Annotated in this window: 219 protein-coding genes, 3 tRNA genes and 1 riboswitch (2 of these 223 only partly in view); of the genes, 112 read left to right on the forward strand and 110 right to left on the reverse strand. The window is 56.7% G+C overall.

Annotated features, from left to right (window positions below; all coding sequences use genetic code 11):
• The 8 genes from ACR0D7_RS01430 to ACR0D7_RS01465 all read left to right on the forward strand — a co-directional run.
• Positions 1-236 carry the final stretch of a hypothetical protein gene (locus ACR0D7_RS01430; protein WP_480677430.1) on the forward strand. It extends 1288 nt beyond the left edge of the window, so only the last 236 of its 1524 coding nucleotides appear in the window; the start codon falls outside the window, past its left edge; its stop codon occupies positions 234-236.
• A 2-nt stretch (positions 237-238) separates the two neighbouring features.
• The gene (locus ACR0D7_RS01435; RefSeq protein WP_480677431.1) at positions 239-1192 is read left to right on the forward strand and encodes a site-specific tyrosine recombinase XerD; all 954 of its coding nucleotides are present in this window, start codon (positions 239-241) and stop codon (positions 1190-1192) included.
• A gap of 63 nt (positions 1193-1255) precedes the next feature.
• Positions 1256-2563, forward strand: a complete 1308-nt coding sequence (locus ACR0D7_RS01440; protein WP_480677432.1) for an HlyC/CorC family transporter — start codon at positions 1256-1258, stop codon at positions 2561-2563.
• Positions 2564-2646: 83 nt separating this feature from the next.
• Positions 2647-5064: a GcvT family protein gene (locus tag ACR0D7_RS01445; RefSeq protein WP_480677433.1), complete on the forward strand. Its 2418-nt coding sequence runs from the start codon at positions 2647-2649 to the stop codon at positions 5062-5064.
• A 31-nt stretch (positions 5065-5095) separates the two neighbouring features.
• A complete protein-coding gene (locus ACR0D7_RS01450; protein WP_480677434.1) occupies positions 5096-5701 on the forward strand; it encodes a nucleotidyltransferase family protein in 606 nt (201 codons plus the stop codon).
• Between the two features lie 745 nt (positions 5702-6446).
• Positions 6447-7883 carry a Do family serine endopeptidase gene (locus tag ACR0D7_RS01455; RefSeq protein WP_480677435.1) on the forward strand — a complete coding sequence of 479 codons (1437 nt, stop codon included), beginning with the start codon at positions 6447-6449 and terminating at the stop codon, positions 7881-7883.
• 181 nt (positions 7884-8064) lie between these two features.
• Entirely contained in the window at positions 8065-8745 is a 681-nt protein-coding gene (locus ACR0D7_RS01460; protein ID WP_170381385.1) for a response regulator transcription factor, read from the forward strand.
• Positions 8738-10108 carry a sensor histidine kinase gene (locus ACR0D7_RS01465; RefSeq protein WP_480677436.1) on the forward strand — a complete coding sequence of 457 codons (1371 nt, stop codon included), beginning with the start codon at positions 8738-8740 and terminating at the stop codon, positions 10106-10108. Before ACR0D7_RS01460 ends, ACR0D7_RS01465 begins: the two co-directional genes overlap by 8 nt.
• On the opposite strand, the gene ACR0D7_RS01470 is transcribed toward ACR0D7_RS01465, so the two are convergent.
• From ACR0D7_RS01470 to ACR0D7_RS01485, 4 genes are read right to left on the reverse strand one after another with little or no spacing between them, the layout of a single operon-like run.
• The gene (locus ACR0D7_RS01470) at positions 10105-10572 is read right to left on the reverse strand and encodes a CYTH domain-containing protein (protein WP_480677437.1); all 468 of its coding nucleotides are present in this window, start codon (positions 10570-10572) and stop codon (positions 10105-10107) included. The two genes, ACR0D7_RS01465 and ACR0D7_RS01470, sit on opposite strands and share 4 nt — an antisense overlap.
• Positions 10569-11324, reverse strand: a complete 756-nt coding sequence (locus ACR0D7_RS01475) for a ParA family protein (RefSeq protein ID WP_480677438.1) — start codon at positions 11322-11324, stop codon at positions 10569-10571. Before ACR0D7_RS01475 ends, ACR0D7_RS01470 begins: the two co-directional genes overlap by 4 nt.
• 3 nt (positions 11325-11327) lie before the next feature.
• Positions 11328-12845 carry a CHAD domain-containing protein gene (locus ACR0D7_RS01480; protein ID WP_480677439.1) on the reverse strand — a complete coding sequence of 506 codons (1518 nt, stop codon included), beginning with the start codon at positions 12843-12845 and terminating at the stop codon, positions 11328-11330.
• Positions 12845-13018 carry a hypothetical protein gene (locus ACR0D7_RS01485; RefSeq protein WP_480677440.1) on the reverse strand — a complete coding sequence of 58 codons (174 nt, stop codon included), beginning with the start codon at positions 13016-13018 and terminating at the stop codon, positions 12845-12847. Before ACR0D7_RS01485 ends, ACR0D7_RS01480 begins: the two co-directional genes overlap by 1 nt.
• A gap of 119 nt (positions 13019-13137) precedes the next feature.
• On the opposite strand from ACR0D7_RS01485, the gene ACR0D7_RS01490 reads away from it, so the two are divergent.
• Positions 13138-13485: a TfoX/Sxy family protein gene (locus ACR0D7_RS01490; RefSeq protein ID WP_480677441.1), complete on the forward strand. Its 348-nt coding sequence runs from the start codon at positions 13138-13140 to the stop codon at positions 13483-13485.
• Between the two features lie 53 nt (positions 13486-13538).
• Here the strand turns inward: ACR0D7_RS01490 and ndk are convergent, their stop codons facing one another.
• Entirely contained in the window at positions 13539-13961 is a 423-nt protein-coding gene (gene ndk, locus ACR0D7_RS01495) for a nucleoside-diphosphate kinase (RefSeq protein WP_008757405.1), read from the reverse strand.
• A gap of 306 nt (positions 13962-14267) precedes the next feature.
• Here ndk and ACR0D7_RS01500 point away from each other — a divergent pair, with 306 nt between their 5' ends.
• From ACR0D7_RS01500 to ACR0D7_RS01535, 8 genes are all read left to right on the forward strand, one after another.
• A complete protein-coding gene (locus ACR0D7_RS01500; RefSeq protein ID WP_480677442.1) occupies positions 14268-16118 on the forward strand; it encodes an ABC-F family ATP-binding cassette domain-containing protein in 1851 nt (616 codons plus the stop codon).
• Complete coding sequence (locus ACR0D7_RS01505; RefSeq protein WP_480677443.1) at positions 16115-16504, forward strand: ACT domain-containing protein; 390 nt, start codon at positions 16115-16117, stop codon at positions 16502-16504. The genes ACR0D7_RS01500 and ACR0D7_RS01505 overlap by 4 nt, the downstream gene beginning before the upstream one ends.
• Before the next feature lie 2 nt (positions 16505-16506).
• Positions 16507-17124 carry a MarC family protein gene (locus ACR0D7_RS01510; protein ID WP_170381393.1) on the forward strand — a complete coding sequence of 206 codons (618 nt, stop codon included), beginning with the start codon at positions 16507-16509 and terminating at the stop codon, positions 17122-17124.
• A 41-nt stretch (positions 17125-17165) separates the two neighbouring features.
• Entirely contained in the window at positions 17166-17747 is a 582-nt protein-coding gene (locus ACR0D7_RS01515; RefSeq protein WP_480677444.1) for a retropepsin-like aspartic protease family protein, read from the forward strand.
• A gap of 59 nt (positions 17748-17806) precedes the next feature.
• Complete coding sequence (locus tag ACR0D7_RS01520) at positions 17807-18427, forward strand: ImuA family protein (RefSeq protein WP_480677445.1); 621 nt, start codon at positions 17807-17809, stop codon at positions 18425-18427.
• A gap of 64 nt (positions 18428-18491) precedes the next feature.
• Positions 18492-18767 (forward strand): hypothetical protein, encoded by a 276-nt coding sequence (locus ACR0D7_RS01525; RefSeq protein ID WP_480677446.1) that lies wholly within the window; start codon positions 18492-18494, stop codon positions 18765-18767.
• Positions 18764-19360, forward strand: coding sequence for a YceI family protein (locus ACR0D7_RS01530; protein WP_480677448.1), 597 nt, complete (start codon positions 18764-18766; stop codon positions 19358-19360). Before ACR0D7_RS01525 ends, ACR0D7_RS01530 begins: the two co-directional genes overlap by 4 nt.
• A gap of 70 nt (positions 19361-19430) precedes the next feature.
• Positions 19431-20651 (forward strand): MFS transporter, encoded by a 1221-nt coding sequence (locus ACR0D7_RS01535; protein WP_480677449.1) that lies wholly within the window; start codon positions 19431-19433, stop codon positions 20649-20651.
• Between the two features lie 5 nt (positions 20652-20656).
• Here the strand turns inward: ACR0D7_RS01535 and ACR0D7_RS01540 are convergent, their stop codons facing one another.
• A complete protein-coding gene (locus tag ACR0D7_RS01540) occupies positions 20657-21595 on the reverse strand; it encodes a hypothetical protein (protein ID WP_480677450.1) in 939 nt (312 codons plus the stop codon).
• A gap of 163 nt (positions 21596-21758) precedes the next feature.
• Between ACR0D7_RS01540 and metG the strand changes: the two genes are divergently transcribed.
• From metG to ACR0D7_RS01555, 3 genes are all read left to right on the forward strand, one after another.
• Complete coding sequence (gene metG / locus ACR0D7_RS01545) at positions 21759-23477, forward strand: methionine--tRNA ligase (RefSeq protein WP_480677451.1); 1719 nt, start codon at positions 21759-21761, stop codon at positions 23475-23477.
• 253 nt (positions 23478-23730) lie between these two features.
• The gene (locus ACR0D7_RS01550; protein WP_480677452.1) at positions 23731-24897 is read left to right on the forward strand and encodes an efflux RND transporter periplasmic adaptor subunit; all 1167 of its coding nucleotides are present in this window, start codon (positions 23731-23733) and stop codon (positions 24895-24897) included.
• 3 nt (positions 24898-24900) lie between these two features.
• On the forward strand, positions 24901-28038 hold the full coding sequence (locus tag ACR0D7_RS01555; RefSeq protein ID WP_480677453.1) for an efflux RND transporter permease subunit: 3138 nt from the start codon (positions 24901-24903) through the stop codon (positions 28036-28038).
• A gap of 36 nt (positions 28039-28074) precedes the next feature.
• On the opposite strand, the gene glpD is transcribed toward ACR0D7_RS01555, so the two are convergent.
• Complete coding sequence (glpD, locus tag ACR0D7_RS01560) at positions 28075-29661, reverse strand: glycerol-3-phosphate dehydrogenase (RefSeq protein WP_480677454.1); 1587 nt, start codon at positions 29659-29661, stop codon at positions 28075-28077.
• Between the two features lie 187 nt (positions 29662-29848).
• Between glpD and ACR0D7_RS01565 the strand changes: the two genes are divergently transcribed.
• The 6 genes from ACR0D7_RS01565 to ACR0D7_RS01590 all read left to right on the forward strand — a co-directional run bounded on the left by ACR0D7_RS01565 (position 29849) and on the right by ACR0D7_RS01590 (position 34595).
• The gene (locus tag ACR0D7_RS01565; protein WP_480677455.1) at positions 29849-30610 is read left to right on the forward strand and encodes a DeoR/GlpR family DNA-binding transcription regulator; all 762 of its coding nucleotides are present in this window, start codon (positions 29849-29851) and stop codon (positions 30608-30610) included.
• Positions 30611-30723: 113 nt separating this feature from the next.
• The gene (locus ACR0D7_RS01570; protein ID WP_170381405.1) at positions 30724-30879 is read left to right on the forward strand and encodes a DUF5993 family protein; all 156 of its coding nucleotides are present in this window, start codon (positions 30724-30726) and stop codon (positions 30877-30879) included.
• 11 nt (positions 30880-30890) lie between these two features.
• On the forward strand, positions 30891-31457 hold the full coding sequence (locus ACR0D7_RS01575; RefSeq protein WP_480677456.1) for a disulfide bond formation protein B: 567 nt from the start codon (positions 30891-30893) through the stop codon (positions 31455-31457).
• A gap of 34 nt (positions 31458-31491) precedes the next feature.
• Positions 31492-31854, forward strand: coding sequence for a DUF3302 domain-containing protein (locus ACR0D7_RS01580; RefSeq protein ID WP_170569683.1), 363 nt, complete (start codon positions 31492-31494; stop codon positions 31852-31854).
• A 21-nt stretch (positions 31855-31875) separates the two neighbouring features.
• Positions 31876-33021 (forward strand): HlyD family secretion protein, encoded by a 1146-nt coding sequence (locus tag ACR0D7_RS01585; RefSeq protein WP_480677457.1) that lies wholly within the window; start codon positions 31876-31878, stop codon positions 33019-33021.
• A gap of 11 nt (positions 33022-33032) precedes the next feature.
• On the forward strand, positions 33033-34595 hold the full coding sequence (locus ACR0D7_RS01590) for an efflux transporter outer membrane subunit (RefSeq protein WP_480677458.1): 1563 nt from the start codon (positions 33033-33035) through the stop codon (positions 34593-34595).
• A 3-nt stretch (positions 34596-34598) separates the two neighbouring features.
• Here ACR0D7_RS01590 and mprF read toward each other — a convergent pair whose 3' ends face one another.
• Entirely contained in the window at positions 34599-37208 is a 2610-nt protein-coding gene (mprF, locus tag ACR0D7_RS01595; RefSeq protein WP_480677459.1) for a bifunctional lysylphosphatidylglycerol flippase/synthetase MprF, read from the reverse strand.
• Between the two features lie 102 nt (positions 37209-37310).
• Positions 37311-37739 carry an Lrp/AsnC family transcriptional regulator gene (locus tag ACR0D7_RS01600; RefSeq protein WP_170381411.1) on the reverse strand — a complete coding sequence of 143 codons (429 nt, stop codon included), beginning with the start codon at positions 37737-37739 and terminating at the stop codon, positions 37311-37313.
• An 86-nt stretch (positions 37740-37825) separates the two neighbouring features.
• Here ACR0D7_RS01600 and rocF point away from each other — a divergent pair, with 86 nt between their 5' ends.
• The 3 genes from rocF to ACR0D7_RS01615 are packed head-to-tail and all read left to right on the forward strand — an operon-like array spanning position 37826 to position 40716.
• Entirely contained in the window at positions 37826-38746 is a 921-nt protein-coding gene (rocF, locus tag ACR0D7_RS01605) for an arginase (protein WP_480677460.1), read from the forward strand.
• Complete coding sequence (gene ctlX / locus ACR0D7_RS01610) at positions 38746-39666, forward strand: citrulline utilization hydrolase CtlX (protein WP_480677461.1); 921 nt, start codon at positions 38746-38748, stop codon at positions 39664-39666. The genes rocF and ctlX overlap by 1 nt, the downstream gene beginning before the upstream one ends.
• Before the next feature lie 9 nt (positions 39667-39675).
• On the forward strand, positions 39676-40716 hold the full coding sequence (locus ACR0D7_RS01615) for an ornithine cyclodeaminase (protein ID WP_480677462.1): 1041 nt from the start codon (positions 39676-39678) through the stop codon (positions 40714-40716).
• 142 nt (positions 40717-40858) lie between these two features.
• Here ACR0D7_RS01615 and ACR0D7_RS01620 read toward each other — a convergent pair whose 3' ends face one another.
• The 3 genes from ACR0D7_RS01620 to dctP form a co-directional block, all read right to left on the reverse strand.
• On the reverse strand, positions 40859-42262 hold the full coding sequence (locus ACR0D7_RS01620; RefSeq protein WP_480677463.1) for a TRAP transporter large permease: 1404 nt from the start codon (positions 42260-42262) through the stop codon (positions 40859-40861).
• A gap of 2 nt (positions 42263-42264) precedes the next feature.
• Positions 42265-42894 carry a TRAP transporter small permease subunit gene (locus ACR0D7_RS01625; RefSeq protein WP_480677464.1) on the reverse strand — a complete coding sequence of 210 codons (630 nt, stop codon included), beginning with the start codon at positions 42892-42894 and terminating at the stop codon, positions 42265-42267.
• A 66-nt stretch (positions 42895-42960) separates the two neighbouring features.
• Complete coding sequence (gene dctP, locus ACR0D7_RS01630; protein ID WP_480677465.1) at positions 42961-43977, reverse strand: TRAP transporter substrate-binding protein DctP; 1017 nt, start codon at positions 43975-43977, stop codon at positions 42961-42963.
• A 416-nt stretch (positions 43978-44393) separates the two neighbouring features.
• Here dctP and acs point away from each other — a divergent pair, with 416 nt between their 5' ends.
• The 8 genes from acs to ACR0D7_RS01670 all read left to right on the forward strand — a co-directional run bounded on the left by acs (position 44394) and on the right by ACR0D7_RS01670 (position 53805).
• Entirely contained in the window at positions 44394-46358 is a 1965-nt protein-coding gene (gene acs / locus ACR0D7_RS01635; RefSeq protein WP_480677466.1) for an acetate--CoA ligase, read from the forward strand.
• Between the two features lie 7 nt (positions 46359-46365).
• Positions 46366-47049, forward strand: coding sequence for an adenylate kinase (locus ACR0D7_RS01640; RefSeq protein WP_480677467.1), 684 nt, complete (start codon positions 46366-46368; stop codon positions 47047-47049).
• Between the two features lie 181 nt (positions 47050-47230).
• Positions 47231-47515 (forward strand): DUF4212 domain-containing protein, encoded by a 285-nt coding sequence (locus tag ACR0D7_RS01645; RefSeq protein WP_170381418.1) that lies wholly within the window; start codon positions 47231-47233, stop codon positions 47513-47515.
• A 5-nt stretch (positions 47516-47520) separates the two neighbouring features.
• A complete protein-coding gene (locus ACR0D7_RS01650) occupies positions 47521-49305 on the forward strand; it encodes a sodium:solute symporter family protein (RefSeq protein WP_170381419.1) in 1785 nt (594 codons plus the stop codon).
• A 109-nt stretch (positions 49306-49414) separates the two neighbouring features.
• Positions 49415-51238, forward strand: a complete 1824-nt coding sequence (locus ACR0D7_RS01655; protein WP_480677468.1) for a DUF294 nucleotidyltransferase-like domain-containing protein — start codon at positions 49415-49417, stop codon at positions 51236-51238.
• A 45-nt stretch (positions 51239-51283) separates the two neighbouring features.
• A complete protein-coding gene (locus tag ACR0D7_RS01660; RefSeq protein ID WP_170381421.1) occupies positions 51284-51802 on the forward strand; it encodes a hypothetical protein in 519 nt (172 codons plus the stop codon).
• Between the two features lies 1 nt (position 51803).
• On the forward strand, positions 51804-53216 hold the full coding sequence (locus ACR0D7_RS01665; protein ID WP_170381422.1) for a 3'-5' exonuclease: 1413 nt from the start codon (positions 51804-51806) through the stop codon (positions 53214-53216).
• 88 nt (positions 53217-53304) lie between these two features.
• Positions 53305-53805, forward strand: coding sequence for a flavin reductase family protein (locus ACR0D7_RS01670; RefSeq protein ID WP_480677469.1), 501 nt, complete (start codon positions 53305-53307; stop codon positions 53803-53805).
• Here the strand turns inward: ACR0D7_RS01670 and ACR0D7_RS01675 are convergent.
• Genes ACR0D7_RS01675 through ACR0D7_RS01685 form a run of 3 tightly spaced genes read right to left on the reverse strand, consistent with a single transcriptional unit; the run spans position 53802 to position 56031 of the window.
• Positions 53802-54281: a DUF6505 family protein gene (locus tag ACR0D7_RS01675; protein WP_480677470.1), complete on the reverse strand. Its 480-nt coding sequence runs from the start codon at positions 54279-54281 to the stop codon at positions 53802-53804. The genes ACR0D7_RS01670 and ACR0D7_RS01675 overlap by 4 nt on opposite strands.
• Complete coding sequence (locus ACR0D7_RS01680) at positions 54281-54973, reverse strand: biotin/lipoate--protein ligase family protein (protein WP_480677471.1); 693 nt, start codon at positions 54971-54973, stop codon at positions 54281-54283. Before ACR0D7_RS01680 ends, ACR0D7_RS01675 begins: the two co-directional genes overlap by 1 nt.
• Positions 54970-56031, reverse strand: a complete 1062-nt coding sequence (locus ACR0D7_RS01685; protein ID WP_480677472.1) for an Mrp/NBP35 family ATP-binding protein — start codon at positions 56029-56031, stop codon at positions 54970-54972. The genes ACR0D7_RS01680 and ACR0D7_RS01685 overlap by 4 nt, the downstream gene beginning before the upstream one ends.
• 108 nt (positions 56032-56139) lie before the next feature.
• Here ACR0D7_RS01685 and ACR0D7_RS01690 point away from each other — a divergent pair, with 108 nt between their 5' ends.
• Positions 56140-56868, forward strand: a complete 729-nt coding sequence (locus ACR0D7_RS01690) for a c-type cytochrome (protein WP_480677473.1) — start codon at positions 56140-56142, stop codon at positions 56866-56868.
• Here the strand turns inward: ACR0D7_RS01690 and ACR0D7_RS01695 are convergent.
• The gene (locus ACR0D7_RS01695; RefSeq protein WP_480677474.1) at positions 56862-58814 is read right to left on the reverse strand and encodes a 4Fe-4S binding protein; all 1953 of its coding nucleotides are present in this window, start codon (positions 58812-58814) and stop codon (positions 56862-56864) included. The genes ACR0D7_RS01690 and ACR0D7_RS01695 overlap by 7 nt on opposite strands.
• Before the next feature lie 231 nt (positions 58815-59045).
• On the opposite strand from ACR0D7_RS01695, the gene ACR0D7_RS01700 reads away from it, so the two are divergent.
• The 10 genes from ACR0D7_RS01700 (at position 59046) to ACR0D7_RS01745 (ending at position 68213) form a co-directional block, all read left to right on the forward strand.
• Complete coding sequence (locus tag ACR0D7_RS01700) at positions 59046-59600, forward strand: DUF3305 domain-containing protein (protein ID WP_170381428.1); 555 nt, start codon at positions 59046-59048, stop codon at positions 59598-59600.
• Positions 59597-60169 carry a DUF3306 domain-containing protein gene (locus ACR0D7_RS01705; protein WP_480677475.1) on the forward strand — a complete coding sequence of 191 codons (573 nt, stop codon included), beginning with the start codon at positions 59597-59599 and terminating at the stop codon, positions 60167-60169. The genes ACR0D7_RS01700 and ACR0D7_RS01705 overlap by 4 nt, the downstream gene beginning before the upstream one ends.
• Positions 60170-60173: 4 nt before the next feature.
• On the forward strand, positions 60174-60785 hold the full coding sequence (locus ACR0D7_RS01710) for a TorD/DmsD family molecular chaperone (RefSeq protein ID WP_480677476.1): 612 nt from the start codon (positions 60174-60176) through the stop codon (positions 60783-60785).
• A gap of 61 nt (positions 60786-60846) precedes the next feature.
• Positions 60847-61035 carry a ubiquinol-cytochrome c reductase iron-sulfur subunit N-terminal domain-containing protein gene (locus ACR0D7_RS01715; protein ID WP_142634359.1) on the forward strand — a complete coding sequence of 63 codons (189 nt, stop codon included), beginning with the start codon at positions 60847-60849 and terminating at the stop codon, positions 61033-61035.
• 132 nt (positions 61036-61167) lie between these two features.
• Positions 61168-64062 carry a formate dehydrogenase subunit alpha gene (locus tag ACR0D7_RS01720; RefSeq protein WP_480677477.1) on the forward strand — a complete coding sequence of 965 codons (2895 nt, stop codon included), beginning with the start codon at positions 61168-61170 and terminating at the stop codon, positions 64060-64062.
• Between the two features lie 11 nt (positions 64063-64073).
• Positions 64074-64667 (forward strand): formate dehydrogenase FDH3 subunit beta, encoded by a 594-nt coding sequence (gene fdh3B / locus ACR0D7_RS01725; RefSeq protein WP_085821701.1) that lies wholly within the window; start codon positions 64074-64076, stop codon positions 64665-64667.
• A gap of 70 nt (positions 64668-64737) precedes the next feature.
• On the forward strand, positions 64738-65940 hold the full coding sequence (locus tag ACR0D7_RS01730) for a formate dehydrogenase subunit gamma (RefSeq protein ID WP_480677478.1): 1203 nt from the start codon (positions 64738-64740) through the stop codon (positions 65938-65940).
• Complete coding sequence (locus ACR0D7_RS01735; protein ID WP_480677479.1) at positions 65941-67200, forward strand: c-type cytochrome; 1260 nt, start codon at positions 65941-65943, stop codon at positions 67198-67200.
• A 14-nt stretch (positions 67201-67214) separates the two neighbouring features.
• Positions 67215-67340 (forward strand): hypothetical protein, encoded by a 126-nt coding sequence (locus ACR0D7_RS01740; RefSeq protein ID WP_302476985.1) that lies wholly within the window; start codon positions 67215-67217, stop codon positions 67338-67340.
• Positions 67341-68213 (forward strand): substrate-binding domain-containing protein, encoded by an 873-nt coding sequence (locus ACR0D7_RS01745; protein WP_480677480.1) that lies wholly within the window; start codon positions 67341-67343, stop codon positions 68211-68213.
• A gap of 4 nt (positions 68214-68217) precedes the next feature.
• Here ACR0D7_RS01745 and ACR0D7_RS01750 read toward each other — a convergent pair whose 3' ends face one another.
• From ACR0D7_RS01750 to ACR0D7_RS01790, 9 genes are all read right to left on the reverse strand, one after another.
• Positions 68218-69033: an ABC transporter substrate-binding protein gene (locus ACR0D7_RS01750; protein ID WP_480677481.1), complete on the reverse strand. Its 816-nt coding sequence runs from the start codon at positions 69031-69033 to the stop codon at positions 68218-68220.
• Between the two features lie 18 nt (positions 69034-69051).
• Positions 69052-69786, reverse strand: a complete 735-nt coding sequence (locus ACR0D7_RS01755; RefSeq protein ID WP_480677482.1) for an ATP-binding cassette domain-containing protein — start codon at positions 69784-69786, stop codon at positions 69052-69054.
• Complete coding sequence (locus ACR0D7_RS01760; RefSeq protein WP_170381437.1) at positions 69779-70492, reverse strand: ABC transporter permease; 714 nt, start codon at positions 70490-70492, stop codon at positions 69779-69781. Before ACR0D7_RS01760 ends, ACR0D7_RS01755 begins: the two co-directional genes overlap by 8 nt.
• Before the next feature lie 152 nt (positions 70493-70644).
• Entirely contained in the window at positions 70645-71634 is a 990-nt protein-coding gene (locus tag ACR0D7_RS01765) for an ABC transporter substrate-binding protein (RefSeq protein WP_170569621.1), read from the reverse strand.
• Positions 71635-71690: 56 nt separating this feature from the next.
• A complete protein-coding gene (locus ACR0D7_RS01770; RefSeq protein WP_170569618.1) occupies positions 71691-72536 on the reverse strand; it encodes an ABC transporter permease in 846 nt (281 codons plus the stop codon).
• Positions 72533-73462, reverse strand: coding sequence for an ABC transporter permease (locus ACR0D7_RS01775; RefSeq protein ID WP_170381786.1), 930 nt, complete (start codon positions 73460-73462; stop codon positions 72533-72535). The genes ACR0D7_RS01770 and ACR0D7_RS01775 overlap by 4 nt, the downstream gene beginning before the upstream one ends.
• Complete coding sequence (locus ACR0D7_RS01780; RefSeq protein ID WP_480677483.1) at positions 73455-74252, reverse strand: ABC transporter ATP-binding protein; 798 nt, start codon at positions 74250-74252, stop codon at positions 73455-73457. The genes ACR0D7_RS01775 and ACR0D7_RS01780 overlap by 8 nt, the downstream gene beginning before the upstream one ends.
• Positions 74253-74307: 55 nt before the next feature.
• Complete coding sequence (hydA, locus tag ACR0D7_RS01785; protein WP_480677484.1) at positions 74308-75762, reverse strand: dihydropyrimidinase; 1455 nt, start codon at positions 75760-75762, stop codon at positions 74308-74310.
• A 91-nt stretch (positions 75763-75853) separates the two neighbouring features.
• The gene (locus ACR0D7_RS01790; protein WP_480677485.1) at positions 75854-77104 is read right to left on the reverse strand and encodes a Zn-dependent hydrolase; all 1251 of its coding nucleotides are present in this window, start codon (positions 77102-77104) and stop codon (positions 75854-75856) included.
• 170 nt (positions 77105-77274) lie between these two features.
• On the opposite strand from ACR0D7_RS01790, the gene ACR0D7_RS01795 reads away from it, so the two are divergent.
• Positions 77275-77883 (forward strand): TetR family transcriptional regulator C-terminal domain-containing protein, encoded by a 609-nt coding sequence (locus tag ACR0D7_RS01795; RefSeq protein WP_170381443.1) that lies wholly within the window; start codon positions 77275-77277, stop codon positions 77881-77883.
• Positions 77884-77929: 46 nt separating this feature from the next.
• Here the strand turns inward: ACR0D7_RS01795 and preA are convergent, their stop codons facing one another.
• A complete protein-coding gene (gene preA, locus ACR0D7_RS01800; RefSeq protein ID WP_480677486.1) occupies positions 77930-79234 on the reverse strand; it encodes an NAD-dependent dihydropyrimidine dehydrogenase subunit PreA in 1305 nt (434 codons plus the stop codon).
• Between the two features lie 69 nt (positions 79235-79303).
• Positions 79304-80638: an NAD(P)-dependent oxidoreductase gene (locus ACR0D7_RS01805; RefSeq protein WP_480677487.1), complete on the reverse strand. Its 1335-nt coding sequence runs from the start codon at positions 80636-80638 to the stop codon at positions 79304-79306.
• Between the two features lie 320 nt (positions 80639-80958).
• On the opposite strand from ACR0D7_RS01805, the gene ACR0D7_RS01810 reads away from it, so the two are divergent.
• The 3 genes from ACR0D7_RS01810 to ACR0D7_RS01820 all read left to right on the forward strand — a co-directional run bounded on the left by ACR0D7_RS01810 (position 80959) and on the right by ACR0D7_RS01820 (position 84033).
• Positions 80959-81954 carry a hypothetical protein gene (locus ACR0D7_RS01810; protein ID WP_480677488.1) on the forward strand — a complete coding sequence of 332 codons (996 nt, stop codon included), beginning with the start codon at positions 80959-80961 and terminating at the stop codon, positions 81952-81954.
• Between the two features lie 72 nt (positions 81955-82026).
• On the forward strand, positions 82027-83319 hold the full coding sequence (locus tag ACR0D7_RS01815; RefSeq protein ID WP_170381447.1) for an O-acetylhomoserine aminocarboxypropyltransferase/cysteine synthase family protein: 1293 nt from the start codon (positions 82027-82029) through the stop codon (positions 83317-83319).
• A gap of 3 nt (positions 83320-83322) precedes the next feature.
• The gene (locus ACR0D7_RS01820; protein WP_480677489.1) at positions 83323-84033 is read left to right on the forward strand and encodes a GNAT family N-acetyltransferase; all 711 of its coding nucleotides are present in this window, start codon (positions 83323-83325) and stop codon (positions 84031-84033) included.
• Here the strand turns inward: ACR0D7_RS01820 and ACR0D7_RS01825 are convergent.
• The gene (locus ACR0D7_RS01825; protein WP_480677490.1) at positions 84030-84725 is read right to left on the reverse strand and encodes an SIMPL domain-containing protein; all 696 of its coding nucleotides are present in this window, start codon (positions 84723-84725) and stop codon (positions 84030-84032) included. The two genes, ACR0D7_RS01820 and ACR0D7_RS01825, sit on opposite strands and share 4 nt — an antisense overlap.
• A gap of 164 nt (positions 84726-84889) precedes the next feature.
• On the opposite strand from ACR0D7_RS01825, the gene ACR0D7_RS01830 reads away from it, so the two are divergent.
• On the forward strand, positions 84890-86797 hold the full coding sequence (locus tag ACR0D7_RS01830; RefSeq protein WP_480677491.1) for a hypothetical protein: 1908 nt from the start codon (positions 84890-84892) through the stop codon (positions 86795-86797).
• 45 nt (positions 86798-86842) lie between these two features.
• Here the strand turns inward: ACR0D7_RS01830 and hppD are convergent, their stop codons facing one another.
• Positions 86843-87940, reverse strand: a complete 1098-nt coding sequence (gene hppD / locus ACR0D7_RS01835) for a 4-hydroxyphenylpyruvate dioxygenase (protein WP_480677492.1) — start codon at positions 87938-87940, stop codon at positions 86843-86845.
• 145 nt (positions 87941-88085) lie between these two features.
• On the opposite strand from hppD, the gene ACR0D7_RS01840 reads away from it, so the two are divergent.
• Positions 88086-88541, forward strand: a complete 456-nt coding sequence (locus ACR0D7_RS01840) for an Lrp/AsnC family transcriptional regulator (protein ID WP_170381452.1) — start codon at positions 88086-88088, stop codon at positions 88539-88541.
• Positions 88542-88560: 19 nt separating this feature from the next.
• Positions 88561-90441 carry a monovalent cation:proton antiporter-2 (CPA2) family protein gene (locus ACR0D7_RS01845; RefSeq protein WP_170381453.1) on the forward strand — a complete coding sequence of 627 codons (1881 nt, stop codon included), beginning with the start codon at positions 88561-88563 and terminating at the stop codon, positions 90439-90441.
• 28 nt (positions 90442-90469) lie between these two features.
• On the opposite strand, the gene cobT is transcribed toward ACR0D7_RS01845, so the two are convergent.
• The gene (cobT, locus tag ACR0D7_RS01850; protein WP_480677493.1) at positions 90470-91483 is read right to left on the reverse strand and encodes a nicotinate-nucleotide--dimethylbenzimidazole phosphoribosyltransferase; all 1014 of its coding nucleotides are present in this window, start codon (positions 91481-91483) and stop codon (positions 90470-90472) included.
• Between the two features lie 79 nt (positions 91484-91562).
• On the opposite strand from cobT, the gene cobS reads away from it, so the two are divergent.
• Positions 91563-92327, forward strand: coding sequence for an adenosylcobinamide-GDP ribazoletransferase (gene cobS / locus ACR0D7_RS01855; protein ID WP_480677494.1), 765 nt, complete (start codon positions 91563-91565; stop codon positions 92325-92327).
• Here the strand turns inward: cobS and ACR0D7_RS01860 are convergent.
• From ACR0D7_RS01860 to ACR0D7_RS01885, 6 genes are all read right to left on the reverse strand, one after another.
• Positions 92324-93094, reverse strand: coding sequence for an ion channel (locus ACR0D7_RS01860; RefSeq protein WP_480677495.1), 771 nt, complete (start codon positions 93092-93094; stop codon positions 92324-92326). The two genes, cobS and ACR0D7_RS01860, sit on opposite strands and share 4 nt — an antisense overlap.
• Before the next feature lie 112 nt (positions 93095-93206).
• Complete coding sequence (locus tag ACR0D7_RS01865) at positions 93207-93716, reverse strand: CarD family transcriptional regulator (RefSeq protein WP_170381457.1); 510 nt, start codon at positions 93714-93716, stop codon at positions 93207-93209.
• Positions 93717-93999: 283 nt separating this feature from the next.
• Positions 94000-94338, reverse strand: a complete 339-nt coding sequence (gene fdxA / locus ACR0D7_RS01870) for a ferredoxin FdxA (protein WP_037307404.1) — start codon at positions 94336-94338, stop codon at positions 94000-94002.
• 66 nt (positions 94339-94404) lie between these two features.
• Positions 94405-94770, reverse strand: a complete 366-nt coding sequence (locus ACR0D7_RS01875) for an RNA-binding S4 domain-containing protein (RefSeq protein WP_480677496.1) — start codon at positions 94768-94770, stop codon at positions 94405-94407.
• A 6-nt stretch (positions 94771-94776) separates the two neighbouring features.
• Entirely contained in the window at positions 94777-97584 is a 2808-nt protein-coding gene (locus ACR0D7_RS01880; protein ID WP_480677497.1) for a helicase-related protein, read from the reverse strand.
• Between the two features lie 22 nt (positions 97585-97606).
• Positions 97607-98215, reverse strand: a complete 609-nt coding sequence (locus ACR0D7_RS01885) for a tetratricopeptide repeat protein (RefSeq protein WP_480677498.1) — start codon at positions 98213-98215, stop codon at positions 97607-97609.
• Between the two features lie 30 nt (positions 98216-98245).
• On the opposite strand from ACR0D7_RS01885, the gene ACR0D7_RS01890 reads away from it, so the two are divergent.
• The 3 genes from ACR0D7_RS01890 (at position 98246) to ACR0D7_RS01900 (ending at position 101416) form a co-directional block, all read left to right on the forward strand.
• Entirely contained in the window at positions 98246-98536 is a 291-nt protein-coding gene (locus tag ACR0D7_RS01890; protein WP_170381461.1) for an SCP2 sterol-binding domain-containing protein, read from the forward strand.
• A complete protein-coding gene (locus ACR0D7_RS01895) occupies positions 98536-99513 on the forward strand; it encodes an alpha/beta fold hydrolase (protein ID WP_480677499.1) in 978 nt (325 codons plus the stop codon). The genes ACR0D7_RS01890 and ACR0D7_RS01895 overlap by 1 nt, the downstream gene beginning before the upstream one ends.
• 82 nt (positions 99514-99595) lie before the next feature.
• Positions 99596-101416 (forward strand): M3 family oligoendopeptidase, encoded by a 1821-nt coding sequence (locus tag ACR0D7_RS01900; RefSeq protein ID WP_480677500.1) that lies wholly within the window; start codon positions 99596-99598, stop codon positions 101414-101416.
• On the opposite strand, the gene ACR0D7_RS01905 is transcribed toward ACR0D7_RS01900, so the two are convergent.
• The 5 genes from ACR0D7_RS01905 to ACR0D7_RS01925 form a co-directional block, all read right to left on the reverse strand.
• Complete coding sequence (locus ACR0D7_RS01905; protein ID WP_480677501.1) at positions 101417-102292, reverse strand: DMT family transporter; 876 nt, start codon at positions 102290-102292, stop codon at positions 101417-101419.
• Positions 102293-102304: 12 nt separating this feature from the next.
• Positions 102305-102574, reverse strand: coding sequence for a DksA/TraR family C4-type zinc finger protein (locus tag ACR0D7_RS01910; protein WP_480677502.1), 270 nt, complete (start codon positions 102572-102574; stop codon positions 102305-102307).
• A gap of 58 nt (positions 102575-102632) precedes the next feature.
• The gene (locus ACR0D7_RS01915) at positions 102633-103607 is read right to left on the reverse strand and encodes a Gfo/Idh/MocA family protein (RefSeq protein ID WP_480677503.1); all 975 of its coding nucleotides are present in this window, start codon (positions 103605-103607) and stop codon (positions 102633-102635) included.
• A gap of 219 nt (positions 103608-103826) precedes the next feature.
• Positions 103827-104723, reverse strand: a complete 897-nt coding sequence (rpoH, locus tag ACR0D7_RS01920; RefSeq protein WP_170381467.1) for an RNA polymerase sigma factor RpoH — start codon at positions 104721-104723, stop codon at positions 103827-103829.
• A 145-nt stretch (positions 104724-104868) separates the two neighbouring features.
• Positions 104869-105903 carry an RluA family pseudouridine synthase gene (locus ACR0D7_RS01925; protein ID WP_480677504.1) on the reverse strand — a complete coding sequence of 345 codons (1035 nt, stop codon included), beginning with the start codon at positions 105901-105903 and terminating at the stop codon, positions 104869-104871.
• Here ACR0D7_RS01925 and ACR0D7_RS01930 point away from each other — a divergent pair.
• Positions 105902-106207 carry a DUF6476 family protein gene (locus ACR0D7_RS01930; RefSeq protein WP_170381469.1) on the forward strand — a complete coding sequence of 102 codons (306 nt, stop codon included), beginning with the start codon at positions 105902-105904 and terminating at the stop codon, positions 106205-106207. The genes ACR0D7_RS01925 and ACR0D7_RS01930 overlap by 2 nt on opposite strands.
• Before the next feature lie 3 nt (positions 106208-106210).
• Here the strand turns inward: ACR0D7_RS01930 and ACR0D7_RS01935 are convergent, their stop codons facing one another.
• The 5 genes from ACR0D7_RS01935 to ACR0D7_RS01955 form a co-directional block, all read right to left on the reverse strand.
• Positions 106211-107194 carry a hypothetical protein gene (locus ACR0D7_RS01935; protein ID WP_480677505.1) on the reverse strand — a complete coding sequence of 328 codons (984 nt, stop codon included), beginning with the start codon at positions 107192-107194 and terminating at the stop codon, positions 106211-106213.
• Between the two features lie 31 nt (positions 107195-107225).
• Positions 107226-108224, reverse strand: coding sequence for a glycosyltransferase family 2 protein (locus ACR0D7_RS01940; protein WP_480677506.1), 999 nt, complete (start codon positions 108222-108224; stop codon positions 107226-107228).
• Between the two features lie 133 nt (positions 108225-108357).
• Entirely contained in the window at positions 108358-110352 is a 1995-nt protein-coding gene (locus tag ACR0D7_RS01945; RefSeq protein WP_480677507.1) for a tetratricopeptide repeat protein, read from the reverse strand.
• Positions 110349-111284 carry a hypothetical protein gene (locus ACR0D7_RS01950; protein WP_480677508.1) on the reverse strand — a complete coding sequence of 312 codons (936 nt, stop codon included), beginning with the start codon at positions 111282-111284 and terminating at the stop codon, positions 110349-110351. The genes ACR0D7_RS01945 and ACR0D7_RS01950 overlap by 4 nt, the downstream gene beginning before the upstream one ends.
• 5 nt (positions 111285-111289) lie before the next feature.
• Complete coding sequence (locus ACR0D7_RS01955; RefSeq protein ID WP_480677509.1) at positions 111290-112273, reverse strand: glycosyltransferase family 2 protein; 984 nt, start codon at positions 112271-112273, stop codon at positions 111290-111292.
• A gap of 260 nt (positions 112274-112533) precedes the next feature.
• Between ACR0D7_RS01955 and ACR0D7_RS01960 the strand changes: the two genes are divergently transcribed.
• Complete coding sequence (locus tag ACR0D7_RS01960) at positions 112534-114390, forward strand: SLC13 family permease (RefSeq protein ID WP_170381788.1); 1857 nt, start codon at positions 112534-112536, stop codon at positions 114388-114390.
• A gap of 37 nt (positions 114391-114427) precedes the next feature.
• Here ACR0D7_RS01960 and ACR0D7_RS01965 read toward each other — a convergent pair whose 3' ends face one another.
• The 6 genes from ACR0D7_RS01965 to ACR0D7_RS01990 form a co-directional block, all read right to left on the reverse strand.
• Positions 114428-115345 (reverse strand): hypothetical protein, encoded by a 918-nt coding sequence (locus ACR0D7_RS01965; protein ID WP_480677510.1) that lies wholly within the window; start codon positions 115343-115345, stop codon positions 114428-114430.
• A gap of 9 nt (positions 115346-115354) precedes the next feature.
• Positions 115355-116668 (reverse strand): TRAP transporter large permease, encoded by a 1314-nt coding sequence (locus tag ACR0D7_RS01970; RefSeq protein WP_480677511.1) that lies wholly within the window; start codon positions 116666-116668, stop codon positions 115355-115357.
• A gap of 4 nt (positions 116669-116672) precedes the next feature.
• Positions 116673-117206: a TRAP transporter small permease gene (locus ACR0D7_RS01975; protein ID WP_480677512.1), complete on the reverse strand. Its 534-nt coding sequence runs from the start codon at positions 117204-117206 to the stop codon at positions 116673-116675.
• A gap of 66 nt (positions 117207-117272) precedes the next feature.
• Positions 117273-118250: a TRAP transporter substrate-binding protein gene (locus ACR0D7_RS01980; protein WP_170569527.1), complete on the reverse strand. Its 978-nt coding sequence runs from the start codon at positions 118248-118250 to the stop codon at positions 117273-117275.
• A gap of 53 nt (positions 118251-118303) precedes the next feature.
• Positions 118304-119554 carry an NAD(P)/FAD-dependent oxidoreductase gene (locus ACR0D7_RS01985; RefSeq protein ID WP_480677513.1) on the reverse strand — a complete coding sequence of 417 codons (1251 nt, stop codon included), beginning with the start codon at positions 119552-119554 and terminating at the stop codon, positions 118304-118306.
• Entirely contained in the window at positions 119551-120684 is a 1134-nt protein-coding gene (locus tag ACR0D7_RS01990) for an enolase C-terminal domain-like protein (protein WP_480677514.1), read from the reverse strand. The genes ACR0D7_RS01985 and ACR0D7_RS01990 overlap by 4 nt, the downstream gene beginning before the upstream one ends.
• A gap of 97 nt (positions 120685-120781) precedes the next feature.
• Between ACR0D7_RS01990 and ACR0D7_RS01995 the strand changes: the two genes are divergently transcribed.
• On the forward strand, positions 120782-121702 hold the full coding sequence (locus tag ACR0D7_RS01995) for a LysR family transcriptional regulator (RefSeq protein ID WP_480677515.1): 921 nt from the start codon (positions 120782-120784) through the stop codon (positions 121700-121702).
• On the opposite strand, the gene ACR0D7_RS02000 is transcribed toward ACR0D7_RS01995, so the two are convergent.
• Positions 121663-123357 (reverse strand): thiamine pyrophosphate-binding protein, encoded by a 1695-nt coding sequence (locus ACR0D7_RS02000; protein WP_480677516.1) that lies wholly within the window; start codon positions 123355-123357, stop codon positions 121663-121665. The two genes, ACR0D7_RS01995 and ACR0D7_RS02000, sit on opposite strands and share 40 nt — an antisense overlap.
• Before the next feature lie 112 nt (positions 123358-123469).
• On the opposite strand from ACR0D7_RS02000, the gene ACR0D7_RS02005 reads away from it, so the two are divergent.
• Positions 123470-124174, forward strand: a complete 705-nt coding sequence (locus tag ACR0D7_RS02005) for a GntR family transcriptional regulator (protein ID WP_480677517.1) — start codon at positions 123470-123472, stop codon at positions 124172-124174.
• Entirely contained in the window at positions 124171-124881 is a 711-nt protein-coding gene (locus ACR0D7_RS02010; protein WP_480677518.1) for an aspartate/glutamate racemase family protein, read from the forward strand. The genes ACR0D7_RS02005 and ACR0D7_RS02010 overlap by 4 nt, the downstream gene beginning before the upstream one ends.
• A 148-nt stretch (positions 124882-125029) precedes the next feature.
• On the opposite strand, the gene ACR0D7_RS02015 is transcribed toward ACR0D7_RS02010, so the two are convergent.
• Positions 125030-125116, reverse strand: a tRNA-Leu gene (locus tag ACR0D7_RS02015).
• A 333-nt stretch (positions 125117-125449) separates the two neighbouring features.
• A complete protein-coding gene (locus ACR0D7_RS02020) occupies positions 125450-126232 on the reverse strand; it encodes a DUF6994 family protein (protein WP_480677519.1) in 783 nt (260 codons plus the stop codon).
• 670 nt (positions 126233-126902) lie between these two features.
• On the opposite strand from ACR0D7_RS02020, the gene ACR0D7_RS02025 reads away from it, so the two are divergent.
• A complete protein-coding gene (locus ACR0D7_RS02025; protein ID WP_480677520.1) occupies positions 126903-128282 on the forward strand; it encodes a KAP family P-loop NTPase fold protein in 1380 nt (459 codons plus the stop codon).
• Between the two features lie 76 nt (positions 128283-128358).
• Here ACR0D7_RS02025 and ACR0D7_RS02030 read toward each other — a convergent pair whose 3' ends face one another.
• From ACR0D7_RS02030 to ACR0D7_RS02045, 4 genes are all read right to left on the reverse strand, one after another.
• Positions 128359-128601, reverse strand: a complete 243-nt coding sequence (locus tag ACR0D7_RS02030) for a hypothetical protein (RefSeq protein ID WP_480677521.1) — start codon at positions 128599-128601, stop codon at positions 128359-128361.
• Complete coding sequence (locus ACR0D7_RS02035) at positions 128594-129361, reverse strand: hypothetical protein (RefSeq protein WP_480677522.1); 768 nt, start codon at positions 129359-129361, stop codon at positions 128594-128596. The genes ACR0D7_RS02030 and ACR0D7_RS02035 overlap by 8 nt, the downstream gene beginning before the upstream one ends.
• Positions 129361-130254: a hypothetical protein gene (locus tag ACR0D7_RS02040; protein ID WP_480677523.1), complete on the reverse strand. Its 894-nt coding sequence runs from the start codon at positions 130252-130254 to the stop codon at positions 129361-129363. Before ACR0D7_RS02040 ends, ACR0D7_RS02035 begins: the two co-directional genes overlap by 1 nt.
• Before the next feature lie 339 nt (positions 130255-130593).
• Positions 130594-131880: a hypothetical protein gene (locus ACR0D7_RS02045; RefSeq protein ID WP_480677524.1), complete on the reverse strand. Its 1287-nt coding sequence runs from the start codon at positions 131878-131880 to the stop codon at positions 130594-130596.
• Between the two features lie 970 nt (positions 131881-132850).
• On the opposite strand from ACR0D7_RS02045, the gene ACR0D7_RS02050 reads away from it, so the two are divergent.
• Positions 132851-134692 (forward strand): NACHT domain-containing protein, encoded by a 1842-nt coding sequence (locus ACR0D7_RS02050; protein WP_480677525.1) that lies wholly within the window; start codon positions 132851-132853, stop codon positions 134690-134692.
• A gap of 131 nt (positions 134693-134823) precedes the next feature.
• Here ACR0D7_RS02050 and ACR0D7_RS02055 read toward each other — a convergent pair whose 3' ends face one another.
• The 4 genes from ACR0D7_RS02055 to ACR0D7_RS02070 all read right to left on the reverse strand — a co-directional run bounded on the left by ACR0D7_RS02055 (position 134824) and on the right by ACR0D7_RS02070 (position 141528).
• Positions 134824-138777, reverse strand: coding sequence for a hypothetical protein (locus ACR0D7_RS02055; RefSeq protein WP_480677526.1), 3954 nt, complete (start codon positions 138775-138777; stop codon positions 134824-134826).
• A gap of 1035 nt (positions 138778-139812) precedes the next feature.
• Positions 139813-140070, reverse strand: coding sequence for a hypothetical protein (locus ACR0D7_RS02060; RefSeq protein ID WP_480677527.1), 258 nt, complete (start codon positions 140068-140070; stop codon positions 139813-139815).
• A gap of 43 nt (positions 140071-140113) precedes the next feature.
• Positions 140114-141382, reverse strand: coding sequence for a tyrosine-type recombinase/integrase (locus tag ACR0D7_RS02065; RefSeq protein ID WP_480677528.1), 1269 nt, complete (start codon positions 141380-141382; stop codon positions 140114-140116).
• 59 nt (positions 141383-141441) lie between these two features.
• Positions 141442-141528, reverse strand: a tRNA-Leu gene (locus ACR0D7_RS02070).
• A gap of 140 nt (positions 141529-141668) precedes the next feature.
• On the opposite strand from ACR0D7_RS02070, the gene ACR0D7_RS02075 reads away from it, so the two are divergent.
• A complete protein-coding gene (locus tag ACR0D7_RS02075) occupies positions 141669-142328 on the forward strand; it encodes a DsbA family oxidoreductase (protein ID WP_480677529.1) in 660 nt (219 codons plus the stop codon).
• Between the two features lie 39 nt (positions 142329-142367).
• Positions 142368-143024, forward strand: coding sequence for a lipoyl(octanoyl) transferase LipB (gene lipB, locus ACR0D7_RS02080; protein WP_480677530.1), 657 nt, complete (start codon positions 142368-142370; stop codon positions 143022-143024).
• 507 nt (positions 143025-143531) lie between these two features.
• Here lipB and ACR0D7_RS02085 read toward each other — a convergent pair.
• Positions 143532-143951, reverse strand: coding sequence for an HIT family protein (locus ACR0D7_RS02085; RefSeq protein ID WP_480677531.1), 420 nt, complete (start codon positions 143949-143951; stop codon positions 143532-143534).
• Positions 143952-144255: 304 nt separating this feature from the next.
• Here ACR0D7_RS02085 and ctaD point away from each other — a divergent pair, with 304 nt between their 5' ends.
• The 3 genes from ctaD to ACR0D7_RS02100 all read left to right on the forward strand — a co-directional run bounded on the left by ctaD (position 144256) and on the right by ACR0D7_RS02100 (position 147209).
• Positions 144256-145932, forward strand: coding sequence for a cytochrome c oxidase subunit I (ctaD, locus tag ACR0D7_RS02090; protein ID WP_480677532.1), 1677 nt, complete (start codon positions 144256-144258; stop codon positions 145930-145932).
• Positions 145933-146073: 141 nt separating this feature from the next.
• Positions 146074-146673 carry a DsbA family protein gene (locus tag ACR0D7_RS02095; RefSeq protein ID WP_480677533.1) on the forward strand — a complete coding sequence of 200 codons (600 nt, stop codon included), beginning with the start codon at positions 146074-146076 and terminating at the stop codon, positions 146671-146673.
• A gap of 44 nt (positions 146674-146717) precedes the next feature.
• Positions 146718-147209, forward strand: coding sequence for a DUF2244 domain-containing protein (locus ACR0D7_RS02100; protein WP_170569495.1), 492 nt, complete (start codon positions 146718-146720; stop codon positions 147207-147209).
• 33 nt (positions 147210-147242) lie between these two features.
• On the opposite strand, the gene ACR0D7_RS02105 is transcribed toward ACR0D7_RS02100, so the two are convergent.
• Positions 147243-147722 (reverse strand): GatB/YqeY domain-containing protein, encoded by a 480-nt coding sequence (locus ACR0D7_RS02105; RefSeq protein WP_170381508.1) that lies wholly within the window; start codon positions 147720-147722, stop codon positions 147243-147245.
• A 183-nt stretch (positions 147723-147905) separates the two neighbouring features.
• Between ACR0D7_RS02105 and carA the strand changes: the two genes are divergently transcribed.
• Entirely contained in the window at positions 147906-149072 is a 1167-nt protein-coding gene (gene carA, locus ACR0D7_RS02110) for a glutamine-hydrolyzing carbamoyl-phosphate synthase small subunit (RefSeq protein WP_480677534.1), read from the forward strand.
• 84 nt (positions 149073-149156) lie between these two features.
• A complete protein-coding gene (locus ACR0D7_RS02115; protein ID WP_480677535.1) occupies positions 149157-151034 on the forward strand; it encodes a glycosyltransferase in 1878 nt (625 codons plus the stop codon).
• Here ACR0D7_RS02115 and ACR0D7_RS02120 read toward each other — a convergent pair whose 3' ends face one another.
• Entirely contained in the window at positions 151035-151682 is a 648-nt protein-coding gene (locus tag ACR0D7_RS02120) for a GntR family transcriptional regulator (RefSeq protein WP_480677536.1), read from the reverse strand.
• Positions 151683-151782: 100 nt separating this feature from the next.
• Between ACR0D7_RS02120 and ACR0D7_RS02125 the strand changes: the two genes are divergently transcribed.
• The 3 genes from ACR0D7_RS02125 to ACR0D7_RS02135 all read left to right on the forward strand — a co-directional run bounded on the left by ACR0D7_RS02125 (position 151783) and on the right by ACR0D7_RS02135 (position 154036).
• A complete protein-coding gene (locus ACR0D7_RS02125) occupies positions 151783-152427 on the forward strand; it encodes a pyrimidine 5'-nucleotidase (protein WP_480677537.1) in 645 nt (214 codons plus the stop codon).
• Positions 152428-152514: 87 nt separating this feature from the next.
• Complete coding sequence (locus tag ACR0D7_RS02130) at positions 152515-152763, forward strand: hypothetical protein (protein WP_480677538.1); 249 nt, start codon at positions 152515-152517, stop codon at positions 152761-152763.
• 76 nt (positions 152764-152839) lie between these two features.
• The gene (locus ACR0D7_RS02135; RefSeq protein ID WP_480677539.1) at positions 152840-154036 is read left to right on the forward strand and encodes a UbiH/UbiF family hydroxylase; all 1197 of its coding nucleotides are present in this window, start codon (positions 152840-152842) and stop codon (positions 154034-154036) included.
• A gap of 9 nt (positions 154037-154045) precedes the next feature.
• Here ACR0D7_RS02135 and ACR0D7_RS02140 read toward each other — a convergent pair whose 3' ends face one another.
• On the reverse strand, positions 154046-155173 hold the full coding sequence (locus tag ACR0D7_RS02140; RefSeq protein ID WP_480677540.1) for an aminotransferase class V-fold PLP-dependent enzyme: 1128 nt from the start codon (positions 155171-155173) through the stop codon (positions 154046-154048).
• A gap of 233 nt (positions 155174-155406) precedes the next feature.
• On the opposite strand from ACR0D7_RS02140, the gene ACR0D7_RS02145 reads away from it, so the two are divergent.
• Positions 155407-156108 (forward strand): GntR family transcriptional regulator, encoded by a 702-nt coding sequence (locus ACR0D7_RS02145; protein WP_480677541.1) that lies wholly within the window; start codon positions 155407-155409, stop codon positions 156106-156108.
• Positions 156109-156114: 6 nt separating this feature from the next.
• On the opposite strand, the gene ACR0D7_RS02150 is transcribed toward ACR0D7_RS02145, so the two are convergent.
• Positions 156115-156573, reverse strand: a complete 459-nt coding sequence (locus tag ACR0D7_RS02150; protein ID WP_480677542.1) for an Lrp/AsnC family transcriptional regulator — start codon at positions 156571-156573, stop codon at positions 156115-156117.
• Entirely contained in the window at positions 156570-157025 is a 456-nt protein-coding gene (locus tag ACR0D7_RS02155) for an Lrp/AsnC family transcriptional regulator (RefSeq protein WP_480677543.1), read from the reverse strand. Before ACR0D7_RS02155 ends, ACR0D7_RS02150 begins: the two co-directional genes overlap by 4 nt.
• A gap of 131 nt (positions 157026-157156) precedes the next feature.
• Between ACR0D7_RS02155 and ilvC the strand changes: the two genes are divergently transcribed.
• Positions 157157-158179: a ketol-acid reductoisomerase gene (gene ilvC / locus ACR0D7_RS02160; RefSeq protein WP_170381519.1), complete on the forward strand. Its 1023-nt coding sequence runs from the start codon at positions 157157-157159 to the stop codon at positions 158177-158179.
• A gap of 122 nt (positions 158180-158301) precedes the next feature.
• The gene (locus ACR0D7_RS02165; RefSeq protein ID WP_480677544.1) at positions 158302-159204 is read left to right on the forward strand and encodes a DMT family transporter; all 903 of its coding nucleotides are present in this window, start codon (positions 158302-158304) and stop codon (positions 159202-159204) included.
• Here ACR0D7_RS02165 and glmM read toward each other — a convergent pair.
• The 9 genes from glmM to ACR0D7_RS02210 all read right to left on the reverse strand — a co-directional run bounded on the left by glmM (position 159201) and on the right by ACR0D7_RS02210 (position 171368).
• Positions 159201-160544, reverse strand: coding sequence for a phosphoglucosamine mutase (gene glmM, locus ACR0D7_RS02170; RefSeq protein WP_480677545.1), 1344 nt, complete (start codon positions 160542-160544; stop codon positions 159201-159203). The genes ACR0D7_RS02165 and glmM overlap by 4 nt on opposite strands.
• 35 nt (positions 160545-160579) lie before the next feature.
• On the reverse strand, positions 160580-161578 hold the full coding sequence (gene folP / locus ACR0D7_RS02175) for a dihydropteroate synthase (protein ID WP_480677546.1): 999 nt from the start codon (positions 161576-161578) through the stop codon (positions 160580-160582).
• Entirely contained in the window at positions 161575-162495 is a 921-nt protein-coding gene (locus tag ACR0D7_RS02180) for a dihydroneopterin aldolase (RefSeq protein ID WP_480677547.1), read from the reverse strand. The genes folP and ACR0D7_RS02180 overlap by 4 nt, the downstream gene beginning before the upstream one ends.
• Before the next feature lie 101 nt (positions 162496-162596).
• Positions 162597-163970 carry a multicopper oxidase family protein gene (locus ACR0D7_RS02185; protein WP_480677548.1) on the reverse strand — a complete coding sequence of 458 codons (1374 nt, stop codon included), beginning with the start codon at positions 163968-163970 and terminating at the stop codon, positions 162597-162599.
• 73 nt (positions 163971-164043) lie between these two features.
• On the reverse strand, positions 164044-164655 hold the full coding sequence (locus tag ACR0D7_RS02190; protein WP_480677549.1) for a cell wall hydrolase: 612 nt from the start codon (positions 164653-164655) through the stop codon (positions 164044-164046).
• A 216-nt stretch (positions 164656-164871) separates the two neighbouring features.
• Positions 164872-167412, reverse strand: a complete 2541-nt coding sequence (locus ACR0D7_RS02195) for a putative PEP-binding protein (RefSeq protein ID WP_480677550.1) — start codon at positions 167410-167412, stop codon at positions 164872-164874.
• A gap of 64 nt (positions 167413-167476) precedes the next feature.
• Positions 167477-169615 (reverse strand): glycine--tRNA ligase subunit beta, encoded by a 2139-nt coding sequence (glyS, locus tag ACR0D7_RS02200; RefSeq protein WP_480677551.1) that lies wholly within the window; start codon positions 169613-169615, stop codon positions 167477-167479.
• Between the two features lie 9 nt (positions 169616-169624).
• Positions 169625-170839, reverse strand: a complete 1215-nt coding sequence (gltS, locus tag ACR0D7_RS02205) for a sodium/glutamate symporter (protein WP_480677552.1) — start codon at positions 170837-170839, stop codon at positions 169625-169627.
• Positions 170840-170846: 7 nt separating this feature from the next.
• Positions 170847-171368 (reverse strand): DUF6446 family protein, encoded by a 522-nt coding sequence (locus ACR0D7_RS02210; protein ID WP_480677553.1) that lies wholly within the window; start codon positions 171366-171368, stop codon positions 170847-170849.
• A gap of 91 nt (positions 171369-171459) precedes the next feature.
• Here ACR0D7_RS02210 and ACR0D7_RS02215 point away from each other — a divergent pair, with 91 nt between their 5' ends.
• Positions 171460-172092, forward strand: coding sequence for a MarC family protein (locus tag ACR0D7_RS02215; protein WP_480677554.1), 633 nt, complete (start codon positions 171460-171462; stop codon positions 172090-172092).
• 8 nt (positions 172093-172100) lie between these two features.
• On the opposite strand, the gene ACR0D7_RS02220 is transcribed toward ACR0D7_RS02215, so the two are convergent.
• The gene (locus ACR0D7_RS02220; RefSeq protein ID WP_480677555.1) at positions 172101-173030 is read right to left on the reverse strand and encodes a glycine--tRNA ligase subunit alpha; all 930 of its coding nucleotides are present in this window, start codon (positions 173028-173030) and stop codon (positions 172101-172103) included.
• 205 nt (positions 173031-173235) lie between these two features.
• Between ACR0D7_RS02220 and ACR0D7_RS02225 the strand changes: the two genes are divergently transcribed.
• The gene (locus tag ACR0D7_RS02225; protein ID WP_480677556.1) at positions 173236-174975 is read left to right on the forward strand and encodes a serine protease; all 1740 of its coding nucleotides are present in this window, start codon (positions 173236-173238) and stop codon (positions 174973-174975) included.
• A 50-nt stretch (positions 174976-175025) separates the two neighbouring features.
• On the opposite strand, the gene ACR0D7_RS02230 is transcribed toward ACR0D7_RS02225, so the two are convergent.
• The 5 genes from ACR0D7_RS02230 to metZ form a co-directional block, all read right to left on the reverse strand.
• Positions 175026-176600: a thiamine pyrophosphate-binding protein gene (locus ACR0D7_RS02230; RefSeq protein ID WP_480677557.1), complete on the reverse strand. Its 1575-nt coding sequence runs from the start codon at positions 176598-176600 to the stop codon at positions 175026-175028.
• Positions 176600-178048: a TrkH family potassium uptake protein gene (locus tag ACR0D7_RS02235; RefSeq protein WP_480677558.1), complete on the reverse strand. Its 1449-nt coding sequence runs from the start codon at positions 178046-178048 to the stop codon at positions 176600-176602. Before ACR0D7_RS02235 ends, ACR0D7_RS02230 begins: the two co-directional genes overlap by 1 nt.
• Positions 178049-178098: 50 nt before the next feature.
• Positions 178099-178782, reverse strand: coding sequence for a hypothetical protein (locus ACR0D7_RS02240; protein WP_480677559.1), 684 nt, complete (start codon positions 178780-178782; stop codon positions 178099-178101).
• 264 nt (positions 178783-179046) lie between these two features.
• Complete coding sequence (gene folE2, locus ACR0D7_RS02245) at positions 179047-180150, reverse strand: GTP cyclohydrolase FolE2 (RefSeq protein ID WP_170381536.1); 1104 nt, start codon at positions 180148-180150, stop codon at positions 179047-179049.
• A gap of 167 nt (positions 180151-180317) precedes the next feature.
• Positions 180318-181508 (reverse strand): O-succinylhomoserine sulfhydrylase, encoded by a 1191-nt coding sequence (gene metZ, locus ACR0D7_RS02250; protein ID WP_480677560.1) that lies wholly within the window; start codon positions 181506-181508, stop codon positions 180318-180320.
• A 65-nt stretch (positions 181509-181573) separates the two neighbouring features.
• A riboswitch (SAM riboswitch) is annotated at positions 181574-181651 on the reverse strand.
• Positions 181652-181772: 121 nt separating this feature from the next.
• Between metZ and ACR0D7_RS02255 the strand changes: the two genes are divergently transcribed.
• Complete coding sequence (locus tag ACR0D7_RS02255) at positions 181773-182462, forward strand: glutathione S-transferase N-terminal domain-containing protein (protein WP_480677561.1); 690 nt, start codon at positions 181773-181775, stop codon at positions 182460-182462.
• A gap of 246 nt (positions 182463-182708) precedes the next feature.
• Positions 182709-183521: a class I SAM-dependent methyltransferase gene (locus tag ACR0D7_RS02260; protein WP_480677562.1), complete on the forward strand. Its 813-nt coding sequence runs from the start codon at positions 182709-182711 to the stop codon at positions 183519-183521.
• Between the two features lie 27 nt (positions 183522-183548).
• Here the strand turns inward: ACR0D7_RS02260 and ACR0D7_RS02265 are convergent, their stop codons facing one another.
• A complete protein-coding gene (locus ACR0D7_RS02265; RefSeq protein ID WP_480677563.1) occupies positions 183549-183917 on the reverse strand; it encodes an OB-fold nucleic acid binding domain-containing protein in 369 nt (122 codons plus the stop codon).
• A gap of 127 nt (positions 183918-184044) precedes the next feature.
• Between ACR0D7_RS02265 and ACR0D7_RS02270 the strand changes: the two genes are divergently transcribed.
• Positions 184045-184368 (forward strand): 2Fe-2S iron-sulfur cluster-binding protein, encoded by a 324-nt coding sequence (locus ACR0D7_RS02270; RefSeq protein WP_170324526.1) that lies wholly within the window; start codon positions 184045-184047, stop codon positions 184366-184368.
• Positions 184368-185114: an FG-GAP repeat domain-containing protein gene (locus ACR0D7_RS02275; protein WP_480677564.1), complete on the forward strand. Its 747-nt coding sequence runs from the start codon at positions 184368-184370 to the stop codon at positions 185112-185114. The genes ACR0D7_RS02270 and ACR0D7_RS02275 overlap by 1 nt, the downstream gene beginning before the upstream one ends.
• A gap of 92 nt (positions 185115-185206) precedes the next feature.
• Here the strand turns inward: ACR0D7_RS02275 and purD are convergent, their stop codons facing one another.
• Positions 185207-186469, reverse strand: a complete 1263-nt coding sequence (gene purD / locus ACR0D7_RS02280; protein ID WP_480677565.1) for a phosphoribosylamine--glycine ligase — start codon at positions 186467-186469, stop codon at positions 185207-185209.
• Positions 186470-186544: 75 nt separating this feature from the next.
• On the opposite strand from purD, the gene xseA reads away from it, so the two are divergent.
• Positions 186545-188038 (forward strand): exodeoxyribonuclease VII large subunit, encoded by a 1494-nt coding sequence (gene xseA / locus ACR0D7_RS02285; RefSeq protein ID WP_480677566.1) that lies wholly within the window; start codon positions 186545-186547, stop codon positions 188036-188038.
• Positions 188039-188045: 7 nt separating this feature from the next.
• On the opposite strand, the gene ACR0D7_RS02290 is transcribed toward xseA, so the two are convergent.
• Positions 188046-188441 carry a hypothetical protein gene (locus ACR0D7_RS02290; protein ID WP_480677567.1) on the reverse strand — a complete coding sequence of 132 codons (396 nt, stop codon included), beginning with the start codon at positions 188439-188441 and terminating at the stop codon, positions 188046-188048.
• 126 nt (positions 188442-188567) lie between these two features.
• Between ACR0D7_RS02290 and ACR0D7_RS02295 the strand changes: the two genes are divergently transcribed.
• The 5 genes from ACR0D7_RS02295 (at position 188568) to ACR0D7_RS02315 (ending at position 192868) form a co-directional block, all read left to right on the forward strand.
• Positions 188568-189206 (forward strand): lysoplasmalogenase family protein, encoded by a 639-nt coding sequence (locus ACR0D7_RS02295; RefSeq protein ID WP_480677568.1) that lies wholly within the window; start codon positions 188568-188570, stop codon positions 189204-189206.
• A 58-nt stretch (positions 189207-189264) separates the two neighbouring features.
• Positions 189265-190428, forward strand: coding sequence for a signal recognition particle-docking protein FtsY (ftsY, locus tag ACR0D7_RS02300; RefSeq protein WP_480677569.1), 1164 nt, complete (start codon positions 189265-189267; stop codon positions 190426-190428).
• 87 nt (positions 190429-190515) lie between these two features.
• Positions 190516-191418 (forward strand): EamA family transporter, encoded by a 903-nt coding sequence (locus ACR0D7_RS02305; protein ID WP_170381547.1) that lies wholly within the window; start codon positions 190516-190518, stop codon positions 191416-191418.
• Positions 191419-191434: 16 nt separating this feature from the next.
• Entirely contained in the window at positions 191435-192040 is a 606-nt protein-coding gene (locus tag ACR0D7_RS02310) for an inner membrane-spanning protein YciB (RefSeq protein WP_170381548.1), read from the forward strand.
• 159 nt (positions 192041-192199) lie between these two features.
• Positions 192200-192868: a Crp/Fnr family transcriptional regulator gene (locus ACR0D7_RS02315; protein WP_170381549.1), complete on the forward strand. Its 669-nt coding sequence runs from the start codon at positions 192200-192202 to the stop codon at positions 192866-192868.
• A gap of 289 nt (positions 192869-193157) precedes the next feature.
• On the opposite strand, the gene ACR0D7_RS02320 is transcribed toward ACR0D7_RS02315, so the two are convergent.
• The 6 genes from ACR0D7_RS02320 to rpiA form a co-directional block, all read right to left on the reverse strand.
• Positions 193158-194594 carry a DegQ family serine endoprotease gene (locus ACR0D7_RS02320; protein ID WP_480677999.1) on the reverse strand — a complete coding sequence of 479 codons (1437 nt, stop codon included), beginning with the start codon at positions 194592-194594 and terminating at the stop codon, positions 193158-193160.
• 185 nt (positions 194595-194779) lie between these two features.
• On the reverse strand, positions 194780-194974 hold the full coding sequence (locus tag ACR0D7_RS02325) for a DUF2065 domain-containing protein (RefSeq protein ID WP_058280889.1): 195 nt from the start codon (positions 194972-194974) through the stop codon (positions 194780-194782).
• Positions 194974-195861 (reverse strand): protease modulator HflC, encoded by an 888-nt coding sequence (hflC, locus tag ACR0D7_RS02330; protein ID WP_480677570.1) that lies wholly within the window; start codon positions 195859-195861, stop codon positions 194974-194976. The genes ACR0D7_RS02325 and hflC overlap by 1 nt, the downstream gene beginning before the upstream one ends.
• Positions 195861-197003, reverse strand: coding sequence for an FtsH protease activity modulator HflK (gene hflK, locus ACR0D7_RS02335; RefSeq protein ID WP_480677571.1), 1143 nt, complete (start codon positions 197001-197003; stop codon positions 195861-195863). The genes hflC and hflK overlap by 1 nt, the downstream gene beginning before the upstream one ends.
• A 72-nt stretch (positions 197004-197075) precedes the next feature.
• The gene (gor, locus tag ACR0D7_RS02340; protein WP_170381554.1) at positions 197076-198434 is read right to left on the reverse strand and encodes a glutathione-disulfide reductase; all 1359 of its coding nucleotides are present in this window, start codon (positions 198432-198434) and stop codon (positions 197076-197078) included.
• A gap of 172 nt (positions 198435-198606) precedes the next feature.
• Positions 198607-199392 (reverse strand): ribose-5-phosphate isomerase RpiA, encoded by a 786-nt coding sequence (gene rpiA, locus ACR0D7_RS02345; protein ID WP_170381555.1) that lies wholly within the window; start codon positions 199390-199392, stop codon positions 198607-198609.
• Between the two features lie 167 nt (positions 199393-199559).
• Between rpiA and ACR0D7_RS02350 the strand changes: the two genes are divergently transcribed.
• Genes ACR0D7_RS02350 through ACR0D7_RS02365 form a run of 4 tightly spaced genes read left to right on the forward strand, consistent with a single transcriptional unit; the run spans position 199560 to position 203022 of the window.
• Entirely contained in the window at positions 199560-200261 is a 702-nt protein-coding gene (locus tag ACR0D7_RS02350; protein WP_480677572.1) for a glutathione S-transferase family protein, read from the forward strand.
• Position 200262: 1 nt separating this feature from the next.
• The gene (locus ACR0D7_RS02355; RefSeq protein ID WP_480677573.1) at positions 200263-201636 is read left to right on the forward strand and encodes an L-serine ammonia-lyase; all 1374 of its coding nucleotides are present in this window, start codon (positions 200263-200265) and stop codon (positions 201634-201636) included.
• A gap of 20 nt (positions 201637-201656) precedes the next feature.
• Complete coding sequence (locus ACR0D7_RS02360; RefSeq protein WP_480677574.1) at positions 201657-202067, forward strand: GFA family protein; 411 nt, start codon at positions 201657-201659, stop codon at positions 202065-202067.
• 40 nt (positions 202068-202107) lie between these two features.
• Positions 202108-203022 carry a DMT family transporter gene (locus tag ACR0D7_RS02365; protein ID WP_480677575.1) on the forward strand — a complete coding sequence of 305 codons (915 nt, stop codon included), beginning with the start codon at positions 202108-202110 and terminating at the stop codon, positions 203020-203022.
• Here the strand turns inward: ACR0D7_RS02365 and ACR0D7_RS02370 are convergent.
• Complete coding sequence (locus ACR0D7_RS02370; protein WP_480677576.1) at positions 202967-203695, reverse strand: thiamine diphosphokinase; 729 nt, start codon at positions 203693-203695, stop codon at positions 202967-202969. The genes ACR0D7_RS02365 and ACR0D7_RS02370 overlap by 56 nt on opposite strands.
• A 101-nt stretch (positions 203696-203796) precedes the next feature.
• On the opposite strand from ACR0D7_RS02370, the gene ACR0D7_RS02375 reads away from it, so the two are divergent.
• Positions 203797-205407 carry a hypothetical protein gene (locus tag ACR0D7_RS02375; RefSeq protein ID WP_480677577.1) on the forward strand — a complete coding sequence of 537 codons (1611 nt, stop codon included), beginning with the start codon at positions 203797-203799 and terminating at the stop codon, positions 205405-205407.
• 431 nt (positions 205408-205838) lie between these two features.
• Here ACR0D7_RS02375 and ACR0D7_RS02380 read toward each other — a convergent pair whose 3' ends face one another.
• From ACR0D7_RS02380 to nthA, 5 genes are all read right to left on the reverse strand, one after another.
• Positions 205839-206081 (reverse strand): DUF2842 domain-containing protein, encoded by a 243-nt coding sequence (locus ACR0D7_RS02380; protein WP_170381561.1) that lies wholly within the window; start codon positions 206079-206081, stop codon positions 205839-205841.
• Positions 206081-207376 (reverse strand): adenylosuccinate synthase, encoded by a 1296-nt coding sequence (locus ACR0D7_RS02385; RefSeq protein WP_170569355.1) that lies wholly within the window; start codon positions 207374-207376, stop codon positions 206081-206083. Before ACR0D7_RS02385 ends, ACR0D7_RS02380 begins: the two co-directional genes overlap by 1 nt.
• 218 nt (positions 207377-207594) lie before the next feature.
• Positions 207595-207930 carry a nitrile hydratase accessory protein gene (locus ACR0D7_RS02390; protein ID WP_480677578.1) on the reverse strand — a complete coding sequence of 112 codons (336 nt, stop codon included), beginning with the start codon at positions 207928-207930 and terminating at the stop codon, positions 207595-207597.
• Positions 207927-208604 (reverse strand): nitrile hydratase subunit beta, encoded by a 678-nt coding sequence (gene nthB, locus ACR0D7_RS02395; RefSeq protein ID WP_480677579.1) that lies wholly within the window; start codon positions 208602-208604, stop codon positions 207927-207929. The genes ACR0D7_RS02390 and nthB overlap by 4 nt, the downstream gene beginning before the upstream one ends.
• Positions 208601-209215 carry a nitrile hydratase subunit alpha gene (nthA, locus tag ACR0D7_RS02400; protein WP_480678000.1) on the reverse strand — a complete coding sequence of 205 codons (615 nt, stop codon included), beginning with the start codon at positions 209213-209215 and terminating at the stop codon, positions 208601-208603. Before nthA ends, nthB begins: the two co-directional genes overlap by 4 nt.
• Before the next feature lie 150 nt (positions 209216-209365).
• Between nthA and secG the strand changes: the two genes are divergently transcribed.
• From secG to ACR0D7_RS02450, 10 genes are all read left to right on the forward strand, one after another.
• A complete protein-coding gene (secG, locus tag ACR0D7_RS02405) occupies positions 209366-209731 on the forward strand; it encodes a preprotein translocase subunit SecG (RefSeq protein WP_480677580.1) in 366 nt (121 codons plus the stop codon).
• A gap of 160 nt (positions 209732-209891) precedes the next feature.
• The gene (locus ACR0D7_RS02410) at positions 209892-211535 is read left to right on the forward strand and encodes a CTP synthase (RefSeq protein ID WP_170381564.1); all 1644 of its coding nucleotides are present in this window, start codon (positions 209892-209894) and stop codon (positions 211533-211535) included.
• 102 nt (positions 211536-211637) lie between these two features.
• Positions 211638-212411 carry an isocitrate lyase/PEP mutase family protein gene (locus ACR0D7_RS02415; RefSeq protein WP_480677581.1) on the forward strand — a complete coding sequence of 258 codons (774 nt, stop codon included), beginning with the start codon at positions 211638-211640 and terminating at the stop codon, positions 212409-212411.
• A 122-nt stretch (positions 212412-212533) separates the two neighbouring features.
• Positions 212534-212983: a tellurite resistance TerB family protein gene (locus tag ACR0D7_RS02420; RefSeq protein WP_170381796.1), complete on the forward strand. Its 450-nt coding sequence runs from the start codon at positions 212534-212536 to the stop codon at positions 212981-212983.
• A 21-nt stretch (positions 212984-213004) separates the two neighbouring features.
• Positions 213005-213442: a tellurite resistance TerB family protein gene (locus ACR0D7_RS02425; protein WP_170569340.1), complete on the forward strand. Its 438-nt coding sequence runs from the start codon at positions 213005-213007 to the stop codon at positions 213440-213442.
• 5 nt (positions 213443-213447) lie between these two features.
• Complete coding sequence (locus tag ACR0D7_RS02430) at positions 213448-214164, forward strand: phosphate/phosphite/phosphonate ABC transporter substrate-binding protein (RefSeq protein WP_480678001.1); 717 nt, start codon at positions 213448-213450, stop codon at positions 214162-214164.
• A gap of 152 nt (positions 214165-214316) precedes the next feature.
• Positions 214317-215093, forward strand: a complete 777-nt coding sequence (locus ACR0D7_RS02435) for an ABC transporter ATP-binding protein (protein ID WP_480677582.1) — start codon at positions 214317-214319, stop codon at positions 215091-215093.
• A 38-nt stretch (positions 215094-215131) separates the two neighbouring features.
• On the forward strand, positions 215132-215845 hold the full coding sequence (locus ACR0D7_RS02440) for a transporter substrate-binding domain-containing protein (RefSeq protein ID WP_480677583.1): 714 nt from the start codon (positions 215132-215134) through the stop codon (positions 215843-215845).
• A 72-nt stretch (positions 215846-215917) separates the two neighbouring features.
• Complete coding sequence (locus ACR0D7_RS02445) at positions 215918-216805, forward strand: ABC transporter permease (RefSeq protein ID WP_170381798.1); 888 nt, start codon at positions 215918-215920, stop codon at positions 216803-216805.
• Positions 216802-217608 carry an ABC transporter permease gene (locus ACR0D7_RS02450; RefSeq protein WP_170569332.1) on the forward strand — a complete coding sequence of 269 codons (807 nt, stop codon included), beginning with the start codon at positions 216802-216804 and terminating at the stop codon, positions 217606-217608. Before ACR0D7_RS02445 ends, ACR0D7_RS02450 begins: the two co-directional genes overlap by 4 nt.
• 104 nt (positions 217609-217712) lie before the next feature.
• Here ACR0D7_RS02450 and ACR0D7_RS02455 read toward each other — a convergent pair.
• Together ACR0D7_RS02455 and ACR0D7_RS02460 are read right to left on the reverse strand one after the other, a co-directional pair.
• A tRNA-His gene (locus ACR0D7_RS02455) sits at positions 217713-217789 on the reverse strand.
• A 47-nt stretch (positions 217790-217836) separates the two neighbouring features.
• The gene (locus ACR0D7_RS02460) at positions 217837-218319 is read right to left on the reverse strand and encodes a GNAT family N-acetyltransferase (RefSeq protein ID WP_480677584.1); all 483 of its coding nucleotides are present in this window, start codon (positions 218317-218319) and stop codon (positions 217837-217839) included.
• 77 nt (positions 218320-218396) lie between these two features.
• Here ACR0D7_RS02460 and ACR0D7_RS02465 point away from each other — a divergent pair, with 77 nt between their 5' ends.
• Positions 218397-218585: a DUF6324 family protein gene (locus tag ACR0D7_RS02465; protein WP_170381572.1), complete on the forward strand. Its 189-nt coding sequence runs from the start codon at positions 218397-218399 to the stop codon at positions 218583-218585.
• A 4-nt stretch (positions 218586-218589) separates the two neighbouring features.
• Here ACR0D7_RS02465 and ACR0D7_RS02470 read toward each other — a convergent pair whose 3' ends face one another.
• On the reverse strand, positions 218590-219021 hold the full coding sequence (locus ACR0D7_RS02470; RefSeq protein ID WP_480677585.1) for an MmcB family DNA repair protein: 432 nt from the start codon (positions 219019-219021) through the stop codon (positions 218590-218592).
• Between the two features lie 114 nt (positions 219022-219135).
• On the opposite strand from ACR0D7_RS02470, the gene ACR0D7_RS02475 reads away from it, so the two are divergent.
• Positions 219136-219456, forward strand: coding sequence for an ArsR/SmtB family transcription factor (locus ACR0D7_RS02475; protein ID WP_480677586.1), 321 nt, complete (start codon positions 219136-219138; stop codon positions 219454-219456).
• A complete protein-coding gene (locus tag ACR0D7_RS02480) occupies positions 219453-219878 on the forward strand; it encodes an SRPBCC family protein (RefSeq protein WP_480677587.1) in 426 nt (141 codons plus the stop codon). The genes ACR0D7_RS02475 and ACR0D7_RS02480 overlap by 4 nt, the downstream gene beginning before the upstream one ends.
• A 208-nt stretch (positions 219879-220086) precedes the next feature.
• Here ACR0D7_RS02480 and ACR0D7_RS02485 read toward each other — a convergent pair whose 3' ends face one another.
• The 6 genes from ACR0D7_RS02485 to ACR0D7_RS02510 all read right to left on the reverse strand — a co-directional run bounded on the left by ACR0D7_RS02485 (position 220087) and on the right by ACR0D7_RS02510 (position 224826).
• On the reverse strand, positions 220087-221472 hold the full coding sequence (locus ACR0D7_RS02485; RefSeq protein WP_480677588.1) for a PIG-L family deacetylase: 1386 nt from the start codon (positions 221470-221472) through the stop codon (positions 220087-220089).
• A gap of 147 nt (positions 221473-221619) precedes the next feature.
• Entirely contained in the window at positions 221620-221916 is a 297-nt protein-coding gene (locus ACR0D7_RS02490) for a hypothetical protein (protein ID WP_480677589.1), read from the reverse strand.
• Between the two features lie 58 nt (positions 221917-221974).
• Entirely contained in the window at positions 221975-222457 is a 483-nt protein-coding gene (gene nusB, locus ACR0D7_RS02495) for a transcription antitermination factor NusB (RefSeq protein WP_480677590.1), read from the reverse strand.
• Positions 222454-223005 carry a 6,7-dimethyl-8-ribityllumazine synthase gene (locus ACR0D7_RS02500; RefSeq protein ID WP_480677591.1) on the reverse strand — a complete coding sequence of 184 codons (552 nt, stop codon included), beginning with the start codon at positions 223003-223005 and terminating at the stop codon, positions 222454-222456. The genes nusB and ACR0D7_RS02500 overlap by 4 nt, the downstream gene beginning before the upstream one ends.
• A 2-nt stretch (positions 223006-223007) precedes the next feature.
• Complete coding sequence (ribB, locus tag ACR0D7_RS02505; protein WP_480677592.1) at positions 223008-224129, reverse strand: 3,4-dihydroxy-2-butanone-4-phosphate synthase; 1122 nt, start codon at positions 224127-224129, stop codon at positions 223008-223010.
• A gap of 109 nt (positions 224130-224238) precedes the next feature.
• On the reverse strand, positions 224239-224826 hold the full coding sequence (locus tag ACR0D7_RS02510) for a riboflavin synthase (protein ID WP_480677593.1): 588 nt from the start codon (positions 224824-224826) through the stop codon (positions 224239-224241).
• Positions 224827-224964: 138 nt separating this feature from the next.
• Between ACR0D7_RS02510 and ACR0D7_RS02515 the strand changes: the two genes are divergently transcribed.
• The 3 genes from ACR0D7_RS02515 to ACR0D7_RS02525 all read left to right on the forward strand — a co-directional run bounded on the left by ACR0D7_RS02515 (position 224965) and on the right by ACR0D7_RS02525 (position 229487).
• Complete coding sequence (locus ACR0D7_RS02515) at positions 224965-226263, forward strand: capsule biosynthesis protein (RefSeq protein ID WP_480677594.1); 1299 nt, start codon at positions 224965-224967, stop codon at positions 226261-226263.
• 96 nt (positions 226264-226359) lie between these two features.
• A complete protein-coding gene (locus ACR0D7_RS02520) occupies positions 226360-227490 on the forward strand; it encodes a polysaccharide biosynthesis/export family protein (protein ID WP_480677595.1) in 1131 nt (376 codons plus the stop codon).
• Positions 227490-229487: a capsular polysaccharide biosynthesis protein gene (locus tag ACR0D7_RS02525; protein ID WP_480677596.1), complete on the forward strand. Its 1998-nt coding sequence runs from the start codon at positions 227490-227492 to the stop codon at positions 229485-229487. The genes ACR0D7_RS02520 and ACR0D7_RS02525 overlap by 1 nt, the downstream gene beginning before the upstream one ends.
• Here ACR0D7_RS02525 and ribD read toward each other — a convergent pair.
• Together ribD and nrdR are read right to left on the reverse strand one after the other, a co-directional pair.
• Positions 229484-230584 carry a bifunctional diaminohydroxyphosphoribosylaminopyrimidine deaminase/5-amino-6-(5-phosphoribosylamino)uracil reductase RibD gene (ribD, locus tag ACR0D7_RS02530; RefSeq protein ID WP_480677597.1) on the reverse strand — a complete coding sequence of 367 codons (1101 nt, stop codon included), beginning with the start codon at positions 230582-230584 and terminating at the stop codon, positions 229484-229486. The two genes, ACR0D7_RS02525 and ribD, sit on opposite strands and share 4 nt — an antisense overlap.
• Positions 230581-230686, reverse strand: partial view of a transcriptional regulator NrdR gene (gene nrdR, locus ACR0D7_RS02535; RefSeq protein ID WP_037307671.1) — the end only. 365 nt of this gene lie beyond the right edge of the window; only the last 106 of its 471 coding nucleotides appear in the window; the start codon falls outside the window, past its right edge; the stop codon is at positions 230581-230583. Before nrdR ends, ribD begins: the two co-directional genes overlap by 4 nt.

A 230686-nucleotide genomic window follows, 5' to 3' on the forward strand; every position in this document is an offset into this window, starting at 1 on the left:
CCGATGCGGTAGCTCAGGGTTTTGCCTGGGCTGCACCAATCCCCTCGGACATCGAGTCATTGCTGGAAAACGACCAATTGGGCGAAGCCATTTTGGAAACTATGGAGTTGTTCGCACATGGTGCGCGCGGCAATCTTGTCGATCTGACTGCTGCAATTGCAACGCTGCGCCGGGTGGGTCTTGAGGACACTGCACGCCGTGCGGCGCTGAACCTTTTGATCCTGCAGGACAGCTGATCATGGCGTCCCCGGCTACATCGGACCTGTGGATTTCCACTTTCCTGCAAGCGCAAGCTGCCGAGCTTGGGGCCGCCAACAACACCCTGTTGGCCTATGGGCGTGATCTGAAAGACTTTGCCGACTGGCTTGAGCGTCGCAAAGTCGGATTTGACGACGCTGACCGAGATCGGATTGAGCGCTATCTGATCGACTGCGATGCGCAAGGGCTGGCACAATCCACTCGTGCACGTCGCCTTTCTGCCATCAAGCAAATCTATCGTTTCGCATTCGAGGAAGGCTGGCGCGAAACCAACCCCGCCATCCAGATCAAGGGACCGGGTCGCCAGAAGCGCCTGCCAAAAACACTGGACGTACCCGAGGTTGACCGACTGCTGCAGGCCGCCCGTCAGACGGGGCGCACCAAGGCGGACCGGGTACGCAACACCTGCCTGATGGAGGTGCTGTACGCGACCGGTATGCGCGTGACCGAGCTGGTCTCGTTGCCGGTTTCATCCGCGCGGGGCGACCCGCGGATGCTATTGGTGTTGGGCAAAGGTGGCAAGGAACGGATGGTTCCGCTGTCCCCACCTGCCCGCGATGCACTGGCCGCGTGGCTTATGGTGCGGGATGACGCCGAAGAGCAATTGGTCGCAAATGGCGGTCAGCGATCGAAGTTCCTTTTCCCATCGCGCGGAAAATCAGGTCACCTGACACGGCATATGTTCTTTCAGTTGGTCAAGGAACTCGCGGTTCAGGGTGGTTTGTCCCCGGAAAAAGTCACTCCACACACGTTGCGCCATGCCTTTGCAACGCATCTTTTGGCGAACGGAGCTGATCTGCGGTCGATCCAAACACTGTTGGGGCACGCGGATGTCGCAACCACAGAAATCTATACGCATGTCTTGGATGAGCGTCTGGCCGAACTGGTGTTAGAGCACCACCCGCTGGCGAAAGACCCCAAAGACAAAGGCTAACCCCTTGATCCGCGGGGGGCGCACCCCCATAACGGATGCAACAACACCAACAATTTAGGACCGATGGAACCCTCACCTTCTCTGATCGACGGCGCATTCTGGTTTACCACAGGCGCCATTTTGCTTTTGCTTGTTCTGTCGGGCTTCTTCTCGGGTTCTGAAACTGCTTTGACCGCATCTTCGCGCGGCAAACTGCGGGCGCAGGCCGACAAGGGCTCGCGCGGGGCGCAAAAGGCGCTGGATATTACCGATGACAATGAACGGCTGATCGGCTCAGTCCTGCTGGGCAACAACTTGGTGAACATCCTCGCGGCCTCGCTGGCGACGGCGCTATTTACCCGACTGTTCGGAGAAAGCGGCGTGGCGCTGGCGACACTGGTAATGACGTTGCTGGTTCTGATCTTCGCCGAGGTTCTGCCCAAGACCTACGCCATCACCAACTCGGAAAAGGCGGCTGCTGCGGTCGCTCCGATCATCAGTATCGTTGTTACAGTCTTCTCGCCCATCGTCGCAGCGGTGCGCCTTCTGGTACGCGGCGTTCTGCGCCTGTTTGGTGTTCAAATCGACCCGGACAGTAATATCCTCGCCGTGCGTGAGGAAATCGCAGGTGCCCTGCAGCTGGGCCATTCCGAAGGCGTGGTCGAAAAGGAAGACCGGGATCGCATCCTTGGTGCGCTGGATCTGGGCGAGCGCGCGGTGGAAGAGATCATGCTGCACCGCTCAAATATCGAGATGATTGATGCTGACGACGCGCCCGAGGCCATTCTGCAGCAATGTCTGGAAAGCCCGCACACGCGCTTGCCTGTATTCCGCGATGAGCCAGAGAATATTGTGGGTGTCGTCCACGCCAAGGACCTGTTTCGCGCCATGTATGCCCACGCTGGCGGCACCGAAAACGATTCCAATCGTCTGAAGGAATTCGACATCTCGAAGGTGGCGAACGATCCTTATTTCGTACCGGAAACCACAACGCTGGACGACCAGATGCGCGAGTTCCTGCGAATGCACAGCCACTTTGCGCTGGTAGTTGATGAATACGGCTCGTTGCGCGGCCTGATCACGCTTGAGGATATTCTCGAAGAAATCGTAGGCGAGATCGCCGACGAGTTTGATATCGAAGAAGACGTACCCGTGACCCGCACCGAGGATGGGCAATTTCTTGTCGAAGGTGCAATGACGATCCGTGACGCCAACCGCGCAATGGATTGGTCGCTGCCGGATGAAGAAGCGAACACGATCGCCGGGTTGGTCATTCACGAAGCACAGATGATCCCGACAACAGGTCAGGTCTTCTCATTCCACGGGTTCCGGTTCGAGGTCACCGCCCGCGAGGGCAACCGCGTGACCGAGCTGAAGATTCGACCGTTGTAACCAGCGACACGAATTGTCGCTATCGGAACAGTAATCCCCTTCCTACGCTTGCACGCTTTGGCCAATACCAACGGAGGCGAGACGTGAAGACCACAACTCGGGTAGCGGTAATCGGCGGGGGTGTCGTCGGATGTTCGGTTTTGTATCACCTGACCAAGCTTGGCTGGTCGGATGTCACACTGTTAGAGCGGTCGGAACTGACCAGCGGTTCGACATGGCACGCGGCGGGCGGGTTTCACACCTTGAACGGCGACACCAACATGGCGGCGCTGCAGGGCTATACGATCCGCCTGTATAAAGAGTTGGAAGAAATCACCGGCATGTCCTGCGGCCTGCATCACGTGGGAGGCGTGACACTGGCCGACAATCAGGACCGGTTCGACATGTTGCTGGCCGAACGCGCCAAGCACCGGTTCATGGGCCTGGAAACCGAAATCGTTGGACCGGACGAGATCAAGAAAATCGCTCCTATCACCAATACTGACGGCATCATCGGTGCGCTCTACGATCCGCTGGACGGGCACCTTGATCCGTCGGGCACAACTCATGCCTATGCCAAAGCAGCCCGGATGGGCGGTGCTACGATCGAGACCCATTGCATGGTGCGTGAAACCAACCAACGCCCCGATGGCACCTGGGATGTGGTCACCGACAAAGGCACCATTCATGCCGAGCATTTGGTCAATGCCGGCGGTCTGTGGGCGCGTGAAGTCGGCGCAATGGCGGGCATCTACTTCCCCCTGCACCCGATGGAGCATCAATATCTGGTGACAGACTCGATCCCCCAGATCGAGGCGATCATAGACGCGGGTGGCGAACACCCGCATGTGATGGACCCCGCTGGCGAAAGCTATTTGCGGCAGGAAGGGCGTGGGTTATGTATCGGCTTTTACGAACAACCCTGCAAATCTTGGGCGGTCGACGGAACACCTTGGGAGTTCGGCCACGAACTGCTGCCCGATGATTTCGACAAGATCACCGACAGTATCGAGTTTGCTTATAGACGCTTCCCCGTTCTTGCCGAGGCAGGCGTAAAGTCGGTTATCCACGGCCCGTTCACCTTTGCGCCAGATGGCAATCCTCTGGTCGGGCCTGTACCGGGGGTTCGCAACTATTGGTCTGCCAGCGGCGTGATGGCCGGGTTCAGCCAGGGCGGTGGCGTCGGTCTGACACTAGCGCAGTGGATGGTCGAAGGTGAACCCGAGCGCGACGTTTTCGCGATGGATGTGGCCCGGTTTGGCGACTGGATCAGCCCGGGCTATACCCGCCCGAAGGTGATCGAGAACTATCAGAAACGTTTCAGCGTCGCCTACCCGAACGAGGAATTGCCCGCCGCGCGACCGAACCGGACAACCCCGATGTACGATATCTTCAGCGATCTGGGCGCAGTGTGGGGTCAGCAATACGGGTTGGAGGTACCAAATTATTTCGCTCAAGACGGTGAACCGGGCTATGAAACGCCATCATTTCGCCGCTCGGACGCCTTCGCGGCAACCGGGCGCGAGGTGCGCGCTGTTCGCAATGGCGTTGGCATCAACGAAGTTCACAATTTCGGAAAATACCGCATCACCGGCCCCTCGGCCCGTGGGTGGTTAGACCGGATTATGGCCGGACGTATCCCGCAACCGGGTCGGTTGTCTTTGACGCCAATGCTGTCCCCCAAGGGCAAGCTAATCGGCGATTTTACCGTATCCTGCCTGAGCGAAGGTGAGTTCCAGTTGACCGCGTCCTACGGCAGTCAAGCTTTCCACATGCGCTGGTTCCAGCAGCATCAGCAAGACGGCGTACAAATTGAGAATATAAGCGACCGGCTAAACGGCTTTCAGATCGCCGGTCCCAAAGCCGCAAAAGTTCTGGCCGCCTGTACGCGGGAAGATGTTTCAGCCCTTCGTTTCCTTGATGTACGTCCTATGACCATCGGCATGACCGACTGTATCGTGCAGCGGGTCAGCTATACTGGTGATCTCGGGTATGAGATCTATTGCGACCCGATGGCCCAAAGGCGGCTTTGGTGGACGTTGTGGCAGGCCGGACAAGCGCATGACATGGTACCCTTTGGCATGCGCGCGATGATGAGCTTGCGTCTGGACAAATTCTTTGGATCGTGGATGCGAGAGTTCTCGCCAGATTATACGGCTGCAGAAACGGGGCTAGATCGGTTCATTTCTTTTTCGAAGAGCATTGATTTTATTGGCCGTTCCGCCGCAGAGCTGGAGCAGACCCAAGGAGTGGCGCGAAAACTGGTTGCTTTCGTGGTAGATGCTGACGACACCGATGTGAACGCTTATGAGCCCATCTGGCTGGATGGCAATGTCGTGGGCTTTTGCACGTCGGGCGGATATTCGCACTATGCGGACAAGTCGGTCGCACTGGGCTTTTTGCCCACAGAGCGGTTAAGCGATGGGCTTGAAGTAGAGATCGAAATCCTTGGCCAACTGCGCAAAGCTCGCATGATCTCGGAACCGCTGTTTGATGCAGATGGTACGCGCATGCGGGGATGACACCATGCGGGGATCGCGGCATGGTGGCGGCATGACGCAGATTCCCATCCTTCTGCTGGCCGCTGGACAATCCAGCCGCATGCGCGGCCAGGACAAGTTGCTGCAGGTCGTCGACGGCAAGCCTTTGCTTCGCCGCGCGGCAATTATCGCCCAACAAGCGGCGCCCGTTATCGTCGCGCTGCCTCCGGCACCACATCCCCGCCACCAAGCATTGGAGGGGCTGGACCTTTGCAAGGCGGAAATCCCCGACGCCCACGAAGGTATGAGCGCCAGCCTTCGGGGCGCCTTAGCGCATGTGTCGCCTAATGCGACCGCTGCGATGGTTTTACTGGCGGATTTACCGGATATCACCTCGGATGATCTAAAGGCCATTTTATCGGCCGTTCAATCCCACCCGGATAAGCTGATTTGGCGTGGTGCGACGCAAACCGGAAAACCTGGACACCCGGTTGTGTTTGACCATAGCCTTTTCGGCCACCTTAAACGCCTGTCCGGGGACCAAGGTGCGCAGTCAATCGTGCGTGCATGTTCAGACAATGTGCTTCTCGTTCCCCTGCCAGACCAGAACGCCCTGCTGGACCTAGACACGCCAGAGGAGTGGACCGAGTGGCATAAAAAACGCACTGCCAAAAAATAACACGGCCCGGTCGAAGACGACCGGGCCGGTACCCAAGACAGGACTACCACTTTTCATCAATCCCGAAAACGCTGCCAAAATTGCCTTAGGACAACCTGGCTATTCCGCTGCCGAACCTAAACAAGACCCCCTCGTTAACATGCCGCTCAGCGCTTCCGGTGACTGTGACAAGCCTTCAACACCCCCTAGTGCCGTCGGCTCCCCTCGCTTGGGCATCTTCATCGTCACCTATCCGATGGCTTCAAACAATGTAAAATTCGAAAGAAGGGTAAATTTTACCGGTATCAGAATGGTTTTTCCGCAACATCCGCCAAGCGCCACTCAACCTAAGAGGTACCATCCCCAGTGAGCAAAGCCACGCCATCCTCCATTATGCCTATACCTAAATAGCCCTCTGGCTTTTATGCTATAAATTATTCCGAGAGAGCGGCGCAGGGAACTTACAGGACAACAACCTTAAGAAGATCACCCCGAAAGAAGAAGGGTTCGCGATTTGTTTGTTAACCAAATATATTTAATTCGACCGTTTTTGCGACTTGAGCCCCAAAACAGCGACAATTCGTCGATTCGCAGGCAATGATTCGCCTATTTCCACCATTCTGAATAATCAGCTTGGCGGATAGAGCAGCCTCTTTGTGGCAAAATTAAGATTTCTTAACAAAACTCTCAGGAAACAATCAGAGTAAGCGCGCATTTCCTGTCTCAACGCGTGGCCGCAATCACGTGACATAAACAGGAGACAAAAATGAGCATCCGCAAATCCTCTCTACTTTTGCCCGGGACAGCCAGTTGGGTCGGCGCAGGCGCCTTAAGCGCCGCATTGCTGGCAACCACCGCCCTGCCCTCAATGGCCGACGAAGCATTGGCTGACCTCGTTGAAAGCGTGTCGCCTGCGGTCGTCACCATCATCGCGGAACAGGACTCCGCACCGATGCCTGCCCAAGGACAGCAGTTTGACCTTGATCAGCACCCGTTTGGGGAATTCTTCAAGCGCTTCGGGACACCTGAAGGGTTCAGCGCTCCGCAACGCGGACCAGCACAGGGGCTGGGTTCAGGATTTGTTTTGGACGAAGCCGGGTACATCATTACCAATCACCACGTCGTCGATAACGCTAAGACTGTGACAGTACGCATGTCGGACGACCGTACCTTTGAGGCCGAAGTCGTGGGCACCGACCCGTTGACTGATATCGCCGTTCTGAAAATCGACGCAGGAGAAGTCCTGCAGGCCGTTCAACTGGGCGACAGCGATGTCATCCGCGTGGGTGAAGATGTTGTGGCAATTGGCAACCCGTTTGGGCTGCACTCGACCGTGACCACCGGGATCGTATCGGCCAAAGGCCGCAATATCTCGGATGGGCCATATGCCGAATTCATCCAGACTGACGCGGCGATCAACAAGGGCAACTCGGGCGGTCCATTGTTCAATATGGACGGTGAAGTAGTCGGCGTGAATTCAGCCATCTACTCGCCCACCGGAGGGTCCGTTGGTCTGGGGTTTGCTGTGACGTCTAACATCGTCGAACATATCGCTGCCGACCTGCGCGATGACGGTCAGGTTAGCCGTGGCTGGCTGGGCGTATCGATCCAAAATGTTAGCCCCGAACTGGCCGCCGCACTGGGTATCGACAATTCGACCGGCGCACTGGTCTCGGATGTTGTCGCAGGCAGCCCGGCCGAGGGTGTGCTGCAACAAGGTGATGTCATCCTGACGTTCAATGATGAGGTCGTGGACTCTAGCAGCGATCTGCCAATCCTTGTCGGCACGACCAAAGTGGGCACCGACAGCGTCCTGACCGTTTTGCGTGATGGTACTGAGCAACAGCTTGAGCTGACAATCGGCCAACATCAAAGCGCCTCGGCCCAGATCGACAAGTCGGTGGACGAAACCGTTTCCGGCACCGCTCTGGGTGTGACTGTTGCGCCGCTGACCGACACGAACCGCGCCGAAATGGGCGTGGGTCAGAATGTCGACGGTGTGATCGTAACCGACCTGAAGCCTGACAGCCCGGCAGCCAAAGCCGGTCTGCAGCGGGGCGATGTGATCGTGAAGTTGGGCGGTCAAGAGACCGCGACGCCGGATGCGCTGATAGCTGCGCTGGACAGCGAAAAGAAAGACCCTGCGCTTGTCCTGATCAACCGCGGCGGAAACCAGATCTTTGTCGCGGTGGAAATCGCCTAACCTAACTCACGCGCGCGCCTCGTGATGGGGAAATCTGGCGGGCGCCTCCTCGGCGGTTTGAATTGTCCGCAAACCGTTGGGACTGCCGGGTGCACAGCTCTGCACCCGGCAGATTATTTAGCCAAACCATGTGCTTTACCCCAATTTTGTGGTTAAATCCCGGTAGAAAGGAACTCGGATCATGAGCCGTCGCCTGCTGATCGTCGAAGATGACGAAGACACCCGGGACTTCATCGCCAAAGGGTTTGGCGAAGAGGGCTATGTCGTAGAAGCGGCCGAGGATGGCCGTGAGGGCCTATACCACGCCACCGATGGCGGATTTGATGCAGTGGTTCTGGATCGGATGCTACCGGAGTTGGACGGTCTATCCCTCATCAAATCAATGCGCGCGGCGGGTGTGAAGACGCCAGTTCTGATGTTAACCGCGATGAGCGCCGTCGACGAGCGCGTCAAAGGCCTGCGTGCCGGGGCGGACGATTACCTGGTCAAACCGTTTTCCTTTCAGGAACTACACGCCCGGATTGAGGCCTTGCTACGCCGACCGCAAGAGGCCGAGGAAGGCAAGTCTTTGACTTGCCGCGATCTTGAGATGGATCTGCTGACCCGTAAGGTTACACGCAACGGGCGTGAGATCACCCTTACCCCGCGCGAATTCCAAATTCTTGAGTTTTTCCTACGCCGGAAAAACCGTGTGGTGTCCCGCACGATGTTATTGGAAGGTGTTTGGGATTATCATTTCGACCCGCACACCAATGTGGTCGATGTCCATATCTCAAAGCTGCGCCGTCAACTGGACGAAGGTGATGAGCCACCGCTGATTGAAACCGTCCGGGGCGCCGGCTACATGATATCTGATGGATAACATAAGGCTTTCCTTCAACAATTCCCGAACACGCCTTGTGCTGGCCAGCATGGTTCTCAGCACGCTGCTGACGGCTGCTGTGCTGGCATTAGTCTACGTGACAGCAAACCGCAGTATCGAGGGTGAGACCCGCTCGGTTGTTTCCGCTGAGCTGACCGGTCTTGCGGATGAGTACGAACGCCGGGGATTGATCGGGTTGATAGGAGCAATAGAACGCCGCATTCCAACAGCTTCTGATCGGGATGCCTTGTATCTGCTGACCGACCGGTTCGGGGTCACTCTTGCTGGAAACCTTAAGCAATGGCCAGAAAACATCACCGCTGGCAGTGGCTGGGTGAACCTTGAACTGCGCCGGGCCGACAATGATCAACTTGTGCCCATCTCAGCGGCTTCAATCCGCCTTCCCCGCGGCGAGCGACTTCTGGTGGGCCGTGATGCGTTAGCACGGCAGCAGTTTGATCGTGTTTTGTTGCGGTCGGTCGGAATGGCACTTGGTATTGCCCTGGTGCTGAGCGTTCTGACCGGCTGGCTGTTCACCCGCCTGGTCTTTTCCCGACTGTCTGATATCGCCAGCACGGCTGAGAATATCGTCTCGGGCGATCTATCCCGGCGAATGTCCTTGCGGGGCACCGGCGATGAATTCGATCAGGTCGCTGGGACGCTCAACACCATGCTGGACCGGATCGAGGAACTGGTCAGCAATCTGCGCACCACATCGAATTCTATCGCGCACGATCTTCGATCACCCCTGTCGCGCTTGAAACAACGGGTGGAAACCCTGTCTGATCCTTCCAAAACGGATCAAGAACGCGAAATTGATATCGCGCGGGCTAGTAACGAGATCGACCATGTGCTGCGCGTACTGGGTCAATTGACCGAAATCTCTCGGGCAGAGGCCGGTGTGGGCCGCGAGCAATTCGAACAGGTAAACCTGCAGCAATTGGTGGCGGATGTGGTCGAGCTTTATGATCCCGTCGCTGTGGATCAGTGTATCAAGCTTGAGGTAACAGGCTCGGCGGCACCCATTCCCGGGCACCGTCCGCTGCTGTCCCAAGCGCTATCGAACCTGTTGGAGAACGCACTGCGCTATGCGCCGCAGGGCACGACAGTAACGATCAACCTGTCAGAGGACGCCCCCTACACCACCCTCAGCGTCCGCGACCAAGGTCCAGGTGTCCCGCAAGAGGATCTGTCGCGCCTGCAGATGCCGTTTGTCACGCTGGATCCGGCCCGATCCGAGCGAAATGCGGGACTGGGACTGGCGCTGGTCGCGGCAATCTCGCACATGCACGGCGGTGTCTTTGAGGCCCACAACTGTGATCCGGGGCTTGAGGCATCAATTAAACTGGCGCGGAAACCCTAGGTCGGCACGCCATTGATTGCCATCGTCTTGTTTTTATAGCGCTTGTCGGCGGTCACATCGATACCGAACCAATCGGGAGGAATATAACCTATTGCCTCACCCTCGGTCTGAAATTCCACCTCAACCAGCCGCAGCGGGGCAAGATCACCCAGGAACACGTCCAGCTCAAACACGCGCCCATCCGGCAGTTTTCCGGTGTACCGTTCCTTTTCGACCCGACGACCATCCGTCTCGGGCCAAAAAGTTTCGAATTGCTCGGCTGATATCTCGGCCTCGCGCTCGACCCGCACAAGCGCGCCACTGCCTTTGAGGGTCAGAAAGAACTTGTCGTTCTTCTGTCGCAAACGCAGTTCAGTGGAATCGTCAGGTGCCGTCAAATACCCCTGACGTACCACGGCCCTTTCTGCACTGCTTAGGTCTGGCAGCTTTTCGACCAGAAACTTGCGTTCAATTTCGGTGTTCATTTTCTTGAAACCACTCCATTTTCCAATTCGTCGAACAATGCCTGATAAGCCGTGCTCGCGACGCTGCGGCCAGCAAAAACAGGAACAGGAGCACGGTTCTGCCCCATGCGTTCGATATCCGCGGCAAAGGGGATTTCAGCCTGCAGGAACCGCTTTTTATGGGCTTTGCGCATCTTTTCCATCGTCTCAAGATGTAGGCTTTTGCGCCGCTGCACCATTGAGAAAAAAGCCTTTAACTTTTTCTTAGGTAGCTTGTGTTCTTCAAAGAAGTTGACCAACTGCTCAAGCGACCGTTCTGACAAGGTGGTCGGGATGACAGGTACTACAATCTGATCCGCAGCTTTGAAAACATTCTCGGACAGGGTCGAGAAATTTGGCGGGCAGTCCAAAATAATCACGTCATAGTCGCTACCAGCAGTGGTCAACGCCTTTTTTAGTCGCGACCGCTTGTTCCTCATCCTTGAGAGGAACACGTCAAAATCCCGAAATGTCAGGTTTGCGGGCAGCACATCCAAGCCTTCAAAATCACTGGCGCGGATCGACTTTGTGAAACGATCCACATCTTCGAAGAAACGCGCGTCTGTAAGTTTTTTCGAGGGTTTCACCCGAAAATAGAACCCCGCCGCCCCTTGCGGATCGAGGTCGCACAACAGCACCGTGTACCCCGCCTGCGCATAGGCATACGCCAGATTCACCGAAGCTGCGGTCTTACCCACACCACCCTTATTGCTGTAGCAGGCAATGATCTTCACGCCTCAATCCTCCTTATGGTGAAACAGGGACCGGAACAGGTGCTGGATGTCCGGGTTATCGAAACGTTGAAAATTGGCCATCACGCGCTCGCGCTCGACATTCTGACGTTGGTTTAGGACAGCGATCAGCCCTCCGACAGCCATGGCAAGTTGCGCATTCGCCCGACCTTGCGCATTGCTCTGGGCCGCGACGAATTCAACCAAGGCTTCTTGCTGAACCGAATAGTCATTAAACAGCCCCAGATTATCCTGAAGTTTTTTCAAAGGCTTAATGAGAATTTTGAAATCGCGCCTGTCGAAAAGAGGGGCAAAGAATTCCATCAGATAGCGTAGCTTTTTGCAGGCGATCCGCAGGTCATGCACGTTTTCATCCGGTGTTTCCGGAGTGATGCCGCGCGCCCGTTTGCATAGCTTGCGATAGCGTTTCCAGATCAGCGCACAAGCATAGTCATAGGCACCGCGATCTGCATTGGGACCGGGCTCCAACCCCTTGGTGTCCGCAAAGAGCACCAAAAGATCCTTCATCTGCCTGTCGTAGTCCGCACTACGAAAACGTCGGGACAAATCGGCAAGCGCTCGGGTGCGCTCTTTCGCGAACTGCGCGAACATGACCTCAACACCAGCGTGAAGATTGGGAGGTATGAGGTTGAAGTATAGTTCTTTTTCTAAAAGGTAGACATCCAGATCCCGAACCCTTCCCGTGGAGGACATCAGATCCGCGAACTCCTGCTTCAAGACAACTGTCTGATCAGGTGAAAACACCCCTTTGAACAAGCTTACGACCGATCGAACACGCCGCAGCGAGACGCGGTAGTCATGTAAGAATTCCGTGTCGATATCTGCGACCACGCCAGCCTCATTCTGGCGTGCCACGGTTAGAAAAGTGTGGATAATATCTGCTGCCACCTCGATCGATGGCTCTTGTGTGCTTAGCTTGATCTTGGGTTTTGCACTATAGCGAACAACATCGGGAAACAGATGCTGAAGCAACGGCTCAATACCTTCCACCGTGCCAGCCATATTCCCCAGTGCTTCACATACTGTCCGAAAGGCGCGATCATATCCGCGCATCGGATGAACATTCAGAATGGTCGCCTGTCCCTGCTTTGTGGTCAACGAGAGAACACGGCCGCGAACTTGTGTTTTTTGCAGCTTATCCAGAACGGCAAACCTACTGACTTCCATGGTCCCAGAGCCCATGCTCATCATCGCGCGCAGCTTCGGAAATTTTTTCAGCGCCGCGCGAACCGGACCATCGGGTAAATCCTGTACGAATTGTCCCTTAACGCTGCAGTCCTGAACCACATTGTCTTGGTCCCATTGCAGCAATTGCAGCATGCCGTTGGATTCGATCAACATTCGACTATCCGCTCGGAGCGACTGATCGTGACAATCCAACAATTCAAACGACTGTGCAGCCTTCGGTGTTTCGAATTCGGGGGTCAATCCATCAAGCGCTTTTGAAAACCTATCCAGATCGAACGCCCCCAGAATGACAAAGAAACCGCGCGTCTCTGCCATCACGTACGACCTTCTTTCGGCGTACCAGACAAATCGATCAAAAATGCCTCGATGATTGTGCGGGCGCTGTTGCCTTCTTCAGTCGCGAGGATCGCAAAGGCCTTAAATGTCCTCAAAGCGGCAATCCTTTTACACCTGTTTGATTTACTATCAGCTTCTTTGCTTGTGGACATTGGCGACCCTTTTACAGCATGGCATCATGAAACCGTGTTGCTGATTGTCTGGCAAGGTTTATACCCAACACTCCCCGCTTCAGGTCGACAGCCTAGGAACACCAGCTTACAAGATAGGCATGTCCGATCCCGTCTCTTCTATCCGCAATCTTGGCCCTGCATTCGAGCAAGCCTGCGCACACGCCGGTATTCACACCGCCCAACAACTGCGCGATCTGGGTCCTGACGAGGCCTATGCAAGGGTGTTGCGGTCGGGAGCTCGACCTCATTTCATTGGTTATTATGTGCTGGTCATGGGGCTGCAGGGTCGCCCGTGGAACGATTGCAAGGGCGACGAGAAAAAAGCCCTTCGGCAACGGTTCGATGCCATTAAAACCAGCGTTACCGCGATGCCCGAAACCCAGATGACCTCGGACCTGGACGCCATCGGCGTTCGGGTGTCTGCCGATGACCTCAAGCCGGTATAAAAAAGGCCGCACCCGATACCGGGAGCGGCCCAAAATTCTGATCTGATGGCGGATTAGCCGACCAGTTCGATGCCCGAGAAGAAGTAGGCGATTTCAACCGCGGCAGTTTCCGGCGCGTCCGAACCGTGGACCGAGTTTTCACCAACCGACTCGGCGAATTCGGCGCGGATGGTGCCGGGGGCTGCGTCTGCGGGGTTGGTTGCGCCCATGACTTCGCGGTTTTTTGCAATGGCGCCTTCGCCTTCCAGAACCTGAACAACAACCGGAGCCGACGACATGAACTCGCACAGTTCGTCATAGAACGGACGCTCGGCGTGCACGTCATAGAACTTGCCAGCCTGAGCTTTGGTCATGTGGATGCGCTTTTGCGCAACGATGCGCAGACCAGCTTCTTCGAACTTGGCGTTGATCTTGCCAGTCAGGTTGCGGCGGGTTGCATCGGGTTTGATGATCGAGAATGTGCGTTCCAGTGCCATGTCGGCCTCTCCTTAACATAAGGCGCGGGGTCGCGCCGAAATCCATCGCGCGCCGCCTAGCACGGTCTGTGCCCCAAGAAAAGTGGAATGATGGAACCTTGCACCACAGAAAACCGGATTGTGTCCGGCAGCGGCTCGCACAGGCCAATGCATAGTTGAACCCGACCGGCTCAGCCGAGGCAATATAGGCGCAAGCAGTACCGGGGTCGGTCAAGAACGCCCCTGAAAAAGGCGCTGTTAAATCGGTTTTAGATTGAACATACCAAGCCGCTGGCGGCGTCTGAGATGCTCTGATAAGAGCGGCCCATGCTACGGATCGAAGACATCACCTATGCGGTTGAAGGCCGCCCCCTGTTTGACGGCGCCAGCGCCACCATTCCTGACGGCCACAAAGTCGGTTTGGTGGGGCGCAATGGCACTGGGAAAACAACCCTGTTCCGACTGATCCGGGGCGAGCTGGCGCTGGAATCAGGCAACATCGTTTTGCCGAAACGCGCGCGGATCGGGGGCGTGGCGCAAGAAGTTCCCTCCTCCGACGTGTCGCTTATCAACACAGTGTTGGCGGCCGATACGGAACGCAGCGCGCTGATGGCCGAGGCCGACAGCGCCGAGGATCCAGCGCGCATTGCGGAGATTCAGACTCGTCTGGCCGATATCGATGCTTGGTCGGCCGAGGCGCGTGCGGCCTCGATCCTCAAGGGCTTGGGGTTTGACGATCAGGACCAACTGCGCCCGTGTTCCGATTTCTCGGGCGGCTGGCGGATGCGCGTGGCTTTGGCGGCCGTACTATTCTCGCAGCCCGATCTGTTGTTGCTGGACGAACCGACCAACTATCTGGACCTCGAAGGCGCGTTGTGGCTGGAAAGCTATCTGGCCAAGTATCCTCATACTGTGATCATCATCAGCCACGACCGCGGGCTGCTGAACCGGGCCGTGGGATCGATCCTGCATCTGGAAGACCGCAAGCTGACCTATTACGCGGTGCCTTACGACAAATTTGCTGAACGCCGTGCCGAGCGGCTGGCACAGGCAGAATCGGAAAACGCCAAGGCTAAAGCCCGCATCGCTCACCTGCAAAGCTTTGTGGACCGGTTCCGCGCAAAAGCCTCGAAAGCTGTTCAAGCCCAGTCTCGCCTGAAGATGATTGAGCGCATCCAATTGGTCTCAACCCCGCAAGAAGCTGCTTTGCGAGCGTTCAGCTTCCCCGAACCCGAGGAACTTTCCCCTCCGATCATCCATCTCGAAGGTGGTATCACCGGGTATGGCGAGACCGAGGTATTGCGTCGTCTTAATCTACGCATTGATCAGGATGACCGCATCGCGCTGCTGGGGAAGAACGGTCAGGGGAAATCGACCCTGTCCAAGCTGCTGTCCGACCGCCTGCCCCTGATGGCGGGCAAGATGACCCGAAGCAGCAAACTGCGCATCGGTTATTTCGCTCAGCATCAGGTGGACGAACTGCATGTGGACGAAACGCCACTGGATCACCTACGCCGCCTGCGTCCTGATGAGGCACCGGGCAAATGGCGCTCACGGCTGGCCGGGTTCGGGCTCAACGCAGATCAGGCGGAAACTTTGGTTGGGCGTCTTTCGGGTGGTCAAAAGGCCCGCCTGTCGCTGCTGATCGCCACGATCGACGCACCGCATATGTTGATCCTTGACGAACCGACCAACCACCTGGATATCGAAAGCCGCGAGGCGTTGGTCGAAGCGCTGACCGCCTATTCCGGTGCCGTGGTATTGGTCAGCCACGACATGCACCTATTGTCGCTGGTTGCAGACCGGCTGTGGCTGGTCTCGGACGGGACGGTCAAACCCTTTGACGGAGACCTTGAGACCTATCGCAACCTACTGTTGGCCCGTGACAAACCGATCAAGGAAAAACCGCAGGTGGCAAAACCCAAGCGCCCTTCGCGCGAGGCCATGCTGGCCCTGCGCGCCGATCTGCGCAAATGCGAAGATCGGATCGAAAAGCTGACAGACATGCACGAAAAGCTTTCGGCCAAACTGGCGGACCCGGCCCTGTATGAAGACGACAAGATCAACGATTTGGAAACCTGGAACCGCAAGTTTGCCGAAGTGGTCGAAGCCATGCAAAAGGCTGAGTCGCTTTGGGTCGCGGCCGCTGAACGTTTGGAACAGGCGGAAACCGCATGACCGATCCTGTCGTTGAAACCCATGCAATGATCGCGGGTATGCGCCCCGAGATTCAGCCCGGAGAATTTGCGTTCGTCGCCTGGCCCGATGACAAGCCCTGGCCCGAAGGTGCGCGCGCCAGCTGTGTCGAGGCGGAGGGGATGTCTTCTATCGTCCCGATCAAAAGCGCACCAAAGGATGCGGTCGCCATGCGCTGCATAACATTGCAGGTTCATTCCTCACTGGAAGGCGTGGGGTTGACTGCCGCCGTATCCGGGGCGTTGGCGCAGGCGGGTATTCCTGCAAACATGGTCGCGGGCTATCACCATGACCACGTATACATTCCTTCAGGCCTGTCAGATGACGCCCTGAATATTCTGCAAGGCCTGCAACGGAGCAGCAAATAACCATGGACAGTGCATTCCTGATAACCGCGTTCACAACGCTATTCGTGGTCCTCGACCCACCCGCGCAGACGCCGATCTTTGTTGCGCTGACCCAAGGCATGGACTGGGCCACGCGCCGCTCTATCGCGATCCGGGCCTGCCTGACCGCAGGCGTCATTCTGGCCATGTTCGCCGCCTTCGGCGAAGCCCTTCTTGGGTTCGTTGGCATCTCGATGGAGGCGTTTCGCGTCGCGGGGGGCGTTCTGCTGTTCCTGACCGCGCTCGACATGCTGTTTGAGCGCCGCACCAAGCGGCGTGAAAACAGTGCTGAGGAAGAAGAACACCCGGATCCGTCGGTCTTTCCGCTGGGCATCCCTCTGATCGCTGGCCCCGGCTCAATTGCGACCATGATCCTGCTGGCTGGCCAACAGCCCGGCATTCAGGGTCTGGCCGTGGTCATCGGCGTCATGCTGGTCGTACTGGCGATGGTGTTCGTGATGTACCTGACATCGGGCGCAGTGGCGCGCATTCTGGGCAAGACCGGGTTGAACGTGCTGACCCGGTTGCTGGGTATGCTGCTGGCGGCGCTATCCGTTCAGTTCATTTTGGACGGGCTCAAGGCCTTTGGTTTTGCGTCGTAAGTTCCCATATACCTTAATGTAATCGCAGCAAGGTGTAAGGCATGGACGGCGACAGCATTGGACGTTTGGTATATCTGGTGGTGCTTGGTCTGGCCGTTGTGGCGTGGTTTATCTCGCACAATCGCCAGTCACTGAACAAAACCATGCAACAGGCGATGGCCTGGGTCTTTATCTTTGTCGGCGCCATCGCTGTGGTCGGGCTTTGGGAGGATATCCGCTCGACCGTGGGCCCTTCCCCGCAGATGACGGTGACCGGCGAAACAATCGAAGTGCCTCGCTCTTATGACGGTCACTATTACCTGCCTGTCCTGGTGAACGGAGAGCCGATCACTTTCCTCGTCGACACCGGCGCCAGCCAGATCGTTCTGAGCGAACAGGACGCCAAGCGCATTGGTATCGACCCCGACCAGCTGAATTACCTCGGTCGCGCCTCAACCGCGAACGGTGAGGTCCGTACCGCGCCCGTCCGACTGGACAGTCTTGAGCTTGGGCCGATCACCGACAGCGGCGTTGCGGCCTGGGTTAACGAAGGCGATTTGCGCCAGTCGCTGCTGGGCATGGATTACCTGCACCGGTTCTCGAATATCCAGTTCACGGATGGCCGCCTGATCCTGTCTCGGTAACAGGTGTGTGGCTGCATTTCCGCATTGAGAACAAAATGAGAACATGCTAATCTGACAGCATGTCTACACACCTTCTTGGCCGCAAACCCGCGCGCGCCGCGCCGGGGGTCACACTTCACGATGGCATCACCTTGCAACTGGGCCGCGTGCACGAAGCCTGCGGCCCCGCCCGGCGCAGCTTTGCTATGTGGCTGGCCGGTCAGACGCAGGGGCCGGTGCTGTGGATTTCGCCCGCATGGGAACCAGGCCAGTTGAACCCCGACGGGATGATGCCCTTTGCCGACCCGGCCCGGTTCATCTTTGTCCGCCCCACCCGCGCCGAGGATCTGCTGTGGTGCATGGAGGAAGCACTGCGCAGCGGGGCCATCCCGCTAATCATCGGCGACCTGCCCGGCGCGCCGGGGCTGACGCCGGTGCGTCGCATGCATCTGGCCGCCGAACAGGGGGGCGCGATGGGGCGGGCTCCGCTGGGAGTGTTGCTGACCCCCGGTGAGGGCGGCGCGCAAGGGATCGAGACGCGCTGGCACATGGCCGCAACCCATCAGGGCGAAACCCGCGGCTGGACCCTGACCCGCCGCCGCGCCCGCGCCCTGCCCCCGGTCAGTTGGCAAGCCATCCAAACCAAATCACGTGCCGGGCTGAACCTGACCCGGACCGAGGCCGAAGATGTTTTGGTGTGACACCTCACAAAGTTAAGAAATCTTGTGATTGGCAAAATCCGGCCTCCCACCCTAGCATTTCTGCATGAGCCAACCGATCCACGACAGCCGAAATTCCTGGCTTCGCCTGTTGATCGCGCGCGCCACTACCATAAAGGCGAAAGCGAACGGATGGGCCATGACCGGCTTCGCACTGCAGAAGATGTGGTCGCGACAGGTGATCGACTGTCAGGACACGACGGAGGCTCTGGGTGAATCTGCTGTGCTTAGACCGGCCCCAGAGTTGCTGGAAAAACAGGTGATCAATATCGTCATGGCATTGCTGAACCGTTCGCGCCACAGGCCGGAGGGGTTAGCATGACACGTCTGACCCGACGCACACTACTGGCTGGTCTGGCAACCCTGCCCCTAACCCTTGCAGCCCGTGCTGCAATTGCCCCTTATGAACTGGTGCTTCAAAACACGTCGGTCGGTTTTACCTTTGATCTGTCGGGGTTGACCCAATCCGGAACAATGCCAATCCAGACCACGGATATTCAGATTGACGTTCGTGACCTGACAAAAAGCCGCGTAGCCGTCACCCTAAACGCCGCCGAAGCCCGAACCAAATTACCGTTTGCCCGAAGCGCGATGCTGGGTGCGGGGGTCCTGGATGTCGAAAATTATCCGACAATTCACTTTGCATCGACCAAAGTTGAACTCGGAGAAGGCGGGCGGCTCTCGCGCGGCGCGAAAATCACCGGAGACCTGACCCTGCGCGACGTGACACGTCCGATCGCCTTTCAAGCCGACCTCTTCCGGCCACCCGGCAGCGCGCCTGAAAACCTTGATATGCTCTCAATTCGCCTGACTGGCGGACTGAACCGCCATGATTTCGGCGCATCCGGTTATGCCGATCTGGTGCAGGACACCGTCGGACTGGACATTCGAGCCGAGATCAAACGGGTCACATAGACAAAAAACGACGCCTCAGAGTCGATTAGGTGCGCGCATTCAGGCCCCATTATGGCTAGCTGGCCTTATCATGAGAACGATAATTTCTTTTGCCGCCCTTTTTCTTTCTGTGATTCTGCTGCAGCTTTCCACGGGCGGCGTCGGACCGCTGGATGCCATCTCGGGACTGACACTGGATTTCACGACCGAACAGATCGGCCTCCTTGGTTCGGCGCACTTTATCGGCTTCTTTGTTGGATGCTGGTGGACACCGCGTCTGATGGGCAGCGTCGGTCACTCTCGCGCATTTGCTGTCTGCACCGCTTTGGGTGCGATGGGGTTGCTGGGGCACACGCTAACCGACAACCCCTACATCTGGGCGGCCCTGAGAATCGCGTCAGGCACTTGCGTTGCCGGATCCTATACAGTGATCGAAGCATGGCTGAACGCCAAAGTCACAAACGAAACTCGCGGGCGCGCGATGGGCACCTATCGCGTTGCGGATATGGGCGCCTCGCTGTGTGCACAGCTGATCATCGCTGTGCTGCCACCCGCCTCGTATGTGTCATACAATCTGTTGGCCATTCTGTGTTGTGCCGCCTTGCTGCCTCTGACCTTGACGAAAGCCACACAGCCCGAAACACCCGACGCCCCACGTCTGCGGCCCAAGCTGGCATGGCGCAGCTCGCCTTTGGCGGTGGCAGGCGTGATTATTGCGGCGCTGAGTTCCGCGTCCTTCCGAATGGTTGGCCCGATATACGGGCAAGAGGTAGGGCTCGAGGTGGATCAAATCGCATTCTTCCTCGCCTCATTCGTTCTCGGCGGTGCACTGGCGCAATACCCGTTGGGCTGGTTGGCAGACAAATATGACCGCCGATGGGTGCTGATCTGGCTGTCCGCCGCCGCCGTACTTAGCTGCGGCGTCACGATGGCCGCCAGTGGAACCGGCACTCTGGGTGTTATGCTGGCTGCCGGATTCTTTGGCCTGACCACCTTTCCGATCTTTTCGCTGTCGTCAGCGCATGCAAACGATTTTGTCACAACCGAGGAGCGGGTCGAACTGTCTGCCGCGTTAATGTTCTGGTACGCGCTGGGTGCGATTGCCTCTCCCTACATCTCATCTACGTTGATCGACGCATTCGGCCCCGGAGCGCTGTTCGCCTATGTGGCCACTGGGCATATTGGTCTGATCCTGTTCGGCTTAGCTCGGATGCGCTCGCGCCCAACACCGGAAGAGCGGACAAACTACGTTTATGCACCGCGCACATCCTTCACCATCGGGCGTCTGCTAAAACGGTCTCGGGAGGAATAAAGACTCTATTCCAACGGTGGAGATGACGGGATCATTTCGTCCAGAATTGCGCCCGCTTCATACCCCAACAAGTCTACTTCCATCCGAGCGGGATCACCGAAGGCCCAAGCTCCGACGTGACGCTGCATTCGCTCATAACCGACGAAATCCGCCATCGCCTGGTTCCCATGCGCGTTTTCAGCAAACATGACCTGTCCCGCGGCAACCTTCTGCGGCATCACTCGCTCCAAATACAGTTCAACCACATTGACCCCCGTCACGTTCGACCCGCCATGATGGACGACATACATGTTGTCCCAAACATCTTGACTAACTGCGGCACGCGCATCTGAGACAGCATTGTGCAAAGCGCCAAGTTCCGCACGCGCAGCATCTCGCATATTTGCCGCCCAAGCCGGTCGCATGTCGTTTATCACCTTCGACACTTCCTCGGACGTAAGGGTTCCGCGGTTAACGGCATCGAGTGTAAAAGCGCGCGCGGTTTCAAGCATCTGCCGTTGTCTCGATATTGTGTCTTCGGGCAGATCAAGGTGCCCGACCGAGTTCAGCAATGTGTCTATCGCCTTTGCGATGTTCTCAAAGTCCTCTTTCCAACGCGCATTCTCGGTGTCCTCATCAGGCCACGGAGTGACTGCCCCTATGATCCCCAAAAGAACGTGTGAAGTAGACTTAAAGATCAGGTAATTCGGCGCGTCGCGTGGAAATGTAACCTCTCCGTCCTTTGTCATGACGGTTACATCGCGTGCGATGACCATGACGGGCCGGGTCTGCGCGGTCAGAACATCCTGACCGCGCCGGAATATCGAGAGCATCGTCTTGTCAAAGGTATCAATGGCCTTCATGGCTTCGCTTTGATCCGCCGATACAATGGTTGGCGAAAAAAGCATGATGACCGAAGCGGCCAAGACCGAACGAACGAAAGGCATCAAGTAAAACTTTAGCATAATTCCCCCCGTGAAACTGCATACAGAAGCATAATACACGGCCCGAGAATTTCGCGAAGGCACCCTTTGTTCGTGATTATAAGGCTTCAAGCAAGAAACCGGGGTTTTGCTAATCGCTTACATAAGGTAGACGGGCGCGCAGTTAGTTACGTGGAAACGCAAAATGGCTCGAATTCTCATTACCTCGGCGATCCCTTACATCAACGGGATCAAGCACCTCGGCAACCTCATCGGCTCGCAATTGCCCGCCGATCTGTACGCACGCTATCAGCGTGGCCGGGGGAACGAGGTCATGTATCTGTGCGCCACGGATGAGCATGGCACCCCTGCGGAGCTGGCGGCTGCCAAAGCTGGCAAACCAGTGGCCGAGTATTGCGCCGACATGTATGCGGTACAGGCGGATATCGCGAAACGGTTCGGGCTCAGCTTTGATCACTTTGGCCGCTCGTCCAGCGAACAGAACCGAAACCTGACCCAGCATTTTGCGGGCAAACTGGATGAAGCTGGACTAATCCGCGAAGTCAGTGAGAAACAGGTTTATTCCAACGCTGACAAGCGGTTCCTACCCGACCGTTATATCGAAGGCACCTGCCCCAATTGCGGCTATGAACGTGCGCGCGGCGACCAGTGTGAGAACTGCACCAAGCAGCTGGACCCGACCGATCTGATCGAGCCGCGTTCTGCCATTTCCGGCTCCACCGATCTTGAGGTCCGCGAGACCAAGCACCTGTATCTGCGCCAGTCCGCGATGAAGGATCAACTGGAAGCGTGGATCGACAGCAAGACGGATTGGCCGATCCTGACCACCTCGATTGCAAAGAAATGGTTGCATGATGGTGACGGATTGCAGGATCGCGGCATCACCCGCGATCTGGACTGGGGTGTACCGGTCAAAAAGGGAGATCAGGACTGGCCGGGGATGGAAGGCAAGGTCTTCTACGTCTGGTTCGACGCGCCGATTGAATACATCGCCTGCGCCAAGGAATGGGCGGACGCCAACGGCAAATCGGATGCCGATTGGGAGCGCTGGTGGCGCACTGACAAGGGCGCTGATGACGTGCGTTATGTGCAGTTCATGGGCAAGGATAACGTACCCTTCCACACCCTGTCTTTCCCGGCCACAATTCTGGGGTCGGGCGAGCCGTGGAAGATGGTCGACCACCTGAAGTCGTTCAACTACCTGAACTATGATGGTGGCCAGTTCTCGACCTCTCAGGGTCGTGGAGTGTTCATGGATCAGGCGCTGGAGATTTTGCCCGCCGATTACTGGCGCTGGTGGCTGCTGAGCCATGCACCGGAAAGCAGCGACAGTGAATTCACCTGGGAGAACTTCCAGCAATCGGCGAACAAAGACCTTGCGGATGTTCTCGGCAACTTCGTCAGCCGGATCACCAAATTCTGCCGCTCGAAATTCGGTGAGGCCGTTCCAAAGGGCGGCACCTATGGCGAGCGCGAGCAAGCCCTGATCGAGGAACTTACCCGCCGTGTCCGCGCCTATGAAGGGCATATGGAGTCAATGGAGGTTCGCAAGTCGGCGCAGGAACTGCGCGCGATCTGGGTCGCCGGCAACGAATACCTTCAGGCCGCCGCACCTTGGTCCACTTTCAAGGAAGACCCCGAACAGGCCGCCGCACAGGTGCGTCTTGGCCTGAACCTGATCCGCCTCTATGCCGTGCTCAGTGCGCCGTTTATCCCCGAAACCTCGGCCCGGATGCTGAGTGCGATGAATACGCTGGACACCCGTTGGCCGGATGACGTCGCCGCCGCGCTGGACGCTCTGCCCGCCGGGCATGAGTTTTCGGTGCCGGAAGTGTTGTTCGCAAAAATTACCGACGAACAGCGCGAAGACTGGCAAACCCGGTTCGCTGGCACGCGCGATTGATCTGGTGGGAAACTAGAATTGAGAAACGGGGGTCACATGACCCCCTTTTTTGCTTCTCACACAAAATACGTAAACACTTCCATCTAAGTTAGCCCAGCTACGGAAAAATATCCGCGCCCCTTGACCTGCAGTCACACTCAATAAGCTTGAGATAAAATCTCAAAACGGCCATCCTGATCCAGAATTCAGTCGACTCGTTGGAGCAGACAGCCTGCCCTGACGAAAAATCTTACGTTTTAACGAGGCGCCCGCCATGTCCCTTGCATTGAAGAACTTTCACTCTCGTTTCGGCGGCGCGTCCCGAGCCTTTGCCGCTCTGGTTGGAATAATCATGGCGCAAACCGCCTTCGCCCAAGATCAAAGCGACGCCCCACCGCCCAAAGTGTCGATTGCAGCAGCCTACACGCAGGAAATCACCGAAGAAGCCGTATTCATCGGCCGCGCCGAAGCTCTTGACAAAGCAGATATCATAGCCCGCGTCAGCGGGTTTTTGGAAAGTCAGAACGTGGAAGACGGTGCGCTGGTCAAAGAGGGAGACCTGCTGTTCACCATCGAGCCTGACCTCTATCAGGCGACACTTGAAGCCCGAAATGCGGATCTTGATCGGGCAGAAGCCAATCTTGAGTTGGCCAAGGTCGATCTTGCCCGGAAGGAAGAGCTTTACAAACGTGACGCCACTCCAGAGTCAGAACGCGATATTGCGCGTGCCAACGAACTGGTGGCCGAAGCAGAGGTCAAAGCTGCAAAAGCTGCGATTCAGCAAGCCGAGCTTGATTTGAGCTATACCAAAATCCACGCGCCGTTCGATGGCCGCATCGGGCGGGTGGCGATCAGCGTCGGTGATGTGGTCGGGCCAAACAACCCCCCGCTGGTAAATATCGTCAGTGAAGCCCCGATCTATGTGAATTTTTCCATCAACGAGAAGCAATTTACTACTGTTCTTGAAACAGTTGGCGAGAACGCTTCATCCCTTGCGGAAAGCAACAAGAGTCCGAACGTGCACGTCACGCTGCCGAACGGAAGTAAACTGGATGAAACCGGTAAAATCGTGTTTGTCGACAATCGGATCGACCCTCTCACCGGCGCGATTTCGATGCGGGCAGAATTCGACAACGCCCAACGGCTAATCGTCGACGGTGCATTTCTAAGCGTGCAAATTGAAGCCCTACAACCCACACTTGAGGTTTTGGTCCCACAGGCCGCTCTGCAACGTGATCAGCGGGGTGAATTTGTGCTGGTTGTCAACGACAAGCAGATGGTGGAACAGCGTTACATCACCACCGGCAACAACGAAGGCACGGCAGTAATCGTCAAGGATGGTCTGCGCGAAGGAGAAAGCGTCATCGTCGAGGGCTTGCAAAGGGTTCGGCCCGGCGTCGCGGTTGACGCTGTCGTGGCGTCCGAGCAGCCGGGAGAGTAACAGATGTTCTCAGCCCTGTTCATCAGCCGGCCCAAGCTGGCGCTTGTTATTTCGCTTGTCCTGACAATCATGGGCGGCATCGGCTATCTGGTTCTGCCGGTGGCGCAGTTCCCGGACATCACGCCACCCGTCGTAAGTGTGTCAACGACATATACCGGCGCCAATGCCGAAACTGTGGAAAACACCGTCGCCGCCCCGATCGAGGCGCAGGTGAATGGTGTGGACGATATGATCTATATGACGTCCACATCGTCTGATAACGGATCGTATTCTCTGAATATCACATTCGAGGTCGGTACCGACCCGGATATCGCCTCGGTGAACGTTCAGAACCGAGTGGCGCAGGCCATGTCCTCTCTGCCGTCCGAAGTTACGTCTTCGGGTGTGGTTACGCAAAAAGCGTCGACAAACATGCTGCTGCTGGTGACGCTGACCTCGCCCAACGGCACTTATGACAGCGTGTTCCTGTCGAACTATGCCTCGATCAACCTGAAAGACGCGCTGGCGCGGGTTCAGGGCGTGGGTAAAGCTGACGTTCTGACCAATCTGGAATACGCCATGCGGATCTGGATGGATCCGGATCAGATGGCTGCATTGTCCATCACTCCGGGCGATGTGATCAACGCCATCCGCGAACAAAACATCGAAGTATCGGCAGGTTCGATCGGTGCGCCTCCGGTACCCGAAGGGCAGACGTTTCAATACACGATCAAGACCAAGGGCCGTTTGACCTCGGCCGAGGAATTTGGTGACATCGTCATCCGCACGGGCGACGCAGGCTCGATCGTGCGAGTCAAAGATATCGCGCGGGTGGAACTGGGTGCGCAATATTACGCAGCCTCGGGTTATTTCGACAGCGTTCCGGCAACAGTTATCGGCATCTATCAAGCTCCCGGAGCGAACGCTCTAGCGGTATCTGAACGTGTCGAAGCCGAGCTCCAGCGACTGTCCCGTTCCTTCCCCACGGATGTGGAGTTTCAGGTTCCCTTTAACACCACGGACTTTGTGGAACAGTCACTGAACGACGTGGTTTCGACCCTGATCCTGACCTTCACTCTGGTGATCTCGGTTGTGTTTGTTTTCCTGGGCAGCTGGCGCGCGACGATTATTCCCGCGGTTGCGATCCCGGTCTCTCTAATCGGGACATTTGCCTTCCTGCTTTTGTTCGGCATGTCGCTGAACACGATCTCTCTGTTTGCTCTGGTTTTGGCTATCGGGATCGTGGTGGATGACGCGATTGTTGTGGTTGAAAACGTCGAACGGATCATTGCGGATGAAGGGCTTCCCCCTGCCGAAGCAACCCGCAAGGCCATGGGGCAGATCACTGGCCCCGTGATTGCAACGACGCTGGTGCTGCTGGCCGTGTTCGTGCCGGTGACGTTTATGCCCGGCATCTCAGGGCGGCTGTATTCGCAATTCGCTGTGACCATCTCGACCGCGGTTGTGATTTCCTCGATCAACGCATTAACCTTGTCCCCAGCCTTGTGTGGGCTGGTTCTGCAAGCGCGTTCGGGTCCGCCCAAGGGGCTGTTGGCGGTGTTTGAAAGGTTCATCGGCACCATTCGGGGCGGCTATGTCGCGATTGTGCGCAGGTTGCTGATCCTTCCGGTTATCGGTCTTGGCGTCATCGCTGCGCTGGCAATGGGCACCGGGACAATCATGTCGAAAACCTCCAGTGGCTTTTTGCCGCTTGAGGACAATGGCTATTTGTTCGTCGACATTCAGCTTCCGGACGCTGCGACGCTGGAACGAACCGAGGTCGTCTCGTCCCGTGTCGACGATCAAATTCAGGAAATCCCCGGCGTATCGAGCACGGTCCTGATCAACGGCTTCTCGCTTCTGAACGGCACCACCACAAATGGCGCGGCGATCTTTGTTAACCTCGAAAATTGGGATGATCGTCAGGAAGATGACCTGAGTGCAGACGCCATTCTGAAAAAGGTACTGGCCATCGCCAATGGCGAATCCGCCGCCTCGATCGTGGCCTTCAACCCACCACCCATTCAGGGTCTGGGTATGTCGGCTGGTGTCGAGATGGAGGTGCAGCAAACCGGGGGCGGCTCTCCACAGGATCTGGCCTCGGCCGTGGGGTCGCTGGTATATTCGGCGAACCAACGACCCGAGATTGGTCAAGCCTATACGACCTTCCGCGCAAACGTACCGCAACTTTTCGTCGATCTTGACCGCGAGAAGGCCAAGACGCTGCAAGTGTCCGTGGCCGAAGTGTTCCAGACCATGCAGGCGCAGTTGGGCTCGTACTACGTGAACGACTTCAACCTGTTCGGGCGGGTCTATCGGGTAATGATCCAGGCGGACGGAAGCTATCGCGACAACGTCGAGGATATCTCGAACCTCTATGTCCGCTCGCAAGAGGGCGAGATGGTGCCGCTTGGAACCTTGGTCGATGTGGAAAACGTGCTGGGCCCGGTTCTTTTGAAACGGCATAACCTGTTCCGTTCGGCAACCGTGACAGCGGTACCCGCACCGGGGTTGTCCAGTGGCGACGCGATCAACGTCATGACCGAGGAATCAGCCACCGCCCTCCCCCCGGGATACGCGTTTGAATGGACCGGCACAGCGCAGCAACAGCTGGCTTCGGGCAGTCTCGTGATCGTCATCCTCGGATTGGCAATCTTGTTCGGCTACTTGTTCTTGGTCGGTCAGTACGAGAGCTGGACGATGCCGGTCTCGATCCTGCTCTCGGTAATCGTTGCCCTCTTCGGGGCGGTAGCAGCCGTTGCTATCGTAGGCAGTGACATCAACCTCTATACGCAGATTGGGATGATCATGCTCGTGGGGCTAGCGTCAAAGAACGGTATCCTCATCGTCGAATTTGCGATGGAGCAGCGGGCCAATGGCTTGTCGATCAAGGACGCCGCTGCTGAGGCTGCCTATCAACGTTTCCGTGCGGTGATGATGACTGCCCTGTCATTCCTGTTGGGTGTTGTACCGCTGCTGGCGGCCAACGGCGCGGGCGCGGCCAGCCAAAAGGCCATCGGTGTCGCGGTCTTTGGCGGGATGCTGGCAGCCACTTTGGTCGGCGTCATACTGGTGCCGGTGCTTTATGCGCTGATGCAAAGCCTCAGGGAATGGATCAAGGGCACCAAAAACGATCCCGGACCATCCGAAGAAACCGCCTAAATCCACAAAGCCCCGCCAGACCGGCGGGGCTTTGCTCTAAGCGGCAGCCTGTACGCTGCGTTGATCCATCCATTCCTCTATCCGAGCGATCTGATCAGCGCTCAAACGAAGGCCCAACTTGTTGCGACGCCAGACGGCATCTTCGGCTGTGCGCGCAAACTCCTTGTCCATCAGCCACTCTAATTCTCGTGCGGTTATCGTGGCACCGAAGTCCTCACCCAATTCTTCAGCGGTAGAAACTTCGCCCAAAATTGTCCGTGCCTCTGTGCCATAGGCCCGAACGAGGCGTACAGCCCATGACCGATCAAGAAATGCATAATCGGCCTCCAACCCGGCGACCAGATCCTGAACCCCATCGACCGGGAAGTCACCGCCGGGCAAGGCAACGCCCGCCGTCCAAGGTCCGGGCAAATTCGGGAAATGCTCGGCAACCTTCTCCAGAGCACTTTCTGCAAGCCTTCGGTATGTTGTGATTTTTCCGCCAAACACATTCAGAACTGGCGCGCCACCATGTGCGTCCACTTTCAACGTATAATCCCTTGTCGCAGCAGTCGCACTGTTGGCCCCGTCGTCGTAAAGGGGGCGAACGCCGGAATAGGTCCAGATGATGTCGTTACGCGTAACCGGCTTATGGAAATACTTCGTCGCAAAGGAGCAGAGATAATTCTGCTCGGCCTCGGTACAGACCGGAGCAACGTCGGGTTCCGGGTGATCCTGATCCGTGGTGCCGATCAGCGTGTAGTCCCGCTCATAGGGAATAGCGAAGATGATGCGTCCATCTTCACCCTGAAAAAAGTAGCACTTGTCGTGGTCGAACAACCTGTGGGTTACGATATGGCTGCCCCGAACCAGCCGAACGCCCTCGCGCGAGTTCACGTGGATCTTTGACTGGATGATGTCGCCAACCCACGGGCCACCGGCATTGATCAGTATTCTGGCCTTGATCACGCGGGTTGAATCGCTGGCACGATCACGGATCGTCACCTCCCACAGGTCATCCACTCGTTCCGCCGACAGAACTTCGGTACGAACCAATATTTCAGCACCACGAGCCTCAGCATCGCGGGCATTGAGAACGACCAGCCGAGAATCCTCGATCCAGCAATCAGAGTACTCGTAGGCAGTCTCGAATTTGTCTTGTAGTGGCCGCCCCTCGGGTGCTGTTTTCAGGTTCAACGACGACGTACCTGGCAGGATTTTCCGTCCACCGAGATGGTCGTACATGAACAGTCCTAGTCGGATCAGCCAGGCTGGGCGACGCCCTTTCATCCAAGGCATGACCGTACTCAGCAAACGCGATGTCGGCGTTTCTGCATCAAACCGCATATCCGCGTGATAAGGCAGGACAAAACGCATCGGCCAGCTAATGTGCGGCATCGCCCGCAACAAAGTTTCGCGTTCTATCAAGGCCTCACGCACAAGGCGAAACTCGAAATACTCCAGATAGCGCAGCCCCCCATGGAACAGTTTGGTCGAGGCCGAGGAGGTCGCCGAAGCCAAATCATTCATCTCGGCCAAAGTCACCGAAAGCCCGCGCCCCGCCGCATCACGCGCGATACCGCATCCATTGATCCCGCCGCCGATGATGAAGAGGTCCGAGACCTGCTCGTTTTTCTGTTCCATTTCGGATGATTCCCCACTGTGGAAAACGCAAGCTCATTAACCGCAGTCACACGCGTTTCGTCAACTTTGATTTTCGTTTATGTTCGTTTTTCCGCATTCAGTCAAAATTATTAGAGTATAACCTGACTTCATGTTGCAAAAATCAATAATTAGAACAAAAACGAACAAACCCAAGTTGGAGCAAGCCGTGTCCCTTTCTTTTCGCCAGTCAGACATTCTGAACATCGCCAAGCAGGATGGCCGCGTAATGGTCGAAGATTTGGCCGCGCGGTTTGATGTGACCGTCCAAACCATTCGGCGTGATCTGTCTGACCTCGCGGACATGGGAAAACTGGACCGTGTTCATGGCGGTGCCGTGTTGCGCTCGGGCGTTTCGAACATAGGATACGAAGACCGCCGGGCCCTGAATGCAGATGCTAAGGCCCGCATTGCGCAACTCTGCGCACAGGGCATCCCGGACGGAGCATCGGTGTTTCTGAACATAGGCACCTCGACCGAGGCTGTCGCCCGCCAACTGCTGGACCACAAAGACCTGATGGTGGTTACCAACAACATGAACGTCGCCAATATCCTGGTCGACAACCCGAACTGTCAGATCGTTGTTGCGGGCGGTGTGCTTCGCCGCTCGGACGGCGGATTGGTTGGCAACCTGACGATCTCGACAATCGAACAGTTCAAGTTCGACTATGCAATCATAGGCTGCTCAGCCATGGATGTTATGGGCGACCTTCTGGATTTCGACTTTCAAGAGGTACGGGTCAGTCAAACCATAATCTCCCAAGCTCGCCAGACCTGCCTTGTTGCCGACCACTCCAAGTTTCAGCGCACTGCACCGGCGAAGATCGCGTCGCTGGCCGACGTCGATATTTTCTACACCGATCAGGCTTTGCCTGAAGAGTTGGGTGCGCAATGCGCTAAGTGGGAAACACAGCTGAAATTGTGCAGTTGATGCCCAACAGTTCTCTTTAAAAGAGAGCCCAAATCGCAAGTTCTTGCCAGATACGCCTCGGCCTGACACACTCACCCTATTGCGATCGTCGCACGGGACGGGAGGTCCGGGCCATGATAGCGCTTTTATTTGCGTTACTTACAGTCACCATGGGGCTGAATTATTTCAATCTAAGAACAGCAGCCAATGCGCTGTTCTTTATCACGCTGGCGTTGAGCGTCTATTGGCTGAAATTTCATGCCACCAGCCAGCTAACGATTCAGCTGTAGAAAGGGCCGGGATGACACCAGAACTTTCACGCACCCTGAATGCGCTTGGCATGCTGTCCGTCAGCTTGGTATTGTTGCTGGCCTATATCTATCAGCTGACACTCGGCGAACTGCCCTGCCCCCTGTGCCTGTTGCAAAGGGTCGGATTTGTGGCCGTCGGCGTAGGGCTCGGACTGAACCTGTTATACGGCGCGCGACCGCAACACTATGCCATCATGCTGCTTGCCGCACTATTTGGCGGCAGCGTCGCCGTGCGCCAAATTCTGCTGCACATCGTGCCGGGAACCGGCCATTATGGCTCGCCCGTTCTAGGGCTTCACTATTATACGTGGGCTGCGATCTGTTTTTTCCTGATCCTTCTGGGCACGGCATTTATGCTGCTGTTCGATAGGCAGTACGACACAGACACCCAAGAACCACGCTTTGGCGGCAGCGTTCTAGCCAAAAGCGCGTTTTTCGTCATGTTGGGCCTCGCCGCGCTGAACGCGATTTCGACCCTATTGGAATGCGGGCCGGGAATATGCGCGGACCCGCCCACCAGCTACAAATTGATTGACGAACTGAAGACCGGCGACTGAGGATGGAGTAACCTTCCCACAAGGAGGCACGAGCATGGGATTACTGGGGCAGCCGTTAGGCTACTATGACTATCTGACATTCGTGGCACTGATCTTGCTGCTGGCGGCGGTGATGGGGCTGTTTATTTTCATCATGGGCCTGCCCGGACGGATCGCAATCAAGCGCAACCATCCACATGCAGAATCCGTCAAGATCATGGGGTGGATGGGTTTTCTGGCAATCGTTCCATGGGTGCACGCCTTTATCTGGGCGTTCCATGACAGCGCCACCGTGGATATCCGCCGCATGCCTGACGATGAACGCGACGCGGTTCGCAAGGAAATCAAACGGTTGGGCGGCACCCTAACCGAGGAATATCGCGACCCGCTTGATCCCGACGAGACACAGAAAAGCTAAGGCCAAAGGAAGTCACCAAATATGTTTGTCGCCCTCGGCATTACGCTGTTCTACATTATTTTCGTCTGGTTCATTTTCTTCAAAATGCAGTGGCTGAAGTTCAACATCGCCTGGGGCATCGTGTCTTTTTGGGTCGGTGCGCACCTTCTGTTGATCTTTCTGGTCGCGCTTCGGTTCTTTCAACCTTTCTCCATCGACAGCCATGTTGTCCGCTCGACCATACAGATCGTACCGCGACTGACCCAACCGACCGTCTTGACCGAGGTTCTTGTCGAGCCGAATACCGATGTCAAAAAGGGTGACGCGCTCTATCGCTTTGAGGATACCGTGTTCGCCCTTGAGGTTGAGGAAGCCAAAGCACAGCTGGTCGCGGCCCAACAAAACGCCAAGATTCTTGAACAGGACGTCATCGTGGCCTCCGAAGCCGTCGAGCGCGCGAATGCGCAACTGGCCTATGCGCTGACTCAGCAGAAGCGGTACGAAAACCTCGTGCCCGCTGGCGGCGCGCGTCAGGATGAGCTGGACCGTTGGAACGAACAGGTCACTGAAGATCAGGCCCAGATCAAAGAGGCCGAAGCCAATTTGGAAAAGGCGAAACTGGCGCTGGATTCCCAGATCGACGGGGTGAACACAGGCATCCTTCAGGCACAGGCGCAGTTGGAAAAGGCGCAATACTTCCTTGATAACACGACGATTTACGCGCCCGAAGACGGCATGATTGTCTCGCAACAGGCCCGTCCGGGGTTGGTTGTGGGTGAGATCCGGCTGGGTGCAATTGCCAGTTTTGTCACCAAGGACAACCCCTACATTCTGGCCACCTATCGCCAGCAGAACCTGAAGTTCGTCGAACCCGGCCAAGAAGTTGAAGTAGCGCTAGACCTCTATCCCGGTGAAATTCTGACCGGCAAGGTCGAAGCCATCTGGTGGGCCACTCGGCAGGGTCAGTACCTGCCATCGGGCCGCCTGCCCGGCTTTGAGCTGCCTAAACTGCCCGGCCGCATCGCGGTGCAGATCTCGGTGGATGTCCCCGAAGATCACACCTTCCCCGCTGGTGGCCACGCTGCAGTGGCGATCTACACCGGCCAAGGCAAAAGCTTTGAGTTTCTTCGACGCATCAATATCCGCCTTTACTCTTTCGCCAACTTCATCCGGCCACTCGATATCTGAGGACGCAATACATGACCCGGGCCAGACTTCACCGCAGACTGATCGGCACCGCCCTATGCGCGGCGCTGCTGATTGGTTGCACGCCGGTAGGTCCGGATTTCGTGCGCCCGAACTCTCCGGTCGTGAAACAATGGATCGAAGTGAACAGCCCCGCCGCAGGACAAAGTGGCCTTACGTCCCGCAGCGCTCCGGTTGTGAAGTGGTGGGAGACGTTCAACGATCCCACCCTGAATAAGCTTATCGCAGAGGCGTATGCTCAGAACCTCGATCTACAAGTGGCAGGTGCTCGCGTTCTGCAAGCCCGCGCACAGTTGGGAATAGCCTTCGGTGAGCTATACCCGCAATCGCAGGCCATTGGCGGATCAATCGAACGGCGGCAGATCAGTGAAAATCTGGGGCCGATTTCGGATATCAATCGGATCATCCCTTTGGATACCGAATTTTCAACCTCGCAAGTCGGGTTCGATGCACAATGGGAGCTGGACGTCTGGGGCCAGCAACGCAGGGGCGTTCAGGCGGCCCGGTCCAATCTGGCGTTGCAGGTGGCGAACTACGACGACGCCCTGGTGACGCTGACTGGGGATGTGGCAGCGCTGTATGTCAATATCCGCGCGCTACAGGAATCTCTGACCGTCGCGCGCGAAAACATCCGACTGCAACAGGAATCCGCCGATCTGACCCAACTGCGCTTTAACAACGGCGTGACAACCGAACTGGACGTGCAGGAATCCACCGCCCTACTGAACAACACCAAGGCGCTGGTGCCCGAACTTGAAAGCGACCTGCAACAAACCAAGAATGCGCTGGCCGTTTTGCTGGGGACAACGCCATCTAGGATGACCAGCCTGCTGGGCAATTCGGGGCGTATTCCGTCGGCCCGCTCCAACGTGGCCGTGGGCGTCCCTGCCGAACTACTACGCCGCCGCCCCGATGTGCGCGCAGCTGAACTGGCGGCGGCCACTCAGTCAGCTCAGGTGGGCATCGCAATGGCCGACCTCTACCCGCAGTTCATTCTGTCCGGCTCCATTGGCCTTCAGGCATCGGGTGGTCGAGACCTGTTTTCATCAACAAGTTCGACCGGGTTGGCCAATGCCGGAGTGGTTTGGAACGTGCTGAACTATGGTCGGATCAAAAACAACGTACGTGCCCAGGACGCCGCCTATCAGGCGCTGATCGCCAACTATCAGAACACTGTTCTGACCGCCTATTCCGAGGTGGAAAGTGCAATGGTGGCTTACGCACAGTCTCGCAAGCAGGTTGGATTCTATGAAAAAAGTGTCGCCGCATCGCGCAAGGCCGCCGAGATTGCAGTGGATCAGTACCGCGACGGTATTGCCGATTATTCCCGTATTCTGAACACGCAGACTGCTTTGCTGAGTTCTCAGGCCAACCTGATTGAGGCGCGTCAACAGGTCTCCAGCAATCTGGTCGCGGTTTACAAGGGTCTTGGGGGTGGTTGGCAGATTCGTCAGAACCAAGAGTTCCTGCCGCAAACCGTATTGGCGGAAATGGCCTATCGCACCGATTGGGGCGACTTGTTGCAAGAGACCCCTACCCGCGCCAGCCTGAACTAGTCGCTATTTCGTTAGCCCGCGCAATCCGCCGGACACTAGCACATTTACTTCGTACAAAATCCGGGGCGCCGCTAGCCCACCGGGGCTCGCCAGATAGTTCGGGCTCCATTCCGGGTCGAATTTCTGCTTGAAAGAACGCAGCCCTTCGAAGTGATAGAACTGCTCTCCGTGCTCATAGACAAACCCGCCCACCCGGTTCCAGAATGAAGCTAACTGACGGTTCTCGATCCCAGAAAACGGTGCCGCACCCAATGAGAACCAGTGGAAACCCTGTTCTGATCCCCAAGACATCATCTCTGCAAATAGCGCATCCATGACAAAACTGGGGCTGTCGGGTTCATAGCGCATCAGATCCAGCGAAAGTTCGGACTTATTCCCACCCTGAAACAGGTTGGCAAAGGCAACAATTTTCCCGGTATCGCCATTTCTCAGAACTGCATGGTCGAAGTAGGAGAGATATTCATTGTCGAACCCGCCTAGGGCAAAGCCCTTTTCCTCTCCGGCCTTGTTTTCCAGCCAGTCATCCGAAACTTTGCGCAACTCAGGCAAAAGCGGGGCCAGTTCCTCTTTCGGAATGATTTCAAAGACATAACCCTCACGTTCAGCCCGATTCTTCGCCTGCCGGAATCGTTTGCGTGATTTACCATCTAACGAGAAATCTTTCAGCGGCACGCGCGCAACCTCGCCAATTTTCAGGATCGAAAGGCCAAGATCCAGAAAGGTTGGCAGATACTTCGTAGAGACACTGTAGAACGCACAAAGCTTGCCTTCTCGGTCTGCCATCTCGCGCAGTTGCCAGATCAATTGTTGGCCGGTCTTTTCATCGCCCACCGGTTCACCCTTGCTGATCAATGCGTTTCCCGTGTCGGCATAAGCCAAAAACGCACTTTCATCCGGTGCGATCAGGAACTGCTTATCCCCGGTCAACGAAATCTGCGCCTCGGTATCTTGGCTTGCCAGCGCAAGACGTTCGACAACCGGTGGGATTTCGGTGCGCGTGGGTTGGGGTATTTCACGCCCGAACAAAGAATTCACTGCGACCACGCCAAGAATAACCGCAACCACGAGGCTGGAACGCAGGAACCGCGAAGCATCACCGTTCCAGGCGAACTCCCACCAAAGGGCGTTCTGGTATTCGACGTGGGAGTAGGCAAACAACCCGATCCAGAAGATAACGGCCAGCAAGGCGATTACGCTGACCAGCCACGGAATGTTCAGGCGAAAGATCGAGGCCCCGCTGACGCGGTAAAAGGCCCCCCGAAACGTGGCAAGAATGGCGATGGAGGCCAACATTCCGATCGCTTCATGTGTGTCCAAACCCTTGGTCAGAGAGGCGACAAACCCGGCCACCATCAGCAACATCGCCACGATCCACGCTCGGTAAAGTTTTCGGAACAACCCCCGAGAAACCAAGATCAGCATCACGCCAACGACGCTGCCTGCCAAGTGCGAAGCCTCGACGAAGGACAACGGCAGAAAGTCCCGCAACGCGCCCAGGCTCTGGCTGCTGGACGGTAACGCCCCTGAAACCAGCAAGATGATCCCGGCCACGGCGGTCACGCCTGCCGCCACCATCGGAACAATAGGACGGATCGCGCGATACACCCACGTGGCCGCGCCGCTGATATGATGGCGGTGCGTCAGAGCCGACGCGACAGCTATAGACAAGCTGGCGATGACAAAGGGTAAAAATGTGTAGACCAGGCGGTACAATAACAAGGCCGCAATAACGTCGGACCGGCCTGATGCGCCTAGCCCCGCAATCAGCGTCGCCTCAAATGCGCCAATCCCACCCGGAGAATGACTGAGGATGCCAACCGCAATGGCACCGATATAGATCGTGAAGAAAAAAGGGTACCCGACACCAAGGTCTGCGGGCATCAGCGTATATAGGACCATCGAAGCCCCAAACAGGTCTCCGATTGCGGCCAGGGTAAGCATGCCCGCCAGTTTCCCACCCGGCAAGTTGAACCCGACCCCGCCATAGGCCAGCTTGCGCCCACCCTTCGCAAGCCAGATGAACAATACCACCAGCCCAGCCAACAGCGACAGCCCGATTACGGTTTCGGTGGTGTCACTGATCGGCAGGATATTCGAGATTCCATCCGGGTGCAGCGTGAACAAAATGCCAAGCAACAGCACAAGGCCGGACCAGAACGCGATCCACGACGTTGCAATGACCCCGGCCACCCTGCTCAGGTCCAGCCCAAGCGAGGCATAGATGCGATACCGTATCGCCGTTCCCGTGATGTAGGAAAAGCCAAGGCAATTCGACACTGCATAGCCACTGGCCCCTGCCATCCCGGCCACGGTCAAAGGCACCTCTCCCTTCGCTACGCTTTGCACGGCGAGCACATCGTACATGGACAAAGAGAAAAAGCTGAAACAGGTCCAACACAGGGCTACGAACATCAGCTTCCAGGATGTATTCGCAACATCCGTTTGAACATCGCCCCATTTCACGTGCTGAGATAGCTCGTGCAGTACAACCAGCGCGATCAACGTGACCAGGATTGGAACCGCAATCCGCACGAATGGCTTTTCCAGAAAACGACTAATCCTTTTAGCAAGACGCACAGCCCAAAGCTCTTTGTCAGTCTCCAGCGTGGTCATGGTTTCCCCCTGCTCTGAGGCACTGCAACGATCCCGCGCGCGGATGGGCGACGCAGGGCAACTCTTGCACAATTTCCTTGAACCTCAAAGCACTACGAGGGGTCAGACTCGCCCTTTGCGCGTAGACAGCAGCAGATTGGTCTCGGACCGTGTAATCCCCTCCATCCGGCGTATCTGGAACAATACGTCATCAAGCTCGGCAAGCGTTTCTGTACCGATCTCGGCAATCAGATCCCAACTGCCATTGGTCGTATGCACGGCACGCACCTGTTGAAGGGCGGCGATTCTGGCTAACGTTCGTTCCGTTCCGCGACCCTCAATCTCAAGCATCATCAGGCCGCGAACCGGGCTTTCCGCGACATCCCGCCGGGTTAGGACAGTAAAGCCCACGATCTCACCTGATTGCTTCAACCGCTGCAGCCGACTCCGCACGGTGGTTCGTGTCACCCCCAGAGTTTCCGCCAATTCTGACAACGAGGCCCGCGCGTCACGATGCAATGCGTTCAGCAGCCTACTATCCAATTCGTCCATACGTTCTTCTCATTACGAATTTCAGAGTTCCATTTTGAACATTTTGCTCTCTTCTCGCAAGCCATGATGACAGCATAAATAACCACATGGAAAACAAACATGTTATATTGATCGGTGTCCCTATGGACGCGGGCAAACGCCGGCAGGGCTGCCGAATGGGGCCTGATGCGTATCGGGTTGCAGGTTTGGATCAGGCCTTGTCGGATTTGGGATACCGCGTGAGCGACCTTGGCGATATTCGCCCGGATCAGACAGATGTACCCCCACACGAACACCTGTATTCCCTGCCCGAATGCATCGGCTGGACCAGTGCTCTCAGCCGTGCAGCGCAGGACACTGCCCCACAGGGCTTGCCGATTTTCATGGGCGGCGACCATGCGCTGTCGATGGGCACCGTTACGGGCATGGCTGCTCATGCCGAACAGATCGGACGCCCCTTATTTGTGCTCTGGTTGGATGCCCATAGCGACTTTCACACGCCGCACAGCACCGACAGCGGGAATTTGCACGGTACGCCCGTTGCGTATTTCACTGGCCAGCCCGGCTTTGATGACTTCCCGCCTGTGTCCGCCCCGGTTCCAACAGATCGCGTCGGTATGATCGGCTTGCGCTCGGTCGACCCGGCAGAACGCGCGCGGCTTGAGGAAGACCACGCCATGCTGGCCGACATGCGCAGCATCGACGAGCACGGTATCAAAGCGCCGCTGATCGCATTCCTTGATCGTGTGCGGGACGCTGACGGCATCTTGCACGTCTCACTGGATGTCGATTTCCTGGACCCCTCCGTCGCCCCGGCTGTTGGCACCACCGTCCCCGGGGGTGCGACCGAACGCGAGGCCCATCTGGTCATGGAATTGCTGCACGAAAGCGGACTTGTCTGCTCGCTGGATCTGGTCGAACTGAATCCGTTTCTAGACGAACGCGGCCGAACCGCAAAACTGATGGTCGATCTGGCCGCCTCATTACTGGGCCGCCGCATCTTCGACCGCCCAACCCGGAGCTTCTGATGCAATCCTTACAAGCCCCTTCGGCCATCGTGATGATCCGACCGCATGCATTTGCCTCAAACCCCGAAACACGCGATGACAACGCGTTTCAGACATTGGCAAACCGCTCGGCTGAAGCCACATCTGCCAAAGCGCGCGACGAACACGACGGGGCAGTTGCCTTGCTGCGTGAAGCTGGCGTGAAGGTTCACGTCTTTGATGATCATGGCGAGCGAGACACGCCCGATAGTGTTTTCCCGAACAATTGGTTCTCGACCCATCCCGGTGGGCACATCGCGATTTACCCGATGTTTGTGCCATCACGTGGGCGCGAACGCCGCGCGGATGTCATCGAGATGCTGAAACAGGAGTACCGCGTTCAAGACGTGATCGACTATTCCGGGCTTGAGCAGGACAAGCTTGCGTTGGAAGGCACCGGAGCGATGGTCCTGGATCACGTTGGCCGCGTTGCCTATGCGGTCAAATCCAACCGCGCCGATCCCGTGCTACTCGAACGCTTCTGCACTCACTTCAACTATGAACCCATCGTGTTTGAGGCACAGGATGCCGAAGGACGTGACGTTTATCATACCAATGTTTTAATGGGCATTGGCACGAAGTACGCACTGATCTGTCTGGACATGATTACAGATCCCGAACGGCGCGCGACTGTGAAAGCTAGGTTGGAGGAATCCGGTCGCACGGTCATTGATCTGAGCCACGAACAGATCGCCGAGTTTGCAGGCAATGCCATAGAACTCAGTGGTCGCGACGGTCTGCTACTGGCCCTGTCCAGCCGGGCGCTTGCGGCCCTGACCCCGGAACAAATCGCCACGATCGAGGCCAGCGCAACGCCGCTGCCGCTTTCGGTTCCCACAATTGAAACTGCCGGTGGATCCGTGCGCTGCATGATTGCAGGCATCCACCTGTCCCGCCGATAGGAGACCCCGATGCAACCTTCTGACAAGGCACTTGTGCCATTTGTATCCGTCGATAACATGATGCGCTTGGTGCATTACATCGGGCTTGAGCGGATGATCTCGCAGATCGCAACCCAGATCGAAGCCGACTTCAAACGCTGGGAAAGCTTCGACAAAACGCCCCGTATCCCGGCCCATTCCCCACATGGCGTGATTGAACTGATGCCCACATCAGACGGCGAAGCCTATGGCTTCAAATACGTCAACGGCCACCCCAAGAACACGTCCGAGGGATTACAGACAGTCACCGCCTTTGGCCTGCTAGCTGACGTCTACACCGGATATCCAACTCTGCTTACCGAAATGACAATGCTGACCGCACTGCGCACAGCCGCAACCTCAGCTTTGGTGGGCAGCTATCTGGCACCCAAGTCATCCTCGGTGATGGCCATGATCGGCAACGGCGCCCAGTCGGAATTCCAATGCCTTGCCTTCAAGGCAATGTGTGGAATTACCACCGTACGCCTATACGACACCGACCCCAACGCCACCAAAAAATGCGCCGCCAACCTGCAAGACAAAGGGCTGACGGTCGTAGCTTGCAAGACCGCTGAAGAGGCCATCGAAGGCGCACATATCATCACCACTTGCACGGCCGACAAGAAATACGCCACGATCCTGACCGACAACATGATCGGCCCGGGCGTGCACATCAACGCCATCGGCGGCGATTGCCCCGGCAAGACCGAGCTGCACCGTGATATTCTATTACGGTCAGACATTTTCGTTGAATATCCGGAACAGACGAGGATCGAGGGCGAGATACAGGCACTGGACGATAACCACCCGGTGACTGAGATGTGGCAGGTCATGACTGGCCAGGCAGAAGGTCGTCGCGACGATCGGCAGATCACCCTGTTCGACAGCGTAGGTTTTGCAATCGAGGATTTCTCAGCCCTGCGCTATGTTAAATCGGCCATAGAAGGTACCGAGTTTTTTGAACCCCTCGACATGCTGGCTGACCCGGATGATCCGCGTGACTTGTACGGAATGTTGATGCGAGCCGGGTAACGTCCGGACAGAGGGGGCTCTGCCCCCGCCGCCTTCGGTGTCTCCCCCGGGATATTTGCAGCCAGATGAAGCTGGGATCCGGTTCTTCATCTGGCCAAAAATATCTCGGAGCGCGAGGCAGAGCCTCGCAAAACACCCATGCTCACCCAGCGAGCGACGGCAAATAGAGTACAATGGCAGGGAACGCCACAAGCAGCGCGATGGTGACAGCGTCCGCAATAAAAAACGGAGTGACACCTTTAAAGACGTCCTGAACGCTCAAATCCGGGCGGACGCCCGCGACTACGAAACAGTTCAGTCCGATGGGCGGTGTTATCAAACAGAACTCGGCCATCTTCACCACGAGAATACCGAACCAAATTGCACACATCGGGCCAGACATGCCGAATGCGCTGTCAGCTGCGCTGACTAATTCACCACCATTCAGTGCCATTACGGCTGGATAGACCACCGGCAGCGTCAGCAACAGCATACCGATGGCATCCATAAACATGCCCAGTACCGCATAAGCCAGCAGAATGCAGATCAGGATCAGCATCGGTGACATTTCCAGCGACGTAATCCAATCGGAAAAGGCACCCGGCAGGTCGGCAAAGCCGAGAAAGCGCACATAGATCAGCACGCCCCAGATGATCGAAAATATCATTGCGGTCAGTTTGGCGGTCTCAAGCAGCGCGGATTTCAACTCGGTCCAGCGCATGCCGTGGAACAGGGCAAAACAGAAGACGATAAAAGCGCCGATAGCGCCGCCTTCGGTCGGCGTGCCCCATGCTTTTTCACCAAACGGGTTGTAGACAAAGCAGATGATGATCAGGATCACGGCCACGATCGGAAAAGCGCCAGGTAGCGACGCAAAGCGTTGTTTCCAGGTGTAGCCCGTGACCGGGGGGCCGACGGTTTTGAAGAAAACGGCGATGCCGACAATCAGCACCCCATAGACGACCGCGGAAAACGCACCCGGAATGAAACCGGCCAGCAACAATTTTCCGACGTCCTGTTCGACGATGATGGCATAGATCACAAGGATCGCCGAAGGTGGAATCAACGAGGCCAGCGTCCCCCCGGCAGCAACCACACCTGCAGCGAACTGCTTGTTATAGCCGACCTTCAGCATCTCGGGTATGGCGATCCGGGCGAACACCGCCGATGTGGCGACCGATGCGCCAGACACTGCCGCAAATCCCGCAGTTGCAAACACGGTCGACACCGCCAGCCCGCCCGGCACCCAAGCCACCCAGCGTTTGGCAGCCTCGAACAAGGCTCGGGTCAGGCCCGCGTAGTAGGCCAGGTATCCGATCAGGATGAAGGTCGGGATCAGGCTGAGCGTATGAGCCGCCACTTTGGAATGCGGCACCTGCCCGGCCGTTTTCACCGCAACCGTCAATGCCTTGCCAAAGCGGTCGGGATCATATCCGAACTTGGCCCAGAAAATCCAGATCAGCCCCACCAGCCCGGCAAGACCTGCCGCGAAGGCCACGCGCATGCCCGTGACAACCAGAACCAGCAGACCGCCCGTGACCCACAGGCCAATATCTATCGAGTCCATGGTTAGTCCTGCCCTTCGAATTGCTCGGCCTCAGCCGCTGCTTGGGCCGCCGCATCCTGAATCAGAGGCACCGCAACCGGATGCTCCAACCCCAGAACGAAGGCACGACCGTAGCCCCAGATTTGCAATACCAACCGCGCACACAGGACCGAAAACGCGACCGGAGCCAGCAGTTTGGCGGGCCAGAGAGGAATACCAATGTCGATGGAACTGTCGCGGCTCCATAACGGCGCACCAAAGTCGAAGGACCGGTCGAAATGGGACCAACTCCCCCACACCAACGCCAGCATCAGAACAAGGATCAGGATCACCGAAATCATTTCGAACAGCCATAACGCCCGCCCGTGAAGACGTGCGATAACGATGTCCATGCGAATGTGCCCACCCTGTCGTTGCACAAAGGAAATGCCCAGAAAGGCAATCAATGGCATGGCCTGTTCAATCCAGTCGACATAACCGGGCAAAGGTGCGTTAATTGCATTGCGCCCGCTGACCGAGACGACAGCAAGCACCATCAAGCCAAAAACGGCCAGACCACTGATCAATGCCAGAAACTGCTCCAACTTAAAAAGTTGACGATCCAGCCGACTAAGTCGGCTGCCGTCTTCAAGCACCGTGGCCTGTCCTGCCATTACGGTGATCCCCTGTTTTTTTTGGATTGGTGTTCGGGTGCCCGGTCAGGCACCCGATTAGGGCGATCAGTTGCCGCCGCGCTGCTGTTTCAGCGTCGCCTGGACCAGATCGTAGAGGTCCTGCGCTGGAAGGCCCTGAGCGGTCATGTCAGCAATCCACTTTTCGCGGATCGGATCAGCAGCTTTGACGCGGAACTCTTCAATCACGGCGTCGTCAATTTCAACTTTCTGCACGCCCTTCTCGGCCAGAACGCTATCCCACTGCTCCAGCAATCCACCATAGTTGGCGAGGTAGTGATCAATCGCTTCGTCAATCGAACTGTTCAGTGCCTCACGATGCTCGGCAGGCAGAGCTTCATATGCTTCGATGTTCACCACAACCGGACAATTGACCGTGCCGGGGTTCAGGTTCGCAGTCCACCAATCGGCCTCGTTGATCGTGCCGAAGGACAGGTGCGCGTGCTGGGCAAAAGCGACCGTGTCAACCACACCCGACTCCATAGCATTGAACGCCTCGGTTGCGGGAACAGATGTGGGAACACCGCCGACCGCCTCGAAAGCCTGCCCGAGGCCTCCGGTGGCACGGACGCGCATTCCGTCGAACTCGGCCAATTCATCACGCGGTTCGCCCGTGCCAACGATATTATATTGCGGCATGGGCGAAGTCATGATGATGCGTGCATTCCACTGCGCCATCTCATCTTTGACCGCCGGATGATCATAGACAGCATGGCTGACGGCGACCTCTTCATCCAATGTGTTCACGCCCAGAAACGGCAGTTCAAGCACCGTGATCGCGCGGTTTTTGTCGCGGTGATAGCCCGCGCAGAACTGAGCCATCTCGAAGGCGCCGATTTCGATCCCGTCCAGATTTTCGCGCGGCTTGGACAACCCACCATAGCTGACATTGATGGTGAATTCGCCATTGGTTTTTTCACTAACCAATTCTGCCAGCTTCTCAACATGCTCGGTAAAGGCGCGTCGCTTGCCCCAGACCGAAGCATTCCACTCAGTTGCGGCTGCCTCGGACACGAATGCAACCGTCAAGGCGGCGACGGCTGCGCCACTTAACATCTTATTCATCATGATCTCTCCCTATTGTGCGCTTCTTGAACAAGCGCTTGCGACCAAAGCTAGCGCCAACATTTGGATGTGCCAACCCCGGACGGGTTTACCCCGCCACGATAGCCAGCGCTAACAACTAAAAGATGAATTCTGAATGCAGGATATCGAGGCGGGTAGCCACATACATTCGCACAAGACGTGTTACAACTTACTTATTGTTTTTACTTACTTTATTTTACTATATAGATATTGTTTTACACTTTTACATTCTAAGGTAAAATTTCTTTACAAACTAATCCAAAGATATCGGTAATTTATTTCATTGTTTTCAGTTCTCCCTATTATCAGCCTTGGGGAGGAAGCGGGTCGACATCGCCCGTTCCGCGGGCAAAATTCGGCCCAGTGAAATGAAGTCCAGAGGGAGGAGCCTCAGAATGACAACCGCTGCCCAGGCAGATGCTAACGTTTATCCGCCATCCGCCGAAACCGTTGCGCGCGCCCATGTCGATGCCGACAAATACAACGAGATGTACCAGGCTTCGATCAATGACCCCGATGCATTCTGGGGCGAGCAAGGCAAGCGCGTCGACTGGATCAAGCCTTTCACCCAGGTCAAGGACGTAAGCTATGAATTCGGCAAGGTCGGCATCAACTGGTATGCCGATGGTACATTAAATGTGTCAGCCAACTGCCTGGATCGCCACCTGAAAACACGTGGCGACCAAACCGCTATCATCTGGGAGCCGGATGATCCGAACGACGAAGCGCAGCACATTACTTATGCCGAGTTGCACCGCCGCACCTGCCGCATGGCGAACATTCTGGAATCGCTGGGCGTGCGCAAAGGTGATCGCGTTGTCATTTACCTGCCGATGATCCCCGAGGCGGCTTATGCCATGCTGGCCTGCGCCCGGATCGGAGCTATTCATTCCATCGTATTCGCAGGCTTCTCACCCGACGCATTGGCGGCACGGGTCAACGGTTGCGATGCCAAAGTCATCATCACCGCGGATGAGGCCCCGCGCGGTGGCCGCAAGACACCACTGAAATCCAACGCGGATGCTGCACTTTTGCACTGCAAGGACAGCGTGGAATGTTTGGTGGTCAAGCGCACCGGTGGTCAGACCACATGGATCGACGGGCGCGACTACGACTACAATGAAATGGCTTTGGAAGCGGATGACTATTGCGCACCCGCCGAGATGAACGCCGAAGATCCTTTGTTCATCCTGTACACCTCCGGTTCGACCGGACAGCCCAAGGGTGTTGTGCATACAACCGGCGGCTATCTGGTTTATGCTGCTATGACGCATGAGATCACCTTTGATTATCACGAAGGTGATGTGTACTGGTGTACTGCCGACGTGGGTTGGGTCACCGGTCATAGCTATATTGTCTATGGCCCACTGGTCAACGGCGCGACCACGCTGATGTTCGAAGGTGTACCGACCTACCCCGACGCCTCGCGCTTTTGGCAGGTTTGCGAAAAACACAAGGTCAACCAGTTCTACACCGCTCCGACAGCGATCCGTGCCTTGATGGGTCAGGGCAATGAGTTCGTCGAGAAATGCGATCTGAGTGATCTGCGTACACTGGGCACCGTGGGTGAACCGATCAACCCCGAGGCCTGGACCTGGTACAATGACGTTGTTGGCAAGGGCAAATGCCCCATCGTTGACACCTGGTGGCAGACTGAAACAGGCGGTCACCTGATGACCCCCCTGCCTGGTGCCCACGCGATGAAGCCCGGCTCGGCGATGAAGCCATTCTTCGGTATCGAGCCTGTGGTTCTTGACCCGCAGTCCGGTGTTGAAATCAACGGCAATGGCGTCGAGGGCGTCCTGTGCATCAAGGACAGCTGGCCCGGCCAAATGCGCACTGTCTGGGGTGACCATGAGCGGTTCGAAAAGACCTATTTCTCAGACTATAAGGGTTACTACTTTACCGGTGACGGTTGCCGTCGCGACGAAGACGGTGATTACTGGATCACCGGTCGTGTGGATGACGTGATCAACGTTTCAGGCCACCGCATGGGTACCGCCGAAGTGGAAAGCGCACTGGTCGCGCATGCCGCAGTTGCTGAGGCCGCTGTGGTTGGTTATCCCCATGAAATCAAAGGACAAGGCATCTATTGCTATGTCACTTTGATGAATGATCGCGAGCCTTCGGATGATCTGGTGAAAGAGCTGCGCACCTGGGTACGGACCGAGATCGGCCCGATCGCCTCGCCAGACGTCATTCAGTGGGCGCCCGGCCTTCCCAAGACCCGATCGGGCAAGATCATGCGCCGCATCCTGCGCAAGATTGCCGAGAACGATTATGGCTCGCTGGGTGACACTTCGACCCTTGCCGATCCGTCGGTCGTCGAAGATCTGATCGAAAACCGTGCGAACAAGTGAGGACATGATGGACGCTGCCACGACCATATCTCCTGCCGTTCTGATCCTTCTCGGCCCTCCGGGCGCCGGGAAGGGCACACAGGCTCGGATGCTGGAAGACAAATTCGGGCTGGTTCAGCTCAGCACCGGTGACCTTCTGCGCGAAGCGGTTGCCGCCGGGACCGAAGCTGGCAAAGCCGCCAAGGCCGTGATGGAAGCTGGCGATCTTGTCAGTGATGAGATCGTCATAGCCATCCTGCGCGACCGCATGGCCCATCCGGATTGCGCCAAAGGTGTCATTCTGGACGGGTTCCCGCGCACCACCGTGCAGGCCGAAGCGTTGGATGGTTTGCTGTCGGAAAACAACCAAAAGATCAACGCGGCGATCAGCCTTGAGGTCGAAGACGCGGAAATGGTGATCCGCATATCGGGTCGCTACACCTGTGCCGGATGCGGCGAAGGTTACCACGACACGTTCAAGCAACCCGTCGAAGACGGCAAATGCGACAAGTGCGGCCACACCGAGTTCAAGCGGCGCGCAGACGACAACGCGGAGACCGTAGCCTCGCGCCTGACCGCTTACCATGCGCAGACCGCACCGCTGATTACGTATTACGACGGCCAAGGCGTGCTCAAGTGCACCAACGCCATGGGCAAGATCGAAGACATCGCCAGCGATCTGGAAAGCATCGTCGGCAATGCGATGAGTTAAGGGGAGGAGATAAGCCGCAAGGCTTTGATCCCAAATAGAATACTTCAAAGGAACCGCCTTGGCGGACCAGAGAAGTTTTGCCTGACGTTACGGAGCGTTTGGTACATTCGAGAAGCGGCCCAACGCACTGGAGGAGTTGGGCAACGGGCCGCCCAACGAGGAAGTGAAGGAGGAACCCGCAATGGCGGATCAATCAACAAACTCCGCGCAGACTGCCGAGGCCGATAAGGGCTATTGGCAGGCCAACCTGCGTCTCATCTACATCAGCCTCGCGATCTGGGCGCTGGTGTCTTTTGGATTCGGCATCCTGCTGCGTCCGTTGCTATCGGGCATTGCCGTAGGCGGTACCGATCTGGGCTTTTGGTTCGCTCAGCAGGGATCGATCCTGGTCTTTCTGGTGCTGATCTTCAACTACGCCTGGCGCATGAACAAGCTGGACGCCGAACACGGCGTGGATGAGGAGTAAACCCAATGGACCAGTTTACCATCAACCTGCTGTTTGTCGGCGCGTCCTTTGCGCTGTACATCGGCATTGCGATCTGGGCCCGTGCGGGTTCCACATCGGAATTCTACGCCGCCGGTCGCGGCGTTCATCCGGTCACCAACGGTATGGCGACAGCGGCGGACTGGATGTCCGCGGCCTCGTTCATCTCGATGGCGGGTCTGATCGCCTTTACCGGCTATGACAACTCGACCTTCCTGATGGGTTGGACCGGTGGCTACGTGCTGCTGGCTCTGCTGCTTGCGCCCTACCTGCGCAAGTTCGGCAAATACACCGTCTCGGAATTCATCGGCGACCGTTTCTACAGCCAGACCGCACGTGTCGTTGCGGTGATCTGTCTGATCGTCGCGTCGGTGACTTACGTGATCGGTCAGATGACCGGCGTGGGCGTGGCCTTTGGCCGTTTCCTTGAGGTGTCGAACACATCCGGTCTGCTGATCGGTGCCTGTGTCGTGTTTGCCTACGCGGTGTTTGGCGGGATGAAAGGCGTGACCTACACTCAGGTCGCTCAGTACTGCGTGCTGATCACAGCCTACACTATCCCGGCCATCTTCATCTCGTTGCAGCTGACCGGTACACCCGTTCCGGCGCTGGGTCTGTTTGGCGACACCGCAAGTGGTGAGCCGCTGCTGACCAAGCTGGACGCGATCGTGACCGAGCTGGGCTTTGCCGAGTACACGGCGCACCACTCGAACACGCTGAACATGGTGCTGTTCACGCTGTCGCTGATGATCGGTACAGCCGGTCTGCCGCACGTGATCATGCGCTTCTTTACCGTGCCGAAAGTGTCTGACGCTCGTTGGTCCGCTGGCTGGACGCTGGTCTTCATCGCTCTGCTGTATCTGACCGCCCCTGCGGTTGGCGCAATGGCGCGTCTGAATATCACCGACATGATGTGGCCCAACGGTGGCATCGAGGGCGGCGCTGTCTCGGTCGAAGCAATCGATACCGATCCGCGCTATGACTGGATGCAGACATGGCAGAAGACCGGTCTGCTGGACTGGGAAGACAAGAACGGCGACGGCAAGATTCAGTACTACAATGACAAGTCTGAATCGATGCAGGCAATCGCGGAAGAAAAAGGCTGGGTTGGCAACGAGCTGACAAAGTTCAACCGTGACATCCTGGTTCTGGCCAACCCCGAGATTGCCAACCTGCCGGGTTGGGTGATCGGTCTGGTCGCTGCCGGTGGTCTTGCGGCTGCTCTGTCAACCGCTGCGGGACTGTTGCTGGCGATCTCGTCAGCGGTGTCCCACGACCTGATCAAGGGCGCGATCAATCCGCAGATCTCAGAAAAAGGTGAGCTTCTGTCGGCGCGGGTCGCAATGGCCGTTGCCATCGTGGTCGCAACCTACCTGGGTCTGAACCCACCGGGCTTTGCGGCGCAAACGGTTGCATTGGCCTTCGGTTTGGCCGCTGCCTCGATCTTCCCGGCGCTGATGATGGGGATCTTCTCGACCCGCATCAACAACACCGGCGCGGTCTGCGGTATGCTGGCCGGTCTGACCGTGACCCTGATCTACATCTTTCTGCACAAGGGCTGGCTGTTCATTCCGGGCACCAACTCGTTCACCGATGCTGACCCGCTTCTGGGTCCGATCAAGTCGACCTCGTTCGGCGCCATCGGTGCCATGGTCAACTTCGGTGTGGCATATGTCGTCGCCGGCATGACCAAAGAGACTCCGCAGGAGATCGTCGAATTGGTCGAAAGCGTACGCATTCCCCGTGGCGCGGGCGCAGCTCAGAATAAATGAGCATGATGCGGCATGTGGGTAACCCTCATGTGTCGCGTCTTTTGACCGACGACTCCCGCCCGGCATATCACCGGGCGGGATTTTTCAACCAGAAACACAGGATTATCTGATGCCTTTGTCCCATGACCAGATCACCCGGTTTCTGAAATCCGTACACCCTTATGATGCCCTTCCGCCTGACACGCTGGACGATCTGGCCAATCAGATCGAGGTGTGGGAAGTCGAAGAAGGGTCCCCAGTATACGAGCTAGGCACCACCCTGCCCGGCATCTTCGTGGTCTATGAAGGTCAGGTTGAGATTACGGATGAAAACGGTGCTGTCGTCTCGCATCTGGGCCTGCGCAATTCCTTTGGTGAGCGCGGGCTGCTGAAAGACGGCAAGGCCGCGACTCATGCACACGCCCACACCCCATCCGTTCTGATGGTTCTGCCCCCCAACGTGGTGCGCAAGCTGATTGACGACCACGACGTCGTTGCAAAATTCTTTGATCGAACGCGAGGAGAGCGCACAAGTCCGCAAAGCCTCGCCACCAGTTCGATTGACACCCTCATGGCCCGTAACCCAGCTGTCTGCCCACCTTCGATGCCAGTGCGCGAAGCAGCTCAAATGATGCGAGACCGCCACATCTCGTCGCTTTGCATTAGCGATGGTGACAAGCTGTTGGGCATCGCCACATTGAGAGATATTTCCGGAAAATACGTGGCGGATGGGATGCCCGAAAGCACCCCAATTTCGACGATAATGACGCCTGATCCGATCACCTTATCGCCCTTCGACATAGGCTCGGACGTATTGCACGTGATGATGGAACGTGGAATTGGTCACATCCCGATCTCAGAAGGCGGTAAGCTGGTCGGCATCGTCACTCAGACCGACTTAACCCACTATCAAGCTGTCAACTCCGCCGAGTTGGTGCGCCGCATAGCCCATGCCGATTCAGCCGACGAAATGGCGTTGGTCACGGCGGAGATTCCACAACTTCTGGTGCAACTGGTCGCAGGTGGCAACCGACACGAAATTGTCACCCGTCTGATCACGGACATCGCCGACACTGCCACCCGTCGCCTGTTGGCGCTGGCCGAAAAGAAACTTGGCCCACCGCCCGTGCCTTATCTGTGGCTGGCCTGCGGCTCTCAAGGGAGGCAAGAGCAAACCGGCGTGTCGGATCAGGACAATTGCCTCATGCTGGATGACAGTGTGACCGAGGGCGACATGGCTTATTTCGCCAAGCTTGCGAAATTCGTCTCGGACGGGCTGGATACCTGCGGGTATTTCTATTGTCCGGGCGACATGATGGCGACCAATCCGCAGTGGTGTCAGCCGGTACGTGTGTGGCGAGACTATTTCAACGGCTGGATCGCAAAACCGAACCCAGAGGCGCAAATGCTCGCCTCGGTCATGTTCGACCTGCGCCCTATCGGCGGCACGTTTGATTTATTTGCTGATCTACAGGCCGACACCCTGGCGGCTGCAAATGCGAATTCGATCTTTGTTGCGCATATGATTTCGAATTCGCTGAAACACACGCCGCCCCTTGGACTGTTACGTGGTTTTGCCACCATCCGTTCGGGCGAGCACCGCAATACGCTGGACCTTAAGCATAATGGCGTGGTGCCTGTGGTGGATCTGGCCCGCGTTTACAGCCTGCAGGGACAACTGACCGAAGCCAACACCCGTGCCCGTCTGAAAGCAGCCGAAGCGGCAAATGTTCTCAGCTCGTCAGGTGCTCGGGATTTGCTGGACGCCTATGACCTGATCGCGGAAACTCGGTTGGAGCATCAGGTAAGGCTGGTCAAATCCGAAGAAAAGCCCGACAACTACCTTCCACCGTCCGCCTTGTCGGATTTTGAACGAAGTCATCTACGTGACGCTTTTGTCGTCGTGAAAACAATGCAGTCGGCGGTGGGGCACGGCAAAGGTATGCTGGGCTAAGCAAAGATTTTAACGGACGCGCACGTCCGAAACGCGGAGAATTAAATGTTTCTGGAACTGATCGGCACAATCTTTGCAGGCTTTGCGTTCGCTGGTGTTGTAATGGTGCTGAATAAATTGACAGGCGGCCGCCTGCCCCGCTGGACAGCCCCGGTGGCGGCTGGATTGGGCATGATCGGGATGACCATTGCAAGCGAGTATTCCTGGTACGACCGCACAGTTGAAACGCTTCCTGAAGGGATGGAAATCGTGCAGGAAGTCGAAAGCAAGGCCATTTATCGCCCCTGGACCTACGCAGTACCATTTGTGAACCGCTTTGCCGCAATAGATACCGCCTCGGTTCGAACCAATGAACAGGTGCCCGAACAACGGCTGGTGGAGATGTACTTCTTTGGCCGTTGGTCTCCGATTTCGAAACTTCCGATTGCCGTTGACTGCGCCGCAAACAAACGCGCCAGCCTGGCCGACGGTGCCGAGTTCGGAGATGATGGTCAATTGCTGAATGCCGATTGGCTGAACGTCAACGCCCAAGACCCGATAATCGAGGCCACCTGCGGAGTATAACATGCTGACCCGGTTGAGCCTGCGCGTACGTATCTTTCTGTTCTTCTGCCTTTTGGCTGTAGGTGCATTGGCCGTTAGCTCTATTGCTCTCTGGATCAGTTTTCTACGCGTCTCCGATCCTGAACTCGTAAATGCCTTTATCATGGCTGAGATCATCATGGGCTTTGGGTTTATAGCCTTGATCATCGCGGTGTGGCTGCTGTTTGACGACAACGTGGCCAAGCCGATCGAGCGGCTTTCGGCGCAGTTGCGCGCGCGCGCTCATGCAGGCGTCAGTACGGATGTCGACATGCAAGCGGCACGTTATTTGGGCGATCTGGCCCCTGCTGCTGCAGGTTTGGCTGATCAGCTTTCGGGCAAAACCTTGGATGTTGCCGAAGCCGTCGCCGCAGAAACCGCTCATCTGTCCGCAGAAAAACAAAGACTGACTGCACTGCTAACCGAAATCCCTGTCGCGATGGTGCTGGCCGGCCCGACCCACAAGATTGTACTCTATGATGGCCAAGCCGCCGGGGTTCTGGCTCAGATTGCGCACCCCCGTTTGAACGCCTCGCTTTTCGAGTACCTGCAACCCAACGCATTGCAGCAAGCTTATGAAAAGCTATCAAAATCAGGATTGGAAGTCGCCTGTACCCTGACCAGCATCGACGGTGCGCAGACCTACTCTGCCCGGATGAAACCTCTGGGGGACGCTCCGGGTTATCTGCTGGTCTTTGACGAAAGTGCTGCCAATATCTCGCCCGAGGCGGCCCGGCCCCTGGTCTATGATTTTGATCTATTGAACAGCGCGTCCGGAGGGCAGTTCGAAACCCTTGCTCTGCAGGACCTGTGCTTTGTTGTGTTTGACACCGAAACCACAGGATTGCTGCCTCATAAGGATGAGATCGTCCAGATCGGCGCGGTTCGTGTGGTAAACGGGCGCATCGTTGACGGCGAGCGGCTGGACATGCTTGTCAATCCCGGCATACCGATACCTCCAGCCTCGACCAAAGTGCATAAGGTCAGCGATCACATGGTTCAGGGGGCCCCGGATATTGCCGAGGCCGGGCGGACATTTCACCAATTCGCACGAGACGCAGTGATCGTGGCGCATAATGCTCCGTTCGACATGGCCTTTTTGCGTCGCCATGCCAAGCGTATGGATGTTGACTGGGATCACCCCATTCTTGATACGGTCTTGCTTTCGGCCGTTCTGTTCGGTGCCAGCGACAAGCACACGCTGGATGCCCTGTGTGATCGGCTGGACATCACAATCCCGCACGAGCTGCGTCATACCGCCCTTGGCGATGCAGTCGCAACGGCGCAGGCGCTGGTCAAGATGCTTCCTATGCTGCAGGCCCGAGGCATGACTACATTTGGCGCGGTCATCGAGGCCACCCGCCAGCACGGCCGCCTGTTGGAAGACCTGAACTAAGCGTTAAAATGTTCATGCAAGACACAGCTTTTCATGGACAATCCCTGCAAGCCGTGGCACCTGATGCAGGCCACTGCATGAGCGGACGATGACAGAAAAAACCTTCACACCTACCCCGGATCAAAGCTCTGCCTTTCGTGAGGCGTTGGGATGTTTTGGCACTGGTGTAACTGTCATTACAACCAACACCGGAAACGGGCCACGCGCGATCACCGTGAATTCGTTTTCGTCAGTGTCGCTAAACCCGCCACTGGTTTTGTGGTGCCTTGCCAAGGACTCTTACCGATTCAATTCGTTCAATGCTTGCAAGCACTATTCCATCCATGTGATGGCCGAAGAACAACAAGAACAGGCGCTGAAGTTCGCCCGCGACGGCCTGGATTTTTCACACGCCGACTGGAAGCAAGACCACAAAGGGCGTCCACAACTGGCCAATTGCCTCGCCCGGTTCGACTGTCAGCTTCATGCCAAACACGAAGCGGGGGATCACCTTATCCTTGTTGGTGAGGTCGAGAATGTGATGCATCGCACCGGCAATGGCCTGATTTTTAAGCGCGGGCAATTCGGCGGGTTCGCGGACCTGCTTTAACCATCCAGCGAGCCGTGAACGGCCAGCGCTTCAAGCTGTGTCTCTTGCGGCGTGATAATGCGGAAAGCTTCGTGCACACCGGTTTCTGACAACTCGCGGGCCACCGTCAGCAAGGTATTGGGCGCGTGTTCGTCACACAGTTCAGCCATATGCGCGATTTCGGCCTGCGCAACGCCCAAAGCCGCCTCTACCGATGGAGCGCCATAGAGTTGCACGAAATGTTCAGCCAGATTTTTCGTGACCTGATCCAGCTCGGCCTCTTCGATTTGCGTAACGGCGACGAATGTCACACGCCCAAAGGTTTCGACACCTAGCCAGCCGTTCGCGAAAGCCTGCCGCGCCTTGCCTTCCAAATCGGCCTGCCCCCAATTCGAAAACTCGAACCCGCCAGAGATGCACCACTCGCCGGTCCGGGCTGGGGAATGAAACACGTTCTTATCGCTTTCATCAAAATGGATTGCGCGGGCCAGTTTCATCATCCGTTCTCCAACAATTCCGTCAGTGGGCGCAGCCGTGTGTCCGAACCATCGCGGATCAGCATTCCGAACCGTTCGTCCGCGCCCAAAAATACACCTGTCTCGCAGGGTTCTCCGACACCGCGCAGCAGGCCCATCCATTCGCCGTGTAAAGGGGCGTTGCCGTCTTCCTGCCAACGGTTGAGCCAGGTCAGCATGTGCCGTGACCAGCTTTCAACCAATTGTACCGCCGACACATCTGCACAGCCTTCATCATAGAGCGCTGTGACATCCGGCGTTTTTCCCGGATCATCCCCGGTTTGCAGAAGCTCCAGCTCCCACCCAACAACGAGCCAGTCCGGCTCCTCGTCCGGGCGGACGGTCGATGACGCGGTATGAAACATTCCACATTTGGCGCCGTTCACGCAGATCAATCCGTCCCAACCCAGATGTACGGCGACCTCGGGTGGGGCCAGCGCGCCCAGCGCGTTCTGGAACCCAACAGCACACAAGGGCAACATCGCCATGGCGTCCTGCAAGGGAACCTCTGGCGCAAAGATTATCGCCACCCGCAAGCGATCGGCCTGAATGTTGTACACGACCGACCCGGCATCACACCCCAGCGCCGCCATGGCCTGAGCGCGCTCGAACGGGTCCTCCCCACCTTGCACAGGATAGCCCGTCAGCAAAGGCGGGAAGACTGGTTCGCTCATGCCTTGCCCTTGGCGATCATGTCACGGGCGATCTTGCGGAACGCCTCGGCCTGTGGGCTGTCCGGTTTACTGACCACGATGGGGGCGCCGCCATCAGCCGCCACGCGAATGTCCAGATGCAGCGGGATTTCCCCCAGCAATGGAACGCCCAGCGCCTCGGCCTCGGACGCGACACCACCATGGCCGAACACGTGTTCCTCATGCCCGCAGTTGGAACAGATATGGGTGGACATGTTCTCGATCATTCCGACGATGGGCGTCTTAAGCTGGTTGAACATATCGATCCCCTTGCGGGCGTCGATCAGGGCCACGTCCTGCGGGGTTGAAACAACAATGGCGCCATCCACCTTGAACTTCTGGCTTAACGTCAGCTGCACGTCACCAGTGCCGGGCGGCAAGTCAACGATCAGCACATCCAAAGCACCCCACTGTACCTGGCTCATCATCTGTTGCAACGCGCCCATCAGCATTGGACCGCGCCACACAACCGCCTGGCCTTCGTTGGTCATCAACCCCATAGACATCATAGTCACACCGTGATTGCGAAGCGGCAGAATAGTCTTACCGTCAGGGCTGGCCGGACGGCCCGAAACGCCTAGCATCCGGGGCTGTGACGGGCCATAGACATCCGCATCCAGCAGACCTACGCGCCGACCCTCAGCCGCCAGTGCACAGGCGAGGTTGGCAGAAACAGTGGATTTCCCCACGCCACCCTTACCCGAGGCAACGGCAATGATCCGATCCACACCCGGCACCGCCTGCGGGCCGGTTTGCGACGCCTTGGGCTTAGGCTTCAGATCTGGTGGGGCCTTTTCCGAGTGCGCGGTCATCATGGCCGATACACTCCCCACGCCCTCGACCAGTTGCGCTGCTTTCTCGGCCGCGGCACGTACCGGCTCCATGCGCTCGGCCTGCTTGGGGTCAATCTCCAACACAAAGCGTACAGTATCGCCTTCGACATTCAACGCACGGACCACGCCTGCGCTGACGATATCCTGACCGGAAACAGGGTCGGTGATCTTCTTCAGGTTTGCCAGTACGGCGTCACGAACACTCATGCCTTTGCCCCTGTAGCCTGTACGACCATGTGGTTGAGTTTCATTGCATGTGTCTCCGTCTCATTCAGTTCATTTGACGCAATTGCGACCGCACCGTTAGGTTTGGCCATGCGCTTTGTCCTCTTGTGCCTGAGCCTGACGCTCTCTGCCAGCCCCTCTTGGTCGCAAGAGGCGTTGGGGCTTGCCGCCCCGGCCGAGGTTTCCGACTCTGGTCTGTTGCAACATATCCTTCCGCGCTTCTCTCTCAAGACCGGGATACGCGTTATTGCGGATGATGCGGGCGATTTAGTGTTGGAAACTGCACCACCCGGCGATCCTGTCTTCGCCCGCGAAGGTGTGATCTATCACTTGCGGGTCGAAGATGACGCCAAACACGAACGATTCCGCGACTGGCTGTTGTCCGACGTAGGCAAGAACACGGTCGAAAGTTTTGTTCCGGAACAGGGCGCACCCTTCTCTGCCAGCTTTGAGGTCGCAGCAACACAGGAAGAGATCGTGATCGACGGCGACGCGGCCCGAGGCGAGGAACTGTCAATGACTCATTGCGGACGCTGCCACGTTATCGGGCCACAGAACCGGATGAACGGGCTGGGTTCTACCCCGTCTTTCGCGGTGCTGCGCGCGATGTCCGACTGGTCAGAACGGTTTGAGGCATTCTTTGCGCTCAATCCTCATCCGGCCTTCACGCAGATTGACGGGCTTACACCACCTTTCGCCCCGGAACGCCCCTCGCCCATTCACCCGGTCGAGATGACTTTGGAAGAGTTCGAAGCGATCCTGGCCTTCGTCTCGATCATCAAAGCAGCCGACCTTGGCGCTCCGCTACAACTTCAGTGATCCTTTCGCTTTGAAAAGTAATCGTCGGTCGTGACGACCTTGGGTTTCGGATTGGATTGAAACGGGTTGTCCTGTTGCTGAAACTGCGCGTTGACGCGACAATTGTCACACATCTGGATCATCCGCGCCTTGTCCGAGGTGGCAAACATCGGATGCGTACCCGACAATTTTTCCATGATCCGTTCAACCGTGGATTTCACACCGAACAAGGCCCCGCACTCCACGCAGGCAAAGGGCTCTTCTTCGTTCAACACCTGCTGAGACAAAGCCGCGTCGCTCAGGTCCAACTGTGGGACGAGCGTAATCGCATTCTCGGGGCAGATGCCCTTGCAGAGCCCACATTGCAGGCAGGCGTCCTGCTGAAAGTTCAGCTGCGGTTTATCCGGATTGTCTATTAACGCACCTGAAGGGCAGAGCGACACACAACTGAGGCACAAAGTGCAGGCGTCCGTGTTCACCGCAATAGCTCCGTAGGGCGCATTCTCGGGCAATTGCAAGGGCGCTTTGGCCTGCGGGTTCAGCGCCTGCGCCGACAGCCGGGTGATTTGTCTGCGATTGCCCAGCGGCAGAACCGGATCGGCCAGCGGCGGTGGCACGTTTTGCGCGTAAAGCAGGTCTGTCATCGCATCCGGGTCGGCCTCGTCAATCAACCCAAGGCTATCGGGCCTAGCAACTGCCTGGGCCAGTTCCAATTCACGATCCAACGCATCGCGTTCGGTGGTCGGAGCCAGCAGCACATCGACACGCGCGAACCCGTGGGCCAATGCCGCCAGCATCTCGGCATGTCCAAAGCCCGAGATCACTTGCAGCTCTAACGGGATCACGTCAGCTGGAAGGCCTCGTCCGAAACGGGCGGCCAACCGGATCATCTCGGCGCCATGGCTATCATGAACCAGAAGCCGGGGCGCCTCGCCTCCGGCCCGCCGAAATGTACGTGCCAGAACTTGCATCCGCGACAACAGCGCGGAAATCGGCGGGTCTTCGTATGTAATGGCCGTGGACGGGCACACCGCCGCACATTCCCCGCATCCGGCGCAGACCATCGGGTCAATGGACACATGCTCACCCGCCGGGGTGATTGCGCCGGTCGGGCAGATATCCAGACAATTCGTGCAGGCGACCTGCTCGGCACGGGAATGAGCGCAGAGCGTTTCCTCCATTCGTACATAAAGCGGCTTTTCGAATGTGCCGACCAGTTGCACGGCCTCAAAGGCCAGACGTTCCACCGCAATCAAATCCTTGGGGTCGGCGCGCAAATATCCTTCTCGCTTGGCCGGGGCCTGCACGAAAGGCGTGCCGCCGGTCAGGTCAATGACGATATCGCAGGAGGATTGCGCACCATCGCGCGGCTCGGTCCACGCAAAGTCGCCCCGGCCGCCCGGTTCCATCTGTTGCAAAGCATCAAATCGCAAAGAAAATCCGCCAAGCGCGCCCGTCAGTGACCGAATTCGCCCACGCACAACATCAAATGCCCGCGAAACGGGTTGAGCGTCATCAGTGACCAACACGGTTACCGCCAATGCTCCCGACAGACGTGCGGCCAGTTCAAAGGCAACCTTGCCCGAACCGACAATAAAACAGGTGCCTTCACTGAAAACATCGACGCTGGGCGTAATCGGTTGCGGCAACAAAGCCTCGGCGGCCAAGGCGGCCATCTTTGGCCCTGCATCACTGCCCTGCTCAGACCAGCCAGCGCGGTCGCGCAGGTCTACAAATCCGGGTGCGTCGATATTCAGCTCTTCCGCAAGAGCCTGGAACACATCCTGTTCCTGACCACAGGCAATCACCGTGTCGCCACCCTTCATCAGTGACGCTGCAGTTTCCAACTCAGAGGTACACAGCGCCGAGTGCACTTTGGAACATACTGCATCGCATGCGGACGCGATTTTCTCGGCGTCCAGATCCTGCGTTCCTGCGCAGCTGCACAACAGTATTTTTGTGCCCATGGCCTCCCCTCCCGAACAATTTCCCTGTTTCAGGTTCAGATTAGGGTGTGTTTGAAAAGTGGCAATCCCCGGCGGCCAAGCTTGCTGCGAAACCCGCTGTTGATCCGACCTGCTGACGTAAACATTTAGTGATCGCGCAATCGTCAGACAATTGAGACTTGGCACAAAGCAATTTTGTGTACCATAGTAGACTTAGATGAAGGCAGGGGAGAGCCTTCAGGGGAGGAATAAGTGGCCAAGGCCGCAAGCCAGATTGAAATGCCAGTCGGCGTCGTCGTGCGCAAAACACCCGGTGTAACTCGCTGGGCGAAGTGGAACTGGCGCGCCGTCGCCGTTTTACCCGGTGCTGGACCAGCGGATTGGCTGGAACTGCGCCGTGAAGGCGAGGCTGTGGAATACCACGCGGCCACCCTACCCTTGACCCTCTGGGCAGATGAAACCGAGGCCTACATGGTCAATCTGTCAGACGGTCAGCCCTCGATCTATCTTGTTCTGCGCGACGCACTGGATGGCGAACGCCCGATGGATGCAGTGCTGGTCACCGCGTCCCCGTTCGAAGGACAGGATTACGCGGACACCGGAGAAGAGATTGTTGAGAAAATCCCGATGACCGAAGGCCTGATTGCCTGGGTTCGGGATTTCGCGCTGGAACATCACCGCGATGAGGTTTTCGTCAAACGCCGTCGCGATAAGAAGCGCACCGATCTTGTCGAGGATGGCAAGGGAGATGCGCGCATCCGGCAGGACTCGGACGTCTACCGCGCCCCACGGAGGATCGTGCAGTGACCCAGACCCGCGATTTCTGGTCCCGCCGCAAGGCCGCTGTTGAGGCCGAGGCCGAAGCTGAGGTTATCGCGGCCGAGGAACGAGCCATTGCAGCGCAGCATGCCGAGCTGGAAGAAAAAAGCGACGCCGAAATACTGGCCGAATTCAATCTGCCCGATCCCGATCAGTTGCAGGCCGGAGATGACGTCTCGGGTTTCATGGCCAAGGCCGTGCCCGACCGTCTGCGCCGCCGCGCCCTACGTCGATTGTGGCGGTTGAACCCGGTGCTGGCCAATGTCGATGGGCTGGTCGATTACGGCGAGGATTATACCGACGCGGCTTGCGTGATCGAGAACATCCCCACCGCCTACCAAGTTGGCAAAGGCATGCTGGCGCATATCGAAGCCTTGGCTGCCGAAACTGAAGAACCCCCTTCCGAAGATGAACCCGAAGCACCTGATACCGAATTGGAACCGGAATTGGATGAGAACCCAGTGCCCCAGCCGGTTTTGGTTGCTGAAACGGAAGAGCCGGAAGAAGTCGACCTGCCGCCTGCCCCGCGCCGCATGAAATTCAAATTTGAAGGATGACCGCATGACCGCAGATAACGCGCAAACTCTGGGTATCTCAGCCGAGGATCGCCTGCGCGCGGATTTCTACAACTTCCTTGGGCTGCTTTTGTCAGCTCCACCGGATCAGATGCTGCTGGATCAGGTCGCAGGTCTGACAGGGGACGAAACAGATTTGGGTCAGGCCATTCAGGCCATGGCGCGGGTGGCAAAGGTTACTAAACCTGCTGCGGCGGAACGCGAATTCAATGCTCTGTTCATTGGATTGGGCCGGGGTGAGTTGCTGCCTTACGCCAGCTTCTACCTGACTGGGTTCTTGAACGAGAAACCACTGGCTCAGCTACGCAACGACATGGCCGCGCGCGGCATCACGCGAGCACAGAACGTGTACGAGCCCGAAGACAATATAGCCTCGTTGATGGAGATGATGGCGGGCATGATCGTCGGCCGTTTTGGCGCACCTGCGTCTCTGGAGGATCAAAAGGCGTTCTGGAGCAAGCATATCGGCCCTTGGGCCACGCATTTTTATTCGGATTTGGAAGCCGCTGAAAACTCGGTTCTCTATGCCTCGGTCGGCACTGCCGGTCGGGTGTTTATGGAGATCGAGCGTGAGGCCTTCCGGATGACGGCGGTGTGATCCGCCATACCTCGCCAGCGCCCGAATTGGCGCTAGATCGCAAATGGGAAAGGAGGAACCCATGAGCAAGACCAAGGAAGAAGGCGCCACGCGCCGCGACTTCCTCAAATTGGCCGGAACCGCAGCGCCTGCTGCCGTTGCCGCTGCCAGCCTAAGCGGACAAGCCGAAGCAGCCGAGCTGCCAACGGACGAAACCCGCATGCAGGACACAGCGCATACCCGCGCTTACCTGGACAGCGCGCGCTTCTAAGCCGCCTCGACTGCGCCCGGTCCACCAACCGGACGATGTCACCACCCGACTGACGGTTGCGATTGGCCCTGATGTCGGCATCAGCAGTACCAAGCCAGCCATGGCTTACATGGCGAGCAAGGGAGGAAACCAATGCTAAGGAAAAAGACCAACGGGGTTGCGAGACGCCCCCAGCGGACAAGTATCCTGTCCCAGATCGGCGAGAAAACCGTCGATCGCCGCGCATTCCTGCGTGGCTCGGGCCTGACGATCGGCGGCCTCGCCGCGATCAGCGCCACGGGTGGAACCGTGACGCCAGCCAGCGCCCAAACAGCGGCCAACACCGCCGTTGAGAATATCAAATCCGTATGCACCCATTGTTCGGTCGGCTGTACAGTCGTGGCCGAAGTACAGAACGGCGTCTGGATCGGGCAGGAACCCGGTTGGGACAGCCCGTTCAATCTGGGTGCACACTGCGCCAAGGGGGCCTCGGTCCGCGAGCACGCCCACGGCGAACGCCGCCTCAAGTACCCGATGAAGAAGGAAGGCGGCGAGTGGAAGCGCATCAGCTGGGAACAAGCGATCGACGAGATCGGCGACGGCATGATGAGCATCCGCGAAGAATCCGGGCCAGACAGCGTGTACTGGCTGGGCTCGGCGAAGCACAATAACGAACAGGCCTATCTGTTCCGCAAGTTCGCCGCCTACTGGGGCACGAATAACGTGGACCACCAGGCCCGTATCTGCCATTCGACCACGGTTGCGGGTGTTGCGAATACATGGGGCTACGGCGCCATGACCAATTCGTATAATGACATCCATAACTCTCGGGCCATCTTCATCATCGGCGGCAACCCGGCCGAGGCACACCCCGTCTCGCTGCTGCACGTTCTGCGCGCGAAAGAGCAGAACAACGCCCCGCTGATCGTCTGCGACCCGCGATTTACGCGCACTGCGGCGCATGCGGATGAATATGTCCGCTTCCGCCCCGGCACAGACGTTGCTCTGATCTGGGGTATCCTGTGGCATATCTTCGACAACGGTTGGGAGGACAAAGAGTTCATCCGCACCCGCGTCTGGGGCATGGACCAAATCCGTGAAGAAGTTGCCAAGTGGAACCCGGATGAGGTCGAGCGTGTTACCGGCACCCCCGGTTCGCAGCTGAAGCGCGTGGCGCGCACCATGGCCAACAACCGTCCCGGCACGGTGATCTGGTGTATGGGCGGTACTCAGCACACCAACGGCAACAATAACACCCGTGCCTACTGCGTGCTGCAGCTTGCTCTAGGCAACATGGGCACCTCGGGAGGTGGCACCAACATCTTCCGTGGCCATGACAACGTGCAGGGTGCGACGGACCTTGGTGTTCTGTCCCACACTCTGCCCGGTTACTACGGATTGTCGAACGGTGCTTGGGGTCACTGGTCCCGCGTTTGGGGCGAGGATGTCGATTGGCTGAAAGGTCAGTTCGCTACGATCAAGGACAAGGAAGGCAAGGACAAGCCGCTGATGAATGAACGCGGCATCCCGGTCTCTCGCTGGATCGACGGCGTTCTGGAAGACCCGGCCAACATGGATCAGGACAACAACGTCCGTGCCATGGTTCTGTGGGGTCATGCTCCGAACTCGCAAACGCGGGGACCGGAAATGAAGACGGCGATGGAGAAGCTGGACATGCTTGTCGTGATCGATCCGTATCCCACCGTTTCCGCCGTTTTGCATGACCGCACCGATGGTGTCTACCTGTTGCCTGCCTGTACGCAGTTCGAAACCCGTGGCTCGGTCACGGCCTCGAACCGTTCGCTGCAGTGGCGCGACAAGGTGGTTGATCCGCTGTTCGAAAGCTTGCCGGATGAGGTCATCATGGCCAAATTCGCCAACAAGTTCGGCTGGGCGGATCGGTTCTTCCGCAATATCGAGATGGAAGACGCCGAAACCCCGAATGTTGAAAGCATCACACGTGAGTTCAACTCGGGCCTCTGGACCATCGGCTACACAGGTCAATCGCCAGAACGTCTGAAAAGCCACATGGCCAACCAGCACACGTTCGACAGAACCACGCTGCAAGCCATTGGTGGCCCGAACGACGGCGAGTATTATGGTCTGCCCTGGCCCTGCTGGGGAACGCCGGAAATGGGTCATACGGGGACACCAAACCTCTATGACATGTCCAAACCGGTCGCCGAAGGCGGCCTGACTTTCCGCGCCCGTTTCGGCGTGGAACGCGATGGTGACAACCTTTTGGCCGAAGGGGTCTATAGCGTTGGATCTGAAATTCAGGATGGTTATCCCGAATTCACGATGCAGATGCTGATGGACCTTGGCTGGGATGGCGATCTGACGGCCGAGGAACGCGCGGCCATCGACGCCGTTGCGGGACCAGAGACCAACTGGAAAACCGACCTGTCGGGCGGCATCCAGCGGGTCGCGATCGAGCATGGCTGTGCGCCCTTCGGGAACGCCAAGGCCCGCGCGGTCGTCTGGACCTTCCCGGATCCGATCCCACTGCATCGCGAACCGCTCTATACGAACCGGCGCGATCTGGTGGAGGACTATCCAACCTACGAGGACCGGCAGGCCTATCGCCTTCCGACTCTTTATGCCTCGATCCAGAAGAACGACTTTTCAAAGGATTACCCGATAATCCTCACGTCAGGTCGTCTGGTCGAATATGAAGGCGGCGGCGAGGAAACCCGGTCGAACCCGTGGCTGGCCGAGCTGCAGCAGGACATGTTCGTCGAGATCAACCCGCGCGATGCCAACAACCTTGGTATCCGTGACGGGCAACAGGTCTGGGTCGAAGGTCCCGAAGGCGGCAAGGTCAAGGTGATGGCGATGCTGACCAACAGGGTCGGTGCCGGGGTGGCCTTCATGCCATTCCACTTCGGTGGCCATTTCCAAGGTGAAGACCTGCGGCACAAATACCCCGCAGGCGCTGATCCTTATGTCTTGGGTGAAAGTTCCAACACCGCCCAGACCTATGGCTACGATTCCGTAACCCAGATGCAGGAGACCAAAGCGACTCTCTGCAAAATCTCAGCAGCGTAAGGAGGACGACAATGGCTAGAGCAAAGTTTCTCTGCGACGCTGAACGCTGCATCGAGTGCAACGCCTGCGTCACCGCGTGCAAGAATGAGCACGAGGTCCCATGGGGCATCAACCGCCGCAGGGTGGTGACGATCAATGATGGGGACCCGGGTGAACGCTCGATCTCGGTGGCCTGTATGCATTGTTCGGATGCGCCTTGCATGGCGGTGTGTCCGGTCGACTGCTTCTATCAGAACGAAGAAGGCGTCGTCCTGCACTCCAAGGACCTGTGTATCGGTTGCGGCTATTGCTTCTACGCGTGCCCGTTCGGCGCGCCGCAATACCCGCAGGCGGGCAACTTCGGATCGCGCGGCAAGATGGACAAATGTACCTTCTGCGCCGGTGGTCCCGAGGAAACGCACTCGACCGCAGAGTTCGCCAAATATGGTCGCAATCGGATCGCCGAGGGCAAGCTGCCCATCTGCGCCGAAATGTGTTCTACCAAGGCCCTGCTCGCTGGAGACGGCGATGTAGTCTCGGCCATCTACCGCGAGCGCGTCGTCGCGCGCGGCTTCGGCTCGGGCGCATGGGGTTGGGGCACGGCCTACGACCAGAAGGACGGCTGATCCGTCTGCATGAAAATCAGGTGACCCGCTTAGGTGGGTCGCCTGTTTTGGAATTTTGACCGAGGTTCAGATGTTCCGCTTACTCATCGCATTCCTGTTCGCCCTGGGTATCGCTGGCGCCGCCGTTGCGCAATCGACCGAGACAGAAGCTATAATCGAAGAACGCGCGCAAACCGGCGGTGCGACGACGCTTGAGGACATTCTCGCTCGGCAACGTGGCGAAAAGGTCGATAACAGCTATCGCTCGGGCAATACCGGCCAAGGCAATGCCGAAGGGCTGCTGGGCCAGTTGGGAACGCGCGGTGTGGCCTCTGACAGCGATGTTTACCGGGCAATTCGCTATGGCTCGGCAGATACCACTGTATCCTCTAAGGGGCCTGCAGCGGGTGTGCTGATACAAGATGGTGGCATGTGGTGGTTGAACTTCCGCTCCGGACCGCTGCGTGAATACGGCACTTATGTCGTGGGCGGAATGCTGGTCATTATCGTGCTGTTCTTTCTGTTCCGCGGGAAAATCCGCATCGAAGGAGAGAAAACCGGTCGAACTGTGACCCGCTTTAATAACTTCGAACGCTTTGGCCATTGGCTATTTGCGGGATCCTTCCTGGTACTTGGGATAACGGGTCTGCTGACCCTTTATGGTCGTGACTTCCTGATCCCGATCTTTGGAAAAGAGGAATTCGCGAGCATCGCGCAGAGCTGCAAATGGCTGCACAACAATGTCGCATGGGCCTTCATGCTGGGGCTGATCATCGTCACCGTGAACTGGATTGCCCATAACATTCCTAACAAGGTCGACCTGAAATGGCTAGCCGCCGGTGGCGGTCTGTTCACCAAAGGCAGCCACCCTCCCGCCAAGAAATTCAATGCGGGTCAAAAGGTGATTTTCTGGGCCTGTATCCTGCTGGGCGTTTCAATCAGCCTTTCGGGCCTGTCTCTGCTGTTCCCGTTCGAACTGCCGATGTTTGCCAAGACCTATTCGGTTGCGAATGCTACCGGCATTCCACAGCTGCTGGGTTTGAACCTGCCGACGCAAATGTCGCCGCAGGAAGAGATGCAGTATGCGCAGATCTGGCACGTGATGGTGGCCTATGTGTTTATCGCCATCATCATCGCTCATATTTATCTCGGATCAGTCGGCATGGAAGGTGCTTTCAATGCCATGGGCTCCGGCGAGGTTGAAGAGCAATGGGCACGCGAACATCATTCGCTGTGGCTGGAAGAGGTACAGGAAAAAGAGGCCAGAAAGTCAGCGGCTTCCCCTGCAGAATAGATGCGCTGGCTTGCCGTTGTCTTTGCTTTGTTTCCCCTGCCCGCTTTGGCCGAGTTCTTCACGCTCAAAGGCCACGGCGGGCCGATCATGGGGATCGCCACCGCGCCGGATGGGCGGATTGCGACGGCCAGCTTTGACAATTCCGTAGGGCTTTGGTCTGACCGTAGGCCAGAATGGCTGGAGGGGCACCAAGCTGCTGTAAACTCTGTCGCCTTTAATGGGCGCGCAATCTATTCGGCCGGGGATGATTTTACCCTGCGCCGGTGGCCGGGTGGTGAGGTTGTCGGTCGACACAAAGGTAAGATCGTTGGGCTGGCGACTTCGAAAACCCGTGTTGCGACAGCCAGTTGGGACGGCACTATTGGGATTTGGCCCGAGGATGGTTTGCCCCAACAAACGCTGATGGTCGGCAGTGGTGTGAATGCGGTTGTCTTTTCGCCAGATGGATCAACGCTCTACTCGGCTGGCATGGATGGAGCGCTGCGGGTCTGGGATGTGGCCAGCGGGCAAGAAACCCTGCGCCTGATCGAACACGGATTTGCTATCAATGAACTTGTTCTGAATGCCAAAGACAACTGGATTGCGTATGGCGCCGTGGACGGTGTGACCCGCATTCTTGATCTGTCTACCGGAGAAGAACGGGACTTCACCCTAGGCCGCCGCCCCATTCTGGCGCTGACCCTTAGCCCTGATCGCCGCCTTTTAGCTGTAGGTGATGGTGAGGGCTACATCATGGTTATCGATACGCTTGAATGGCGCATTGCGCAGGATTTCCGCGCCACCTTGCGCGGCCCCGTGTGGGCGCTGGCCTTTTCTGTGGACGGACAAAACATACATGCGGGCGGCATTGACGAGGCAATGTATAGTTGGCCAGTCGCAGGTTTGGGTGAACAGGAGCAAATGGCCTCCGACGAACCTTCTTTCCTGAAAAACCCGGATGAAATGAGCAACGGAGAACGCCAGTTCACCCGTAAATGCTCGATCTGTCACAGTCTGACGCCCGACAGTCAGCGGCGTGCTGGTCCCACCCTGCATGGTATCTTCGGGCGCACGGCAGGAACACTTCCGGGATATTTATACTCGGACACGCTGCAAGACTCTGATATCGTTTGGAATGACAAAACGATAAATGCCCTTTTCGACGAAGGACCAGACCACTACATTCCGGGGTCAAAGATGCCGATGCAGCGGATCACGCAGGCCCAGGACCGGGAAGATCTGATCGATTTTCTGCGTCAGGCAACAACATCCCGGAACTGAGCCGGAGGAAATATATGAATGCCTTTCTTGCTGCAGTTGCTGCCATGGCGGTGATCGCCTTTTCCGCACCGATAGCCCTGGAGACGATGGGCTACAGCGCCGCCGCCTCGACGTCTGGCTCAGCTGTGCGCCTCGACTAGATGTCCAACTATCTAACCACAAAAGAACTGGCCGAGCTTTTGCGTATCGGCGAGCGTAAGGCGTACGATCTGGCATCCTCGGGTGAAATCCCTTGTGTGCGTGCAATGGGAAAACTGTTGTTCCCAAAGGCTGAAATCATTGCCTGGCTGAATACCTCTCGCTCGGGCCCGCAAGTGGCCGAACCGCCCCTGCCCCCGATTGTCGCCGGTAGCCACGACCCCTTGCTGGATTGGGCCCTTCGCGAAAGCGGTTCGGGATTAGCGACCTATTACGACGGTTCGTTCGATGGGCTGACCCGCCTGAAAGATCGCAACGCGCAGGCCGCCGCACTGCATATCCACGAAGACGACGGTTTTAACACGCAATCCCTGCGCGACCATTTCGGCGAAGCTCCGGTCGTTCTATACGAAGTCGCAAAACGGCAACGCGGCTTACTATTGGCGCCCAAAACCACAGACATCTCCGGATTTTCTGACTTGAGAGGGCGGCGCGTTGTCCTGCGTCAGGACAGTGCCGCAAGCCAGCATCTATTCGACGCCCAGCTCGAAGCCCACGGTTTGACCCGAGATGATCTGGACCCGCTGCCCACTTGCGCGCGCACCGAGGAAGAACTGGCGATCGCCCTGCACGACAACAAAGCCGAAGTTGGGTTCGGGTTGGGTGCGTTGGCGGGTCTATACAACCTAGGCTTTGCCCCCACACATTCCGAACGTCTGGATCTGGCCATCTGGCGGCGCGCCTATTTCGACGAAAATATGTTGAAGCTGTTGAGCTTTGTGCAATCGGAACGCTTTTGCAGCCGCGCTGCAGAGTTCGGCGGCTATGACCTGTCCGGTCTGGGCACGATTCACCACAACGGAGCTAGTGGCTGATACGCTATTTTGCGTTCGGAAAGAACAACTGCTCCCCGTCCAGTTTGTAAGACGCGATGGCTGCCTGCCCGTCTGGGCTGGTAAGCCAGTCGATAAACCGCTGCCCGGCGGCTGCCCGGACACGAGGGTGCTTTTCAGGGTTCACAAGGATGACCCCGTATTGATTGAACAGACGCGGGTCACCTTCGACCAGAACTTCAAGGTTGCCTTTATTTCCGAACGATTGCCACGTGGCACGGTCGGTCAGTGCATAGGCTCCCATACCGCTGGCCACATTCAGCGTCGCACCCATGCCCGAACCGGTCTCGCGGTACCACGCCCCCGATGCCGCCATCGGGTCGGCGCCAGACTCGCCCCAAAGGCGCATTTCGGCCTTGTGAGTGCCACTGTCATCACCACGCGAAGCAAAGGGAGCTTCGGCATTGGCCACGGCAGTCAGGGCAGCGACAATATCTTTGCCTCCCTTCACCTTCGCCGGATCGGCTTTCGGGCCGACCAGAACAAAGTCGTTATACATCACGTCAAACCGCTCGACGCCCCAGCCGTCTTCCACGAATTTCTCCTCGGCTGGTTTGGAGTGGACCAGCAACACGTCGCCATCCCCATTTATCGCATTGCGGATCGCCTGACCCGTGCCAACGGCAACGATACGCACGTCGATGCCCGTTTCAGCCTCAAAACCCGGCAAGATGTAATCCAGAAGGCCCGAGTTCTGAGTCGAAGTCGTCGACTGGACTACGATGAATGGCTCTTCTGCGTTGGCCAGCCCTGCCGTCAGACCAACGGCAATCAAGGCTGCCCGAATGATATCCCGGATCATTTAGATCTCCGTTTTTGATTAAGTAACCAACCCACCTGCCAAATAACGGCGTGCAGCGTCGCTTTCGGGGGCGTTCAAGACCTGTTTCGCCGCCCCGTGTTCAACCACATGACCGCCCTGCATCATCACGATATCGGCAGCCAACCGCCGGGCCTGTCCGACGTCATGGGTCACCATTACGATACGTACGCCTCTGGTTGAGGCAAGCAGGATCATCCGTTCAATCATCTGCGTTGCGCCGGGATCAAGCGCACTGGTGGGCTCGTCCAAAAACAGCGTTTCGGGATCCAGAGCCAGAGCGCGCAGAATAGCCAACCGTTGCGCCTCCCCCCCTGAAAGCGAGCGTGCGGATTGCCTGGCTTTGCCCTCGAGCCCACCCTCAGTGAGCAATTCCTCTATGCGAGTTTTCCGCAAACTTCGAGGCAGCCCCCGACGTTTGAGAACAAAGTCCAGATTGGCCGCGACCGAACGGCGCAACAGCACAGGCTGTTGAAACACCATCCCCTGACGCGCTTTGTGATCCGCATTTAGGATCACACCATCTTGCCTGATTTGCCCACGGTCAGGCACGATCAACCCGTGCAGACAGCGCAACAACAGGCTTTTGCCCGACCCGTTCGGCCCAAGGATCAGGGTCGGCCCCGGCCCGCCGAGGGACAGATGGGGTACGTCCAACAAGGTTTTACCCTTGCGAGTGATCCGCACGCCGTCCACCGACAAGCAACTTGCCTTTTCCGAAAGCAGGTCACGCATGGCGTAACCCCTCTTGCTCGGCCCGCAGACTGAGGGTGCTGACCATTGCGTTCACTGCAACTGCGATGCCGATCAAGATCGCTCCAAGCGCCAGAGCCAGCGCCAGATTGCCCTTGGATGTCTCAAGCGCGATGGTCGTTGTCATCACCCGCGTCACATGATTGATATTACCGCCCACGATGATCACCGCGCCGACCTCGGCAATGGCACGCCCAAATCCAGCCAGCAATGCCGTCACCAATGCCAACCGCGCGTCCCACAGCAGCACAGGCACCGAGGCCAGCCGCGACACACCCAAAGAACGCAATTGTTCTGAATACTCTTCGGCCAGCATTTCGACCACTTGCCGGGTCAAAGCAGCAACAATAGGTGTGACCAGAACCACCTGTGCAATGATCATGGCGGTCGGCGTATAGAGCAGCTCAAGAACTCCCAGTGGCCCCGAGCGCGACAACATCAGGTAGACCAACAAGCCGACCACGACCGGAGGAAACCCCATCAGAGCGTTCATGAATACGATCAGTATCCGCCGCCCAGGGAACCGTGCAACCGCCAAAGCAGCGCCAACCGGCATGCCAATAAAGGCTGAAATCAATACAGCAAACACGGAAACTTTCAGGGACAACAGCACGATCGCCCACAGCTCAGCATCCCCGTTGAGGATCAGAGCCAGCGCAGAGCTGAATTCTGATGCAAATCCCTGCATTTTATTCCATCAGTTCGACATATCGTATGAAATGCGGTAAATTTCAAAGTAATACTAGAGCATCTGTGCACCAAGTACAGACACGTTTCCGACATCTCCAAAACGAAACGCGGCCCCGATTGGGACCGCGTTCCTTTTCACCGGAATTGGGCTTAATTCAGAGCCGCATCGGTAATCTGATGGGTCCAAGCACCATCCGGCTGTTTGGTGATCACTGGATCAGAGCCACCTGCCAGCAGGGTGCCCACAGTGCGTTCAAAATCAGCCGGATCCAACGAACCATTGGAGCCCGCGGTCAGCTTTGCGATCTCACCCATCATGCGCTTTTGATGCTCTTCGGTCTGGGCGCCAGTTGCATCGTTTTCCAGCACGATTTCGGCCGCCTCATCCGGGTTCTCCTCGGCGTATTTCCAGCCTTTCATCGAGGCGCGGACGAAGCGCTCCATTTTGTCGACGAAAGCTGCATCGCCAAGATTTTCTTCCAGAACGTACAGGCCATCCTCCAAAGTAGCGACGCCCTGATCCTCGTACTTGAAAGTCACCAATTCGTCCGGGCTGACACCGGCATCAATGACCTGCCAGTATTCGTTATAGGTCATCGTGCTGATGCAATCGGCCTGACGCTGAAGCAGCGGGTCGACGTTGAAGCCCTGCTTCAGAACCTCGACACCGCTTTCGCTTTTTCCGCCAGTGTCTATGCCCAGCTGGCTCATCCAGCTCATGAACGGGAATTCATTGCCAAAGAACCAGACGCCCAGCGTGCGGTTCTTCAGATCCTCGGGTGAGGAAATCCCTGCGTCTTTCCAACAGGTCAGCATCATACCCGAGCTTTTGAACGGCTGCGCGATATTGACCAGCGGCAAACCCTTTTCACGCGCGGCCAGCGCAGCGGGCATCCATTCTACGGTCACATCGGCGCCACCACCTGCAATGACCTGCGTCGGAGCAATATCAGGGCCACCCGGCAGAATGGTTACGTCTAGTCCCTCTTCCTCGTAGAACCCTTTATCCTTGGCCACATAGTAACCAGCGAATTGCGCCTGCGTGACCCATTTCAATTGCAGTGTCACCTCATCCGCTGCCAGTGCGGCGCTGGCAGCCATGCTAAAGGCGGCAATCGCCCCGCTGAGTAACTTGTTCATCTTCACATCTCCTAGTTGCTGTTGGTGCCCCGTTTTTGGGGTCTTTTGAAATCTTGTTATCCCCGTTGCGACGGGTGCCAGAATGTCACTGCCTTTTCGATCATGGCGACCAGCCCGTAAAATGCGGTCCCGGCCAAAGCCGCCACGACGATCTCGGCCCAGACCATATCCAGCGAGAGTTGTCCGACGCTGGTCGAGATCCGGAACCCCATGCCCAAGGTTGGCGAACCAAAGAACTCGGCCACGATAGCGCCGATCAGCGCCAGAGTGGTAGAAATCTTTAGACCATTGAAAATAAACGGCATCGCGGCAGGCAGGCGCAGCTTCAGGAAACTCTGCCAATAGGTCGCCGCATAGGTCTCCATCAGGTCACGCTGCATGGCCGTGGCCTCGCGCAAACCGGCCACAGTGTTCACCAGCATCGGGAAGAAGACCATCACCACGACGACGGCCGCCTTGGAGTGCCAGTCGAACCCGAACCACATCACCAGAATGGGCGCCGTGCCCACAATCGGCAGCGCCGCTACGAAGTTCCCGACCGGCAGCAGCCCGAGGCGCAGGAAATCCCAGCGGTCTACGGCAATCGCCATTAAGAAAGCCGCTCCGCAGCCAATGATGTAGCCACTGAACGCGCCTTTGATGATGGTCTGCACGAAGTCGGCCCACAAAGTTGGCAAACTGTCAGCAAAGCGCACCGCAATCACCGAAGGCGCAGGCAGGATGACCAGAGGGACTTCAAGGCCGCGCACGACCAGCTCCCAAATGCCGATCACCGTGAGACCAAAAATCAGCGGAGCCAGAAAACGCACCAATCGCGTATCGGCATATGGGCCGCTGGCCAATCGACTGTTCAACCACCACCCCAACAGCCAGACGCCGATCGCTCCAAGAACAGGTATCATTGCGCCATCCCCATCCGTTTCAGAACCGTCCGCTCAATCAGCCCCAGCAACCCGACCAGACAGGCCGCCAGAATAGCCGCGGCAAACAAAGCTGACCAAATTTGTACTGTCTGGCCGTAATAACTCCCTGCCAATAGGCGCGCACCCAACCCGGCAACGGCCCCGGTCGGCAATTCACCAACGATGGCCCCCACCAGCGATGCCGCGATGCCGATTTTCAACGAAGTGAACAGGTACGGCATCGAAGCCGGCAAACGCAGCTTCCAGAACCCCTGTGACCGGCTGGCATTATAAGTTCGCAACAGGTCCAACTGCATGGCATCCGGGCTGCGCAGCCCCTTCACCATACCAACCACAACAGGGAAAAAGCTGAGATAGGCTGAGATAATCGCCTTGGGAATGATCCCCTGAATGCCAACTGAATACAGCACGACTATAATCATCGGTGCCAGCGCAATGATCGGAATCGTCTGACTGACAATAGCCCACGGCATGACCGACAAATCCATCACCCTGCTGTGCACGATCCCGACAGCCAGCAAAATGCCCAGCCCTGTACCGATTGCAAAACCCAACATCGTCGCGCTCAACGTCACCCATCCATGATAGATCAGCGATCGCTTCGAGGTGATCTTCTTCTGAACTGTCGTCTCCCACATCTCGATAGCGACCTGATGCGGCGCTGGCAGTCGGGGTCTGTCCTGTTCCCACGTGGCCGGGATAGCGAAGCTGTTGTTCAGCGCCAAACCAAACTCGGACATATCCCGCCGGTCCTTTGCTAAAGGTGGCAGTACCTCGGCTCCGGCGCGCTCCTGTTCTGTCAGCACACCCTTGATATTCATTGGAATACAAGCCGCGTACCAAAAGACCATGATTACCGCGAGGACGGTCAGGACGGCCCAGAATGCTTTGAAACCGTCATTCATCATCCGCATGCCCCGCACGCAAACCCTCGCGCACGCGATGGGCGACTTCAATGAACTCCGGTGTATCGCGAATGTCGAGCGGTCGCTCCTTCGGCAGAGGACTTTCGATTACATCCGTAATTCGCCCCGGCCGCGGGCTCATGACCACGATTTTGGTACTCAGATAAACCGCCTCAGGGATCGAGTGTGTCACGAACCCAATGGTCTTTTCCGTACGCGCCCACAGCGCCAGAAGCTGTTCATTCAAGTGATCGCGCACGATCTCATCCAGCGCGCCAAACGGCTCGTCCATCAGAAGGATGTCCGCATCAAAGGCCAACGCGCGCGCTATACTGGCCCGCTGCTGCATACCACCCGACAATTGCCAGGGAAATTTCCCACCAAATCCCTCTAGATCAACGAGTTCCAGAACGTTCTTCACACGCTCATTCTGTTCGGACCCGGAATACCCCATGATCTCGAGCGGCAGCTTGATGTTCTTGGCAATGGTGCGCCATGGATACAGGCCCGCCGCCTGAAACACGTAGCCATAGGCCCGGTTCCTCCGCGCCTCGTCCGGTGTCACGCCATTGACGATCAGGTCGCCTCCGGTGGGTGTCTCCAACGCCGCGATACAGCGCAAAAACGTGGTCTTGCCACATCCCGAGGGACCAATGAAACTGACGAAATCACCCTTGTCGATTGTCAGGTTCACGTCCTTAAGGGCATGGATCGGGCCGTCATTGGTTTGGAAGGTGAGATCCAGATGCCTTGCCTCAATTACGGGCGGGGTCGTGCTTTCAGTATTCATTCCACTGCCTTGAAAATATTTATCTTTGGGCAGCCTTTGCGACGGCCCTCGCGCATCAAACACCCGTCGCCGGAATGCCCGTCCGCTCAACTGGTCGCGGCGCAGTCAACTCTTTCCAAGTGCTCAGCGCTTTGTTCACATGACCATTGGGTTCGCGTGCCACAAACTCACCATGCCCTTCAAGTGTACGAATTTCTCCGTCATGCACAGCCACCTGTCCACGAGTCAGCGTAAACCGCGGCAGACCTTTTACCTCTTTTCCCTCAAACACATTGTAATCGATTGAAGATTGCTGCGTCTCAGCACTGATCGTCTTGGTCTTTTCCGGATCCCAAACAACGATATCCGCATCTGCCCCGACAAGGATTGCACCTTTTTTCGGATAGCAATTCAAAATCTTTGCGATGTTTGTTGATGTAACAGCCACGAACTCGTTTGGCGTCAGGCGTCCAGTGTTGACCCCATGTGTCCACAGCATCGGCATCCGGTCCTCAAGCCCGCCAGTGCCGTTCGGAATTTTGGTAAAATCGCCCACACCAAATCGCTTCTGCTCGGTGGTAAACGCACAATGATCCGTTGCCACAACACTCAGCGTGCCAGAGTGCAGGCCATTCCACAAACTGTCCTGATGCTGCTTGTTCCGGAACGGAGGGCTCATGACGCGCCGCGCGGCATGGTCCCAATCCTGATGGAAATACTCGCTCTCGTCCAGCGTCAGATGCTGGATCAACGGCTCACCCCAAACTCGTTTTCCATTCATCTTGGCGCGCCGGATGGCCTCATGTGCTTCTTCGCAGGAGGTATGCACAACATAAAGCGGAACACCGGCCATATCGGCAATCATGATCGCACGGTTTGTTGCCTCACCTTCCACCTGCGGTGGGCGGGAATAGGCGTGCGCTTCCGGGCCGGTATTGCCTTCGGCCAACAACTTCGCGCTCAGCTCAGCCACGACGTCGCCGTTTTCGGCATGAACCATTGCAATCCCACCCAGCTCGGCCAGGCGCTTGAACGAGGCGAATAACTCATCATCATTCACCATCAGCGCGCCCTTATAAGCCATGAAGTGCTTGAACGTATTGATCCCGCGCGTCTCGATCACCGTTTTAATGTCGTCAAAAACCTGCTCCCCCCACCAGGTCACCGCCATGTGGAACGAATAATCACAATTCGCACGCGTCGATTTGTTGTCCCAGCGCTTCAACGCATCCAACAGGCTTTCACCTGGATTCGGCAACGCAAAATCCACCACCATCGTGGTGCCACCGGCCAGGGCCGCCCGCGTTCCGCTTTCAAAATCATCGCTGGAGTAGGTCCCCATGAACGGCATCTCCAGATGCGTATGCGGATCGATCCCTCCCGGCATTACGTAACAGCCGGTCGCGTCAAGCTCCTCATCACCTTTCAAATCCATCCCGATCTCGGTGATAACTCCATCTTCGACAAGGACATCTGCCTTGTAAGAAAGATCAGCGGTGACGACGGTCCCGTTCTTGATAACAGTGCTCATTTTAATCTCCCTGATGCGGTCTGCGCCGCTTGCTTCATCTGGCCAAAAATATCCCGGGGGAGTCGCCCGGCGGGCGACGGGGCAGAGCCCCCTACTCCACGATCTCAGCTGTCTCGACGACCGCATGAAACAGAACATCCGCCCCGGCCGCAGCCCAATCTTTGCTGATTTCCTCAGCCTCGTTATGGCTCAACCCGTCCACGCAAGGGCACATCACCATTGCAGTCGGTGCGACACGGTTGATCCAGCACGCATCATGCCCCGCGCCCGAGATGATATCCGTGTGGGAATAACCCAACCGTTCCGCCGCATCCCGAACAGCCGCAACGCAGCCCTCATCAAATTTCACCGGATCAAAGCCGCCCACTTTCTCGAATTCGACCTCAAGACCCATTTCGTTAACGATATCCTCGGCGGCCACACGCAGTCGGTTTTCCATATCCGTGATCACATCCAACTCCGGCGAGCGGAGATCTACCGTGAAAACCACCTTACCCGGGATCACGTTGCGCGAGTTTGGATAGACATCGATATGCCCTGCAGCCCCCACGGCATGGGGAGCGTGGGACCATGTGATCTCATCCACCTTCTCAAGAATACGCGCCATCGCCAGCCCCGCATTCTTCCGCATCGGCATCGGGGTCGAACCGGTATGCGCGTCCTTTCCTGTCACAGTGACCTGCGTCCAGCTTAGGCCCTGCCCATGGGTGACGACACCGATATCCTTCCCCTCGGCCTCCAGAATCGGCCCCTGTTCGATATGCAGTTCAAAGAACGCATGCATTTTGCGCGCACCGACCTCTTCCTCACCCCGCCATCCGATGCGCTGCAACTCATCTCCGAATTTCTTGCCTTCGGCATCCTCTCGATCATAGGCCCAATCTTGCGTGTGCATTCCCGCAAAGACGCCCGAAGACAGCATCGCAGGCGCATAGCGCGTACCTTCCTCATTGGTCCAATTGGTCGCCACGATCGGATGTTTGGTCTTGATCCCCAAATCGTTGAGCGTTCGGATGATTTCCAACCCACCCAGCACACCCAGCACGCCGTCGTATTTGCCGCCCGTCGGCTGCGTATCCAGATGCGATCCGACATAAACCGGCAAAGCCTCGGGGTCAGTCCCTTCCCGACGGGCAAACATATTGCCCATCTGATCCAACCCCATGGTGCAACCTGCATCTTCGCACCATTTCTGAAACAGCGCACGCCCTTCGGCGTCTTCATCAGTCAGGGTCTGGCGGTTATTACCCCCTGCCACACCGGGTCCGATCTTGGCCATCTCCATAAGACTGTCCCACAACCTGTCGCCATTGATCCTGAGGTTTTGCGCCGGAGCTGCCATCTGTATTCCCCTGTTGCTTGCGATTTGGCTCGCTTTTGGTGTCTTGATTTGACCATCTGGTCAAACTCACGCTATCACGGGTTCGAGATCAGTCAAGAAATTGCATGGCGCCGCCGGAATTTTCGGCATAATTGGCCCCCGCATGACGAAAAAAGAGACTCGCTGGAAACATGCCCAAGGATCGTGCCCCGACCCGAATTCAGAAAAAGAATCGTGCTGCGATTCTCGAAGCAGCTCTGAACGTGTTTTCCGCGCATGGATTTCGCGGTGCGACCGTGGATCAGATTGCAACCGAAGCCGGGCTGAGCAAACCCAACCTGCTGTATTACTTTCCATCAAAAGAGGCGATTCACACCGCCCTCCTCTCGGGCTTGTTGGAAACATGGCTGGCCCCGCTGCACGACTTGGATGCGGATGGCGACCCATTGGAAGAAATCCTCTCCTATATCCATCGCAAATTGCAGATGAGCCGCGAACTACCACGTGAAAGCCGCCTGTTTGCCAATGAATTGGTTCAGGGCGCGCCCCGCATTCACAATGCTTTGTCGAATGACCTCAAGGCGCTGGTCGACGAGAAAACCGCTATCCTGACAGAGTGGATGGATCAGGGCAAAATCGCGCGCCTGCATCCTTATCACCTGATCTTCTCGATCTGGGCCCTGACGCAACACTACGCCGATTTCGATGTGCAGGTGCGCGCTATTCTGGGAGACGAAGATCCGTTCGAGGGGGCCGAACCGTTCATCGACACGCTGTATCGCAAACTGCTGACACCATAGAAAAAGGGGCCGTTGAACGGCCCCTTCTTGTTTGTAACAGCCAAAATTATTCGGCGGCTTTTGCGATCGGATTGTTTGGATGCGTCGTCCAGTTGGCATAGTCGGGCTGCACCTCCAAACCGGTACGCGGATCAACCTCTCCGGCTGCCATTGGTTCCATCGAGATACACCCATCGACCGGGCAGACATCCACACACAGGTTACAGGCGACGCATTCGTCATCCATAACCTCGAACACGCGATCATCCGACATCGAGATCGCTTGATGGCTGGTATCCTCGCACGCAGCATAGCAGCGACCGCATTTGATGCACTGATCCTGATCGATCTTGGCCTTGGCTACGTAGTTCAAGTTCAAATACTGCCAATCGGTCACGTTCGGAACGGCCAGACCGACGATTTCCGAAACATCCTTGTAGCCCTTTTCGTCCATCCACTTGGACAGGCCAGCCGTCAGTTCATCAATGATCTTGAACCCATAGGTCATGGCCGCAGTGCAAACCTGAACGGTGCCGCATCCCAATGCCATAAACTCTGCCGCGTCGCGCCAAGTGGTCACGCCACCGATACCCGAGATCGGCAGTCCATGCGTGGCCTGCGCCCGCGAAATCTCGGACACCATCGACAGCGCAATCGGCTTCACCGCCGGGCCACAATAGCCGCCATGGCTGCCCTTGCCATCAATCGACGGCTCAGGGCTGAACGTGTCCAGATTAACGCTGGTAATCGAGTTGATCGTGTTGATCAGTGACACCGCATCCGCGCCACCATTCTTCGCCGCAGCTGCAGGTTTGCGAATATCAGCGATGTTCGGTGTAAGCTTCACGATGACCGGACGGTCATAGTATTGCTTGCACCAGCGTGTGACCATCTCGATATATTCCGGCACCTGCCCCACGGCAGACCCCATGCCACGTTCGCTCATTCCGTGCGGGCAGCCAAAGTTCAGTTCGATCCCATCCGCGCCGGTCTCAGCCACACGCGGCAAAATGGCTTTCCAAGCCTCTTCCTCGCATGGCACCATGATCGAAGCGATCAGCGCACGGTCCGGATAGTCGGCCTTGACCCGCGCCATCTCTTCAAGGTTCACCTCAAGTGGGCGATCGGTGATCAGTTCGATATTGTTCAAGCCCAGCAACCGACGATCCGCGCCATAGATTGCGCCATAGCGGGGCCCATTCACGTTCACGACCGGAGGCCCCTCGGATCCCAGCGTTTTCCATACGACACCGCCCCATCCGGCCTCAAATGCGCGGCGTACATTGTATTCCTTGTCGGTTGGCGGCGCCGAGGCCAGCCAAAACGGGTTCGGGCTTTCGATGCCCAGAAAGTTTGTCTTCAAATCAGCCATTTATCCGGCCTCCCTGATGCAGATCAGCATCTTCATCTTTTCCCAAATACTCACAGCGCAACTTCGCCACTACGCGGTCAGGCTCGCGTGAATATCCATCGCGGCGTCACGGCCTTCGGCCACGGCAGTCACGGTCAGGTCTTCTCCACCTGCCGCGCAGTCACCCCCGGCCCAGACGCCGTCCATCGAGGTACGTCCTGCCCCTGTCACAGCGATCTTGTTACCATCCAGTGCCAAACCGTCCGGTGCGCCCTCCAGCGTCTGACCAATCGCCTTGAAAACCTGATCCGCAGCCAAACGGATCGTTTCCCCTGTGCCTGTCAGCTGACCATCATAGCTGGAAGTATACTCCATTTCGATCTCGACCGCCGCCCCATTTCCGTGCACGGCGACAGGCTGCACATTGGTCATGATCTTGACGCCATGCGATGCGGCCAGATCCTGTTCGTATTTGCTGGCCCCCATGGCATCACGGCCACGGCGATAGGCGATAGTGACATGTTCAGCACCCAGCAGCTTGGACTTCACCGCCGCGTCCACGGCGGTCATACCGCCACCGATAACAACCACGTTGCGTCCCACCGGCAGGTGCGCCAGATCAGAAGCCTGACGTACATCCGAGATGAAATCGACGGCAAACCGAACACCGTCTTTCTCTGCCCCTTGCGCCCGCAGAGCGTTCACTCCGGCCAGCCCAATGGAAAGGAATACCGCGTCGTAATTCTCAACCAGACCGTCCAGCGAGATGCCCTCGCCCAGAACCGAGCCCGACTCGATGGTGATACCACCGATCTTAAGCAACCACTCCACCTCAGCCTGCGCAAAATCATTGGTCGATTTGTAAGCAGCAATACCATATTCATTTAGGCCGCCCGGCTTGGGCTTGCTTTCATGAATCACGACATCATGACCCAGCATCGCCAACCTATGTGCACAGGCGAGACCTGCAGGCCCTGCCCCCACTACAGCGATAGTTTTGCTGGTTAGTGCGGTCCGCGCAAACGGATGATCACCCGATGCCATCACGCTGTCCGTCGCATAACGCTGAAGGCGGCCAATCTCGACCGGAGCACCTTCGGCGGTTTCACGCACGCAGGCTTCTTCGCACAGTGTCTCGGTCGGACAAACGCGGGCGCACATTCCGCCCAGAATGTTCTGCGCCAGAATAGTCTCGCCTGCTGCTTCGGGTTGCCCAGCCTGAATCTGCCGCATGAAAAGCGGAATATCTATGTCAGTCGGACAGGCCGTCACGCACGGCGCGTCATAGCAGAAATAGCACCGATCTGCTGCCACGGCGGCCTCATGTGCGGCCAATGGTGGATGCAGATCCGTGAAATTCGAGGTCAGCTCATCGCTGGAAAGCCGCCCGGAAACAATGCCGGGGGCCATCTGGCCCTGTGCCATCGCTCTACTCCCTGTAGATATGTTTGTTATGATCTCAGCTTGCCACAATTAAATTTTTTATCAATTGGTAAAATTTATAAAATCACTAAAAACTCGAAAAACTCGGTCTTTTTGACCAAACCCTAACTAAAACCGCCTGTTTTTCTGGCAAATCGCGCCCCCAGATTACACAGGCAACCATGCGCAAGCCTCTATTCGCTTGCATTTCACACGATTGCGAAGCTTCCACGCATCTGGTTTTGACGGGCAATGCTACGTGCTGTAGGTCGAAGATAACCAGAGCAGCGCCGGTCAGCGGCCCCGAAACCGAAAGTCATCCGATGCAGGCCAGCACCCCAAAATTCAACATCGTCATCATCGGGCAAAACAACCGATTACAGTACGAAGCGCTTTTGCTTGCAGCCTCTCTGCGCCATAGTTCTCCGAATTTCACGGGACGATTGTTTGTTGCCGTACCACAGCCCGGCCCGCGATGGCAGCAAGACCCAAGCATCCAAAATAAAGACGTTCTTAAAGCTTTGCGGCAGTTAGATGCCGAAATACTGCCTTTCGACAATCACGTCTTTGGTCAAAGCTATCCCTACGGCAACAAGATCGAAGCACTGTTGGCCCTGCCCGAAGGTGAACCCTTTGTATTCTTCGACAGTGATACACTGATTACCGGAGATCTGACTTCTGTACCCTTCGATTTTTACCGCCCCGGCGCTTCGCAGAAAGTCGAAGGCACTTGGCCCAAGCCCACGCTCTACGGACCCGGATTCGATGGTATCTGGCGCGCCCTGTACCGCCGGTTTGGGCTGGATTTCGAAAGCTCGTTGGATACCAGTCAGCCGATAGATTACTGGCGGCGGTATTTGTATTTCAACGCAGGCTATTTCTTCTATTCCTGCCCGCGACGGTTCGGAGAGCGGTTTCTGGACATTGCCCGCACGATCCGGGATGAGGAAATCCCTGAACTGGCCGGGCAGAACCTTGACCCCTGGCTGGATCAGGCCGCCCTGCCGCTGGTCATCCATTCCCTCGGTGGCGGTCGTGATGCGCTGCCCCCGGGCCTGCTGGACGGATCGGTCACCTGCCACTATCGCCTGTTCCCACTGCTCTATGCGCGTGAGAGCGACCACGTGGTCGAAGTTCTGGAAACCGTGGTGGCCCCTAACCGGGTTAAAAAGGTGCTCAAGGGCTATGACCCGATCAAAAAGCTGGTTCTGCAGCGCAAGGGCCACAAGATCCGGGCGCTGTTCGACCGGGAAAACTTGCCACAACGAGAGCAAGCAATTCGTAATACCATCAGGAACAACGGCCTGTGGATGCGCTGACAGGGTTGTTGTGCGAAAGACTTCAATCGCCTAGAGATTCTGCAACACACATTCCAACAGGAGATTTTAAGGATGTCAGACGGCCCTACTTACGGTTTCGACACACTGCAGATTCATGCGGGCGCAAGGCCTGACCCGGCAACAGGGGCGCGTCAGACTCCGATTTACCAAACAACGGCTTACGTCTTCCGCGACGCTGATCACGCGGCTGCCCTGTTCAACCTGCAAGAGGTGGGCTTTATCTATTCCCGCCTTACCAACCCAACCGTGGCCGTTTTACAGGAACGCATCGCCACGCTTGAAGGTGGCGTTGGCGCGGTCTGCTGTTCCTCGGGGCACGCGGCGCAGATCATGGCGCTGTTCCCACTTATGGGCCCGGGCTGCAACGTCGTCGCCTCCACGCGTCTTTATGGCGGCACTGTTACGCAGTTCAGCCAGACCATCAAACGTTTCGGCTGGTCGGCCAAGTTCGTCGACACCGACGATCTGGACGCCGTCAAAGACGCAATTGACGAGAACACCCGCGCAGTGTTCTGCGAGTCCATCGCCAACCCCGGCGGCTATGTCACCGATATCCGCGCGCTGGCAGATGTGGCCGACGCAGCGGGCATTCCACTGATCGTGGACAACACCTCGGCCACTCCGTACCTGTGCCGCCCGATTGAACACGGCGCGACTCTGGTGGTGCATTCGACAACCAAGTATCTGACCGGAAACGGCACAGTCACTGGTGGCTGCATCGTGGATTCGGGCAAGTTCGACTGGTCGGCGAATGACAAGTTCCCCTCGCTCAGCGAACCGGAACAGGCCTATCACGGTCTGAAGTTCCACGAAACGTTCGGCCCACTGGCATTTACCTTCCACGGAATCGCAATCGGCCTGCGCGATCTGGGCATGACCATGAATCCGCAAGCGGCGCATTACACCCTGATGGGGATCGAAACTCTGTCCCTGCGGATGGAACGCCACGTAGAGAACGCTCAGAAGATCGCCGCCTGGCTCGAAGCCGACGACCGCGTAGAATATGTCACGTATGCTGGCCTACCCTCTTCGCCGTATCATGACCGGGTCAAAGCGCAGTACAAGAAGGGTGCCGGGGCACTGTTCACCTTTGCGGTCAAGGGTGGGTATGACGCATGCATCAAGCTAGTCAATGCGCTGGAAATCTTTAGCCATGTGGCCAATCTGGGCGACGCGCGGTCGTTGATTATTCACTCAGCCTCGACCACGCACCGCCAACTGACACCCGAACAGCAAGAGGCTGCAGGGGCCGGACCGGGTGTCGTTCGAGTGTCCATCGGCATCGAAGACGCTGACGATCTGATTGCCGATCTGGATCAGGCGCTGGCCAAAGCTACGGCTTGAATGATGAGCGGACACGACACCAACGACCTGGGCCAACCCATCGGCCAGCCGGTTTCGGGCGATTTTCCACGCCCGACACCGCCGTACACTCCGATGGTCGGCCAATATTGTTCCGTCGTGCCGCTGGACGTCAATCGGCACGCGCCCGGGCTGTACCGGGCGTTCGCCAATGACACGGACGGTCGCAGCTGGACTTATCTGCCCTATGGGCCGTTTGACAGTGAACAGGATTTTGTTGACTGGACCCGCGCGAGCTGTATCGACGCCGATCCGATGTTCCACACCGTGTTGGATAGAAATGACACGCCTGTTGGCATGGCCTCGTTTCTGCGGATTGAACCAGCGGCGGGCGTGGTCGAAGTTGGCCATATCCACTTTTCACCCTTGCTGCAGCGCAGTCCGAAATCAACCGAGACCATGTTCCTGATGATGCGCCGCGCGTTCGACGAGTTGGGATATCGCAGGTACGAATGGAAATGTGATGCATTGAATGCCCCATCCTGCCGCGCGGCTGAGCGCTTGGGCTTTACCTTCGAGGGCATTTTCCGTCAGGCGACCCATTACAAAGGCCGCAATCGGGATACGGCCTGGTACTCGATCCTCGACACCGAGTGGCCCCGTATTCGCACCGCGTTCGAGGCCTGGTTGTCTCCGGACAATTTTGATCAAGCGGGCCAACAACGCGAACCGCTGAAGGCCCGTGCTGAGGGTTAATCGGAAATCCCGAATTCCATCGACACATTAACTGAGACTGATACCTCGCCACCCGCTACGGGGACGCCACCACCTTCAGCCATGGCCATGGCACGCATCTGCGGCGCAGGACGGACGCCACCTACCAGTTCGCTGATTTGCTGAACTTCGCCCAAGGAAACGTTGGCCGCCTGCGCCAGTTGCTCGGCTTTTGCGGTCGCCTCGGCCACAGCCTGGGCACGCGCCTGCGCCTGTAGTGGTGCAGGATCCTGCACGCCAAAGCTCAGCCCCCCAAAATTGTTGGCCCCGTCATGAATAACTGCATCCATGATCGTTCCAAGTTGCGTCAGGTCACGAACGCGGACCTGAACATTGTTGGAGGCGAAAAAGCCGGAAATCTCGGGCCGTTCGCCGCTTGAATTGTTGCGCCCGGACCAGACCGGAGACAGCGACAGATCGCGGGTCTGCACGTCCCGGGCTTCGATCCCCAAGTCTTCCAACCGTTTCAGAATCTGCGCCACTGCATCGGATGTCGCCTGCATCGCAGTTGACGCTTGCGGATCTTCATTCGTCACCCCCAATGTTATGGTTGCCATGTCAGGCGCGGCCTGAACAGTGCCGACGGCATCCACCGTGATGCGACGTTCTTCCGCATGGGCCAAACCTGCTGCGGTCACGGCCATCAATGCGGCCAGAAAAGCGATTTTCTTCAAGGTCTTCCCTCCAAATTCCTCATAACCAACATGGGGACAGCACGGCCCGTTGAACAAGGGGAAGCTTTGGCTTTTTCTTTCCCTCGGCGGGTTCCTGCTTTAATGTCAGCCTGCGGACGAGAAGTCGTTTGCATTGATGCTGACAATTATGGTTCCACGGGAATATGAAACCCGCCTTTGCGCTGTCTTTTTCTTCAACCGCAATATCTGTGCACCACCAATCGGATGACGATTGGTTCTGTATTGGTGAGGTTGCTCTGGACGCGCCAGACTTGAACGCGCAGTTGCACGCGTTGCGGGACAAAGCCTTTGCCTTGGAAAACAATCTAAGCTGCAAACTCGTGCTTCCAACTGATCAGGTTCGCTTCGTGTCGGCAGAGGCAGACGGGCAAACGTCCGAGGAAAGCACGCGTCAGATGCAAGCTGCGCTGGCTGAATCCACACCCTATTCGATTGATGAGCTGGTCTTTGACACAGCAACGGTCGGCACCACCACCTATTTGGCCGCCGTCACAAAACAAACATTGGACGAGGCGCGCGATTTTGCATCCGAGCACGGTTTCGCTCCGGTTCAGTTCGCCGCCGAAGCCGAGCCTGAAGATTTCCCGACCGAAGCGCTGTTTCTGGCACCTGAAGGTCCGGTAAGCCCAAGTGAAACCTCCCCCGAGACAGATGCAAACGAGGCGACCGATCCGACGCCGACGGCCCACCCCATTGCGGATATGACGCCCCCAGAGGCGTTCCGGTCGGCACCAGAAGCTGGCGCTCGCGCCAAAGCGACCACAGATTTGCCTGCAAAACGTTACGCTATCCCGGCAGCAGTTGCTTTAACCGTTGTCGCGGCATTGGGCATCTGGGCGCTGAGTGGGTCGGATAACGCTGACCAGCCGATCCCACAAACAGCCCAAACCGACGACAACCCTCTGGCAAAGGATACTCAGCCAGAAATCGTTGCGGAGGTCTTGAGCGAAACCGAAGAGCCTCCCCTAGAAACCACCGAAGTAGACGCTGATGCCGCCTCATCCGAGCCTAGCCTGCCAGATTCTACCGAGGCGCCTCAGCCCGAACTGTCACCCACGGATGCCGCGATCCTTGAGGCGTTAAACGTCGCGCCCACAATTGTCCAAGAGGTCACTCGCGACCCGGAACCACAGGGCCTTCCACCTCAAACCGGCATGTCCGTTTCAGTCCCTGCGTCACTGGCAGCCCCGGCACTTCACAGTGAGGAAGAGCCCTATCTGGCCTCCGTCGACAACTCCAACTTATCCAATGATGCCATTGCCTTGCCCCCGGTCGAAAGCTTTGACACCGACGCCCTCTTTGAGCAGGTCGCGCCGCCCGGCGTTGCGGGCACCCGGTTTGAACTGGATGATCGTGGTCTGGTCACACCCAGCGTTGAAGGCACACCAAATCCAGCAGGGGTTACTGTTTACCTTGGCCGACCGTCAAAAGTACCGCCCGAACCGCCTGTACGTTTCGAGCAGGAACCCGAACCTGAAGGCACCTCGGACAGGCTGGCCGAGCTGCGCCCGAAACCGCGCCCTAGCAACCTGATTGAGCGTTTCGAGCGGCAGCAATTGGGCGGTCGTACGCGTGAGGAGCTTGCTGTTCTACGCCCCAAGCAGCGCCCCGAATCCCTGCAGCAAAAAGTAATCGACTACACTCCAACCGCTCTTGCCGTCGTCCGCGTACCACGCCCAAAACCGCGCCCTGCGGGGTTGGCACCATCCTCGGGAACCCAAACCGCCAACCTGGGCTCAACGGCTGCCATTGTTCAGGACGAGGCTGGGTCGTTCCAGCCCAAGGCTGTTGCACCCAAAATCCCATCTACCGCATCCGTCGCGCGGCAAGCGACGATCGACAATGCGCTGAACTTGCGCAAACTGAACCTGATCGGAGTCTACGGCACGCCTGCCAATCGCCGGGCCCTGGTGCGCTTGCCCAGCGGCCGATACAAAAAGCTGAAAGTCGGCGACAGGCTGGATGGCGGTAAGGTAATCGCGATTGGCGATACTGAGCTGCGCTATCAGAAAAAGGGTCGGAACGTGACGCTGAAAATGCCGCGCGGGTGAAGGTTTGGGCGGGTTACCTCGCCCAAATTGGTTTAAGTTACGAAATCAAGCTGCTGTAATCTCACCACTTTTAATCTGCTCTCGCTCAATGGATTCGAACAGAGCTTGAAAGTTCCCCTCACCGAATCCGTCATCACCTTTACGCTGGATGAACTCGAAAAATATCGGTCCGATCACGGTTTTTGAGAAGATCTGCAAAAGGATCCGAGTCTCACCACCGTCCAGAACGCCTTCGCCGTCGATCAGAATTCCGTGTTTCATCATCCGGTCCAGCGGTTCTTCGTGATCCGCAACACGGTCTTTGGACATATCGTAATATGCCTTGTTCGGGCCAGGCATGAACTTCAGTCCCTTTTCGGCAATCGCATCGGTCGAGGCATAGATGTCTTCACTGCCCACCGCGATATGCTGAATCCCCTCGCCCTTGTACTTGTTGAGGTAGGATACGATCTGCCCGGTTTCACCCCGATCCTCGTTGATCGGAATACGAATACGTCCGCAAGGCGATGTCAGGGCACGACTGTATAGGCCGGTGTATTTGCCCTGAATATCGAAAAACCGGATCTCGCGGAAATTGAACAGCTGTTCGTAGAACTTGAACCATTTGTCCATATTCCCGCGATAGACGTTATGCGTCAGGTGATCGAGGTAATAGAACCCATCACCGCGCGGCTTGGATTTTGAAGTCCATGTGAACTCATGGTTATAGGGTGAAGTGTCATGGTACTGGTCGATGAAATAGATCAACGATCCACCAATCCCCTTGATCGCCGGCACATCCATCACCTTATCCGCCGTATCATAGGGTTCGGCACCTTTGGCTACTGCATGTTCATAAGCTTTCTGCGCGTCCACTACGCGCCAACCCATTGCGGGGGCACACGGGCCGTGTTCATCCACAAAACGGGCAGCAAAGCTGTTGGGATCCGCGTTGAGAATATAAGTCACGTCGCCTTGCTGCCAAAGTTCGACTGCGGGCTTGTTCGTATGATGAGCAACTTTTTCGAACCCCATCTTGGAGAAAAGATCGCGCAATGCCTGCGGGTCAGGGTGTGCAAATTCTACAAACTCAAACCCGTCAGTTCCGACAGGGTTTTCCTTGCTGATGGTGGATTTCGGGGCGTTATGAGGGAAAGGGCCCATGGCGCTTCTCCTTGAAACAGGAATTTCTTTGCTGATTCTAAAATATGCCTTATCTTGCGCTGTTTCTGCGCATAGTATCCGTGTAAACTAAAGGTGTGTGCGCTGAATCCGCATCATTTGACCAATTTATGGAGAAAATCCGCATATGCTGGATTCCATCGACATGCGCCTGCTGTCTGCGCTGCAGGTTGATGCCCATCTGACGGCGCATCAACTTGGCGACTTACTGAACCTGTCAGCCAGCCAAGCCGGACGGCGGCGGCAACGGCTTGAGGCCGAGGGCTACATCACCGGCTATGCAGCAAGGCTGGACCCGCTGAAACTCGGACTACATGTACAAGGATTCGTTCAGGTGCATCTGGGCACCCATGGCCCCGAACAATCCGAGAGTTTCGCGCGGATGGTGGACACCCGCCCCGAAATCACCAGCGCCTGGACGATGACCGGAGAGGCAGATTATCTGCTGCACGTCTATTGTGATGACCTTGCAGCGCTCAATCGCTTGCTTCATCAGGTGATACTGCCGCATCCTGCGGTGGCACGGGTTCAAAGCCAGATCGTGATGGACCAACTGAAACGCGACGCCCCGTTGCCCACCTGACCTGACTGAAAGGACCAACATGGACGACTTCCTCTACCAGGCTTCGATCTATCTGGCTGCTGCCGTGATCGCCGTGCCGTTATCGGCCCGTCTGGGGTTGGGGTCCGTGCTGGGGTATCTGGCCGCCGGCATCGTTATCGGCCCCGTGTTCGGCCTTGTCGGAGCCGAAACGGAAAGCCTTCAGCACGTGGCCGAATTCGGCGTGGTCATGATGTTGTTCCTCATCGGTCTGGAACTAGAGCCGCGCGCCCTGTGGGATATGCGAGACAGACTTTTGGGGCTGGGTGGATTGCAGGTCGGCTTGTCCACCGCAGCCATCGCCTGTGTCGCCATGTATGCCAACCACCCCTGGTCGGTTGCCTTGGCTGTCGGGCTTACGTTGTCTCTATCCTCAACAGCGATTGTGCTTCAGACCCTGTCCGAGAAAGGTTTGATGCAGACCAATGGCGGCAGAGCCACGTTTTCGGTGCTGCTGACACAGGATATTGCCGTCATCCCCATTCTGGCCCTGCTGCCCCTGCTGGCTTTACCGGCCATACCTCATATCAACCAAGACGGATCTATCGACCGCGGCGTCAAAGACCTGCATGACACCGCACATCACAGCCTATCCCTGGTCGAAGGGCTGCCAGGATGGGCCGTTACACTTGTCACCATCGGCGCCATTGCGTTTGTCATCCTTGCGGGCGTCTACCTGACCCGTCCTCTATTCCGCTTTATCCATGCCACCCGCCTGCGCGAGATGTACACTGCGCTGGCCCTGATGATCGTTGTCGGAATTTCCTTCCTGATGACACTGGTTGGCCTCTCGCCTGCTCTGGGCGCATTTCTGGCCGGTGTGGTTCTGGCAAGCTCGGAATTCCGGCACGAAATGGAAAGTGACCTTGAACCCTTCAAGGGTCTGTTTCTGGGTCTGTTCTTCATTACCGTTGGCGCAGGAATCGACGTTGCCTATTTCTTCAATGACCCGTTGGAGCTGTTTGGGTTAGCGCTTCTTGTGATACTGACCAAGGGGGCCATTCTTTTCTTGGTAGGACGTGCGTTCAAGCTTCGTGGGCGGGATCACTGGCTGTTCACTCTCGGCCTTGCACAGGCGGGGGAGTTTGGCTTTGTCCTGCTGGCCTTTTCCACGCAGCAAAACGTCATCCCTCCTGATCTTTCGCAGAAATTGCTGATGATCATTGCCCTGACCATGCTAATCACGCCGCTGTTGTTCATTATCTACGACCTTCTGTCCCGGCGGATCGGTGAAGGAACGCCGCAACAGGAACCAGACGAGATTGATGAGAAAGGCCCGGTGATCATCGCTGGTATCGGGCGTTTCGGGCAGATCGTAAACCGCTTGGTCCGCGCCAGCGGCTTTAAGACGGTTGTTCTGGACCATGACATCGAAACCGTTCAGCTCATGCGTCGTTTTGGGGTCAAAGGGTTTCTGGGTGATCCCACGCGGCCTGAATTGCTGCGCGCAGCGGGGCTGGAAAAAGCGGCCGTTCTGGTCGCAGCAATGGACGACCGAAAGACTGTAACACGTCTGGTAAGCTATGCACGACGCCAGCGTCCGGATCTTCACATCATCGCACGCGCCCATGACCGCACCCATGTGTACGAGCTGTATCAGGCTGGCGCCAACGATATTGTGCGCGAGATGTTCGACAGCTCACTTCGGGCCGGTCGTTATGTGCTCGAGAATGTCGGCCTTAGCGAATATGAGGCCGCGCAGGCCGAGCAAACCTTTTATCATCACGACCGCGAGTCGATCCGCGATCTGGCCGAGCTTTGGATCCCGGGTACACCAACGGCAGAGAACAAGAAATACATCGAACGTGCCCAGCAATTCGAAAAACAGCTGGAAACCGAGCTGCTGGAACTGGCTGAAAAACACGATCAGAAATCAGCCTGATCCGAATACTCGGATCAGGCCAACTATGTTATCCGTCTGAAACTCCTGCCTCAGCAAAGGTAGCCATGCCCGAATGGCAGGCCACCGCACTTTTCAGGATATTGATGGCCAGCGCGCCGCCGGACCCTTCACCCAGTCGCAGACCAAGGTTTAACAGGGGTTGCTTGCCAAGTTTTTCCAGCACAGCGCCATGGGCGCCCTCGGCGCTTTGATGTCCTGCAACGGCATGATCCAGCGCCCCGGAAGAGGCATCCGCCAGACAGGCTGCTGCGGCTGAGCAGATGAAACCGTCCAGAATAACTGGAATGCGCAGAATGCGAGCCGCTGCGATAGCTCCGGCCATGGCCGCAATTTCGCGCCCACCGAGGCAACGTAGAATATCCAACCCATCGCCGGCATTCGCATGCAAAGCAACGCCTTCAGTCACCACGCGGGTTTTGTTGGCCAGACCAGCATCATCAACCCCGGTTCCCCGCCCAGTCCAATCTGCCGCGTCTCCGCCGAACAGAGCGCAAGCGATAGCAGCGGCTGGGGTGGTGTTGCCGATACCCATCTCGCCGACCACCAGTAGATCGGCATCCGGGTCAACAGCATTCCAACCGGTGCGCAAGGCAGACAGTAACTCGGCTTCGGTCATGGCTGGTTCGGTCGTGAAGTCAGCCGTTGGGCGGTCCAACTCCAACGCATGCACATCCATTGTCGCGCCTGCGGCTTTCGCCAATTGGTTGATCGCGGCCCCGCCATGTTCAAAATTCATCACCATTTGCACGGTTACTTCTGGGGGGAAGGCAGACACACCCTGCGCCGTGACGCCGTGGTTCCCGGCAAACACAATGACCTGCGGGGCGGCAATCTGCGGGCGGGCATCCCCACGCCAGCCAGCATACCAAATTGCCAGATCCTCTAGCCGTCCCAACGCGCCAGGCGGTTTGGTCAGTTGGCCATTGCGGTCAGCGGCCTCTTGCAGCGCAGTTTCGTCCAGACCCGGGGCTCGAGTCAGAGCATCACGGAAGGTTTTCAGATCAATAAGTTCGGGCAGCATCTAAAGCCTCGTTGCATCAGAGTGGTCCTGTGTGTTTAACCGAAGCGTCCAAACCAACAAGACCCTGAAAGGCGCAGGAGTGCATAAAAACGACACCAACCTGTTTTCCGCATGGGATATTCCTTTGGCGCTGGTCCTGTTGACCCGCCTACCCCTGCCACGCCTGCCCGAGAAAACCTTTGCCCGGCAGGCAGATGCCGCATGGGCCTTTCCCGTTGTCGGGCTGATCGTCGGCGCATTGGCTTGCGTGGTCGGCTGGGTTGCAATGGCGCTTACCCTTCCCGCAATAGTCAGCGCGGTTGTCGTAATTGCGGTTCTTGTCATGACCACGGGTGCCATGCACGAAGATGGATTGGCCGACACTGTGGATGGGCTTTGGGGAGGTTTTAACCGAGAGCGGCGGTTGGAAATCATGAAAGACAGCCATATCGGCACCTATGGGGTTTTGGCGCTGATATTCTCGCAGCTCGCGCGGATCACCCTGATCTCGGCCCTGCTAATCGGCGAAGCTTATGCCGCGATTCTTGCCGCCTGCATCCTGTCTCGTGCGTTCATGCCGGTTTTGATGACGAACTTACCGAATCCAAGGTCCAGCGGCCTGAGCCATTCGGTCGGAGGGCCACGTGCTGTGACAACAATCACGGGTCTCGGGCTGGCTCTGATTTTCGCCCTGTTTTTAATGGGTGTCAGCGCCTTGTGGCCCACTGCCGTTGCCGCACTGATCGGCGCGGGACTAGCCGCCACGGCACGAGCCAAAATTGGCGGCCAGACTGGCGACATTCTGGGCGCAACCCAACAAGTGACCGAGCTTGCGTTTCTGGCAATAGCAGTTGCCGCGCTTTAAGATGTACCGCCGGTCTCGATCCTCAGAGTTCCTCCGCAGTGCTTACAATGCACAGCGTCCGGGTCATGACGGTAAAGGCCGCAGCTTGGGCATTTATGGCGCACTTTCTGAGGCATGAATATCGCCTGCGCCAGGCGCACGAACAGAGCCACCCCGACAACCATGATGAACACCGAAAATAGTTTGCCACCCGGTGTCGCCAGGGTGACATCCCCGAACCCGGTTGTCGTCAGTGTCGCCATAGTGAAATAGAGCGCGTCGATATAAGCGTGCTGGCTATCCTCGGGAATGAAAAACACCAAAACCGCCGTCGAGGTCGCGAATACAAACACCAGCAAGTTGATGGCCGCAATAACTGCGTCTTCGTGCGTTCGGAAAAACTGACTGTCACGCCTCAGATCCCGAAGCAGGTGATAGGAATGGATCAGCCTCAAGGCGCGCAAAATCCGAACGAATGCCAAATTCCCGGGCAAAAACGGATCAAGCAACAATGAGATGATCACGACAATATCGGCCAGCGTGTAGATTTTGCGTAGAAGCCTCCAACGGTCCTTCGCAATCCACAGCCGCGCCAGAAAATCCAACAGAATGATAAAACCGACAGCCAAACTGGCAAAGGTAAGTCCCGGTCCGTGAGGCATATTTGCCGTCGACACGAAAAATACAATCGAGACCGCGTCAAACAAGATCAGGCAATATCGGAACCAGACCGAAACCGGCTCATGCGCGATGTATAGAAACTTAACGGTTTGCTTCAGTCTATCCATGTATCCGCCTCTGGTTGTTGAGAAATTAGCGGCAAAAGCAGATTTCACCAAGACCAGACACGAAAAAGGCCGCTCCCAGCAGGAGCGGCCTGAACTTCAGGTTTCCGAGCTTTTAAGCGGCGCGCGAGGTCAGAACCTCATCTACTTGCTTCGCAGCCGAAACTTCACCGGCGCCAGACACGGCAGCCACTTCGCGCGTCAGGCGTTCCAGCGCAGCTTCGTACAGCTGACGCTCGGAATAGCTCTGCTCGCGCTGGTCGTCGGTGCGGTGCAGGTCACGAACCACTTCGGCAATCGAGATCAGATCGCCCGAGTTGATCTTCTGTTCATACTCCTGCGCCCGGCGGGACCACATGGCGCGTTTCACCTTGGCCTTGCCTTTCAGCGTTTTCATCGCCTGGCTGATAACATCAGGCGAGCTGAGCGAACGCAGGCCGGATTCAGTGACCTTGTTGGTCGGAACGCGCAGAGTCATCTTGTCTTTTTCAAAGGAGATGACGAACAGCTCAAGCGAATATCCCGCGACTTCCTGTTCTTCGATCGAGATGATCTGACCCACGCCATGCGCGGGGTAAACAACGTAATCGTTGGGGCGGAACTCAAGCTTTTTCGACTTAGACATACAGGTTCATCCTTGGTTACAGAGCGAGACACGGACGACAAAATACCCAAGCCGGAGCCGCGTTCGGCCCCGTCAGGCGGTTATTTTGTCACTAAATCAGAACTCCAAAGCAATCATACTTACGGAGCACATCCCCATCTCATTCATCATTCTGCTTACAAGTGTATCACAATTTTACGACGCCCGAAAGGTCACGCCCATTGCCAGTCGTGAAACCTTATGTTTTTCAAAACGCTGAGACTTGTTTCTATACCTGAACCGACGAGTTCAGAGTGCGAATCGCTTAGCCACCTTCGCCGGGCGCTTCTGAGAAATACTTCTCCATTTTGCCCTCTTCGCCGTCGCGTTCCTCTGCCTCGGGCAGCGGATCTTTCTTGGTTACGATCACCGGCCACTGTTCCGAGAACTTCCGGTTGAATTCGACCCACTGGTCCATTCCCGGCTCAGTATCGGGACGGATGGCGTCAGCAGGGCATTCGGGTTCGCAGACACCGCAATCGATGCATTCATCGGGATGAATGACCAGCGTGTTCTCACCTTCATAGAAACAATCCACCGGACAAACTTCGACGCAGTCGGTGTATTTGCAGGCGATACAGTTTTCGGTGACGACATAGGTCATGGTCGGAATCCCATTTACGGTTTGGGCGTCTAGCTAATCCAGTATTATACCGTCTTCAAGAGCGGATCAGCCCTTGGAGGTGCGAGAAAGATCAAGCGCGCGCCGATCTTTCTTTGTCGGACGACCTTTTCCCTCAAAACCGGGGTTCTTAGGGGACGCTTCCTGCTTTTCCGTCATATCGAAGTACAGCGTCTGCGCCTCGGGGGCCGGACCGCGACGCTCACCCAGCTTTTCGATGCGCACAACCCGCACAATACGCGCCTGCGGGAAGGTCAAAACGTCCCCGGGCGTCACGGCTTGCGCCGGTTTCAGCACCCGGTTTCCGTTCAGCCGCACATGGCCGCCGCTGACCTGTTTGGCGGCCAGGCTGCGGGTCTTGAAGAACCGCGCCTGCCACAACCATTTATCGATCCGCAGCTTGGCCTCAGCCATCGGCGTTTAGTTACCGTCCTTCAAACCCATCAGCGCTGCTGCAAACGGGTTATCGGGATCGATAGCCTTTTCCTTTTTCGGAGGCCGCGATGAGAAGGACTTGGTACCTTGCGGCTTACCCCCCTTCTTACCCTGCGGTTTGCCGCGTCCATCCTGAGGCTTGCCGCGCGGTTTGCCCTTACCCTGCCCTTGCCGCGGTTCACGGCGCGGGCCACGGTTGGCCTGACGCTGACGACCCCAGGTAAAGGTGTAAAACACTTCGATTTCGGGTTCATCCGCTGCCGGAGCCTCGGCTACCGCCTCGGTGCTTTCGGTGGCCTCCGCTGGCGCCTCGGCGGATGTGGCGACCTCTTCGGTAGCCACCTCAGGCGTCGGGGTTTCTTCGGCTGCTGGTTGCTCGATCGCATCCGCGGCAGGTTGCTCTGCCGGGGCAGGCTTCACCTTTTCACGCTCACCGCGCTCAGCGTTGTAGCCCAAGCCCTGCATCAGGTCTGCAAACTGTTCCAGCGTCATGCCGGTGATCGACAGCATATCCGGTTTGGCTTCGAACCCAGCCCGGCTGTCTTCGGCACGCAGCATATCGGCCAGACGCTCCAGCATGTCGATCCGGATCGAACGCTCGCCGGCATCACGGTAGCCGCACATGGTGTCATACCCTTCGGGCGCGTCCTTAGCGACCGGAACGGTGACCAACCCCGGAGGCGGCGCTTCGGGGAATTCCTGCAGCCCGTTTGCCAGCGCCCAAAGAACCAGACGCAGGCGCGTGGGTGCAGGTTTCAGCAGCAGCGGCATGAAGATGGTGAATTGGCCGAACCGGATGCCGTGCTTGCGCAGTGCACCACGGGCGTCCTGATCTAGGTCCTTGACCTCTTGCGCGACACCGGCGCGGGGCAGCACGCCCAGCGCTTCGACCATGCGGAAGGCGAAACCTTTGGCCAGACCCGACAGTTCTTCGTCACGCGATAGGTTCAGCAGCGGTTCGAACAGCGCGGCGACCTTGCGGTCGATGAAATGCTGCAGACGTCGTTGAACTTTCTGTTCGACATCCGGCCCAGCGGCCTCATCCACAAACACTTCGACCATTGGCTTAAGCGGTTCAGCCCCGGCAACCAGTTTTCCGACAGCATATTCGCCCCACATCAGGCCACCCTGATCGGTAAAATCAATCTCGGTATCGGGCGCATTATAGAAGCGGTCGGCACGCAGATGGAATTGCGGCGCGAGTGCTTGCAGAGAAGCCGATTTCAGAGCTTTCGCCTCGGTCCCTTGCGCGCTTTTGTCCGGACTAAACCGGAACCCTTCCAAACGACCGACGAATTCGCCTTCGACGGTCACTTCACCCTTGTCATTTACTTCGGCCAAAAGGGCCTCCTTCTGTTTGAGCCGGCGCAGCAACACAGATGTGCGCCGGTCCACAAATCTTTGCGTCAGTCGGTCATGTAATGCGTCCGACAGCCTGTCTTCTACAGTGCGCGTTTCGTCACGCCAATGCGATTCGTCACGGACCCAGCCGTTTCGTTGCGCAACATATGTCCAAGTGCGAATATATGCCAATCTTTTGGACAACGCATCAATGTCTCCGTCGGTTCTGTCGATCCGGCGGATTTGCCGCGCCATAAAATCATCTGGGATCGAACCGCGTTCATGCAAGTGGCCATAGATCACTTCGAGCAAACTGGCGTGTTCTGCGTGGCTGATACCGCGAAAATCGGGGATTCTGCACACATCCCACAGCAAACGGATGGATTGCGGATCGCTGGCACGGGCTGCGATCTCGGTCACTTGCGACAGCGATTTTAACACATTCAGGTCGTCGGCGGGCCGAGCCTTGATCAAATGCTCGTCATTCGGACTGACCTCAAGCGAGTCGATCAGCGCATCGATGGAACCAAACCGCAAAGCAGCATTCCGCCAGTTCAACTTTTTCATCGGCGCGAAACGGCTGTCCATGATGGCCTGCGCCACGCCCTCATCCAACGGTGGGGCTTCGCCGGTCACTCCGAAAGTGCCATCTGACATGCCGCGCCCTGCCCGACCTGCAATCTGAGCCAGCTCGTTGGGTGCAAGCGGGCGCATCCGGCGGCCGTCAAACTTGCTGAGGGAGGAGAACGCGACGTGGTTCACATCCAGGTTCAACCCCATCCCAATGGCGTCCGTGGCCACCAGGTAATCCACCTCACCATTCTGATAGAGTTCAACCTGCGCGTTTCGCGTGCGCGGGCTGAGTGCGCCCATGACCACAGCCGCCCCACCCTTTTGACGACGCAGCAGTTCCGCAATCGCATAGACGCTATCGACCGAGAAGCCGACGATGGCGCTGCGCGGTGGCATGCGGCTGATCTTCTTGGACCCCGCATAGACCAGCTGAGACATGCGTTCGCGCCGGGCAAACTGCGCCTCGGGCACCAGAGCGGCGATAGGGCCACGCATCGTGTCGGATCCAAGAAACAGCGTCTCATTGGTGCCACGTACCCGCAGTAGACGATCGGTAAAGACGTGGCCCCGTTCAGGGTCGGCACAGAGTTGGACTTCGTCGATGGCTACAAAATCAGCGCCCATGCCCTCGGGCATCGCTTCAACCGTGCAGACCCAATACTGGGTACGCGGCGGCACAATGCGCTCCTCGCCCGTAACCAATGCCACAACGGACGGGCCGCGAATGGCGACGATCTTGTCATAGACCTCACGCGCCAGCAGACGCAGCGGCAGACCGATCACTCCGGTCCGATATCCCAGCATCCGCTCGATCGCGTAATGGGTTTTACCTGTGTTGGTCGGGCCAAGTACGGCCACGATTCGGGATGACCCGCTCACCTTTGCCCCCTACCCCTGTTCGTCAGAGGGCCGAGCCCTCGACCTGAGGCTTCAGTCGATTCACCGCATTGGTTACTTCTTCATGATGGGGATGTATAGCCAGTGCGCGTTCATAAGCCTCAAGCGCTTTTTCGGGTTGTTCGATGATCTCGAAAATCAGGCCCAGTCCGAAGATGGCCTCATAATTATTCGGGTTCAGCGCAAGCGCATGCTCCAGATCGGCGGCCGCCATGCCAAAGCGATCCATACCGAAGAAAGCTGAGGCCCGTAGGTGCCACCCTTCGGCAAAACCGGGTGCGTGGTCCGTCAGTGCCGTGAGATGCTCAATCGCGCCAATGGAATCCCCATCATCCAACGCCTCGCGCCCACGTTCCAGCAAAAGATCAGCCGAAGCAGAACCCGATTGCGACCACAGAGCTTTGAGCTGACGGTCTATACCAACGGCCTGTTCCGGGGTGGCCTGCGCCAGTTGTTGCAACAGTTCGGCCTCATCCTTCGAATCCGCCTGCTGCGCCAAAGAACTAGTGGAAAACGTAACCGTGACAAAAAGTGCCGCGACGATACCTTTGAGATTGGTTGTTGCAATGCCCATAACAATGTTCAGTGTAGCGTTGCGACCGGCGATGTCCATTCACGGCGCAGAAACAATATGAGGAACACCATGAGCGACATTCTCGAAAAGGCGGCAGCCGCGCTGAACGACAAACTTTCGGGCGGCGACTTCGACGCTTCTGCCAAGTTTGCCATCTCGGATCTGGGCGCAATTATTCTGGACGCGAATGGCGCCCGTGTCAGTGATGACGATGCAGACGTCACCCTGACTGCAGATGCCGACACGTTCGAGCAAATCCTCAACGGCGACCTGAACCCGACCGGTGCGTTCATGTCCGGTAAGTTGAGCGTTGACGGTGACATGGGTATCGCCATGAAGCTCGCCTCGGTGCTGGCCTGATGGAGCTTTCGCCGGCCCCTTTTTACGAAGACGTGGCCGGCGGCCCCGCTGGCGGAGCAGCCCATTGGCTGACGACTGCTGATAACACTCGTATTCGCGTCGGCCACTGGCGCCCTAACGGCGATACGAATGGCACGGTGATGATGTTCCCCGGCCGAACGGAGTATATCGAAAAATACGGCGACGCTGCGCGTGAATTTGTTGATCGTGGATTTGCGTTCCTGGCCGTCGACTGGCGTGGTCAGGGGTTGGCGGATCGCCTGCTGGATGACCCCCGCGTCGGGCATGTAGATCAGTTCACCGATTATCAACAAGATGTGCATTCCACACTAGAGCTTGCGACAGAATTAGACCTGCCAAAGCCGTGGTATGTGATCGGCCACTCGATGGGCGGCGCGATTGGCCTGCGCGCAGTGCTAGAGCGTGATTGCTTTACGGCTTGTGCCTTTACCGGCCCGATGTGGGGTATCTATTTTACACTCCTGATGAAGCCGCTCAGCCGGTTGACCGCCTATTGGGGGCCGCGACTTGGGCTGGGGGAAAAGAAGCCTCCGACGACCTCATTGGAAAGCTATGTGGTTTCACAGCCGTTCGAGGGCAACATGCTGACCCGCGATCCGGCAATGTATCAGATGATGAAAGATCAGCTGACGGCATACCCAGAACTGGCGCTTGGTGCGCCTTCAACCATCTGGCTGCGTGAAGCACTGGATGAATGCGCTTGGTTGATGGAGCAAACAGCTCCGGCGACACCTTGCCTGACCTTCCTGGGCACACACGAACAAATCGTCGACCGCAAAGCGATCCGCGACCGGATGGCAAACTGGCCCAGCGGCACCTTGGTCGAAATCCCCGACGGTGAGCATGAAGTGCTGATGGAGGCACCAGAAGTGCGTACGCCCGTCTTCGACCAGCTGACTGCGCATTTCCTAGCCGCGCAATCGGACAGGACAAACGGGACGGATCAATCCAAGTAAAGAAAACCTCATGCAAAGGCGGCTTGTGATCCAGGCCGCCCGCGCCTAGATGTTTGCCAAAGCAGATATTCCGAGGTGATCCATGCGCGACCTTCCCTTTCCCGTCCGTGACGCAAACGCAGCCGGAGGAACCGGCGATCTTGGCAACCTGCCGGAATGGGATCTGACCGACCTGTACAGCTCGGAAGAGGCGCCGGAACTGGATCGCGATCTGGAATGGCTTGAGGGCGAATGCGCCGCCTTTGCAGCCGATTACGAAGGCAAACTGGCCGATCTGGATGCCGAAAGCCTGCTGAACTGCGTTCAGCGCAACGAAAAAATCAACTCGATCGCCGGTCGCATCATGTCCTTTGCCGGCCTACGCTACTACCAACTGACCACTGACGCAGAGCGCGCTAAATTCCTGTCGGATATGCAGGAAAAGATCACCGTTTTCACCACTCCGCTGGTGTTCTTCACGCTGGAGATCAACCGCATAGACGATGACGCGCTAAAGGCACATTTCGATGCGAATACCGATCTGGCCCGTTACGAGCCGGTTTTCCGCCGCATCCGCGCGATGAAACCCTATCAGTTGTCTGATGAGTTGGAGAAATTCCTGCACGATCTGGGTGTTGTCGGCGACGCTTGGGAACGCCTGTTCGACGAAACCATCGCCGGTCTTACATTTACTGTCGACGGTGAAGAACTGAATATCGAAGGCACCCTGAACCTGCTGACGGAACAGGACCGCTCCAAACGCGAGGCAGCGTCTCGCGAATTGGCAAGCGTGTTTCAGGACAACATCAAAACCTTCGCCCGCGTTCACAACACGCAGGCCAAGGAGAAGGAAATCATCGACCGCTGGCGCAAGATGCCGACGGCCCAGACTGGTCGGCATCTGTCAAATGACGTCGAACCCGAGGTCGTCGAAGCCCTGCGTGAAGCCGTTGTTGCCGCCTATCCAAAGCTTAGCCACCGCTACTATGAACTGAAACGCAAATGGTTGGGGCTGGACGTCATGCAGGTCTGGGACCGCAATGCGCCCTTGCCGATGGAAGACACCCGTATCGTCGGCTGGGATGAAGCCGAGAAGACGGTGATGGAGGCTTATAACGCCTTTGATCCCCGCATGGGCGAAATCGCGTCGCCCTTTTTCTCGAAGGGATGGATCGACGCGGCAGTGAAACCGGGCAAGGCTCCGGGCGCGTTCGCGCACCCGACCGTGACCGAGGTTCATCCGTATGTGATGCTCAACTATCTGGGCAAGCCGCGCGACGTGATGACACTGGCGCATGAGCTGGGCCATGGCGTGCATCAGGTGCTGGCTGCAGATCAGGGTGAGATGCTCTCATCGACGCCCCTGACACTGGCCGAAACCGCATCGGTTTTTGGCGAAATGCTGACCTTCCGCAAGATGCTGGATCAGGCCGAAACGCCTGAACAACGCAAGGTTCTGCTGGCCGGTAAGGTCGAGGACATGATCAACACGGTTGTCCGCCAGATCGCCTTCTATGACTTCGAATGCAAGCTGCACGCAGCCCGCCGCGAGGGTGAACTGACCCCTGACGATATCAACGCGCTGTGGATGAGCGTTCAGGCGGAAAGCCTTGGCCCGGCATTCGAATTCATGGATGGGTACGAGACCTTCTGGGCCTATATCCCGCACTTCGTCCATTCACCCTTCTACGTCTACGCCTATGCCTTTGGTGACGGCTTGGTAAACGCACTGTATTCCGTTTACGAAAGCGGTGCCGAGGGTTTCGAGGACAAGTACTTTGAAATGCTGCGCGCCGGTGGATCCAAGCATCACAAAGAACTGCTGGCCCCGTTTGGCTTGGACGCCAGTGATCCGAAATTCTGGGACAAAGGTCTGTCGATGATCTCAGGTTTCATTGACGAATTGGAAGCTATGGAGGGCTGATCACTTCTGGCTTTTGGTCGTCAGGAACACGGCAGCCACGATCAACGCGCCCCCAAGGGCTGCAATCGGCGTGATTGCGGCCCACAAGAACAGAGCCGAGTTGATGAACGTGAACACGACCGAGGCGGCGAACATCAAGGTCGCCGTCAACGTCGATACCCGCGCGGCTGCTTCGTACCACAGGTAATAGGCCAAAGCGGTCGGCAGCACCCCAAGCAGGAATAAGAAAACAACGTCATTGACCGTTGGCACCTGCAGCGAAAGCGCGGCCAGTGGCAGCAATAGCACGCCTGCGCACATGAATATCCCGAATAGGAAATTCAAACGCTCTGCGGTCGATTCAGAATTGCGCATCGCGCGGCTGCTTGAAATCAGGAAAACTGCCCAGCTTATACCGGCACCAATTTCAAGCAAATCACCGAATAAGGGGTCCCCACCCCCTTGGAAATCTTGATAAACCGTTAGAAAAACACCAAAAATTGCTAGGGCCGTGGCCAGCACGTCCGTACGTGTGACGGGTGTATCGGCAAAGAAGTACAAAAACACCAGCACAAAGAAAGGTGCTGTGTTTTCAAGAACCATAGCGTTGGCTGCACCGGTATGTTCCAACCCAATATGGAATAGAATGTAATTGACGACCGTCGACAAAACCGCCAGCCGAAAGTTCCAATCGCTCAGTTGGATAGATACCGACACCCGCATTACGCGCAGCATGCAATAGATGGCCAGTGCCGCAATAAACAGGCGCGTCACTGCAATCTGCAACCCGCCCAGATCGCTGGTGAGATAGCGCACAATGACGCTGTGCGTACCCCAAAGGAAAGCTGCCAAAAACCCGAGCACCAGACCATTTTTCAACAGATTGGCTTTGGGCATCAAACTGCCCGCCTACTTTAACTGACTGTCTTTGGAGCCGCGCCTATTGATCCCTGCCCGTGCCTTAAAGGTTCCGTCGCGATCCTGTTGGCAGTCCAGGCACAATTCGACCCCCGGCAAAGCCATACGCCGCTTCTCGGGGATCGGCTCTTCACATTCGGCGCAATGGGTCAGGCTTTCCCCGACAGGGCGCTTTTGCGCCTGCATGCGGGCAAGCTCATCTGAAATGGACGCTTCGATCTGTTCGCTCACCGCGCCATCGCGTGCCCAGCCACCTGCCATGGGTCTCCTCCTAATCAGGTGACAGCCAAACTAGATCAGCCAGACCGCACGTGGCAAGTCAGAGGGGCACAGCGCCCGCAAACACCTTGTCGATCATGTCTTGCGTTCCGCGCGAAAACTCCAGCGGACACGGGTAATCCACGCCCTCACGCACCGTCCGGCAAAATGCCTCGACCTGCAGCTTGTAGTGGTCGTCTCCGGGAAAACGCGTGATTTGCACTTCAAGTCCGGGGCGATGCAGTTCTACACGCGCTTCGCCAAAGACCCGAGCGTTGAATGGAGCAGTCAGGCGGATGACGCCACCTTCGCCGTGAAACACCATTTCCTGATGTGGATGCATCCGGATCGAAACATAACTGGAATATGTAAACCCCTGAAACTGTGCGCGAATCTCGGTAAAGGCGTCAATGCCATCTTCCCATCGGATCGCGGATTGCACTTCAATCGGTTCCTGCCCCGTCGCAAATCGCGCGCCACCGATGACATAAACACCGATGTCGCGCAGCCCACCGCCGCCTGTCTCGGCACGGTTGCGGATGTTCGTCGCATCGGCCCGATTGTCAAAGCTGAAGGCCCCGGTCACATGCACCAATTTGCCAATGGCACCATCCGCAATCAGGTTCCGCACAAATTGCCACTGCGGATGATGTACGATCATATACGCCTCTGCCGCCAGCAGCCCCGTCTGATCACGCTTTTGGATCAGGGTAGTGAACTCGGGCGCGCGCATCGTCATCGGCTTTTCGCATAGCACATGTTTCCCGGCCTCAAGCGCCCTGAGACTCCATTCCACGTGCAGGTGGTTGGGCAACGGGATGTAGACGGCCTCGATCAGCGGGTCAGCCAACAACGCGTCATAGTCGGCGTAAACCTTCAAGTTGGGGCAAAAAGCCTGAAACGCTTCGGCTTTGGCCGCACTTGAAGTCGCCAGACCCGTCAGTTGCGCGCCTTCGGCGGCGTGAATTGCGGGGGCCATATATTGGCGCGCGAACTTTGCAGCACCCAATACGCCCCATTGAACGGGTTTATGCATATTCTTCTCCGGCATAAGTACTCAACGGCGAATCTATCCGTTATCGCTAACATCGCATCTCTATCAGATGAACGACATTAAGTCAGACGTTTCTCGGGATCGAACCCTCGTAATCTGCATCCCACATCGAAGCTGAACGCAACACTGTGTTCAATCGCAGCCCTCAGAAACAAAAAAGCCCGCCGATACGACGGGCCTTTCTAAATGCTTGAGTAATCCTCAGCCAGCGCTCAACATGCCTTTTTCACGCGCCAGTTCGCGCATTTTCTTCTGCAGTTTTTCGAACGCGCGGACCTCGATCTGACGAATGCGTTCACGGCTGACATTGTACTGCGTGCTCAGTTCTTCCAGCGTAACAGGCTGATCCATTAACCGGCGCTGAGTCAGGATGTCCTTTTCCCGATCATTCAGAACGTCCAAAGCAGCGGCCAGAAGCTCACGCCGGGCGTCCAGCTCATCGCGGGCCTCGTAATCGCCCGCCTGATCCGCGTCTTCGTCCTCAAGCCAATCCTGCCACTGCATTGTGCCCTCGCCTTCGGACCCAACGGTCGCGTTCAGCGAGGCATCACCGCCGGACATACGGCGGTTCATGCTGATGACTTCTTCTTCGGTCACACCCAGATCTTCGGCAATCTGCTTGACGTTCTCGGGGCGCAGGTCGCCTTCTTCCAGCGCACCGATACGAGCCTTGGCTTTGCGCAGGTTGAAGAACAGCTTTTTCTGCGCCGACGTAGTACCCAGCTTGACCATGGACCACGACCGCAGAACATACTCCTGGATCGAGGCGCGAATCCACCACATCGCATAAGTTGCCAACCGGAAACCTTTTTCCGGGTCGAACTTTTTGACCGCCTGCATAAGCCCCACATTAGCCTCTGAAATCACCTCGGCCTGTGGCAAACCATAGCCGCGGTATCCCATCGCGATCTTGGCCGCCAATCGCAGATGCGAGGTGACCATTTTATGAGCCGCTTCAGTGTCTTGTTCCTCGACCCAGCGCTTGGCCAGCATGTACTCTTCTTCCGGTTCCAGCAGCGGAAACTTGCGAATTTCCTGCATATAGCGGTTCAGTCCGCCTTCCGGCGTCGGCGCGGGGAGATTTGCGTAATTTGCCATGTTTCATGTCCCTCCGACAAATGTTTACGTCGTTAACATGGATATGGGAGGTCATCCCAATCCGTTCAAGAGGTACCGTTAACAGTTTGGGATTAACGACAGATAAAGGAAACCTAAGAAAGTGTTATTCACGTAACTTTGCGCATTATGTCAACGACGCGCGCAGCTGATCAATGAGATTCTGCATGTCTTTGGGCAACTCAGCCTCAAACCGCAGATTTTCGCCAGTCACTGGATGTTCAAAGCCCAAAACAGCGGCGTGAAGCGCCTGCCGAGGGAAGGCGCGGACCGCCTCGGCAGCAGCCGCGCTGAACGCCTTGGCGGCCAATTTGCGCTTGCCCCCATAGACCGGATCGCCCACCAACCCATGCCCGGCATGTGCCATATGAACGCGTATCTGATGTGTGCGCCCGGTCTCCAACCAACATTCGATCAACGCCAACCCTGCTGGGACACCAAAGGTTTCGACCAACCGGGCGCGCGTCACTGCGTGGCGTCCACCGTGGAACAGAACTGCCTGCTTCTGCCGATCGGTCTTGTGGCGCGCCAGTTGTGTGGTCAGACGCATGATGTTGCCGGGCTCGAAGCTGACCCCTTTCACGCCGCGCAAACGCGGATCATTGGCATCGGGCACACCGTAGCAAATCGCGCGATAGTACCGTTCAACCGTGTGCGCCTCGAACTGCGCGGCAAGCCCGTGATGCGCTGCGTCCGATTTGGCTACCACCAGCAGACCGCTGGTTTCTTTGTCGATGCGATGAACGATGCCTGGGCGCTTTACTCCACCCACGCCGGACAGATCGTCACCGCAGTGATGCAGCAAAGCGTTCACCAGCGTCCCGTTTGGAGACCCCGGCGCAGGATGCACTACCATTCCAGCAGGCTTGTTGATGACGATCAGGTCGGCATCCTCGAAGACCACCTCCAACGGAATATCCTCGGGACCGATATGGCTGTCCTCGGCCTCGGCCACGGTGATAGACACCGAGTTTCCTTCGGCAACTTTGGCTTTGGGGTCGCGCGCCTCAGAGCCATTGACCAGTACGGCGCCCTCATCGATCAATTTGGCCAGTCGCGTGCGCGACAGGTTTTCCTCGGCTGGCACATCCCGCGAAAGCGCCTTATCAAGGCGTGGCGGCGGATCGGCCGCGATCTGAAATTCAATCTGACGGGTGCCCATGACTGTCCCTTCCGAACCCCAAGAACCGCAGGAAACGCCACAGCTTCGTCTGCTGCGGAGGATGGTCATGTTACTGACCGCGGTGATGATTGGCGGGGTTCTAGTGACATTCGCACTGATTGTCATCCGCTTAACGGACAGAACCCCCACCCTGCCCGATCAGGTCGAACTGCCCGACGGTGCAAAGGCTCAGGCCGTGACCATCGGCAGCAACTGGTACGCGGTGGTGACGGACGACAATCGTATTCTGATCTTTGACAAAACAACTGGCCGCCAACGTCAGGAAATCAATATCGAACCCTGACGGCTAGTTTTCCAACGCCATGCGAAACACGATTTCCGAGGCTTGGCGCAAAGCGTCGTATTCCTCAGGCGAGTCTCGGCGGAATTTCTGATCGTTTTCATTCAGCTCAACCGTGTGAAACAACTGAGGTCGGTCAGGGAAGAATTCCCTCTGAAAAGCAACATCTTCCTTGGCAAGACATTCATCCAGCCAAACCCGTTCTTCCGGTTCCAGAACATCGTATTTCCTGACCATCACCGGGTGATCAACCACGCGCCGCCGCAACTGTCTGCTTTCTTTGCGCCCTATAGCGCGCGAAACGATCCCGAAAGCTTCGCTGGCAGCACGCGACTGCGATGGGTTCGAAGGCCGATCGACCACTCCGCCGGAAGGCAGCGACACGCCAATGCGCGACAGGAAATCATCGACAATGTGCCCTTCCACCATCTGCGACCGGTCATAGAGCAGCGGCACAACCGTGACACCTGGAAAGGCCTGCCGGATTTGGTCCAATTTAGCTGCATAGGACAGAGTAGCCGGATTTGCCTTAATCTTCGCCAGCCTGTCTTGGACATATTCAGATGCACCGCTCCACAGCCGCCCGTTCTTGGCGCGCTGCTTGTAATCAGCCTCGAAAAAGTCTGAATATCGGCGGCAATAAAAGGTAATCCTCAACTCGCGCGATGGGATCTCTGCAAAAACTTGCGCCAGCTTTGTAAGATCACAGGTATAGAACATTTCCGAGGACACCAGGCAGGTCTGGTCCTGATGGGCCTCATACTCTTCAGCCATCAACACGCGAAACGCATCCATCGGCTCATTGCTCTGGTTCATGTGAAAAGCGATGAGGTTATGGCTGATCGTGGGGCGTCCGCCACTTTCCAGGCGGCGGCGACCGGCCTCCATATAGTGCAAGCCAACTTCCGCAAGCGGATCTTTGTTCTGACGCACATAGCCCTGCAACGCAGTCGAGCCGGTCTTGGGCATACCCATATGCAGCCAAAGCATCAGATGCCTCCTATTTCAGACATGACCATGCTCAAGCCTGCTGACTGGCCGCAAAATCCGCCGTCATCTGTTGCATCAGCTCCTGCATTTCGGGTTGCTCACGCAGTTCAGCAATCTTTTGCCGGTGCAGGTCGCAGGTCATATGGTGCAACCGGGCTGTTTCGGCGTCTGACAGCATCTCGTAGTAGTACCCGCGCTTGCGATTAAGAACCGCATCGATCGACCCATCCTCTTCGGCGTTGTGGTTCATCATGTTCCAGTAATCCATGCCGAGACTTTCACCCAAGTGATGAGCCCGCCCACGCATTTTCTTGACCAGATAGCTTTCGCAGGATTTCAGGGCGTAATGGTTGATCTGTACAAGATCATAACCGACGGAATCCCGCGCTGATCGCCAACTGCTGGTAAAGTACCGTTCTGGCATTAATTGACCCGAACCGTTGTACCAATGGCACTCTGCCATTGTCTCGACAGTCGGTCGCTTCGGCCTGTGCACGCCCAACGTTCCCCAAAGCTCGCGTTGAAACATGGTCTTGAAGCCCCAGGCCTGTGGCGGGCGAAAGATTCTAAGTGGTGCCGCGTGCCGGAATTGATCCGACAAGAACCGGTCTTCATATCGGACAACACCCGCGTTTCCGAACAACCGCCACGTCATCGAGATCATTTTCGCGTCCGGCACAGCTTCGGTCAGTGCCCGCAGCGTATGATCGCCAGTTTTGACGTTGATATGCTCATCTGCGTCAATCACGATTACCCAGTCCTGCGGTCGCGCGACCTCCATCTTCAGGAATTTCTTGTAGGCACGCTTTTGCGGGCTGCTCTGGCGGCGCGAATTATTGTCGACATGGATCAGGATACCCTGGTCATCCAGCCGTTGCAGCAAAGCGTCGGTGCCGTCAGAACAGTCATTGGTCATCACGACCATCTGGTCGATGCCAATTGCCCGGTTATGCGCCACCCACTCAAGCACAAATGGGCCCTCATTTTTCATCGGGGTCACGCTGATGTAACGGGAGTCCTGATCAGACACGTTCTAACCTCATGCTGTGCCGCTTATTTTTCCGGCGTCCGAAACGTCACGGCATTGCTCGGACCGCACCACAGGACTACTGACCCTTGCCTCAAAGGGCAATCCACAGTCATTCCGAACGCTCGCGTCATATTCATTCCGTACGCGCCAATTGGTTTGCGAAGCGCTTATACGGCGGGAACAAGTCATGCGCCTTTTGCAAATAAGGCCTTGCCTTTCCTTTGTCTCCCCTCCGCAAGTGAATTTGCCCAGCCATACCTTGAATGGACGCAGTTGCATCGTCGACATCCGCAGCTTGCAGAATTTGATTTTCACCCTGTTCGGATGAACCCGTTCTTTCCAAAAAGCGTCCCATTGCGAAAATCAAGAAGGCATTTTCCGGATCGCACGCTAAAGCTTCTGCCATAGTCAGACGCGCACGTTGGAAATCGCCCTCCAATTCGTAGATCTCGGAAAGCCTTTTATAATACAAAGGGTTATCTGGGTTTCGTGAAACAACCCCCCGCGTGATGTCTATGGCCTCGGATCGTGACAACTGGCCCATATGTGATTGTAAAACCGCTTCAAAGCTACTTCTACGGGGGTCATCAACTGGTACATCTGTTGCTCTTTCCAGACTTTCCGCAAGTAATTCGAGACGAGCTGGATTGCTGAACAACCTTTTTGCCTTTTGATCCAGCGCCAAATCCGACCAGTCAAAGAGCACAAAATCAAAGTTGCAAGGCAGTCGTACCAACGCCTTCCGCTGAGCCAGATGGGCGTTGTAATTAAACCAAGGCCGTCTGATATGTTTTTGCAGGGACCAATCTGTGGGCGGAAGCACACGCAAGGCCAGTTGATCCCGATAAAACGCACGCGACCCAAGTACGACAACATCCGGCCTGAGAGGTTTGGCCCAAAAAGCCTGGCTAAAGGCCCGAGCCGCGCGCCACCTCTTCTTGAGCCGCCCCAAGACCGCACACTGCAATGCACATAGAACGGCATAATCTTCCGGCCAAAGGTTGTCGTTTTTCAAGGCTTCTTCGGACATCGACAAAGCCTCATGCCATCGCCCCAGATAGAAAAGATTGAGGGCCTGTAGCAATGGCATAAAAGCGTTGTCCGCGCCGGCTTTCAATAGAAGCTCGGCAAGGTCCAGAGCTTCTTGCGAGCGATCTTCAGAGTTAAACTGGAACAGGTGGAAAAGAGACTTAGCGTAGATATGCGAGGCCTCTGACACATTTAAGAACCCGCTGCTTCCCCCTCTTAACCTTTGAACAACACGTTCGTTTGCGCTTTGAAATTCGTCGGCGCTCAACACATCGCGAAAGACTTTTCGCTGCTGCCCCGAGACTCGCGCAGCTGCCATTGAAAAGGCGGAGATAACAGGCGCGATCACGTGATCGGCCCGTGACATCGTATAAAGCTCAAGAAAGTCGCGTTGCGCGCGTGTCATGCCAGAAACATCCGCAATATCCGACATCTGCAGCAAGTGAGGGTATCGTTGCTGAAAACTGGCGATCAATTCGGGCTGATCGGAAAACATGATGGCCGTTTGCCCGGTGGTTTTATCCAGATGGGCCTCGTACAGTTCCTCGGGCTCAATTTTGGCGGGCCAGGTCGTGTGTTTCCATGGCAACCCGTTCAAAATGTCGCCACGCCGGATGTGATAGGCTGACACCCCTTGTCCGGACAGCTTGGCGTCCGCGCGATCCATAATGGTGCGAATTTCGCTGGTGAACCCAATCTGGTGAATGAATTCCCTATATCTCGGCCGGATTGCCTCGATATCTTCCCAGGGGAAGGCCAAAACCTCGAACCCTTCCTCAACCAGAACCGAACGTCCCGATTTCAGATGCGCAAGCAGACGGTCCGGCGATTGGTCGCCCTGAAACGCCCAGATCGGCAAAGCCGTCTTATTTAACTTCTCGAACTCTTTGCCGTTGAGGAAATGCTCATCCATCCAGTCCTGATCAAAAAGTTCCTGCGGGTGATCCAGTTCAGGTGCATCCGATCCCTGCGGGAACCAGTTCACTTTGTAGGTTGTGCTAAAATCCTCGGCCAGACGAATGCAGGTCAGCATCATCAACAGGCGCGCGCCCATGCGGTCCTTTCGTTGACCGATGAACACGCCCTTTGCCGACGTCATGAGGTCCCCTCGGCCATCGCGGCACGACGCAACACACGAAAACGTCGGCGAGCCTGCTGTACCAGTTGAGGGTGACGTTCCTCTGCCTGCGCCTCAATCGCACGCATGACCATTGGCAGACGACGTCGGGCACGCATCATCCGATAGAATTCACTCGGCTCGAGTGACCCGGTCATCGCCTTTTGCATGACCGGCTTCAAAATATCGAGCTTTCGCAACATCGGCGCCGCAAAATGGTTCGAAAACCAGGTTTTCAGCAAGACCACATTCTCGCCCTGCAGCCGGGTGACTTGTCGCCGGTCGAGGTCAAAGAACGGGTCGTAAAACACGTAAGCCCTACCCGCCTGCTTTACCGTTTGCGCGGCGTCGCTAAATGGCAGATCCCAATCCTGCACCTGGCCAAACCGGTATCGTGTCTCCCAGGGCACCAGGCGTTCATCAAGCGTGGTCTGCGGGTTGAAAGCGACGACATTCGCACCGGGCACCAGTTCAGAGAAGGTCAGCGCCCCAAAGCCGCCCATCGAAGCGCCGGCAAAGACAACCTGTTCAAACCGTTCGAAAAAACCTTCGGCTGCTCGGTTCTGGAAATACGAGATGATCTCGGGGTCGCGGTACCACGCCTTGGTGCGTGCAAAGACCCCCATATGAGACCAGCCTTCGTCGCGGAAGAACTTCCACCCCCACGGCTCGCGTGCAAAGGACAGGTCATTGGCGTTGGCGATATTGTCAAAGCTGATAACCAACTGGGACGCCGAGCGTTGGTGAAACAGAACCGAATGCCGCTCTAGCTTTTGCAGGAAGCCTGCCCCATCCCCGCCGGGATAAAGTTCCACAAACCAAGGCGGTGCTGGGTCGGTCAGAATACGCTCATACCCCGTCTTGCGATCGGGGTGTTCGGGTTGGAGCTGCTCTTTCGAAAGGTCGTCTGCCATGATTATCAGATGAGATTATCCGCCAGCCACATCCGAAAATCCACCCAATCCGGCCGCATCTTGATCTCGGCGATCTTGGCCCGGTGCCAATCGCAGGCTTGCGCGTGCAGTTTGTCTAGTTTCGGATCAGCCTTCAGCTCGGCCAACAAGGGCGCTGCCCGCTGCGCGATCGGCCGAATTGATTGATCATTTTCCTTATTGGCGTTCATGTCTTGCCAGTAGGACTGCCCCTGATCCACCTTGATATGATTGGTCCGCCCACGGTCTCGCTTGATCAGAAAACCATCCAGCGACCGAACAGAATAATGGTGCAATCGCCCAAGCGAGTGGTCGAACCCCCGCCAGGCACGCCACCCTACTTTTTCAGCCGGGAAAAGATTACCCCCTGCATCGGACCAGGCGACGTCACTCTCTTTACCTTCCTCAATCCCTTTTGGGCGGTGGGGCCCAAACCGTGTGAACTTTCCATTGTTGCGGAACAGCGTCTTCAAACCGTAGGCTCGCCCCGAATGATAGGGAAATTCCTGATCACCCATCGCAAAAGCCTCAGTCACGGGTTTGTCTTCAAAACTGATATTTCCGGAACTGCCAAACAGCTTCCAAGCGAAAGAGATCGCGTCCACTTGCTGACCCGCACGGCGCTCAACCTCATCAATCAACGTACCAAAGCTGTTGTCACCATGGCGAATGTTCCAAAATTCATCCACATCAAGACACAACAGCCAATCGGCCTCTTTCACCTTGGACTGCCGCCTCGCGCGGCGCAGCATCTGATGCTGGGGATTGCCGCCCTCTTTCACCTCGTTCGAGACATGGGTGGCCAACCCCAATTCCTGTAACCTGCGGGCGATCTCATCCGTGCCGTCGTCACAATCGTTGGTGAAGATCACAAAATGATCGATCCCAAGCGTCTTATGAAACGCGACCCACTCAAGCATGTAGGGGCCTTCGTTCTTCATTGTGGTGAATACGGTAATGGCCTGAGACATCAACACTTCCCGACTTACGTTGCCTCTCGTCATACACAACACGACGAGCATGGGCGAGACAGGAAATCGTGAGATTAGCAATCCAGCGTAAACTGGTGCAAATCACCCCATGCCAAGGCGGGTCCAAAGCCCTGTAATCCTCTTGTCCAGAGGTTTCCAAAAACCATGACAAGTTGCTGAAAATCGCCTAGGAATAAGAGTTACGCTCTCGAAAAAAGGAACCAGGTGACCGCGTGGAACAACTAACATTCACCTACGAAATGGGCGTCGTCTGCGCGCTGCTGGCCTTCACCATATTTCTCTTCGTGTCGGAAATCGTCAGAATTGACCTCTCGGCCATTATTGTCCTCGTTCTGATTGGCCTGCTGAGTTATTTGCCAGGCCTGGGCAATCTGGCTGATGTCCCGCATCTATTTGACGGGTTCGCTTCGAATGCCGTGATTTCGATCATAGCGGTGATGATCGTCGGGGCCGGTCTGGATAAGACCGGCATCATGAACAAAGTCGCCGCAGTCATTTTGAAATATGGCGGAACGGCCGAAAACCGGGTGCTGCCGATCATTTCAGGAACCGTGGGTGTTATCTCGTCCTTCATGCAGAACGTTGGCGCAGCTGCACTGTTTCTACCAGTCGTCAGCCGTATATCCTCACGATCAGGAATCCCGCTGTCACGCCTGCTGATGCCGATGGGGTTCTGTGCCATCCTCGGCGGGACGATGACGATGGTCGGATCATCGCCATTGATCCTGCTGAATGATTTGGTTTTGACAGCCAATGAGGGCTTGCCAGCCGATCAGAAAATGCAGCCCTTTGGGTTGTTCTCGGTCACACCGATCGGGGTTGCGCTGATCCTGACCGGTATCGCTTATTTCCTGCTGCTAGGACGCTGGGTTCTGCCGGGCGATGCGGGCTCGGAAAGCACCGGAACCGGCCAGGGAACACAGGAATACCTTCAGCGTGTTTATGGCCTGAAAGCGGATGTTTTTGAGGTAGTGGTCCCGGCGGACAGCCCGTTGGTCGGCCATATTCTAGCGGATATTAACCATGAAGATCACCTTTACATCATTTCGACCTTCTATCGCGGCAAGACCTCGATGGTGCAGGTTCTGACAGCCGAAATCGCGGCACCGTGCCGGCTTGCGATTGTAGGTAGCCGCTGGGTGGTCGAGCAGTTCGCTGAGAAATATGGGCTGACGGTCCTTCCCGATCTGGACATATTTGTCGAGGAGTTTGCACCGACCAACGCAGGTGTTGCCGAAGTCGTTGTGACACCGGACAGTAAACTGATCGGGAAATGCCCACGCGAGCTGTTGTTCCGCAAAACCTATGGGATGTCCCTGTTGGCGATCCATCGCGGTGAAGAAACGCTGAGCCATGTCGAGACCGAGGATCACGAATCCACTCAGATCGGTCTTGAGAAATTTCAGGCGGGCGACATGTTGGTGGCCCATACCCGTTGGGACAACCTGATGCGGATCAAGCGGGATCCTGATTTTGTCGTAGTGACCTCGGATTTCCCTCAGGACGAACTACGTCCGCAAAAGGTAGGTTGGGCGCTTGCTTTCTTTACCATTTCGCTATCCATGATCCTGTTCACGGATATTCGCCTGTCGCTTTGCCTGCTTACTGGGGCCGCCGGGATGATGCTGTCTAAGGTGCTGAGCGTTGATGAGGCGTATCGTGCCGTCGGATGGAATACGGTCTTTCTGTTGGCCTGCCTAATTCCATTGGGTCAGGCCGTTCAGAACACCGGCACTGCGGCCTGGATTGCGCAACAGATTATGATCATTCTAGACGGCTGGCCGATCTGGTCGTTGCAGGCCGGGGTAGCCATTCTGGCCACCGCCTTCTCACTTGTAATGTCGAATGTTGGGGCGACGGTTCTCTTGGTTCCTCTGGCGGTTTCCATCGCGGTAGCGGCTGGCGCAAACCCGGCGCTTTTCGCGCTGACCGTTGCAATTTCAACCTCGAACAGTTTCATCATTCCCACCCATCAAGTGAACGCACTGATTATGGGGCCTGCGGGTTACAAGGTGACTGATTTCGTCCGTTCAGGCGGGGTGATGACGTTTCTCTTTCTCATCGTTTCGCTTGTCATGCTCAACCTGTTGTTCTGAGTGGTTTTGGGATGACCAAGTGATACCCGCCATGTGATCATGCGGAGTACATGCGGCGCATAACCAAAGGCGTCAGATACATTGGTATCTGGTAGGCTCCGATAAACACCATGATCGGGGCCGTGACCTCGGGTGGCAACGCGACAAAGAACAGCGCGATGTTGCGGTTTCCTGCGATCAGAGACACGGCAGTCGCCTGAGCCGGAGCCAAGCGTCTGCGCGTCAGTTGCAAGGTAGCCGCCTGCGCACCGAAATTTACCAGACATGCGAACGCGATCCAGAAAGCGGCAAGCCATGGATCACTCAGCGCCGCATTGCTGACCGACGGCATCAAGCCAATGACAAAGACAGCCAACGTAATTGTTGCAGCCCCTTCAAGCTGCATTAGCGTTCTAGCAGAAGGGTTGCGCAAGGCTGTTCGGCGCAGTCCGACAGCAACAACAGTAACCCCCGAGATCGTAAGAAACAGGCTAAATGCAGCCTTCAGGACCGCCCCAAGGTCACCAAGTTCGGGTATCAACCAAAAGATTGGCAGAGCAGTCAAAGGCAACAAAGCAGTCCCAACTACAACCAGGCGCATGGCGTGCTCAGCGGGGTACCCCATCATCATGCAAAGATTCGGACTGCCCGATATCGAAGGCGCTGCAGTCATGATCAGCAGCGCCAAAATGACCGCTGTTCCCGTCCAGCCGCCGACAAATCCAACGAAGATAATGACTAACGGCGTAAGTACCTGAAACCCGATCACCGCCGCCATGACCTGACGCAGATCGGTCAGCGAGCCCAGAATAGCCGCAGGCTCCATCCGCAGAATGGTGACGAACAGCAAAAGTACCACAAGCGGTGGCAACAATGGCCGCATAGGCTCGGCCAGTGAAGGTAGCAACAGCCCCATGGCCAGTCCGGAGACCAACACATAAGGGCCGTTGCGCGCCGCCCAGAGCAGCGGATTCACTGAGCTGCCCTACCCGCCCGGACTCTGACGCAGGTTCTCGGGCAACCAGGTTGCAAGATCAGGGAACCAGATCAGGATGAACACCATCAACACCATGATCAGGAACATCGGAATTGCCGCACGAGCGATGTAACTCATCTCATGGTTCGTCATCCCCTGCATAACGAAAAGGTTGAAGCCAATTGGCGGTGTGATCTGCGCCATTTCAACGACAACCACGATGAAGATGCCAAACCAAATCAGATCGATCCCGGCGTCGCGGATCATCGGTTCGACCACAGCCATAGTCAGCACGACCGAAGAGATACCGTCGAGGAAGCAGCCAAGAATGATATAAAACACCAGCAGCACCATCAGCAGCTCGAACCGCGTCAATTCCCATCCGGCAATAAGGTCGGCCAGACCGCGAGGAAGACCCGTGAAGCCCATTGAAAGGGACAGGAATGCTGCCCCCGCCAGGATCAAAGCAATCATCGCGCTGGTCCGGGTAGCCCCCATCAAGCTTTCGGTGAAGGTTTTCCAGTTCAGAGATCCCTGCCCTGCAGCCAACAGCAGCCCACCAATCACGCCGAATGCGGCGGCTTCGGTCGCGGTGGCATAGCCCAGATACATTGACCCGATCACCACTGTAATCAGTAAGATGACGGGCAACAGAAACCGAGAGTTCCTGAGCTTTTCAGAGAAGGTCAGTTTGCCTTCGCTGTTCGGGTTCCAGTCTTTACCCAGCTTCGAGTAAATCGCGACATACCCCATGAACATCGCAGCCAGCACAAGGCCCGGCAGGATGCCTGCAAAGAAAAGCTTGGTAATCGATTCATTGATGGTCACACCATAGACGATCAACGTCAGCGATGGCGGGATCATCAGGCCAAGCGTGGCCGCCCCGGTCAGGGTGCCTATGATCATGCGTTCGGGGTAGTTGCGTTTGCGCAGTTCCGGGATCGACATCTTGCCAACCGTTGTCAGCGTGGCCGCGGACGAACCCGAGACGGCAGCAAAGACGGTGCAGCCCACGATATTCGTATGCACCAGACCTCCGGGCAATGGCGCCATCCACGGAGAGAGGCCTTTGAACATATCCTCGGATAATCGCGTTCGGTAAAGAATCTCTCCCATCCAGATGAACATTGGCAAAGCCGTCAGGGTCCAGGACGAAGAGGCCGACCAGATCGTGGTGATCATTACGTCGCCGACGGGGCGAGTTGTGAACAGTTCCATACCAACCCAGGCGACGCCCATCAGAGCCAGTCCGACCCAAACGCCAGTGCCCAGAAGGGTGAAGAGAACAAAGAGGAAGAGGATAATGACTGATAGGTTTTCCATGCTCTTACTCTCCGTGGCTCTGGTCGGCCAAATCGCGGACGATCCGGTGATCGCCCTTAAACAGGACATGGATCAGGTGATCGGTCAGGGCGATAGCAAGGATCACTGCTCCGACCAACATGGCAGATTGCGGGATCCACAGGGCGGTTTTGTCTTGCCCTTGGCTGACATCATTGAACTTCCAGCTCCAGTAGACGAACCGATAGGCATACCAGCAGAAATACCACATGACGGCAGTGCCAATGGCAAAGCACCAGATTTCAATAATACGTCTGACACCATCGGGAACCGCATTCAGCAAGATCGAAACGCGGATATGACTGCCCCGGTTCAGGGCATTGGCAAAGGCCAGAAATGATGCGGCCGCCATCGCATATCCCGCATAGTCCGGCGCGCCGGGAAAGACTTCACCAGTCCAGCGGGCCAGCATCTGCACGACGATCAACAAAAGAATGGCAATCAGGCTCAGCGCCGCCAAAACCCCTGCTGCCTGATAGATGAAATCCAATACGGACCGAAGCCCTCGCAAAACCGCCATACCGTCCCCGTTTGTTATGATTGGATTGGCAATGGGCGGCGGAACATCCGCCGCCCGCACGCGCAGTTACTGCGACGAGTTGAACGCATCGACGATGGCCTTGCCCTCGTCTCCGGCGGCTTCCAGCCATTCATTGGTCATGGTGACACCGATTTCTTTCAGCTCATTTGTCATCTGCTCGGAAGCAGGACCAACATTCATGCCGCCATCGCGAAGGCCTTGCAGAGTGAAGCCCGTGTATTCCTTGGCGCGCCAGTTACCGGCATATTCCGCCAGTTCCGCGCAGGCCTTGATGACATTCTTGTTGGCGTCAGACACGCCGGACCAGACATCAGAATTCACCATCACGTAGTTACGGGGTAACCAAGCATCAACTTCATAAAAATGGCTCAGGCTTTCCCAGACCTTGCGGTCATACCCAGTCGAACCTGACGACACCATCGATTCCGCGACACCAGTAGCAAAAGCCTGACTGATTTCAGCCGCTTCAATGGTTACCGGCAGCATTCCGGTCAATTCAGCAAGGCGCGAGGTAGCGTTATTGTACGAGCGGAACTTGATGCCTTTCATATCGGCAACCGAATTCACCTCGTTCTTGAAATAAAGCCCCTGCGGTGGCCATGGCACGGCGTAAAGCAACGTCAGGTTCTGTTCGGCCAGCAGCTTTTCAAGCGAGGGTTTGGCCGCTTGCCACAGTTTCTCGCTGTCGTCGAAGGACGTCGCCAGGAAAGGAATCGAGTCAAATCCGAACAGCGCGTGTTCATTCTGGTGACCCGACAGCAGACGCTCACCAATTGGGGCCTGACCTGTCTGGATCGCGCGCTTGATGTCGGCACCTTTGAACAATGAACCTGAAGGGTGCGTCACGATCTCGATCTCACCGCCAGTGCCAGTGGTCACGCATTTAGCGAATTCCGCCCCCGTATGTGAGTGGAAATTCGACGCCGAATAAGCCATCGGCATATCCCATTTCTCGGCCAGAGCGGGCGCGGCAGTTGCTGCGGTCAATGCAGTTGCCGCAAGAAGTTTGGTCAGTTTTTTCATTTTAGTCTCCCTATCGAGTTTTAAGTCGCCGATTTTTTGCTTGCGGCTTGTTTTCATGTTGCGAAACGTGAAGGCGCGTAGACGCTCATATCCGTATTCGGGGTTCTGCCCATGATCATCTGCGCCAAAAAGCGTCCTGTTTTAGGCCCACCTGTCAGGCCGATGTGATGGTGACCAAAGCCCATATACGCCCCGTCGATCCCCGGAACATCGCCTATGATCGGGATCGAGTCAGCCGGAGCAGGCCTGTGCCCCATCCATTCCACTTCCTCCTTCCATGTCACGCCCGGAAAAGCCGCCCGGGCATTCTTGCGCATCAATTCAAACGGTGCGCGCGAGGGCGGAGCATCCAGCCCGCCAAATTCCACAATCCCTGCTAAACGTATCCGCCCGTCCATGGGCGTTGCAACAAACTTGCCCGAAGCCACCATAACCGGGCTGCGCGGCATCGCAGAAGGGTCCACCAATTCAAGATGATAGCCACGTTCGCTTTCAAGAGGAACAGAAACACCCAACCGTTCGGCCAAGGGCCCGGACCAGACGCCTGCCGTCACGATGGCCGTGTCGCACGGGATAGTTTCACCATCCGCACGCACTCCGACCACGCGACCATTTTCGCGCGCGACGTCTTCGACGCTGGCACGAATGATCCGGCCTCCGTTTGCTTCGACATGCGCGGCCAGGTCTTTTACATACTGCCCGGGATCAGTGATATGGCCATGGTCCGGCAATTTGGCGGCGAAACCGATATCCTTACTGAACACCGGGTCGTAATCGTGAAACTCCTTGCCCTCCAACTCTTCCCACTTAAAGCCGTGCTTGCGTCGGATGCCCCAACCAAATGCATCTTCGTCGAAATGCGCCCGGTCATTGTAGAGAAACAGGTAGTCAGACGGCACGATCCACTTTTCAGCCTTCGTGCCAGCCGCCAAGGCCTTGTGATCGTTTAGACTGTCGCCAACGATTGGAGAAAGGGCTGATGCAATTCGCTCAACATCCTTGGCGTTGGCGTGGCTTAGATATCTCCTCAACCACGGAATCAGCTTTGGCAAATACCCCCATTTCAGGAACAAAGGCTGCGACGGGCTCAGCAACATTTTCGGCGCTTTGCCCATCAGGCCCGGAACCGTCACCGGTACGATCGAACATGAGGCCAGAACACCGCCATTGCCATGTGACGTTCCTTCGCCCGGACCGGTCTTGTCGATCAGGATGATGTCATGACCATCCCGCTGCAGCCAGACTGCCGCAGATACCCCAACGATACCAGCGCCGATGATGGCTATGGTTTTCTTGTCGCTCATGCTGCCACCGCCTTGGCCACAGCATGATGGTTCAGCTTCGCCACATCTGGTCTGCCGCCCAAACCGGGACCTGTGGGAACGACAACACTGCCGTCGCGAATTTGGAATGACTCCTCGAGAATGTCTTCTTTGAGGAAATAGGACGCCTGATAAAACTCACATCCAAGCGTGATCTCAGGCGTTGAGGCGATCATGTGGGTTCCTGCAAGATGGGCCAGACCAGTCTCGAACATGTCGCCACCATAAGCCGTCAGGCCATGCGCCGCTGCAATGCGGGCGACTGTTTGCCCACGCGTCAGACCTCCTGACTTCATGATCTTCACCGACACGCCATCGCATATCCCCTCACTCGCGGCACGCTCCATATCTTCGGGACCAAAGACACTTTCATCAGCCAAAAGCGGAACGCCGATCATCTGCCGCAGCTTTGCCATCATACCAAAATGATGCGCACGCACTGGCTGTTCGATGAAATCCGGTTTGAACTGGGCAACGTCCCGCACCTGGGCTGGGGCGTCTTCGATACTAAGGCCTTGGTTATAGTCCACCCGCACCAAGAATTCGGGATAGTTCTGCGCTATGTGTTCCAACCTCATAATGTCGAACGCATGATCCCTGAACCCGGTCTTGAGCTTGACGATCCGAACGCCATCCTCCTGCAAACGGGCCAGCAGCTCGATATCCTGTGCATAATCCGGGTTCGCGATCGAGCAACTAAGCGGAATAGTTTCCCGGCACTTGCCGCCCAGAAGAGACCAGACCGGAACCCCACTCACTTGGCCCGTAAGATCCAGCAGAGCGGTTTCCAAAGCTGCCTTGGCTTCAGTACAATGGGCCACGGCATAGGCCGCTTGGGCCATGATTGCCGCGCGATCACCGATTCTTGTCCCGATAACGAGCGGGCGCAGATAACGATCCAGCGCGGCATAGGTGGCTTCGGGCGTTCCGGTGAACACAGACCAGGGTGACGCTTCTCCGAACCCCTCTGAACCGCCTTCAGCCGTAAGCCGCAGGACGACGACCTCGCAGGCTCCCTCAACAGAACCGATTCCATGATCCCGCCGCGACGTGACCGGCAGCTTTAGGTGCCACAGGTCAAATCCTATGATTTTTTGGTCCTGATCGCTCATTTCGCCCTCTATTGACGAAAACAAACCTGCCTTGACCACCATATCATTTCAAATACTATATCTTTGAGAGTTCATCATAAAAAATGATACCTACGCAATGTCCTTACGTTTTCGCCAACTGCAAGCCTTTCACGCCATTATGGAGACCGGAACCGTGACCGGGGCGGCCTCGGTTCTTGGCATTTCGCAACCGGGGATCAGTAACCTTCTGGCGCAGTTGGAACGCGAGGCTCGGCTACCGCTTTTTGAACGAAACAAGGGCCGTCTGTTGCCTACGCCCGAGGCTGAGTTGCTCTACCGCGAGGTCGATACCGTCGTGCGCGGGCTGGATCATGTGGCGCAGGCCGTGACCGACCTGCAGAACAAACATCCCGGTCAGTTGCAGGTCGCCTCCCCTCATATGCTCTCGTTCGGCTTCATGCCGCGCGAGATTGCGCGCTTTGCCGAGAGCCGCCCGAACTTGTCAGTCAGCTTTCAGTCGCAGTATTCGTCGAAGATTCAGGAATGGGTGATCTCTGGCCTGTTTGAGATCGGAATTGTTGAAATGCCCATACTGCATGACACGCTGAACTATCAGGTATTTCAATTCGAAACGTTGGCGACTTTTCCCGAAGACAGCTCACTTGCGAAGCATGACGTTCTGACCCCGGAAATACTGGAAGGTGAGCCCTTTATCGTCATGGGCCCCGAGCACCAGACTCACCGCAGGACCCGCGATATTTTCCAGAGCGCTGGGTGCACATGGCGCACTCAAATCCACACGCACTTGTCCGAAAACCTGTTGAGTTTCGTCAAACAGGGCATGGGCGTGGCGATGATCGATCCGTTTACTGTCACCTTTGACGGAGAGAGCGGGTATCAAACCCGCCCGTTCCGACCCGCCGTGATGCTGGAGCTTGCAATCATCACGGCCAAGGGCCGCCCCCTGTCAACTATCGCACAGGAATTTCTGGCCCAATTGACCCCTTCAATCTCTGCCTACGCCACCCATTCCGAAACCGGTGCCGCAGCCTCGTGAAGTTGCTGCGAGTGGATATCGACCAAAGTGGGGCCGTCATGTTCGATGGCCTGTTTTAGAACCTTGGTCAGGTCCTCGGGGTTTTTGACCGTCCATGATTTCACACCAAAGGCCGACGCCACAGCCGCGTGATCCGTGCGGTTGAAATCGACGTTGTAATATCGCTGACCGAACCCTGCATTCTGGCCAGCCTTGATCCAGCCAAAGACCGAATTCGAGAATACGATCGAGGTGATCGGCATATTGTGTCGCACCATCGTTTCGAACTCACCGCAGGTAAAGCCGAATGAACCGTCGCCCATGACCGACAGGGTCTTGACGGATGGCCGCCCCACATGCGCCCCCATCGCTGCCCCCAACGAATAACCCAATGCACCATGCGCCCGGTTGGTGATAAAATGCCGCCCCGGTTTGCGCCAGCGATAATGCGCGCTGAAATAGGGGCAAGGAGTGCCGGGATCAGCAACGACGATCGCGTCATCGTCAAGGATATCCATCAATGAGGCCATGACCGCCTCGGGCGCAATTGGGGCTTCTCGGCTTGCCGCAAGAGGTGCAAATGCAGCCATCTTAGCCTCCCATGCCGCGCGAGCCTTGGCCGCGCCGCCAAGGCTGGGCAGGTCCTGCCGCGTCTCCAAAGCAGTGGCTAGAGCCTCCAGCGCCAGACGGGCATCGGCGCAGATGGCTACTTCGGTCTGATAGTTCGCGCCAATCACCATCGGGTCGCTGTCGATATGGATGATGGTGGCGTTGCGGCCCGGACTGCTCCAGCGTTCCGTAGTCACCGACCCCGCGCGGCAACCGATGAACAGGACCACGTCGGCCTGATCAATGACCGCACGCGTTGCAGGGATGCCGCCGTTCGACCCGATGACACCCAGGGCCAGCGGATCGGTTTCAGCAATAGAGCCCTGCCCCGATACCGTAGTCGCAACCGGCATGTCCAACAGACCGGCAACGCGGCGCAGCGCGCCCTCGGCGCCAGACAGCACCGGACCACCGCCACAAACGGCCACGGCTGATTTTGCCTTGGCCAAAATCTCGGCCGCTTCCTCAATCGCTTCGGTATCTGGTGCAGCACGTTCCGCAGGATAGCTGCGATGCCGTGCGTCGGCCCAGATCTCGGCCTCGTCCACCTGCGCCTTCTGCGTATCAAAGGGCAAAGCGAGATGCGTCGCGCCGGGGGTTCCGGTGGTCATCGCCCGGAACGCAGCTCGAACCATGGCCGGTATTCGCGTAGCGTCGTCCAATGAGGCATTCCACTTGGCCAGAGGCCGGAACAATCCGGGCTGATCCAATTCGGTCAAAGGGTACTTACCGCGGCTGGTCGTCGCGACATCCGAGGTGATCGCAAGAATCGGAACCGAGCTTTCGTTGGCCTCGACAACGCCCGGAAGGATATAGGTTGCTCCCCCGCCCGAGGGCCCTTCGCACACGCCGGGCTTGCCGGTTACACGGGCATACCCATCAGCCATATAGGCCGCGTGGCGTTCATCGCGGGTCAGAATATGCTGAATACCATGATCCATCCGCGCCATCGCGTCATAGAATGGCAGCGTGGTATCGCCGCAAAGACCGAACATATGCTTCACGCCATGCGCTTCGAGCATGCGTACCATCGCCTCGGCCCCAGTCAGATAATTGGTTCCCGTCATTGCCTGCGTTCCCTTCGCCACAAGATTGCACACATGCCTGTATATAGTTTTGTATATTGATTTCAAGAACTGGCTGTGGCACCTGTGCAATGCAATCGAAAGGACAAACGATATGGCAGGGCCGCGCGTCGATGACATCTATGATCAGGTCAAGGCGATGGCGGTTTCATTCCGTCTGCGCCCCGGGGATCGTTTGAACGAAGTAGCCCTCTCCAAAGAGCTGGGCGTCAGCCGCACGCCGCTGCGTGAGGCGCTGAACCGGTTGGTGGCCGAGCGGCTGTTCGACTTCCGCCCAGGACAAGGTTTTTTCTGCCGCCCGCTTGATGCCCAAGGCGTATTTGACCTGTTCGAACTGCGACAGATTATCGAGGTCGCTGGCGTCCGCGCTGCCTGCTCCAAGGCCTCGGATAAAGACCTTCTGTCGCTCCGCGATGAACTCTACGCGACAGGGATCGACATTACCGGCCTGACGGTCGAGGAAGCAGTCAACCGCGACGAGGCGTTCCATTTGGGCATCGCCGCACTGTCCGGCAACGCAGAGCTTTTGCAGACGCTGACCCGAATTAACGAACGCATCCGTTATATTCGCTGGATATCGATGAGCATGGACAGGCTTCATCGCTCTAAAGATGAACATAAACGGGTCATGCAAGCGCTTTTGGATCGCGACGCAGACGAAGCAGCGCGCATCTTGGGCACGCATATCGCCAAGCGGATGGATCAGGTGCAAGAGGCGGTAAGGCAAGGAATATCCAGCATCTATATGGATGGACCTGACGTCATTTCGACCCGCATCATTGAGGAGGCACAAACATGATCGCTCAGGGCGGAAAATCCATCTACGGCGCGTCCGTCGGCATCCTCATGCTGGACGCTCAATTTCCGCGTATTCCCGGCGACATGGGCAATGCGCAGACGTGGCCGTTCCCGGTGCTCTATCGCATCGTACGCGATGCGTCGCCCGACCGGGTCGTTCGCCGCAAGGCCGAGGGCATGCTGGATGCTTTCATCGAGGCTGCCCAAGAACTTGTTAAGGATGGGGTAGACGGGATCGCCACCAATTGCGGGTTCCTGTCGCTGTTTCAAAAAGAACTGGCCGAGGCGGTTCCTGTCCCGGTTGTTACATCTTCATTAATGCAAGTTGATATGGTCAACCGAATACTTCCAGCCGGCAAACGCGCCGGGGTGCTGACAATCTCGGCCTCTTCGCTGACCCAAGATCATCTGCAAGCTGCGCAGGTGCCGCTGGACACTCCCACCGGCACAACCGAGGGAAGCCGTGAGTTCACAAGAGCCATTCTTAACAATGAATTAGTGTTGGACGTGGAAAAAGCCCGCGCAGACAACGTCGAGGCTGCCCGTGCGCTTATGTCAAACAACCCGGATCTGGGTGCAATAGTTCTGGAATGCACAAATATGTGCCCCTATGCGCGCGACATTCAGCGGGAGACAGGTCTGCCAGTTTACTCGATGGTGACGCTGGTCAGTTGGTTCCAAGCGGGGCTGGCACCTCCGGCGTATTAGCCGCATACCGCTGGTCCGAAGCCAAGCTTGTATCATCAAAGTCGGATAGGTGCCTAAAGAAATGTCCAAACAACGCGAGATTGGGAGGACTGTCTCAGCAGACTCGTAATACGAGTTTTCTATTTTCAAACAATTTTAGGAGTTATTCTGGTGCGGTCGAGAAGACTCGAACTTCCACGGGAGTTACCCCACAGCGACCTCAACGCTGCGCGTCTACCAATTCCGCCACGACCGCACTGTAAACTTGGTGTCTTTGACCGCGTGACCTTCTTAGGTTCTTCGCACAGTTAGGTACTGCGAGTACGACTGTTACTGTAACAGAATCCGGGTGGTCAACCCGTACATGTAAGGGTGAGTCAGATTGACTCAGTTTGGGACCTTGAGTTGAACGTCGAGAGCAAAGGCAACCCAGACAACAACCTCACAGTGGCTTTGAGTTTCCTTTTGACCACTCTGGGGTCGCGGGAGGGCTTGTGGAAGGCCACTACCCATGTTGACCTTCAAATGACGGCGTACAGAGTCCGGTAGCCCATCCTAGGCCGGTTGGCGAACGTCACGTCTATGGCTTCTACTTGCTGAAAAACTCATTCATTCTTTGGTTTCTTCTACGTAAAAAGCTCATCGTTGCTCGCATGATAGCTTGGTATTCAGCTACATCTGAGGGGTAGCCATCTCGTTTAAAATTGTCGAACGGCAGCATAAAATTGACCTCATCGTTCTCAACTAGGTCATTCAACAAAAAGAAATCTACGTATCCTTCGAAGTCCTGGAATAGTTCAAAGAAATCCCCGTACCTCTCTAGGACTTCCGAAAGTGGACTGACTTGATCTTTGTAAAATCGCCGAACGCACTCAAGGGTAAGATCAATTCTGTCGCTGATCTTTGAGTGACAGCCACGTGCTTGATTAATATTCTGCTTTCTATTCACCATCTTTCGCGGGAACAGGATGTATCCACCAATAGTACTGCCGAGGTTGTAGAAATCCGTTGTCGCTTGACGTGGAACTTGAGAGGTGATCGGCACCATTTTTCGTGCGCACAAATATGTGTTGCTGATAGCATCGCTACTTAAGTGGAACTCCCCCAACTCTGAGCAATGATGCAAGTAACCTCCCGGCTCATCTACAAGACTGAATTGTGCGCCATTCGGAAGCGACTTACTCCACAACAACTTGTGATACCGACGGAGAGTTGGGCTGTACTTATCTGGGTCTTTTCCGGGAGGTGTGTCCTCGAACATAAAAAACTGAGTATCAATTACCATTTTCTTGCTTTGTATAGTGTTTAAGAATTCCGCAAGGCACAGAATGCTCTTTTGATCTTGTAACGTCAAATTTGATAGATTGCGCAAACTTGTCTCTGAGTAGTGATACTTTCAGAAACGAAGGCTTTGTTGCGTAAAGTCAAATTCAAATTGCCCTTAGTAATCTGGATTTCCCAAGGCACCCTCATACAACTCCAAGTCCCCTTTCGGCACACTCGCCAAAAACTCAAGTTCCCCGCTCTCCCAACCGTCCTCAAACGCTTGGTTCAACCGCCGTTTCTCCGAGTCCGACTTTGAGCAAGGGTAAACCAGCCCAACAATGTTCTGATACATGTGCCGCGCCCTACCCTTCTCGTCGCGGTAGAAGAACCGCAAGCGGCCATCAATATCATTGGCCAACATGCCAGATCGTTTGTTGGCTTCTCGACCTTGTGGCCACCTGTTCAGTTCTTTGTTCGCCTGATCAAACAGTTCAGGGCCAAGGATCGACAAAGCGACGTCTGGCAGCGCGTCCAGAGAGGCCCTGAGAGACTCGCTGAGAGGGGTTAATCGTTTCGTGATAGGCGGGGAGTCTGGGGTGGCTTTGGGTGGCTCTGAGTCCACTGAGGGACGCTGAGGGTTTTCATCAATATCTTTGCAATAGTCCATTTTGTCTAAACGTCCTCAAAGTTGTTTGCATGTAGAGACGATGGGTCTTTCATCGCCCACTAATATGTGTTGCTAGTAATTTGATTTGAAACCGGAACTGAGAAACCTAATGCGATTCCTACCCCCAGAAGAACCGATTAAACTTTATGAATCTGGATTTGAGGATGACCTCTTAAAACGCATAAAGACCAGCAAGATGCTGTCGGAGGTTCTCGACCGGATTGATGATCCTTTGGTTGTCGCAATTGATGGAAGGTGGGGGACAGGAAAGTCCTACTTTCTGCAACGATGGGTTGGAGCGCATAGGCTCCAAAACAATGGCAGAGCGTTGACAGTATACTTCGACGCTTTTGCTCATGACTACCAAAGCGACCCTTTGATCTCACTTGTAAGCGTGTTGGTGAACCGACTGCCAAAAGGAGACGAATCGAAAGCGAAAAAGCTAATCGAAGTTGCTGGAAAATTTGTTCGCCCTGCCACCAGAATTGGCCTTGCGCTTGCTTCATATGGAGCAACAGAGGCTCTAAACGGTATAGGTGACGTGGCAGTCGATGTACTAAAAGGTGAAGCCGACAAAGCCCTCAATGATTTTTGGTCTCGTGAGCAAGGACGCCATGCTGCCATGCTTGAATTCCAATCCGCAATTCAAGCCCTGACTTCGTGTGGTGACACGGGAACGCCAACACCCTTGGTCATTGTTGTAGACGAGCTAGATCGTTGTCGCCCCGATTTTGCCTTAGAAGTTTTGGAGGTAATAAAACACTTCTTTGCCGTACCAAATGTGCATTTCGTCCTAGGTGCAAACCTAAAGGCATTAGAAAATAGTGTGCGAGTACGCTACGGCGCAGGGGTTGATGCTACGGCCTATCTACAAAAGTTTGTCAGTTTCACCATGAGTTTGACTGAGCATCTGGACGACCATCAACGAACCCCCGTGATTCTTACTTACGCCAGCCATATGGGTAAGATGATGGGAATACCAAACGAACTTTTGGCAGAAATTTCCTCACAGTTGAAAATCCTTTCGAGATGCAACGACATTTCGATAAGGGATGTAGGAAAAATTTTATCGACAGCCGCGCTTTTTCCAGAGGACGCAAGGTCAGCCAGACTTCTTCGCGGCTGGAGAACCATACTTGTGACCCTACTCATCGCCAGAGTGGTGCGCCAGGATATCTTTCCGCAGTTGCTAGACGCTTCGATATCTAAAACTGAACTTGTTGGCTTTCTCAATGCGCGAAAAGAGATTGCCAGCCGTGATCTCGACAACGGAGAACGCAACCAAGAATACAATCACGGGCTGTATATTTTGTTTTCCACTTGGAGCTACGTTATCAACGGAGGCTTAGCCGAAGATGATGGAACGAGGTCGGCAATCGCTAGTACATTCGACAGCTTTGCAATGCCTGATGACATCAATAGTATACCACGAAGAGTCTATGAGAACTGGCTAAGCGTTTTTCAGTTGGATTCCCAAGAAACCAAATAGGCTTTGCGTAGTTCAAGGCATTTGCTCAGAGCCAAATAAGAAAAGTCTTGGCTCTGAAATTTTTCATGTCGAACAGTTAGGCATCAACATCAATTGGGTAGTCCAATTGCTCTGCCGGTATCTGATACGTGTAGGAAGTCGCGGGAACCCTTGGGTCAATCGGTTGAACCTTGTGTTCCTTCATCAGTTTAGCCGCCGTTGATAGGTCGGTACCGGTGGCGGTACCTTCCTTAATCTTTGCAATCAGTTTCCGAACGAGTAACCCGTTGAGTTCTTCGAGTTCACTCTGGGTGGCATTCTTGATGCTGTCCTCAGGCATCATAAGGCTCCCAGAGTTCATTGAATGCCTCAATCGCTTGGTCACGGGTTAGCTTTCCCTGAATTGCCTTGACCCAGATGCTCCTTACCGCTGCTTGCTGATCGCGCGTTCCGGTTTCCGACAGATCGACAAGAAAATCCACTCGATCCAAACCGAGACCATCGCCTGTCTCAAGAAAATCGTACATGGCGTGACCGCCTACTTCCTGCATCTCTGAAAAGGTTTCTAGGAAACGTGCCTCCGAGACATTCATTTTCTCGTTCAGGAAGTTGAGACCAGACTCGCTCAGATCACCATTCATAACGATATCTTGCCCAATTAAATCTAGGGCTTTCTCACCATTCTCGCCAAAGGCAATCTCAAATTGGTCGCTGAGTAGCGCCGCCTCTGCCGGTCGGTCATCTACTGGTGCAACCTCGGGAACATTCTCAGAGTCATTCAAGAATTCATCCTGAGGCGACGTAAATTCCGACCCCCGGATCAACCCCAGCGACTGCGCCATTTCATATGTCACTTCCATCCCTTCAATCATCAAAATGTCGTTGGGTTGGTATTCACCGCCAGCATGCATCCGCGAACCATCGCGCGTTACTATATCAGTGTTGTTATTAGCATCTGCATCTTGAATGTAATTTTCTGCAACGTTGAAGTGACCTTTGGCCCGTTTCTCGGCGGTCACGTCCCGCACAGATACACCAAGGTCATCAGAGTTCATCAGGTTAGAGGTAGGGGCAATTGCGTTGTCAGTGTAGAGTGTCATTAAGTATTTCTTTCGTTTGTAGAATTGTCTTTTGGTAGGCCAAGGGCCTTATATGCCCTCTCAAGAAGGCGAGTGTCGGACTGCCAAGCCTTGCCCATCGCGTGATCGACAGCGGCGTGGAGTTCCTTTCCAATGGCTCGGACAATGGGTCCGGCCTTGAATGGATTGAGTGTGACCTTGGTGGTCACCTGTTCTGTGATAGGTCGGGGTCGGTTCTGGATAGGATCATCCGAGACGTACCAAGGCTTTTCCCAACGGATGATCTTCACTTCTGTCTTGTCCTTGGTGAACCCAGAGTTCGCCAGCACGAACTTCCCCGCCCAAGTATTTACAAAGTGGTTCCGCGCTTTGACTGCCCCACCTTTGCCATTTGGCATCTGCCAGAGGAACTCTGACCAAAGACGACAGGCCATATACCTGACCATCGCATCTGACAGGGAGTTCATTTCCCGGTGGACGTAGTTGGAAAGTATCACCCAGGCTTTGGCCTTTTGGGTGTATCCCATGTCACCCTCTAACCGAAAGAATGGCAGAGCAAAGGCAGGGTTATGGGTGATAGTGCGTTGGGCTGAACCCCAAGTGGACTTGAAGGATCGCTTGGCAAAATCGGTGGTGAGATAGTCATCTTCGAGCCAAGTCTTGATTGCGCCTTCGATGGACCGGAGTTCACCTTGGGTCGGCAAGCGCCCTGTTGGGTGGCCGTATCTTCGGTTTCGCTGGTAGTGACCCCGGCAATAGCTGGACAAGTTGTAGCGTTTGTTCTCGCAGCCAACGATAGAACACTCTCGATCCTTGTTGGCTCGTTCCTGAGTAATACGCCGTTGCCTAAGTGCTTCTCGTGAAGCTTTACTGCGTCTCCCTGCCGGGATGGTAGACAAGGGTAGCTTAGCCACTCCCTGCCCCGTCTTTGAGGAACAACGAGTTTACCCTGACTTTACCACTTCGGAGGCGTTGTAAGGCTTCTGGGATCACAGAAACCCCGACAGAGGCCAAAGCTTTACGACCCTCGCTACCCTCTGGGTACACAAAGGATTTCATTGCGACGCGCCAAAAGTTCTGAGACAGGTTCAGGTCATTGCGGACTTGAAGCGGGTGATAGGGACCCGCTTTCGCCAACGAGAAGTATTCAACCAGCAAAGGGATTATGGTCGAGTATTTTGAGACATACTCCATAGGTAATTTTCCAATTTTCTAAATGTCTTAGGTGTGAGTGGATGAAGCCAGTAATTGCCTCACCGATTTACAGAGTCGAGAATATGGGTCGGGATTTTGTCCTCCCATAACCAACTCAGAAAGAGGTTTCGCATCCTGCGACTCGGTAGGTACAGCGTGATAGGTTTCTTGTCCCTGATCTGAGACCGCCAAACCCATTGGATCAATTCCGTGAGTGCGTAGTCGTCTTGGCTAACTGATCCGGCCCCGAGAAACCTGAGGATGTTTGGATTGATAAACTGGTTGTAGAGGTAAATCAGGTGCGTGGCGTTCTTATAGTCGTTTGTCCCGCGCGTGGTGTTTGGCAACCAATGAACGCGACCGCTGCGCCCTTGCAGCCTTGAGTTTTTTGCGTATGGACCCGGACGAAACTTTCCAACTTCGACACCATCGGAGTCGACTTTTGGGCTTTTTCCGTCCGCGAACCACTTATTCTTCGGGCAGGTCAACAGAATGTTGTCCAACGATACGTCTTTAAGTGGACGTCGGGCCAACGAGCAAAGTGCTTTGGGTACCAACCGATCATAGTCACTTGGCTTTCCCTCTTTCCGGTCGACTTGCTCAGTATAACTGAACGAAAGCTTGGAGAGAGACGGAATTCCTTTGACGGTGATCAGATTGCGAACTTCTCGAACAAAGGTTTGCTCCAATGAGGGATCGCCTTTGTCGTGCTTGGGGTTCAATCCGATACGCTTAAGGTACGCCGCAATGATCGAACCTTCTGCCTTGTAGGTGTAGAGCGTCAACGACTGACCTGCCTTCAACAATCCCTCTGGCATCACAGCTACGTTGTAACCGCCATGAATGTTAAATAGACGACCAGCCTTTGCAGCCTTGTAGTATTTCAAGTTCACATGCTCTGTGAGATCAGCACATTCCTCATCCCAAGCTGGTGTCGGGATGACCTGAGATGTCTTTCCATCAACCGTACAGAGACCAGCTTTGATGAACAGGCGCTCCCACGCACTCGCCTTAACTTTGTAGTTGGCATCAATAACAGATAGAACCTCATCAATGTGGAGATGATAAGGATCAATCAACCCTTCCCTTTCCACCTCAGCTAAGGTGTCGAACATGGCATGAGTGGTAACCACGTTCTGTCCGTCAGAGAGTAGCCGCCTTAAAGAATGTATTTTCTTAGTGGTGACGACTTCATCACCATTCTCATCAAATTCGATTTCGGTCTCAGCCTCAGGTTGCTCAAAGGTGATACCTCGCTGCTGTGTCGCAGCTATCACTCGGTCGCATTCACTCAATAGAGGAACAACGACCAAGTATTGTTGATGATGTTCAAATGAGTTGAGCATCTCGGTTGTCTTGCCGAAACCACAGGGTCGGTCTTTGATAATTATAGTTCGAACGTGGGTAGCGGACCCCAAGTCAAAATTTGGGTCATATTTCAATGGAATGATCCTTTGTCGTGAATGTCAGAATTTATAGAAGTGTTATTAACAACGGGGCCGGAAACCCCTTATTTTTATGGCTCAAATTGAGGTGTGTACCGCTTCCGAGTGGTACGGCTGTCTTGTTGGCTCTTGTGATAGGAACAGTCGGCACCCTCAGAGAACCTGAGGATGACTGAGACCTTCTCTCGTTTGCTGTCGGTGGCCTTAAGTGGACCTGAGGAAACCTGAGTAGCGTTCATGAAAAAAGAAAGAACGCAGACAAAACTCTGAGGTGATTTCTCCATATGAAGGGTTAATTACGTTGCCCCTCAGAGCCCACAGAAGGCCCTCAGAGTCCAACAGGACCTTAGTCACCCCAACCTACCTGAAATCGAAAGATGGACTCAGTGACTCTCTGCGTGGCTCTGTGAGCATCCACCTAAATTAAAACCATCACCAATCCACAAGATGTAGTGGCCTTGCGATGCCTAAAGCTTGGGCTGTCGTGAACCAACAGATCACCCAAACCCGTACACTCTGCACGTACAGATTACCGTAAGTTACTGAAATCAAACAGCGTGATACGAGTAACGATACCCGAAGCACCAATGATCGAGCGTGTATGTTGTGCCATATGACAACTTTATTCCTTCCTGCCCTGTCTCACAGTGGATCGAAGGTTGGCTGTCAGTTGACCTGGGTGTGCGGTCGGTTGGGCTGACGGTTTGCTGTGGGGGTACGGGGGGTAGCCCGGAGCGGACCTACCGATAATACCCTCACAGATTTTTGTGGAATTTAGCGAGGCCCTCTTCGCTTTGGGTTGAGTTGGGCTTGCTCCCCATTCAACTCTAGTGCACTTTCGTCTCAACCATAGAAGTATTTTGGAGCTAGTATGCTTGATCCAGTCACCGCGACCGCATTAGGTGCAGGGGCCACTAAAGCAATTGAGAAAACTTCATCAAGTTTTGTCGAAAAGATTTCTCTAAAGTTTGCGAAAGATAAATACGAACAATTAGTTTTCGTGCTGAATAAGGGGCTTCCAAGTTATCTCGCAGCGAACTATGCAAAATGCAACACTTTAAAAACACTCCTCAATCGAAATGATCCCGTCGAACTTGAGGACTGTTTCGTCGGCCCAGACTTTGAAACAGAGAACAGAGTCTCATCAACTGAGGAGTTTTTGTCTGAGGTAAATGCATCATCAGGTAAGTACGTTATCACTGGGTTGGCAGGAAGCGGAAAGTCCGTATTTTTGAAGTATGCCTTCACAAAGACAATTGAGTTAGGACATACGTACTACCCAATTTTCTTTGAACTTCGCGCACTAAACCGAACCGAGCGCAAAAAAGACCTCCTACTCTCCAACGTGTTTGACTCGATAAAGAGTTGCTGCCCAGAATTCACACGAGCCCAATTCAACTACGGCCTAAAAAGTGGTGCGTTTTACTTTCTTTTTGATGGCTTCGATGAACTCTCTCAAGATATTCGAGAGCAGATTGCAGACGAAATATGTTCTTTGTCCAGAGACCAATACAAATGTGCGGCTTTGATCACAAGCCGACCTAGCGACGAGTTCGTTTCGTGGGAAGGCTTTAAGGAAGTAAAATTACTCCCATTCGATTTGGATAAGTCTGTAGAATACATATCGAAGCTGAGATTTGATGAAGAAAAAAAGCAAGACTTCATAGCGGATCTAGAAATAGAATTATATGAAAAGAATAGTGATTTTCTCTCCAATCCATTACTGGCAGCGATGATGCTATTAACTTACGATTCATTTGGAGAAATTCCGGAAAAGCGACATATATTCTACGCCAAATGCTTCGATGTACTCGCTCGTGAACACGATGCTTCAAAAGGAAGATACAAACGAGAAATTTTTTCGGGCATGACGATGGACCAACTCGAAAAGACTTTCATGTTCTTTTGTGCGTTTTCATATGTAGAAAGAACAATATCTTTCACCAAGGAGCAGATGGAAGACTTCACTAGGGAGGCGATTTTAGCATGCGGCCTGAATGCTGACAGCACCTCTGTTATTAGAGATTTTCGAGAATCCATATCCATAATGGAATTAGACGGTCTCATCTATGAATTTGCTCACAGGTCCTTTCAAGAGTACTTCTATGCCCGGTTTGTTGTAAGCGACCGAAAGCTCTCTTTAGCTAAAAAGATAAATTGGCTAATCGGAAACTTTGACTCAGAAGATACCATTGAAATGATTGCCGATATGGACAGAATTTACTTTGAGGACGAATTTTTACTGCCGGAGCTAAAAAAACTCAACAAACAGATTGAAAAAATCGACCCTCAAGACAACCCCTCCTCTATAATTGGAAAGTTCTTTAACCGGGTTCACGCGACCAGTTTGAGCGTAGAGGAAAGGGAAAAAAACAAGAGAAACATATATTACTCCCATGACAACCATCGAAATGTATTTTTCTTCAGACAAGCAATGACAAAATATAGAACATACACTAGAAACACTGTGGATGCGGCCACGCCAGAAAACTGGGTCAGCGGCTACAAAGCCGCCGAGATTCTATATGAAAAGTACGGTGGTGAAATAAAACCCCATCATCGGAACAACTTGAAACTTATTGAAGTTGGCGGTGACACTTTTGCAGCGAGAGCGAAAGTGGCGTTGAAGGCATTAGAGCAGCATCTAGAGGACGTTCAGGCAAAGCGGAGACGCGGTATAGGTTCGCTGATCAGAAAGCACTACAGCGAATGACCTACGAGTCCCCAAACGCCTAGCTTTGAAATTCCAAAGACTTTGAGCAGTTGCTCTCTATTTATTATTAGGGCAACTGCTCATCGGTGCGACCCGCTCGAACTACATAACTTACTACTTCAAACCGAGCTCTAACTTTGCAGCGGAAACCTCACGGTTTCCCTGAGCCCTCTCAAAGAACGCCTGACGCCCCTTGAGTACCGCAAAGCCCTTTGAATGCTGATCCATCCAAGCCTCTGCGGCTTGCTCGTAGTCCCGCTTGATGTTTGCGATGGCCTCCGCCTTGGTACCTGCGGCTCTCGTTCGGTTACCCCAAGAAACCGCATGAACAGAGGGTCATCTGCCAGCGCCTCTAGTGCCTCACGGTAGGTCTTACCGTTGATCTTGGTGGTGCTGAACACGTCCTGATATTGGTCGTAGAGAGACCGCTTGCCATCATCGGCTTTGTAGTCCCTCAGGTCCTCATTACGGATGAAAGAGCCAGGACGCCGCAAGACGTACTGTTTCCCAGTGTGTTCGTTTGCCTCGATCAACAGCTTCATGGCCTTGTCAGTAGACTCAGGCTTACCGACAAACAGATGATTACCTGCCAAGTCGTCTTGGTCAGTGTAGACATATGGCTCCCCGGTGAACTGGTTCCGCTCAAGGTCTACATCATCCATGTTGATCACCGATGAGAAGTGACGAGCAAAGGCGTTCAAGGTCAGAGGCTCAGCTTTGTACTTGTGGCCACTGTCGTCTAACGACTGGTTTGCCTTCCTGAGAATGTTCGGGAAATAGCTTTCAGCCATAGTGTGAACTGGACGTTTCCACGCCTCGCCACTCTCGAATGAACCACCAGTGGCTTTGACCAGACTTTCCAACCCTTCCATGAAAGAGTTATTGGTCACAGCCTCAGAGAACACATAAGCCATCGCGCCAATCTGCGCTTGAAGCATCTCGCCCTCACGTTCGAACTCGCCGCGTTCTTGTCGCTCACTTACTTTCCGCATTCGGATCATGGTGTTTGCGAAGAACTTCATCGGGAATGCAAAAGGCTCGAACCGTTCATAGCTATGCCATTCACCATTAACGTAGATGCTATAGGGTGGAATGACCTTCCGACGCATGGACGCATCGACATAGTTCCGTTCCTCGCCACCGGTGATCTTACCCTCAGCGACCAAGGCCATTGTCCAACCAACAATGCTTAGACCAACGGCATATTCACCAGCGGCCCTAGCCTGAGAAGCTTTGCCATTGTGACCCATCAGGTCATCCCAGAACTTAGAACTACCGTGTTTGCCCTGAGAAACATTTACCAGCTTAGAGGCTATCGCAATGCTCTCTCGGACACCCGGAGTCATCCTTATGCCCTCGTCAGTTAACCGAAAGAATATCCTCATAAACGGAAACAGAAAACGACCGGCCATTGTGCCGTTCGTGATCTCCGAAGCCCTGCCCATCAGACGCTCACCATGGTAGCTGCTCTTGGGATCGAACTGCTTCTGAAACGTCACCTCCTGCGCCCTCGTAATCGCCAGCATGTCCAGTCCCGCCCCTGTCTCAGGGTCAAACGCTTTGTCCATCCTGTCTTTGATGAAGTCTTCTTTCTTAGCACCTTTAAGTCCAGCCAAATCGGCATCTAAGACCGCCGAGGCTCTCACCTCACCACGATACGCCAGCTGCTTGATGAACTGGTCTGTGCCAATCATCAAACGAGACGGATATGTCAGGATATGGTTCTTATACACCGGATCAAGACGCTCAAACTGGGTGATGTCATCAAGGATCGGTTTCATCTGCTTATACGCTTCAATGGCGTAATGCAGACTGTCCTTCATCCCTGTGGTCATCCCAATGACCTTCTGAGCGGCCATCTTGGTCATCTGCTTGTCACGCGACAGTGCGCCCCAAGCTGCCTCGTAGGCAATCCGAGAGGTCATCTGCGCGAATGACGACAAGAAGTTGGTTTCGTGGGTTTTGATACCCGAGAGCATGGCGTTGTAGCGCCACTGTTCCAGACCACGCAGAGCTTTGTTGAGCTTACCTTCCTGCTCGATCTGAGCCTTGGCATCCTCAAGCTGTTGCTTGTTCTTCTGTTTCAGGATTGTACCTGACCGGTGTGCCTCGTCCCCCATCGCACGGACTCGCTGGAAGGCCAGTACAGGGTCGACACCCTCTTTAACCAGTTCACGGTACCTCTGGGACAAGAACGACCCATTACCACCGCCCTCAGTCTCTCTGAGACGCTTTGTGATCTTCTTCTCGACAACCCGAGTAGCATCACGGACAGCCTTCTTGGTCTGACGTTTGCTGAGGCCTTTGGCCTCGGCTTCCTCAGCGGCTTTCTTAGCTGCCGAAGTGATCTCATCGTAGATGTTCATTTGACCGGCACGTTGACCCAACAGTGCACCTGCGGCTGACCCGAGGTTCGTGTTAAGCGCCTCAACCTCCATCGAAAGCTGAACCTGTTTGTGGAACATTTCCCGCATCACAGCATCTTCGTGAGCGGACAAGCGACCACTATTCATAGCAGCTTCGACTAGACCAGCCATACGCTCTGTTTGAGCTCGAAGTGACCTTGAGGCCATCTGAATGGCGTAAGAACGTAGACGGAAATCAGCGATAGTCAGACTGTCAGCGTCGGCCCATTTCCTAAGCCCTTGAATGTCTCCTGAGTCTACCATTTTCAGAGCTTGCTGGAACGGTTTCATGATCGCGCCTTTGAGTTGATCTCGGGTACGAACACCGTGTTCTGCAAGCGTATCTGTGGCGTCCTTAAGGTAACCCTTGGCAATATCCCAAGCAGTCTGGTTGTCAGTCACGGACCGTGCAGCGTTCCAGATTTTGGTTGCACGATCGATCGCCAACTGGTGTTCCTTGGCGGAGACTTGAGGTTTACTTGGGGTACCTGTGAGACTCTCAGCTGCCTGTTCGAACCTCGGAGGGATCGACTCGATTACAGCGACCTCGGCTTCCTTAGCGATATCCTCAGCGACCTTTGTAGCTGCATTGGCAGGTTGCGTATCGGCTGCGACTGTACGAGCAGCTCGTTCGGCATCGAAGTGCCAGAGACGTTGCTGTTCAGAGAAAGACATACGGGGATCTGGTTTCGGTTCCTGACGGATTGTCGAGGCCAGTTCCTCAGCATCAACATCATTGATGATTTTCTGAATTTCAGTAGCCGCATCGTCTGGGTTTACCTTACCGGTACGAACACCTCGGACCACTCGGGCAACACCCATCATGATCGCGTCTACACCGACACCAACCACACCGCCTTCCAAGGAGCGCTTGAAGCGTTTCTCAGCTTCGGTGTCGTCAATATCGTGACGTAGATATTCATCAATGAAGCTGTTCTCTACGCCGAAGTAATCGGCCAGAGCTGTCGTCATCAGAGGGTCATCTTCATCGAAGGAAACATAGTCGGTGGCCATACCGATGACGGTAGCCATCGCCAGTTTACCTTTGGTTCCAGCTTGTTCCAGAACCTTGAGTTTACTAGCGGCCCCTGTGCCGGTGAAGAAAGGCGCTGCAAATTGAACAGCACCCTCCGTGATCTGACCAGTCAGTGTCTCAGGTTTCTCAATCACTCCACGGAGGATCGTATCAGCGTCCCACTCTACGCGGGACTCAGAGCTATCTCTGGCCCACTCAGGGACCTCGATACCAGACTCATCCAATTGACGGATGTACGCAGGATCGAGACGACGAGCATTGAACATCGACTCGTTGATCTCAGAGACAGCACCAAAGAGGCCGCGAGTTGCGGCCCCCGGTAATTCTGAGAGATGCTCAAAGAGACCATGAGGTTCCTCAAGGGTTGAGTAATGCTCTGAGGCACCCTGCCCCCACACTTTGTTAAAAGCCTTAGCCAGGGGTGCGGCTTCGTCTGTTTCCTCTTTGAGAGCGGCAATCATATTCTCATGCGGACCGGATAGGATCAGCTGGGTTAGCTCCATACTATTCCCAGTTGCTCCCGCGATATCCGCTTGGAGCGATAGATCATTCTTTGCCTTTTCACGGATTTTCTCCACCTGTTCAAAGGTGAAAGTCCCGTACCATTTATTAGCGCCCTTTCGGGCGTTGTTGTTGTCGTTCATATATGAATTGTCCTTAAAAATTAGTCTTGTGAGCGGTGCATCAATCATACGCCGCTTTGATTTTTCCCGAGGCCAGCGAAAGTGAGCCTGTGGTAAGGCCCCTTTCGCCAGCGCAAGGAATAGCGCCGCCTCCCCCATAATGGGGCGGCACTAAAGAAAACTAGTGTGTTGAGTTTCGGTCTCTGGACATGACCATCAGGCTTCTGTGTGTCCCGTCGCAAGGCGCAATGAGAAAGCCCCCATGCCGCGATGGTTAGACACACGTCCCCCGTTAGTTTTACCCAGAGGTAGGGATTTTAAGATCATCATTCACGCATCATCGAAAAGACTAGCCGCCTTCCCTAGCAACCCCACCCTGCGGCCTAGAAACCGCCCATCGAATACAACCCGTTCGACCGGTCAAGGGTGATGATCTTCATATTCAATTGTCAAAGAGCACGGTCGCCTTTCAGCGACCTGTCAGCAGAACATACTCGAACCACCAACTTAGCCAAGTTTCTATCCTTTATCGGAGTGATTGTAAAGTCGATTTTTGCAATTACTTGTAATTATTACCGTTCCACCATATCTTCAATGAAGACTTCTCTCCGGTAACGTAACTAATAGGTAAAAAATGCACCACCAAATCCAACCCGGAATCGAGTTTCTACGGCGGTTCGAACAGTTTGATACTAAAATGCAGTTGAGCACGGCTCTAACGCTCTTATACATAGCCAGATTTCAGGATCGACCTCAGGGCGTAACAACTGCAGATATACAAAACTGGGTCGGCTTGGGTACTGCGGCAGCTAGTAGAAACACGAACTACTGGGGCCAAGGAACTGCTGACATGCCGAATTCGGGTGTTAATTTGATCAGTGTTAACATCAACCCAAATGACCGTCGCAAACGAGAACTGCGATTGACACCGAGAGGGGAAAACTTCGTTGCACAGTTGGAAGCAATCCTCTCTGGCACCAAGGAAAATTAGTCTATCCGACAAAGAAAGGGGCCAGCGCACTTGCTAGCCCCCTGTTTGCGAAGTTTGACTAAGCCTTAGCAAACTAAGGTATCAAATTCAGCGTCAACTGGATGCGTTTCCCCGGTCACCTGCTCGTAAGCGTGCATGACATCCATCAATCGCTTCTTGAGGCTTTCCCGGTCATACTGATTGTTCAGCCCCCATCCGGTTTCTAGTTCCAACCCTGCGATCAAATCAGCGTTCTTCTGATCGGCCAGCATCAGATAGTGCAACATCACCCGCTCATGGAGAGCTTGAGCAACCGACAGTGTACCTAAGCTTTTCATTGTCATCTTCTTTTCCTTCTCTACTCGTTAGGTTTCTTGGGGTTTAATTTCAGTGTGCTTCAAGTCGAACTGAGGGAGACACAAGGCTTCCCCCGAGTTCTTCATACAACGCCTTGAAGGTTGATAGGATCACATCGTCCAACTCTGCCCTCTTGGCATAGACGCTGATACCAATGTCATCTTTGTTTGAATGACCGACAGCCAGGTTCCTAGCTTCACGGGCTACACCCGCATTCACCAGAGCCGACACAGCAGTCCTTCTAAATGAATGCATGTCCCATTTGGAGTTGTCGCCTTCTAGGTTCTTTCTGGCCTTCTCCAAAGCTTTCCCGAGGTAATGGCTTGGTTGCTTGTCGTAGCCGCCCAAGTTGATCCGAGGAAACAGCCGACCTTCATTCTCAGGACAAGACGGTTCGACTATTGCCGCTTGCTTGATGGCTTCTCTGAGCAAAGAGCAATCATCATCACCAACGATCATGACTGTCCGCTTCCCTGCCTCAGTCTTGGCCTCAGGGATATTGATACAAATGCAATCCCCTCTGTCGTCAATATCTGACAGGTAACGCCCACAGATTTCATTCAGTCGGCATCCGGTGACCCAGAGTAGACGCACAGTCACGAACATCTCGAATTGGTATTTGAGAGCGTCATTGGCAGCGATGTAAGTCAGAAGGCTTTCGGCTTCCTCTCGGGTCACCGGCCTAAGCTTTTTCTCTCTCGGGTCAGCCTTCTTCTTCTGACCCGCCACGCGCCTCAAGAGCGACGAGAATGGATTGCGTACATCAGGATCGACCAAGCCCCAATGATCCAAGACGCGCCAGTAAGAGGCTAGGCAGCACTGATAGGACTGTAAGGACCGCGCTGAGAGTAGTTCTCCGGTCCTCTCAGATGGTGTCCTTTTGAGGTACTCCATGAAATCCAGAGCCAACGTCCTGTTGATCTCAGTAACCTCAATGTTCCCCGCGAACGCCTCAAAGCCCTCAAGGTGCTGTCTGTACCTTGCCTTGGTGGACTCTTTGATACCATCTGCTTCGGTCATCCAGCGGTGAGCCGTGTCCCTGACGGTATTCCCTTCTTGCGGGTTGTGTCGTGCAACTTGTTTGATCACAGGCTCAGGCGTTGAACCCTCACCAATCGACGCAAGAATTTCCGGCAAGACTTCCTTTCGCCGGACCAAAGCCTCAGCTAAGTCCTGCGTTCCAAGGCCCCGCACGATCTCTTTCTTACCGATGATAGCTTGATATTCGTTGGGTACTGCGACTCTGATCGCGTATCCCTTGCCTCTCTTAAAGAGGCCCTTTGGCACCCGTACATCCATCTCAAAAGGCTCCAATTACCGTTACATTCGGTGAAGAAACCTGTTGAAAATCAAGTACTTGGTGCGGTCGAGAAGACTCGAACTTCCACGGGAGTTACCCCACAGCGACCTCAACGCTGCGCGTCTACCAATTCCGCCACGACCGCACTGCCAATGACTTGGTAGAGGGGCGTATAGACGCTGAAGATCGAGATGTGAAGAGACAAAAACACACAGGTTTGAATTCCTTCCGGCGGGTCATATCTTTACGACCAACACACCCCAATCTCCCTTCAGGAGCGCAATCATGTCCGCGACCGACACACGACCTATTGTTCAAATCGACATTGTCTCGGATGTGGTTTGTCCTTGGTGTATTGTTGGGTTTCGGCAGCTTGATCTGGCGTTGCAGCAACAAAATGTTCTGGCGAAACTTCGGTGGCACCCGTTCGAATTAAACCCGACCATGCCGCGCGAAGGTCAGAACCTGCGTAAACACATCGTGGAGAAATACGGATCAACACCAGAACAGAGCCAACAAGTGCGAGAGCGATTGACTCAGCTTGGGGCCGAGCTGGGGTTTGCCTTTAATTTCAACGATGACAGCAGGATCGTGAACACCTTTGCAGCACATCAGCTATTGGACTGGGCAGAAACCCAAGGTCGCCAGCACCCACTGAAGCTTGCCCTGTTCAAAGCGTATTTCACGGATCAGCAGGATGTCTCGGACATCGAGGTTTTGCTTGATGCAATTCAGACGGCCGGGTTGGACCGCGACGCCGCACGTGCAGTGCTAGATTCTGGTACCCACGCCGGACCAGTACGCGACAAACAGCAGTTTTGGGCCAACCACGGCATCTCGGGCGTTCCCTCCATGGTATTCGGGGGCAAGTATCTTCTGACCGGCGCACAAGGCACCGACACATACGCGCAGGTTCTGGAACGTTGTCTGACCGAGATCGCCTGACCCCTTCCCCTTGCCGGTACCGCGCGATAAGGAGCCATCATGGAATGGAAGATCACCGACGGTTTAACTGATTACACCGAGGCCGTTGCCTTCATGGAGGCTCGGGTGGCGGCGATTTCTGCTGGCGAGGCGGATGAGTGTGTTTGGCTGCTGGAGCATCCACCGCTTTATACAGCGGGAACCTCTGCCCGGATCGAAGATTTGACCGATCCTGACCGGTTTCCTGTCTACGAGGCCAAGCGCGGCGGAGAATATACTTATCACGGGCCTGGCCAGCGCGTCGCTTACGTTATGCTGGACCTTAACAAACGCGGCAAGGACGTGCGGGGCTTTGTCAAAAAGCTTGAAAATTGGGTGATCGCCGCGCTAGCGGAATTCAACGTAACAGGTGAGATCCGCGACGGTCGGGTCGGCGTCTGGGTAAAACGGGATGACAAGCCTCTGACCGTGACAGGCCAACCCGCCGAAGATAAAATCGCGGCTATCGGGCTACGCCTGCGCAAATGGGTCAGCTTCCATGGCATCTCGATCAACGTCGAGCCGGACCTCGAACATTTTTCCGGCATCGTGCCTTGTGGTATCACCGAACACGGCGTGACCTCTCTGGTCGATTTGGGGTTGCCGGTAACACTGGCGGATGTCGACGCTGCCTTGCAAAAAACCTTTGCTGAATGCTTTCAGCCTGACCAAAACTGACCTTGGCGCGAATCAATTCCCTAAGCAGTTCGATTAACAATAACCCCCTAATAACACTCTTTGTTTCCGGATTGGATTCAATCAGTCGATAAGCTCATTCATTTTGGGTTTAATTCTGCCAAAACTCACTCTGATGAATACAAATCAGCCATTCAAGGTTAATCTAATCTTACCGTTCTAGAGTGAGTGGTGTGTTAAACCGGTGATCCTGGGTCTCCCAGGTGTCGGACAAGTGTTTGGTTACGAGTCTGCCGTTCCGACCCCAAATCGGAACGGCAATTTCTTTTCAGGATTCGTCCAAAACGACCTTAAGGTGACATTGGCTGATATTGAGGCGCATTTAGCCTCAGAACGCGTGGGACTCTTCGATTGGAACCGTGTTCAAGCACGCAGCCGAATTGCACGTATCGCCACCGACTATGAGGGAAGGCACGATCACATATGTGCCGTTTTCATGCATTCGGTGACCATAACGCGTGTCTTGGGCTGCAGAAGGCAAAGACGTAATCAGGCCAGCGCTTCTTTGACCCGCTCTGCATGCTGAGCAATCAGATCAAAGTCGCCCATATTTCCCGGCGGACGCATCGGAACACCTTCCTGTCGCGGCAGGATGTGGAAATGCAGATGGAAGACCTCCTGCCCGCCTGCGGCTTCGTTGAACTGTTGAACCGTCACACCGTCGGCGTCAAACGCCTTGACCACCGCCTTCGCCAGTTTCTGCACGGTCGACATTACGGCGGCCAGTTGCTCGGGCGAGGCATCTAGCAGATTTCGGCACGGCGTTTTGGGAATGACCAGCAAATGACCGTCCGACCGCGGCATGATGTCCATGAAGGCCAGCGTGTCGTTGTCCTCGTAAACGCGGGAGCAGGGAATTTCCCCGCGCAGAATCTTGGCAAAAATGTTGTCGGGATCGTAATCGGCCATTTCTAACCTCCGGTTTCTTATCTTGTGGCCAGTTCTGCGGCCCACATTCCTGCGGGTCAAGGCGGAACTCTGCCAAGCGGCGCGCCGGGCCAATTTCGATGCCTTGAAATCCGGGCAGTAATTGCCAAATAGAGCGCATTCTAGACCAAGAATTCGCGGGTTATCCTCCTGCCCGCGACAATTATTCTTGATCCAGATCAAACTCGGCCATTGAAGGCGCCCCCTTCGCAATCTAAAACCAGCAGGAATCCCGCGCGCTGGAGAGGTCCGGCTGCGCGGTGCAGTTGCAACAGGAGGCACCTAAATGGCAGACGCAGCCATTCATGGTCACGAGCATGAAGATAATCGCGGTTTCTTTACCCGCTGGTTCATGTCGACCAACCACAAGGACATCGGGATTCTCTACCTAGTCGTTTCGGCACTTGCCGGTCTGATCTCGGTACTGATGACCGTTTACATGCGGCTCGAACTGATGCACCCCGGTGTTCAGTACATGTGCCTGGAAGGCTTCATGGCCGACCCATGTACCCCCAACGGACACCTCTGGAACGTCATGATCACCTATCACGGTGTTCTGATGATGTTCTTTGTTGTCATCCCGGCCTTGTTCGGCGGTTTTGGCAACTATTTCATGCCGTTGCAGATCGGTGCGCCGGATATGGCGTTCCCACGAATGAACAACCTGTCCTTCTGGCTGTACGTCGCTGGTACGTCGCTGGGTGTGGCCTCGCTGCTGGCCCCGGGTGGTGGAACCTATCCTGATGGTTCGGTGCAACCGGGTTCGGGCGTCGGTTGGGTTCTCTACCCACCGCTGTCGACAACCGAAAGCGGCATGTCCATGGACCTTGCGATTTTCGCCGTACACGTATCGGGCGCCTCCTCGATCCTCGGCGCGATCAACATGATCACCACCTTCCTGAACATGCGTGCCCCGGGCATGACCCTGTTCAAGGTGCCGCTGTTCAGCTGGTCGATCTTCGTCACCTCGTGGCTGATTCTGCTGTCGCTGCCGGTTCTGGCAGGCGCGATCACCATGCTGCTGATGGACCGCAACTTTGGTTTCACCTTCTTTGATCCGGCCGGTGGCGGCGATCCGATCCTGTATCAGCACATCCTGTGGTTCTTTGGCCACCCGGAAGTGTACATCGTGATCCTGCCCGGTTTCGGCATCATCAGCCACGTGATCGCGACCTTCGCACGCAAGCCGATCTTCGGTTACCTGCCGATGGTCTGGGCGATCATCGCGATCGGTGTTCTGGGCTTTGTCGTGTGGGCACACCACATGTACACCGTTGGCATGTCGCTGCGCCAGCAGGCCTACTTCATGCTGGCCACGATGGTCATCGCGGTTCCGACGGGCGTTAAGGTCTTCTCGTGGATCGCGACCATGTGGGGCGGTTCCATCGAGTTCAAAACGCCGATGCTGTTCGCCTTCGGCTTCCTGTTCCTGTTCACCGTTGGCGGTGTGACCGGTGTGGTTCTGTCGCAGGCCGGTATCGACCGCGCCTATCACGACACCTACTACGTGGTTGCTCACTTCCACTATGTGATGAGCTTGGGTGCCGTCTTCGCGATCTTCGCGGGTGTATACTTCTACTTCTCGAAGATGACCGGTCGTCAGTACTCGGAGTTCTGGGGCAAGGTTCACTTCTGGCTGTTCTTCATCGGCGCCAACCTGACCTTCTTCCCGCAGCACTTCCTAGGCCGTCAGGGCATGCCGCGCCGCTATATCGACTATCCCGAGGCATTCGCCCAGTGGAACTTTGTATCGTCGATTGGTGCGTTCATCTCGTTCGCTTCGTTCCTGCTGTTCTTCGGCATCGTGATCTACGCCCTGCTGCGCGGCGCGAAAGAGACCCGTCCGAACCCCTGGAATGAATACGCGGATACGCTGGAATGGACCCTGCCCACCCCGCCGCCCGAACACACGTTCGAGCAGTTGCCCAAGCAGGAGGACTGGGACAAGGGCCACGCGCACTGATCCCGCCCCAACCAAAGAAAACCCCGCCAAATCGGCGGGGTTTTTTCGTTGCGGTACAGGGTTCATGGTCAAAAGTCGCCAGATGCACAAAAATCGGCTATTCTATTGTTGGCGACACATCCGGCAACCCGGGGGTATCCTATGCCTGCAATCGACTTTTGGTATTCAATCGGCAGCACCTACAGCTTCCTGACGATCATGCGCCTGGACGACTGGTGCGCAGAGCATGACGTTTCGGTGAAGTGGTCCCCGTTCAATGTGCGCACTGTGATGTCGGAACAGAACAATATCCCGTTTGCCGGAAAACCGACCAAGTCAGCATATATGTGGCGGGACATAGAGCGTCGGGCAGCCAAGTATCATATTCATGCCCGGTTACCTGCACCCTACCCGATTTCGGACCTAGCATTGGCCAATCAGGTTGCACTGCTGGGCATGAGCGACGGCTGGGGCAAGGATTTTACCCAAACGCTGTATCGGATCTGGTTCGAAGAAAATATCGAAGCTGGCAGCGAAACAGCCATCAGCGAAGCACTGCATCGTTGCCAACAAGATCCGCGCATGGTTCTGGCCCGCGCGCGCAGCCCTGACACGATTGCGGCCCTTGAGGCGGAAACGGACCGCGCCCTGAAATTGGGTGTATTCGGCGCGCCCAGCCTTGTTGTTGGCGGCGAGGTGTTCTGGGGGGACGACAGGCTGGATGACGCTCTGTCTTGGGCACGTGTCGGTCATGTAGCCTGATCATTTTCAGTCGACACGCACCTGCAATACGCTAGTTTTCTGCTATGCCTTACCAATGGACTCAAACCTCTGAGACCGAACAACAATTGCGTCTTTGGCCGCACAACTCATTGCCGCGGCGTGGGGCGATGATTGTAATCTTGTCCGTGTTCCTGTTCGGCCTGATCCCACTGCTGGCGATGCTGGGATCTGTCATCCTGTGGGGGCTGCTCCCCTTCTTGCTAGTGACCGTGTTGGGGCTATGGCTCGCCATTCAGTCCAACTACCGCGCCCGCAGTGTGTTCGAAGTTCTGACGCTCAGCGGAACACGGGCCAAGCTGATCCATCAATCTCCGGGAAGAGAGAAGCAGGAATGGTCGTGCGATCGCTATTGGGCGCGCCCCGAGATGCATGAAAACGATGGGCCAGTACCACACTATGTCACCTTGATCGGAGACGGGCGCGAAGTTGAAATCGGTGCTTTCCTGTCCGAGGAAGAGCGCATAGCGCTATACGATGAACTGATACAAAAACTGCGCGAACCAGTCGCGCAGTAATTAGCGTTTTAAGAAGAGTGCAATCTTAACTGCTTAACTGTTTGACCCGGCGCATAGATGGTCTTTGACCATCGGTCCAACCTTACCGAAATCCATCTGGCCGGTATAACGGGTCTTCAACTCGCCCATGACCTTGCCCATGTCACGGATGGACCCTGCCCCAGTTGCAGAGATCGCCGACTGAATGGCTTTCGACACCTCTTCGTCATCCATCTGCTTGGGCAGAAATTCCTCAATGACCTCAACTTCTCGCAGCTCGCGTTCGGCCAGATCCAACCGCCCGCCTTCTTCGTAAGCGCGCGCGCTTTCCTTGCGCTGCTTGGTCATTTTCCCAAGTATTCCAAGAACTTCGGCGTCGCCACAGCCCTTGACCTCTTCATTGTCCGAGGCCCGCGAAGCGATATCTCTGTCCTTGATTGCGGCGTTGATCAGCCGCAGCGTCGACAAGCGCTCAGCAGCTTTGTCTTTCATTGCTTGCTTCAGGGCGGCATTCACCCGTGATCGCATATCCATATGGTCTGTCCATCCCCATGGCAAAGGAACCCCGACCATATCGAAACAAAAAGCGCGACACAACAGGGGGCAAATATCGCTAAGCCATTGTTTTTCCTCAATAGCCCAAAATTTGAACATACTTGACCCAGCGCCCCAACCCCCTTAGGTATGCGCCGATTTACCCAATAGGAGAGTCGCCCGATGGCCCAGAACGCCCCGTCCAAGCCCACCGCATGTCTGGCATTGGCCGACGGAACACTGTTCTACGGGATGGGCTTTGGCGCCACCGGTCAGACCGTGGCCGAGCTGTGCTTTAACACCGCCATGACCGGGTATCAGGAAATCATGACTGACCCCTCTTATGCAGGGCAGATCGTGACCTTTACCTTCCCTCACGTCGGCAATGTCGGCGTCAACCCCGAGGATGACGAAACCGGTGATCCGGTTGCCGCCGGGATGGTTGTCAAATGGGACCCGACCGAGCCTTCAAACTGGCGCTCGGCCGAAGAACTGAAAATATGGCTTGAACGTCGTGGACGCATTGCCATCGGCGGAGTGGACACGCGCCGCCTGACCCGCGCCATCCGTCAGCAAGGTGCCCCCCATGTGGCGCTGGCCCATGACCCCGAGGGTAATTTCGATATCGAGGCTCTGATCGCCGCAGCGCGCGGATTTGCCGGGCTTGAAGGTATGGATCTGGCTAAAGAGGTCACCTGCGCCCAAAGCTATCGCTGGGATGAGATGCGGTGGGCCTGGCCTGACGGCTACTCGCGTCAGGAAGCGCCTGTGCACAAGGTTGTCGCCATCGACTATGGTGCCAAGCGCAACATTCTACGCTGTCTCGCCTCGGCTGGCTGCGACGTGACCGTTCTGCCCGCCACCGCAACGGCGGCAGAGGTTCTGGCGCATAGCCCCGACGGTGTATTCCTGTCCAACGGCCCTGGCGACCCGGCAGCAACCGGCGAGTATGCCGTTCCGATGATCAAAGAGGTTCTGGACACCACCGACCTGCCTGTCTTTGGTATTTGTCTGGGCCACCAAATGTTGGCACTGGCGCTGGGTGGTCAGACAGTCAAGATGAACCACGGCCACCATGGTGCCAACCATCCTGTGAAGGACATGGAGACTGGCAAGGTGGAAATCACCTCGATGAACCACGGCTTTGCGGTCGACGCTCAATCGTTGCCCGAAGGCGTAGTGGAAACCCACCGCTCGTTGTTTGACGGGTCAAATTGCGGCATCCGCATGACCGACCGCCCGGTTTATTCGGTACAGTACCACCCCGAAGCTTCGCCCGGTCCGCAGGACAGTTTTTATCTGTTCGAGCGCTTTGCCGATGCAATGGCAAGCCAGAAAGAGCAGGCATAAACGCCGCTTCGAACATAGTTAACCCGCTGTTAACCTAGTTTTGACAACCCTGACGCCAAGTAACCGCGTCGGGGTTGTTTCTTTATGGTCGAACTGAACCTGCAGCATTTCTCGCATGCCGCGCCAATCCCTGCACAGGCAAGTAAGCCTCTTGGGGCATATCTGATCGACCGCGGATTGATCACTCGGTCGCAATTGGACGAAGCTCTTGTTCTGCAATCGTGGCAACAGGCGCCTTTGGGTGAACTTTTGGTGTCTGAAGGTTGGGTCACCCGTCACGATGTGCAAGATGCTCTGTCCGAGCAGCATGGTTTGCAAACCGCCGATCTGGACCGCCAACCTCCGCCCCCCGATTTGTGCCAGATCATGCCTGTCCAATTCTGGTTGACCCACAACGTCATACCGTGGAAGCGAATTGGTCCCGTTCTCATGATAGCCACAGCGCGCCCGGATCGCTTTGAAAAGGTCCACGCGGAACTGAAAGGGTGCGGTCGGACGATTATTCCTGTGCTTGCCGGAAGCGATCAAATAGACGATGCGATCTCTCGCATGTTTTCTACCTCGCTCGCCAAAGCAGCCGAATGCCGGGTGGAAACAGAGCAGAGCTGCCGATCCTGGTCTCTGCGATCTCCGGTTTGGTCGGGTGCCATTCTGCTGGCGATGATCATTCTGTTTCTTGCTTTTCCCATGGTCGGGCTTTCATTTCTGGTTGCAGCAGCAGTCATTAGCTTGGCTCTATTCACGTCCCTGCGCATGATTGGTTTGCTTGCCTATCTTTGGCGTCGCCCCCCCCAACGAGCCGAGGCTACAAATCTCAAAACGCCTCACCCCCTGCCCTGTGTATCCATCATGGTGCCTCTGTATAAGGAGCGCGAGATAGCAGATGCCCTTATTCAACGGCTGACGCGGCTGACCTATCCCAAGTCTCTGCTGGACATCATCCTGGTACTTGAAGAAGCCGATAAGATCACCCGCTCCACCTTGGCCGAGGTTGATCTGCCCAGTTGGATCAGAACCATCGAAGTACCAGCACTCAACGGTCTAACCACCAAACCCCGCGCAATGAACTATGCACTGGATTTCTGCCGCGGCGATATCTTGGGTGTCTGGGATGCAGAAGATGCACCACAACCGGATCAGATTGAGCGTGTTGTCCGAAAATTTGCGATTGTGGGAAAGGACGTGGTCTGCCTGCAAGGTGTTTTGGACTACTATAACCCGCGCACCAATTGGCGGTCGCGCTGCTTTTCGATCGAATACAACAGCTGGTTCCGTGTTGTCCTTCAGGGTATCGCGCGGCTTGGTCTTGTTGTTCCCTTGGGCGGGACCACTTTCTTTTTCCGCCGTGATAAACTGTTGGAATTAGGTGGGTGGGATGCCCACAACGTTACTGAAGATGCCGATTTGGGGGTGCGTCTGTCCCGATCCGGTTATCGAACCGAAATGGTTGACACCGCAACGTTTGAAGAGGCCAACTTTCGCGCTTGGCCTTGGGTGCGGCAGCGTTCGCGCTGGCTCAAGGGGTTCATGGTGACCTATCTGGTTCACATGCGAGCCCCAATGCGCCTTTATCGCGACCTCGGCCTATTGCGGTTTCTTGGCGTTCAGGCCTTTTTTCTGGGAACCGTTGTCCAATTCCTGCTGGCCCCAATCTTGTGGCTTTTCTGGCTCACGAGCTTTGGACTTCCCAGCCCGTTAGATCCGATCTTGCCCGCAACGATGACGGCAGTCCTGATCGGGCTGTTTCTGGCCGCCGAGATCACGAATGCGGTCGTCGGGATCGTCGCTGTTTCCGCGCAGGAAAGGCGGTTCCTTTTGCCATGGATTCCAACCATGCCGTTGTATTTCCCACTTGGCGTGCTGGCTGCGTATAAAGCTCTTTGGGAACTAATACTTAACCCGTTCTTTTGGGACAAAACGCAACACGGTCAAGCCAGCGAGGAAAGTCCGCCGGCCGAATGATCAATTCTCGCGCAGAACTGCATCCTGCTTCAGGCGGGTCATGAACGCGACCGAGATATGCTCTTTGAGCGCACGCCCCGCAGCCTCTTCATCCCGCGCAGCGATGGCTTCGACAATGCCCTTGTGCTCGCTCTGCGCAATCTCACCGCGCCCTTGCACGGCCAGAGAGGTAGTGGCCATCAGCGCCATAGTGCGATGAACAAGGTCCAGTTGCTGCACCAGATACCGGTTGTGAGAAGCAAGATGAATTTGCTCGTGAAAACGCCGGTTCGCGCGCGACAGGGCCGTGGGATCGTCGACCAAGGCATCGTCCTCGGTCACCATATCCTGCAACACCTTGATCTCTTCTTCGGTAGCGTGCTTGGCTGCCAGCTTCGCGGCCAAACCTTCCAGCTCTCGCCGCACCACATACAACTCGGCCATTTGGTTGTGGTCCAGCGACGCGACGATAAGCGACCGCCCGTCGCGCTCAAGCAGCGACTGCGTCTCCAACCGTTGCAACGCCTCGCGGATGGGTGTGCGCGAAACCCCGAACCGTTCCGCCAGTTCGCTTTCGACCAAACGGTCGCCGGGCTTGTAGACACCCACGTCGATCGCTTCGAGAATAAGGCTATAGGCGTCTTTGGTCGGCTGTCTGGGTTGGGGCATAGTGTGGTTCGTCTCCTCGTTCGGACATGTCTATCCGCCACACACCCTGCGGATCAAGAGCGGCATTGAAAAGCTTGCTCATGCGCCCTAAACCAAAGCCATGGTCAAACCTGCCTTTGCTCACGTCACCCAATGGGTGTTCGACCTCGACAATACGCTGTACCCGCCGCATATGCGCCTGTTCGATCAGATCGAAGTGCTGATGACGGATTACGTTGTACAGGCAATCGGCGTCGACCGGGCCGAGGCGGATCGGCTGCGCTCTCACTATTGGCGGCACTACGGCACCACGCTGGCAGGGCTGATGGCTGAGCACGATCTGGACCCCGACCCCTATTTGCACGCTGTTCATCAGGTCGACATGAGCCACATGGACCCTGATGCCCAGCTGGCCGATCACATCCGGTCGCTACCCGGTCGCCGCATCGTTTACACCAATGGCAGCGCACCCTACGCCGAGCGCGTGCTGGAGGCGCGTGGCCTCAGCGGCCTGTTCGACGCGATCTATGGTGTGGAACACGCTGGCTATCGCCCCAAGCCCGAAAAAGCAGCGTTCGAGGCGATCTTTAAACAGGATGGAATTGAGGCCGCAAAGGCGGCCATGTTCGAGGATGACCCCCGAAATTTAGCCGCTCCGCACGCGATGGGAATGCGTACTGTCCATGTCGCGCCGGAACCTCATGAGGCCGACCACATTCATCACCATACAGACGATCTAACTGCGTTTCTGGCCCGCCTGCGATAGGCTGTCACACTGCGACGATCTGCACATTCTGCAGGTGCAGCATAGCCCCTATATGCGCCTCAGCGACGAACAGAATCGGAGAAACCCATGAGCGCGATCGAGATGCCCGGACGCCTGCCAATTTGGCAGCGCCTGTTGTTTGCAATCCCCGTTTTTGGCTGGCTGGCCCGTGATGCCGCCAACGGTGAGGCCGAAGATTGGTATTACACTGCTGCCGCGATCTTCAGCATGTGGGGATGCTCTGCCCTGCTGTTTGGGCTGCCCGGGCTTTACATACCGGCCGTCATGATGGTGCCGATGATGTTCATCATCCTCCTTCTGATTTCGCGCGGGTGATATACGGGACAGGATGTCACTTGGCACCGGCCTTGGAACCGAACTAGGTTCTGCCCAAGACTCGGAGACCAAGTCCATGACTGATAGCTGTGACATCCTGATTTCCGGCGGTGGAATCGCCGGGCTGACCGCTGCGGCGACCTTTGGGACTGCCGGGTTCGACGTGGTGTGCGTTGATCCCACCCCACCCATCACCGAGCGTGATGTGGACGGGTCCGACCTACGAACAACAGCATTCTTGCAACCGGCCCATGGGCTGCTGGAACAATGCGGGCTTTGGGCACGGCTGGGCGAACACGCGGCCCCCCTTCAGATCATGCGGATTGTGGACGCGGGCGGCGATGTACCCGAACCACGCGTAATACGTGACTTTAACGCCGCCGATATATCCGACCAACCGTTTGGCTGGAACCTGCCGAACTGGTTGCTGCGTCGCGAGATGGTGGCGCGACTGGCCGAACTGCCCAATGTCGATTTCCGCCCCGGTACAGGCACCGTCAGCCTGTTCACCCGCACCGCCGAGGCGCGCGTGGGTCTGAGCGACGGAAGCCGCATTCGCTGCAAATTGGTGATCGCTGCGGACGGGCGTAACTCTCCCATGCGTGAGGCCGCCGGGATCAATGTCCACACCACGCGCTACGGTCAAAAGGCGCTGGCCTTCGCCGTTACTCACCCAATCCCGCATGACAATGTATCGACCGAGATTCACCGTTCGGGCGGGCCGTTCACTCTGGTCCCCCTACCCGACTGGCAGGGCCAACCGTCTTCGGCGATTGTCTGGATGGAACGTGGACCAAGGGCGGTTGAATTGCTGAACACTGAGCCTGAGGCGTTCGAGGCGCTGATGACCGAACGCTCCTGCGGGCTGTTCGGGCCGCTGAAACTAGCCTCGCGCCGAACGATCTGGCCGATCATAAGCCAGTCGGCGGAACGGCTGTCGGGTGAACGCATCGCCCTGATGGCCGAAGCGGCCCACGTTGTACCCCCTATCGGTGCACAAGGGCTGAATATGTCGCTGGGAGATCTGCGCAGCCTGCTGGATCTTGCCCAAGCCCGCCCCGAAGGTCTGGGCGATGCGCAAATGCTGGACGCCTATCACAAGGCCCGCCACACCGAGATCGAAATGCGCGTTAAAGGTATCGATCTGCTGAACCGCGCCTCAATGATTGAGGCGCGGCCGCTGCGCGATGCGCGGGCGATGGGATTGAATGCGCTCTACTCCCTGCCGCCCGTGCGGAAAACGCTGATGCAGATGGGCCTCGGCGTGCGTTGAAACGCAAGATCACAGAACCTGGTCCAACACGCGCTTGAGCCGCGCAATTGTGCCATCCACGTCATACAGCTTATCCAGCCCGAACAAGCCCAGACGGAATGTGCTGAACCCTTCAGGCTCATCACATTGCAGCGGAACACCGGCTGCAATCTGCATACCCAACGCGGCAAATTTCTTGCCGTTCTGAACATCGGGGTCCGAGGTATAGCTGACCACAACTCCCGGCGCGCCAAACCCCTCAGCAGCAACCGAAGCAACGCCTTTTTCCTTTAGCATTGCCCGAACACCGTCTCCCAAAGCCCATTGAGCATCCCGCAGCTTTTCAAAGCCATAGTCGCGCGTCTCGACCATTGTGTCCCGGAAGGCCTGCAAAGCGTCGGTTGGCATAGTGGCGTGATAGGCATGCCCACCGTTTTCATAAGCCTGCATGATCTGTCGCCATTTCTTCAGATCTACAGCAAAACTATCCGACGTTGTTTCTTGCAAACGTGCTTCAGCTCGTTCGGACAACATGACCAGTCCGGCGCAAGGCGATGCGCTCCAGCCTTTCTGCGGGGCCGAAATCAGAACGTCCACACCGGTCGCCTTCATGTCGATCCACGCACAGCCAGAGGCGATGCAATCCAAGACCATCAACGCCCCGACCTCATGCGCAGCCTCTGCCATTGCGGTCACATAATCCTCTGGCAAGATGAGGCCCGCAGATGTTTCAACATGCGGCGCAAAAACCACATCTGGACGCTGCTCACGAATTGTTGAAATCACCTCTTCGATCGGTGCCGGAGCAAAGGGCGACGGGCTGGAATTTCCTGTCTGACGCGCCTTGAGCACCGTAGACGACGCAGTCAGCGTTGCAGATTCAATGATCTGGCTCCAGCGATAGGAAAACCACCCATTTCGTACGACCAGAACATTGGCATTACGTGCGAACTGGCGCGCCACGGCCTCCATGCCATAGGTGCCGCCACCTGGGATCACGGCAACGCCATCCGCCTTGTAAACATCCCTCAACATAGAAGATATATCGCGCATGACGGCCTGAAACCGGGCCGACATATGATTTAAAGATCGATCCGTGAACACAACTGAGAATTCTTCCAGCCCATTCGGGTCGATGGTTTCCAAAAGCGCTGGCATGATTTGTCCTTTCAAAGTGCGTTCGGGTTTCATGAGTCTGTACTTTGGGATGTTATGACGCTTGCTGCGCAACGGCAATTGACGCGACGGAACTCAATTTACTAACGCAAAATTAACCTCAAAAACCGTCAATTGAACGATTACTTGACGCCAAATAGTGTCACCACCCCTTTACACCCTGAGGTGTTTCTGAACAGATACATTCACTTTGTAGAAGAAAGGTATTACTTCTCGTGACTGCTCAACAGCGGATCAGTTTTCAGGTTGTACGTGACGAAGTTAAGCGGCGTATTGAAAGCCGAATCTGGCCACAGGGATCTCTGCTTCCGACCGAAACGCAGCTTGCCGAAGAATTCAATTGCGCACGCGCGACCGTTAACCGCGCCCTGCGCGAGCTGGCCGAACAGGGCTTTGTCGAGCGTAAGCGCAAAAGCGGTACACGGGTCAAGAAAGAACCCAGCAAACACGCGAAACTGGAGTTTTCGCTGGCGCGTCAGACTGTTGAGAACCAGAATTCCACCTATCGCTATGCGCTTGTTGAACGAAATGTCGTGTCCAGCCCCGGTTGGCTAGCCTCTCAGCTAAACGTTTCGCCGGATGCGCGGGTATTGCACGTGATCTGCATGCACTACGCCGACAACCGCCCCTTTCAACTTGAAGAGCGTTGGATCAACATCGAAACCGTACCCGAGGTAGAACATGCGGATTTGAACACGCATGGCCCGCATGAGTGGTTGCTGAACATAGCCCCCTTCACCGAAGCCGAGATCGCATTTTGCGCAATTTCAGCCGACGGGCGGCTGGCCGAGTTTATGGGCACTACGACTGGCACCTCGATGATTCAGCTTGAACGCACGACTTGGAAAAATGGATTACCGATGACCTTTGCCCGGATGACGCATCATCCCGGCTTTTGCATCCGCACCAAGTACTAATCCCAGTCAACCGATCGGGCCCGGCAGGCGCTCTTCGCTGAGCAGAACGTTTGCCTCAACCTCACCGGCGCCGGGCAATGTCATGATCCGTCGACGCAGGACCCGTTCAAAATCCGCCAAATCGCGTGCCACAACCCGCAAGCGGTAATCATACAACCCCAATACATGCTCGACCGTCTGCACTTCGGGGATGGCGGCGACGGCGCGTTCGAAATCCTCCAAGCTGACCTGTCCTTTGCGCGCCAGCTTGACGCCAAGGAAAACGGTCACGCCAAACCCCAGCGCCTCGGCATTCAGGCGTAGACGGCGCCCCTTGATGACGTCCGCCTCTTCCATCCTACGAATGCGCCGCCATGTGGCTGGCTGTGACAAGCCCAACTTACGCCCCAACGCCCCTGCACTTTGCGTCGCGTCCTGTACCAGCGCGCGCAGAATCTGGCGGTCGAGGTCATCCAGCTCGATCATACCAGCAACACTTCGTTGCGCTTGACGCGGGCAATATGCACCAACGCCTCGATATCGGCGATATGCGGCAAAGTCAGAATGCGATCACGATAGAGCTGCTGATAGTTGGACATATCCCGCGCCAACACCGATAGGCGCACGTCCACCCGCCCCAAAAACGTCTGAATTTCGACCACCTCGGCAACCAGACGCGCGGCGGCTGTGAATTCATCAAAGGCACGGGGCTGCGTTTTGTCCAGCGTCACACGCAACGAGACCTCAATTGCATAGCCCAAGGCGGCCCAGTCGATAACGGCCTCCTGCCCCTGTATGATGCCAGCGGCCTGCATCTTCTCAACCCGCCGCCAACACACACCTTGGCTGATCCCGCAGCGCTCGGCCAGTTCGGCCATGGACAGCGTTGGTTCCGGCTGCAGATGGCGCAGAATACGTCGATCCATGTCGTCAAGCATGATTTTCCCGAGATATCAGGTTAGCACGAATAATTTTTCATCTTTTTCCAAAATACTCAACGGAAAACCGCTCGCCAATAGCTCCGCACCCAACTAAAAGCTCAGCAACCGTAACAGAAAGGACCGAAATCATGCGCGTCTATTACGATCGCGATTGCGACATCAACCTGATCAAAGACAAAAAAGTGGCCATCCTGGGTTATGGCTCGCAAGGTCACGCCCACGCGCTGAACCTGCGCGACTCGGGTGCCAAGAACCTGGTCGTCGCCCTGCGCGAAGGCTCGCCCTCGGCCAAGAAAGCCGAAGGCGAAGGTCTGCAGGTGATGGGTATCGCCGAAGCCGCTGCATGGTGCGACGTCATCATGTTCACCATGCCCGATGAACTGCAGGCCGAAACCTACAAGAAATACGTGCATGACAACATCAAGCCGGGCGCAGCTATCGCGTTCGCCCACGGCCTGAACGTCCACTTCGGCCTGATCGAGCCGAAAGAAGGCGTTGACGTCATCATGATGGCCCCCAAAGGCCCCGGCCACACCGTGCGTGGCGAATACACCAAAGGCGGCGGCGTACCCTGCCTGGTCGCAGTGAACAACGACGCAACAGGCAAAGCGCTGGAAATCGGCCTGTCCTATTGCTCGGCCATCGGTGGCGGCCGCTCGGGCATCATCGAAACCAACTTCCGTGAAGAGTGTGAAACCGACCTGTTCGGCGAACAGGCCGTTCTGTGCGGCGGTCTGGTCGAACTGATCCGCTGCGGCTTTGAAACTCTGGTCGAAGCCGGCTACGCGCCTGAAATGGCCTATTTCGAGTGTCTGCACGAAGTGAAACTGATCGTTGATCTGATCTACGAAGGCGGTATCGCCAACATGGACTACTCGATCTCGAACACTGCCGAGTACGGCCAGTATGTCACCGGCCCGCGCATCCTGAAATACGACGAGACCAAAGCGCGCATGAAAGCGGTTCTGAATGACATCCAGCAGGGTAAATTCGTCCGTGACTTCATGCTGGAAAACGCCGTTGGTCAGCCGACCATCAAAGCAGCCCGTCGTGCCAATGATGAGCATCAGATCGAGGAAACCGGCGCCAAGCTGCGCGGCATGATGCCTTGGATCTCGGCCGGCAAAATGGTCGACAAAGAAAAGAACTAAGCCTGGCTTTCGTCAGCGACAGGGCGGTCCCAGTGGCCGCCCTTTTTCATTTATCAAACTATTGAAGTTATTCGCTGTTCACGCAATCAATCATCGTTATGAAATCTGGGGTCAGAACACATATGCTCGACCAGCCAACATCCCGTGATTGGGGCGGTGTTATCGCCCTTGGCCTTATCTGGGGCGGCAGTTTCATGGGTGTCGCCCTGGCGCTGGAGGGATATGGCCCAGTCACTGTTGCCACGGCGCGCACAACTTTGGGCGCATTGACATTGCTGGGGATGATGGCCCTGACCGGGCGCAAGATGCCGTCAAGTAATCCGAGGCTTTGGAAGTATATCGCCATCATCGGGTTTTTGTCCACGGCACTGCCCTTTATGCTGCTCAGCTGGGGGCAGCAGTATGTGGCCTCGGCTTTTGCCGGGCTGTCGATGGCTGCAATCCCGCTGATGGTACTACCTCTGGCGCATTTCTTTTCAGATGAGCCCTTGAATGCGCGCAAGTTCATAGGCGTTTCGTTGGGGTTTTGCGGTGCTTTGGTCCTGATCGGGCCGGGACTGGCACAGATTGGTCAGGGCGCTGAGCCGCTGGCACAACTCGCCTGCATCGGTGCTGCGCTTTGCTACTCCTGCGCGTCGATCTTTACCCGGCGCTGCCCGCCCATCGACCCCGTTGCATTGGCCGCGCTGTCGCTGGTCGTTGGGGCGGTGTTGTTGCTGCCGTTCATGTTGATGATCGAAGGCATTCCCGACTGGGAAGGCACGCGTCCCGGGCTGGCGATCATCGCACTGGGGCTGCTGCCCACTGCTTTTGCCACCCTATTGCGTGTCTCGATCATCCGCAGCGCAGGGTCTGTGTTCCTTACACTTGTCAACTACCAAGTACCCATCTGGTCGATGGTGCTCGGGGCGTGGATTCTGTCCGAGGCCCTGCCACTGCGGTTTTACATCGCGCTGGCGATGATCCTGACGGGGCTGGCAATCAGCCAGTGGTTCAGCCTGCGCAAGATGCTGTTCGGGCGTTAACTGGCGACCGCTTCGACCTCGGCCACGATGCCATCGACGACCTGTGTCAACAAAGCGTCATCCTCGCATTCGGCCATCACTCGGATCAATGGCTCAGTCCCTGACTTGCGGATCAACAAACGCCCCTGCCCGTTCAATCTCGCCTCGGCATCCGCAATCGCGGCCTTCACGCTGGAGGTTTCGAGCGGAGTCTGCCCCTCACCATAGCGAACGTTCTTCAACAATTGCGGTACGGTTTCGAACTGCACGGACAACTCAGATGCCTTACGGTCTGAATGCACCATCTCGGCAAGGAAATGCAGACCAGCCATTAGACCATCACCAGTGGTGGCAAAATCACTCATGACAATGTGCCCAGATTGCTCACCGCCCAGATTGAACCCACCTTCGCGCATCCGCTCGACGACATAGCGGTCGCCAACGGCTGTTCGTTCCAACCGCAATCCCTGCGCGGCCAGGTGCCGTTCCAGCCCAAGGTTTGACATCACCGTCGCAACCAAAGCACCGCCTTCAAGACGGCCGGCCTTTGCCCAGCTGGTCGCCAGAAGAGCCATCAACTGGTCACCATCTGCTACCTGACCATTCTCATCGACCATCACAACGCGGTCGGCGTCGCCGTCCAGACAAATGCCCACATCCGCGCCATGGGCCACTACCGTCTCGGCCGCCAACTGAGGTTTGGTAGATCCGCAATTCTGGTTAATATTTTTACCATTCGGCGCAATCCCCACTGGAATGACCTCAGCGCCCAGTTCCCACAGAACCTCGGGTGCGGTGCGGTGCGCGGCACCGTTGGCGCAATCGACCACCACTTTCAGCCCGTCCAGACGCAAATCGCGAGACAGCGAGGACTTCACCCGTTCGCCATACCGGAACCGTGCATCGTCCACGCGGCGGGCTCGGCCTATGTTTTGCGCTTGCGCCGGATTGACCCCCTCTTCGATCAGCCGTTCGATCTCCAGTTCTGCTTGATCGGACAGCTTGTAACCGTCGGGGCCAAAGAACTTGATACCGTTATCATCAGCCGGGTTATGGCTGGCCGAAATCATCACCCCTAAATCAGCCCGCATCGAGCGGGTCATCAACCCAACCGCAGGGGTCGGGACCGGGCCCAGCAACAGCACATTCATCCCAGTCGAGGTCAGCCCCGCAGTCAGCGCATTTTCCAGCATGTACCCGGACAGGCGTGTGTCCTTACCGATAACCACCCGATGCGCACCGGATTGATCACGGCGAAAATACCGCCCTACAGCCGCCCCAATACGCAAGGCCATTTCGGCCGTAATCGGATAGGTGTTCGCGGTGCCCCGCACCCCGTCAGTTCCGAACAGCTTGCGCATGGTGGTTCTCCGTCAATTTCTTGCCTGCGACTGGATTACCGGACGGCGGCCCATAGACGCAAGGCCTGAACGGTTTCAGCCACATCATGAACCCGGACGATCTGCACGCCCTGAGACAGACCAGCCAACGCCACTGCGATCGACCCCGGCGCGCGGGCATCTTTACGCGGCTCTTGCCCAATCTCTCCGATGAGGCCCTTGCGCGAGACCCCCAACAGGATTGGACAGCCCAACCCATGGAACAGGCTGAGGTTTTTCAGCAGGGTCAGATTATGCGCCAGTGTCTTGCCGAACCCGATACCAGGATCAACAACAATCCGGTCACGATTGAGGCCCAGACGTTCCAATTTCTCGATCTGCCCTTCCAGAAAATCATAAACGTCCAGAAGAACATCTTCGTATTGTGGGTCATCCTGCATCGTGGCCGGATCGCCCTGCATATGCATCACACAAACAGGCGCGCCGACCTCGGCACAAAACGGGGCCAATTGTGGGTCAAATGTAAATCCGGACACATCATTGATCAGACCTGCCCCGGCGCTCCACGCGGCCTTGGCGACGCTGGCCTTACGAGTGTCGATGGAAATAAGAGCCTGCGTTTCAGCACGGATTGCCTCAATCAAAGGCTTGGTGCGGGCGATTTCCTCATCCTCGGGTACAAACGCGGCCCCAGGACGTGTCGATTCACCGCCGATATCCAGAATACCTGAGTCATGCGCCACCATCTGTTTCGCAGCGGATACCGCAGCCTCAAGCGAATTGTGCACACCGCCGTCCGAAAAACTGTCGGGGGTCGCGTTCAGGATGCCCATGATTTGCGGTCGATCCATCGCAAGCCCCGCGATATCGGCGCGCGGTCCGGTCAGGCGCTTCAGTACTTCTATCGGGATATCTCGCGCGGCTACTATCGCTGGAGGAGCAGTGCGAGACAACCGTTCTGCATGGGTGAACCACAGAGATTGCCCGGCGAGAGATACAGCACCATCAAGCCGGGCAGCGCCATGTTGAACCAGCGGTCGAAAATATTCGGTCACAGCTTCGCCTGATCCACGGGAATGGCGCGCAGAGGCGTCTTCGGCGCGTTTGGCAAGGCACCGCCGATCACCATCATCTCACTGGCCTCAAAGGTGGCCGCGAACCAGGCTGCCAAAGCCACAGCATCTGATGGCGCCGCCGATGGGCCATCGACTGCGTCCAGAACAATCTTGGACGGCGCCCAAACGCAAATCTGGCCATTCTTCATTGCCCAATCCAATTCGGTTCGGGTGGAAACAACCACACACCGATGATCCCGTGCCGCCAGAACCCATGCGTTTTGCTCGATGGCCAGCAGGTCAATCCGGCGCTGTGTCATCGCGTGGCCGGTCTGCGGCACCGACATATCCGACGCACCGACGCAAAGGATCAGCGGCCGCTGACGGTTTTCCAGTTGATCAATCCAACCGGTCAGATTGGGCGACGCAATAGCCTCATTCGAAAGGAAAACCAGACGCGGATGTGGGCGTTCTTCCTCAACCACATCATGATGGGCTTTGTCCCTGCCACGCACGATTTCGACACCCAAGGCTCCAGGTCCCCGGTCAAGTTTTTCTATGCGTACAAAGGCTCTTACAGCCTGAGGTTCAAGCAAAATACGCTCAGCCACACGATCCGCCAAAGTCTCCAGCAAATTCAGCCGTTCTGCCGCCAGCTCATGCGCAATTGCCTCGGTCACCCGGTCATAGGACAGGATGCGGTCAACATCGTCATCAATCGGGTCGGTTAGCGGGCGGACTTCGACCACGATGTTAAAGCAGATGCGCTGTGTTGTTCCGCGCTCGGCCTGAAAAGCGCCGATCTCGACCTCGACGATATGGTCCCGTAATGAGATACGATCCAACGGCCCCCGCGTTGCGGTCGCTTCAGACCGCTCGGATGGGTGCGCAAAGGCAAGACGGATTTCAGAGCTCATACGACAGACCTTTTCGGGCTTTTGGACTGATCTACCCAAATTATACGATGCGCGGGCGTATAACACCGCAACAAACGCCATTCTAGTCGTCGATTGCGTCGTCAGGTGACGCGAAACCAACTCATCATACCAGAGGCAGCATGACCCAGCATGTGACAGTGCAACAACCAATCACCGGGATTATCCGCAACCAGAGCGATTTGACGCGTTTGCCCACGTTCGACCAGCACGGTGTCGCGCCACGGGCCAAGTCTACCATCAGCCAGTATGAGGCGAAAGTGATGTCCGTGCAGGTGCATAGCATGCGGAAAGGCCGTTTCGTTGACAAACTCAATCCGATGCACGCTGCCCCGCTGCGCATCAAGAAACGGATCCTGCGGTCGCTCCGCGTATCCGTTCAACGCCCAGAACCGGCCTAGTTGTGCCAATTCACGCCCCGAGAGCAGCGTTTCGCCCAGATGCGCGGATTCAAGCCAGCGCATCGCACCGCCCTGCAATGTCATCCTATGTATTGGCGCGCTATCGAGCGTCACCATAGGCAACGGATTCGGCGGCAGCGGCGCAATGTTGGGCCGACCTATGCGGGCGGATTGACCAGACACTGTGAAGCGAACCAGTCCAAAGCTGCCCTCCCGCTCGCGGCTGACAAGCCCGGCAACCGTGTCAGGCCGGGCCTGCACATCCACAACCAAATCAGCACGTTGGGCAGGCGCCAGTGGAAAACTATCTTCAGCTCGCATCGGGGTTTCCAGCGGCATTCCATCCAGTGCTACAATCCAGCCTACCAACCCATCCAGTGAAAGATCATAAATTCGGGCGTTCGACGCATTTATCAGCCTTAAACGCAGCCGGTCCCGACTGCGCACAGAAAAAGCTGGATCAAACTGGCCATTGACCGAGACGAGATTACCTAACCGTCCAGCGTGGCTTTGATCATGACCATTGTCGAAATCGTCGACGATATGAGCGGTTTCCGGATCAAGACGCCAATCATCCAACATCAGCGTCAGATCATGATCGACATCAAGCGGTTCGGCTTCCTCAACGATTAGAGGGCCGTAAAGGCCGCGCGCCACTTGTTCGACCGAGCGGTTATGCGCATGATACCAATAGGTTCCCGCGTCGGGGACCACAAAATCATAATGAAAATCTTCACCGGGTGTGACTGCGTCCTGCGTCAAGCCCGGCACGCCATCCATCGCATTGTCGATCCGAATACCGTGCCAATGGATGGTGGTCGGCTGAGGTAGGTCGTTTACCAGCCTGCGCTGAAGCCGCGCACCCTGAGCTAACCGGATCTCAGGGCCGGGTACGCCACCGCCATAGCTCCATACCGGTGTGTCAGGAAAGCCATCCGGGGCGATCTGCTGAATCGCCTTTCGCGCAACCAAGTCAGTACTGGACGCCCGAACAGCCTTGGGCAAAACCGCCAGCGCGGTCGCCGATTGCAGAAAACGTCTGCGTGAAAAAGTCATTGCGGGCCTCCTGGCCCGCAACATAGGTCAAAAGACACCCCGCGCCATCAAGGTTCCAGCGCGGGTGCGGCAATCAGTTGCTCGCTGTCCGATAGTTGTGACGGTAGAAAACGTGAACGCCAATCCGAGCAGTTTCCTTGTACACACGTGACCATGACGGACGAACCGCCGTAGTGTGATAGTGCGTGGCACCTTCTGTCAGCTCTTTTGCGATCCCATCAATGGCTGCGCGCGCGACTTTGGAGACGCGTTCGTATGCCTTCTTCTCGTGGATCACTTCCTTGTGGCCATCACAGGTATAAGTAAACTGGCACTGATATTTCTTGCCGGTTCCTTGCTTGATCACACCACACAGAGAGTCCGGAAACCGGGTGCTATCCACGCGATTCAATATAACTTCGGCGACAGCGAACTGACCGCGCACGCTTTCGCCGCGCGCCTCAAAGTACAGCGCTTCGGCCAGACATTTAAAGTGTTCGTCACCGGTTGCTTTTGGTTGTTGATCCAACCAATCCTTCGAGTACGAAATCTTTACAGGCTCAAGCGTTTTCTTAGGCTTGAACAGATTCAGATAGTCGCGAAAGGTCTGTCCGGGCACTTCGGTCCGGGTAACTAGTTCACGTTTGGCAGTATCGGTGGCTTCCCTTTCAGCGAAAGACACACTCGGCAGCACGGTTGCTGCCATTGTGGCAACAGCCAGTATGTATCGTAGCATCAGATAACCTCGCACAGGCACATTTCGCGCCGTACCCTCCCCCGGCGGGCGCGACGAGGCATTTAGCGCAGTCTGGCCGAGACGTCCAGATCAGATGAAAAAGCAAGTGAAAAATCGCCCGTGAGGAAAAATAATTCCATCACAAGGTTGCCTAAAAACCACTAATCCTAGGGCAAACGACCTGTGTCAACCCCCAAGTCTGGACGAAATCGCCAGTTGAGCGGAAGCCAGCCGAGCAACAGGCACCCGGAACGGAGAGCATGACACATAGTCAAACCCCAGATCGCGGCAAATGGCGATTGATTCGGGGTTACCGCCGTGTTCACCGCATACTGACAGTGTAACATCCGGCTGGACTTGCCGTCCACGTTCCGCCCCCAGTTTCAGCAATTCCCCAACCCCGTCGGGATCGAGCACATGGAACGGGTCTTCAATGAATACGCCCTGACGCACATAGGCAGACATGAACCGGCCCGCATCGTCGCGCGAAAGGCCATAGGTCATCTGGGTCAGGTCGTTGGTACCAAAACTCAGGAACGAGGTATGCGGCGCGATATCGTCCGCCCGCAAACAGGCACGCGGTGTTTCAACCATAACGCCGAGGCGATATTCAAATTCCCGCCCCTGCTCGCTCGCGACTGCTGCTGCCACAGAGTCGATGCGGGATTTGACTAACTCCACTTCCCGCTTGGCCGAAACCAAGGGGATCATCACCTCGGGGACGACCGGCGCACCGTCCTTGCTGGCTTCAAGCGTCGCTTCAAAGATGGCACGGGCTTGCATGTCGTAGATCTCGGGCACGGTCACTCCCAAGCGCACGCCGCGCAGGCCCAACATTGGGTTGTATTCCGTCATCGCCGCGACCCGCCGTTCAACATCCGAAACCGGCAGGTCCAGTGCCTCAGCCAGTTCCCGCTGGCCACTGCGTGTGGTCGGTAGGAACTCGTGCAACGGTGGATCGAACAGACGAATGCAGACGGGTTGGCCTTCCATGATACGAAAAAGCTGAACGAAGTCATCGCGCTGCATGGGCAAAAGACGCTCCAATACCGCCGCGCGCCCTGATGAGGTCTCGGCAAAGATCATCTCTCGCATCACGATCAGGCGGCCGGGGTCAAAGAACATATGCTCGGTTCGGCACAGGCCGATCCCCTGCGCCAGAAAATTCCGCGCAGTTTGCGCATCGGCCGGCGTATCGGCATTGGCACGTATGGCAATATCGCGTTCGTCGTCCGCCCACCCCATCAGCGTCTGGAAACAGTCGTCCAACGCGGCCTCCAGCATCGCGGGCTGCCCAGCAAGCACCTGCCCCGAGGTGCCGTCGATCGTTAGCGTATCGCCTGTTTTGAACACGCGCCCATCTGGTGCGGTAAGCATCTTTTTCTTGGTCTGGAACCGCATTTCGGACGCGCCGACGATGCAGGGCAGACCCAAACCGCGCCCGATCACAGCGGCATGGCTTGTCATACCACCCTTTTCAGTCAGCACGGCGACTGCTGCATGCATCCCACGCACATCCTCGGGCGAGGTTTCGCGGCGCACCAGAATACAGGGTTCTGCACGCGCGGCACTGGCTTGTGCCTCGGCAGCGGTGAACACGATCTTGCCCGTTGCCGCGCCGGGGCTAGCAGCAATACCGGTGGTAAGAACATCGCGGCGGGCCTCAGGATGAACTTGCCGGTGCAGCATCTCGTTCAGGGAGTGAGGATCGACCCGCATAACCGCTTCTTGCGGTGGGATGATCCCATCTTCGGCAAGACGAACAGCGATCCGCATCGCAGCCCGCGCGCTGCGCTGTACGCGCACGCCGTCCAGAATATGCACGTCGCCATTCTGAATTACGAACTCAACCTGCATTTCCTCGCGCAGCTTTGCGCGCATCATCGCGGCATGCGCCTTGAGGCTTTCGAAAGCCTCTGGCGCAACGTCTTCCAGCGACTTACCTCGCGGGTCCTTCTCAAGATAGAGCGCGGCCACACCTTCACCCAGCGCATCACGCCCTTGGCTCTGGCTTAGGTAACGGCCCGTAATCTGTGGCAACCCCGTTGTGGGATCCACCAGTTGCAACACACCCGAGCCGCATTCACCCTGACCGACACCAGGTATCATCTCTTGAATGACCAGCCCCAAGCCCGCATCCGCCGGTGCCCCTTTGGCCTGACGCAGCAGTCGAGCCGACGTTCCATCCCACGCCCGCGCCATCGATCGCAAAACCGCGATCAACTGCTCTCCGCGATCTTGCGGGAACACCTCGTCGGTCTCATCCTCATAGGCCCGCAGCGTCTGTCGAAGCCCCTCTCGGCCATCCGCTTCAATATCATCGAACACATCCGCATCCAGACGGGCCACATGGATCGCGTAACTTTGGACAAAGCGCAGATACAGCGCGGCGGCGGCTTCTGCGCCCATCGAATCCGACAGGTCCACATAACGGGCGTCATTCATGCCGATATTCAAAATCGCACCGGGACCGCCCCAATCTGGGTCTTCAGAACTGGGCCTTACGCACAGCAACGAAGTCTGGTCGAACTGATCGAGGATGGCGGCGATATCCGGCACCTCACCTTCCGCGATTGCATGCACCGCATCAAAGGACAGTGCCACTGTCCGCGGCACTGGTAAATCAAGCCGGACCAGCCGTTGCAAACATTTGGCTCGGCCACCATGAGTTTGGTTGGTCACCGGAGCTTCGGCTGTGATCAGAGTGGTATGCGGGTTATTCTGCACTGCGGCACCTTTTGGTTTGCACGCAGCATAAGCCCCTGCACCAATGGCGCAAGGGCGTTATGGCTTAGCCTTCGATCTTGCTGAGGTCTGCGACGCTGGAACACACCTGACGGATCTGGCTCAGCAGGTTCAGGCGGTTGCGGCGCAGGATATCATTGTCGGTATTGACCTGAACATCCTCGAAAAACGCGTCCACCGGACCGCGCAGCGCAGCCATGGCGGACATGGCTGCCGGGAAATCCTCGTCCTTCAGCGCCGCGTTGATCTCACCCTGGGCCCCGTCCAGAGCGGCAAACAGCGCCTTTTCACTGTCCGTTTCGGCGAATTTCACATCCGCACCATAGGAGTATTCGACACCGTCCTTCTCTTCGGCCTGCGTCAGAATGTTGTTGGCGCGCTTGAAGCCCTGCACGAGGTTTTCCCCATCCTCGGTTGCGATCACCGCGTTCAAGGCGCGGGCGCGTTTGACCAGCAGGTCGAGGTCGTCATTGCCCTCCATCGCGATGCAGGCGTCGATGATGTCGTGGCGGATACCCTCGTCGCGGAGGAAGACTTTGAGGCGGTCGTGGAAGAACGAGAGTAGGTCGGCCATAGTAGCATGGAAAGAAGATTTCCAATTTTCTGAAGCTTGGTCATCAGCGTTGATACCGTGTTTCACTTCTTGGCGTCGGTGAACCAGCGCGTGCTCAATCAGAACCTGTTCATAAAAATCGTCGATGCGGAGTTCATTCTCCAAAATCAACCGAATAACCCCCAGCGCCGCGCGGCGCAGAGCATATGGGTCTTTCGAGCCGGTCGGTTTCTCACCAATCGCCCAGAACCCGGTCAACGTGTCCAGCTTGTCGGCCAGTGCCACGGTCACCGACAGCGGCGCGGTCGGCACGTCATCCGACGGACCCAGCGGCGAATAATGCTCCTGCGCCACGGCAGCGACAGCAGTGCCTTCCCCTGCGGCTTCGATGTAATAGCGCCCCATAAGTCCCTGAAGTTCGGGGAATTCATAGACCATCTCGGAACTCAGATCGGCCTTGGCCAGACGCGCGGCTTTCTCGGTCTGATCGGCATCTGCTCCGGTCACCGGGGCCAATTCACGGGCCAGCGCGGCGATGCGGTCAATGCGCTCGGCCTGCGTGCCCAGTTTGTTGTGGAAGGTCACATTCTCCAGCGCGCGGGTCCATTGGGCGATGTCCGATTTGGCGACGCGCAGGTCGTTCTCCCAGAAGAACTTCGCATCGGCCAGACGCGCCGACAAAACCTTTTGATTCCCTGCCAGAATGGTCGCGCCATTGTCAGCGGTCTCGCGATTGGCGACGGTGACAAAGCGTTCGATCCGTCCGGTCTTGGGATTGCGGACCGAGAAGAACTTCTGGTGCTCTTTCATCGAGGTCTGCAGCACCTCGGGCGGCAGGTCGAGGAACTCGTCATCGATCTGACCCATAAGAACTACCGGCCATTCGACCAGGCCGGCAACCTCGGCCAGCAGGCCCTTGTCGTCGACCACTTCCAGACCGGCAGCAAAGGCCATGTTCTGAGCATCATTCCAGATATGTTCAGCGCGGTCGGCGGGGTTGAGAACCACAAAAGCGCGCTTCAGCTTGGCAGCGTAGTCGTCGAAGGACGTGACCGAAAACCGGTTCGGCGCCATGAAACGGTGACCTGCGGTGGTGTCGCCGGATTTGATGCCATCGACATCAAGCGGCACCACCTGCGCGCCCACCTCGTCGGACAGGATGCACAGGATCGAATGCAGCGGGCGCACCCAGCGCAGCGGGCCACTGCCCCAGCGCATCGACTTGGGCCAGGGGAAGTTGCGGATGGTGGTCTCAAGCACCTCGGCCACGATCTCAGCCGCCGGACGGCCTGCTTTCTCGATGGTGGCGAAATAGACCGCGCCCTTGGGTGTTTCGCGCTCTTCCAATTGATCGCGGGTTAGGCCTGCGCCACGCAGGAAGCCTTCGATGGCCTTGTCCGGTGCACCTACCTTGGGGCCTTTGCGTTCCTCGCGTATCGTCGGACTTTCTGCCAGCAACCCCTCGACCGCCAGCGTCAGGCGACGCGGCGTAGTCAGCGCGGCGGCCCCTGCGTATGTCAAACCGGCCTCGACCAAGCCATCAGTGATCCGTTTTTTTAAATCCTCGCCTGCGCGGGTCTGCATGCGCGCGGGGATTTCCTCGGAAAACAGTTCGATCAGCAGGTCGGGCATTTTCGGTCCTTAGAAATTGACGATCGTCTGGATGACGATGGCGTTGGCGATATCCACAAAGAAGGCGGATACAAGGGGCAACACGATAAAGGCAATAGGCGACGGGCCATATCGCTTGGTAACTGCGGTCATATTGGCGATAGCAGTGGGGGTTGCACCCAAAGCAAAGCCACCAAACCCTGCAGACAGAACTGCAGCGCGATAGTTGCCGCCCATCACCGGGAATAGCACCCAGATCACGAACGCCACGGCAAACAGGGTTTGCGCGGCCATAATCACGACGATGGCCAGCCCTAGCTCGGCAATGGTCCAAAGCTGCAGGCTCATGAGCGACATCGCCAGGAACGCACCCAGTGAGAATTCCGAGATCAGCGCCAGCGAGGGCGTACGCGACACAGGTGGTGCTTTGGGAGCGATGGCCGTGCGCAAATTGGCGATGACGATACCCATGATCAGGCAAGGTACGAACAAGGGCAGCTTTAGCCCAGTGGCGTCGATCGCTTCGTTCAGAGCATAGCCAAAGATAATCGCCAGATTCAGATGCAGCAGAACCCGCATGATGGTCAGGTGGTCAATCTTGGCCTCAGCCTCGTTCGGTTTGTCCGGCAGGCCAACCGTGTGCTCTTCGCCCGGTCGCTCCGGGGTCAGACCTTTGCCCTCGATCAGCAACCGGGCAATCGGTCCTCCTACCAATGCCGCCAGCACAAGCCCCAGCGTCGCCACGGCCACACCCAGTTCGGTCGCACCGGTCATGCCAGTCACCGCGCCGACTTCGGGCGCCCAGGCGATGGCCGTGCCGTGGCCCCCGATCAAAGAGGCCGATCCAAACAGCACCCCGGCCTGAGCCGGATACCCAAATGCAACCGCGCCTACTGCACCAACAGCGTTTTGTGCGATGATCGTGGCCAACGTCAGAACAAGCAACAACAACAAGGGCTTACCGCCGGAAATCAAATCGGACAACCGTGCGTTCAAACCAATCCCGGCGAAGAAGACGACCAGCAGAAAGTCCCGCGAGGCAAGGTCAAAATTCAGCTCTAGACCTACTGTCAAATACAGAAACAGCAGCGCGAAGGATGCCAGAAGACCACCCGTTACCGGCTCGGGAATATTGAACTGGCGCAACACCGCAACGCGGGCGTTAATCTCAGCCCCAATTAGATAGACGGCGATGCCAAGAGTGGCGGTCAGAAAATTGGGAATCTCGATTGCGGCGTCGGTCATTGCATCCTCAGCTTCCTGGGCGCGGCGGGCATTCCTCACCCACCACCGTTCCGTCATATGCCTTTTCACCGCAATTGTTCAGCGCGTGCCAGACAAAGCCTTTGCCATCTGTGGTCACGGCCACGATTCGGTCTACGCCATAATGGATGTTCTTGGTGCCCAAAAATGCCTGCGCCCGCCCCGACTTCAGCGCCTCGGCGATTGCCACGGCGTCATAGCAATCAAACCAACCCGGCGCTGTCAGCGGTTCGGGATTTTCGACTGACTGAAAGGTCTCCAGTTCCTCGCTCGTCAGATTGGTTTCGAAACACGCCCGGTATCGGATCGGTGAACTGTCCGCATCAATTGCTTGAAACGCCGAATAGGGTATCGGTTGCGGCTCAGCCGCCCCTTTCGCCAGCAATGCCACATCCTGCCCCGGTCTGGCCTCAACGTTATAGTAGAACCCGTAGACCTGCAGGTAATACATGCCCACCCCGGCCAACACTGCGGAAACAAGAAGGATGATTGCAAGCAGTTTTCCGGTCATCTTCGATACATCCTGATCACGCGGCCTCTTTCAACTCGGCAGAAAATAGGCCAGTTTCCAATCTGATACAGGTCGGAACGAGGCTATTCGAATGGACATGACCCTTGCCGTTGGATTCTTCGGCGCGCTGTTTGCGATCATGAACCCGATCACCAACCTGCCCGTATTCCTCAGCGTAACCGACGGGTTGACGCCAAACGACCAGCGTAAGGTTGCGGTGAAAACGGCCACTTATTGCCTGATCCTCGGCGGCTCCTTTGCGGCCATCGGCAACCAAACCCTGGGTCTTTTCGGGATTAGCGTCGACGACCTGCGCGTCGCAGGTGGACTCGTCGTGCTCATGATCGGGCTGAACATGCTGAATGGCAACGAAAGCACCTCGCACCACGGAACGAAGGGGGAAAAACAAGCCTATCCCGAACCCGCGACGGTCGCCTTTTACCCATTGGCCTTTCCTATTCTGGTTGGCCCCGGCACGATCACAACGCTGATCCTGTACGCTCACCATATCGCAAAGCCCATGGATGCCATCATCTATGCAGGCGTGTTTCTGGTGGTCCTGCTCCTGCTGTTTGTTACCTTTTGGAACGCCTCGGCCCTGGCCAAACGGCTGTCGGACAACGCCCGCGTGATCATGAGCCGTTTCATGGGCATGATCCTGTCGGCCATCGCAATCGGCATGATAGCGGATGGCCTGAAAGTGCTGTTGCCAGGATTGGCCTGAGCGCCCCATCAGGCCTCGAACCCGGCGGCTCCGGTCTGGACAAAAGCGTCGGCGCATTGCTTGGCCAGCGCCCGAACCCTGCCGATGTAAGCCTGCCGCTCCGTTACCGAAATTACGCCCCGCGCATCCAGCAAATTGAAAATGTGGCTGGCTTTGATGCACTGATCGTAGGCGGGATGCGCCATGATAATGCGCTTGCCAGTCTTGGGATCATCATGTTCCTGCGCCAGAATACTGGCGCATTCGGCCTCGGCCTCTTCGAAGTGGCGCAGCAGAACCTCTGTATTGGCCACATCAAAGTTCCACCGGGCGTATTCTTCTTCGGTCTGCTTGAAGATATCGCCATAGGTTAAAGGGCTGACTGACTGAGGATCGTTGAACGGCATGTCCATAACGTGGTCGATGCCCAGCACATACATCGCCAGACGCTCCAGACCATAGGTCAGCTCGCCGGATACCGGCGCGCAGTCGTGGCCGCCGACCTGCTGGAAATAGGTAAACTGGCTGACTTCCATGCCATCACACCAGACCTCCCAGCCTAATCCCCATGCGCCCAGCGTAGGGCTTTCCCAGTCATCCTCGACAAAGCGGATGTCGTGCAGGTTCATGTCGATACCGATGGCCTGAAGGCTGCCCAGATACAGCTCTTGCAGGTCCGGCGGGCTGGGTTTGATCAGCACTTGGTATTGATAATAATGCTGCAATCGGTTCGGGTTCTCGCCATAGCGGCCATCGGTCGGGCGACGCGAAGGTTGCACATAAGCCGCGGCCCATGGTTTTGCCCCCAACGCGCGCAGCGTCGTCGCCGGGTGGAACGTGCCAGCGCCGACCTCCATGTCATAGGGCTGCAGGATCGCGCAGCCTTTCGAGGCCCAATAGTTTTGAAGCCGCAGGATAATTTCCTGAAAAGAACGTGGTGCGCTGGACGGTTCGGTCATGACATTCCCTTTGGGCACATCCGCGCCCGGTTCCGGTCGGTTTTGCCCTTCCTATGCAAGGGGCCAAGGGGCGTCAACGGGCCAATGGGTCTCTGCTGTCACTGCGCCGCCACACTGGAAATTCCCCGTATTACGGGCATGGCTTTCTGCGTCTCAAATCGCATACTCTGCCGCAAAGCTAAAACACTGCGGACACGGGCAGACAATGATACGCATATTCACTGCAATTTTATTTCTTATAAATATCGGCGCGCATACCGTTTCAGCGCAACAGGACACCGGCGTCTGGGTTCAGGTCGAAGCACGCCCTTCGCTGCGCGAAGCGCAGGAACGCGCGCAAGCCTATGCAAACATCTTGCCTGATGTGAACGGGTTTCGCTTGAGCTCTGGCTGGTATGCCATTGTTATTGGACCTTATTTGCGCAGCGATGCCGAGCAGGTTTTGCGCGTTTATCGCGCCGAGGGGCAGATTCCGGCCGATAGTTATATTGCCTTCTCTAATTCTTTGGATCAGCAATTCTGGCCTGTCGGAGCAAATATCCTTAACCGGGGCGTGGTCACGCCACCGGTCGACAGCACGCCGCAACCCACCCCAACCGTGTCGGGACTGACGCCCGAACCTTCGGATGAAACACGCGCCCAAGCATTGCAATCCGAACGTCTACTGACCGCGCAAGAACGTCGTGACCTGCAAACCGCCCTTCAAGCCGCGGGGTTTTACAATTCTACGATCGACGGTGCATTCGGTCAGGGGACGCGGCGCTCGATGGGTGACTGGCAGCGTTTCAACGGTTTTGAATCCACAGGCGTTCTGACAACATCACAGCGCAAGGCGCTGATGGACGACTACAACGCACCGCTGATCAGCGTTGGCATGGAGCGTTATTCGGACTCGCAGGCAGGAATCGACGTGAACCTGCCTCTGGGGGTCATTGGCTTTGACCGCTACGAGGCCCCGTTTGCGCATTTCAAAAGCAAAGCGGATCTTGACGCCCAAGCACTGCTGATAAGTCAGGAGGGCGACAAGGCCACACTGCGCGCCCTTTACGAGGTAATGCAATCGCTTGAGATTGTCCCTTTGGACGGGCCCAGAGAGCTGCGCGGCAACCGCTTTACGCTGGAAGGTCGTGGCAATGGCATCGTATCCTATACACAAGCGGCGTTGGACGATGGGCAGATCAAGGGCTTTACGCTGGTTTGGCCCGAGGGGGATGAGGACCGCCGGGCGCGGGTTCTGGCCGCGATCAAAGCCAGCTTCGCGACAAACAACGCCGTATTGGACGCTGGCGCGGGCGGGGATGCAGAACAAAAAATCGATCTGATCTCTGGTCTGCAGATTCGCAAGCCGCGCCTGTCCCGCTCTGGTTTTTTCACGGATACCAGCGGCACGATCCTGACCGTGTCCGAGGCCACCGACAGTTGCACCCGGATCACCCTGAGCGACGATCAGGAGGTTCAAGTAGCTTGGGCTGATGCCGATCTAGGCATAGCTGTCCTGCGCCCCCGCCGCAGTCTTGCCCCGATCAATATTGCCGAATTCAGCGATTCCAAACCCCGTATTCAATCTGAGGTCGCGGTATCCGGTTTCTCGTATCAAGGGGCGTTGGGCGCGCCGACGTTAACCTATGGCCAGATCACAGACGTGCGCGGGTTGGACGGGGAAGACGGCGTGAAGCGTCTGGCCTTGGCGGCCCAGCCAGGCGACGCAGGCGGTCCTGTGTTTGATGACGCCGGTCAGGTTGTCGGCATGTTGCTGCCTACCCCGTCTGACGGGCGCACCCTGCCCGCCTCGGTCAGTCTGGCCGCCACTGCAGAGCGGCTGAACACCGTCTTGGAAAAAGCGGGTGTGACCGCTCAGCCCGGTCAGCCGGGATCGGAAATTTCACCCAATGAGCTGAGCCGCAGGGCCAATGGAATGACCGTACTGGTGCATTGTTGGGACTAATGATACCCAAAAGAGAGAAACGCCGCCTTTTCGGGCGGCGTTTTTTTTGGCTAAACGACGTCGGGCGTTAGCCGGATCAGAGTTGGAACCGGTGCTGCAAAGGCGGCTCGTACTGCGGCGTGCATCTCGTCCAAGCTGGACGGAGCAGCGGACAAGGCGCCAAATGACTCGGCCAGCTTGCAGAAATCCGGGTTGCGCGCGATCACTGCGTTAGGCGCGATCTGACCATGGACCATGCTATCCTCGATCTCTTTCAGCTTGCCGTTATCCCAAAGAATAATTGGCAGCGACAGGCCCAGTTCGACCGCCACGCCCAGTTCCGCCATCGTGTATTGAAACCCGTAATCCCCCGCGATCACCGCCGTTGGCTTGCCACGACGCGCTACGGCTCCGCCAATTCCGGCCGGCAAGCCATAGCCCAGCGTGCCGAATCCGGTCGGATGGTGCCAGTGGTAAGGATAGACCATGTCCCAAACCTCTTTGGCTACATAAGCGAGTTGGGTCATGTCGGAATAGATCATCGTATCCGCGGGCATGGCCTCACGCAGAGCATTTAGCACCGGTACAATACCCGGGCGTTCGACATCCAACTCAGCCCTCCAGCGGCTTCGGGCTTCGGAAACTTCCTCAGGTGTCCAGCCCGTCGCGGGTTTCACATGATCTATCGCCCCCCAAAGCGCCTTGGCAAAGCTTTGACCGTCCGCCTGCAACTTGATTCCTGCGCGGTGGTGGTCAGACAGAACCTTGGGGTCGAGATCAATGCGCACCAAGTGGGCGGAGTGCCCTAATTTGTTTCGCCAAAGATCGACTTCGCCGAGTTCCGCGCCTACTACGACCACGAGGTCAGCCGAACCGATGACCTCAACGCTGCCGGGGCGCGGAAGCATTGCTCCAAAATCTAACGCGTATCCCTGCCCCGCCATGCCGCGCCCTGCATAGGTTGTGAAACAGGCCGCGCCCAGTTGGGTCAGAATCTGTCTCCACAGATTGGACCGTGCCCCGCCCCCCAGAATGAACAAGGGCCTGCGCGCAATGTTCAGCAAGGATAGCACCGGCGCGACATCCGGTGGCAAGACCTGTGCCCGTAGACCGGGTTGATTGGGAAACGGTGCCGGATCGGCCTCGGCCTCAAGCTGTGCAATAGGCACCTGAATGTGTTTCGGACGCGGGCGTGAAAGTTCGAATTCTTCAAAAGCACGCTCGACCAGACCATAAGCAGCCTCGGCGGTGTTCGCCTGACGCGACCAATCCGTCACCGTCTCGGCAGCGGCGCGCTGATCCTTCATCTGGTGCAATTGTCCGTGAACTGCCTGCGTTTCGTCCAGACAGGATGACATCACCAACAGCGGCACCGAATCCGTGTAGGCCTGCCCCATTGGTGTCATGATGTTGCACAGCCCTGGCCCTGTAATCACATAGGCGACGCCCGGTTTACCAGTTGCCCGGGCATAGCCATCGGCCATGAACCCGGCGCCCTGCTCATGTCGGGCCAAAACATGGGTGATCCCCGCCTCTTCTATGCCCCGGTACATTTCCTGATTGTGCACGCCGGGAATCCCGAAAATCACATCAACGCCGCGATCTTTCAGCATGTGCGAAATCTGGGCACCCAGTGGTCTTCTCATCAGTTTCTCCAGAATTGAACGGTGAACAGGGCGTAAACGGCCAGCAACTCAAGCCGTCCGACCAGCATACCGATAGACAACAACCACTTGGCCGTGTCGTTTAGCCCTGCAAAATTTCCCGAAGGTCCGATCTGCGCACCCAGCCCCGGTCCCACATTGGCCAGCGCCGTGGCAGCGCCCGAGACCGAGGTAATGAAGTCCAGCCCCGTCAAAGCAAGCGCCCAGGCCAACACGCCCAGCGACAGAACGAAGAACATAAAGAAACTCATCACCGAGGTCAGGACATCCGTTCCGATCGTGCGCCCGCCATATTGCGGGATAAAGACACCATGTGGCGACCGTATGCGGCGGATCTGTGTTTTGATCGACGCAAACAACAGCTGATAGCGGAATATCTTGATCGAACAGGCCGTCGAACCCGCGCAGCCTCCGATCAATCCGATCAAAAAGAACAGCATGACGGGAAAACTGCCCCAGCCCATATAATCGACACTGGCATACCCCGTGCCGGAAATGATTGAGGTGATGTTGAAGAGCGATTCGCGAAACGCCTGTTCCCAATTGTGCGGAAAGACCGATGTCAGGAACACTGCCATGACCACAACCAATACAATGATCGTGGCAAGAAAGGTCTGTATCTGACTGTCCTGCCACAGAGGATTTGTATTGCCGTTTGCGAACTGAACATACCGGACAAAGGGCAGCGCCGCGAGGATCATAAACACCGAGGCCGCGTACTCGGTCGGGCCGGAGAACGTCGCGAAGGACGAGTCATAGTTCGAGAACCCGCCGGTCGCGATGGTCGTCATCGCATGCACTGCGGCGTCAAAGAAACCCATGCCCAAACCGGCGTAAACCAGAGCACATACAAAGGTCAGAAAGACGTAGATCAGGGAGATTTGGCCCGCAATCTCTTGAGCACGCGGTAGGATTTTCCCCATCGTTTCGAAACCTTCCGAACGGAAGATCTGCATCCCGCCTACTCGAAGCTCGGGCAGGAACACCATGGCGACCACAATGATCCCGATACCGCCCAGCCATTGCAGCACCCCGCGCCACAACAACAGCCCTTGGGGCAAATCATCAAGGCCGGAAATAACGGTCGAACCGGTGGTGGTTAGCCCGGACATCGCCTCGAAATACGCATCGACAAAGCGCAGTTCCGTCGCACCCAATTGAAACGGAATTGCACCAAAAAACGGCAAAGCCACCCAGACACCGGTGGTCAGCAAAAAGGTCTGACGGATTGTCAGACCTTCGCCTACCCCGTTGGAGCAGCTGATAGACAGCACAACACCGGTCAGCATGGTGATGATGCCGCTTTCCAGAAATACATGCCACTCGCCCCGACCTTCGATGAGGTCCGCAAGCATAGGCAGCAGCATGGTCGCCCCAAGAATGGCGACCAACAGGCCAATCACATATCCAACCGGGCGCATGTCCGTCATGAGGCGCAGCGTTGGCGCGCCTGCACGACTGTGTCAAGCGGATGTCCCGATTACTCGTCCGTTTTACTTGCGGGTGTGGGCATTGCGGGCGGGTTCGACGGCGCGCGCGTCCGGCGCTGTGGTGGTGCAGCCTGAGCAGGTTCAGCCTTTGCTGCTGTTCGAGCCGCAGTTCTTTTTGCGGGTTTCGCCGCAGCCTTAGGGGTCGCAGGTTTACGCGCGGCGGGTTTTGTCGGAGCTTTTGCAGCCACTGGCGTAGATGCAGGTTTTACGGCAGCCGGTTTGGCCGTTTCCTTTTGGGCTGCGGGTTTGGCTGCCGCAGCGGTTTGACGAGCTCGAACCGCAGGCTTTGCGGGCGCAGCCGCGGGTTTCGGTGCCTGCGGTTTTGCCTTGTTGGCCGAATTTGCCGCCGCCGGAGCAGCCGGAGCCTTGGCCGTGACCCGCACTGGTGATTCGGCCTTAGGTTTGGGTGCCACTTTGGCCCGAGTCGCAGATTTGGCTTTCGACGCTGGTGCTGCCTTGGGCTTGGTGACAGCCGCTTTAGACTTGAATTCTGGCTTGGGTGCTGCTGGCGCAGGAACCGAGCAGGATGCGTGCAGCGCGTGCACCGGAACGAACGGTAGCTCCATCGCCGAGTTGGCAAAAATTTGCATGATCTTCAGTTGGTTGCTAACCGCATAGCCGGCCATACGAATAGCCGCCACCTGGAATTCCAGCGGTTGGGTAATCGGATTCATTCGTCATTTCTCCTGTAAAAGCGATACAGCCGTTAAAAGAAAGATCGTCCGCACTCCGTCCGAATTTCTCGAACGGGATAACAAGGCCTGAAGTCCCGGGGCGTCGCACGTCTCGGTTTCCTTTCAGAGTGGCGTGATCGCACGCCACGGCTGCATACTTAGATATTTTAGCGCGAAAGGCAGTGCGCGCGCAGCATAATTCGCTGCGGTGCGGCAAAAATTCGCCTATAGTCTAACTTTGAGACTTTCGATCGCGCTGCTCAATCACCCAACATGGAACAGAGTCGAGAACAGGCGCGGGTCAAGGCTGGAGGAAACAAAGGTCGGACCTTCGGTCAGAACAGACACCGCATCATGGCTGTGCAAGCTTTCCTGATGGCTGGCCACCACACGGAAATCACCGACATGGTGATCGGCCAAAAGCTCGGCACAGAACAGGCGCGCGGCGTCTTCCACAAAGATTGGGTTGGCAGCATTCAGTTCTGCAAATGCCTGCTCGTCCTCGCGTTTGACCATTACTTGCGTTTCGGTCGGCACCGCGCGACGGCAGAGCGCAATCAAGTCTTCGAACCACAGGCAATCCGCGTCACAATCCACTACAACCGAAATCCGTGCGACAGAACGCTGCGAATGCGGCGTTGCAAGCTGTCCGCGCTGCGAACGGGCATGTTCGCTGAGTTCCAGAGAACACGGACAGGTCGAGGAATAGACATAGTCCAGATGCATGATCTTCTGGCGCACGCCGTTCTGTTCGACCAGTTCCAGCGCGATGTCATAATACTGATAGCCTTCCAGCCCCGAGCGCAGGCTTTTCACGCGATCCGGGTAGGAAAAGCGCATCTGAATGCGCGCATCAAAACTGTCCAGATCGGTCATGTAATCGTCCAGCGCAGCTTCCATAACTTCAAAGCTGAATGTGCGCTCGGCATGTTTATAGAACGAGCGCATGATGCGGGACATGTTGATGCCCTTTTTCTCGGCATCAAGGCTGACCGTTCCCGTGACCGAGGTTTCCAACGTCAGGTCCTCACCCTGTTTGCGGTGAAACCGGATCGGCAGGCGGAAATTCGAGATCCCCACATGTTGCAGCTGCTGTTTGGCCCCTCGGATCAAGCTGGACGGACCGTTCTGAAGATCTGGCAGGGTCGCGCGATAGGCTGCGTCAACCTCAAACTCTTCAGGATAGTCACGTGACAAAGAAGGATAATTGACCGGAACAAGCCCCGGCACCAGACGTGCAATCGCCGGATCAAGCTGACTGATCTCGGCCTCAGTTACGGACTCGGCCCATTTGCGCAGGATTTTCAGCGCAGCGGCGGCCTCATCACTGTCAGGTGCGTTATCAATGTCACGTGGGTGCAGATTCATTGATCAGAGCTCCTCAGTTGGTCGCCGGACTATATACAGCTACGACGCATTTTCCAGTTTAACCGTATACGCTCCAAAGCACAGCCCGGATGAGTTTCCACACAGAAGGTGACACTTATGCCCAATCATGCGGTATCAACCCGGGCTTAGCAGGATATAGAACGGTTTTAGCGCTGAGAAACGTCCAATGCTTGCTTAATATCGGCAAGCAGGTCACCAGCGTCTTCCAAACCAATGGACAGGCGGATCAGGCCGGGGGTGATGCCCAGCTCATCTTTCTGCTCATCGCTCAATCTCTGATGAGTCGTGGTCGCCGGGTGCGTTGCAATCGACTTGGCATCGCCTAGGTTGTTCGAAATCACCGGGATTGTCAGCGCGTTCAGGAAGGCAAACGCAGCCTCTTTCCCGCCTTTGATGTCCAGCGACAGGACCGTGCCGCCCTTGCCGCCAAGCTGCGTCTGCACCAGCGCGCTCTGCGCGTGGGATTTCAGGCCGGGATACAGCGTCCGCTCCAGTGCACCATGACCTTCCAGTGCCTCTGCCACCATCTGCGCGGTTTCAGCCTGTGCATTGACCCGCAGCGCCATGGTCTCAAGACCTTTCAGCATGATCCAGGCGTTGAACGGGCTCAGCGCACCTCCGGTATGCTTCAGATAAGGTTCAACGGTGCCGCGGATAAAATCCCTCGTGCCGATGATGACGCCGCCCAGCGCACGCCCCTGCCCGTCAATATGCTTTGTGGCTGAATAGACAACCACATCTGCACCTTGCTCGATCGCGCGCGAGAAGACCGGAGTCGAAAAGACGTTATCCACAATCACCAACGCGCCGACCGCATGGGCAAGGCTAGCAACCGAAGCAATGTCGATCACCTCAAGCGTCGGATTCGACATGGATTCAAAGAACACAGCCTTGGTGTCTGGCCGGATCGCCTCTTTCCATTCATCCAGATTGGTCCCGTCGACAAAGGTCACATCGACACCAAAGCGGGTCAGAATGTTTTCGACAATATACAAGCAGGAGCCGAACAACGCTTTGGCCGAAACGATATGATCCCCAGCCTTCAGCATCGAGGTCAGCGCCCCGTTCACGGCCGCCATGCCAGACGCCGTTGCAAACGCGTCTTCCGCCCCTTCCAGCGCGGCAATACGCTGTTCGAACATCGACACGGTCGGGTTTCCGTAACGGGCATAAATGAACTCGTCCGGGCCGCATTCCAGAAAACGCGCCTCGGCTTGCTCGGCGTTTTCATAGACAAAGCCTTGGGTCAGATAGATGGCCTCGCTGACCTCATTATATTGGCTGCGACGGATGCCGCCGTGGACGGCTTGGGTGCGTTTGTTCCAGCTCTCGCTCATGTCAATCCTCTCGACCCTTGTCTGGCAAGGGCATCAAAAAAACCCCAGACGCGGTCAAGCGAAAGGGGCCTTTCATCCTGACCTTTTAGCGGTGTTGTTTAGCGTGGCCCGCAATCCGGTAACAAATCGCCACGTAGCTTCCGCGACGCAAATACGCCGCGCGCCACTGGCAGTCAAGCCCGGCCCCACTCTGTCACGCTTTCGTAACACCCTCTTGCCGATTACACAGAAAACCTCATGATCCTCTGAAGCTGAGGAGATATCATGATCGATCTATATTTCTGGCCCACGCCGAATGGCTGGAAGGCTTCTATCGCGCTGGAAGAGATGGAACTGCCTTATACCACCCATCTGACCAATATCGGCAAAGGTGATCAGTTCGACCCCGAGTTCCTGAAGATCTCCCCGAACAACAGAATGCCCGCCATTGTTGATCCCGACGGTCCGGACGGTGAGCCGGTTTCCGTGTTCGAAAGTGGCGCGATCCTGATGTATCTGGCCCGCAAAACCGGCAGGTTCTATGGCCAAACCGAACGCGACCGGATCGCGGTCGAAGAATGGCTGATGTGGCAAATGGGAGGCGTCGGTCCGATGGCCGGTCAGGCGCATCACTTCTTGAAATATGCCCCAAACTTGGAGCCACCGCAGGACCTGCCCTATCCCAAAGACCGCTATCGCACCGAGGTTGGTCGGTTATATGGAGTGCTCGACCGGCGATTGGCCGAGAACGAATACGTTGCGGGCGATTTCTACTCCATCGCCGATATGTCGATCTGGGGCTGGGCCAGCCTGTGGGAGGGCCAGCAACAAGTGCTGGAGGACAAACCTCACTTCGCCCGTTGGCTGGAAACGGTCAGTGCACGCCCGGCGGTTCAGGCAGGGCGCGCGTTGCATGCGGAGTTGCGCGGGGATCATCGGGACAAGCAGGCGCAGGGGGTATTGTTTAAGCGATAAGCCACATTGATCCAATGTCAGTACGAGCCCAAAGCGGACAATTGATGGCGCAGTCGATCACTCCTCTTCTTCCAGTGTTTTGGGATATAAATGCTCTGTGATACGCTTCCACCCAATCAGACAAACATTCTCTTCTGTCGAAATGCCCGGATCGACGGCGTGTTCGCCAAAGTCACTCCAGAAAGAGGCTCCGGTTCACCATCTCAAAATGCCGACGATCCGCCGTGAAGCAATAAGGAGAAGAAAGTGAAAGGCGACTCAGGCTTTCAATTGAGACAGGGCGGCCCGGAGGTCTATGAACGCTGTTGGGTCCGCGCCCAATTGGCTCGCGCAGCTGAAGAACTGGTAGAAGCCGTTGATGTTGTCTCTGGGGATCGGGTCCTTGATGTCGCCTGCGGGACTGGCGTGGTGGCTCGCACCGCCGCCGCCCGGTCGGGACAGGCCACTGACGTAACCGGTGCCGATGTCAGCGCTGATATGCTAAATGCAGCCGCGCGCTTTGCCGCCGAGGCTGGTATTGCTGGCATCACATGGATAGAATGCGACGCCGCTGAGATACCCTTGGACGATGCCAAATTCGATGTGGTGCTCTGCCAGCAGGGCCTCCAGTTTATGCCGGACAAGCCCGGTGCGATGGCCGAAATGGCGCGCGTGTTAAAGCCCGGTGGTCGGATTGCCCTTAGCGTCTGGAAAACTCGTTCTCCAATTGGTACTTCCTTCGCAAAAGTGCTCGACAGGTATTTCGGCGACGGGACTACTGCGCCATGGGAAATGGTTTATTCACTTGGTGACCGCGAGCGCCTACACGACTTGGCCTCGGGATCCGGATTCCGCAACGCGCATGTCACTTTTGATGTGAAGTTTGCTCGCCACCCCGATCCGGATGCATTCATCGCTGGGGCAATCGCAGGCTCTCCAATTGCCGGAACCATGGCTGAATTATCCGAGACTGAGCATGATAAGCTGATCGGAGAGATTGTGGCCGAGCTTTCGCACTGTCATGATGACGATGGTCTCGCCGTTCCAGCGGAATGTCTTACGCTGACGGCAAGGAAATAGGACGTCCGCGTTGTCTGTATAGCGGACCTACCCCTCACCCCGCACCAGCACATCCAGCATGGCCGAGATATCCTCGATCTCTTCCGCGATCACATGGGTCACTGAATGCGCCCGCTGCATCCGGCCTGTGACCTTCAGCAGACGCCCCGAGATCACTGCACGGCGGAACTGCTCATAAATCTTGCGCCAGACCACCACGTTCACGATGCCGGTCTCATCCTCAAGCGTGACAAAGATCACCCCCTTGGCCGTCCCCGGCCTCTGGCGCAGGATCACTAGCCCAGCCACCGTCACACGCGCGCCCTCGGGCGGATCATTCAATCGGCTTGCGGGCAGGCAGGATGGCGGGCGCGGCCAGTCGCTATTACGCGAAGCAGGGATAGGGGCAACAAGCATGTGAACAAAAATAGAACATGTGGTGAGAAAGTCCACACACGGCGTGCAGAGTCGCAAATGAGGCTGGAAAGACCTAAATGCCTTCACTAAGGAAGACTTCGACAATCGAAAAAGGAAGACGCACGCAATGGCAAAGATCACCTATGTCGAGCACAGCGGGACCGAACATACAGTCGAGGTCGCCAATGGTCTGACCGTCATGGAAGGCGCCCGTGACAACAACATCCCCGGCATCGAGGCCGATTGCGGCGGCGCTTGCGCCTGCTCGACCTGCCATGTCTACCTCCACCCCGACTGGGTCGAGAAGGTTCCAGCCAAAGACGACATGGAAGAGGACATGCTGGACTTTGCCTACGAGCCCGACCCTGCCCGCTCGCGCCTGACCTGCCAGATCAAGGTCACGGATGAACTGGACGGTCTGGTGGTACAGATGCCCGAAAAACAGATCTGATGATCGCCAAAGCGCCGCGCTTATCCGTCCGCCTGTGGCAAGATCGGGTACGCGGCGCGCTGCTGGCGTTGAGCTTGTGGCTGGCGGGAGAAACGCCTGCGGTTGCCGAAACAATTACAAGCGCTCGCTTTACAGAACCCACCACACGCTATGCTCACGGTGTCCTGGGCGACAATATCGAGTACAGCGCGCTGGAATTGACGGTCCAAGGCGACACGCTCACCATCCGGCTGCCCTCAGATCGGGTGTTTGAAGACCTGGCTCCACGACTGGTAGATATAGACTTGGATGGCAAACCAGAGGTCATTGTCGTCGAATCCCACAATCGAACAGGCGCTCAACTGGCGATCTATGACAATGGCGGAAGGAAAATCGCCGCCACGCCTCATATCGGCACCCGGTTTCGCTGGCTCGCGCCAATTGGCGCAACAGACCTGGACGGCGACGGCTTTGTGGAAATCGCCTATATCGACCGGCCTCATCTGGCCAAGACCCTGCGAATCTGGCGTTTCAAGGATGGAGACCTGGCCGAGATCGCTACCCTGCCCGGCCTGACCAACCACAGGATCGGTGAAGACTTCATCACTGGCGGGATCAGAGATTGCGGCACCGGCCCCGAAATGATCGTCGTCAGCGCCGGCTGGCAACAGATCGTCAGCGTCAGACATGAAAAAGGTTGGAAAACGCAGACGTTATCCCCGTTTAGCTGCAAAGCAATGAAACAGGCTTTGACCTGCACACACTAGACCCAACCGCAGCCCGCACCAGCGGGCTGCCCGGCCCAAGGCCTTTGGCGTTGCATCTTTGATGCAGCGTCAGGGCGCGGGAGGCTTTGGGATCAAAGCGCCCGCCAGCCGATGTCGCGACGGAAGAACCCATCGGGCCAGTCGATACCGTCCACCATTGCATAGGCCCGATCCCGCGCCTCCTGCAGTGTCTCGCCCCGCGCGGTGACGTTCAGGACACGACCACCCGAGGCCAGCACCTGCCCGTCCGAGGCTTTGGTTCCGGCGTGGAAAACCATGTTCCCGCTATCCTCGGGCAGGTCCTCCAATCCTTTGATCACACTGCCCTTCTCATACGAACCCGGATACCCATTTGCCGCCATCACAATGGTCAGGGCGTGGTCATCCGCCCAGTTCACCCGAGCCTCACCCAGTCGGCCTTCGGCAGCGGCGTGCATCAGGTCCATCGCCTGCGCGCCAAGGCGCATCATCAAAACCTGGCACTCGGGATCGCCAAAGCGCACGTTGTATTCCACCAGACGCGGCTGGCCGTCCTTGATCATCAGACCGGCATAGAGAACGCCCTGAAACGGCATCCCGCGCCGTTTCATCTCGGCCACGGTGGGCTTGATGATCTCTTCCATCGCGCGTTCTTCAACCTCGGCGCTTAGAACAGGCGCCGGGGAATAGGCGCCCATGCCGCCGGTGTTCAGGCCCGTATCGCCCTCACCTACGCGCTTATGATCCTGCGCGGTACCGACAGAGAGAATATCCTCGCCATCACATAAAACGAACAAAGAGGCCTCTTCACCTTCCATGAACTCTTCGATGACCACTTCAGCCCCGGCCCCTCCAAAGGCACCACCGAACATATCGTCGATCGCGTCCAGCGCGGTTTGCTCGTCCATTGCGACGATCACACCCTTCCCTGCAGCCAGACCATCTGCCTTGACCACAATCGGCGCGCCTTGCTCTCGAATGTACTTTTTCGCCGGCTCGGCCTCAGTGAACCGGGCGTAACCCGCCGTCGGAGCACCGGACGCATCGCAAATCTCTTTGGTGAAGCTTTTCGAGGCCTCCAATTGCGCCGCAGCCGCTGAGGGTCCGAACACCAGCACGCCCGCCTCGCGCAGGCGATCCGCCACTCCGGCGGCCAGAGGCGCCTCGGGACCGACAATCACGAAATCAATAGCGTTTTCCTCGGCAAAGCTGACCACGGCCCCGCCATTCTCGATATCCAGTGCGGCGCAGTCCGCGATCTGCGCGATCCCGGCATTGCCCGGCGCCACAATCAACCGGTCGCATTTGGGGTTTTGCATCACCGCCCAGGCCAGGCTGTGTTCCCGCCCACCACTGCCGAGAATGAGGATATTCATGACTACTCTCCGATCTGCTTGGCCTCGCCTTGCGGGCGTTCTAAGCTGGGCAGGCATTTGACACAAGGCGCTGAAATGTCCGACTTGCTTGACGACCCAATTCCCGGCCAAAACACCCCTGAATATACCGTCTCGGACATCTCGGGTGAGGTGAAGCGCACGCTGGAAGGCGCGTTCGGACGAATCCGTGTGCGTGGAGAGGTCGGGCGCGTGTTCAAGGCGCGCTCGGGGCATCTATATTACGACATCAAGGATGACCGGAACGTGCTGGCCTGCACGACGTGGAAGGGTCAAATCTCTGGCCTGTCCGTTGTCCCTGAGGAAGGGCTTGAGGTCGTCGTCACCGGTCGGCTCACAGCCTTCGGAGCTCAGTCGAAATACAATCTGAACGTCGATGAGGTTGCGGTTGCCGGGCAAGGCGCACTGATGGCGCTGCTGGAAAAGCGCAAGAAACAGCTTGAGGCCGAAGGGTTATTTGCACCCGAACGCAAGAAGCCGCTGCCTTATCTGCCGCAGATTGTCGGCGTGGTGACCTCGCCTTCGGGCGCGGTGATCCGGGACATTCTGCACCGCCTGCGCGACCGCTTTCCGCGCAAAGTTTTGATCTGGCCAGTGGCCGTTCAGGGATCGAACTGCGCCCCCGAGGTCGCCAATGCAATCGAGGGCTTCAACCAACTATCGCCCGGCGGGGCACTGCCACGGCCCGATCTGATCATCGTCGCCCGAGGCGGTGGATCGATCGAAGACCTCTGGGGGTTCAACGAAGAGATCGTGGCACGGGCTGCCGCGGCTTCGGACATCCCGTTGATATCGGCTGTGGGGCACGAAACCGATACCACGCTAATCGACTTCGTCTCGGATCGCCGCGCACCCACCCCAACCGCTGCTGCCGAACTGGCGGTTCCTGTGCGGATGGAGCTGCTGGCGTGGACCGGCGAACAAGGCGCACGTCTGTCCCGCGCCGCAACGGATGCCGTTCAACGAAGATCACAGCGCCTGCGCGACTTGTCCCGTGCCTTGCCGCGCCCAGACAGCCTGTTGAACACTCCGCGCCAACGCCTTGATTTAATTGCAGATCGCTTGACACCAGCGCTGGAACGCGGTGTGCAGAATCGCCATTTGCAAGTGGTGAAACTGTCGGCCCATCTACGCCCATCGACCTTGCGCAACCTGGTTACAAGCCGTCAGGAGGCGGTCCGCAACCTGTCCTCTCGCCTGTCTCTGCGCCCGATCCAGCGCGAGATCGAGGTACAGCGTCAAACCCTCTCCCGCCTAAGTGAGCGCATGATCACAGCCCAGACAATAAGACTGGACCGGATGCGGCAACAGTTGGACGCCACCGATCGTTTGCGCGAAACACTCAGCTACAAAGCCACATTGCAGCGAGGGTATGCCGTGGTGCGTGCCGATGATCAGGTTCTGACGACCAAGGAACAGGCCGCCAAGCACAGCTCACTACAGATCGAGTTTGCAGATGGTATTCTGAACACTGGCCAATCCTCAGCGCCGCGGCCAACCGCGAAGAAAGCACCCAAAAAGGACGCGCCAGATCAGGGGTCACTGTTCTGAAACAAGCCTAAGCACCAACATCCGGTCCGTAGCAGACCATCTCTTCGTCAATATCTTCGGCCTCATAAAGTTCCGTTTGCTCCGGATCACCTTCGAACTGCGCGATCAGGCCGTTCCCTGATCGGGTAAACACCCAGCACTGCGGGTCCAGACGATCTTCGTAAAGGAAACAAATCTGGCCACCCTGCTCGTACCAAATGCCTTCCTTGCAGTCGCCATCTAGAAACGACCAGATTACCCGGCGATTGGGCAGATACCGTTCAACGCCATAAACCTGCCCCTGAAACCCATAGAAAAGTGTTTTCCCGCGTGTGTAATCGTCAAAATCCGCCCCCGAAAGCGCGGATTGGGCCGATGCGGAATACGCCGGCAAAAAAAGAAGAATCGCAAGGAATCTGAGCATGAACACATTGTGTCAGATGTGATTGAGCCGCGCCAATCACCATTTCCACATAATCATCTGCCTCAACGTCACCGGTTGAAGTGAATCAACTACTCGCCCCAAGCTTCTGAAAACGGAGAAGTTTCCATGGCGAACGCCTTAATTTACGTCGCAGCTGTCTTTGCATTGGCCTATCTGCCCCTCTCGCCGCGCCCTGCAACCACTTTGCGGTCGTTCGTAAAGACAGCGTCGGTGGCTATTCTGGCCGTGATCGCCTTACTTAACGAAGCTCCGCTGCCTCTGGCGCTTGCTCTCTCATTTTGTGCCGTTGGCGACGCGCTGTTGTCGCGCGAAACGGACAACACCTTTATGGCCGGCATCGGCGCATTCGCCGCCGGACATCTGGCTTATATCGCTCTGTTTCTAACCTACCCCTCCAGCGACCCCACGCTGATCCTCGACCGGTCCGGATATTTCTGGTCCCTGATCATCCTCGGCATCGTGGCAGCAACCCTGCTTGCCCCGCGTGCTGGAGAGCTTAAAAAACCCGTTCTTGCCTACATCCCGGTCATTCTAGGAATGGGAATCACAGTCCTGGCACTACCGGAAACCGGTTCGCTGCGATGGGCCCTGCCTGCGGCCCTGGCCTTTGTTGCTTCTGATCTGATCCTGGCGACCGAAAAGCTTCTGCTGCCAGCAAATCATCCCGCCCTCAAAATCACGCCATATATGGTCTGGTCCCTCTACTGGGGTGCACAAGCCGGATTGCTGGTCGCGTTTCTCTGACCCTTTGCAACTGCCGCAAAACCGCATTAGGTGAGGAGAACACCTGCGGAGACCAAAAATGGCGTTTTTCTCAAAGCTAAAGGACAAGCTGTTCAAATCCTCGTCCCGCCTCGAACAGGGGCTTGAGGCCATCGTCGAGGATGGCGGTGAGGAAACGACCGCACCGGACCCGATTATTCCTGACCCTGAGCCACAACCGGAACCCGTGCCAGAAGTTCCGCAACCGGTGCCTGAAATACCAGAGCCCACTCCAGCTCCTCAACCGGTTGAAGTTCCTGAACCCGCACCAGTTGATCCGACACCGGCACCCCCGCCACCCGAGGCCGCGCCCTCCAAAGGTATGCTGGGCCGTCTGTTCGGCCGCAACGAGGCCAAAACCGCCGTCCGCCGTACGCTGGATGACGACATGCTGGAACAGCTCGAAGAGCTGCTGATCACCTCGGACATGGGCGTAGACACCGCCCTGCGCGTCACGTCCAACATGGCCGAGGGGCGCTATGGGCGCAAACTCTCGACCCAGGAAATCAAACAGCTGCTGGCCCAAGAAGTCGCCCGCGTAATGGAACCTGTCGCCAAACCCCTGCCGATCTACCCCAAACGACCGCAGGTGGTATTGGTCGTTGGCGTGAATGGCTCAGGCAAGACCACCACCATCGGCAAGCTGGCCAGTCAATTCAAATCAGCAGGCAAAAAGGTCGTCATCGCCGCCGGAGACACCTTCCGCGCCGCCGCGGTCGAACAACTACAGGTCTGGGGCGAACGCGCAGGCGTGCCCGTCCTGACCGCCCCGGAAGGGTCCGATCCCGCCAGCCTTGCCTTCGACGCTCTGACTAAGGCGCAGGAAGACGGCGCAGACCTTCTGATGATCGACACTGCAGGCCGCCTGCAAAACCGTGCCGACCTGATGGAGGAACTGGCCAAGATCGTCCGAGTGATCCGCAAGAAAGACGAGACCGCGCCACACAACACGTTGCTGGTTCTGGATGCCACCACCGGCCAGAACGCACTGAGTCAGGTTGAAACCTTCCGCAAGCTGGCCGACGTCTCTGGCCTTGTGATGACCAAATTAGACGGCACCGCAAAAGGCGGCGTTCTGGTGGCACTGGCAGACAAGTTTGGCCTGCCCATCCACGCCATCGGTGTAGGAGAGCAAATCGACGACCTCGCCCCCTTCGACCCCGAAGAATTCGCCGCTGCCCTGACCGGCTTGGGCCAAAGCTGACCCGCAACTTCATCTGGCCAAAAATATCCTCGGGGGTCTGGGGGCAGACAGCCCCCAGCCTCTTCACCAAGCACAAAGATCTGACACTTGAGCGACTGGCTGATCTCACTCGAAGGCACGGAAGCAGGCCATCAGCTTGCCCTGGGGTTGGCCCTGATGGCCGCCTTTCTGCACGCGGTTTTCGGGGCGTTGCAAAAGGGCCGCCACGACCCGTGGTTGTCGCGCGGGGCAATCGACGCCTGCTACTGCCTGATGGCCGCCCCGTTTGCCTTTTTCGTGGTGCCTTGGCCGGAACCCTATATGTGGCCGATCTTCGCCGTCGTATGGCTGATCCACATCGCCTACAAAACACTACAGGCAATGGCCTACACCAAAGGCTCTTATACCGTTGTCTACCCCGTGGTCCGGGGCACTGGCCCGTTATTCACCGTCATAGGAGCCTATCTCCTGTTCGGGGAAACCTTCACCGGCATGCAATGGTTCGGCGTAGCCGTCTTACTGGCCGGTATCTTCGGGCTGGCCGCCTATAACTTCCATTTTCTGGAAACCAACCGCGAGACGCTGGGCATTGCGCTTATTCTGGCCGTCTGCACAGGCCTGTTTGTTGCTCTCTACACGACCTATGATGCTTATGGCATTCGTGCCACCGCCGATCCGTTCACCTTTCTGGCTTGGTTCTTCATGATCGATGGTGCCACCATGCCTTTCTACGCCTTCCTCAGATGGCGCGCGATGATCAACCGCCCTGCTATCGGACCTTTGATGCTGCGCGGTCTTGCAGGCGGGATTATCGCCCCCATGTCTTTCGGAGCCATCATGCTGGCAACAAGGCTCGACAAAGTGGGTGAGGCCGCCGTTCTGCGGGAAACGTCAACCGTCTTTGCAGCTCTGATCGGATGGTTGGTATTGAAGGAAACCGTGGGGCCAAGGCGGATCGCATTGATGGCATTGATTGCACTCGGCGCCGTAATAGTTGAAATGGGCGGGTAAGCAGCAGGAAGAACCGATGACCGGCAAAAAAGAGATCAACCCAATTCTGAAACAGGTTCTGGAGCTTGGCCCCCCGCTGGCCTTCTTTTTTATCTATCTGCGCCTGCGAGATGACAGTTTCCTGATCGGCGGCATCGAATATTCCGGCTTTATCGTTGCCACCATAATCTTCGTACCTTTGATGCTCGCTGCAATGGGCATCCTCTGGTATCTGACAGGCAAGCTCAGCCGGATACAGATTTTCACCGCAATCATGGTCATTTTCTTTGGCGGTCTGACCGCTTGGTTTAATGACGAGCGGTTCTTCAAGATGAAAACCACACTGGTCTACGGCTTCTTCTCGATCATGCTGGGCATTGGCCTTTTGCAAGGCAAATCCTACCTTGCCTATGTCCTGGATGAGATGCTGCCCATGCGCCACGAAGGCTGGATGATCCTGACGCGGCGCTTGTGCGCGTGTTTCGCGGTTTTGGCCATTGCCAATGAATTCGTCTGGCGCACAATGTCGACCGACATGTGGGTGAAAATCGAAACCTTCGCTTTCCCCATTGCTCTGATGGCGTTTCTGATGCTGCAGTTCAGTCTTCTGCAGAACTACATGGACGATCCGGACAGTCAGTAAGAAAACCGCGTTTAAGGCATTCACCCTGAGAGTTTAAAAGGATTTGAGTCTGTTCCCGGCCAGATTGTGCGGAAAAGCGGACAAAAAACTTGGCTAAATGCCGAAGCTGTGAAAAGTTGTGTCACCATCCACCACTCACAGCCGGAGAATTCGAAACGCATGACGGCTTTCCCAGACAGCGGCTTTCTGTCCGAGGCGTCCGACAGGTTGAAGGCTATGCTTTCCGCCCAGGCGACTGAAATTTCTCTGGACCGGGGGGACGTTCTGTTTGAACAAGGCGACAAAGGTGACGCTCTGTTTGCCATCCTTGAAGGCACGCTTGAGGTTTCCTTTCTAGCCATGAGCGGCCGAAAACTTTCACTGACCCTGATGCGCCCCGGAGAGATCTTTGGCGAGATTGCCCTGTTTGACAGCGGCCCCCGCACCGCCACCATCGCAGCGGCCGAACCGTCCCGCGTTTTACGAGTACGCCAAGGCGACGTAATGGAGCAGATCCGCGAACATCCCGATTTGGCCGTCGACCTGATCCGCCTAGCAGGTTTGCGCATGCGGTGGATGGGATCGCAACTGAACGAACAGGTCTTTCTGCCGATGCCGATCCGACTGGCGCGTAAACTGTTGCATCTGTCGGAACTTCAGGACGACCCCTCTACCCGGATCACCCTGTCGCAAAGCGAGTTGGCAGAATTCGTCGGCGCCACCCGCGAAGCGGTGTCCAAGACCATTTCCACCTGGAAGCGAGACAATGTTGTCGAGGCCTCTCGCGGTGGAATAATGATTCAGGATTTCGAGGCGCTCAGGGCGCTCGCTGAGTCGGACCTTATATAATCCCTGTGACCTGCTTCACAGACCAAGGGTCACATTAAGACTATTTTCAGAAATGTTACCGTAGGAGGTCAGAGAATCATCCCCGATATCTGTCCACTGACCTCTCCCTGTATCAGAGCCATACACCTACCCGGGTGTATGGCTCGTTTATTTTGCGCCCGGCAGATTGAGGTTCCCAGAATCAGTTTCTCGGCAATCTGGTGCCATCAGAGCCTGTGACAGATGGCGCATTGAACTGACGTAAAAAAGGCCGGGTGACCCCCGGCCTTTGTCGCGCTATGAGAAACGATTACCCGTCAATGCTCAGCGCCACAAACCGAGGTTCGCCACCACGACGCACCAGCAGCAACAGAGATTTGCGCCCCGCTTCGCGTGCTTCCTCCATACGTGCTTCGAGGTCATCAATCGAGCTTACCTTTTGCTGACCCGCCTCGGTGATCAGATCACCGGCGCGCAAGCCTTTGGAGAAGGCCTCGGACCCTTCGTCAACTTCGGTCACAACCAAACCTTCGGCGTCGGCATCCAAACCGAGATCCGACCGCAATGTGTCAGTCAGGGGCGAAATAGTCAGACCCAGAATATCCGCATTCTCCTCGGTCGGAGCTTCAGAGGTCTCTTCTTCACCATCTTCGTCACGCTCTGCATCCTCTCGACGGCCCAGCGTTACCAGTATGGTCTGGGTGCCACCATCGCGCTGCACTACTACGCGAACAGATTTGCCTACAGTGGTTTCACCGACCTGACGCACCAGACCGCGCGTGTCTTCGACCTCCACCCCGTCAAAGCTCAGGATCACGTCTCCGGCCAGCAGACCAGCATCCTTGGCGGGTCCGTCAGGCACATCACTGATCAGCGCACCGCCGGGCTTGTCCAGCCCCATCGCCTCGGCCATGTCTTCCGTTACGTCCTGAATGCGCACGCCCAGCCAGCCGCGGCGGGTTTCCCCAAACTCGCGCAGTTGGTCGACAACCTTGACCACGACATTCGATGCCATCGAGAACCCGATTCCGATTGAGCCACCATTGGGCGACAAGATCGCCGTGTTCACACCAATCACCTCGCCATCCATATTGAACAGCGGCCCGCCCGAGTTCCCCCGGTTGATCGCCGCATCCGTCTGAATGTAGTCGTCGTAAGACCCGCTCAGAGCCCGGTTCCGCGCTGAAACGATACCAGCCGAGACCGAGAAGCCCTGACCCAACGGGTTGCCCATGGCGATAACCCAATCGCCCACGCGCGCAATGTCGCTATCACCGAATTGCACATATTTCAGCGGACCAGTTGCCTCGACCTTAAGCAGTGCAATGTCGGTTTTCTCATCCGTACCAATCACCTTGGCTGGCAGCTCTTTCTTGGGCTGACCGTCACCGGGGAAGAATTCTACAAGGATTTCATCTGCTTCCGCGATGACATGATTGTTGGTGACGATATAGCCATCCTCAGAAATCACAAAGCCGGATCCCAGCGCATTGCTGCGGCGTGGGCGGTTGTTATCATCACCGTTGCGGTCCTGAAACTCACGAAAGAAATCCTCGAAAGGCGAGCCTTCGGGTACAATCCCCTGCGGACCGGTTTGCCCTTCGACCAGCGTAGAGGTCGTGATGTTAACCACGGCCGGGCTAATCTTCTCGGCCAGCGGTGCCAGACTTTCGCCCCGCGCCTGCGCGGCGACGGTCTGAGCCAGCACAAGTAGCATCCCCGCAAAGGCCAGCCACACCAGCCGCATGAAACCAACACCATCATCCCGCGGGACAGAAATACTGTGTGCTTGAGCCTGCACTTGGGAACTCCTTGTCGACAATTATCGTGCGGTCGCCCCTTAGCGACCATTCTTAGCAACCAATGTAGTCAGTTTGTTCAAGCCCGCAACTCGGGATCGCGGGGAATTCACTGGCAATTGAAATCACTTCCCTAAAACCCGACCTGATAGGCACCCCACAGCAGCACTAGACCGCTGACCACGCACAGCAGGCCCGCCAGTCTCCGCGCCTGTTCGGGCAAGGTTCGCAGCGCCTCGAGCATACGTTCAATAAGCGAAGGGGCCAGCGCATAGGCCAGCCCCTCGACAATCAATACCAGCCCAAGGGCCAGAAGGATCATACCCATTACTCAGCAACCGGCGCACGCCGTCCTGTTGGAGATCCAAGGTAGTTGAAGAAATCAGAATCCGGACTCAGCACCAGCGAGCTGTTACTACCCTGAAGGGCATTCTCATACGCGGTGAGTGAACGGTAGAATTCAAAGAACTCCGGATCCGCACCATAGGCTTCGGCAAAGATCGCGTTGCGTTCGGCGTCAGCCTCACCTCGGATAATCTCCGCCTCACGATTGGCGTCGGATACCAGTTCAACAACAGTCCGGTCGGCCTGCGCACGAACACGCTGCGCGGCCTCATTACCACGGGCGCGTTCGTCTGTCGCTTCACGTTCCCGCTCGGCTTTCATCCGGTCGAATGTAGCTTCGAGGTTGGCCTGCGGCAGATCAGTCGCCTTCAGCCGCACGTCGATCACGTTGACGCCCAGCGCCTGTGCTTCGGCAATCGCGCTGTTGCGGATCCGCAGCATCAGCGCGGCGCGGTCAGAACTCAGGATGTCGCGAGACGACACCGAACCCAGAACTTCGCGGGTTTCGGCGCGCAGGATGCGATCCAGTCGATCTTCGGCAACTGGGATACCACCTACACCAACGGCCTGACGGAAACGATTAAGATCCGAAATCCGGTAGCGCGCGAAGGCGTCTACAACCAGACGACGGTCATCCAGAGGTGTCACCTCGAGCGGTTGAACGTCGATGGAGAGGATACGGTCGTCATAGCGGACAACTTCCTGAATTAGCGGGATTTTGAACGCCAGACCGGGCTCTTCCTTGACCGCTACCACACGACCAAATTGCAGAACCAGCGCGCGCTCCCGTTCATCGACGATGAAGATCGACGACAGGCCAACAACGCCGAGAATCACGACGACAATGAGAAGAATGGGTGATTTACGCATTAGTTGCTCTCCCCGCTCTGATTGCGGCGCAGCTCGTTCAGCGGCAGATATGGCACGACGCCCTGCCCCTGACCGGTCGAGTTTTCGTCCAAAATGATCTTGTCCACATCACCCAGAACCTGTTCCATCCGTTCCAGATAGAGACGTTTTCGGGTCACGTCAGGCGCTTTGGTATATTCCTCCAGAACCGCGCTGAAACGGCTGGCTTCACCCTGTGCGCTGTTGATCTGCTGCGCGCGATAGGCTTCGGCTTCTTCCAGTACCTGCGCGGCTTCACCACGCGCTTCCGCCAGCACACGGTTGGCATAGGCGTCGGCCACGTTTTGCAGGCGGTCCCGCTCCTGCGCGGCGGCTTGAACGTCGCGGAACGCGGCAATCACGTCCTGCGGCGGGTCGGCCTTGTCGAAGTTCACGCGCACGATATTAATTCCGGAATCGTAGCTATCCATTGTGGACTGGATCAGTTCCTGCAGACGATCCGCGATAATTCCGCGATCTCGGTTCAGGATCGGTGCCAGTTCGCTTTGCGCAATGATTTCACGCATCGCTGATTCCGACACAGCACGGATTGTCTGGCGTGGATCACGCAGGTTAAACAGGAACTTGGCCGGATCGCTGATGTTCCAAACGACTTGGTAGTCGATATCGACCACGTTCTCGTCGCCGGTCAGCATCAAGCCATCGTCGCTACCACGTGCGCCGCCCATATCCTCAGTTTGTTCGCGAGTAACCGGGATGACCTCCGCGGTCACAAAAGGCCATGGTGCAAAGTTCAAACCTGGATTTCCAACGGCCGAAAACTCACCAAGAAACAGTTCAACCGACTGTTCTTCGGGCTTTACGGTGTAAAAGCTGGCCGCACCCCAAAGTACAGCGGCAACGACCACGCCGATTAGCACTGTGCCTTTGGTAAAGATGGGGCCACCGCCGCCTGCGCCCTGACCGCCGCCACGGCCACCACCGCCACGACCGCCCATCAGGACGCGCAGTTGTTCCTGGCCTTTCTTCATCAGCTCGTCGATCTCGGGGATCTGCGGGCTTTCGCCTTCGGGAGGCTTGCGCCCGTCCCCGTTGTTACCCCGATTTCCTCCGCCACCGGAAGAGCCTCCGCCCCCCCAGGGGCCACCGCTGTTGCCCGCCATATGTATCTATTCCTTCGTGTTGGACCGTGTGATCACGGGTTCCCTTGTAACTTGTGTGCGCGCGGTTGCAAATCAAGCAGTGCGCACAGGTTGCCGCATTGTCACCAGTTCCTCGGCCATAACTGGGTGAACCGCAACCGTTCGGTCAAAATCTTCCTTGGTCGCGCCCATCTTAACGGCGATTCCTGCCAACTGGATCATCTCACCCGCGCCAGGTGCCACGATATGACAACCCAGCACCTTACGAGTGGCCTGGCTGACAATCAACTTCATCAACACACGCTGCGTTCCACCTGCAAATGCCTTTTGCATAGGCTTGAACGAAGTGGCGTATACCTCGATCGGTTCCTGCGCCGCAGCTTCTTCTTCGCTGAGACCAACCGTGCCGAATTCCGGCTGGGTAAAGATCGCAGTCGGGATCAATTCATGATCTACCGGGGTCGGATTACCCTTGAAGACGGTTTCGACAAAAGCCATCCCCTCGCGGATCGCAACCGGGGTCAGGTTTACACGGTCAGTCACGTCACCAATGGCAAAGATCGAGGGCACGCCGGTCTGGCTGTACTCATCCACGATGATCTCACCCTTGCGGCCGCGTTCGACGCCTACGGCCTCAAGCCCCAGATTGTCGGCGTTGGGCGCACGGCCGGTGGCATACATGACCACATCGAACAGTTGCTCGGACCCGTTGGTGGCCTTTACCCAGATCTTGTCACCTTGCTTTTTCATTTCAAGCACATTGGTGCCCAGATGCAGATCGATGCCGTTCTGGCACATCTCTTCGCTGATCAAGCCACGCGCCTCTTCGTCGAAACCGCGCAGGATTTGCGCACCGCGATAGAACTGGGTGGTCTTTACGCCCATTCCGTTCATGATCCCCGCAAATTCGCTGGCGATATAGCCGCCGCCGACGATCAAGATGCTTTCGGGCAGTTTGTCGAGATGGAAAATCTCGTTCGAGGTAATCGCTAGGTCCGAACCCGGAAACTCGGGCACAACCGGGCGGCCGCCGGTGGCGATCAAGATGTGTTTGGCCGTCTTACGGGTGCCGTCAGCCAGCTCAACTGTGTGAGCATCAACAACAGTGGCGCGCTGATCAAAGCTTTCGACGCCGTTGTTCTTGAGGATATTGCGATAAATACCTTCCAACCGGTCCAATTCTGCCACCAGCTTTCCATGGAACGTGTTCCAGTTCAAAGCACCGGGCTGAATGTCCCATCCGTAAGCCTGCGCGTCCCCGACCATGCCCGAGAACTCACTGGCAAAGACCATCAGCTTTTTCGGCACGCATCCTCGAATGACGCAGGTTCCGCCATAGCGATCCTCTTCGGCCAGCGCCACCTTGGCACCGTTCTCACCAGCCGCCACACGAGCCGCGCGAACCCCGCCCGAGCCGCCTCCGATGACGAACAGATCATAGTCAAAGCTCATAGTATTTCCCGTCGTTTGTCTGATTGGGGTGGAATTCAGCAACCCTCAGATATGGTATAGTTCCAAAGTTGCAATTCATTCTTTGTCAAAGCGCGGCCAGAACCCAGAAAGCGGGCGCGCAACCCACGATATCTTGCCAGAGTTTTCGTTAAACTTGGCACGCGGTCGTTCCTTAATCCGCCAAATCAGAGAACAGGTTATCACCGCCCTCGATCAATTGGTCCAGTTCAGTGATGGAAGCGTTTATGTCCCGTACTTCGACCCGACCATCGCCATGACCGATCACAACTTTGTCACAAATATCGATGAACAGCCCGTTTTCGACCACACCCGGAACCTGATTGAGCACCAACGCCAGTTGCCGCGCATTGCCGATGCGCTGCAGATGCAGGTCGAGGATGTGGTTCCCCTCATCCGTCACGAAAGGCGCTTCGCCATTCATCCTCAGCATTGCCGAGGTTCCCAGAACATCCATCGTGTCCAGTGCTTCCTCGATCAGCGTGCGGGTCGTCTGCCAACCGAATGGGATGACCTCAACGGGCAAGGGAAACGCGCCTAGCGTCTCAACCTCTTTCCCTGCATCGGCAATGACGATCATCTGGTCACTGGCTGTGGCGACGATCTTTTCCTGCAGATGCGCGCCCCCGCCCCCCTTGATCAGGTTCAACTCTCCGTCGAACTCGTCCGCGCCATCAATAGTCAGGTCCAGCCAACCAGCCTGATCCAGCGAGACGACCTCGATCCCGACCTCGCGGGCCAATTGTGCGGTGCGGGTCGAAGTAGGAACCCCTTTGACACGCAGACCCTCATTCTGAACCCTTTCACCTAGGCGGCGCACCATCCAGGCGGCGGTCGATCCAGTACCTAGCCCGACGCGCATCCCATCCTGAACCATGTCCGCAGCACGGCGCGCGGCGGCGTATTTTGCCTTGTCGATGGGTGACAAATCTCGGGTCATGGCAGCGTTTCCCTGTAGTGCTGCGGAACTTATACGGAAAGTGACCGCCAACTGCGAGTGCCAATTCAGTCACTTATACTGCAAACATACGCCTAAAATACGCGTTTCCGATGGGAAACGTCGCAATCGATGCTTCGCGCAGACACCCCACGATATACATACAAGATATGACCGCGCCCTATCGCCTTCACTATGCCCCCGACAACGCCTCTCTGGTCGTCAGATTGGTGTTGGAAGAGATGGGCCTGCCCTATCAGACCGTTCTGGTAGATCGCCGCCGGAACGAACAGGACAGTGCGGCCTACAGGGCGCTGAACCCGAACGGGCTGATCCCGGTGTTGGAAACGCCAAACGGGCCGATCTTTGAAACAGCTGCAATTTTGCTCTGGCTGGCGGATACACATGGGCAATTAGCCCCTGCCCCCGACAGCCCGGACAGGGCGGCGTTCCTGAAATGGCTGTTTTTTGCGTCCAACACGCTTCACGCGGACCTTCGCATCTTGTTCTACGCCGAGAAATACATTGACGCCGCGCAGGCCGAGACGTTGCGTACCGGCATCCGCCCGCGACTGCGACAACATCTGCGAGCGCTTGATGCCGAAGCGAAAAATGCACCGATTTGGCTGTGTCCAGATCACCCCTCGGTTCTAACCTACTATCTGGCGTGCCAAATGCGCTGGATGGCCCTCTATCCTGCCTGCGCAGATCGCAGTTGGTTTCAATTGGCGGACACGCCTTACCTGCAAGCTATCCTGATGCAGCTTGAAACCCGCCCCGCTACGCAAGCCGCAAACGCGGCCGAGGGGTTGGGGGTTACGCCGTTCACCTCTCCTAGTTATGCTACTCCTCAAGAAGGCTCAGCTACCTGATATGTTTTTATCTGTCTTCGATATGTTCAAAGTGGGCATCGGCCCGTCTTCGTCTCATACCATGGGGCCAATGGTGGCCGCCGCACGCTTTCTGGACATGATGCGCGCGTCTCCGTTCGAATTCACCGGATTACGCGGGTCTCTGCACGGCTCGCTGGCTTTTACAGGTGTCGGACATGCGACGGATCGTGCCACCATCCTCGGTCTAGCCGGCTTCGTGCCGGACACTTATGACAACGACAAGGCCGAGGCCGCGCTGGCCGAGATTGCCGAGACACACAGCGTTACCCCCGAAGGCTTGCCGTCACTGCAGTTTGATCCCAAGGCCGATCTGGTCTTTGACTACGAAAACAACCTGCCCGGTCACGCCAATGGAATGATCCTGATGGCCACCGACGCACAGGGCGATGTGATCCTGCGGCAAGTCTTTTACTCAGTCGGCGGCGGCTTTGTCTTAACCGAAGAAGAACTGGCCGAGGGCAAGGCGACCGAAGAGGGCGACCCGGTGCCGTTCCCGTTCAAATCCGCCGCCGAAATGCTGCAGATGGCCAAGGACAGCGGTAAGAGCATCGCTCAGATGAAGCGCAAAAACGAAATCGCACGCGGCTGTGCCAACAGTTTTGCAAAGGGTACTGCGCGCCTTTGGGAGGTCATGAACAATTGCATCGAACGTGGCCTCAAGACCGATGGCATTCTTCCCGGAGGTCTGAATGTCCGCCGCCGGGCCAAAGGCATCTACGATGCACTGCAGGCCGAGCGGGGCATGAACCTGAACGCGCCGCACACCATCAATGACTGGATGAGCGTCTATGCCATGGCAGTGAACGAGGAAAACGCCGCCGGTGGTCAGGTTGTCACCGCGCCAACCAACGGAGCGGCGGGTACGATGCCTGCTGTGCTGCGTTATTACCTCGAACATGTGCCGGGTGCGTCGGAAAGCCATGTTGAGGATTTCCTGCTGACAGCTGCCGCCATTGGTGGCCTGGTCAAATACAACGCCTCGATCTCGGGCGCCGAAGCGGGCTGTCAGGCCGAGGTCGGAAGTGCATCCGCTATGGCCGCCGCAGGGCTGTGCGCTGTGATGGGCGGCACCCCAGAACAGGTTGAAAACGCCGCCGAAATCGCGCTTGAGCATCATCTGGGCATGACCTGCGACCCGGTTGCTGGGTTGGTGCAAGTCCCCTGTATCGAACGCAACGGTTTGGCAGCAATCAAGGCGGTCTCGGCAGCTTCGCTGGCATTGCGTGGTGATGGGAAACACTTTGTACCGTTGGATTCCGTGATCGAAACCATGCGCCAGACCGGGCATGATATGCACGAGAAATACAAGGAAACGTCGCTAGGTGGATTGGCGGTGAACATACCCAACTGCTGACGCAAACATTGAGGGGTGAGATGCGAGGACATTGCCTGTGCGGCACCATCCGATACAAGATTGACCCACCGGTCCTGTCCTGCGTGTCCTGCCACTGCGACAGTTGCAGACGGCAGTGCGCTGCGCCGATGACAACCTATTTCGGCGTGCGTGACGGGCAGTGGCGATGGACTGGCGAGTCGCCGAAAATCTTCAATTCTTCCCCGGGTGTCGAGCGCAGCTTTTGCCCACATTGCGGCACGCCGATTTCGTTCCGGTCACAGTCTATGTCGGACGTGTTGCACCTTTATGTAGCAACGCTGGAAGACCCGAACCAACTGGAACCCACGCTGCACGTGGCACATGAGGAAAAGTTGGACTGGCTGCGGCTGGATGACGACCTGCCGACCTGCATTGGGCCGGATTACACCAAGGTTCAGCCGCTGCCCTAGGAGCTTTCCACCAGTCAACAAAACCCGTAGCGTCGCGACTATGACAAGGGATCGTCCGGTCTTTGGCATCATCCTGAGGCTTGGTTTCTGCATCATCGCACCGCTTGGCGATGCGACGGCCAAATTGTTGGGCGAAACAACTCCCGTAGGTACACTTGTTTTTGTACGCTTTGTCGTCCAGGCGCTGGTACTGGTTCCTTTGGTTGTTCTAAGCGGTCGCACTTTGCGCATGCGGGGCCGAATTCTCAGGCTGGCTTTCATCCGCACCGTTCTTCATATCATCGGCATCTCAGCCATGTTCAGCGCGTTGCTTTTCCTGCCGCTTGCCGACGCGGTCGCCATTGCTTTTGTGATGCCGTTCATCATGCTTTTTCTGGGTAAATATGTACTGGGTGAAGAGGTCGGATTACGCCGCCTACTTGCCTGTATTGTGGGCTTCGTTGGTACCCTTCTTGTTATCCAGCCCAGCTTTGCCGAGGTAGGCGCCGCAGCTCTTCTGCCGCTCATCGTGGCGCTGGTCTTTTCGCTGTTCATGCTGGTGACACGCCGCGTCGCCAAAGAGGTTAATCCAATTGCTCTGCAGGCTGTTTCCGGTCTTATGGCCACGACCCTTCTAGTGCCAATCCTACTGGCTGGAACCTTCGGTGGCGTGGACGCCGCTTCGCTAGTCATACCACATCCAGACAGCCATTTCCTGTTGATCGGTATCGGGCTTCTGGGAACTGTCGCACATCTGTTTATGACCTGGTCATTGCGCTATACCCCCTCTGCGACACTAGCTCCGATGCAATATTTGGAGATCCCTGTGGCCACTTTGTTCGGCTGGATCATATTTCACGACCTGCCAGACGGCATCGCGGCTATCGGCATCGCAATTACCATCGCTGCGGGCCTTTACGTCATTCTTCGCGAACGGGCCAGCGCCCGGTCTTTCCCGACAGAAACGCCTGCATGACCCGATCCAATGCCGCTCGCGGCACCATCACCAGTAGGCCCGGCCCATCCACTGTAAGCTCCACCTCCGACAGTGCACGATTGGATGTCCCAACGCGACCGTTCGGCTCTAGTACCAGATCGTCGATCGGCCATTCCAATCCTCGACTGCGACCCGTTACGCGCTGAAACGGGAATAACGAGACCACATCACCGGGCGTCAGCCCGAGCGTTATCCTGGGCGGTGCGTGAAACACGACTTCGCGCTCTCCCAACAGCAGGCAGGGGCGGTCTTGTAATCGAACCAATGCATTGAGCACCGCAAGCTGATGATCCAGCCTTCCTCCCAAAAATCCAACACCCAGCACCAAGGGTGTCTCGACGTTACGAAGTGCCTTGTCAAAATCCGTACTGTCCTGTTCGCGGATCGGGAACAATCGGTCCTCTGGAATCCGCTCACGATAACTGCCACACAGCGAATCAAAGTCCCCTATCACGGCGTCCGGTATACGCCCCGAATCCATCAGCGGAATCGCCCCACCATCTGCGGCCACGACCTTGCTGACGTTGGTTAGCGTCACATTTAGATCATCAGGACCGATTCGACCGCCGCCGACCAACGCGATTGGACTTTCAGAACGCACAATTGCTGTACTTTTCGACGATTGATCAATTTTTCCCGCTTTTGGACACATTGAGACCACAAAATGATAAGTTGATGCAGAGAGTTTCGAGCCACAGGTGTACCTATCGCAGTGTTAGGTGGCTCATGTAGTTTGTAGAGGACGTGCGTCTGATGGTACAGAATAACAAGGTATTGACCGTTTCTTACGGGACCTTCTCATGCACTTTGGAAGGCTTTGACGATTCCTTCGAGACGATGAAGGCGATCGCCGAGTACTTTCGTGACCTCGCCGCTGATGATCGCTACTTTGGTTCCGAGCCTCCGCAACCCGACACAGAGATGCTGACGCGTATCGCGCAACGGGATGTTTCGCGCAGGGTTGAAGCCAGCCGGAATGAGGCTGGATTGCTGATCCGATCCACAGAACAGGCCGCGGCGCAGTCGCACCCAACAACAAGCGCACCACAGCCGAGCGTCGTCGACACGCCTCCTGCCCCGCCCTCTGCTCAAGCGTTTTTTGCCGAGGCGGAACCCGTCGAAGATGCAGCAGCACCTGCGGCTGACAGCATAGCCGCCAAATTGCAGCGTATCCGGGCCGTTGTCTCTCACTCCGATGAAAATTCGGTCATCTACACAGAAGATGAAGATACGTCTCTTATGAAAAGCGCCGGACCTTCTGATGCCGTCGCTGCAGCCTTTGCTGCTGGCACATTGGATCCAGCAGATTTGGACGATGCCACCGCCGAGCCCAGTCCGCTTGTTGAAGCGCCAAATGTAACCGAGGAACCGGTCGAACCCGAAACAGAGTTCACTGCCGAAGTAGAAGAAACAGAGCTGTCGGAACTGGAAAACGAACCAGAGGCACTGGCAACAGACTCTTCAGAGGTTACCGACGAGGAACAGCCAGAAGACGAATCCACCCTGACGGGCGCCTGGTTCACGGATTTCGATGAAGATGAGGAAGACGCCAATATCCTCAGCGACGCCGAGCCTGACAATGACGTCGTTGCGGAGTCTGAAGATAACGTTCTTACCGAAGATGATGAGGTTGATCTGCTGGAAGAGATTGCCAGCGTGGAAACCATTTTGGCAAACCGCGCAGCCAAGGCGGATGCTGAGAAACTGGATATGGATCAAGATGTTTCGCGCCTGATGGACAAGGCCAGCGAGCGTCTGAACGACCCGAGCACCAGCGACCAGCGCGAAGCTTACACACACTTGCGTGCAGCCGTAGCTGCGACCGAAGCCGAACGCCATGTTGCAGCGGACACGCAGGAGGACAACAACGAAGGGGACTACCGCGAAGATATGTCCTCAGTCGTCAGCCCCCGCCGCCCGGAAACCGAAGTGACCACCGCGCGCCCAAGTAGCGACGCTAACGCGCCGCTGAAACTGGTGGCGGAACAACGTATCGACAATCGGGCCACTGAAGATACAGGACCGATTAGCCCCCGCCGTGTGAAGACCAGTTCCGCAGATGGCTCTACCGAAGAAGGCGGCTTTGCCCTGTTCGCCCAAGAGCAGGGCGCGCAATCCCTGCCTGACTTGCTTGAGGCGGCCGCTTCATATCTGTCCTTCATTGAAGGCCAGGAACAGTTCTCGCGCCCGCAGTTGATGAACAAGGTTCGCTCGCTCAAGCAGGACGACTTCAACCGAGAGGAAAGCCTGCGTTCATTCGGCCAGCTATTGCGGGACGGCAAGATTGAAAAAGCGGGAGGTGGACGTTTTTCGGCCTCGACCCAGATCGGCTTCCGCCCGGATGATGAGCGGGCTGCAGGTTAACCGCCAAGCAACTCGAATGATGATGGGTCAGAGGTAATTCTGGCCCATTTTGGTTGAACAAAACCTTTCACGCCTTTGTTTGAAGGTCGGAATCCCACACCTACATTGAGCTGCTATGCACAAATGCGCCTATCTCGGGCATTTTGTATTGTTCATGCCCAGTTCCATTCAAGCGGGGACGACCCCAGATTGAATTTCCAGAACGCTTTAGAGTTTACGACTAGCTGAAAATAATAAGCCAATTCACAATTTGGACACCGACGTCCTGACATCTCTGTTCGGGCTCTAACTCGGCACCAACGAATAGACTTTGTGTGAGTATCCCGTATCAGCCTACGCGATACTCAGCTGGCACATGTCAGACACGCGCATAGGTCCCGCCAATGACGCATTGCGGTTCTGACTTGGTCGCAATCGGAAACCGACCAACCTCAGTCAGATGACTGATCCGGGTCTTCCTTGCCGACACCTTTGAAGACGAACTTGAAGGGCAGTGCCCACAAGATGCCCAGCGCAACATAGACCAAAAGTTCCAGCCAAATCGGCGGGCGGTCAAGCCAGTTCACGACTGTCACCACCGCTACGATATAGACGGGCAGCCCAATCAGCAGAAGCACCAGCGACCATCGCCGCCGGGCTTTATAGCTGAGGCCGGGTTTGCCTTCGCCGCTCATCAGTCGGCAAACGGGTCGGTCACCAAAATGGTGTCTTCCCGCTCCGGGCTGGTGGACAGAAGGGCAACGGGGCACTCAATCAGTTCTTCAACGCGGCGCACATATTTGATCGCGTTTGCAGGCAGATCAGCCCAGCTGCGCGCGCCTTCTGTGGATTCGCTCCAACCGGGCATTTCTTCGTAGATTGGCGTACACCGGGCCTGCTGATCAGCAGCGGTGGGCAGATAATCCAGACGCTCGCCATCCAGCTCATATCCCACACAGATTTTCAGCGTTTCGAACCCATCCAGAACATCCAACTTGGTAAGCGAGATACCGTTTACACCACTGGTGGCGCATGTCTGGCGCACAAGGCAGGCATCGAACCAACCGCAGCGGCGCTTGCGCCCGGTGGTCGTTCCGAATTCATGCCCGCGCTCACCAAGGCGCTGGCCATCGTCGTCATCCAGTTCGGTCGGGAACGGGCCTTCGCCGACGCGGGTGGTATAGGCTTTGACAATACCCAGTACGAAATCAATCGAACCCGGTCCGATCCCAACACCCGTAGCCGCCTGGCCCGCGATCACATTGGACGAGGTCACAAACGGATAGGTGCCAAAATCGATGTCCAGCAGCGCGCCCTGCGCCCCTTCGAACAGGATACGTTTGCCTGCTTTGCGCTTTTCGTTCAGCACTTTCCAAACCGGAGCAGCAAACGGCAGAATTTGCAACGCGATCTCTTTCAACTGCGCGATAAGTGCGTCCCGATCAACCGGTTCGATCCCCAGACCTTTGCGCAGCGGATCATGGTGCTGCAATGCGCGGTCCACTCGGGCTTCAAGTGTCGCCTCATCGGCCAGATCGGCAACTCGTACAGACCGACGGCCCACCTTATCTTCGTAAGCCGGACCGATACCACGCCCCGTGGTCCCGATCTTGGTCCCCTTACTGGCAGCTTCTTCGCGTGCACGATCCAACTCGCCGTGAATCGGCAGGATCAACGGCGTGTTTTCGGCGATCATCAGCGTCTCGGGAGAAATGTCGACGCCCTGCGCCCGGATGGTCCCGATCTCTTTTATCAGGTGCCAAGGGTCCAGCACGACACCATTACCAATGACACTCAGTTTACCACCGCGCACAACGCCCGAAGGCAACGCGTGCAGTTTGTAGACCTCGCCATCGATCACCAGCGTATGACCAGCGTTATGCCCGCCCTGAAAGCGCGCGATCACGTCTGCCCGCTCGCTGAGCCAGTCGACGATCTTGCCTTTTCCCTCGTCGCCCCATTGGGCGCCGACAACAACCACGTTGGCCATATCCGGTCCTTTTTGCGCTGAATTACCAAACTCGGCTCGTATAACGAGGACAACGCGGCAGGGAAACCGGTAATTCGCCGCAGAATAGAACCGCGCCAAGCGCGGTGCCTCCGGCGGAGATATTTGGGGCCAGATGAAGAATGGATCCCTGCTTCATCTGGCTGTAAATATCTCGGGGGAGGCGCCCGGAACGGGCGGCGGGGGCAGAGCCCCCTTTTCTAGCTTTGCCTCAAATACACCGGCTGCCCGTGAGGTGTGGTCAGATAGGCCTCTTCCCAAGCCAAATGCAGGTTTCGCACGTCATCCGGCAAGGCTGCGCCCTGCTCTGCCAACAATGCCTCAAGCGTTTCCAGCCAGGCGTGGAAATAGTCGTCACCGCCGTCCAGTTCTCGCGCAAGACCGTTACGTTTGAGAGTTGCCGAAAAGCGAGACGCCCAATCAGACCAGTCAAACCGCCCTGCCTCGTTCAAGGCAACGGTTACGGCAAAAACTTGCGCGTGCCAGGGTTCGGCAAAAACCGGCTCGGGTGCAGTATGCGTGGTGCAGTCACTCATGCGGGCTCCAGATAACTTTGCCAGAGATCCAACACCACTTCATCACCGGGGTGTTCGGGGTTTAGCCAAAGCTCGGAGGCCGCAAAAACCACAGCGTAAAGCGGTTCTGGAGCCTCGCCCAGACCGTGTGCGTTGGAATCGGGCAGGACATGCGTACCGTGCTGCCTCACGACCTTTCCGGTCGCACCAGAAGCGTAAAGCGGTAGGCGCGTATGGCCACCATCAACCAGTCGGTTGGCTGCCGGACGCACCGTACGCACCTGTTGCCCGGCCACAAACTGCGCTGCAATGCTTGTGGGGCGGTCCGCAGGGCCTCCCTTGGACAGTGCTGCAGCGACATCCTCGGCCTTTAAGGCGCGTATCGCCAAGGGGTGCTTTGCGGAATCTCCGCTGCCACGCAGATCATCCGGAGTAAGCACACCTTTTTCGATCAGAAGATTAGTTAGCCCTGCGATCCATTTCTCATAGTAGGAAAAACGGCTGTAGTCTTTCGGTAACAAACATTCGCGCGCATGGCGCTTGATATCAATGTTCCACTGTCCCAGAAAATCTGACGCCACTGTTACAGCCAATGCGCGGCCGTGCCAGTCTTCCGAAAAAACCGGGCCGTTTTCGCTTTCGGGGATAACTGGCCCGTCGCCAAACCGGCCACCCATATCATGAACCCGAGTCATGCTGGCACCTTTGGCAGACCTGTACCAATCATGCTGTCGCGGGTCACCAAAGCGGCCAACTCCTCTTCATTCATCCCGTCTGTCCCAACGGGACGCATGGGAAGGATCAGGTAGCGAATCTCAGCCGTAGAATCCCACACACGCACCGACGTTTCGCTTGGTAAGGTCACGCCGAACTCGGCCAGTACCTTGCGCGGCTCGCGTACTGCGCGGGCGCGATAGGCATCGGATTTGTACCAGCCCGGCGGGATGCCCAGCAGAGGCCAAGGGTAGCAACTGCACAAGGTACATACGACCATATTGTGTTGTTGGGGCGTATTTTCGACCACCACCATATGTTCGCCCTGCCGACCATAGTACCCAAGGTCGGCGAGCACCGGCGTTGCATCTTCCAACAGCGCGGCCTTGAAGTCAGGATCTCTCCAGGCCTTCGCGACAACGCGTGCACCATTCTGCGGACCGATCTTGTTTTGATAAGTATCGATGATCTCATCCAGCGCTGCCGGATCAATCAGTCCTTTGCGGGTCAGAATCGTTTCCAGCGCTTTAACGCGTAGCGCGGGTTCTGGCGGCAACAGGGCGTGCGGGTGGTCGGGATCGTCATGAGGCATGGCCGCAGCCTGCGTCACCGATTACCCACCTGTCCAGTCTCTTTGATGTGATACCGCGCGTCACAGGTCATGATGTGAACTCCTCCCTTGCCCCCGATGGCAAACTTGCATAAGTACCTCGCGATACACGCCACGCTGTACAGGACCACCATGGAAAACGTCGTTCTCATCATCCACCTTCTCTTGGCTTTGGGCCTGATTGCCGTTGTTTTGATGCAGCGGTCCGAAGGCGGCGGCCTGGGAATGGGCGGTGGCGGCGGTGGTGCCATGACAGGCCGCGCGGCAGCGACGGCTCTGGGCAAGGTCACGTGGATTCTGGCGGCATGTTTTATCGTCACCTCGATCACGCTGACCATTCTGGCGGCTCAGAAGTCCTCGGGCAGCTCGGTGATTGACCGTCTGGGCGTTCCGGCCCCGGCTCCGGTCGAGGAAAGCACTCCGGAGGTTCCGTCGGCAAATGATCTTCTGCCTCCGGCACAGGGCGACAACGCGCCGCTGATTCCGCAAGCCGACTGATCCACAAAACCTAGAATTCAGAAAGAGAGCTGCAACAGCATCTTGCGGTTCTCTTGCGCTATTGGCGCGAATCCTTTATACGTGAAGTCCCGTGATGCAGCGGTTTTTCGGAACCGCCGGGCAGCTGATTTTGACGTCTCACGGGAGCAGCCGAACAAACATGGCGCGTTTTATTTTCATCACTGGTGGTGTGGTTTCATCCTTGGGCAAAGGACTGGCTTCGGCGGCTTTGGGCGCTTTGTTGCAAGCCCGGGGATATTCGGTGCGTCTGCGCAAGCTGGACCCCTATTTGAACGTTGATCCCGGCACCATGTCGCCATTCGAACATGGCGAGGTTTTCGTGACCGATGACGGGGCCGAAACCGATCTGGACCTTGGCCACTACGAACGATTCACCGGGGTTGCGGCGCGCAAGACCGACTCGGTCAGTTCGGGGCGGATCTATTCCAACGTGCTTGAGAAGGAACGCCGCGGCGACTACCTTGGCAAGACCATTCAGGTGATCCCGCACGTCACAAATGAGATCAAGGATTTCATCGCCATTGGTGAGGATGAGGTTGATTTCATGCTCTGTGAGATCGGCGGCACCGTCGGCGATATCGAGGGCCTGCCCTTCTTTGAGGCCATCCGTCAGTTTAGCCAAGACAAACCGCGCGGGCAGTGCATATTCATGCACCTGACGCTGCTGCCCTACATCAAGGCGTCAGGCGAGCTGAAAACCAAACCGACCCAGCACTCGGTGAAAGAGCTGCGGTCGATCGGTCTGGCCCCCGATATTCTGGTCTGCCGCTCCGAAGGGCCGATTCCAAAGAAAGAACGCGAGAAGCTGGCCCTGTTCTGCAACGTGCGCCCAGACAGTGTGATCGCCGCACAGGACCTGAGCACCATCTACGACGCCCCTCTGGCCTATCACAAAGAAGGTTTGGATCAGGCGGTTCTGGACGCGTTTCAGATCAGCCCAGCCCCGAAACCGGATCTGGCCAAGTGGGAAGACGTCAGCGACCGCATCCACAACGCCGAAGGCGAAGTGAAGGTCGCCATCGTCGGTAAATACACCCAGCTGGAAGACGCCTATAAGTCGATCGCCGAGGCGCTGACCCATGGCGGCATGGCCAACCGGGTCAAGGTCAAGGTTGAGTGGGTCGATGCCGAGGTATTCGACACCGAAGACGCGGCACCGCATCTTGAGGGATTCCATGCGATCCTTGTCCCCGGTGGCTTCGGCGAGCGTGGTACTGAGGGCAAGATCAAAGCGGCTCAATACGCACGCGAACATAAGGTGCCCTATCTGGGCATCTGCCTTGGCATGCAGATGGCGGTGATCGAAGCGGCACGGAACGCGGCGGGCATCGCCGAAGCCGGGTCTGAAGAATTCGACCACGAAGCCGGGAAGCGGCGTTTTGAACCTGTGGTTTACCACCTGAAAGAGTGGGTTCAGGGCAACCACAAGGTTGAACGCAAAGTCGGCGACGACAAGGGCGGCACCATGCGTCTGGGCGCGTATAACGCGGTGCTGGCCGAGGGCTCGAAAGTGGCCGAGGTCTATGGTGGAACCCAGATCGAAGAACGCCACCGTCACCGTTATGAGGTGGACATCAAGTATCGTGAAAAGCTGGAAAAAGCGGGCCTGAACTTCTCGGGCATGTCACCAGATGGCCGTCTGCCGGAAATCGTCGAATGGTCGGATCACCCGTGGTTCATCGGTGTGCAGTACCACCCGGAACTCAAATCCAAACCGTTTGACCCGCACCCGCTGTTCCGCGACTTCGTGCGCGCGGCCAAGGACAGCTCGCGACTGGTCTGACGGCAGATCAGTCACTGCATTGTGACGGCGGGCGCGAAAAAACCTGTACGCGCCCGCTGTTTCCACGGTTAACTGTCCTCGACCCAGCGACAGGAGACCGACATGTCCAACCAAATCACCAAAGCTGAAAGTTTTGCAGCCCTGCACAAGAAGGGCGATCCGGTTATTCTGTACAATATCTGGGATACAGGCAGCGCCGGGGCTGTAGGTGATGCAGGGGCCAAGGCAATTGCGACGGGCAGTGCTCCGGTGGCGATGGCACAGGGATTCGGGGATGGTCAGAACATCCCAATGGATGCGGCGCTGGACAATGCCCGCCGGATCGTCGCAGCGGTTGATCTTCCGGTGACGCTGGATTTCGAAGGGGCCTATGCCGAGGATGTGCTGGGTGTTGCCACCAACGCGCAACGCGCGCTTGAGACAGGCGTGATCGGTTTCAATTTCGAAGACCAGATCGTTGGCACCAGCGACCTGTATGACATTGAAACGCAAGAGGCTCGGGTCCGGGCCATGCGCGAAGGCTGCGATGCGGCAGGCATCCCGGCCTTTATCAACGCTCGCACGGATATCTTTTTGAAGGCCAAGCCTGAAACCCATGACGACACGATGTTGGACGAGGCGATTGCCCGGGCCCAAGCCTATGCCGATGCCGGGGCAAGCGGGTTCTTTGCACCGGGTCTTAAGAACGAAGGCCTGATTGCCCGCCTGTGCGAATCGACCGATCTGCCGGTCAACATCATTGCCCTGCCCGGCACCCCGGATACAAAAACGCTGGCGGGTCTGGGCGTGGCGCGCATCAGTTATGGCCCGATCCCCTATCGACAGATGCTTGGATGGCTGCAGGAGCAGGCAAAACAGGCGTTTCAAACGGATTGAACCAAGTGGGAATGGATCACGCTCAGCGTGTTTTCGCCTCGTCTGGCGGTCATTCGAACATTCAGTGTAATGACGGGTAGTCCGCGCTTGGCGGCCCTCAAATAATGAAATATCCTCGCGCTATGTTGAAGAAATTCTTTCAGGCCTTTCGCCCGCCACAAACCGACAACCTGCCCGACCCAGATGCCGAACTGGCCTTGGGCGCGCTCATGGTGCGCGTGGCGCAGGCAGATCGGGACTACAAGCTGGAAGAAATCAGCTTGATCGACCGCATCCTTGCACGGCTCTATCAGCACAACGCGATAGAGGCCGCCAAAGTACGGGCCACATGTGAAAAACTGCACGCCGCTGCGCCTGACACCGACACGTTCGGCAAGCTGATCCGCGAAACCACCGACTTGCACGAACGTCTGGCCGCCTTAGACGCCCTATGGGAGGTCGTCTTGGCCGATGGAAACTCGGACGAAGGTGAGATCAACATCGTGGAAGAGGCGCGCATCGCGATGGGCCTCAGCTTCAACGACAGCCAGGCCGCCCGTGAGCGCGTGCAAAGGAGCTTGGAAGAGCGATGACCCCCATCTATACCTAAGCCCATGTTTAGTGATTTCCTGTCCCGGCTCACGCAGCCTGCGCCCGACCCTCTGGCCGAAGATGACGCTCGCCTGGCCTTGACGGCCTTGTTGGTGCGCATTGCCCGATCCGACAACGATTACGCCGACAGCGAGATGGCCCGAATCGACAAGATTTCGGCCCAACGCTATGGCCTGTCTCCGTTCGAGGCCGCAGCCCTGCGCGCCCAGGCCGAGGATCTAGAAGCCGAAGCCCCCGACACTGTGCGTTTCACCCGTGCGATCAAAGAGGCTGTGGCTTATGACGACCGCCTAGCCGTGGTGCAGGCGATGTGGTCGGTTGCTTTGGCTGACGGCCACCGTACCGGCGAAGAGGATTCTTTGCTGCGGTTGGTGGTCAGCCTGCTCGGGGTCAGCGATGTGGACTCTGCGCTGGCTCGTCAGAAGGTTGCTAAGTCGTGATTGCGATGCTGGGCATGTATGACATGCCCGCGCTGCAGCCCGCGAATGATCGCTTTTGGACTTTGATTCGAAAACACTTGGGATTCGGCCCCGATAATCTGACAAGAGATGTCGATTTCTGGGATATCTGGCAATGCCCGGACCTGACCTTTGCCCAAACTTGCGGCATGCCCTACCGCATCCACCTGCGCGGCAAAGTGCAACTGGTCGGCACACCGGACTATGGGTTGGACGGGTGTCCCCCGGGCTATTACCGCTCTATCTTTATTGCCCGTCAGGGTGATCCTCGCGACCTCAGCCAGCTCTCAACCGGCACCTTTGCCTATAACGAGCGCCTGTCCCAATCCGGCTGGGCGGGTCCAATAATCCACCTTGAAGCGCTCAACCTCAGCCCCAATGCCACCCTGGAGACCGGCGGCCATGCAGTCTCGGCGGATACCGTGGCAGAAGGGCGCGCCGATTTTGCTGCGTTGGATGCACTAACCTGGGAACTGCTCAAGGAGCATTCCGACCTTGGCAAGGCCCTGCGCGAAGTGGAGGCCACTGTCCCTACCCCGGCCCTTCCCTATATCACCAGCAAGAACCAAGACGCGCACGCCATCACATGCGCCATTCGGGCTGCGATCACTGAATTGCAACCGTGCGACCGTGATTTGCTGCACTTGCGCGGCTTGATCGACATTCCGGCTACGGACTATCTCTCGATCCCCAATCCTGCCTGAAACTAGACCGGTCAGCTCTGTCGCTGATCGATTTGGCCAATACGCATGGTCAATTTGACGGTTTCAGTGCCCGATGGTGTCAATTGCGCATTGCATTGCCCCGAAATTTAAGCCCTATTACCGCACCAACACCGATAACACATGGGCCACTCGTGACAGATTCCACACCCGTAATCGAAATCAAGAACCTCCACAAAAGCTTTGGCCAACTCGAAGTGCTGAAGGGGGTCGACATTACGGCAAGGCGCGGAGATGTGGTTTCGCTGATCGGATCGTCCGGATCGGGTAAATCCACACTGCTTCGCTGCTGCAACCTGCTGGAGGACAGCCAGCAGGGCGAGATCCTGTTCAAGGGTGAACCCGTGCGCTGGTCGGGGGACATGTACAATCGCCGCCCCGCAGACCCGAAACAAGTCATGCGCATCCGCACCAACCTGTCGATGGTGTTCCAGCAGTTCAACCTGTGGGCCCACATGACCATCCTGCAAAATGTGATGGAGGCACCCGTCACCGTTCTTGGCCGTGACCTTAAAGAGGTCGAAGACAGCGCCCGTAAGTATCTGGAAAAAGTGGGAATCGGAGACAAGTGCGACGTCTACCCCGCGCAATTGTCCGGTGGCCAGCAACAACGCGCGGCAATTGCACGTGGCCTTTGCATGGAACCCGAAGCTTTGCTGTTCGATGAACCGACGTCAGCGCTCGACCCTGAGTTGGAGCAGGAAGTGATCAAGGTCATCAAGGATCTGGCCGCCGAAGGCCGCACCATGATTATCGTGACCCACGACATGAAAATGGCTGCTGACATCTCAAGCCACGTCGTTTTCCTGCATCAAGGCCTGATCGAGGAAGAAGGGCTGCCGGAAGATATCTTTACCTCCCCCGAATCTGAACGGCTTCGGGGCTTTCTCTCCGCCACAAAGGCGGCTTAAATTAACTTCAGGACAGAAAACAAACTGGGGAGTATCCAATGAAAAAACTGATTCTGACCACAGCGGCTCTTGCGCTCGGCGCTGGCATGGCCATGGCGGACACGATCCGTCTGGGCACCGAGGCTGCCTACGCACCGTGGAATTTCATCAACGACGCAGGCGAAATCGACGGATTCGAACGCGAGTTGGGCGATGAGCTGTGCAAACGTGCCAATCTGGAATGCGAATGGGTCAAGAACGACTGGGATTCGATCATTCCGAACCTGGTATCGGGAAACTACGACGCGATCCTTGCAGGTATGTCGATAACCGACGAGCGTGATGAAGTCATTGACTTCACTCAGAACTACACGCCACCCGATCCGTCATCCTATGTCGCCATGTCCGACGGCGTCGACCTGACAGGCGGCGTGATCGCAGCACAGACCGGCACCATTCAAGCGGGCTACGTTGCGGAGTCCGGCGCAACTCTGGTTGAGTTCGCAAGCCTAGAAGAAACACTTGCTGCTGTGCGCAACGGCGAAGCGGATGCAGTACTGGCAGATAAATCCTTCCTGGTACCCGTCACCGAAGATGGCTCAGGCCTGACTTTCGTCGGTGAAGAAGTTGCGCTGGGCGGAGGTGTCGGCATCGGCGTGCGGGAATCCGACGGTGACCTGAAAGAAAAGTTCAACGCGGCTATCCAGTCCATGAAGGACGACGGCAGCCTGAATGAGATGATCACCAAGTGGGAAGTGTCCTCGACCTTCTAATTTAACACTCTGCGGCGCGCCTGCCCCTAAGGCGCGCCCCATCTGAGCCCTTGCCAGTCAAAGAGGCCCGCCATTTTTTCGTTCTGTACTGATCCCGATACACTCGGCACGTTCCGCTGGTTCTCCTGCTATCTGACCAACGGTGTGCATTGGCTGTTCTACCTATCCTTCTTCAAGGTCTTACTGTTGCTTGCGATTACCGCACCGGTGGCATTGGGCTTTGGCTTTCTGGGGGCCATGGCAGCCCGGTCGCATTTCCTACCGCTCACCTTGCTCGGCAAAGGTTATATCGCCATCGTTCGGGGTGTGCCGGATATCGCCTTTTTTATGTTCTTCGTGATTGCATTGGATCAGGCGTTCGAATGGACCCGTCATAAGATTTTATGTCCCGAGTGGACTGACCCGATCCGTCAGGGCAACGACTTTATCGTGTGTCAGGCGGCCAAGCTACCGCTGGGCAGCTCACCCGAATGGGTGCACGAGACTTACGGCTTCTTTTTGGCCGTCATTACCTTTTCTATCGTTTTCGGCGCTTTCGCCGCCAATGTTCTGTTCGGCGGCATGCGCGCCGTGCCGCATGCTCAACTGGAAACGGCAGCAGCCTATGGCATGACCCGCCGCCAGACCTTCTGGCGCATTCTGGTGCCGCAGATGTGGGTTTATGCCCTACCCGGCCTGTCGAACCTGTGGATGGTGCTGATCAAAGCCACACCGCTGCTGTTCCTGCTGGGTATCGAAGACATCGTCTATTGGGCGCGTGAACTGGGAGCGTTCAAGAACCCTAAATTCACCCAATATCCACATGGCGACTGGCGCATGTGGTACTTCCTTGCCTTGCTTGTGTTCTATCTGGGCATGACCCGTGTCTCTGAAATTGGCCTTGAGCGGCTGATGCGCCGCCTGTCGCACGGTCAGGCGACATCGGGCGGAGAGCTTCTGCGCAAGGAGACCACGGCATGAGCTGTATTCAGACCATCCAGGACTATGGCCTGCGCTCGATCGGTATTGGCGAGCGTCTTCTGCCCCGCAGCGACTTTACCCTGTGCGAACAGTTCACCCTGATCGGCTCGGGCATGATTTGGAACGTGTATTTCGGGATCATGGCGCTGGCGACTGGGTTTTTCCTGGCCACGGCGCTGGCCTTGGGCAAAGCATCCACAAAGAAATGGCTGCGTAAGCCGTCGGAATGGTTCATCTTCCTGTTCCGGGGCTCTCCGCTGTTCATCCAATTCTTCTTTGCCTACTTCTTCTTCCTGTCGCTAAAGCAGAACTATCCATTCCTCGACGTGCTCACCTCCGCCTGGCTGGGCGCACTGATCGTATTGTTCTGCAATACCGCGGCCTATTCGGGTGAAATCTTCTATGGCGCGCTGAGGTCGATCCCAAAGGGCGATATCGAGGCTGCAGATGCATATGGCATGACCGGTTGGGCGCGCTTCCGCCGCATTATCTGGCCGACCATGCTGCGGCTGGCCTGGCCTGCCTATACGAACGAGGCAATCTTCCTGTTCCACGCCACCACGCTTGTGTTCTTCTCGGCCTTCCCGGTTTGGCAGCAACGGGGCGATGCGCTGTATTACGCGGGTTATTTCGCGGACAAGACATTCAACCCATTCATCTCTTACCCAATTCTGGCCTTCTACTTCATCCTGCTGACCCTGATGGTCATCTGGGGATTCGGTATGGTGAACAAGAGGTTGAACCGGCATCTTCCAGAAGCCAAGCGGACCAAGTTGAAGCTGAGACTGAATCTGGCGCGCTGAACACGGGCGCGCCAACCGTTGCTTGCACCACTGTCAACTGACATCGTAATCGGCACTGAGACCGGGGGCATCTGCCCGCTGTTCAGGATGATGAAAAAGAAGGATGGTACCGCCTCCCTGGCTTGAACAGGGGACCTCTGGATCCACAATCCAGCGCTCTAACCAACTGAGCTAAGGCGGCACTTGTGAGGGGCGATGTACCGAACGCGCCCGAGGAATGCAAGAGGATTAAAGCCGAATTCTCCAGCTTTGTTCGACAAGATTGACGCCAAAGGAATGCACCGGTTTGCTGTCCAGCAACTGCCAACCATTACGCCGATAGAGCGCGCAGGCGGCCCGATGACTTTCATGAGTCCAGAGCCGCATTTCCATGAACCCTACGCTGCGCGCAAAGCCTATACACGTGCCCAGCATGCGTTTTCCCAGCCCCTGCCCCCGCGCCTCTGGCACCAATAGAAAAAGCCGAAGCTTTGCGGTTCGCTCATCCAGTGCGACGCAGAAGATACTGCCCAAGTTTTGTCCCGCGCGTTCGGCGATCCAGCCCCTCTCTCGCGTCGGATCATGACTTGCGACAAAATCATCCAGTATGTCCTGAACCAAAGCACCGAACGAGGCATCAAACCCTTCATCTCGGGCATAGAGCCTGTCGTGCTGCTCAACCAGCCAGGGTACATCTGTGGCGCGAAAAGGTCTGATCTGAACGTCCTGCATACCTCAATTGACTGCAAAGGCAGCTTGATTCTCAACCCTTTGCGCGCTAGCACAAACGCTCAGTCCCGGAGGCGAACATGGGCATCAACACCGAACGCGACATTCAGGCCAACCTGCAGATCGGCCCCACCGATCAAGGCATGATACGGCTGTTCATCGAAGCCGATGGCATCGAGATTCCGATGGATTTCGACCCCGAAGAGGCCGAAGAAATTGCGGACGAAATCCGCGCGGCAGCTCAGGCGGCCCGCGCCGTAAAGCGCTGAACGTTTATAGCCGGGGATCGCGCAGCACCTGCAATCGGCGTGCGGCGTCGGCTGCAAATTTCTGGATCATCTTCTTGCGCCGTGCCGGAGCAACTTTGTCTTCCGGCGCCATCCGCACGATTTCGGCATCATAGGCATCGGCAATAATCAGGCCGGTTTCGGTCGGCAACAGATCCGTCGGGAATTCGGTATCTACAGCCCAAAAGAACCGATCGCACCACTCCAGATATCCTTGCCATTTTGAATCCGATTGATAGTCAGCCCGACTGGATTTGCATTCAACCACCCACAGTTCACCCTTCGGCCCCAGACCCATTACATCGACACGCAACCCTCGGGTCGGCACGAATTCCTCAACCGAAACAAAGCCATGCGTCAGCAAGTGGCGGGCGACGCCACGCGCCAGTTGTTGTCCGGGTTGAAGATCTAGTGTCATCTGGCGAATGTGAACAATTAGTGAACAAAAATCAAGCGCGGTGTCGCCCTTGACATGATACCATTTGGTACTACATAAACATGATACCTAATGGTATCTCTTATGGTGAACCACATGCAGGACCAAACTCAAAACGCGTTTCGCGCGTTGGCCGATCCGACCCGGCGCAACATTGTGCAGATGCTCGCCATGCAGGAAATGACTATCGCCCAACTGACTGAGCGGTTCGACATGACCCGCGCGGCAATCAAAAAACACCTGACCGTGCTGTCAGATGGCGGCCTGATTACCGTCGAGACACGCGGTCGGGAGCGCATCAACCGGCTGGAACCTCAGGGAATGGCGCCAGTCCTAGACTGGCTCAGATATTTCGACCAGTTCTGGGATGACCGCCTGAACAATCTTAAAGAAGCCATTGAAAGGAATGACACATGACACACACCATTCTGCAAAAAACGATCTTTCTGCGGGCCGACCCCGAGACGGTCTGGGACTATCTGACTGAACCTGACCGACTAGCCGAATGGTTTCACAAACCCAAACGCCCACTGACCGCGGGGCAAAAACTTGAGATGTTAGGGACGACCAGCGGCGATCTCCTGATTTGGGGCGAGGTGCGCGTTGCTCGGCCACCGGAGTATCTGGAGTATACATTTGCGGTCAAACCTATGGGTGACACTGTCAGCGTGGTCAAATGGATCCTGGAACCTGTTCCCGGCGGCACGAGACTTGGGCTACAGCATGAAGGCCTACCGCAGAGTGCTGACGCCTTTGGTCTCATCCTCTCGCTAGACAGCGGCTGGGATGAACATTTCGGCCAGATGCGCACTGCTTTGCACGAAACAGTTGACGCCTGACCCCTTGTGCAATCCCGCCGTACGCCCTACTTAAGCGCGTGGCGGGTTCTGCCCTTCTTGTGATTGGTAGCATTCTGGTGGCCTTAAGCAATTCCGAGGGGGCTGGCTCTGTTCAGGTCCTGGCCTGATTACCTGGCGCCCACCTGTACATACAGGTCCTCGGGAATCACACCGCACGGTTGACTGGCGGTCCCGCCACATTTCCACGTCAGCTTTCGATTTCGGACACATCCTGTACGACGAAAGCCTCATCTGACAGGGCAAAATCATACATTCGACGGCCATTCCATTGCGGCATGTATTCGTCGTAAAGGCTGTTCTTTCGCTCGGGCCAGGAAGGCACCACCAAATCAACTTCCTGCAATCCAACACCGAAATTTAACACACGCGCTTGTTCATAACGTCTGGCTGCCTGCGCGACCGCATGATGCAGCAGAACATGTTCGATATGCCCATATTCCCCGACATGATTATGAGTGATAACTGTCGAAGGCTTTATCTGTTCCATTAGTGCAAAGGCCGACCCGCTAAGCAATTCGAACAATGGGTGCCGGTTTAGAGGGCGCAGTATTTCTGGTGGGTGAACCTCTGACGCAGAAGGCATTTCAATGAAGCGCCGCAACCTGCGGTGATCCCGCTCTACCGCAAAGGGGAACTGAATTCTGCTTGCACCAAGCGCGTCGCATACGCGCTGCATCGCCGCCTCACGAGTTTCCGTATCACGGCGGTTCGGAGCCGGGCGGAAGAAACTGGCAATCGTCACATCTGCGCGGTCTTTCAAATGGGAAAGAGTGGATCCACAAAACAAGGTTTCATCGTCCTGATGACACACACAAAGCAGAATTCGATCGTCCTTTAGGCTGGCGAGGCTGACCCTGCCCGCTGCAACACCCGGACCCGTTTCCAAAACATCATAGTTTGCGCTTTGAATGGCCTGAAACCGCGAAGAGGTCACCCGGCGTGCTCGCCCCTCTGCGATCAACTTCTCAGAACTGGCCTTAACGTGGCCGTTTTTGTTGTCTCCTTGCAGAAGATAGCACCGCTCTGCCAATCCCGGCCATGCTGCCTCTAGCTCGGCAATTCTGTTGTTTTTCATTGCATCCAGATGAAGCAGATCAATTGGACCGAACGGCTGATCCACCGCTGCTTGCCGCAGCCCGTCGATGGCATCGGACAGATACAGCTTTACGCGCGTGGGAAACCTGTTTTCGAACCAGTTGAAAACGACCGGTACATAGACATCCACCGGCGGCCAGGATTGTCGCAACCGCTGTCCCAGATCTATCCCAACAAATGTAAGGGACGGGTTGGAGTGCAAGGCCAGCAAAGCCGCATGCCCCCCGGCGACGCCCAATTCAGCAAAACACGAGCTCTCCTGCGCCATCTGAAACAACGCGCGCCGCTTTGGCTCCATCGCGGGTTCCAGATCGCCCAAATGGAAGTCCTGCACCATATGGCCATAGCAAACGTTCCCATTGATTGCGACGGGCTCACCAGCCTGCATCAGGCTATCGGCGATGGAGCGATTCAGGTCTTTAAGGTCATTGCGAAAGGCGTCAGACGCGATGACCTCTTCATAGGTAGGAGTGTTCACAGGTACTGCTCTTTCCGTGCCGGTCGTTTTGTTTGATCGACATCAGAGGACAAGGCGCGACGACATTCAAGTGGTTGAGATAACCAAGGATCAAATCAGGACGGTACCCGACGCTAACGCTTTGGCCCTTTTGTTCCCTGCAGGTTTTTAGTTTTCTTCAACCTTGACCGTCGCAGGTTTGAAACTGACAGCCACCGGGGTCCCGCGACGCGGCCCCCGAGGTTTTTCTGCCATGCTCATAATCGCATAAGCAAACTGAACTCCGGCAAAGACGATGCCGTTCATAAACCAGATCATGAGCAGCGCGATCAGGCCCATATCAGATCCGGTGATCAAGTTGCGCAGGTTGGCAACGTTCAGCGCAAGCAAAACCCCGACGAAAACCGCCGAGATTACAAATCCCCAAGCAACCTGTGTGATATACAGACGGATCAGTTTCGGCATAACGGCCTCCTTGCGCTCTGACTTTCAGGCTAGCGCATATCAAGCCGTGGTAAAGGCGTCAGAACGCCTCGGGCTGGGCCTCGCGCGCCATGTGATCCAGCACAGCGTTGACGAATTTCGGCTCCTTACCTTCTGGGAAGAAGGCGCGGGCCACATCAACAAATTCCGTGATTACAACCTTGGGCGGCGTATCGCTTTGCGTCAGCTCAGCCCCAGCAGCGCGGAAGGTGGCGCGTAGCGTTGGGTCGATGCGCGCGATGGGCCATTTGGCCACCAGCGCGCGATCAGTCATCTGATCGATCGGTGCCTGATAGTTGACAGCATCTTCGACCAGCTTGCGGAAAACGCTGATATCGCCTTCCAGCATTTCATCGCCCTCGTAGACTGCGCCAAAACGGTGATCCAGAAACTCGTTCACTACCTGTTCGGTTGTCTGACCCGACTGCTCCATCTGGAACAGCGCCTGCACGGCATAAAGCCGCGCTGCGGATTTCATCAGGCGTTTCTGGTTGGCCGGTTTTGGCGCGTCTGTCTGGGTCATGCTGTCGTGGATCCGTTGCTGTCGCCCGCCACAAGGATGGACTCGGACGGGGGCTTGAAGCCAACGCCCTTTTTCGAAGCGCCCCACTTACGGCTGAGTGCGATCAGATGCAAGGCCGCAGCGGCTGCTCCGCCGCCTTTATTCATCTTTTCGGGATTTGCACGGACTTCGGCCTGATCGTCATTTTCGACGGTCAGGATACCGTTGCCGATAAGAAGCCCCTGCAGCCCCATCAACTGGATCGCCCGGCTTGAGTCATTGCAGACGGTTTCATAGTGCGTAGTCTCGCCGCGAATGACGCAGCCCAGCGCGACATAGCCGTCGAAATTGCACTGGCGATCGGCCATAGCGATCGCCGTTGGGATTTCCAGCGCGCCAGGCACCTCGACCACTTCGCAAGTACCACCTGCGGCCTCAATCTCGGCCTTGGCACCTGCGACCAGATTGTCAGCAATAGCGCGATAGAACGGAGCCACCACGAGCAGCAGTTTCACCGGCTTATCAAAGGTCGGCGTCGGCAGAACGCCATGTTTGTCTTGTTCAGCCACGATCAGTCTTCCTTGAGAATCGAGCGGGTTCCGACGATGGACAGGCCAAAGGCGTCGAGCCCCAGATACACGGTTTCCGGTGAGTCAGTTAGCAACACCAGTTCTTGAATGCCCATCTTAGACAGGATCTGCGCACCTAGACCGGTTTGCTTGATGGTACGGGGGCCTTCATCCTCGGCTGCGTATAGCGAATTGCGGGGTTGCCGGAACAGGCAGACCACACCACGACCTTCGGCTGCGATCTTCTCCATCGCGCGGGGCAGTTCCTGTGGCGATTTTGGACCCAAGCCCAGAATGTCCGGTGCTTCGTGCAAGGCATGGGTACGCGTTAGCACGGGTTCGGGCGTGGTAATGTCGCCCTTGACCATAACCACATGCTCTATGCCGTGGGTCTGGTCAGTGAACAGGCGCATCTCCCACTCACCGCCATATTCCGAGGTGACAGTCTCGCGCGACGTCTCGACCACCAGATTGTCATTGCGCGAACGGTACGAGATCAGGTCACTGATCGTTCCGATCTTCATATAGTGCTCTTTGGCGAATTCGACCAAATCGGGCAATCGCGCCATGGTACCATCAGCCTTCATGATCTCGCAGATCACACCCGATGGGTTCAACCCAGCGAGGCGAGAGATATCAACGGCGGCCTCGGTATGGCCCGCGCGCACCAGCACCCCACCCCGTTTAGCACGCAGAGGGAAGACATGGCCGGGGGTGGCAATTTGCGCCATCGTATTCTGTTCGTTGATGGCCGTCGCCACTGTCAAAGCCCGATCAGCCGCCGAAATACCAGTGGACACACCTTCGCGCGCCTCGATGGAAACCGTAAAGGCGGTTTCGTGGCGCGAAGAGTTGTTCACTGCCATCATCGGCAGGCCAAGCGCATCAACCCGCTCGGCGGTCATCGGCAAGCAGATCAACCCGCGCCCATGGGTCGCCATAAAGTTAATCGCCTCGGCATCAGCGAATTCGGCAGCAATCACTAGATCGCCTTCGTTCTCGCGATCCTCGTGATCGACCAGAATATACATGCGGCCCTTACGAGCCTCTTCGATGATGTCTTCAATCGGGCTGATCGCGTCGCGCAGTTGGGCTTCGACGGGTCCGGGGGTTTCAAAGCTCATGAGGCAGCCTTTCACAGAGCATGTTTGATCGGGTGGATAGACCACGACGCGACCAAAGGCCAGCCCACAGACGGCAAGGTCCGGTCAGGACGTGACGTTGCAGCGCAACTCAGGACATCTCGGCCAGACGCGCGACGTAGCGAGCCAGCGTGTCGATCTCAAGGTTCACCTTATCGCCGACCGAGACATCCCCCCAGGTCGTGACCTCTTTGGTGTGCGGGATGAAGTTGATCCTAAAATCACAGCCATCCACTTCGTTAACGGTCAGAGAGGTGCCGTTCAGCGCAACCGATCCCTTGGGTGCAATGAACCGCGCCAATTCCTTAGGCGCGCGCAGTGTGACACGGGTGCTGTCGCCTTCGTCCTGAATGGCAACCACCTCAGCCACTCCATCGACGTGACCCGAGACGATATGCCCGCCCAACTCATCCCCGACCTTCAGAGCGCGCTCCAAATTTACGCGCTTGCCCGCGGTCCAACTATCCAGATTGGTTTTTGACACCGTTTCAGCGCTGATCTGCACGTCGTACCAGTCATCACCCAGTGCGATCACTGTCAGGCAGACACCATCGCTGGCGATCGAGGCGCCGATATCAATACCCGCCGTATCATATGCCGTTTTGATCCGGGCCCGCAGATCGCCTTGCTGGTCCAGCTCGGTGACAGTGCCGATATCGGTGACGATCCCTGTAAACATTCCGTTAACCCTTAGTTCCTAACTTGGCCCAGTGCCCCAACCCGAGGTAATCCTAAGCGACGTAACGGGCAAGACCCACCTTGTCGACTAGGACCAAAACAGGCATTAAATGATCAACGAAGGACAAGGGCAGTATTAATGTCACCCTCGACCAAAGGGCCAAACCGCCGCGTTTTTCTCTTTCTTCAAGGACCACATGGCCCGTTCTTCAACGGACTCGGTCGCATGCTGCGGGATGCGGGGGCCGAAGTATGGCGCGTTGGGTTCAACGCCGGTGATCAGGCGTTCTGGTTCGACAAATCCTCGTACATCCCGTTTCTCGACACGCTTGAGCGGTGGCCGGAAACACTGTCCAACCTAATCGACAGCAGGGGCATTACCGACATCGTATTGTACGGCGACACCCGTCCGGTTCACGCCAACGCAATAGAACTGGCCCGAAAAAAGGGCGTTATCGTCCATGTGTTCGAAGAAGGCTATCTGCGACCCTGGTGGGTTACGTATGAACGGTTCGGTTCGAACGGAAACTCTCGGCTGATGACGTTGAGCGTAAAACAGATGCGGCACGCACTAGATCAGACCACTGCGCAGACCCCGCCCCCACCATCACATTGGGGGGATATGCGACAGCACATCTTCTACGGTGCGCTCTATCATTGGTTCGTGCTGTTTCTGAACCGGCGCTATCGAAATTTCCGACGACACCGCGATCTACCGGTATCAAAAGAGTTTCGACTATATTTCAAACGTTTGCTGCTGATGCCGCTGCACAGAATCCAACGCCACTGGGCCACGGCACGCGTGCGATGGGGTGGATACCCCTATCATCTGGTATTGCTGCAACTTGGGCATGATAGCTCGGTTCAGGCCCATTCAGATTATTCCTGTATGTCTGATTTTCTGGATGACGTGACTAAAGGTTTCGCCGAGAGTGCCCCATCGCATCACCGGTTGGTGGTTAAAGAGCATCCACTTGAAAACCACCGAGAACCCCTGCGCCGTCGTGTACATCAGATTGCCAAGACGCACGGCATTGCTGATCGGGTCCACTACGTCCCCGGAGGAAAGCTCGCCAGGTTGCTGGACGAGGCAAGCTCGGCTGTCACGATCAACTCCACCGCCGGGCAGCAGGTATTGTGGCGTGGTATCCCGCTGCGGATTTTTGGCAGGTCTGTCTATGACAAGCCCGAATTCGTGTCGCAGCAGCCACTGCATTCGTTCTTTGCGGCACCGATGCCTCCGGATCAGAGCGCATATCAAAACTACCGACAATTTCTGCTGAAAACGAGCCAGATACCCGGAGGCTTCTACTCCCGTCGGGGCCGCCGACAATTGCTGCGAGGTGTGACCGACATGATGTTGGACGCCGAAGACCCCTATCAATCTGTCCTGAACCACAACGAGGCGTGGACGCCACAGTTAAGGGTAGTTGAATAGTTCAAACCTGTTGGCGCTAGAAGTTGTCGGGCGAACCGAGTAGCCTGCGCCAAACAATAAACAACAAGTATAAATGACGACTGAGGATAACCGGCAGTGAAGCGTTTTCCAATCCGATGGATCCGGGGGGTCTCTCTTGTGGCGGCAATGGTGCTGATGGCTGCTTGCCAACTGCCTAAATCAGGCCCCAACAAGAGTGAAATCCTATCGGGTTCAACCACGCAAGGCGGCAATGCTTTCGTGGTCGAGGTTGATGATCGCGTCACGAAGGCCACCTCAGCTATTCCTGAATACGGGTTTTCCTCGGCCTTCCGAACCGCACCGAACTTGGCGGCCGACACCGTTCGCCCCGGCGACATCCTTGGCCTGACGATCTGGGAAAACGTGGATGACGGTCTGTTGTCCGGCGAGTTGAGCAGTGCCACTAGCCTTGAGCAGATACAGGTCGATGGCGAAGGTTTCATATTTGTCCCCTATGCCGGGCGTATTCGCGCCGCTGGCAACACGCCCGAGCAATTGCGCCAATTGATTACCGACAAACTTCAAGAACAAACTCCTGATCCTCAGGTCGAAGTACGTCGCACCGCCGGCAATGGATCGACCGTGTCCTTGTCTGGAGAGATTGGTGCGCCGGGCGTCTATCCGATTGAGCGGCCCAGTAGAACACTGCTGGGAATGCTGTCGCAGGCTGGTGGGGTTGCCGCCGGTTCCGACATTGCGCTGGTGACGCTGATCCGTGGCGATCAGCGCGGAACAGTCTGGTACGACGATTTGTATCAAGACCCCAAGCTGGACGTTGCTCTGCGTGGGGGGGACCGCATCCTGGTCGAAGCGGACAGCCGGTCCTACATTGCGCTTGGCGCGACCGGACAGTCGCGCGTTGCATTCGATACGCAAGACCTTTCCGCGCTTGAAGCATTAGCACAAGTGGGTGGATTGCAATCCCTATCATCAGACCCGACCGGTATATTTATTCTACGCAAGGAACGGCAGGACATTGCCCGCAGCGTCATGGCACGCTCGGACCTGCAAGGAGATCAGCGTATGATCTACCTGCTGAACCTTACCGCCCCCAACGGCCTCTTTATCGCCCGCGATTTCGTCATTCGTGACGATGATACAATTTATGTAACAGAAGCCCCGTATTCACAGTGGAGTAAGTCGATCTCGCTTATCGCTGGCGGTCTGACGCCGGTTGCAAACGTTGCTACACTGACGGGCGGTTAATGCAGGGTGAGCTAACAGCCAGGGAACAGCGTACCCGGCTGCTTGTCTATAACGGCGGTTTTCTGACACAGCGCCGTATTCGGCGTATTCTTCACTTAAAAGGCTACGACATACGTTTGGGCGTGCCGGGCGACGGCGATGTCATTGGTGTATGGGGTAACAGCCCCACGGCGCATCGCGGGGCAACCATCGCCGCACGGTACAACGCTCCGATCTTGCGGGTCGAAGACGCCTTTCTGCGTTCCTTGCACCCTGGGCGCACAGGCGATCCCCCTTTGGGTCTTTTGCTCGGCCGGTCTGGCGTTCATTTCGATCCGACGCAGCCGTCTGACCTGGAAACCCTGCTGGCGACACATCCCTTGGACGATACTGCATTGCTGAACCGCGCCCGTTACGGGTCCGACAGGATGCGTGAATTACATCTCAGCAAATACTCCGCCATCGACCCAACTTTGCCGCCTCCGGATCCCGGTTATGTGCTGGTGGTCGATCAAGCCCGAGGCGACGCTGCGGTCACCGCAAGCGGAGGGGACGACGCCCGGTTCCGTGAAATGCTGGTCATGGCGCAAGAAGAAAACCCCGGTGCCCGCGTTCTGATCAAGGCGCACCCGGAAACTGTTGCGGGGCACCGCAGTGGGTACTTCTCAGAACAGGATGAGACTGACAGGGTCTCGTTACTGCGCGCCCAATTCAGCCCGTGGACATTGCTGGAAGGCGCAGTAGGTGTTTACACCCTGTCCTCACAAATGGGGTTCGAAGCCATCATGGCTGGCCACAAACCTCGTGTTTTTGGCCAACCCTTTTATGCCGGCTGGGGCCTGACACAGGATGAAAACTACTTTCCACGCCGTCAGCGCAGCCTGACACGCGCCCAGTTGTTTGCGGCGACAATGATCCTCTACCCCACATGGTACGATCCCCACCGAGACCAATTGTGCGAATTGGAAACCGTTCTCGACACGCTAGAGGCACAGACGCGCGCATGGCGTCAGGATCGCAGGGGATGGACCGCATCCGGTATGCGGCTGTGGAAACGCAAGCACCTGCAGCAGATGTTCGGACGAGAAAAGAAAATCCGGTTTACTGATGGCCCTCCAGAGGAATCCGACCGTCCCCATATGGTCTGGGCCAGCCAGACCCGCGGAGCTGAAAATGCGGTCAGGATCGAAGACGGTTTTCTAAGATCCCGAGGTCTTGGTGCCAATCTGGTGCCGCCGCTCTCACTGGCGACAGACGATCTGGGCATCTACTATGACCCGACGCACCCAAGCCGGTTAGAGGAGCTGATCGCTGCTCGGGAAACCCTGCGCCCGGATCAGGAATTACGGGCCGAGCGGCTGATGACGCAAATCGTCTCGGCTCAGCTCAGCAAATACAACATTGGGGAAAACGCACCGGAACTGCCTGAAGGGCATCGCATCTTGGTTCCGGGGCAGGTCGAGGACGACGCCTCGATCCTGCTTGGTACTACGACGGTGCGCACCAATACCGATCTGCTGCGCACCGTACGAAAAGCCAATCCAAATGCGATACTGATTTACAAACCCCACCCAGATGTCGAGGCCGGGCTGCGGGAAGGGATGCTGCACGACGAAACCCTTGCCGACGTCATCGCCCACCACGCTGATCCATCAGCGCTGTTGTCTCAGGTGCAAGAGGTCTGGACCATGACCTCTCTGCTCGGCTTCGAGGCTCTGTTGCGCGGGGTACGCGTCACAACGCTGGGTGCTCCGTTTTATGCTGGATGGGGGCTGACGACCGATCTGGGGACCGTGCCTGCGCGGCGGGGCGCACGGCCCTCACTACTGGGGTTGGTGCATGCCGCCCTGATTGATTATCCGCGCTATCTGGATCCGGTCACGGGCCAACCCTGCCCCGTCGAGGTAGCCGTGCAGCGCCTGTCTGACGGCAATCTTCACAAAGGCAGTTCCGCGCTGCGTCTGCTTTCAAAACTGCAAGGCGCGTTTGCCACGCACGCGCATCTGTGGCGGCGCTAACGCAGCGCCCGTGTCCAACGATGTAGCACGTCTGGCCCGATGGCCCGAGTTTCGATCAGTTCAAACCGAGGCGCGTCGTCCAGCTTGTCCAAGCCCAGTGACCCAATTGCAGGCAGCCCCTCGGCCCCGATCGTCAGACCTGCGCTAAAACCCACCAGCTCATCCACCAGATCATCGGCCAGCAAGGATGCAGCCAATGCCGATCCACCCTCACAGAATACCCGTGTCAGCCCGGCCTGCCCCAATTGTTGCAACAGGTCAGAGGCATCAATGTGGTGCTCTTGCAGGGCGCAGGAAATCAGGCGGGCACCCAACCCTTCCCACGCGCGGGCGCGTTCGGCATCGGGGGACGGTCCGTGGCATAGCCAAACAGGTATTTCAGACGCAGTGCGCGCCAAATGACCCATCAGGGGAATATCCAGATGGCGCGAGACGACAACTCGAACCGGTTGCGCCTCGATCCCCAGATCACGAACCGTCAGCGACGGATCATCGGCCCGCGCAGTACCCGCGCCAACAATCACTGCATCATGGCGTGCCCGCATGGCATGCACAGCGCGCCGTGCCTTTGGCCCGGTGATCCACTGGCTGTGACCGCTGGACGTGGCAATACGCCCGTCGAAACTGCTGGCCAGCTTAAGCGTCACAAAAGGCCGCCCCTGTTCGGTTTTCAGAAAGAAACCTGCGTGATCGCGCGCGGCTTGCTCAGCCAGAACTCCTGTGGTGACCTCAATCCCTGCCTCACGAAGCATGGCAAAGCCCTGACCCGCCACACGCGGATCGCTGTCTTCAATTGCAGAGACAACACGGGAGATACCGGCCTTGATCAGCGCCTCGGCACAAGGTGGGGTTTGGCCGTGATGGGAACAAGGTTCCAATGAGACATAAGCGGTGGCCCCACGCGCGGCCCCTCCGGCCTGCGCCAGCGCCTGTGTTTCACCGTGCGGGCGGCCACCGGGCTGGGTCCAGCCACGTCCGACGATCCGTCCGTCACGTACAATCACGCACCCGACAGCCGGGTTGGGCCAACACGTACCCTGACCGCGCTGCCCCAAAGACAAGGCCAGCGCCATATATCGCTTATCTGTTTCGCTCACTCGTCCGTCGAAGGCTGCGGCGGTCGCAGTTCGTGGACAAACTCCTCGAAATCATCGGCCGCCTGGAAATTCTTGTACACACTCGCAAAGCGAACATAGGCC

The sequence above is a fragment of the Ruegeria sp. BB7 genome (genome assembly GCF_056539365.1).

Bases quoted from the DNA above. Each gene is read 5' to 3' on its own strand.
- ACR0D7_RS01435 (WP_480677431.1), top strand. From the start codon at position 239: ATGGCGTCCCCGGCTACATCGGACCTGTGGATTTCCACTTTCCTGCAA.
- ACR0D7_RS01440 (WP_480677432.1), top strand. From the start codon at position 1,256: ATGGAACCCTCACCTTCTCTGATCGACGGCGCATTCTGGTTTACCACA.
- ACR0D7_RS01450 (WP_480677434.1), top strand. From the start codon at position 5,096: ATGACGCAGATTCCCATCCTTCTGCTGGCCGCTGGACAATCCAGCCGC.
- ACR0D7_RS01455 (WP_480677435.1), top strand. From the start codon at position 6,447: ATGAGCATCCGCAAATCCTCTCTACTTTTGCCCGGGACAGCCAGTTGG.
- ACR0D7_RS01460 (WP_170381385.1), top strand. From the start codon at position 8,065: ATGAGCCGTCGCCTGCTGATCGTCGAAGATGACGAAGACACCCGGGAC.
- ACR0D7_RS01465 (WP_480677436.1), top strand. From the start codon at position 8,738: ATGGATAACATAAGGCTTTCCTTCAACAATTCCCGAACACGCCTTGTG.
- ACR0D7_RS01470 (WP_480677437.1), bottom strand. From the start codon at position 10,572: ATGAACACCGAAATTGAACGCAAGTTTCTGGTCGAAAAGCTGCCAGAC.
- ACR0D7_RS01480 (WP_480677439.1), bottom strand. From the start codon at position 12,845: ATGGCAGAGACGCGCGGTTTCTTTGTCATTCTGGGGGCGTTCGATCTG.
- ACR0D7_RS01485 (WP_480677440.1), bottom strand. From the start codon at position 13,018: ATGTCCACAAGCAAAGAAGCTGATAGTAAATCAAACAGGTGTAAAAGG.
- ACR0D7_RS01490 (WP_480677441.1), top strand. From the start codon at position 13,138: ATGTCCGATCCCGTCTCTTCTATCCGCAATCTTGGCCCTGCATTCGAG.
- ndk (WP_008757405.1), bottom strand. From the start codon at position 13,961: ATGGCACTGGAACGCACATTCTCGATCATCAAACCCGATGCAACCCGC.
- ACR0D7_RS01500 (WP_480677442.1), top strand. From the start codon at position 14,268: ATGCTACGGATCGAAGACATCACCTATGCGGTTGAAGGCCGCCCCCTG.
- ACR0D7_RS01505 (WP_480677443.1), top strand. From the start codon at position 16,115: ATGACCGATCCTGTCGTTGAAACCCATGCAATGATCGCGGGTATGCGC.
- ACR0D7_RS01510 (WP_170381393.1), top strand. From the start codon at position 16,507: ATGGACAGTGCATTCCTGATAACCGCGTTCACAACGCTATTCGTGGTC.
- ACR0D7_RS01515 (WP_480677444.1), top strand. From the start codon at position 17,166: ATGGACGGCGACAGCATTGGACGTTTGGTATATCTGGTGGTGCTTGGT.
- ACR0D7_RS01520 (WP_480677445.1), top strand. From the start codon at position 17,807: ATGTCTACACACCTTCTTGGCCGCAAACCCGCGCGCGCCGCGCCGGGG.
- ACR0D7_RS01525 (WP_480677446.1), top strand. From the start codon at position 18,492: ATGAGCCAACCGATCCACGACAGCCGAAATTCCTGGCTTCGCCTGTTG.
- ACR0D7_RS01530 (WP_480677448.1), top strand. From the start codon at position 18,764: ATGACACGTCTGACCCGACGCACACTACTGGCTGGTCTGGCAACCCTG.
- ACR0D7_RS01535 (WP_480677449.1), top strand. From the start codon at position 19,431: ATGAGAACGATAATTTCTTTTGCCGCCCTTTTTCTTTCTGTGATTCTG.
- ACR0D7_RS01540 (WP_480677450.1), bottom strand. From the start codon at position 21,595: ATGCTAAAGTTTTACTTGATGCCTTTCGTTCGTTCGGTCTTGGCCGCT.
- metG (WP_480677451.1), top strand. From the start codon at position 21,759: ATGGCTCGAATTCTCATTACCTCGGCGATCCCTTACATCAACGGGATC.
- ACR0D7_RS01550 (WP_480677452.1), top strand. From the start codon at position 23,731: ATGTCCCTTGCATTGAAGAACTTTCACTCTCGTTTCGGCGGCGCGTCC.
- ACR0D7_RS01555 (WP_480677453.1), top strand. From the start codon at position 24,901: ATGTTCTCAGCCCTGTTCATCAGCCGGCCCAAGCTGGCGCTTGTTATT.
- glpD (WP_480677454.1), bottom strand. From the start codon at position 29,661: ATGGAACAGAAAAACGAGCAGGTCTCGGACCTCTTCATCATCGGCGGC.
- ACR0D7_RS01570 (WP_170381405.1), top strand. From the start codon at position 30,724: ATGATAGCGCTTTTATTTGCGTTACTTACAGTCACCATGGGGCTGAAT.
- ACR0D7_RS01575 (WP_480677456.1), top strand. From the start codon at position 30,891: ATGACACCAGAACTTTCACGCACCCTGAATGCGCTTGGCATGCTGTCC.
- ACR0D7_RS01580 (WP_170569683.1), top strand. From the start codon at position 31,492: ATGGGATTACTGGGGCAGCCGTTAGGCTACTATGACTATCTGACATTC.
- ACR0D7_RS01585 (WP_480677457.1), top strand. From the start codon at position 31,876: ATGTTTGTCGCCCTCGGCATTACGCTGTTCTACATTATTTTCGTCTGG.
- ACR0D7_RS01590 (WP_480677458.1), top strand. From the start codon at position 33,033: ATGACCCGGGCCAGACTTCACCGCAGACTGATCGGCACCGCCCTATGC.
- mprF (WP_480677459.1), bottom strand. From the start codon at position 37,208: ATGACCACGCTGGAGACTGACAAAGAGCTTTGGGCTGTGCGTCTTGCT.
- ACR0D7_RS01600 (WP_170381411.1), bottom strand. From the start codon at position 37,739: ATGGACGAATTGGATAGTAGGCTGCTGAACGCATTGCATCGTGACGCG.
- rocF (WP_480677460.1), top strand. From the start codon at position 37,826: ATGGAAAACAAACATGTTATATTGATCGGTGTCCCTATGGACGCGGGC.
- ctlX (WP_480677461.1), top strand. From the start codon at position 38,746: ATGCAATCCTTACAAGCCCCTTCGGCCATCGTGATGATCCGACCGCAT.
- ACR0D7_RS01615 (WP_480677462.1), top strand. From the start codon at position 39,676: ATGCAACCTTCTGACAAGGCACTTGTGCCATTTGTATCCGTCGATAAC.
- ACR0D7_RS01620 (WP_480677463.1), bottom strand. From the start codon at position 42,262: ATGGACTCGATAGATATTGGCCTGTGGGTCACGGGCGGTCTGCTGGTT.
- ACR0D7_RS01625 (WP_480677464.1), bottom strand. From the start codon at position 42,894: ATGGCAGGACAGGCCACGGTGCTTGAAGACGGCAGCCGACTTAGTCGG.
- dctP (WP_480677465.1), bottom strand. From the start codon at position 43,977: ATGAATAAGATGTTAAGTGGCGCAGCCGTCGCCGCCTTGACGGTTGCA.
- acs (WP_480677466.1), top strand. From the start codon at position 44,394: ATGACAACCGCTGCCCAGGCAGATGCTAACGTTTATCCGCCATCCGCC.
- ACR0D7_RS01640 (WP_480677467.1), top strand. From the start codon at position 46,366: ATGGACGCTGCCACGACCATATCTCCTGCCGTTCTGATCCTTCTCGGC.
- ACR0D7_RS01645 (WP_170381418.1), top strand. From the start codon at position 47,231: ATGGCGGATCAATCAACAAACTCCGCGCAGACTGCCGAGGCCGATAAG.
- ACR0D7_RS01650 (WP_170381419.1), top strand. From the start codon at position 47,521: ATGGACCAGTTTACCATCAACCTGCTGTTTGTCGGCGCGTCCTTTGCG.
- ACR0D7_RS01655 (WP_480677468.1), top strand. From the start codon at position 49,415: ATGCCTTTGTCCCATGACCAGATCACCCGGTTTCTGAAATCCGTACAC.
- ACR0D7_RS01660 (WP_170381421.1), top strand. From the start codon at position 51,284: ATGTTTCTGGAACTGATCGGCACAATCTTTGCAGGCTTTGCGTTCGCT.
- ACR0D7_RS01665 (WP_170381422.1), top strand. From the start codon at position 51,804: ATGCTGACCCGGTTGAGCCTGCGCGTACGTATCTTTCTGTTCTTCTGC.
- ACR0D7_RS01670 (WP_480677469.1), top strand. From the start codon at position 53,305: ATGACAGAAAAAACCTTCACACCTACCCCGGATCAAAGCTCTGCCTTT.
- ACR0D7_RS01675 (WP_480677470.1), bottom strand. From the start codon at position 54,281: ATGAAACTGGCCCGCGCAATCCATTTTGATGAAAGCGATAAGAACGTG.
- ACR0D7_RS01680 (WP_480677471.1), bottom strand. From the start codon at position 54,973: ATGAGCGAACCAGTCTTCCCGCCTTTGCTGACGGGCTATCCTGTGCAA.
- ACR0D7_RS01685 (WP_480677472.1), bottom strand. From the start codon at position 56,031: ATGAGTGTTCGTGACGCCGTACTGGCAAACCTGAAGAAGATCACCGAC.
- ACR0D7_RS01690 (WP_480677473.1), top strand. From the start codon at position 56,140: ATGCGCTTTGTCCTCTTGTGCCTGAGCCTGACGCTCTCTGCCAGCCCC.
- ACR0D7_RS01695 (WP_480677474.1), bottom strand. From the start codon at position 58,814: ATGGGCACAAAAATACTGTTGTGCAGCTGCGCAGGAACGCAGGATCTG.
- ACR0D7_RS01710 (WP_480677476.1), top strand. From the start codon at position 60,174: ATGACCGCAGATAACGCGCAAACTCTGGGTATCTCAGCCGAGGATCGC.
- ACR0D7_RS01715 (WP_142634359.1), top strand. From the start codon at position 60,847: ATGAGCAAGACCAAGGAAGAAGGCGCCACGCGCCGCGACTTCCTCAAA.
- ACR0D7_RS01720 (WP_480677477.1), top strand. From the start codon at position 61,168: ATGCTAAGGAAAAAGACCAACGGGGTTGCGAGACGCCCCCAGCGGACA.
- fdh3B (WP_085821701.1), top strand. From the start codon at position 64,074: ATGGCTAGAGCAAAGTTTCTCTGCGACGCTGAACGCTGCATCGAGTGC.
- ACR0D7_RS01730 (WP_480677478.1), top strand. From the start codon at position 64,738: ATGTTCCGCTTACTCATCGCATTCCTGTTCGCCCTGGGTATCGCTGGC.
- ACR0D7_RS01735 (WP_480677479.1), top strand. From the start codon at position 65,941: ATGCGCTGGCTTGCCGTTGTCTTTGCTTTGTTTCCCCTGCCCGCTTTG.
- ACR0D7_RS01740 (WP_302476985.1), top strand. From the start codon at position 67,215: ATGAATGCCTTTCTTGCTGCAGTTGCTGCCATGGCGGTGATCGCCTTT.
- ACR0D7_RS01745 (WP_480677480.1), top strand. From the start codon at position 67,341: ATGTCCAACTATCTAACCACAAAAGAACTGGCCGAGCTTTTGCGTATC.
- ACR0D7_RS01750 (WP_480677481.1), bottom strand. From the start codon at position 69,033: ATGATCCGGGATATCATTCGGGCAGCCTTGATTGCCGTTGGTCTGACG.
- ACR0D7_RS01755 (WP_480677482.1), bottom strand. From the start codon at position 69,786: ATGCGTGACCTGCTTTCGGAAAAGGCAAGTTGCTTGTCGGTGGACGGC.
- ACR0D7_RS01760 (WP_170381437.1), bottom strand. From the start codon at position 70,492: ATGCAGGGATTTGCATCAGAATTCAGCTCTGCGCTGGCTCTGATCCTC.
- ACR0D7_RS01765 (WP_170569621.1), bottom strand. From the start codon at position 71,634: ATGAACAAGTTACTCAGCGGGGCGATTGCCGCCTTTAGCATGGCTGCC.
- ACR0D7_RS01770 (WP_170569618.1), bottom strand. From the start codon at position 72,536: ATGATACCTGTTCTTGGAGCGATCGGCGTCTGGCTGTTGGGGTGGTGG.
- ACR0D7_RS01775 (WP_170381786.1), bottom strand. From the start codon at position 73,462: ATGAATGACGGTTTCAAAGCATTCTGGGCCGTCCTGACCGTCCTCGCG.
- ACR0D7_RS01780 (WP_480677483.1), bottom strand. From the start codon at position 74,252: ATGAATACTGAAAGCACGACCCCGCCCGTAATTGAGGCAAGGCATCTG.
- hydA (WP_480677484.1), bottom strand. From the start codon at position 75,762: ATGAGCACTGTTATCAAGAACGGGACCGTCGTCACCGCTGATCTTTCT.
- ACR0D7_RS01790 (WP_480677485.1), bottom strand. From the start codon at position 77,104: ATGGCAGCTCCGGCGCAAAACCTCAGGATCAATGGCGACAGGTTGTGG.
- ACR0D7_RS01795 (WP_170381443.1), top strand. From the start codon at position 77,275: ATGCCCAAGGATCGTGCCCCGACCCGAATTCAGAAAAAGAATCGTGCT.
- preA (WP_480677486.1), bottom strand. From the start codon at position 79,234: ATGGCTGATTTGAAGACAAACTTTCTGGGCATCGAAAGCCCGAACCCG.
- ACR0D7_RS01805 (WP_480677487.1), bottom strand. From the start codon at position 80,638: ATGGCACAGGGCCAGATGGCCCCCGGCATTGTTTCCGGGCGGCTTTCC.
- ACR0D7_RS01810 (WP_480677488.1), top strand. From the start codon at position 80,959: ATGCAGGCCAGCACCCCAAAATTCAACATCGTCATCATCGGGCAAAAC.
- ACR0D7_RS01815 (WP_170381447.1), top strand. From the start codon at position 82,027: ATGTCAGACGGCCCTACTTACGGTTTCGACACACTGCAGATTCATGCG.
- ACR0D7_RS01820 (WP_480677489.1), top strand. From the start codon at position 83,323: ATGAGCGGACACGACACCAACGACCTGGGCCAACCCATCGGCCAGCCG.
- ACR0D7_RS01830 (WP_480677491.1), top strand. From the start codon at position 84,890: ATGAAACCCGCCTTTGCGCTGTCTTTTTCTTCAACCGCAATATCTGTG.
- hppD (WP_480677492.1), bottom strand. From the start codon at position 87,940: ATGGGCCCTTTCCCTCATAACGCCCCGAAATCCACCATCAGCAAGGAA.
- ACR0D7_RS01840 (WP_170381452.1), top strand. From the start codon at position 88,086: ATGCTGGATTCCATCGACATGCGCCTGCTGTCTGCGCTGCAGGTTGAT.
- ACR0D7_RS01845 (WP_170381453.1), top strand. From the start codon at position 88,561: ATGGACGACTTCCTCTACCAGGCTTCGATCTATCTGGCTGCTGCCGTG.
- cobT (WP_480677493.1), bottom strand. From the start codon at position 91,483: ATGCTGCCCGAACTTATTGATCTGAAAACCTTCCGTGATGCTCTGACT.
- ACR0D7_RS01860 (WP_480677495.1), bottom strand. From the start codon at position 93,094: ATGGATAGACTGAAGCAAACCGTTAAGTTTCTATACATCGCGCATGAG.
- ACR0D7_RS01865 (WP_170381457.1), bottom strand. From the start codon at position 93,716: ATGTCTAAGTCGAAAAAGCTTGAGTTCCGCCCCAACGATTACGTTGTT.
- fdxA (WP_037307404.1), bottom strand. From the start codon at position 94,338: ATGACCTATGTCGTCACCGAAAACTGTATCGCCTGCAAATACACCGAC.
- ACR0D7_RS01875 (WP_480677496.1), bottom strand. From the start codon at position 94,770: ATGGCTGAGGCCAAGCTGCGGATCGATAAATGGTTGTGGCAGGCGCGG.
- ACR0D7_RS01885 (WP_480677498.1), bottom strand. From the start codon at position 98,215: ATGGACATCGCCGGTCGCAACGCTACACTGAACATTGTTATGGGCATT.
- ACR0D7_RS01890 (WP_170381461.1), top strand. From the start codon at position 98,246: ATGAGCGACATTCTCGAAAAGGCGGCAGCCGCGCTGAACGACAAACTT.
- ACR0D7_RS01895 (WP_480677499.1), top strand. From the start codon at position 98,536: ATGGAGCTTTCGCCGGCCCCTTTTTACGAAGACGTGGCCGGCGGCCCC.
- ACR0D7_RS01900 (WP_480677500.1), top strand. From the start codon at position 99,596: ATGCGCGACCTTCCCTTTCCCGTCCGTGACGCAAACGCAGCCGGAGGA.
- ACR0D7_RS01905 (WP_480677501.1), bottom strand. From the start codon at position 102,292: ATGCCCAAAGCCAATCTGTTGAAAAATGGTCTGGTGCTCGGGTTTTTG.
- ACR0D7_RS01910 (WP_480677502.1), bottom strand. From the start codon at position 102,574: ATGGCAGGTGGCTGGGCACGCGATGGCGCGGTGAGCGAACAGATCGAA.
- ACR0D7_RS01915 (WP_480677503.1), bottom strand. From the start codon at position 103,607: ATGCATAAACCCGTTCAATGGGGCGTATTGGGTGCTGCAAAGTTCGCG.
- rpoH (WP_170381467.1), bottom strand. From the start codon at position 104,723: ATGGCAAATTACGCAAATCTCCCCGCGCCGACGCCGGAAGGCGGACTG.
- ACR0D7_RS01930 (WP_170381469.1), top strand. From the start codon at position 105,902: ATGACTGTCCCTTCCGAACCCCAAGAACCGCAGGAAACGCCACAGCTT.
- ACR0D7_RS01925 (WP_480677504.1), bottom strand. From the start codon at position 105,903: ATGGGCACCCGTCAGATTGAATTTCAGATCGCGGCCGATCCGCCGCCA.
- ACR0D7_RS01935 (WP_480677505.1), bottom strand. From the start codon at position 107,194: ATGCTTTGGCTGCATATGGGTATGCCCAAGACCGGCTCGACTGCGTTG.
- ACR0D7_RS01945 (WP_480677507.1), bottom strand. From the start codon at position 110,352: ATGACGTCGGCAAAGGGCGTGTTCATCGGTCAACGAAAGGACCGCATG.
- ACR0D7_RS01950 (WP_480677508.1), bottom strand. From the start codon at position 111,284: ATGGCAGACGACCTTTCGAAAGAGCAGCTCCAACCCGAACACCCCGAT.
- ACR0D7_RS01955 (WP_480677509.1), bottom strand. From the start codon at position 112,273: ATGTCTCAGGCCATTACCGTATTCACCACAATGAAGAACGAAGGCCCC.
- ACR0D7_RS01960 (WP_170381788.1), top strand. From the start codon at position 112,534: ATGGGCGTCGTCTGCGCGCTGCTGGCCTTCACCATATTTCTCTTCGTG.
- ACR0D7_RS01970 (WP_480677511.1), bottom strand. From the start codon at position 116,668: ATGGAAAACCTATCAGTCATTATCCTCTTCCTCTTTGTTCTCTTCACC.
- ACR0D7_RS01975 (WP_480677512.1), bottom strand. From the start codon at position 117,206: ATGGCGGTTTTGCGAGGGCTTCGGTCCGTATTGGATTTCATCTATCAG.
- ACR0D7_RS01980 (WP_170569527.1), bottom strand. From the start codon at position 118,250: ATGAAAAAACTGACCAAACTTCTTGCGGCAACTGCATTGACCGCAGCA.
- ACR0D7_RS01985 (WP_480677513.1), bottom strand. From the start codon at position 119,554: ATGAGCGACAAGAAAACCATAGCCATCATCGGCGCTGGTATCGTTGGG.
- ACR0D7_RS01990 (WP_480677514.1), bottom strand. From the start codon at position 120,684: ATGAGCGATCAGGACCAAAAAATCATAGGATTTGACCTGTGGCACCTA.
- ACR0D7_RS01995 (WP_480677515.1), top strand. From the start codon at position 120,782: ATGTCCTTACGTTTTCGCCAACTGCAAGCCTTTCACGCCATTATGGAG.
- ACR0D7_RS02000 (WP_480677516.1), bottom strand. From the start codon at position 123,357: ATGACGGGAACCAATTATCTGACTGGGGCCGAGGCGATGGTACGCATG.
- ACR0D7_RS02005 (WP_480677517.1), top strand. From the start codon at position 123,470: ATGGCAGGGCCGCGCGTCGATGACATCTATGATCAGGTCAAGGCGATG.
- ACR0D7_RS02010 (WP_480677518.1), top strand. From the start codon at position 124,171: ATGATCGCTCAGGGCGGAAAATCCATCTACGGCGCGTCCGTCGGCATC.
- ACR0D7_RS02025 (WP_480677520.1), top strand. From the start codon at position 126,903: ATGCGATTCCTACCCCCAGAAGAACCGATTAAACTTTATGAATCTGGA.
- ACR0D7_RS02030 (WP_480677521.1), bottom strand. From the start codon at position 128,601: ATGCCTGAGGACAGCATCAAGAATGCCACCCAGAGTGAACTCGAAGAA.
- ACR0D7_RS02035 (WP_480677522.1), bottom strand. From the start codon at position 129,361: ATGACACTCTACACTGACAACGCAATTGCCCCTACCTCTAACCTGATG.
- ACR0D7_RS02045 (WP_480677524.1), bottom strand. From the start codon at position 131,880: ATGCTCAACTCATTTGAACATCATCAACAATACTTGGTCGTTGTTCCT.
- ACR0D7_RS02050 (WP_480677525.1), top strand. From the start codon at position 132,851: ATGCTTGATCCAGTCACCGCGACCGCATTAGGTGCAGGGGCCACTAAA.
- ACR0D7_RS02055 (WP_480677526.1), bottom strand. From the start codon at position 138,777: ATGAACGACAACAACAACGCCCGAAAGGGCGCTAATAAATGGTACGGG.
- ACR0D7_RS02060 (WP_480677527.1), bottom strand. From the start codon at position 140,070: ATGACAATGAAAAGCTTAGGTACACTGTCGGTTGCTCAAGCTCTCCAT.
- ACR0D7_RS02065 (WP_480677528.1), bottom strand. From the start codon at position 141,382: ATGGATGTACGGGTGCCAAAGGGCCTCTTTAAGAGAGGCAAGGGATAC.
- ACR0D7_RS02075 (WP_480677529.1), top strand. From the start codon at position 141,669: ATGTCCGCGACCGACACACGACCTATTGTTCAAATCGACATTGTCTCG.
- lipB (WP_480677530.1), top strand. From the start codon at position 142,368: ATGGAATGGAAGATCACCGACGGTTTAACTGATTACACCGAGGCCGTT.
- ACR0D7_RS02085 (WP_480677531.1), bottom strand. From the start codon at position 143,951: ATGGCCGATTACGATCCCGACAACATTTTTGCCAAGATTCTGCGCGGG.
- ctaD (WP_480677532.1), top strand. From the start codon at position 144,256: ATGGCAGACGCAGCCATTCATGGTCACGAGCATGAAGATAATCGCGGT.
- ACR0D7_RS02095 (WP_480677533.1), top strand. From the start codon at position 146,074: ATGCCTGCAATCGACTTTTGGTATTCAATCGGCAGCACCTACAGCTTC.
- ACR0D7_RS02100 (WP_170569495.1), top strand. From the start codon at position 146,718: ATGCCTTACCAATGGACTCAAACCTCTGAGACCGAACAACAATTGCGT.
- ACR0D7_RS02105 (WP_170381508.1), bottom strand. From the start codon at position 147,722: ATGGATATGCGATCACGGGTGAATGCCGCCCTGAAGCAAGCAATGAAA.
- carA (WP_480677534.1), top strand. From the start codon at position 147,906: ATGGCCCAGAACGCCCCGTCCAAGCCCACCGCATGTCTGGCATTGGCC.
- ACR0D7_RS02115 (WP_480677535.1), top strand. From the start codon at position 149,157: ATGGTCGAACTGAACCTGCAGCATTTCTCGCATGCCGCGCCAATCCCT.
- ACR0D7_RS02120 (WP_480677536.1), bottom strand. From the start codon at position 151,682: ATGCCCCAACCCAGACAGCCGACCAAAGACGCCTATAGCCTTATTCTC.
- ACR0D7_RS02125 (WP_480677537.1), top strand. From the start codon at position 151,783: ATGGTCAAACCTGCCTTTGCTCACGTCACCCAATGGGTGTTCGACCTC.
- ACR0D7_RS02130 (WP_480677538.1), top strand. From the start codon at position 152,515: ATGAGCGCGATCGAGATGCCCGGACGCCTGCCAATTTGGCAGCGCCTG.
- ACR0D7_RS02135 (WP_480677539.1), top strand. From the start codon at position 152,840: ATGACTGATAGCTGTGACATCCTGATTTCCGGCGGTGGAATCGCCGGG.
- ACR0D7_RS02140 (WP_480677540.1), bottom strand. From the start codon at position 155,173: ATGCCAGCGCTTTTGGAAACCATCGACCCGAATGGGCTGGAAGAATTC.
- ACR0D7_RS02150 (WP_480677542.1), bottom strand. From the start codon at position 156,573: ATGATCGAGCTGGATGACCTCGACCGCCAGATTCTGCGCGCGCTGGTA.
- ACR0D7_RS02155 (WP_480677543.1), bottom strand. From the start codon at position 157,025: ATGCTTGACGACATGGATCGACGTATTCTGCGCCATCTGCAGCCGGAA.
- ilvC (WP_170381519.1), top strand. From the start codon at position 157,157: ATGCGCGTCTATTACGATCGCGATTGCGACATCAACCTGATCAAAGAC.
- ACR0D7_RS02165 (WP_480677544.1), top strand. From the start codon at position 158,302: ATGCTCGACCAGCCAACATCCCGTGATTGGGGCGGTGTTATCGCCCTT.
- glmM (WP_480677545.1), bottom strand. From the start codon at position 160,544: ATGCGCAAGCTGTTCGGAACTGACGGGGTGCGGGGCACCGCGAACACC.
- ACR0D7_RS02180 (WP_480677547.1), bottom strand. From the start codon at position 162,495: ATGAGCTCTGAAATCCGTCTTGCCTTTGCGCACCCATCCGAGCGGTCT.
- ACR0D7_RS02185 (WP_480677548.1), bottom strand. From the start codon at position 163,970: ATGACTTTTTCACGCAGACGTTTTCTGCAATCGGCGACCGCGCTGGCG.
- ACR0D7_RS02190 (WP_480677549.1), bottom strand. From the start codon at position 164,655: ATGGCAGCAACCGTGCTGCCGAGTGTGTCTTTCGCTGAAAGGGAAGCC.
- glyS (WP_480677551.1), bottom strand. From the start codon at position 169,615: ATGCCCGACCTGCTGATCGAACTGTTTTCCGAGGAAATCCCCGCGCGC.
- gltS (WP_480677552.1), bottom strand. From the start codon at position 170,839: ATGACCGACGCCGCAATCGAGATTCCCAATTTTCTGACCGCCACTCTT.
- ACR0D7_RS02210 (WP_480677553.1), bottom strand. From the start codon at position 171,368: ATGACCGGAAAACTGCTTGCAATCATCCTTCTTGTTTCCGCAGTGTTG.
- ACR0D7_RS02215 (WP_480677554.1), top strand. From the start codon at position 171,460: ATGGACATGACCCTTGCCGTTGGATTCTTCGGCGCGCTGTTTGCGATC.
- ACR0D7_RS02220 (WP_480677555.1), bottom strand. From the start codon at position 173,030: ATGACCGAACCGTCCAGCGCACCACGTTCTTTTCAGGAAATTATCCTG.
- ACR0D7_RS02225 (WP_480677556.1), top strand. From the start codon at position 173,236: ATGATACGCATATTCACTGCAATTTTATTTCTTATAAATATCGGCGCG.
- ACR0D7_RS02230 (WP_480677557.1), bottom strand. From the start codon at position 176,600: ATGAGAAGACCACTGGGTGCCCAGATTTCGCACATGCTGAAAGATCGC.
- ACR0D7_RS02235 (WP_480677558.1), bottom strand. From the start codon at position 178,048: ATGACGGACATGCGCCCGGTTGGATATGTGATTGGCCTGTTGGTCGCC.
- ACR0D7_RS02240 (WP_480677559.1), bottom strand. From the start codon at position 178,782: ATGAATCCGATTACCCAACCGCTGGAATTCCAGGTGGCGGCTATTCGT.
- folE2 (WP_170381536.1), bottom strand. From the start codon at position 180,150: ATGAATCTGCACCCACGTGACATTGATAACGCACCTGACAGTGATGAG.
- metZ (WP_480677560.1), bottom strand. From the start codon at position 181,508: ATGAGCGAGAGCTGGAACAAACGCACCCAAGCCGTCCACGGCGGCATC.
- ACR0D7_RS02255 (WP_480677561.1), top strand. From the start codon at position 181,773: ATGATCGATCTATATTTCTGGCCCACGCCGAATGGCTGGAAGGCTTCT.
- ACR0D7_RS02265 (WP_480677563.1), bottom strand. From the start codon at position 183,917: ATGCTTGTTGCCCCTATCCCTGCTTCGCGTAATAGCGACTGGCCGCGC.
- ACR0D7_RS02270 (WP_170324526.1), top strand. From the start codon at position 184,045: ATGGCAAAGATCACCTATGTCGAGCACAGCGGGACCGAACATACAGTC.
- ACR0D7_RS02275 (WP_480677564.1), top strand. From the start codon at position 184,368: ATGATCGCCAAAGCGCCGCGCTTATCCGTCCGCCTGTGGCAAGATCGG.
- purD (WP_480677565.1), bottom strand. From the start codon at position 186,469: ATGAATATCCTCATTCTCGGCAGTGGTGGGCGGGAACACAGCCTGGCC.
- xseA (WP_480677566.1), top strand. From the start codon at position 186,545: ATGTCCGACTTGCTTGACGACCCAATTCCCGGCCAAAACACCCCTGAA.
- ACR0D7_RS02290 (WP_480677567.1), bottom strand. From the start codon at position 188,441: ATGCTCAGATTCCTTGCGATTCTTCTTTTTTTGCCGGCGTATTCCGCA.
- ACR0D7_RS02295 (WP_480677568.1), top strand. From the start codon at position 188,568: ATGGCGAACGCCTTAATTTACGTCGCAGCTGTCTTTGCATTGGCCTAT.
- ftsY (WP_480677569.1), top strand. From the start codon at position 189,265: ATGGCGTTTTTCTCAAAGCTAAAGGACAAGCTGTTCAAATCCTCGTCC.
- ACR0D7_RS02310 (WP_170381548.1), top strand. From the start codon at position 191,435: ATGACCGGCAAAAAAGAGATCAACCCAATTCTGAAACAGGTTCTGGAG.
- ACR0D7_RS02315 (WP_170381549.1), top strand. From the start codon at position 192,200: ATGACGGCTTTCCCAGACAGCGGCTTTCTGTCCGAGGCGTCCGACAGG.
- ACR0D7_RS02320 (WP_480677999.1), bottom strand. From the start codon at position 194,594: ATGCGGCTGGTGTGGCTGGCCTTTGCGGGGATGCTACTTGTGCTGGCT.
- ACR0D7_RS02325 (WP_058280889.1), bottom strand. From the start codon at position 194,974: ATGGGTATGATCCTTCTGGCCCTTGGGCTGGTATTGATTGTCGAGGGG.
- hflC (WP_480677570.1), bottom strand. From the start codon at position 195,861: ATGCGTAAATCACCCATTCTTCTCATTGTCGTCGTGATTCTCGGCGTT.
- hflK (WP_480677571.1), bottom strand. From the start codon at position 197,003: ATGGCGGGCAACAGCGGTGGCCCCTGGGGGGGCGGAGGCTCTTCCGGT.
- gor (WP_170381554.1), bottom strand. From the start codon at position 198,434: ATGAGCTTTGACTATGATCTGTTCGTCATCGGAGGCGGCTCGGGCGGG.
- rpiA (WP_170381555.1), bottom strand. From the start codon at position 199,392: ATGACCCGAGATTTGTCACCCATCGACAAGGCAAAATACGCCGCCGCG.
- ACR0D7_RS02350 (WP_480677572.1), top strand. From the start codon at position 199,560: ATGACCGCGCCCTATCGCCTTCACTATGCCCCCGACAACGCCTCTCTG.
- ACR0D7_RS02355 (WP_480677573.1), top strand. From the start codon at position 200,263: ATGTTTTTATCTGTCTTCGATATGTTCAAAGTGGGCATCGGCCCGTCT.
- ACR0D7_RS02360 (WP_480677574.1), top strand. From the start codon at position 201,657: ATGCGAGGACATTGCCTGTGCGGCACCATCCGATACAAGATTGACCCA.
- ACR0D7_RS02365 (WP_480677575.1), top strand. From the start codon at position 202,108: ATGACAAGGGATCGTCCGGTCTTTGGCATCATCCTGAGGCTTGGTTTC.
- ACR0D7_RS02370 (WP_480677576.1), bottom strand. From the start codon at position 203,695: ATGTGTCCAAAAGCGGGAAAAATTGATCAATCGTCGAAAAGTACAGCA.
- ACR0D7_RS02375 (WP_480677577.1), top strand. From the start codon at position 203,797: ATGGTACAGAATAACAAGGTATTGACCGTTTCTTACGGGACCTTCTCA.
- ACR0D7_RS02380 (WP_170381561.1), bottom strand. From the start codon at position 206,081: ATGAGCGGCGAAGGCAAACCCGGCCTCAGCTATAAAGCCCGGCGGCGA.
- ACR0D7_RS02385 (WP_170569355.1), bottom strand. From the start codon at position 207,376: ATGGCCAACGTGGTTGTTGTCGGCGCCCAATGGGGCGACGAGGGAAAA.
- ACR0D7_RS02390 (WP_480677578.1), bottom strand. From the start codon at position 207,930: ATGAGTGACTGCACCACGCATACTGCACCCGAGCCGGTTTTTGCCGAA.
- nthB (WP_480677579.1), bottom strand. From the start codon at position 208,604: ATGACTCGGGTTCATGATATGGGTGGCCGGTTTGGCGACGGGCCAGTT.
- nthA (WP_480678000.1), bottom strand. From the start codon at position 209,215: ATGCCTCATGACGATCCCGACCACCCGCACGCCCTGTTGCCGCCAGAA.
- secG (WP_480677580.1), top strand. From the start codon at position 209,366: ATGGAAAACGTCGTTCTCATCATCCACCTTCTCTTGGCTTTGGGCCTG.
- ACR0D7_RS02410 (WP_170381564.1), top strand. From the start codon at position 209,892: ATGGCGCGTTTTATTTTCATCACTGGTGGTGTGGTTTCATCCTTGGGC.
- ACR0D7_RS02415 (WP_480677581.1), top strand. From the start codon at position 211,638: ATGTCCAACCAAATCACCAAAGCTGAAAGTTTTGCAGCCCTGCACAAG.
- ACR0D7_RS02420 (WP_170381796.1), top strand. From the start codon at position 212,534: ATGTTGAAGAAATTCTTTCAGGCCTTTCGCCCGCCACAAACCGACAAC.
- ACR0D7_RS02425 (WP_170569340.1), top strand. From the start codon at position 213,005: ATGTTTAGTGATTTCCTGTCCCGGCTCACGCAGCCTGCGCCCGACCCT.
- ACR0D7_RS02430 (WP_480678001.1), top strand. From the start codon at position 213,448: ATGCTGGGCATGTATGACATGCCCGCGCTGCAGCCCGCGAATGATCGC.
- ACR0D7_RS02440 (WP_480677583.1), top strand. From the start codon at position 215,132: ATGAAAAAACTGATTCTGACCACAGCGGCTCTTGCGCTCGGCGCTGGC.
- ACR0D7_RS02450 (WP_170569332.1), top strand. From the start codon at position 216,802: ATGAGCTGTATTCAGACCATCCAGGACTATGGCCTGCGCTCGATCGGT.
- ACR0D7_RS02460 (WP_480677584.1), bottom strand. From the start codon at position 218,319: ATGCAGGACGTTCAGATCAGACCTTTTCGCGCCACAGATGTACCCTGG.
- ACR0D7_RS02465 (WP_170381572.1), top strand. From the start codon at position 218,397: ATGGGCATCAACACCGAACGCGACATTCAGGCCAACCTGCAGATCGGC.
- ACR0D7_RS02470 (WP_480677585.1), bottom strand. From the start codon at position 219,021: ATGACACTAGATCTTCAACCCGGACAACAACTGGCGCGTGGCGTCGCC.
- ACR0D7_RS02475 (WP_480677586.1), top strand. From the start codon at position 219,136: ATGCAGGACCAAACTCAAAACGCGTTTCGCGCGTTGGCCGATCCGACC.
- ACR0D7_RS02480 (WP_480677587.1), top strand. From the start codon at position 219,453: ATGACACACACCATTCTGCAAAAAACGATCTTTCTGCGGGCCGACCCC.
- ACR0D7_RS02490 (WP_480677589.1), bottom strand. From the start codon at position 221,916: ATGCCGAAACTGATCCGTCTGTATATCACACAGGTTGCTTGGGGATTT.
- nusB (WP_480677590.1), bottom strand. From the start codon at position 222,457: ATGACCCAGACAGACGCGCCAAAACCGGCCAACCAGAAACGCCTGATG.
- ribB (WP_480677592.1), bottom strand. From the start codon at position 224,129: ATGAGCTTTGAAACCCCCGGACCCGTCGAAGCCCAACTGCGCGACGCG.
- ACR0D7_RS02510 (WP_480677593.1), bottom strand. From the start codon at position 224,826: ATGTTTACAGGGATCGTCACCGATATCGGCACTGTCACCGAGCTGGAC.
- ACR0D7_RS02515 (WP_480677594.1), top strand. From the start codon at position 224,965: ATGTCACCCTCGACCAAAGGGCCAAACCGCCGCGTTTTTCTCTTTCTT.
- ACR0D7_RS02525 (WP_480677596.1), top strand. From the start codon at position 227,490: ATGCAGGGTGAGCTAACAGCCAGGGAACAGCGTACCCGGCTGCTTGTC.